This window comes from Kribbella sp. ALI-6-A, from assembly GCF_001984195.1.
Lineage (GTDB): Bacteria > Actinomycetota > Actinomycetes > Propionibacteriales > Kribbellaceae > Kribbella.
This window is the reverse complement of record NZ_MTQN01000012.1, coordinates 1-222,085: the sequence shown is the minus strand read 5'-3', so window position 1 is coordinate 222,085 and position 222,085 is coordinate 1. Positions and strand designations below refer to the sequence as shown.

The 222,085-nt window shown below is 70.1% G+C and carries 225 protein-coding genes; 111 read left to right on the top strand and 114 right to left on the bottom strand.

Annotated elements, in window-relative coordinates:
• Positions 1-34: 34 nt before the first annotated feature.
• A complete protein-coding gene (locus tag BWI15_RS27720; RefSeq protein ID WP_077017501.1) occupies positions 35-976 on the bottom strand; it encodes a hypothetical protein in 942 nt (313 codons plus the stop codon).
• Between the two features lie 115 nt (positions 977-1,091).
• Between BWI15_RS27720 and BWI15_RS27715 the strand changes: the two genes are divergently transcribed.
• Positions 1,092-1,613, top strand: coding sequence for an acyl-CoA thioesterase (locus BWI15_RS27715; protein WP_077017500.1), 522 nt, complete (start codon positions 1,092-1,094; stop codon positions 1,611-1,613).
• A complete protein-coding gene (locus BWI15_RS27710) occupies positions 1,597-2,253 on the top strand; it encodes a potassium channel family protein (RefSeq protein WP_077017499.1) in 657 nt (218 codons plus the stop codon). Before BWI15_RS27715 ends, BWI15_RS27710 begins: the two co-directional genes overlap by 17 nt.
• Here the strand turns inward: BWI15_RS27710 and BWI15_RS27705 are convergent.
• The gene (locus BWI15_RS27705) at positions 2,250-2,882 is read right to left on the bottom strand and encodes a TetR/AcrR family transcriptional regulator (protein ID WP_077017498.1); all 633 of its coding nucleotides are present in this window, start codon (positions 2,880-2,882) and stop codon (positions 2,250-2,252) included. The genes BWI15_RS27710 and BWI15_RS27705 overlap by 4 nt on opposite strands.
• 38 nt (positions 2,883-2,920) lie before the next feature.
• Between BWI15_RS27705 and BWI15_RS27700 the strand changes: the two genes are divergently transcribed.
• The 7 genes from BWI15_RS27700 to BWI15_RS27670 all read left to right on the top strand — a co-directional run bounded on the left by BWI15_RS27700 (position 2,921) and on the right by BWI15_RS27670 (position 8,072).
• Positions 2,921-3,829: a DMT family transporter gene (locus tag BWI15_RS27700; protein ID WP_077017497.1), complete on the top strand. Its 909-nt coding sequence runs from the start codon at positions 2,921-2,923 to the stop codon at positions 3,827-3,829.
• 39 nt (positions 3,830-3,868) lie between these two features.
• On the top strand, positions 3,869-4,354 hold the full coding sequence (locus tag BWI15_RS27695; protein WP_077017496.1) for a MarR family winged helix-turn-helix transcriptional regulator: 486 nt from the start codon (positions 3,869-3,871) through the stop codon (positions 4,352-4,354).
• Between the two features lie 25 nt (positions 4,355-4,379).
• Positions 4,380-5,636, top strand: a complete 1,257-nt coding sequence (locus BWI15_RS27690) for a glycoside hydrolase family 3 N-terminal domain-containing protein (RefSeq protein ID WP_077017495.1) — start codon at positions 4,380-4,382, stop codon at positions 5,634-5,636.
• A complete protein-coding gene (locus tag BWI15_RS27685; RefSeq protein ID WP_083751066.1) occupies positions 5,633-5,995 on the top strand; it encodes a YidH family protein in 363 nt (120 codons plus the stop codon). The genes BWI15_RS27690 and BWI15_RS27685 overlap by 4 nt, the downstream gene beginning before the upstream one ends.
• Complete coding sequence (locus tag BWI15_RS27680; RefSeq protein WP_077019349.1) at positions 5,992-6,300, top strand: DUF202 domain-containing protein; 309 nt, start codon at positions 5,992-5,994, stop codon at positions 6,298-6,300. Before BWI15_RS27685 ends, BWI15_RS27680 begins: the two co-directional genes overlap by 4 nt.
• Positions 6,301-6,438: 138 nt before the next feature.
• Positions 6,439-7,071: a DUF47 domain-containing protein gene (locus BWI15_RS27675; RefSeq protein WP_077017493.1), complete on the top strand. Its 633-nt coding sequence runs from the start codon at positions 6,439-6,441 to the stop codon at positions 7,069-7,071.
• Between the two features lie 2 nt (positions 7,072-7,073).
• Entirely contained in the window at positions 7,074-8,072 is a 999-nt protein-coding gene (locus tag BWI15_RS27670; protein WP_077017492.1) for an inorganic phosphate transporter, read from the top strand.
• A gap of 72 nt (positions 8,073-8,144) precedes the next feature.
• Here BWI15_RS27670 and BWI15_RS27665 read toward each other — a convergent pair whose 3' ends face one another.
• Complete coding sequence (locus BWI15_RS27665) at positions 8,145-8,684, bottom strand: hypothetical protein (RefSeq protein WP_077017491.1); 540 nt, start codon at positions 8,682-8,684, stop codon at positions 8,145-8,147.
• Between the two features lie 156 nt (positions 8,685-8,840).
• Positions 8,841-9,581 (bottom strand): lysophospholipid acyltransferase family protein, encoded by a 741-nt coding sequence (locus BWI15_RS27660; protein WP_077017490.1) that lies wholly within the window; start codon positions 9,579-9,581, stop codon positions 8,841-8,843.
• Between the two features lie 295 nt (positions 9,582-9,876).
• Here BWI15_RS27660 and thiC point away from each other — a divergent pair, with 295 nt between their 5' ends.
• From thiC to BWI15_RS27640, 4 genes are all read left to right on the top strand, one after another.
• Positions 9,877-11,508 (top strand): phosphomethylpyrimidine synthase ThiC, encoded by a 1,632-nt coding sequence (thiC, locus tag BWI15_RS27655; protein ID WP_077017489.1) that lies wholly within the window; start codon positions 9,877-9,879, stop codon positions 11,506-11,508.
• Between the two features lie 208 nt (positions 11,509-11,716).
• Positions 11,717-11,986 carry a hypothetical protein gene (locus BWI15_RS27650; protein ID WP_143465887.1) on the top strand — a complete coding sequence of 90 codons (270 nt, stop codon included), beginning with the start codon at positions 11,717-11,719 and terminating at the stop codon, positions 11,984-11,986.
• Between the two features lie 185 nt (positions 11,987-12,171).
• Complete coding sequence (locus tag BWI15_RS27645) at positions 12,172-12,771, top strand: transposase (RefSeq protein ID WP_077017487.1); 600 nt, start codon at positions 12,172-12,174, stop codon at positions 12,769-12,771.
• Positions 12,768-13,322 carry a hypothetical protein gene (locus BWI15_RS27640; protein ID WP_077017486.1) on the top strand — a complete coding sequence of 185 codons (555 nt, stop codon included), beginning with the start codon at positions 12,768-12,770 and terminating at the stop codon, positions 13,320-13,322. Before BWI15_RS27645 ends, BWI15_RS27640 begins: the two co-directional genes overlap by 4 nt.
• Here the strand turns inward: BWI15_RS27640 and BWI15_RS40240 are convergent, their stop codons facing one another.
• Together BWI15_RS40240 and BWI15_RS27630 are read right to left on the bottom strand one after the other, a co-directional pair.
• Positions 13,323-13,718, bottom strand: coding sequence for an RDD family protein (locus tag BWI15_RS40240; RefSeq protein WP_237771487.1), 396 nt, complete (start codon positions 13,716-13,718; stop codon positions 13,323-13,325).
• Positions 13,719-14,032: 314 nt separating this feature from the next.
• The gene (locus tag BWI15_RS27630; protein WP_077017485.1) at positions 14,033-14,857 is read right to left on the bottom strand and encodes an RDD family protein; all 825 of its coding nucleotides are present in this window, start codon (positions 14,855-14,857) and stop codon (positions 14,033-14,035) included.
• Positions 14,858-14,978: 121 nt separating this feature from the next.
• Between BWI15_RS27630 and BWI15_RS27625 the strand changes: the two genes are divergently transcribed.
• Positions 14,979-15,422, top strand: coding sequence for a DUF2752 domain-containing protein (locus BWI15_RS27625; RefSeq protein WP_077017484.1), 444 nt, complete (start codon positions 14,979-14,981; stop codon positions 15,420-15,422).
• A gap of 67 nt (positions 15,423-15,489) precedes the next feature.
• On the opposite strand, the gene pstB is transcribed toward BWI15_RS27625, so the two are convergent.
• The 8 genes from pstB to BWI15_RS27585 all read right to left on the bottom strand — a co-directional run bounded on the left by pstB (position 15,490) and on the right by BWI15_RS27585 (position 24,720).
• Positions 15,490-16,266 (bottom strand): phosphate ABC transporter ATP-binding protein PstB, encoded by a 777-nt coding sequence (gene pstB, locus BWI15_RS27620; protein WP_077017483.1) that lies wholly within the window; start codon positions 16,264-16,266, stop codon positions 15,490-15,492.
• A gap of 20 nt (positions 16,267-16,286) precedes the next feature.
• On the bottom strand, positions 16,287-17,210 hold the full coding sequence (gene pstA, locus BWI15_RS27615; protein WP_077017482.1) for a phosphate ABC transporter permease PstA: 924 nt from the start codon (positions 17,208-17,210) through the stop codon (positions 16,287-16,289).
• Positions 17,207-18,268 carry a phosphate ABC transporter permease subunit PstC gene (pstC, locus tag BWI15_RS27610; RefSeq protein WP_077017481.1) on the bottom strand — a complete coding sequence of 354 codons (1,062 nt, stop codon included), beginning with the start codon at positions 18,266-18,268 and terminating at the stop codon, positions 17,207-17,209. Before pstC ends, pstA begins: the two co-directional genes overlap by 4 nt.
• Before the next feature lie 116 nt (positions 18,269-18,384).
• On the bottom strand, positions 18,385-19,521 hold the full coding sequence (gene pstS / locus BWI15_RS27605; RefSeq protein WP_077017480.1) for a phosphate ABC transporter substrate-binding protein PstS: 1,137 nt from the start codon (positions 19,519-19,521) through the stop codon (positions 18,385-18,387).
• Between the two features lie 215 nt (positions 19,522-19,736).
• Positions 19,737-20,972, bottom strand: coding sequence for a hypothetical protein (locus BWI15_RS27600; protein ID WP_143465885.1), 1,236 nt, complete (start codon positions 20,970-20,972; stop codon positions 19,737-19,739).
• A 68-nt stretch (positions 20,973-21,040) separates the two neighbouring features.
• Complete coding sequence (locus tag BWI15_RS27595) at positions 21,041-21,514, bottom strand: bifunctional nuclease family protein (RefSeq protein WP_083751065.1); 474 nt, start codon at positions 21,512-21,514, stop codon at positions 21,041-21,043.
• A 154-nt stretch (positions 21,515-21,668) separates the two neighbouring features.
• Entirely contained in the window at positions 21,669-22,547 is an 879-nt protein-coding gene (locus BWI15_RS27590; RefSeq protein ID WP_077017477.1) for an NUDIX hydrolase, read from the bottom strand.
• 16 nt (positions 22,548-22,563) lie between these two features.
• Entirely contained in the window at positions 22,564-24,720 is a 2,157-nt protein-coding gene (locus tag BWI15_RS27585; protein WP_077017476.1) for an RNA degradosome polyphosphate kinase, read from the bottom strand.
• Positions 24,721-24,856: 136 nt separating this feature from the next.
• Here BWI15_RS27585 and BWI15_RS27580 point away from each other — a divergent pair, with 136 nt between their 5' ends.
• On the top strand, positions 24,857-25,930 hold the full coding sequence (locus tag BWI15_RS27580) for an alpha/beta hydrolase (protein WP_083751064.1): 1,074 nt from the start codon (positions 24,857-24,859) through the stop codon (positions 25,928-25,930).
• Here the strand turns inward: BWI15_RS27580 and BWI15_RS38960 are convergent, their stop codons facing one another.
• The 3 genes from BWI15_RS38960 to mshD form a co-directional block, all read right to left on the bottom strand.
• Entirely contained in the window at positions 25,931-26,824 is an 894-nt protein-coding gene (locus BWI15_RS38960; RefSeq protein WP_143465883.1) for a PKD domain-containing protein, read from the bottom strand.
• Positions 26,821-27,426, bottom strand: coding sequence for a DUF6318 family protein (locus tag BWI15_RS27570; protein WP_143465881.1), 606 nt, complete (start codon positions 27,424-27,426; stop codon positions 26,821-26,823). The genes BWI15_RS38960 and BWI15_RS27570 overlap by 4 nt, the downstream gene beginning before the upstream one ends.
• A gap of 211 nt (positions 27,427-27,637) precedes the next feature.
• Positions 27,638-28,552 carry a mycothiol synthase gene (gene mshD / locus BWI15_RS27565; RefSeq protein ID WP_077017473.1) on the bottom strand — a complete coding sequence of 305 codons (915 nt, stop codon included), beginning with the start codon at positions 28,550-28,552 and terminating at the stop codon, positions 27,638-27,640.
• Between the two features lie 116 nt (positions 28,553-28,668).
• On the opposite strand from mshD, the gene BWI15_RS27560 reads away from it, so the two are divergent.
• Positions 28,669-30,441 carry a bifunctional metallophosphatase/5'-nucleotidase gene (locus BWI15_RS27560; protein ID WP_077017472.1) on the top strand — a complete coding sequence of 591 codons (1,773 nt, stop codon included), beginning with the start codon at positions 28,669-28,671 and terminating at the stop codon, positions 30,439-30,441.
• A gap of 78 nt (positions 30,442-30,519) precedes the next feature.
• On the opposite strand, the gene BWI15_RS27555 is transcribed toward BWI15_RS27560, so the two are convergent.
• A complete protein-coding gene (locus BWI15_RS27555) occupies positions 30,520-30,822 on the bottom strand; it encodes a hypothetical protein (protein ID WP_077017471.1) in 303 nt (100 codons plus the stop codon).
• A 156-nt stretch (positions 30,823-30,978) separates the two neighbouring features.
• Positions 30,979-31,692, bottom strand: a complete 714-nt coding sequence (locus BWI15_RS27550) for a winged helix-turn-helix transcriptional regulator (RefSeq protein ID WP_077017470.1) — start codon at positions 31,690-31,692, stop codon at positions 30,979-30,981.
• A gap of 162 nt (positions 31,693-31,854) precedes the next feature.
• On the opposite strand from BWI15_RS27550, the gene BWI15_RS27545 reads away from it, so the two are divergent.
• Positions 31,855-32,094, top strand: coding sequence for a MoaD/ThiS family protein (locus tag BWI15_RS27545; RefSeq protein ID WP_077017469.1), 240 nt, complete (start codon positions 31,855-31,857; stop codon positions 32,092-32,094).
• Positions 32,095-32,118: 24 nt separating this feature from the next.
• On the opposite strand, the gene BWI15_RS27540 is transcribed toward BWI15_RS27545, so the two are convergent.
• Positions 32,119-32,910 carry a class I SAM-dependent methyltransferase gene (locus BWI15_RS27540; protein ID WP_077017468.1) on the bottom strand — a complete coding sequence of 264 codons (792 nt, stop codon included), beginning with the start codon at positions 32,908-32,910 and terminating at the stop codon, positions 32,119-32,121.
• Positions 32,911-32,992: 82 nt separating this feature from the next.
• On the opposite strand from BWI15_RS27540, the gene BWI15_RS27535 reads away from it, so the two are divergent.
• Complete coding sequence (locus tag BWI15_RS27535) at positions 32,993-34,387, top strand: hypothetical protein (protein WP_237771486.1); 1,395 nt, start codon at positions 32,993-32,995, stop codon at positions 34,385-34,387.
• Here the strand turns inward: BWI15_RS27535 and BWI15_RS27530 are convergent.
• Genes BWI15_RS27530 through arfB form a run of 4 tightly spaced genes read right to left on the bottom strand, consistent with a single transcriptional unit; the run spans position 34,341 to position 36,607 of the window.
• Positions 34,341-34,946, bottom strand: coding sequence for a hypothetical protein (locus BWI15_RS27530; RefSeq protein ID WP_077017466.1), 606 nt, complete (start codon positions 34,944-34,946; stop codon positions 34,341-34,343). The genes BWI15_RS27535 and BWI15_RS27530 overlap by 47 nt on opposite strands.
• A complete protein-coding gene (locus tag BWI15_RS27525; protein WP_077017465.1) occupies positions 34,943-35,521 on the bottom strand; it encodes a hypothetical protein in 579 nt (192 codons plus the stop codon). The genes BWI15_RS27530 and BWI15_RS27525 overlap by 4 nt, the downstream gene beginning before the upstream one ends.
• Positions 35,518-36,135: a hypothetical protein gene (locus tag BWI15_RS27520; RefSeq protein ID WP_237771485.1), complete on the bottom strand. Its 618-nt coding sequence runs from the start codon at positions 36,133-36,135 to the stop codon at positions 35,518-35,520. The genes BWI15_RS27525 and BWI15_RS27520 overlap by 4 nt, the downstream gene beginning before the upstream one ends.
• A gap of 37 nt (positions 36,136-36,172) precedes the next feature.
• The gene (gene arfB, locus BWI15_RS27515) at positions 36,173-36,607 is read right to left on the bottom strand and encodes an alternative ribosome rescue aminoacyl-tRNA hydrolase ArfB (protein ID WP_202817753.1); all 435 of its coding nucleotides are present in this window, start codon (positions 36,605-36,607) and stop codon (positions 36,173-36,175) included.
• Between the two features lie 107 nt (positions 36,608-36,714).
• On the opposite strand from arfB, the gene BWI15_RS27510 reads away from it, so the two are divergent.
• From BWI15_RS27510 to BWI15_RS27490, 5 genes are all read left to right on the top strand, one after another.
• Positions 36,715-37,176, top strand: a complete 462-nt coding sequence (locus tag BWI15_RS27510) for a thioredoxin family protein (protein WP_077017463.1) — start codon at positions 36,715-36,717, stop codon at positions 37,174-37,176.
• 350 nt (positions 37,177-37,526) lie between these two features.
• Positions 37,527-37,982, top strand: coding sequence for a DUF4395 domain-containing protein (locus BWI15_RS27505; protein ID WP_077017462.1), 456 nt, complete (start codon positions 37,527-37,529; stop codon positions 37,980-37,982).
• A gap of 11 nt (positions 37,983-37,993) precedes the next feature.
• The gene (locus BWI15_RS27500) at positions 37,994-38,842 is read left to right on the top strand and encodes a sulfurtransferase (RefSeq protein ID WP_077017461.1); all 849 of its coding nucleotides are present in this window, start codon (positions 37,994-37,996) and stop codon (positions 38,840-38,842) included.
• Between the two features lies 1 nt (position 38,843).
• Positions 38,844-39,140 (top strand): DUF1416 domain-containing protein, encoded by a 297-nt coding sequence (locus BWI15_RS27495; RefSeq protein WP_077017460.1) that lies wholly within the window; start codon positions 38,844-38,846, stop codon positions 39,138-39,140.
• Positions 39,141-39,471: 331 nt separating this feature from the next.
• Complete coding sequence (locus tag BWI15_RS27490; protein ID WP_077017459.1) at positions 39,472-40,695, top strand: choice-of-anchor P family protein; 1,224 nt, start codon at positions 39,472-39,474, stop codon at positions 40,693-40,695.
• A gap of 304 nt (positions 40,696-40,999) precedes the next feature.
• Here BWI15_RS27490 and dtd read toward each other — a convergent pair whose 3' ends face one another.
• Positions 41,000-41,425, bottom strand: coding sequence for a D-aminoacyl-tRNA deacylase (gene dtd, locus BWI15_RS27485; protein ID WP_077017458.1), 426 nt, complete (start codon positions 41,423-41,425; stop codon positions 41,000-41,002).
• Positions 41,426-41,532: 107 nt separating this feature from the next.
• Here dtd and BWI15_RS27480 point away from each other — a divergent pair, with 107 nt between their 5' ends.
• Positions 41,533-42,363 (top strand): 3-keto-5-aminohexanoate cleavage protein, encoded by an 831-nt coding sequence (locus BWI15_RS27480; RefSeq protein ID WP_077017457.1) that lies wholly within the window; start codon positions 41,533-41,535, stop codon positions 42,361-42,363.
• Here BWI15_RS27480 and BWI15_RS27475 read toward each other — a convergent pair.
• Positions 42,300-42,758: a hypothetical protein gene (locus BWI15_RS27475; protein ID WP_077017456.1), complete on the bottom strand. Its 459-nt coding sequence runs from the start codon at positions 42,756-42,758 to the stop codon at positions 42,300-42,302. The two genes, BWI15_RS27480 and BWI15_RS27475, sit on opposite strands and share 64 nt — an antisense overlap.
• Positions 42,755-44,002 carry a molybdopterin-dependent oxidoreductase gene (locus tag BWI15_RS27470; RefSeq protein ID WP_077017455.1) on the bottom strand — a complete coding sequence of 416 codons (1,248 nt, stop codon included), beginning with the start codon at positions 44,000-44,002 and terminating at the stop codon, positions 42,755-42,757. Before BWI15_RS27470 ends, BWI15_RS27475 begins: the two co-directional genes overlap by 4 nt.
• 325 nt (positions 44,003-44,327) lie before the next feature.
• On the opposite strand from BWI15_RS27470, the gene BWI15_RS27465 reads away from it, so the two are divergent.
• Positions 44,328-44,891, top strand: coding sequence for a hypothetical protein (locus BWI15_RS27465; RefSeq protein WP_083751063.1), 564 nt, complete (start codon positions 44,328-44,330; stop codon positions 44,889-44,891).
• Positions 44,891-46,753: a hypothetical protein gene (locus tag BWI15_RS38955; protein WP_143465879.1), complete on the top strand. Its 1,863-nt coding sequence runs from the start codon at positions 44,891-44,893 to the stop codon at positions 46,751-46,753. The genes BWI15_RS27465 and BWI15_RS38955 overlap by 1 nt, the downstream gene beginning before the upstream one ends.
• Before the next feature lie 75 nt (positions 46,754-46,828).
• On the opposite strand, the gene BWI15_RS27450 is transcribed toward BWI15_RS38955, so the two are convergent.
• Entirely contained in the window at positions 46,829-47,191 is a 363-nt protein-coding gene (locus BWI15_RS27450) for a DsrE family protein (protein WP_077019345.1), read from the bottom strand.
• Between the two features lie 172 nt (positions 47,192-47,363).
• Between BWI15_RS27450 and BWI15_RS27445 the strand changes: the two genes are divergently transcribed.
• Complete coding sequence (locus tag BWI15_RS27445) at positions 47,364-47,858, top strand: FABP family protein (RefSeq protein ID WP_077017452.1); 495 nt, start codon at positions 47,364-47,366, stop codon at positions 47,856-47,858.
• Positions 47,859-47,882: 24 nt separating this feature from the next.
• On the opposite strand, the gene BWI15_RS27440 is transcribed toward BWI15_RS27445, so the two are convergent.
• Together BWI15_RS27440 and BWI15_RS27435 are read right to left on the bottom strand one after the other, a co-directional pair.
• A complete protein-coding gene (locus BWI15_RS27440) occupies positions 47,883-48,563 on the bottom strand; it encodes a response regulator (RefSeq protein ID WP_077017451.1) in 681 nt (226 codons plus the stop codon).
• Entirely contained in the window at positions 48,556-49,812 is a 1,257-nt protein-coding gene (locus tag BWI15_RS27435; protein WP_077017450.1) for a sensor histidine kinase, read from the bottom strand. The genes BWI15_RS27440 and BWI15_RS27435 overlap by 8 nt, the downstream gene beginning before the upstream one ends.
• Positions 49,813-50,004: 192 nt before the next feature.
• Between BWI15_RS27435 and BWI15_RS27430 the strand changes: the two genes are divergently transcribed.
• The 3 genes from BWI15_RS27430 to BWI15_RS27420 all read left to right on the top strand — a co-directional run bounded on the left by BWI15_RS27430 (position 50,005) and on the right by BWI15_RS27420 (position 53,598).
• Positions 50,005-51,387 carry a cation:dicarboxylate symporter family transporter gene (locus BWI15_RS27430; protein WP_077017449.1) on the top strand — a complete coding sequence of 461 codons (1,383 nt, stop codon included), beginning with the start codon at positions 50,005-50,007 and terminating at the stop codon, positions 51,385-51,387.
• Positions 51,388-51,533: 146 nt separating this feature from the next.
• Entirely contained in the window at positions 51,534-52,538 is a 1,005-nt protein-coding gene (gene ygfZ / locus BWI15_RS27425; RefSeq protein WP_077019344.1) for a CAF17-like 4Fe-4S cluster assembly/insertion protein YgfZ, read from the top strand.
• Between the two features lie 58 nt (positions 52,539-52,596).
• The gene (locus BWI15_RS27420; protein ID WP_077017448.1) at positions 52,597-53,598 is read left to right on the top strand and encodes an asparaginase; all 1,002 of its coding nucleotides are present in this window, start codon (positions 52,597-52,599) and stop codon (positions 53,596-53,598) included.
• Positions 53,599-53,689: 91 nt separating this feature from the next.
• Here the strand turns inward: BWI15_RS27420 and BWI15_RS38475 are convergent, their stop codons facing one another.
• Positions 53,690-54,385: a hypothetical protein gene (locus tag BWI15_RS38475; RefSeq protein WP_083751061.1), complete on the bottom strand. Its 696-nt coding sequence runs from the start codon at positions 54,383-54,385 to the stop codon at positions 53,690-53,692.
• Positions 54,386-54,553: 168 nt separating this feature from the next.
• Here BWI15_RS38475 and BWI15_RS27410 point away from each other — a divergent pair, with 168 nt between their 5' ends.
• The 3 genes from BWI15_RS27410 (at position 54,554) to BWI15_RS27400 (ending at position 56,129) form a co-directional block, all read left to right on the top strand.
• Complete coding sequence (locus BWI15_RS27410) at positions 54,554-55,090, top strand: helix-turn-helix domain-containing protein (protein ID WP_077017447.1); 537 nt, start codon at positions 54,554-54,556, stop codon at positions 55,088-55,090.
• A gap of 25 nt (positions 55,091-55,115) precedes the next feature.
• Complete coding sequence (locus BWI15_RS27405; protein ID WP_077017446.1) at positions 55,116-55,649, top strand: hypothetical protein; 534 nt, start codon at positions 55,116-55,118, stop codon at positions 55,647-55,649.
• 123 nt (positions 55,650-55,772) lie between these two features.
• Entirely contained in the window at positions 55,773-56,129 is a 357-nt protein-coding gene (locus BWI15_RS27400) for a DUF2516 family protein (RefSeq protein WP_077017445.1), read from the top strand.
• A 207-nt stretch (positions 56,130-56,336) separates the two neighbouring features.
• Here the strand turns inward: BWI15_RS27400 and BWI15_RS27395 are convergent, their stop codons facing one another.
• Complete coding sequence (locus tag BWI15_RS27395; RefSeq protein ID WP_077017444.1) at positions 56,337-57,182, bottom strand: L,D-transpeptidase family protein; 846 nt, start codon at positions 57,180-57,182, stop codon at positions 56,337-56,339.
• Between the two features lie 156 nt (positions 57,183-57,338).
• On the opposite strand from BWI15_RS27395, the gene BWI15_RS27390 reads away from it, so the two are divergent.
• Complete coding sequence (locus tag BWI15_RS27390) at positions 57,339-57,842, top strand: macro domain-containing protein (protein ID WP_077017443.1); 504 nt, start codon at positions 57,339-57,341, stop codon at positions 57,840-57,842.
• 34 nt (positions 57,843-57,876) lie between these two features.
• On the opposite strand, the gene BWI15_RS27385 is transcribed toward BWI15_RS27390, so the two are convergent.
• Together BWI15_RS27385 and typA are read right to left on the bottom strand one after the other, a co-directional pair.
• Positions 57,877-58,455 (bottom strand): L,D-transpeptidase, encoded by a 579-nt coding sequence (locus BWI15_RS27385; RefSeq protein ID WP_077017442.1) that lies wholly within the window; start codon positions 58,453-58,455, stop codon positions 57,877-57,879.
• A gap of 120 nt (positions 58,456-58,575) precedes the next feature.
• Positions 58,576-60,438 (bottom strand): translational GTPase TypA, encoded by a 1,863-nt coding sequence (typA, locus tag BWI15_RS27380; RefSeq protein ID WP_077017441.1) that lies wholly within the window; start codon positions 60,436-60,438, stop codon positions 58,576-58,578.
• A 348-nt stretch (positions 60,439-60,786) separates the two neighbouring features.
• Between typA and BWI15_RS27375 the strand changes: the two genes are divergently transcribed.
• On the top strand, positions 60,787-61,425 hold the full coding sequence (locus tag BWI15_RS27375) for a TetR/AcrR family transcriptional regulator (RefSeq protein ID WP_077017440.1): 639 nt from the start codon (positions 60,787-60,789) through the stop codon (positions 61,423-61,425).
• 3 nt (positions 61,426-61,428) lie between these two features.
• On the opposite strand, the gene BWI15_RS27370 is transcribed toward BWI15_RS27375, so the two are convergent.
• Both BWI15_RS27370 and BWI15_RS27365 read right to left on the bottom strand, forming a co-directional pair.
• Positions 61,429-62,172: an SDR family NAD(P)-dependent oxidoreductase gene (locus tag BWI15_RS27370; protein WP_077017439.1), complete on the bottom strand. Its 744-nt coding sequence runs from the start codon at positions 62,170-62,172 to the stop codon at positions 61,429-61,431.
• A gap of 12 nt (positions 62,173-62,184) precedes the next feature.
• Positions 62,185-63,159 carry a hypothetical protein gene (locus BWI15_RS27365; RefSeq protein WP_077017438.1) on the bottom strand — a complete coding sequence of 325 codons (975 nt, stop codon included), beginning with the start codon at positions 63,157-63,159 and terminating at the stop codon, positions 62,185-62,187.
• 169 nt (positions 63,160-63,328) lie between these two features.
• On the opposite strand from BWI15_RS27365, the gene mshA reads away from it, so the two are divergent.
• The 3 genes from mshA to BWI15_RS27350 are packed head-to-tail and all read left to right on the top strand — an operon-like array spanning position 63,329 to position 65,892.
• On the top strand, positions 63,329-64,621 hold the full coding sequence (mshA, locus tag BWI15_RS27360) for a D-inositol-3-phosphate glycosyltransferase (protein ID WP_077017437.1): 1,293 nt from the start codon (positions 63,329-63,331) through the stop codon (positions 64,619-64,621).
• A gap of 25 nt (positions 64,622-64,646) precedes the next feature.
• The gene (locus BWI15_RS27355) at positions 64,647-65,135 is read left to right on the top strand and encodes a YbjN domain-containing protein (RefSeq protein WP_077017436.1); all 489 of its coding nucleotides are present in this window, start codon (positions 64,647-64,649) and stop codon (positions 65,133-65,135) included.
• Positions 65,136-65,145: 10 nt separating this feature from the next.
• Positions 65,146-65,892 (top strand): phosphoglyceromutase, encoded by a 747-nt coding sequence (locus BWI15_RS27350; protein ID WP_083751230.1) that lies wholly within the window; start codon positions 65,146-65,148, stop codon positions 65,890-65,892.
• Positions 65,893-66,445: 553 nt separating this feature from the next.
• Here BWI15_RS27350 and BWI15_RS27345 read toward each other — a convergent pair.
• The 3 genes from BWI15_RS27345 to phoU all read right to left on the bottom strand — a co-directional run bounded on the left by BWI15_RS27345 (position 66,446) and on the right by phoU (position 68,725).
• Entirely contained in the window at positions 66,446-66,988 is a 543-nt protein-coding gene (locus tag BWI15_RS27345; RefSeq protein ID WP_077017434.1) for an AAA family ATPase, read from the bottom strand.
• Between the two features lie 66 nt (positions 66,989-67,054).
• Positions 67,055-67,822 (bottom strand): serine hydrolase domain-containing protein, encoded by a 768-nt coding sequence (locus BWI15_RS27340; protein ID WP_077017433.1) that lies wholly within the window; start codon positions 67,820-67,822, stop codon positions 67,055-67,057.
• Between the two features lie 189 nt (positions 67,823-68,011).
• Positions 68,012-68,725 carry a phosphate signaling complex protein PhoU gene (phoU, locus tag BWI15_RS27335; RefSeq protein WP_077017432.1) on the bottom strand — a complete coding sequence of 238 codons (714 nt, stop codon included), beginning with the start codon at positions 68,723-68,725 and terminating at the stop codon, positions 68,012-68,014.
• Positions 68,726-68,933: 208 nt separating this feature from the next.
• On the opposite strand from phoU, the gene BWI15_RS27330 reads away from it, so the two are divergent.
• From BWI15_RS27330 to BWI15_RS27320, 3 genes are all read left to right on the top strand, one after another.
• Positions 68,934-70,157: a sensor histidine kinase gene (locus BWI15_RS27330; protein ID WP_077017431.1), complete on the top strand. Its 1,224-nt coding sequence runs from the start codon at positions 68,934-68,936 to the stop codon at positions 70,155-70,157.
• On the top strand, positions 70,154-70,831 hold the full coding sequence (locus BWI15_RS27325; RefSeq protein WP_077017430.1) for a response regulator transcription factor: 678 nt from the start codon (positions 70,154-70,156) through the stop codon (positions 70,829-70,831). The genes BWI15_RS27330 and BWI15_RS27325 overlap by 4 nt, the downstream gene beginning before the upstream one ends.
• Positions 70,832-70,913: 82 nt before the next feature.
• Positions 70,914-71,945 (top strand): iron-siderophore ABC transporter substrate-binding protein, encoded by a 1,032-nt coding sequence (locus BWI15_RS27320; RefSeq protein ID WP_077017429.1) that lies wholly within the window; start codon positions 70,914-70,916, stop codon positions 71,943-71,945.
• Positions 71,946-72,632: 687 nt separating this feature from the next.
• Here the strand turns inward: BWI15_RS27320 and BWI15_RS27315 are convergent.
• Positions 72,633-73,190, bottom strand: coding sequence for a hypothetical protein (locus BWI15_RS27315; protein ID WP_077017428.1), 558 nt, complete (start codon positions 73,188-73,190; stop codon positions 72,633-72,635).
• Between the two features lie 251 nt (positions 73,191-73,441).
• Between BWI15_RS27315 and BWI15_RS27310 the strand changes: the two genes are divergently transcribed.
• Genes BWI15_RS27310 through ispF form a run of 3 tightly spaced genes read left to right on the top strand, consistent with a single transcriptional unit; the run spans position 73,442 to position 75,146 of the window.
• Positions 73,442-73,927 (top strand): CarD family transcriptional regulator, encoded by a 486-nt coding sequence (locus BWI15_RS27310; protein WP_077017427.1) that lies wholly within the window; start codon positions 73,442-73,444, stop codon positions 73,925-73,927.
• Between the two features lie 59 nt (positions 73,928-73,986).
• A complete protein-coding gene (gene ispD, locus BWI15_RS27305; RefSeq protein ID WP_077017426.1) occupies positions 73,987-74,682 on the top strand; it encodes a 2-C-methyl-D-erythritol 4-phosphate cytidylyltransferase in 696 nt (231 codons plus the stop codon).
• Complete coding sequence (gene ispF, locus BWI15_RS27300) at positions 74,679-75,146, top strand: 2-C-methyl-D-erythritol 2,4-cyclodiphosphate synthase (RefSeq protein WP_077017425.1); 468 nt, start codon at positions 74,679-74,681, stop codon at positions 75,144-75,146. The genes ispD and ispF overlap by 4 nt, the downstream gene beginning before the upstream one ends.
• On the opposite strand, the gene BWI15_RS27295 is transcribed toward ispF, so the two are convergent.
• Positions 75,143-76,138 (bottom strand): nitrilase family protein, encoded by a 996-nt coding sequence (locus BWI15_RS27295; RefSeq protein ID WP_237771484.1) that lies wholly within the window; start codon positions 76,136-76,138, stop codon positions 75,143-75,145. The two genes, ispF and BWI15_RS27295, sit on opposite strands and share 4 nt — an antisense overlap.
• 67 nt (positions 76,139-76,205) lie before the next feature.
• Between BWI15_RS27295 and BWI15_RS27290 the strand changes: the two genes are divergently transcribed.
• Complete coding sequence (locus BWI15_RS27290; protein WP_077017424.1) at positions 76,206-77,087, top strand: LysR family transcriptional regulator; 882 nt, start codon at positions 76,206-76,208, stop codon at positions 77,085-77,087.
• A gap of 25 nt (positions 77,088-77,112) precedes the next feature.
• On the opposite strand, the gene BWI15_RS27285 is transcribed toward BWI15_RS27290, so the two are convergent.
• Genes BWI15_RS27285 through BWI15_RS27275 form a run of 3 tightly spaced genes read right to left on the bottom strand, consistent with a single transcriptional unit; the run spans position 77,113 to position 83,638 of the window.
• A complete protein-coding gene (locus BWI15_RS27285) occupies positions 77,113-78,474 on the bottom strand; it encodes a M1 family metallopeptidase (RefSeq protein ID WP_077017423.1) in 1,362 nt (453 codons plus the stop codon).
• Entirely contained in the window at positions 78,474-82,400 is a 3,927-nt protein-coding gene (locus BWI15_RS27280) for a Pls/PosA family non-ribosomal peptide synthetase (RefSeq protein ID WP_077017422.1), read from the bottom strand. The genes BWI15_RS27285 and BWI15_RS27280 overlap by 1 nt, the downstream gene beginning before the upstream one ends.
• A gap of 59 nt (positions 82,401-82,459) precedes the next feature.
• Positions 82,460-83,638, bottom strand: a complete 1,179-nt coding sequence (locus tag BWI15_RS27275) for a neutral zinc metallopeptidase (RefSeq protein ID WP_077017421.1) — start codon at positions 83,636-83,638, stop codon at positions 82,460-82,462.
• Between the two features lie 79 nt (positions 83,639-83,717).
• Between BWI15_RS27275 and BWI15_RS27270 the strand changes: the two genes are divergently transcribed.
• Positions 83,718-85,403 carry a DUF2207 domain-containing protein gene (locus tag BWI15_RS27270; RefSeq protein WP_077017420.1) on the top strand — a complete coding sequence of 562 codons (1,686 nt, stop codon included), beginning with the start codon at positions 83,718-83,720 and terminating at the stop codon, positions 85,401-85,403.
• Between the two features lie 63 nt (positions 85,404-85,466).
• On the opposite strand, the gene BWI15_RS40490 is transcribed toward BWI15_RS27270, so the two are convergent.
• The 3 genes from BWI15_RS40490 to BWI15_RS27255 all read right to left on the bottom strand — a co-directional run bounded on the left by BWI15_RS40490 (position 85,467) and on the right by BWI15_RS27255 (position 90,148).
• On the bottom strand, positions 85,467-87,473 hold the full coding sequence (locus BWI15_RS40490) for a neutral zinc metallopeptidase (RefSeq protein ID WP_143465877.1): 2,007 nt from the start codon (positions 87,471-87,473) through the stop codon (positions 85,467-85,469).
• A 9-nt stretch (positions 87,474-87,482) separates the two neighbouring features.
• Positions 87,483-88,607, bottom strand: a complete 1,125-nt coding sequence (locus BWI15_RS27260; protein WP_168197384.1) for a neutral zinc metallopeptidase — start codon at positions 88,605-88,607, stop codon at positions 87,483-87,485.
• 116 nt (positions 88,608-88,723) lie between these two features.
• On the bottom strand, positions 88,724-90,148 hold the full coding sequence (locus tag BWI15_RS27255; protein WP_237771483.1) for a neutral zinc metallopeptidase: 1,425 nt from the start codon (positions 90,146-90,148) through the stop codon (positions 88,724-88,726).
• A 236-nt stretch (positions 90,149-90,384) separates the two neighbouring features.
• Here BWI15_RS27255 and BWI15_RS27250 point away from each other — a divergent pair, with 236 nt between their 5' ends.
• Positions 90,385-92,064: a DUF2207 family protein gene (locus BWI15_RS27250; RefSeq protein WP_077017417.1), complete on the top strand. Its 1,680-nt coding sequence runs from the start codon at positions 90,385-90,387 to the stop codon at positions 92,062-92,064.
• A 75-nt stretch (positions 92,065-92,139) separates the two neighbouring features.
• On the opposite strand, the gene BWI15_RS27245 is transcribed toward BWI15_RS27250, so the two are convergent.
• Both BWI15_RS27245 and BWI15_RS27240 read right to left on the bottom strand, forming a co-directional pair.
• On the bottom strand, positions 92,140-93,432 hold the full coding sequence (locus BWI15_RS27245; RefSeq protein WP_077017416.1) for a peptidase C39 family protein: 1,293 nt from the start codon (positions 93,430-93,432) through the stop codon (positions 92,140-92,142).
• A gap of 57 nt (positions 93,433-93,489) precedes the next feature.
• Positions 93,490-94,047 carry a GNAT family N-acetyltransferase gene (locus BWI15_RS27240; protein ID WP_077017415.1) on the bottom strand — a complete coding sequence of 186 codons (558 nt, stop codon included), beginning with the start codon at positions 94,045-94,047 and terminating at the stop codon, positions 93,490-93,492.
• A 139-nt stretch (positions 94,048-94,186) separates the two neighbouring features.
• Here BWI15_RS27240 and cysS point away from each other — a divergent pair, with 139 nt between their 5' ends.
• The 4 genes from cysS to BWI15_RS27220 all read left to right on the top strand — a co-directional run bounded on the left by cysS (position 94,187) and on the right by BWI15_RS27220 (position 97,380).
• A complete protein-coding gene (gene cysS / locus BWI15_RS27235) occupies positions 94,187-95,620 on the top strand; it encodes a cysteine--tRNA ligase (RefSeq protein WP_077017414.1) in 1,434 nt (477 codons plus the stop codon).
• A gap of 1 nt (position 95,621) precedes the next feature.
• Positions 95,622-96,587 carry a 23S rRNA (guanosine(2251)-2'-O)-methyltransferase RlmB gene (rlmB, locus tag BWI15_RS27230; protein WP_077017413.1) on the top strand — a complete coding sequence of 322 codons (966 nt, stop codon included), beginning with the start codon at positions 95,622-95,624 and terminating at the stop codon, positions 96,585-96,587.
• A gap of 110 nt (positions 96,588-96,697) precedes the next feature.
• The gene (locus tag BWI15_RS27225) at positions 96,698-96,979 is read left to right on the top strand and encodes a type II toxin-antitoxin system Phd/YefM family antitoxin (RefSeq protein WP_077017412.1); all 282 of its coding nucleotides are present in this window, start codon (positions 96,698-96,700) and stop codon (positions 96,977-96,979) included.
• On the top strand, positions 96,976-97,380 hold the full coding sequence (locus BWI15_RS27220; RefSeq protein ID WP_077017411.1) for a type II toxin-antitoxin system VapC family toxin: 405 nt from the start codon (positions 96,976-96,978) through the stop codon (positions 97,378-97,380). Before BWI15_RS27225 ends, BWI15_RS27220 begins: the two co-directional genes overlap by 4 nt.
• Positions 97,381-97,455: 75 nt before the next feature.
• On the opposite strand, the gene BWI15_RS27215 is transcribed toward BWI15_RS27220, so the two are convergent.
• The 3 genes from BWI15_RS27215 to BWI15_RS27205 form a co-directional block, all read right to left on the bottom strand.
• Entirely contained in the window at positions 97,456-98,340 is an 885-nt protein-coding gene (locus tag BWI15_RS27215; RefSeq protein WP_077017410.1) for a S1 family peptidase, read from the bottom strand.
• Positions 98,341-98,475: 135 nt separating this feature from the next.
• On the bottom strand, positions 98,476-100,119 hold the full coding sequence (locus tag BWI15_RS27210) for a DUF7800 domain-containing protein (protein ID WP_077017409.1): 1,644 nt from the start codon (positions 100,117-100,119) through the stop codon (positions 98,476-98,478).
• Between the two features lie 32 nt (positions 100,120-100,151).
• Positions 100,152-100,736, bottom strand: coding sequence for a TetR/AcrR family transcriptional regulator (locus BWI15_RS27205; protein WP_077017408.1), 585 nt, complete (start codon positions 100,734-100,736; stop codon positions 100,152-100,154).
• An 85-nt stretch (positions 100,737-100,821) separates the two neighbouring features.
• On the opposite strand from BWI15_RS27205, the gene BWI15_RS27200 reads away from it, so the two are divergent.
• The 4 genes from BWI15_RS27200 (at position 100,822) to BWI15_RS27185 (ending at position 103,523) form a co-directional block, all read left to right on the top strand.
• A complete protein-coding gene (locus BWI15_RS27200) occupies positions 100,822-101,973 on the top strand; it encodes an acyl-CoA dehydrogenase family protein (RefSeq protein WP_077017407.1) in 1,152 nt (383 codons plus the stop codon).
• Complete coding sequence (locus BWI15_RS27195; RefSeq protein WP_077017406.1) at positions 101,970-102,737, top strand: SDR family NAD(P)-dependent oxidoreductase; 768 nt, start codon at positions 101,970-101,972, stop codon at positions 102,735-102,737. The genes BWI15_RS27200 and BWI15_RS27195 overlap by 4 nt, the downstream gene beginning before the upstream one ends.
• A 112-nt stretch (positions 102,738-102,849) precedes the next feature.
• Positions 102,850-103,122: a type II toxin-antitoxin system Phd/YefM family antitoxin gene (locus BWI15_RS27190; RefSeq protein WP_077019340.1), complete on the top strand. Its 273-nt coding sequence runs from the start codon at positions 102,850-102,852 to the stop codon at positions 103,120-103,122.
• Positions 103,122-103,523, top strand: coding sequence for a PIN domain-containing protein (locus BWI15_RS27185; protein WP_077017405.1), 402 nt, complete (start codon positions 103,122-103,124; stop codon positions 103,521-103,523). Before BWI15_RS27190 ends, BWI15_RS27185 begins: the two co-directional genes overlap by 1 nt.
• A 10-nt stretch (positions 103,524-103,533) precedes the next feature.
• On the opposite strand, the gene BWI15_RS27180 is transcribed toward BWI15_RS27185, so the two are convergent.
• The 9 genes from BWI15_RS27180 to BWI15_RS27140 are packed head-to-tail and all read right to left on the bottom strand — an operon-like array spanning position 103,534 to position 112,041.
• Positions 103,534-104,004: a hypothetical protein gene (locus BWI15_RS27180; protein ID WP_077017404.1), complete on the bottom strand. Its 471-nt coding sequence runs from the start codon at positions 104,002-104,004 to the stop codon at positions 103,534-103,536.
• 7 nt (positions 104,005-104,011) lie between these two features.
• The gene (locus BWI15_RS27175) at positions 104,012-105,064 is read right to left on the bottom strand and encodes a hypothetical protein (RefSeq protein WP_143465875.1); all 1,053 of its coding nucleotides are present in this window, start codon (positions 105,062-105,064) and stop codon (positions 104,012-104,014) included.
• Positions 105,061-106,044: a hypothetical protein gene (locus BWI15_RS27170; protein ID WP_143465873.1), complete on the bottom strand. Its 984-nt coding sequence runs from the start codon at positions 106,042-106,044 to the stop codon at positions 105,061-105,063. Before BWI15_RS27170 ends, BWI15_RS27175 begins: the two co-directional genes overlap by 4 nt.
• A 9-nt stretch (positions 106,045-106,053) precedes the next feature.
• The gene (locus BWI15_RS27165; RefSeq protein ID WP_077017401.1) at positions 106,054-107,052 is read right to left on the bottom strand and encodes a hypothetical protein; all 999 of its coding nucleotides are present in this window, start codon (positions 107,050-107,052) and stop codon (positions 106,054-106,056) included.
• Complete coding sequence (locus BWI15_RS27160) at positions 107,049-108,029, bottom strand: hypothetical protein (protein WP_077017400.1); 981 nt, start codon at positions 108,027-108,029, stop codon at positions 107,049-107,051. The genes BWI15_RS27165 and BWI15_RS27160 overlap by 4 nt, the downstream gene beginning before the upstream one ends.
• Positions 108,026-109,126 carry a hypothetical protein gene (locus BWI15_RS27155; RefSeq protein WP_077017399.1) on the bottom strand — a complete coding sequence of 367 codons (1,101 nt, stop codon included), beginning with the start codon at positions 109,124-109,126 and terminating at the stop codon, positions 108,026-108,028. Before BWI15_RS27155 ends, BWI15_RS27160 begins: the two co-directional genes overlap by 4 nt.
• Entirely contained in the window at positions 109,123-110,259 is a 1,137-nt protein-coding gene (locus tag BWI15_RS27150; protein ID WP_077017398.1) for a hypothetical protein, read from the bottom strand. The genes BWI15_RS27155 and BWI15_RS27150 overlap by 4 nt, the downstream gene beginning before the upstream one ends.
• A complete protein-coding gene (locus tag BWI15_RS27145; RefSeq protein ID WP_077017397.1) occupies positions 110,256-110,762 on the bottom strand; it encodes a SigE family RNA polymerase sigma factor in 507 nt (168 codons plus the stop codon). The genes BWI15_RS27150 and BWI15_RS27145 overlap by 4 nt, the downstream gene beginning before the upstream one ends.
• 58 nt (positions 110,763-110,820) lie before the next feature.
• The gene (locus BWI15_RS27140; protein ID WP_077017396.1) at positions 110,821-112,041 is read right to left on the bottom strand and encodes a DUF4032 domain-containing protein; all 1,221 of its coding nucleotides are present in this window, start codon (positions 112,039-112,041) and stop codon (positions 110,821-110,823) included.
• A gap of 124 nt (positions 112,042-112,165) precedes the next feature.
• Here BWI15_RS27140 and BWI15_RS27135 point away from each other — a divergent pair, with 124 nt between their 5' ends.
• The 6 genes from BWI15_RS27135 (at position 112,166) to BWI15_RS27110 (ending at position 119,230) form a co-directional block, all read left to right on the top strand.
• The gene (locus BWI15_RS27135; protein WP_077017395.1) at positions 112,166-113,173 is read left to right on the top strand and encodes a LacI family DNA-binding transcriptional regulator; all 1,008 of its coding nucleotides are present in this window, start codon (positions 112,166-112,168) and stop codon (positions 113,171-113,173) included.
• Positions 113,174-113,414: 241 nt separating this feature from the next.
• Complete coding sequence (locus BWI15_RS27130) at positions 113,415-114,146, top strand: hypothetical protein (protein WP_077017394.1); 732 nt, start codon at positions 113,415-113,417, stop codon at positions 114,144-114,146.
• A gap of 234 nt (positions 114,147-114,380) precedes the next feature.
• Positions 114,381-115,760 (top strand): ABC transporter substrate-binding protein, encoded by a 1,380-nt coding sequence (locus tag BWI15_RS27125; RefSeq protein ID WP_077017393.1) that lies wholly within the window; start codon positions 114,381-114,383, stop codon positions 115,758-115,760.
• The gene (locus BWI15_RS27120; protein WP_077017392.1) at positions 115,760-116,689 is read left to right on the top strand and encodes a carbohydrate ABC transporter permease; all 930 of its coding nucleotides are present in this window, start codon (positions 115,760-115,762) and stop codon (positions 116,687-116,689) included. The genes BWI15_RS27125 and BWI15_RS27120 overlap by 1 nt, the downstream gene beginning before the upstream one ends.
• Positions 116,686-117,654: a carbohydrate ABC transporter permease gene (locus BWI15_RS27115; RefSeq protein ID WP_077017391.1), complete on the top strand. Its 969-nt coding sequence runs from the start codon at positions 116,686-116,688 to the stop codon at positions 117,652-117,654. The genes BWI15_RS27120 and BWI15_RS27115 overlap by 4 nt, the downstream gene beginning before the upstream one ends.
• Positions 117,655-117,682: 28 nt before the next feature.
• On the top strand, positions 117,683-119,230 hold the full coding sequence (locus tag BWI15_RS27110; RefSeq protein ID WP_077017390.1) for a glycoside hydrolase family 13 protein: 1,548 nt from the start codon (positions 117,683-117,685) through the stop codon (positions 119,228-119,230).
• Positions 119,231-119,303: 73 nt separating this feature from the next.
• Here the strand turns inward: BWI15_RS27110 and BWI15_RS27105 are convergent, their stop codons facing one another.
• Genes BWI15_RS27105 through BWI15_RS27090 form a run of 4 tightly spaced genes read right to left on the bottom strand, consistent with a single transcriptional unit; the run spans position 119,304 to position 123,168 of the window.
• On the bottom strand, positions 119,304-121,553 hold the full coding sequence (locus BWI15_RS27105) for a heavy metal translocating P-type ATPase (protein WP_077017389.1): 2,250 nt from the start codon (positions 121,551-121,553) through the stop codon (positions 119,304-119,306).
• 12 nt (positions 121,554-121,565) lie between these two features.
• Positions 121,566-122,603, bottom strand: a complete 1,038-nt coding sequence (locus BWI15_RS27100; RefSeq protein WP_077017388.1) for a hypothetical protein — start codon at positions 122,601-122,603, stop codon at positions 121,566-121,568.
• Entirely contained in the window at positions 122,600-122,833 is a 234-nt protein-coding gene (locus BWI15_RS27095) for a heavy-metal-associated domain-containing protein (RefSeq protein WP_077017387.1), read from the bottom strand. The genes BWI15_RS27100 and BWI15_RS27095 overlap by 4 nt, the downstream gene beginning before the upstream one ends.
• Before the next feature lie 35 nt (positions 122,834-122,868).
• Positions 122,869-123,168, bottom strand: coding sequence for a metal-sensitive transcriptional regulator (locus BWI15_RS27090; RefSeq protein ID WP_193432199.1), 300 nt, complete (start codon positions 123,166-123,168; stop codon positions 122,869-122,871).
• A gap of 261 nt (positions 123,169-123,429) precedes the next feature.
• Between BWI15_RS27090 and BWI15_RS27085 the strand changes: the two genes are divergently transcribed.
• Together BWI15_RS27085 and BWI15_RS27080 are read left to right on the top strand one after the other, a co-directional pair.
• The gene (locus BWI15_RS27085; protein WP_077017386.1) at positions 123,430-124,383 is read left to right on the top strand and encodes an ABC transporter ATP-binding protein; all 954 of its coding nucleotides are present in this window, start codon (positions 123,430-123,432) and stop codon (positions 124,381-124,383) included.
• Complete coding sequence (locus tag BWI15_RS27080; protein ID WP_077017385.1) at positions 124,380-125,369, top strand: ABC transporter permease subunit; 990 nt, start codon at positions 124,380-124,382, stop codon at positions 125,367-125,369. Before BWI15_RS27085 ends, BWI15_RS27080 begins: the two co-directional genes overlap by 4 nt.
• A gap of 70 nt (positions 125,370-125,439) precedes the next feature.
• Here BWI15_RS27080 and BWI15_RS27075 read toward each other — a convergent pair whose 3' ends face one another.
• Complete coding sequence (locus tag BWI15_RS27075) at positions 125,440-126,519, bottom strand: ABC transporter ATP-binding protein (protein WP_077017384.1); 1,080 nt, start codon at positions 126,517-126,519, stop codon at positions 125,440-125,442.
• 225 nt (positions 126,520-126,744) lie between these two features.
• On the opposite strand from BWI15_RS27075, the gene BWI15_RS27070 reads away from it, so the two are divergent.
• A complete protein-coding gene (locus tag BWI15_RS27070) occupies positions 126,745-127,767 on the top strand; it encodes a LacI family DNA-binding transcriptional regulator (RefSeq protein ID WP_077017383.1) in 1,023 nt (340 codons plus the stop codon).
• 8 nt (positions 127,768-127,775) lie between these two features.
• On the opposite strand, the gene BWI15_RS27065 is transcribed toward BWI15_RS27070, so the two are convergent.
• Positions 127,776-129,002, bottom strand: a complete 1,227-nt coding sequence (locus BWI15_RS27065; RefSeq protein ID WP_077017382.1) for a heavy-metal-associated domain-containing protein — start codon at positions 129,000-129,002, stop codon at positions 127,776-127,778.
• A 182-nt stretch (positions 129,003-129,184) separates the two neighbouring features.
• On the opposite strand from BWI15_RS27065, the gene BWI15_RS27060 reads away from it, so the two are divergent.
• Complete coding sequence (locus BWI15_RS27060) at positions 129,185-129,859, top strand: SCO6745 family protein (RefSeq protein WP_193432198.1); 675 nt, start codon at positions 129,185-129,187, stop codon at positions 129,857-129,859.
• 65 nt (positions 129,860-129,924) lie between these two features.
• Here the strand turns inward: BWI15_RS27060 and soxR (BWI15_RS27055) are convergent, their stop codons facing one another.
• Positions 129,925-130,428 carry a redox-sensitive transcriptional activator SoxR gene (soxR, locus tag BWI15_RS27055; protein ID WP_077017381.1) on the bottom strand — a complete coding sequence of 168 codons (504 nt, stop codon included), beginning with the start codon at positions 130,426-130,428 and terminating at the stop codon, positions 129,925-129,927.
• Positions 130,429-130,910: 482 nt separating this feature from the next.
• Here soxR (BWI15_RS27055) and BWI15_RS27050 point away from each other — a divergent pair, with 482 nt between their 5' ends.
• On the top strand, positions 130,911-133,022 hold the full coding sequence (locus BWI15_RS27050; RefSeq protein ID WP_077017380.1) for a DEAD/DEAH box helicase: 2,112 nt from the start codon (positions 130,911-130,913) through the stop codon (positions 133,020-133,022).
• Positions 133,023-133,074: 52 nt separating this feature from the next.
• Here the strand turns inward: BWI15_RS27050 and BWI15_RS27045 are convergent, their stop codons facing one another.
• The gene (locus BWI15_RS27045) at positions 133,075-134,166 is read right to left on the bottom strand and encodes an aminotransferase class V-fold PLP-dependent enzyme (protein WP_077017379.1); all 1,092 of its coding nucleotides are present in this window, start codon (positions 134,164-134,166) and stop codon (positions 133,075-133,077) included.
• 118 nt (positions 134,167-134,284) lie between these two features.
• A complete protein-coding gene (locus BWI15_RS27040; RefSeq protein WP_077017378.1) occupies positions 134,285-134,875 on the bottom strand; it encodes a TetR/AcrR family transcriptional regulator in 591 nt (196 codons plus the stop codon).
• Positions 134,876-135,042: 167 nt separating this feature from the next.
• On the opposite strand from BWI15_RS27040, the gene BWI15_RS27035 reads away from it, so the two are divergent.
• The 6 genes from BWI15_RS27035 to BWI15_RS27010 all read left to right on the top strand — a co-directional run bounded on the left by BWI15_RS27035 (position 135,043) and on the right by BWI15_RS27010 (position 142,645).
• Positions 135,043-138,240, top strand: a complete 3,198-nt coding sequence (locus BWI15_RS27035; RefSeq protein WP_083751059.1) for a penicillin acylase family protein — start codon at positions 135,043-135,045, stop codon at positions 138,238-138,240.
• A 27-nt stretch (positions 138,241-138,267) separates the two neighbouring features.
• The gene (locus tag BWI15_RS27030) at positions 138,268-138,891 is read left to right on the top strand and encodes a YbjQ family protein (protein WP_077017377.1); all 624 of its coding nucleotides are present in this window, start codon (positions 138,268-138,270) and stop codon (positions 138,889-138,891) included.
• Positions 138,881-140,230: a GH1 family beta-glucosidase gene (locus BWI15_RS27025; protein ID WP_077017376.1), complete on the top strand. Its 1,350-nt coding sequence runs from the start codon at positions 138,881-138,883 to the stop codon at positions 140,228-140,230. Before BWI15_RS27030 ends, BWI15_RS27025 begins: the two co-directional genes overlap by 11 nt.
• A 125-nt stretch (positions 140,231-140,355) precedes the next feature.
• Positions 140,356-141,522, top strand: a complete 1,167-nt coding sequence (locus BWI15_RS27020) for an MFS transporter (RefSeq protein WP_077017375.1) — start codon at positions 140,356-140,358, stop codon at positions 141,520-141,522.
• Between the two features lie 10 nt (positions 141,523-141,532).
• Positions 141,533-142,060: a gamma carbonic anhydrase family protein gene (locus BWI15_RS27015; protein WP_077017374.1), complete on the top strand. Its 528-nt coding sequence runs from the start codon at positions 141,533-141,535 to the stop codon at positions 142,058-142,060.
• 60 nt (positions 142,061-142,120) lie between these two features.
• Positions 142,121-142,645: a type 1 glutamine amidotransferase domain-containing protein gene (locus tag BWI15_RS27010; protein WP_077017373.1), complete on the top strand. Its 525-nt coding sequence runs from the start codon at positions 142,121-142,123 to the stop codon at positions 142,643-142,645.
• On the opposite strand, the gene BWI15_RS27005 is transcribed toward BWI15_RS27010, so the two are convergent.
• Positions 142,646-143,497 (bottom strand): LysR family transcriptional regulator, encoded by an 852-nt coding sequence (locus BWI15_RS27005; RefSeq protein WP_077017372.1) that lies wholly within the window; start codon positions 143,495-143,497, stop codon positions 142,646-142,648. It abuts the gene before it with no gap.
• A 122-nt stretch (positions 143,498-143,619) separates the two neighbouring features.
• Between BWI15_RS27005 and BWI15_RS27000 the strand changes: the two genes are divergently transcribed.
• Positions 143,620-144,471 carry an EamA family transporter gene (locus BWI15_RS27000; protein WP_237771482.1) on the top strand — a complete coding sequence of 284 codons (852 nt, stop codon included), beginning with the start codon at positions 143,620-143,622 and terminating at the stop codon, positions 144,469-144,471.
• Here the strand turns inward: BWI15_RS27000 and BWI15_RS26995 are convergent.
• From BWI15_RS26995 to BWI15_RS26985, 3 genes are all read right to left on the bottom strand, one after another.
• Positions 144,456-145,025 carry a dihydrofolate reductase family protein gene (locus BWI15_RS26995; RefSeq protein WP_077017370.1) on the bottom strand — a complete coding sequence of 190 codons (570 nt, stop codon included), beginning with the start codon at positions 145,023-145,025 and terminating at the stop codon, positions 144,456-144,458. The two genes, BWI15_RS27000 and BWI15_RS26995, sit on opposite strands and share 16 nt — an antisense overlap.
• 71 nt (positions 145,026-145,096) lie before the next feature.
• Complete coding sequence (locus BWI15_RS26990) at positions 145,097-150,583, bottom strand: ATP-binding protein (protein ID WP_077017369.1); 5,487 nt, start codon at positions 150,581-150,583, stop codon at positions 145,097-145,099.
• A gap of 59 nt (positions 150,584-150,642) precedes the next feature.
• Positions 150,643-151,659, bottom strand: coding sequence for a saccharopine dehydrogenase family protein (locus tag BWI15_RS26985; protein ID WP_077017368.1), 1,017 nt, complete (start codon positions 151,657-151,659; stop codon positions 150,643-150,645).
• A 71-nt stretch (positions 151,660-151,730) separates the two neighbouring features.
• Here BWI15_RS26985 and BWI15_RS26980 point away from each other — a divergent pair, with 71 nt between their 5' ends.
• Positions 151,731-152,669, top strand: a complete 939-nt coding sequence (locus BWI15_RS26980) for a helix-turn-helix domain-containing protein (RefSeq protein ID WP_077017367.1) — start codon at positions 151,731-151,733, stop codon at positions 152,667-152,669.
• Positions 152,670-152,706: 37 nt separating this feature from the next.
• Here the strand turns inward: BWI15_RS26980 and BWI15_RS26975 are convergent, their stop codons facing one another.
• The 4 genes from BWI15_RS26975 to BWI15_RS26960 form a co-directional block, all read right to left on the bottom strand.
• Complete coding sequence (locus BWI15_RS26975) at positions 152,707-153,072, bottom strand: hypothetical protein (protein ID WP_083751057.1); 366 nt, start codon at positions 153,070-153,072, stop codon at positions 152,707-152,709.
• Between the two features lies 1 nt (position 153,073).
• Positions 153,074-153,736 carry a DUF6766 family protein gene (locus BWI15_RS26970; RefSeq protein WP_077017365.1) on the bottom strand — a complete coding sequence of 221 codons (663 nt, stop codon included), beginning with the start codon at positions 153,734-153,736 and terminating at the stop codon, positions 153,074-153,076.
• A 21-nt stretch (positions 153,737-153,757) separates the two neighbouring features.
• Positions 153,758-153,862, bottom strand: coding sequence for a VOC family protein (locus BWI15_RS26965; protein ID WP_237771629.1), 105 nt, complete (start codon positions 153,860-153,862; stop codon positions 153,758-153,760).
• A 166-nt stretch (positions 153,863-154,028) separates the two neighbouring features.
• Entirely contained in the window at positions 154,029-154,508 is a 480-nt protein-coding gene (locus tag BWI15_RS26960; RefSeq protein WP_077017364.1) for a CinA family protein, read from the bottom strand.
• Positions 154,509-154,645: 137 nt separating this feature from the next.
• Between BWI15_RS26960 and BWI15_RS26955 the strand changes: the two genes are divergently transcribed.
• Complete coding sequence (locus BWI15_RS26955) at positions 154,646-156,256, top strand: alpha-L-fucosidase (protein ID WP_168197383.1); 1,611 nt, start codon at positions 154,646-154,648, stop codon at positions 156,254-156,256.
• Positions 156,257-156,272: 16 nt separating this feature from the next.
• On the opposite strand, the gene BWI15_RS26950 is transcribed toward BWI15_RS26955, so the two are convergent.
• The gene (locus BWI15_RS26950; RefSeq protein ID WP_077017363.1) at positions 156,273-156,686 is read right to left on the bottom strand and encodes a MarR family winged helix-turn-helix transcriptional regulator; all 414 of its coding nucleotides are present in this window, start codon (positions 156,684-156,686) and stop codon (positions 156,273-156,275) included.
• A 51-nt stretch (positions 156,687-156,737) separates the two neighbouring features.
• Between BWI15_RS26950 and BWI15_RS26945 the strand changes: the two genes are divergently transcribed.
• On the top strand, positions 156,738-157,130 hold the full coding sequence (locus tag BWI15_RS26945) for an SRPBCC family protein (RefSeq protein WP_077017362.1): 393 nt from the start codon (positions 156,738-156,740) through the stop codon (positions 157,128-157,130).
• A 3-nt stretch (positions 157,131-157,133) separates the two neighbouring features.
• Here the strand turns inward: BWI15_RS26945 and BWI15_RS26940 are convergent, their stop codons facing one another.
• From BWI15_RS26940 to BWI15_RS26920, 5 genes are all read right to left on the bottom strand, one after another.
• Positions 157,134-157,901, bottom strand: coding sequence for an alpha/beta fold hydrolase (locus BWI15_RS26940; RefSeq protein ID WP_077017361.1), 768 nt, complete (start codon positions 157,899-157,901; stop codon positions 157,134-157,136).
• Positions 157,898-158,419 carry a PadR family transcriptional regulator gene (locus tag BWI15_RS26935; protein ID WP_077017360.1) on the bottom strand — a complete coding sequence of 174 codons (522 nt, stop codon included), beginning with the start codon at positions 158,417-158,419 and terminating at the stop codon, positions 157,898-157,900. The genes BWI15_RS26940 and BWI15_RS26935 overlap by 4 nt, the downstream gene beginning before the upstream one ends.
• 63 nt (positions 158,420-158,482) lie before the next feature.
• The gene (locus BWI15_RS26930) at positions 158,483-158,884 is read right to left on the bottom strand and encodes a PPOX class F420-dependent oxidoreductase (protein ID WP_168197382.1); all 402 of its coding nucleotides are present in this window, start codon (positions 158,882-158,884) and stop codon (positions 158,483-158,485) included.
• A 10-nt stretch (positions 158,885-158,894) separates the two neighbouring features.
• On the bottom strand, positions 158,895-159,380 hold the full coding sequence (locus BWI15_RS26925; protein ID WP_077017358.1) for an MSMEG_6728 family protein: 486 nt from the start codon (positions 159,378-159,380) through the stop codon (positions 158,895-158,897).
• A 69-nt stretch (positions 159,381-159,449) separates the two neighbouring features.
• Complete coding sequence (locus BWI15_RS26920) at positions 159,450-160,259, bottom strand: NPP1 family protein (RefSeq protein WP_077017357.1); 810 nt, start codon at positions 160,257-160,259, stop codon at positions 159,450-159,452.
• A gap of 225 nt (positions 160,260-160,484) precedes the next feature.
• Here BWI15_RS26920 and BWI15_RS26915 point away from each other — a divergent pair, with 225 nt between their 5' ends.
• From BWI15_RS26915 to BWI15_RS26905, 3 genes are all read left to right on the top strand, one after another.
• Positions 160,485-161,777: a hypothetical protein gene (locus BWI15_RS26915; RefSeq protein WP_077017356.1), complete on the top strand. Its 1,293-nt coding sequence runs from the start codon at positions 160,485-160,487 to the stop codon at positions 161,775-161,777.
• A gap of 93 nt (positions 161,778-161,870) precedes the next feature.
• Complete coding sequence (locus BWI15_RS26910; protein WP_077017355.1) at positions 161,871-162,944, top strand: acyltransferase family protein; 1,074 nt, start codon at positions 161,871-161,873, stop codon at positions 162,942-162,944.
• Positions 162,941-163,981 carry a CapA family protein gene (locus BWI15_RS26905; protein WP_083751055.1) on the top strand — a complete coding sequence of 347 codons (1,041 nt, stop codon included), beginning with the start codon at positions 162,941-162,943 and terminating at the stop codon, positions 163,979-163,981. Before BWI15_RS26910 ends, BWI15_RS26905 begins: the two co-directional genes overlap by 4 nt.
• Here the strand turns inward: BWI15_RS26905 and BWI15_RS26900 are convergent.
• Positions 163,935-164,684: a GAF and ANTAR domain-containing protein gene (locus tag BWI15_RS26900; RefSeq protein ID WP_077017354.1), complete on the bottom strand. Its 750-nt coding sequence runs from the start codon at positions 164,682-164,684 to the stop codon at positions 163,935-163,937. The two genes, BWI15_RS26905 and BWI15_RS26900, sit on opposite strands and share 47 nt — an antisense overlap.
• A gap of 197 nt (positions 164,685-164,881) precedes the next feature.
• Entirely contained in the window at positions 164,882-165,142 is a 261-nt protein-coding gene (locus tag BWI15_RS26895) for a DUF2188 domain-containing protein (protein WP_077017353.1), read from the bottom strand.
• A 163-nt stretch (positions 165,143-165,305) separates the two neighbouring features.
• Between BWI15_RS26895 and BWI15_RS26890 the strand changes: the two genes are divergently transcribed.
• On the top strand, positions 165,306-165,722 hold the full coding sequence (locus BWI15_RS26890; protein WP_077019335.1) for a CBS domain-containing protein: 417 nt from the start codon (positions 165,306-165,308) through the stop codon (positions 165,720-165,722).
• Between the two features lie 161 nt (positions 165,723-165,883).
• Complete coding sequence (locus BWI15_RS26885; protein WP_202817751.1) at positions 165,884-166,864, top strand: DUF1996 domain-containing protein; 981 nt, start codon at positions 165,884-165,886, stop codon at positions 166,862-166,864.
• 7 nt (positions 166,865-166,871) lie between these two features.
• Here the strand turns inward: BWI15_RS26885 and BWI15_RS39860 are convergent, their stop codons facing one another.
• Complete coding sequence (locus tag BWI15_RS39860) at positions 166,872-167,555, bottom strand: hypothetical protein (protein WP_083751054.1); 684 nt, start codon at positions 167,553-167,555, stop codon at positions 166,872-166,874.
• Positions 167,556-167,994: 439 nt separating this feature from the next.
• Between BWI15_RS39860 and BWI15_RS26870 the strand changes: the two genes are divergently transcribed.
• Positions 167,995-168,543: a sigma-70 family RNA polymerase sigma factor gene (locus tag BWI15_RS26870; protein WP_077017350.1), complete on the top strand. Its 549-nt coding sequence runs from the start codon at positions 167,995-167,997 to the stop codon at positions 168,541-168,543.
• Positions 168,543-169,256 (top strand): anti-sigma factor family protein, encoded by a 714-nt coding sequence (locus BWI15_RS26865; RefSeq protein ID WP_077017349.1) that lies wholly within the window; start codon positions 168,543-168,545, stop codon positions 169,254-169,256. Before BWI15_RS26870 ends, BWI15_RS26865 begins: the two co-directional genes overlap by 1 nt.
• A gap of 67 nt (positions 169,257-169,323) precedes the next feature.
• Here the strand turns inward: BWI15_RS26865 and BWI15_RS26860 are convergent, their stop codons facing one another.
• Positions 169,324-170,166 (bottom strand): SAM-dependent methyltransferase, encoded by an 843-nt coding sequence (locus BWI15_RS26860; RefSeq protein ID WP_077017348.1) that lies wholly within the window; start codon positions 170,164-170,166, stop codon positions 169,324-169,326.
• Between the two features lie 129 nt (positions 170,167-170,295).
• On the opposite strand from BWI15_RS26860, the gene BWI15_RS26855 reads away from it, so the two are divergent.
• Positions 170,296-170,718, top strand: coding sequence for a protein-tyrosine phosphatase family protein (locus tag BWI15_RS26855; RefSeq protein WP_077017347.1), 423 nt, complete (start codon positions 170,296-170,298; stop codon positions 170,716-170,718).
• 13 nt (positions 170,719-170,731) lie between these two features.
• Here the strand turns inward: BWI15_RS26855 and BWI15_RS26850 are convergent, their stop codons facing one another.
• On the bottom strand, positions 170,732-171,028 hold the full coding sequence (locus tag BWI15_RS26850; RefSeq protein ID WP_077017346.1) for a metal-sensitive transcriptional regulator: 297 nt from the start codon (positions 171,026-171,028) through the stop codon (positions 170,732-170,734).
• A 173-nt stretch (positions 171,029-171,201) separates the two neighbouring features.
• Here BWI15_RS26850 and BWI15_RS26845 point away from each other — a divergent pair, with 173 nt between their 5' ends.
• Together BWI15_RS26845 and BWI15_RS26840 are read left to right on the top strand one after the other, a co-directional pair.
• The gene (locus tag BWI15_RS26845; protein WP_077017345.1) at positions 171,202-172,632 is read left to right on the top strand and encodes an MFS transporter; all 1,431 of its coding nucleotides are present in this window, start codon (positions 171,202-171,204) and stop codon (positions 172,630-172,632) included.
• Between the two features lie 66 nt (positions 172,633-172,698).
• Positions 172,699-174,813, top strand: coding sequence for a heavy metal translocating P-type ATPase (locus BWI15_RS26840; RefSeq protein ID WP_077017344.1), 2,115 nt, complete (start codon positions 172,699-172,701; stop codon positions 174,811-174,813).
• 9 nt (positions 174,814-174,822) lie between these two features.
• Here the strand turns inward: BWI15_RS26840 and BWI15_RS26835 are convergent, their stop codons facing one another.
• From BWI15_RS26835 to BWI15_RS26795, 9 genes are all read right to left on the bottom strand, one after another.
• Complete coding sequence (locus tag BWI15_RS26835; protein WP_083751053.1) at positions 174,823-175,827, bottom strand: DUF5914 domain-containing protein; 1,005 nt, start codon at positions 175,825-175,827, stop codon at positions 174,823-174,825.
• Positions 175,824-177,404, bottom strand: coding sequence for a hydroxysqualene dehydroxylase (locus BWI15_RS26830; protein WP_077017343.1), 1,581 nt, complete (start codon positions 177,402-177,404; stop codon positions 175,824-175,826). The genes BWI15_RS26835 and BWI15_RS26830 overlap by 4 nt, the downstream gene beginning before the upstream one ends.
• Positions 177,401-178,126, bottom strand: coding sequence for a class I SAM-dependent methyltransferase (locus BWI15_RS26825; RefSeq protein ID WP_077017342.1), 726 nt, complete (start codon positions 178,124-178,126; stop codon positions 177,401-177,403). Before BWI15_RS26825 ends, BWI15_RS26830 begins: the two co-directional genes overlap by 4 nt.
• Positions 178,123-178,443, bottom strand: coding sequence for a lycopene cyclase domain-containing protein (locus BWI15_RS26820; RefSeq protein ID WP_077017341.1), 321 nt, complete (start codon positions 178,441-178,443; stop codon positions 178,123-178,125). Before BWI15_RS26820 ends, BWI15_RS26825 begins: the two co-directional genes overlap by 4 nt.
• Positions 178,440-178,793, bottom strand: a complete 354-nt coding sequence (locus BWI15_RS26815) for a lycopene cyclase domain-containing protein (protein ID WP_077017340.1) — start codon at positions 178,791-178,793, stop codon at positions 178,440-178,442. The genes BWI15_RS26820 and BWI15_RS26815 overlap by 4 nt, the downstream gene beginning before the upstream one ends.
• Entirely contained in the window at positions 178,790-179,767 is a 978-nt protein-coding gene (locus BWI15_RS26810; RefSeq protein ID WP_077017339.1) for a phytoene/squalene synthase family protein, read from the bottom strand. The genes BWI15_RS26815 and BWI15_RS26810 overlap by 4 nt, the downstream gene beginning before the upstream one ends.
• Complete coding sequence (gene crtI, locus BWI15_RS26805) at positions 179,764-181,266, bottom strand: phytoene desaturase family protein (RefSeq protein ID WP_077017338.1); 1,503 nt, start codon at positions 181,264-181,266, stop codon at positions 179,764-179,766. The genes BWI15_RS26810 and crtI overlap by 4 nt, the downstream gene beginning before the upstream one ends.
• Before the next feature lie 5 nt (positions 181,267-181,271).
• A complete protein-coding gene (locus tag BWI15_RS26800; RefSeq protein WP_237771481.1) occupies positions 181,272-182,390 on the bottom strand; it encodes a polyprenyl synthetase family protein in 1,119 nt (372 codons plus the stop codon).
• A gap of 99 nt (positions 182,391-182,489) precedes the next feature.
• Positions 182,490-183,128 carry a LysE family translocator gene (locus BWI15_RS26795; RefSeq protein WP_077017337.1) on the bottom strand — a complete coding sequence of 213 codons (639 nt, stop codon included), beginning with the start codon at positions 183,126-183,128 and terminating at the stop codon, positions 182,490-182,492.
• Positions 183,129-183,221: 93 nt separating this feature from the next.
• On the opposite strand from BWI15_RS26795, the gene BWI15_RS26790 reads away from it, so the two are divergent.
• From BWI15_RS26790 to BWI15_RS26780, 3 genes are all read left to right on the top strand, one after another.
• Entirely contained in the window at positions 183,222-183,752 is a 531-nt protein-coding gene (locus tag BWI15_RS26790; protein ID WP_077017336.1) for a SigE family RNA polymerase sigma factor, read from the top strand.
• Positions 183,749-184,507, top strand: coding sequence for a hypothetical protein (locus tag BWI15_RS26785; RefSeq protein WP_077017335.1), 759 nt, complete (start codon positions 183,749-183,751; stop codon positions 184,505-184,507). Before BWI15_RS26790 ends, BWI15_RS26785 begins: the two co-directional genes overlap by 4 nt.
• 71 nt (positions 184,508-184,578) lie before the next feature.
• Positions 184,579-185,292, top strand: a complete 714-nt coding sequence (locus BWI15_RS26780; RefSeq protein ID WP_077017334.1) for a hypothetical protein — start codon at positions 184,579-184,581, stop codon at positions 185,290-185,292.
• 73 nt (positions 185,293-185,365) lie between these two features.
• Here the strand turns inward: BWI15_RS26780 and BWI15_RS26775 are convergent, their stop codons facing one another.
• The 3 genes from BWI15_RS26775 to BWI15_RS26765 are packed head-to-tail and all read right to left on the bottom strand — an operon-like array spanning position 185,366 to position 186,998.
• Positions 185,366-185,593 (bottom strand): biotin/lipoyl-containing protein, encoded by a 228-nt coding sequence (locus tag BWI15_RS26775; RefSeq protein ID WP_077017333.1) that lies wholly within the window; start codon positions 185,591-185,593, stop codon positions 185,366-185,368.
• A complete protein-coding gene (locus tag BWI15_RS26770; protein ID WP_077017332.1) occupies positions 185,593-186,399 on the bottom strand; it encodes an MOSC domain-containing protein in 807 nt (268 codons plus the stop codon). Before BWI15_RS26770 ends, BWI15_RS26775 begins: the two co-directional genes overlap by 1 nt.
• Positions 186,396-186,998 carry a TetR family transcriptional regulator gene (locus BWI15_RS26765; RefSeq protein WP_168197381.1) on the bottom strand — a complete coding sequence of 201 codons (603 nt, stop codon included), beginning with the start codon at positions 186,996-186,998 and terminating at the stop codon, positions 186,396-186,398. Before BWI15_RS26765 ends, BWI15_RS26770 begins: the two co-directional genes overlap by 4 nt.
• A gap of 84 nt (positions 186,999-187,082) precedes the next feature.
• Between BWI15_RS26765 and BWI15_RS26760 the strand changes: the two genes are divergently transcribed.
• The 5 genes from BWI15_RS26760 to BWI15_RS26740 are packed head-to-tail and all read left to right on the top strand — an operon-like array spanning position 187,083 to position 191,169.
• Positions 187,083-187,682 carry a biotin transporter BioY gene (locus BWI15_RS26760; RefSeq protein ID WP_077017331.1) on the top strand — a complete coding sequence of 200 codons (600 nt, stop codon included), beginning with the start codon at positions 187,083-187,085 and terminating at the stop codon, positions 187,680-187,682.
• Positions 187,679-188,800: a class I adenylate-forming enzyme family protein gene (locus BWI15_RS26755; protein ID WP_077017330.1), complete on the top strand. Its 1,122-nt coding sequence runs from the start codon at positions 187,679-187,681 to the stop codon at positions 188,798-188,800. Before BWI15_RS26760 ends, BWI15_RS26755 begins: the two co-directional genes overlap by 4 nt.
• Positions 188,793-189,899, top strand: a complete 1,107-nt coding sequence (locus tag BWI15_RS26750) for a thiolase family protein (RefSeq protein ID WP_077017329.1) — start codon at positions 188,793-188,795, stop codon at positions 189,897-189,899. The genes BWI15_RS26755 and BWI15_RS26750 overlap by 8 nt, the downstream gene beginning before the upstream one ends.
• Positions 189,896-190,579 (top strand): energy-coupling factor ABC transporter ATP-binding protein, encoded by a 684-nt coding sequence (locus tag BWI15_RS26745; protein ID WP_077017328.1) that lies wholly within the window; start codon positions 189,896-189,898, stop codon positions 190,577-190,579. The genes BWI15_RS26750 and BWI15_RS26745 overlap by 4 nt, the downstream gene beginning before the upstream one ends.
• Positions 190,576-191,169 carry an energy-coupling factor transporter transmembrane component T family protein gene (locus BWI15_RS26740; protein WP_077017327.1) on the top strand — a complete coding sequence of 198 codons (594 nt, stop codon included), beginning with the start codon at positions 190,576-190,578 and terminating at the stop codon, positions 191,167-191,169. Before BWI15_RS26745 ends, BWI15_RS26740 begins: the two co-directional genes overlap by 4 nt.
• Before the next feature lie 247 nt (positions 191,170-191,416).
• On the opposite strand, the gene BWI15_RS26735 is transcribed toward BWI15_RS26740, so the two are convergent.
• The gene (locus tag BWI15_RS26735) at positions 191,417-192,082 is read right to left on the bottom strand and encodes a collagen-like protein (RefSeq protein ID WP_077017326.1); all 666 of its coding nucleotides are present in this window, start codon (positions 192,080-192,082) and stop codon (positions 191,417-191,419) included.
• Between the two features lie 215 nt (positions 192,083-192,297).
• On the opposite strand from BWI15_RS26735, the gene BWI15_RS26730 reads away from it, so the two are divergent.
• A complete protein-coding gene (locus BWI15_RS26730) occupies positions 192,298-193,047 on the top strand; it encodes a hypothetical protein (protein WP_077017325.1) in 750 nt (249 codons plus the stop codon).
• Positions 193,048-193,122: 75 nt separating this feature from the next.
• Here BWI15_RS26730 and BWI15_RS26725 read toward each other — a convergent pair whose 3' ends face one another.
• Positions 193,123-193,905, bottom strand: a complete 783-nt coding sequence (locus BWI15_RS26725; RefSeq protein ID WP_077019330.1) for an SDR family NAD(P)-dependent oxidoreductase — start codon at positions 193,903-193,905, stop codon at positions 193,123-193,125.
• Positions 193,906-193,990: 85 nt separating this feature from the next.
• Between BWI15_RS26725 and BWI15_RS26720 the strand changes: the two genes are divergently transcribed.
• Positions 193,991-194,848: a helix-turn-helix transcriptional regulator gene (locus BWI15_RS26720; RefSeq protein WP_077017324.1), complete on the top strand. Its 858-nt coding sequence runs from the start codon at positions 193,991-193,993 to the stop codon at positions 194,846-194,848.
• 4 nt (positions 194,849-194,852) lie between these two features.
• Here BWI15_RS26720 and BWI15_RS26715 read toward each other — a convergent pair whose 3' ends face one another.
• Together BWI15_RS26715 and BWI15_RS26710 are read right to left on the bottom strand one after the other, a co-directional pair.
• Positions 194,853-196,178: a carboxylesterase/lipase family protein gene (locus tag BWI15_RS26715; protein ID WP_077017323.1), complete on the bottom strand. Its 1,326-nt coding sequence runs from the start codon at positions 196,176-196,178 to the stop codon at positions 194,853-194,855.
• Positions 196,179-196,208: 30 nt separating this feature from the next.
• Entirely contained in the window at positions 196,209-197,114 is a 906-nt protein-coding gene (locus BWI15_RS26710) for an MBL fold metallo-hydrolase (RefSeq protein WP_077017322.1), read from the bottom strand.
• 156 nt (positions 197,115-197,270) lie between these two features.
• Between BWI15_RS26710 and BWI15_RS26705 the strand changes: the two genes are divergently transcribed.
• Positions 197,271-198,164: a helix-turn-helix domain-containing protein gene (locus BWI15_RS26705; RefSeq protein WP_077017321.1), complete on the top strand. Its 894-nt coding sequence runs from the start codon at positions 197,271-197,273 to the stop codon at positions 198,162-198,164.
• Here the strand turns inward: BWI15_RS26705 and soxR (BWI15_RS26700) are convergent.
• Complete coding sequence (gene soxR, locus BWI15_RS26700) at positions 198,144-198,671, bottom strand: redox-sensitive transcriptional activator SoxR (protein WP_083751051.1); 528 nt, start codon at positions 198,669-198,671, stop codon at positions 198,144-198,146. The genes BWI15_RS26705 and soxR (BWI15_RS26700) overlap by 21 nt on opposite strands.
• A 122-nt stretch (positions 198,672-198,793) precedes the next feature.
• On the opposite strand from soxR (BWI15_RS26700), the gene BWI15_RS26695 reads away from it, so the two are divergent.
• On the top strand, positions 198,794-200,275 hold the full coding sequence (locus BWI15_RS26695; RefSeq protein ID WP_077017320.1) for an MFS transporter: 1,482 nt from the start codon (positions 198,794-198,796) through the stop codon (positions 200,273-200,275).
• Between the two features lie 38 nt (positions 200,276-200,313).
• The gene (locus BWI15_RS26690; protein WP_077017319.1) at positions 200,314-201,090 is read left to right on the top strand and encodes a maleylpyruvate isomerase family mycothiol-dependent enzyme; all 777 of its coding nucleotides are present in this window, start codon (positions 200,314-200,316) and stop codon (positions 201,088-201,090) included.
• A gap of 72 nt (positions 201,091-201,162) precedes the next feature.
• Here the strand turns inward: BWI15_RS26690 and BWI15_RS26685 are convergent, their stop codons facing one another.
• From BWI15_RS26685 to BWI15_RS26670, 4 genes are all read right to left on the bottom strand, one after another.
• Positions 201,163-203,535 carry a family 20 glycosylhydrolase gene (locus tag BWI15_RS26685; RefSeq protein ID WP_077017318.1) on the bottom strand — a complete coding sequence of 791 codons (2,373 nt, stop codon included), beginning with the start codon at positions 203,533-203,535 and terminating at the stop codon, positions 201,163-201,165.
• Between the two features lie 52 nt (positions 203,536-203,587).
• A complete protein-coding gene (locus BWI15_RS26680; RefSeq protein ID WP_077017317.1) occupies positions 203,588-204,514 on the bottom strand; it encodes a MurR/RpiR family transcriptional regulator in 927 nt (308 codons plus the stop codon).
• Between the two features lie 118 nt (positions 204,515-204,632).
• Positions 204,633-205,190 (bottom strand): dihydrofolate reductase family protein, encoded by a 558-nt coding sequence (locus BWI15_RS26675; RefSeq protein ID WP_077017316.1) that lies wholly within the window; start codon positions 205,188-205,190, stop codon positions 204,633-204,635.
• A 95-nt stretch (positions 205,191-205,285) separates the two neighbouring features.
• Positions 205,286-206,458, bottom strand: coding sequence for an MFS transporter (locus tag BWI15_RS26670; protein WP_077017315.1), 1,173 nt, complete (start codon positions 206,456-206,458; stop codon positions 205,286-205,288).
• An 88-nt stretch (positions 206,459-206,546) separates the two neighbouring features.
• On the opposite strand from BWI15_RS26670, the gene BWI15_RS26665 reads away from it, so the two are divergent.
• From BWI15_RS26665 to BWI15_RS26655, 3 genes are all read left to right on the top strand, one after another.
• Positions 206,547-207,704 (top strand): NAD(P)-dependent alcohol dehydrogenase, encoded by a 1,158-nt coding sequence (locus BWI15_RS26665; protein ID WP_077017314.1) that lies wholly within the window; start codon positions 206,547-206,549, stop codon positions 207,702-207,704.
• A gap of 33 nt (positions 207,705-207,737) precedes the next feature.
• Positions 207,738-208,235 carry a MarR family winged helix-turn-helix transcriptional regulator gene (locus tag BWI15_RS26660; RefSeq protein WP_077017313.1) on the top strand — a complete coding sequence of 166 codons (498 nt, stop codon included), beginning with the start codon at positions 207,738-207,740 and terminating at the stop codon, positions 208,233-208,235.
• A gap of 133 nt (positions 208,236-208,368) precedes the next feature.
• Positions 208,369-209,007, top strand: coding sequence for an HD domain-containing protein (locus tag BWI15_RS26655; RefSeq protein WP_077017312.1), 639 nt, complete (start codon positions 208,369-208,371; stop codon positions 209,005-209,007).
• Between the two features lie 42 nt (positions 209,008-209,049).
• Here BWI15_RS26655 and BWI15_RS26650 read toward each other — a convergent pair whose 3' ends face one another.
• Entirely contained in the window at positions 209,050-209,871 is an 822-nt protein-coding gene (locus tag BWI15_RS26650) for an SAM-dependent methyltransferase (RefSeq protein WP_077017311.1), read from the bottom strand.
• A gap of 139 nt (positions 209,872-210,010) precedes the next feature.
• Complete coding sequence (locus BWI15_RS26645; RefSeq protein ID WP_077017310.1) at positions 210,011-210,598, bottom strand: nucleotidyltransferase family protein; 588 nt, start codon at positions 210,596-210,598, stop codon at positions 210,011-210,013.
• Between the two features lie 159 nt (positions 210,599-210,757).
• On the opposite strand from BWI15_RS26645, the gene BWI15_RS26640 reads away from it, so the two are divergent.
• The 7 genes from BWI15_RS26640 to BWI15_RS26610 all read left to right on the top strand — a co-directional run bounded on the left by BWI15_RS26640 (position 210,758) and on the right by BWI15_RS26610 (position 218,448).
• Positions 210,758-211,654: a helix-turn-helix domain-containing protein gene (locus tag BWI15_RS26640; RefSeq protein ID WP_077017309.1), complete on the top strand. Its 897-nt coding sequence runs from the start codon at positions 210,758-210,760 to the stop codon at positions 211,652-211,654.
• 89 nt (positions 211,655-211,743) lie between these two features.
• A complete protein-coding gene (locus BWI15_RS26635; protein WP_077017308.1) occupies positions 211,744-212,250 on the top strand; it encodes a (2Fe-2S)-binding protein in 507 nt (168 codons plus the stop codon).
• A 2-nt stretch (positions 212,251-212,252) separates the two neighbouring features.
• Positions 212,253-213,254: an FAD binding domain-containing protein gene (locus tag BWI15_RS26630; RefSeq protein ID WP_077017307.1), complete on the top strand. Its 1,002-nt coding sequence runs from the start codon at positions 212,253-212,255 to the stop codon at positions 213,252-213,254.
• Between the two features lie 29 nt (positions 213,255-213,283).
• Entirely contained in the window at positions 213,284-215,581 is a 2,298-nt protein-coding gene (locus BWI15_RS26625; protein ID WP_083751049.1) for a xanthine dehydrogenase family protein molybdopterin-binding subunit, read from the top strand.
• Between the two features lie 4 nt (positions 215,582-215,585).
• Positions 215,586-216,638 (top strand): XdhC family protein, encoded by a 1,053-nt coding sequence (locus tag BWI15_RS26620; protein ID WP_077017306.1) that lies wholly within the window; start codon positions 215,586-215,588, stop codon positions 216,636-216,638.
• Positions 216,608-217,657, top strand: coding sequence for a Kelch repeat-containing protein (locus BWI15_RS26615; RefSeq protein ID WP_083751048.1), 1,050 nt, complete (start codon positions 216,608-216,610; stop codon positions 217,655-217,657). The genes BWI15_RS26620 and BWI15_RS26615 overlap by 31 nt, the downstream gene beginning before the upstream one ends.
• 140 nt (positions 217,658-217,797) lie before the next feature.
• Positions 217,798-218,448: a LysE family translocator gene (locus BWI15_RS26610; protein ID WP_202817749.1), complete on the top strand. Its 651-nt coding sequence runs from the start codon at positions 217,798-217,800 to the stop codon at positions 218,446-218,448.
• A 28-nt stretch (positions 218,449-218,476) separates the two neighbouring features.
• Here the strand turns inward: BWI15_RS26610 and BWI15_RS26605 are convergent, their stop codons facing one another.
• Entirely contained in the window at positions 218,477-218,998 is a 522-nt protein-coding gene (locus BWI15_RS26605; protein WP_269087204.1) for a CGNR zinc finger domain-containing protein, read from the bottom strand.
• A 181-nt stretch (positions 218,999-219,179) separates the two neighbouring features.
• Here BWI15_RS26605 and BWI15_RS26600 point away from each other — a divergent pair, with 181 nt between their 5' ends.
• Together BWI15_RS26600 and BWI15_RS26595 are read left to right on the top strand one after the other, a co-directional pair.
• The gene (locus tag BWI15_RS26600) at positions 219,180-220,439 is read left to right on the top strand and encodes an ATP-grasp domain-containing protein (protein ID WP_077017303.1); all 1,260 of its coding nucleotides are present in this window, start codon (positions 219,180-219,182) and stop codon (positions 220,437-220,439) included.
• Positions 220,436-221,653 carry an MFS transporter gene (locus BWI15_RS26595; protein WP_077017302.1) on the top strand — a complete coding sequence of 406 codons (1,218 nt, stop codon included), beginning with the start codon at positions 220,436-220,438 and terminating at the stop codon, positions 221,651-221,653. Before BWI15_RS26600 ends, BWI15_RS26595 begins: the two co-directional genes overlap by 4 nt.
• An 81-nt stretch (positions 221,654-221,734) precedes the next feature.
• Here the strand turns inward: BWI15_RS26595 and BWI15_RS26590 are convergent.
• Positions 221,735-222,085: DoxX family protein (locus BWI15_RS26590; RefSeq protein WP_077017301.1), on the bottom strand; the 351-nt coding region annotated here is incomplete at its 5' end.

Genomic DNA, 222,085 nt, shown 5'->3' with positions numbered 1-222,085 from the left:
GGTGCGAGCGTTTGCGTGACGTGCCGATCGAGAGCTAGCTGAGGGAGCGAGTCAGCGCCTGGAAGGCGGGAGCGAGGTGAATGGCGTTGAGGTCTGCGGGTTGGGTCGTGGCGGGAGTCCACGTGCCAGCGGAGACATGGTGGATCCAGGGCGTCAGCGGACCAGGCTGCGTCGCGTAGGTGCGCAGGGAGATCGTGAGCATCACGGCCAGGGCGGGCAGGACCGAGAGGTCCTTGATGACGTGCACCAGCAGGAGATTGCGGGCCGGCAGGGCGACGAGCACGCCGTACGGCGGGTTCTCGACGTGCAGGGTTTCGCGCAGCACGGTGTCGAGGACGAGCGCACGCGAGGCGGCGAACGTCGAGCCGCTGAGCACGGCGACGGTCGCGCCGTCGTGATCGGCGTACTCGAGTTGGTCGGGTCGGCGGCGGAGGTTGGCCAGGGCGGTGTCGATGGCTTCGGCTCGGGTCATGCCGTAGTCGGACGGGTCGAGGTGCAGCGTGACGACGCCGTCGTCCTGCGTTGCCGGCACGGCGAGCAGGCCGGGCAGGAACTCCGGTGTCCCGGCGGTCCAGGCGGGTGGCAATGCGCTGGTCGGGACGAGCCGCGCCAGCAAGTCGCGCGCCGGATCGCTGGGCGGTCTGGGTGGACCCTGGCGGAGATGCCGGCTCAGACAGGCGAAGTGGTCGTTGACCAGGTGAGGCCAGCGGTGGGCATGCTCGGTCGCGACGATCCGGGCGAGGTTGGTCAGGCCGGCGATCAGGTCGGAGTCGAGCCCGGGCAGCGACGGACCAGGTCTCACGATCAGCGAGTCGACGCCGTCGAAGGTTGCTCGCAGCCCGTGCTCGCCCGCCGCCGACACGGCGAGCTGGACGAGATGCGCCGCCTGAGCGGAAGTCAACGGCGCCAGGGCGCACCGATCGGCGGGTTGGTTGCCGGGAGCACGTTCTGGGGGATCCGGATGATGGATGGTCATGAGTACCTCCTCGCCAGAGAAAGTACGAGGAGTTCACCGGTTCCGAGCCGGGGATTCGGCGGCTGTGGACAACCGGGCGGTTATCCTGCCCGCAGTCCATCCGGAGGAGTGAGTCATGGCGGACACACCGGCGTCGCGGCCGTCGTCGGCAGCCCGGCTCTCGTTGTCGCACATCACGGCGCAGAACGAGACCAACCTGCTCGGCACGGTGCACGGCGGCGTGATCATGACGCTGGTCGACTCGGTCGCCGGCGTCGTCGCGGCACGGCACTCCGGTGGCCCGGCGGTCACCGCGTCGATGGACGAGATGGTGTTCCTGGTCCCGGTGCGCGTCGGCGACGTCGTGCACTTCACTGCCCAGGTGAACTGGACCGGGCGCAGCTCGATGGAGATCGGCGTCCGGATCACCGCGGACCGCTGGGACTCGGTCGGTCCGCAGGTGCACGTCGCCACGGCGTACCTGGTGTTCGTCGCCGTGGACGCCGAGGGCAAGCCGCGGCAGGTGCCGCAGGTGGAACCGGAGAACGACGAGGACCGGCGCCGGATGCGCGAGGCCGAGATCCGGCGCAGCCACCGGCTGGCCCGGCGCCAGGCGATCATCGCCTCCCGTGAGGACACCGATGAAGTGGTTGTCTGACCTCAAGTGGCACCCGTCCGCCGTCCTGCTGGTGGTGCAGCTGCTCGGTGTCCTGGTGTATCCGGCGATGGAGGGATCGCGCGGCGGCCGGGTGGCGTTCGAGACGCTGGGCATCGTGGTGCTGGTGCTCGCGGTCTTCTCGGTCCGCTCGACGCCGGGGCTCACCTGGGTCAGCGTCTGCCTGGGCATCCCGGCCGTGGTGCTGTCACTGGTCGACGCGTTCCGCCCGAGCGACGTGATCGTGCCGATCTCCGGCGCCTTCCACGCCGCGTTCTACTTCTACGCGGCCTACAGCCTGTTGCGGTACATGCTGTCCGACCACGACGTCAGCGTCGACGAGCTCTACGCGACCGGCGCGACGTTCACCCTGGTGGCGTGGGGATTCGCCTATGTGTTCGTGGTCGTCCAGGCGCTCGACCCGGGCAGCTTCACCGCCGCGGTCAACCCGGACCACGACCGCTCCTGGATGGAGCTGCTGTTCCTGAGCTTCACGACCCTGTCCAGTACGGGGCTGAGCGACATCGTCCCGATCAAGTCCTGGGCGCGGTCGGTGGTGATGCTCGAGCAGCTGGCCGGCCTCGGGTACGTTGCGATGGTCGTCTCCCGGCTGGTCGGCCTCACGGTCGCGAAGCGCCGCTAGCGACGCGGCCAGGTGGCCAGCAGATCCGCCGCCGCGCGGTGAGCGACCTCCGGCGCGTGCTCCATCGCCGCCACCCGGTAGCTGACCAGAGCTCCCTCGTGCAGCAGCAGCAACCGATCCGCCAGCTCTTCCACCTGGTCGAAGCCGGCCAGTTCTGCCTGCGCCACGAACTCGGCTCGCATCCATTGCTTCTGCCCGACGATCACCGGCATCGCCGGATGGTCCGGCGCCGCCAGCTCGACGCTCGCGTTGATGAAACCGCAGCCACGCCGTGACTGCTCCATCCACTCGCTGAGCGCCGCGAACAGCGTGAGGATTACCTCCTCGGGCCCGGAGGGCTTCCGCCGCGCGAGCTGCTCGTCCAGGAACGCGTGCCAGACCCGGTTCCGCCGCTCCAGGTACGCCGCGATCAGCTGGTCCTTGGACCCGAACCGGTCGTACAGGGTCTTCTTGGTCACCTCGGCCGCGTCCGCGATCGCGTCCACCCCGACCGCCCGCACCCCTTGGGCGTAGAACAGCGCCGACGCCGCCGACAGGATCCGCTCGCCCGCAGGCGTCAGCGGTTTGGCCGGCGTCTCCGTTCCGGTGCGCTCGACGAGCAGGACCGGTCTCAGCTGCTGATCGACCATACTGACAGTATACCGACCGGTATGGTTACTTCGAGGCCATGACCACCACCGAGACCCTCGCCGTACGCCGACAAGCCGGCTCGCGCCTGATCCCACTCCTGGCCGGCGCCGGGTTCGTCGTGTTCTGGAGTTCGGGCTTCATCGGGGCCCGCTGGGGTACGGCGTACAGCTCGGCCGTCGATCTGCTCGCCTGGCGGTTCCTGCTGGCCGGCACCCTGGCGGCCGTCGTACTCGCGATCCGTCGGCCGAGGATCAGCCGTGCCGACCTGGTCACCCACGTCGCGATGGCGTTCCTGACCCAGTTCGTCTATCTCGGCCTGATCTTCACCGGCATCGACCACGGCATCCCCGCCGGCGTGACGGCGCTGATCGGTTCCCTGCAGCCGATCCTGATCGCCACCGTGGCCGGACCGCTGCTCGGCGAACGCGTATCGCCCGTGCAGTGGACCGGTTTGCTGATCGGGCTTGCGGGAGTCGGCTTGGTCGTGGCCGATGACCTCGGTCACAGCTCGCCGTTGCTCTTCCTGCTTCCCTTCGGCGGTCTGCTCGGCCTGGTGGCCGGCACGTGCATCGAGCGCAAGCGCAAACCGCAGGCTCACCTCCTGGACGCGCTCTGCCTGCAGAGCCTGGTCTCCGGTGTGCTGTTCGTCGGCTTCGCCACCGCGACCGCGCAGATGACCGTGCCGCACGAGCTGGGCTTCTACGGGGCGGCCGTCTGGCTGGTCGTCTTCTCCACCACAGGTGGCTGGGGGCTGTACCTGGTGAACCTCCGGTTGTCGGGCGCGACCCGGATCAGCTCGCTGCTCTACCTCGTACCGCCGACCACGATGGTGATGGCCTACCTGATGTTCCACGAGACGATCGGACTGCTCGCCGCGTTCGGCATCGTCGTCTGTGCCGTGGCCGTGCTGCTGATTCGCCGGCCGGATCGACGGACCGGGCGTTGATGACGGGCGTGACGACCCCGGGATGGCTACGCTGCGGTAATGGCGGAACCCCGGTGGCTGGACGACAAAGAGCAGCAGGCCTGGCGTGCGTTCATCGCGGCCCAGCGCGTGGTCAACGGGCGGATCGAACAGCAGCTGCAGCGCGACGCCGGCATGCCGCACACGTACTTCGAGATCCTGGTCCGGCTCTCCGACGCCACCGACGGCCGGCTGCGGATGAGCGAGCTCGCGGTCGCCACGCTCGGATCACGCAGCCGTCTGTCGCACGCGGTGAACCGGCTCGAGCAGGTCGGCTGGGTCCGTCGTGAAGGGATCACGTCGGACCGGCGCGGTCAAGTGGCCATCCTCACCGACGCCGGCCGGGAGAAGCTGAAGGACACCGCGCCCGGTCATGTCGAAACGGTTCGTGCGGCGGTCTTCGACGCGCTGACCGAGGAGCAGGTCCAGCAGCTGCACGACATCTGCGCCGCGCTGGCCCGTCATTCCGGCGGCACGTACGACAGTGCCGCGTGGGAGTCCAGCTGAAGCCAGTCGGTAACAATGGGCGTCGATGAAGACTTTCCAGGGTGTCGCCGTCGTCGCAGCCACAGCACTCATGCTTGCCGGATGCGCCGACTCCAGCCCGCCGACCGCCGGTCCCAGCACCGTACCGTCGTCGTCGGTGCCCATCCCGCCGACGGACACGCCGCCGACGCCCACGGCAACGCCGCCTCAGCCCTCGACGCCCACGCGGTCGCCCAGTACGCCGTCGCCCAGCGCGCCGCAGACGGGCTGCCTCGACCAGAAGCTGGCCGGCCTCACCCTGCGCGAGCGCGCGGCCCAGTTGATCATGACCGGCATCAGCGCGACCGGCATGACGTCGTCCGAGCGGTCCGTCGTACGGGCCAGGAAACCGGGCGGTGTCCTGCTGATGGGCGCCGGCGGCAGCCTCAGTCACACCCGGACGGCGATGGCGGCGGCGACCGCCGCGGCCACGATCGACGGGATCCAGCCGTTCGTCGCCGCCGACCAGGAGGGCGGCAAGATCCAGCGGCTCAAGGGCTCCGGCTTCGACCGAATCCCGGCTGCCACCGTCCAGGCCGGCTGGTCAGCCCAGAAGCTCACCAGCGAAGCGACCCAGTGGGGCGAGCAGCTCCAGCAGGCCGGGGTGAACCTCGATCTGGCGCCGGTCGCGGACGTCGTACCGAAGTCGCTGGGGGACGACAACGCGCCGATCGGCGCGTTGGACCGCGGCTACGGCAGTACGCCGGGCCCGGTGGGCGAGCACGTCACCGCGTTCGTGAAGGGCATGCACGCCGCCGGGGTGATGACGTCGGTCAAGCACTTCCCCGGCCTGGGCCGGGTCCGCGGCAACACCGACTTCTCCTCGGGCGTGGTCGACACCGTCACGGTCCGCGGCGACGCCGACCTCGCGCCGTTCGCGGCCGGGATCAAGGCGGGCAGCGACATGGTGATGGTCTCCACCGTGACCTACACCAAGATCGACAAGACCAACCGGGCGGTGTTCTCGCCGACCATTGTCCAGGGAATGCTGCGCGGCGACCTCCAGTACGACGGGGTGGTGATCACCGACGACGTCGGCGCGGCCGCCGAGGTGGCTTCCGTGCCGGCCGGTGATCGGGCGACGTTGTTCATCGCCGCCGGAGGTGACGTGGTGATCACCGCGGACGCCTCGCTCACCTCGACGATGATCAACGCGGTGGTCCGCAAAGCCGAGCAGGACAAGGCGTTCGCGGCGCAGGTCGACGCCAGCGCGCGCCGCGTCCTCACGCTGAAGCAGAACCGTGGACTGGTGAGCTGCGGGTGACCGCCGTACCGCCTGCGTCGCAAGAACCGAACGGCGAGGAGCCGGACTACCGGTTCACGCTGGCCAACGAGCGCACCTATCTCGCCTACCTGCGGACATCACTCGCCTGTTATGCCGGTGGTCTGTCGGCCGTGCAGTTCCTCGACCTCGGCCGGGACCGCTGGCCGGCCCGGATCCTCGGCATCGTGCTGGTCGGCGTGGGCCTGATCACCACGGCAGGCGCTTTCCGCCGCTGGCAGGCGAACCTGACCGCGATGCGCCGCGGCGACCGCCTCCCGGTCACCCGCCTGCCGTTGATGCTCGGGGCAACGATTGCCGCGGCGGGACTGATCGGCCTGCTGTTCAGCCTGTGGCGATGATTCGCGATCCCGGTCTGCAGCCCGAGCGCACGCTGCTCGCCTGGCGCCGGACCGCGCTCGGCCTGGTCACGAATGGTGTTCTCCTGCTCGCTTCGGGCCACGGTACGTCAGTGGTCCGGACCGGTCTCGGCGTCGTGGTCATCGTGCTGGCTCTCGCCTGCTGGGCCGCTGTGAGCGCTGTCTATCGGCGGGCCGCCCGGTCGGGTCCGCCGGGATTCCTGGGGCATGACAGAGTGCTCCGGGCAGCGGCCGGTCTGGTGCTGCTGGTGGGGCTCTTCGACCTCTACGCGGTGATCACCCGGTGAAGCCGTCTGGTCACGGATTGGTCGCTTTGAGGCAATGTGTTCACAATCTCGCGATACCTTGCCAGCACGGATGCCAACTCAACGGTCCGTTGCCCCTAGCATGTTCACGGTTTGTCCCTCGTTCATCCGGAGCTTGAAGTGCCGTTACGTCTGCGTCCGAACGACCCGACGTTCTACGACCTTTTCACCGAGTCCGCCAATCACCTCGTCGACGGCGCCCGCATCCTCGCCGAACTGCTCGGCAGTACCGCGGGGACCGGGCTGGCCGCCAGCAGCCAGATCGCCGGCCAGATGAAAGACGCCGAGCACGCGGCCGACGAGACCACCCACTCGATCATCCGCCGCGTCAACTCGACGTTCGTCACGCCGTTCGACCGGGAGGACATCTACCGCCTCGCGTCCGACCTGGACGACGTGATGGACTTCATGGAGGAGGCCGTCGACGCGGTCCACCTGTTCGGCCTGGAGTCGCTGCCGACGGAGGTGGCCGAGCAGATCGAGGTTCTGCAGCGGATGGCCACGCTGACCGCCGAGACGATGCCCCGGCTGCGCACGATGAAGGACCTGGCCGAGTACTGGATCGAGATCAACCGGCTGGAGAACACCGGTGACGCGGTGCACCGCCGGATCATCGCCAAGCTGTTCAGCGGCGAGTTCGACGCCCTGACGGTGATGAAGGTGAAGACCGTGATCGACCTGCTGGAGGACGCCGTCGACGCGTTCGAGCACGTCGCCAACACGGTCGAGCAGATCGCCGTCAAGGAGAGCTGAGCGTGGAGCTCGCGCTCGTCGTCGCCGTCATCGCGATCGCGTTGATCTTCGACTACACCAACGGTTTCCACGACGCCGCCAACGCGATCGCCACCTCCGTGTCGACCCGGGCGCTGACGCCCCGGGTCGCGTTGCTGATGGCGGCGGTGATGAACTTCGTCGGCGCCTTCCTCGGCACCGAGGTGGCCGAGACCGTCGGCAAGGGCATCATCAACACCCCGGCGGGCCAGCACGGCCTGGTGATCGTGCTGTCGGCACTGCTCGGTGCCATCACCTGGAACCTGATCACCTGGTACTTCGGCCTGCCCAGCTCGTCGTCGCACGCGCTGATCGGTGGCCTGGTCGGCGCCGGTCTAGCCTCGGCCAGCACGGTGCTGTGGAGCGGCATCCTGGACAAGGTCGTCATCCCGATGATGGTCTCGCCCGCGGTCGGCTTCCTCGGCGCGTTCCTGGTGATGACCGCGATCCTGTGGATCTTCCGGCGCTCCAACCCGGGCAAGACCACCCGCGGCTTCCGGCTGGCGCAGTCGCTGTCGGCGGCCGCGATGGCGCTCGGCCACGGTCTGCAGGACGCCCAGAAGACGATGGGCGTGATCTTCCTCGCGCTGCTCACCACCGGGCACGTCCAGGCCGGCGACGAGATCCCGATCTGGGTCAAGGTGGCCGCCGCGACCGCGATCTCGCTGGGCACCTACTCCGGGGGCTGGCGGATCATGCGGACGCTCGGCCGCCGGATCATCCACCTGGACCCGGCCCGTGGTTTCGCCTCCGAGGCGGTCGCCGCGACCGTGCTGTACGTGATGGCGATCGGTCTGCACGCGCCGGTCTCGACCACCCACACGATCACCTCCGCGGTGATGGGCGCCGGCGCCACCAAGCGGCTGTCCGCCGTTCGCTGGGGCGTCGCGAAGGGCATCGTGATGGCCTGGGTGCTCACCATCCCGGCCGCCGGACTGGTCGCCGCGTGCTGCTACTGGGTGGCTCACCTCATCCTGGAGTAGCGGTTCGGCCGGACTGGCGATTGCCCTCGGCACCTATCGTGGCGGTCGTTCACGGGCCGCACCTGAGTTCCACTAGCGGTTCCAGCGGCGTACGGCCTTGACCATGTCCTTGGGACGCAGCGAGTTCAGGTAGGCGTCCCAGGTCGCGTAGAGCTTGTCGCCGAGCAGGCCGACGTCCAGGTAGGCCTGCGGCCGGACGGCGACCACCCAGGTCGCGGCCGCGGCGTGGCCCTGGGTCAGCAGCAGGTGGTTCGACGTCTCGTCGATGCGGCGCTTCGCCTCGCCGGTCCGGCCGTGGTCGGGGAGCGCCCGGGTGGCCCAGCGGCGCAGGATCTCCGGGTCCTCGGCGGTCATCCGGGCCAGGTAGGTCAGCGGCCCGGGGCGGAACCCGCGGACCGGGACGCTGCTCAGGCTCCCGAGCGGGAACCAGCCGTTCGTGCAGCGCCGGCCGTTCACCGCCGACTCGATCTCCCGGGCCTGGTCCGGGCGCAGCCCCTGGGTCGCCCAGGACAGGAAGAACACCCCGGCGTCCGGGATCTCCTCGGCGATGTGCGGCGCGACCTTCAGCCGCCCCGGCTCGAAGAGATGCAACTCCTCGGAATCGAACACCACGAACTCTCCCCCGAACCACTGAACCGTCGGCCGGCGCCCCCGCGTCTGTCCAGGGGCCGTCGACCGTCGCCGACGGGACCCCCCAGGTCCGGCACGGCAGTCAAAGGCCCTTGGTACCCCTCAGTCCGCCCCGGGTCAAGGCCCCGTCGCGACCGGTCAGCGGTTACGGCGACGGCTCAGCTCCTCCTGGTCGAGCCGCTCGGCCTCCTCCGGGGTCGGCGCGCCCCCGCCGTACGAGGCGGGCAGCCACCAGGCGCCCGGCGGCTGCTCGGGGTAGGCCCGGATCGTCTCGTCGAGCATCCCGGCCATCGTGGTCCGCAGGTGCTCGGTCGCCTCCGTCGCGTCGTCCTGGCGGGTGACGGTGATCGGCGCGCCGACGGTGATCGAGACCGGACGGTGCCGGGTGAAGTCCTTCGGGTGGTCCTTGGTCAGGATCCGCTGGGTGCCCCACAGGATCATCGGGATCACCGGGACGCCGGCCGCCGCGGCCATCCGGATCGTGCCGGACTTGAACTGCTTCAGCTCGAACGACCGCGAGATCGTCGCCTCCGGGAAGACGCCGACGAGCTCGCCGGCCTTCAGATAGCTCAGCGCCTGCCGGTACGACGCGGAGCCGGCGTCGCGGTCGACGGGGATGTGGTGCATGCCGCGCATCAGCGGCCCGGAGACGCGATGGCGGAACAGCACTTCCTTGGCCATGAACCGGACCAGCCGCTTGCTCGGCTGGGCCCCGAAGCCGCCGATCACGAAGTCGACGTAGCTGATGTGGTTGAGCGCGATCACCGCCCCGCCGGTCCGCGGCACGTGCTCGGTGCCGACCATCGTGAACTTCAGGTCCAGCGCCTTGAACGCGGTTTTCGCCAGGGCGATCACCGGCGGGTAGACAATGTCTCGCATCCCCCGACGCTACCGGCTCCGGCGTCGCGGCACACCGTACGGAAACGTGATGCGTACCGCCTCCCGGGCGGCGCCACGAGCCCGGCGACGCGCGGGATCCGGTACTCAGTAGCCCGCCATTGGCTATCGTGAGCGGCGGAAAGTCGAATCGCGGGAGCTCGCGCCGTAGCGGGCTGAGAGGGCGGCTGGACTGCGCACCCCTGGCGGGCCGGGAGACCGGGACGGACAGGCTGGGCGAACCGGCGCCGCCGACCGCCGAACCTGTCCGGGTAATTCCGGCGTAGGGAGCAGCATCGTGACAACCATCGGCAACGACTCCGCCGTCCGTCCGACCGTCACCACCGGCCCGATCTCGGGCTCGGAGAAGATCTATCGGGGCGACCTGCGCGTCCCGGCCCGCCGGGTGAATCTCACCAACGGCAAGCACTTCGACCTGTACGACACCTCCGGGCCGTACACCGACGCGGGCGCCACCGTCGACGTCCAGACCGGTCTGCCGCCGATCCGCAAGGACTGGGTCGGTGGACGCGATCGGCTCACCCAGCTCGCACATGCCCGGGCCGGCACGATCACCGAGGAGATGCGGTACATCGCCGTCCGCGAGGGCGTCGACCCCGAGCTGGTCCGGTCCGAGGTCGCCCGCGGCCGCGCGGTGATCCCGGCCAACCACAACCACCCCGAATCCGAGCCGATGATCATCGGCAAGAAGTTCCTGGTGAAGGTGAACGCGAACATCGGCAACTCCGCGGTCACCAGCTCGATCGAGGAGGAGGTCGAGAAGCTGGTCTGGGCCACCCGCTGGGGCGCGGACACGGTGATGGACCTGTCGACCGGCAAGAACATCCACGAGACCCGCGAGTGGATCCTGCGCAACTCGCCGGTCCCGATCGGCACCGTGCCGCTGTACCAGGCGCTGGAGAAGGTCAAGGGCGACCCGACCGAGCTGTCCTGGGAGGTCTACCGCGACACCGTGATCGAGCAGTGCGAGCAGGGCGTCGACTACATGACCGTGCACGCCGGAGTGCTGCTGCGGTACGTGCCGCTGACCGCGCGCCGGATCACCGGCATCGTGTCCCGCGGCGGCTCGATCATGGCCGCCTGGTGCCTCGCGCACCACCAGGAGTCCTTCCTGTACACGCATTTCGCCGAGCTGTGCGAGATCCTGCGCGCGTACGACGTGACGTTCTCGCTCGGCGACGGGCTGCGGCCGGGATCGATCGCCGACGCCAACGACGCGGCCCAGTTCGCCGAACTGAAGACGCTCGGCGAACTGACCAAGGTCGCCTGGGAGCACGACGTCCAGGTGATGATCGAAGGGCCCGGGCACGTCCCGATGCACAAGATCGCGGAGAACGTACGGCTCGAGGAGGAGCTGTGCGGGGAGGCGCCGTTCTACACGCTCGGACCGCTGGCCACCGACGTCGCCCCGGCGTACGACCACATCACCAGCGCGATCGGCGCGGCGCAGATCGGCTGGCTGGGGACCGCGATGCTCTGCTACGTCACGCCGAAGGAACACCTCGGGCTGCCCGACCGTGACGACGTGAAGACCGGGGTGATCACCTACAAGATCGCGGCGCACGCCGCCGACCTGGCCAAGGGGCATCCGGGCGCGCAGGACTGGGACGACGCGTTGTCGACGGCCCGCTTCGAGTTCCGCTGGGAGGACCAGTTCAACCTCTCGCTGGACCCGGACACCGCGCGGTCGTACCACGACGAGACGCTGCCGGCCGAGCCCGCCAAGACAGCGCACTTCTGCTCGATGTGCGGCCCGAAGTTCTGCTCGATGCGGATCACCGCCGACATCCGCAAGTACGCCGAGGAGAAGGGGCTGGACTCCGCCGAGGCGATCGAGGCCGGCTTCGCGGAGATGTCGGAGAGCTTCAAGTCCCACGACAAGAAGCTGTACCTGCCGCTGGCCGACTGAGCTGGACCGAGCCGAACCGAGGGCCCCGGGCAACCTGTTGCCCGGGGCCCTTCGGCTGCCCTGGTGACCGGGCCGCCGGTGTGCTTCGATGGTGCGCGGTAGGTGATTCTTCGTGCGCTACGTGGCCGCGGGTCTCGTCGGTGTCGCCGTGCTGCTGGTTGGCTGCGGCAACGAGCCGGACCGGCCCGGGGCAGGACAGGAGCCGTCCGTGAGCACAGCACCCAGTGGAGCCGTCGAGCAGGCCAAGGCGGATCTGGCCGGCCGGCTCGGGGTTCCGGTCGAGCAGGTGACCGTGGTCAGCACCGAGGAGGTGACGTGGCCCGACAGCAGCCTGGGCTGCCCACAGCCGGGCATGAACTACGCCCAGGTGCTCACCGAGGGGACGCGGACGATCCTGTCCGCCGACGGCCGGCAGTACAGCTATCACTCCGGTCCGCGCCGTCCGCCGTTCCTCTGCGAGAACCCCCGAACGTCCTGACGCGGAGTGAAGACTGACGGTGAGTCGGCGGGCGCGGACCCTGCTCCGAGCGGAGAATTGGGGGACCGGTGAGTTCGCGAGGCGGTCACTGTCGGTGATCGGGCGAACCGGTTCAGGTTTTTTCCTTCACTCTACGTGAATAAGACTGTAGCCTTAATCTTGCGTCGAGAAGGAGGTGCAGGGCGGTGGTCTTCGTTCTCACGGTAGATCAACGGGGCAGTCGCAGCGCGGGCGATCTCGTACCCGAGCTGCTGAACACGCTGAATCGGCGACCGCGCCGGACCGGCCTGCTGCGCAAGTTCGAGCGCACCGCGGGCGACGAGGTGCAGGGTGTGCTGTCGGAGGCGCGGGCGACGGTCGACGTGATCGTGCAGCTGATCCGGGCCGACCACTGGCACATCGGGCTCGGGATCGGTGCGGTCGAGCAGCCGCTGCCACGCAGTACGCGGGCCGGCAGCGGTTCGGCGTTCTCCAACGCTCGCGAGGCGGTCAACCGGGCCAAGTCGAGCCCGCATCACGTGAACGTGATCGGCGACGACCCGCACGTGGCCGACCAGGTCGAGAGCGTGCTCTGGCTGATGGCCTCGGTGCTGCGCCGCCGGAGCGAGCGGGGCTGGGCAGTCGCCGACCTGCTCGCCGAGGGCCTGACCCGCCGCGAGATCGGCGTGAAGCTCGGCATCAGCCAGTCGGCGGTGACTCAGCGGGCGCAGGCGGCCGGGTACGCCGAGGAGCAGCGCGGTCGGCTGCTGGCCGCCGAGCTGCTCGCGTCGGGTGCCGCTGCATGACCGCTGCGGTCCTGGCACTCGTCGCGGTCGGGTTCGTGCTCGCGGTGGTGGCGTTCATCCTGCGTGCCGGGTCGACCGTGGAGATCGTCGTCACCGGCGTGATGCTGGCCTGTCTCGTCGCCGCCGGCGTCATCCTGCTCTTCGGCGACGGAGTGACCGGCTGGCGCGAAGCCTGGTGGAACGTACTGCTGCTCGTCTCCGGCGGCCTCGCCGTGACCGGCGGCGGTCCGCTGACGACGTCCGTGCTGGCGCTGGTCGACCGGGGCAACACCAGAGCCCAGTCGACCCAGCAGGCCGGTGAGGTGTTGCGCGGTGGCGCGTTGATCGGGGCGCTGGAGCGAGGCGCGGTCTACGGCTCGATGGTGGCCGGTTGGCCTGAGGGAGTGGCGATCGTGCTGGCCATCAAGGGCCTGGCCCGGTATCCCGAGCTACGCAGTCCCGACCAGCCGGCGTCCGTCACCCCTCAGGCGGTGGCCGAGCGGTTCATCATCGGCACGTTCACCAGCGTGCTGTGGTCCGTCACTTGTGCGGGTCTCCTGCTCTCGCACTGATCAGAGCTTGATGACGAGGTCCGAGGCGACCTTGTCGTGCCAGGTCTGGTTCTTGTCGTCCCACAGCGGCCAGAGCACGTTCAGGAAGCAGAACTGGTTGAAGAAGAACGCGCAGACCTCGCGGCCGAGATTGCGGCCCATCCCGATCAGCGCGCCGGTCTCGGCCGAGACCACCTTCAGGCCGACCACCTTCTTGCCCAGCGACTGACCGGTCCGGCCCTGCCGGATCACCCGGTTCCAGATCTGGTAGCCGATCGCGGCGAGGTAGCCGATCACCATCGCGGCGCCGCCGGCGTCGCTCAGCTCCTCGCTGTCGCCGCTGATCGCGAGCGCGGTGATCACCCCGGCCACGATCAGGATGATCGCCGGCAGCGAGTCGACGATCGAGGCGAGCACACGCGATCCCCAGCCGGCCAGCTCACCCGGCGGGGCGTAGTTGAAGCCGTAGCCGCCACCGCCGGAGTACGGGTTGTAGCCCGGCTGAGCGGGGCCGTAGTTGCCCGCTGGTTCGGATACCCGGGCTGGCTCGGATAACCAGGCTGGCTCGGATAACCAGGCTGCTGTCCCGGGACGACGGGGTACTGCGGTGGCTGGTCCTGGGGGCGGTTCGGGTCGAACGGAGGGGTGCTCACGACGGTCCTTTCTGGGACAGCAGAACGCCGTGGCCCGGAATGGGCCACGGCGTCCGGGAACGCAGACGGGGTACGAGGTCAGAGCTTGACGACGTACGTGGTGTTGATCTTGTCCGCGAAGGTCTGCTTCTTGTCGTCCCACAGCGGCCACAGGTAGCCCAGGTAGCACGGCAGGGCGTCCAGGATGTGGGTGATCTCGCGCAGGAAGGCCTTGCCGACGCCGACGGTCTGGCCGTTGTCGGCCCGGACCAGCTTGATGCCCAGCGCCTTCTTGCCCCAGCTCTGGCCGGTCTGGCCCTGCAGGACGAGGCGGTTGTAGATCCACAGGCCCAGCGCGACCAGGCTCAGCAGCAGGCTGATGATCGTTGCCCCGGTGCTGTTGTCGCCGCCGACACCGACGATCAGGTTGCCTATCCAGCTCGGGATCGCGACGATGATGCCGTCGATCAGCGAGGCGCCGACGCGGACCGGCCACGTGGCCAGCTCACCGCCCGGGTTGCCGTAGCCGTAGCCGCCGTAGGGCTGCGAGCCGTACGGCGTGGCGCCGGCCTGCGGGTACGACGGGTAGGACGAACCACCCGGCTGGCCCGGCTGCTGTCCGTACTGACCCGGCTGACCCGGGTAGGCGCCCGGCTGCTGCGGCTGCCCGTACTGGCCGGGCTGCTGACCGTACTCGGGCTGACCGTACTGCCCCGGCTGCTGGCCCGGCTGCTGACCGTACCCGGGCTGCTGGCCGTACTGGCCCGGCTGACCCGGGAAACCGCCGGGCTGGTCCTGGGGCTGCTGGCCGTACTGGCCCGGCTGCTGACCGTACTGGCCCGGCTGGTCCGGAGTGCGATCCCCGGTGCCCGACTGGTTCGGGTCCTGGGGGTCGAAACCCGGTGGTGGCGTCGGAGTGCTCACGACGATCCCTTCTGATCTTCGTTGAGGAGTCAATGCAGGCTAGCGAGTCTGGGGCTCACCGGCCACGTACCGCTCCGGAGAGTCCGGATCGCGGTCGACCGAGACGGTCTACCGTTGATCCATGCATCCGGCACACCTTAGAGGCAGCGAGCCCGGCCACGCCACGCCCGAGCCGCTGGACCGCCGGGTGCGTGGCCTGGCGGCGGTCCTGGCCGGTGGCGGGGTGCTTGCCGTGGTCAACGGACTGTCGGACGGACGGATCGGGCTGCCCTGCCCGTTCCACGCCCTGACCGGGCTGAACTGTCCGTTCTGCGGAACGACCCGGATGGCCGCCGCCCTGCTCGAGGGCGACGTGGCCCGTGCCTGGCCGTACAACCCGCCCATGTTCGTGGTGCTCCCGGTGATCGCGATGCTGGTCGGCTACCTGCTGCTGGCATGGACGTTGGAGCGGCTCGGCTGGTTCCGTCTGCCGCGCCCACGGCCGGGCGAGCGGCTGGTGCGGGTCGTCCCGATGCTGTTCCTGGCCGGGATGGCGCTGTACGGCGTACTGCGCAATCTGGTCTAGAACGCCTTGTGTACAAGGCGAGGCGCCGCAGGCTCGTTGCCTGCGGCGCCTTTGTCGTCCGGGCCGGTCAGCCGAAGCGGCCGGTGATGTAGTCCTCGGTCGCCTTCTCGTTGGGGTTGGAGAAGATCTGCTTGGTCGGGCCCATCTCGATCAGCCGGCCGGGCTTGCCGGTGGCGGCCAGGTTGAAGAAGGCGGTCTGGTCGGAGACCCGGGCCGCCTGCTGCATGTTGTGGGTGACGATGACGACGGTGAACCGGTCCTTGAGCTTCTCGATCAGGTCCTCGATCGCCAGCGTGGAGATCGGGTCCAGCGCCGAGCACGGCTCGTCCATCAGGATCACCTCGGGCTCGACCGCGATCGCCCGGGCGATGCACAGCCGCTGCTGCTGACCACCGGACAGGCCCGCGCCGGGCTTGTCGAGGCGGTCCTTCACCTCGTTCCACAGGTTCGCGCCGTGCAGCGACCGCTCGACCACCTCGGTGAGCTTCTTGCGGTCCTTGACGCCGTTCAGCTTCAGCCCGGACGCGACGTTGTCGAAGATCGACATGGTCGGGAACGGGTTGGGCCGCTGGAAGACCATGCCGACCACCCGGCGGACCGCGACCGGGTCGACCCCGGAGGCGTACAGGTCCTGCTGGTCCAGCATCACCTTGCCCTCGACCCGGGCGCCGGGGATCACCTCGTGCATCCGGTTCAGGGTCCGCAGGTAGGTGGACTTGCCGCAGCCCGACGGGCCGATGAACGCGGTGACCGAGCGGGGCTCGATCGTCATCGACACGTCCTCGACGGCCTTGAAGTCGCCGTAGTAGACGTTGAGGCCGCTGACCTCGATGCGCTTTGCCATATCGGTTCAGTACCTCTCGACTATTTGGAGTTGACCTTGCTGAACCGGGCAACCAGCCGGGCCAGGATGTTGAGCAGCAGGACGAGCAGGATCAGGGTCAGCGCGGCCGCCCAGACCCGGTCCGCGGCCGGCTGCAGCGCCAGCTCGGTCCGGTCCTGGTTGATCATCGTCGGCAGCGCGCCCATGAAGCCCTCGAACGGGTTCAGGTTGATGTTCTTGGAGTAGCCGACCAGGATCAGCAGCGGCGCGGTCTCACCCATCACCCGGGCCAGTCCGAGCATCACGCCGGTGATGATGCCGCCGAACGCGGTCGGTACGACGACCTTGAGAATGGTCTTCCACTTCGGCACCCCGAGCGCGTACGACGCCTCGCGCAGCTCGTCGGGGACCAGCTTGAGCATCTCCTCGGTGGAGCGCAGCACGACCGGAAGCATCAGCAGCACCAGCGACAGCGAGACCGCGAAGCCGACCCGGTTGAAGCCGAACACGGTGATCCAGACGGCGTACACGAACAGGGCCGCGACGATCGACGGGACACCGGTCAGGATGTCGATCATGAAGCTGACCACCCGGGCGGCCTTGGTGCCCCTGCCGTACTCGACCAGGTAGATCGCGCCGAGAATGGCGATCGGGACCGCGATCACCGCGGTGATCAGGGCCATGATCAGCGTGCCCATGATCGCGTGGTACGCGCCGCCGCCTTCGCGCCGGACGGTGACGCCGCGCTGGGACTCGCTCCACCAGCCGCCGTCCAGCAGCAGGCCGTAGCCCTTGCTGATCACCGTCCACAGGATCCAGACCAGCGGGATCAGCGCGATCAGGAAGCACAGGGTGATCAGCACGCTGGCCAGGGTGTTGCGGAAGGCCCGGGCACCGGACTTGCCGGTCAGGTCCAGGGTCTTGCCGTCGTAGGCCGGCCGGTTCGCCGCGAGAGTGGTGGTCACAGCGTCGCTCCTTCGCTCTGCGGCTTGTCGCCGATCCGCTTGATCCGCCGGGGCCGTTTCCCACCCGGGCCGCTGCGGGCCACGATCAGGCGGGCCGCGGAGTTGACCAGGAAGGTCACCACGAACAGCACCAGACCGGCCGCGATGTAGGCGCCGGTCTTGTCCGGCGAGTCGAACTCGGCGGCGTTGTTGGCGATCTTCGAGGCGAACGTCTCGCCACCGGCGAAGATCGAGGAGGTCCACGGGTCGTTGCCGTTGGGCACCGACAAGATGATCAGCACCGCGACCGTCTCACCGAGCGCGCGGCCCAGACCGAGCATCGACGCGCTGACCACGCCGGAGCGGCCGTAGGGCAGCACCGCCATCCGGATCATCTCCCAGCGGGTGGAGCCCAGCGCCAGGGCGCCCTCGCGGTGCGCGACCGGGGTCTGGGCGAAGATCTCCCGGCTGATCGCGGTGACCACCGGCAAGATCATGATCGCCAGCACCACCGAGGCGGTGAAGACCACCCCGACGTTGTCGGTGACCGACTTCTGGAACAGTGGGATCCAGCCCAGCGCCGACCCGAGCCCGTCGATCACCGGGCGCAGGATCGGGGCGAAGAACAAGATGCCCCACAGGCCGTAGATGATCGACGGTACGGCGGCCAGCAGGTCGATCGCGTGCGCGACCGGAGCGGCCAGCCGCTTCGGCGCGTAGTACGTGGTGAACAGGGCGACGCCGACCGCGATCGGGACCGCGATCGCCATCGCGATGATCGAGCTGATCACCGTGGTGTAGAACAGCGCGGCGATGCCGAACTGCGGCGGGTTCGCGCCGGGCTCCCAGATCCGGGAGAAGAGGAAACTGCTCTCGTTGTTGGCCAGGGCCGGGATCGCCAGCGCCAGCAGGAAGATGCCGACGAACGCGACGATCGCGACAACCAGTACGCCGGACCCGCGGGCCATCCCGGCGAACAATCGGTCGCCGAGGTGGCCGACCGGGCCCAGCTCCAGCTTCTCGTCCCGCGGCCCGTCGGGTGGAGCCGTGGGCGGGGCGGTGCCGTCTGTACTGCTCATGGGTGCTGCTCCAAGCGCCAAGGTGGAAGGGGTGCTCGGTCACGAGGCGAGCCCCGGCCGCCCGTGGAGGGGGAAGCCGGGGCTCGCATCACGCCGTACTGCGGTGTCGTCGCAGGTCAGCTGATCGCCTGGATGGCGGCGTCGACCTTGGTGCGGATCTCCTCCGGCAGCGGGGCGTAGTTGAGCTCGGTGAGCGACCCCTGGCCCTCGGTGCTCGCGAAGTAGCTCAGGAAGCTCTTCACCAGCGCGGTCTTCTCGGCCGGCAGGCCCTTGGTGCAGGCGATCTCGTAGGTGACCAGGATGATCGGGTAGGCCCCGGCCGCCTTGGTCGCGTAGTCCAGCTTCAGCGCCAGGTCGCTGCCGGTACCGGCCGGCTTCGCGGCGGCCAGTGCCTTGCCGGCGGACTCGGCGGTCAGCGGGACCGGGCCGGCGCCGGTGTCGATCTGCGCGACGCCCAGCTTGTTGTCCACCGCGTACGACCACTCGACGTAGGTGATCGAGTTCTTGGTGCTCTTCACGCCCTCGGCGACACCCGCGGACTTCTCCTTGCCGGCGCCGGTGCCGCTCCACTTCTTGGCCGGCTCGCCCTTCCAGGCGCCGCCGCCCGCGGCCTCGAGGTACTTGGTGAAGTTCTCGGTGGTGCCGGACTCGTCGGAGCGGAAGAACACCGCGATCGGGGCCGACGGCAGGTTGACGCCGGGGTTCAGCTTGGCGATCTCCGGGGCGTTCCAGGTCTTCACGGTGCCCTGGAAGATCTTCGCGGCGGTCGGGCCGTCGAGGACGAGCTTGTCGACGCCGTCCAGGTTGTAGGCGAGCGCGACCGGGCCGATGACCATCGGCAGGTTCACCGCCGGGTTGTTCTGGCAGCGCTTCGCGGCGGCGGCCGCCTCGGCCTCGCCGCCGTCCTTGGCCTCGGTCTTCAGCGCCGAGTCCGAGCCGGCGAAGTCGACCTGGCTGGCGTTGAACTGCTTGATGCCCGCGCCGGAACCGGTCGGGTTGTAGTTCACCGTGACGTCGGCGCACTTCTCGTTGTACTTGGCGATGACTTCTTCGATGGCGTTCTTCTGTGCCGAGGATCCCTCGGCGTTCAGGGTGCCCTCGGGGCACTCGGCGCCACCGGTCGAGGCGGAGTCGGAGCCCGACGGGCTGGAGGAGCCGGTCGGCTCCGGGTCACTGCCACAGGCGCTGAGAGCGAGGACGCCGAGAGAGGCCACGGCGACGGTGCCGACGCGGAGCAGGCGATTGACGGACACGAGAGTGTTGCCCTTCTGCGGGAATTCAGACTTTGTGAACTGCCACAGACGGTAGGCAGACCAAGTGACCGCATGGCCCGTCGTGGGTGAACGAGCGGTGAACGGTTCCGGTAGCAATCGCGACGACTGGCGTGCCGTCAGGAGGCCATCAGGTGAACTGCGTTAAGGGCCGTGACGCTGAGTGATCTCAAGCGCCTTTTGGTCACGGTCCGGTATCAGCGCACGACCAGCGGAATCGACGCGGATGTCCTCCAGGTGATCGCCCGGCCGCCGTAGGTCGTACTCGGGACGAAGAACCGGTACGCCGTGGTGCCGCGGGCCGTGGTCTTGAAGGTGTAGGCCCCACGGCCCTTGGACAAGACGATGTCCTTCACGCCGACCCACGCCTTGCCGTTCCAGCGCTGGAGCGTGGTGCGGATCCCGGTCTCGGGCGCGATGTAGAGGCCGGCCGTCACGCTCTGACCGAGGGTGACGACGTTCGCGCTGAACTTCGCGTAGCCGATCGAGTGCCGGGTCAGCGAGGTGGTCACGCCGGTGGCATATGCGAGGGCGGCGCTGTCCTGATCCTTGCGGGCCGGGAGGTAGAGCCGGTACTGGCGGGTGCCGGGTGAGGGCGCCTGCAGCCGGAAGGTGCCGGCGCCGGGGTCGCCGTACCTACTGGTGAGCGTGACCCACGGCTTGCTCGCGGAGTCACGGGCCTGCAGCGCGACGAGGTGCTGACCGCCGACCGAACCGCTGACCGTGAGCATGTGCCCGTACGCCGCCGAGGCCGGGATCGCGCCGCCGGTGATCGCCGGCTGCTCGAAGGTGAACAAACGCCGGTTCGACTCGCCCCACACGTTCTCCGCGATGACGGCGACGCTGTACGGCCGAGAGCGGGCCGGCACGACGGCGAACCGCAGGTTGCCGGGCACGGGAATCCTCGTGCCGCCGGTTTCGACCGTGTAGCGCACCGCGCCCGGGCCGTCGAACGGATCAGCAGGGTTGTGGTCGAACCGCGGTACGGCGTCGCGCCAGGCGATCATCAACGAGCCGTCCTGCCGCGGGTCGGCGTACGTGATCGGGACGTCCTCGGTCGGCGAGGTGTCGAACTCGGTGGAGGGCGCCACCGGACCCGTCGTCCCGGCGCTGTCGACCGAGGCGACGGTGAAGACCGCGCGGTTGCCGCCGTACAGGCCGTCGACGGGAACCAGTACCTCGTTCGTCGCGCCGGCCGGGACCGTGGCGGCGTCCTCGGTCCCGAGCGCCCCTTGGAACCGCACTTTGTTCGCCTCGCCGGCGTCGGTCCAGGTGACCCGGATCTGCTGCTGGGTCGCGTCCGCCCAGGCGATCTCCACGCCGGTCGGCGCGGACGGCCCGGCCGCGGTGGCGGCCGCGGTGGCGGAGGTGGTGAAGGCAGCGATGGCAGCAACGGCCAGACCGGCGGCGACGACAGGACGGCGGATACGCATCGAGGATCCCCAGGTGGTCAGCCCGGTGGTCACCCCTGCCGCCGGCGCAGGCAGACCCTAGCGCATGCTCAGCTGGAGAAATCCTCCGGCGCGACCCCGTCGAGGAACTGACGGAAGCGCTCCAGCTCGGCCTGCTCCTCCTCCGGCGTCGCGACGCCGGCCTCGCGCAGGACCTGCTCGGTGCAGCGGATCGGCGTACCGAGCCGGACCGCCAGGGCGACCGAGTCGCTCGGCCGGGCCGACACGCGCGCGCCGTTGGCCAGCACCAGCTCGGCGTAGAACACGGCGTCGCGCAGCTCGACGATCTCGACCGCCTCGATGTGCACGCCGAAGGCCTGGATCAGATCGCGCATCAGGTCGTGGGTGAGTGGCCGGGACGGGCGCAGGCCCTGCTCCTCGTAGGCGATCGCGGTCGCCTCCACCGAACCGATCGAGATCGGCAGGTAGCGGTAGCCCTCGGTCTCGCGCAGCATCATCACGGGCGCCCGGTTGGGCGACTCCATCCGGATCCCGATCAGCGTCAGTTCGCGCATCGTTGTCATGGTGCGGTCCCGACCTTCCCGTGCCGCCGGCTCCCGGTAGGGCGCCGGTGTCCTCGGTAGGAACATACCCGGCCGACCGCGGCCCACTCGACGGCAACCCCGACTGTGACGATCTCTTTGCATTGGCGCGATCGCGGGCTGTCACGGCCCGCAGCTACGGAGCGCCGAACCGTTCGTGCACCACGCAGCCGTCGGCGAGCCGGTGCGCGACCACGAACGCACCGGGCACGAACTTGCCGACCGGAAGACCGAGCTCGCCGGCCAGCGCGGGCAGCACCGGCCGATGCGAGCACACGACCGTCACCCGCCCGGTCTTCCACGCGCTCCGGGCGAAACCCTTCAGCCCGTCCGGATCGGCCTTGAACCCGCGCTCGGAGATCTCCGGGTGCAGGTGGATCCGCCGGTCGATCGCCGCGGCGTACGGCGTGATCGTGGCAGCGCATCGCTCGGCGTCGCTGCTGCGGACCCGGTCCACGCCGAGCGCGGCCAGGACGTCGATCAGCCGCTTCGCGGTCTCCCGGCCCTCGTCGGTCAGCGGACGGTCCGAGTCGTCGCCGTCCCACTCCTTGCGCTTCATCGCCTCGGCGTGCCGGATCAGCACCAGCGACGACACCACCGGTACGGCGCCCGCGAGCGCGTCGAGGATCTCCACGTCGCGCGGGTAGCTCAACCGGCGTGCCGCCTCGCCGACTTCGAGCCAGGCGATCCGGTCGACCTCGTCGTTCGGGCTGAAGTCCCGCTCGCCGACAATCCGGGCCGACCAGTAGTGCACCAGTTTCGGCACGACCCGGTTGTTCTTGTGCACGTCGTAGCGCTGGACGCCGAGCGCCGGGCCGAGCACGACCTGCTGGCCGGTCTCCTCCTCGATCTCGCGCCGGGCCGCGACCAGCGGATGCTCGTCCGCGGTCAGCTTGCCCTTCGGCAGAGACCAGTCGTCGTACCGGGGGCGGTGCACGAGCAGGACCTCGCGCGTGCCGCGCCGGTCCCGCCACACGACACCGCCCGCGGCGAAAACCGTCGCCGGGGTGCTCATCGTCTCCCGTGTGCTCTCAGTTGGTCTCGGACTGCCGGCGTCGGCCGCGGGTCGCGATCAGGCGTTCCTGCAGGTCACGCAGCGGTTCGCCGTCCGGGCCGGTCAGCTTGGCCTGCCAGGTGTCGTCGGACTGCAGCCACCACGACCCGGTCCGCTCGTCGAAGCCGACGTCGAACAGCTCGCCCAGCTCGGTGATGTGGTCCGGCTGCTTGAGCTGGACCAGCACCTCGACCCGGCGGTCCAGGTTGCGGTGCATCAGGTCGGCCGAGCCGATCCACACCTCGGGGTCCTCGCCGTTCTCGAACCAGAAGACCCGGCTGTGCTCCAGGAACCGGCCGAGGATGCTGCGGACCCGGATGTTGTCCGACAGTCCCGGGACACCGGGGCGGATCGTGCAGATGCCGCGGATCCACAGGTCGACCGGAACGCCGGCCTGGGACGCGCGGTACAGGGCGTCGCACAGGGCCTCGTCGACCAGGGAGTTCACCTTGATCCGGACCCGGGCCGGGCGGCCGGCCAGATGGTGCTGGACCTCGCGCTCGATCCGGTCCAGCAGGCCACGGCGTACGGACTGCGGGGCGACCAGCAGGCGGCGCGAGCCCGTACTGCGGGCGAAGCCGGACAGGTGGTTGAACAGGTGCGCGATGTCCTCGGTGACCACCTTGTCGCTGGTCAGCAGGCCGAGGTCCTCGTACAGGCGGGCCGTCTTCGGGTGGTAGTTGCCGGTCCCGATATGGGCGTAGCGGCGCAGGCCGTCCGGCTCGTCGCGGACCACCATCGACAGCTTGCAGTGCGTCTTCAGCCCGATCACGCCGTACACGACGTGGCAGCCGGCGTGCTCGAGCTGACGGGCCCACTTGATGTTGGCCTGCTCGTCGAAGCGGGCCTGGATCTCGACCAGGACCAGCACCTGCTTGCCCGCCTCGGCGGCGTCGATCAGCGCGTCGACGATCGGGGAGTCACCGCTGGTCCGGTACAGGGTCTGCTTGATCGCCAGGACGTGCGGGTCGGCCGCGGCCTGCTCGATGAAGCGCTGCACGCTCGTCGAGAACGAGTCGTACGGGTGGTGCACCAGGACGTCGCGCTGCTTGAGCGCGTGGAACATGTCGGCCGGGTTGGAGGTCTCCACCTCGGCCAGGTGCGGGTGCGTCGAGGGGACGAAGCCCGGGTACTTCAGCTCGGCCCGGTCCAGCGAGGCGATGTCGAACAGGCCGCGCAGGTCCAGCGGACCGGGCAGCTCGAACACCTCGGCTTCGGTGACGCCCAGCTCGGACACCAGCAGCGCCCGGACCTGCGGGTCGATCGACTCCTCCACCTCGAGCCGGACCGGCGGGCCGAACCGGCGCCGCAGCAGCTCCTTCTCGAGCGCCGCGAGCAGGTTCTCCGCGTCGTCCTCCTCGACCTCGAGGTCCTCGTTGCGGGTCACCCGGAAGGTGTGGTGCTGGGTGACCTCCATGCCCGGGAACAGCTGGCCGAGGTGGGTCGCGATGACGTCCTCGAGCGGGACGAACCGGCCCTCGGCGACCCGGACGAACCGGGGCAGCAGCGGCGGCACCTTCACCCGGGCGAAGTGCTCGCCGCCGGTGTCGGGGTTGCGCACCACGACGGCCAGGTTGAGCGACAGGCCGGAGATGTACGGGAACGGGTGCGACGGGTCGACCGCGAGCGGGGTCAGCACCGGGAAGACCCGGTCCTTGAAGAACTGGGTCATCGCCTCGCGCTCGGTGTGCTCCAGCTCGTCCCAGCGGAGGATGTCGATGCCCTCCTTGACCAGCGCCGGCAGCACGACCTTGCGCCAGGTCTCGGCCTGGCGGTCCATCAGCTCGCGGCTGCGGTTCAGGCTGCGGTCGAGCACCTCGCGGGGCATCAGACCACTGGCCGCACGGACGGCGACGCCCGCCGCGATCCGGCGCTTCAGACCGGCGATCCGGACCATGTAGAACTCGTCCAGGTTGCTGGCGAAGATGGCCAGGAACTTGGCCCGTTCCAGCAACGGGACCCGGTCGTTCTCGGCCAGCTCCAGCACGCGCTGGTTGAACGCGAGCCAGCTCAGCTCGCGGTCCGAGAAGCGGTACTCGGGAAGGTCGCCGGCCTCCCTGATGTCGTACGGGGGCTCGACGTCGTACTCCCGGTTGTGCGACGCCAGCAAGTCTCCAGACACGTGAACCAGCATCCCATCCTTTGGTGAACGGCAGGTGGCGGAGCATGTCCGGCGCGCGGCCCGGATCCGCCGGGACGGTGCTCGCGGGCGGCCGCGGACCCGGGTCGTGACTGCGTGGGGTCGCCGATTGTTGCTAGCGTCACTCTTTGTGAACCCACGAGTGGACGGGCTGCTGCGGACCGGACTGACCGCGGTCCAGAAGGTGGTCCAGAGCCATGCTCTGACGCCGGTGACCACGCTGCCCCCGGCGGTCCGGCACCGCCTGGCCGGCGCCCCGATCGAGATCGATGGCAACGTTCTCGACCCCGACCTGCAGTTGCTGCTCCGGCTCGAGGCACTGATGCCCCGCAGCGGTGGCGCTCCGAAGTCGGTCGCCGCGGCCCGGGCGAATTTGCTCAACGGCGCGCGACTCGTCGCCGGCCGCCCGCGCGAGGTCCAGCGCGTGACCGAACTCACCGTCCGCGGCTCGGACGGCCAGCTCGGCGCCCGCCTCTACGTCCCCCGGACGGCGGGCCGCGGCCTGCTCGTCTTCTTCCACGGCGGCGGCTGGGTGGTCGGCGACCTCGACACCCACGACGCGTACTGCCGCGACGTGGCGCTGGAGGCCGGAACCAGGGTCCTGTCGGTCGAGTACCGCCTCGCCCCCGAGGCGCCGGCGCCGGTCGCCGCCGAGGACGCGATCGCCGCCTTCACCTGGGCCGTAGAACACGCTGAGGACTTGGGGGCAGACCCCGAGCTCGTCGCCGTAGGCGGAGACTCAGCCGGCGGCAACCTCGCCGCGGTCGTCGCCCAGCAGTGCGTAGTCCGGGATTTGAGCTCGCCGGCTCTGCAGTTGCTGCTCTATCCCGCCGTAGACCTCATCGGCCGCCGCCCGTCTCGGGACCTCTTCGCCGAGGGCTTCTTCCTCACCGACGAAGAAATCCTCTGGTACCGCGACCACTACGCCCCCGATCCGGCTTTGCGCAGCGACCCCCGCGTCTCACCGATCTTCGGCCCGCTGGAGGGTGTGGCGCCGGCGTACGTGGTCACGGCGGGCTTCGACCCCCTCCGAGACGAGGGCAACGACTACGCCGCGGCTCTCGAGGCCGCTGGTGTGCCGACTGTGCTCCACGAGGAACCCACCCTCATCCACGGCTTCACCGGCATGCTGGCTCTGGGCGGCCAAACGAGGGTCGCGCGGCATCGCATCCACGACCATCTGCGGTCGGTCCTGAACCCCTGATCAATTGGGCGGATCCACCAAGACGGGCACCGCTTCCCGCACCTGCAGAGCTGTCGCGGGCCCTGTGATCGGAACGGTCCCGCTGATGTACTGCCACCCGGTCCCCGCGACGTTGAACCGCGCCGCGTAGTGGGTCGTCAGCGTCACGCCCACCGCGCCACGCTTCAGGTACTTGTGCGTGATCTCTTTCGCCGGGTACGGCTTACCTGGCGATCCGGTGGTCTTCGAGGTGCCGTCACCGAAGTTCCAGGTGTAGCTCATCGGGGTGGCTTCCACCGCCACGGGGAAGCCCAGCAGTTCCACGGTTGTGTCGGAAACTTTGGCCTGATCGGTGTAGACGATCGTGTCGAGATTCACCAAGGTCCGTCCCGCCGGTTGCACGTTCACCCGCAACCCAGGAAAAGCAACGTCCTTGGATTCGTTCAACACCTGCTCCCACGTGACGTCCTGAGGCATCGGCAACCTCCGGCGTACAACCGTGGTGGCAGTCGGCTCGTCAGGCTCCACCAGCTCGGCCTCCTGGCAACGGGCAGGACCTATTCGCCCACTGCCATCCGGAGCCGGCAATCCACAGATTCCGATGTTGAGACGGAACGGACGTCGGCGAGCAGCTGGCTGGAGTGGCTCGATCGCGCGCTTCGGGGCCGCCTTGGGAGCGCGTCGCTCGCCCGTAGGTGGCGGTGATTCTTTCCGCTTGGTCTGTTGCTGACCGCCCTTGATACTGGCGCCCCAGCGCGTCTTCTTGCCTTTGATATCCGGCGGATTCTTTGTTGCCGAGCTCGATGGTCTCGCCGACGCGCCGAGCGACGTGCCTGCCGACAACAGCACGACACAGGCGGCGACCAAACTGGTCAGAAGAACCGTGATGAGACCCGTCCGGGTGGCCGCTTTCATTCGTCGATCTGCATCTCGTACATCACCCAGTTCCCCGCGTTGCTGGACAGAGTGAATTCCATCGTTCCGTCGCTGCTCGTTTGTTGCACTGGCGACGCGGTCGGCGTGAGCCGTTCCTCATAGGTGCCGGACTTGATCGTCGCCGACCCGCCCAACCGGCCAGACTCACCGCGATAGATTTCCTTCACGGCGACCAACTTGTCCTTGTAGTCGCCTTTGACGCCACCGTTCTTGACGTTGACCTTCCGGGTGTACTGCGCGACGCCCTGGCAGCCGAGACATCCTTTGTCGCTTGCGGCAAGAAACGGTGCTGGGTCGCCGGTGGCGTAGGAGTAGTTCAGTAGGTCGACGTAGTACGCGATGAACGCTTCGCCGGCGGCAAGGCTCGAGCCGATGGCTGTCGCCGGCCGAGTGGGCGGCGCGCTCGGTACTGACTGCGAAGGTGACGGGGTGACCACGGGTGTCGTCTCCGATGGCTCAACTGAACTCGGCGGCGCGGTGTCCGGACGGCCCGCCTCGGGGCTGCTGTTGGAGCAGGCGGCGAGCACAGCGGCCAGGACGGCAGCTGCCAAAGGAACGGCCAGCCTGTTGCGGAATGTCACGATTGTCAGCCCTCCGTAGTCGGTCTAGATCGTAACCGGACGTGGCGGAGGCGTGAGGTGGGAAAAGCTGCAAGCTGTGGATAAACCGGGTGGAGAGCCAGGAGCCGCCCGGCTGGGGGGTGAGAGGCTCGGACGGCTCCTGGTGGTGGTGGGACGGAGAGCGGCTGGGTTTATGACGCGGAGTGAGAGGCCGAACTCAGTGTGAGACGGTTCACGTCGTCGTCGGCGCGTACTGGACGTGGAGTGCGGCGGTGGTGAAGCCGAGGGATTCGTAGAGGCGGCGGGCGGGGGTGTTGGTGCCGTCTACGTAGAGGGTGATGGAGTCCAGGGAGCGGGTTTCCTGGAGGTGATGGAGGCCTTGCAGGGTCAGGGCCTTGCCCAGGCCCGAGCCCTGGTGGCTGGGAGAGACGCCTACTACATAGACCTCGCCCTCGTTGTTCTCGATCTTGGTCCAGTGGAACCCGGCCAGTTCCCCCGTACGCCGGTCGACGGCGAGGAAGAAGCCTTCGGGGTCGAACCACTCCTGGTGGAGGCGGTCGGCGAGATCCGCCTGGGTCCAGGCGCCTTGTTCGGGGTGGGTGGCGAAGGCGGCGGCGTTGACCTTCAGCCAGGCGGCGTCGTCCTGGCCGGGGACGAAGGTTCGTACGTCGATGCCGTCGGGCCAGGTGATGCCGGGCAGCGGCGCGCTGGTACGGCGCAGGAAGTACAGCTCCCGCGCGACGGCCAGGTCGAAGCGCGCGGCGAGTTCGTCGGCGCCGGGGAGGCGGCCGTGGGCCCAGAGGCGGAGGTGGCCCTGGCCGTGGTCCAGGAGCATCCGGAGCAGCGCCGTACCGGTGCCTTGGCGGCGGGCGGACGGGGCGACGACCAGTTCGGCGGAGCCGTCGGGGGCCAGGTACGCGTAGCCGATCAGGTCGCCGGTGGTCTGCAGGCCGGAGACGTCGAGGGTTCCGGGCTCACCGGCGTACGCGAGGACGTGGAGGTCGCCGTGGTGCTCGCCGTCCAGGTGGAGCAGGGTCTGCTCCGACAGGGGGTTCACGTCGTCGCTCTGCGCGGCCAGGCGAGCGAGTTCGGTGACGGCGGCCGCGGTGGCCGGGGGCAACGGTGAGGGAACTGCTTCGAGGGTCACCTGGATACCGTAAAAGGTCGCGCCCAGTTCATCGCCGAGGCCTTGGACGGTCCGCGAAGCGTCGGGTAATTTCGCCGCACCGCACACCAGCGGACCGAACCGACGACGGAGTAGAAATGGCCTTCACAGGACGAGACAAGACGTGGCTGAGGGGCCCGCGGGCGATCGCCCTGCTGGCCGCCGGAGCCGCGGTGGCACTCGGCTTGGCCACGGGGGGAACCGTGACCCAGGCAGCGCCGGCCAAACCCAAGCCGACGCACACCCAGATCCAGCTGCTCGCACTGAACGACTTCCACGGCAACCTGATGCCGAACCCGGCCACCAGCTCCAGCGGCAACGTGAACGGCACCCCGGCCGGTGGCGCGGAGTACCTGGCCACGCACCTGGACAACCTGCGGGCCGCGGCGGAGGCGCAGGGCCAGGAGACCGTGACGGTCGCCGCGGGTGACCTGATCGGCGCGTCCCCGCTGCTGTCGGCGGCCTTCCACGACGAGCCGACCATCGAGGCGATGAACGCGATGGGCCTGGAGGCGGCCTCGGTCGGCAACCACGAGTTCGACGAGGGCTGGCACGAGCTGCTCCGGATGCAGACCGGCGGCTGCCTGAACGACGGCGACGGGCAGAACAACCAGAACTCCTGCCCGGACCCGAAGGCGAAGTTCAAGGGCGCCGACTTCGACTACCTGTCGGCCAACGTCTTCTTCGAGAACACCCGGCAGACGCTGCTGGCGCCGTACACGGTGAAGAAGTTCAAGAACGGCCAGAAGGTCGCCTTCATCGGTATGACGCTGGAGGCCACTCCGAACATCGTCACCAAGGCCGGTGTCGAGGGGCTGACGTTCACCGACGAGGTGGAGACCGCGAACGCGCTGGTGCCGAAGCTGCGCAAGCAGGGCATCGAGTCGATCGTGGTGCTGCTGCACGAGGGCGGATTCCCGACCGACCCGCGGGCGTTCAACAGCTGCCCGGGCATCTCCGGCCCGGTCACCGACATCGCCAAGAACCTCGACCCGGCGATCGACGCGGTGATCTCCGGTCACACCCACACCGCCTACAACTGCTCGATCAACGACCCGGCCGGCAAGCCGCGACTGGTCACCAGCGCGTCGTCGTTCGGCAAGGTCGTCACGCAGGTCCGCCTCAGCATCGACAACACGACCAAGGACGTCGACCGGCTGAACACGCTGGCCAACAACCTGATCGTCACCCAGGACGTGCCGAAGGACCGTCAGCTGACCAAGCTGATCACCAAGTACCAGGAGCTGGTCGAGCCGATCGAGTCCAAGGTCATCGGGCACATCACCACCCCGTCGGTGTCGCGGACGCCGGACGCGTCCGGGGAGTCGCCGCTGGGCAACCTGATCGCCGACGCGCAGCTGGCCGACCCGTCGACGGTGACCGGCGGCAAGACCCCGGTGGCCGCGTTCATGAACCCGGGCGGCATCCGGGCCGACCTGGCCTCGACCGGTGGTGCGGTGACGTTCGGGCAGGCGTTCACGGTGCAGCCGTTCAACAACTACCTGGTCTCGATGGACATGACCGGGACGCAGATCAAGGCCCTGCTCGAGCAGCAGTTCTCCGGTGCCAACCAGGCCGCCAACAAGGTGCTGCAGGTCGCCGGGATCACCTACACCTACAACCCGGCGGCCGCGCCGGGCTCGAAGGTGGTGGCGTCGTCGGTGCGGATCGCGGGTCAGCCGATCGTCGACGGTACGACGTACCGGATCGTGACGAACAACTTCCTGTCCGACGGTGGCGACGGCTTCCCGGCCTTCACCACGGCGACGAACAAGTTCTTCGGCGGGCTGGACATCGACGCCTTCGCGGCGTACCTGGCGGCGCACGACCCGTACACCCCGGGCCCGACCGACCGGATCAGCATCCCCTGACCGCACCGGCTCTGAACTGAGTGCCGGAACCGCCGCGCCCGGGTCGCCTTCTGCCGAAGGTGATCCGGGCGTTCGCGCTCAGAGCACGAACTTGAGCACGACCAGCGCGAAGGCGAAGCCGGTGGCGACGGCGGCGCCACCGGAGCCGAGACCCCGGCGGACGCCGGTGGCGAACACGGCGAGGGTCAGCGGAATCAGCATCAGCAGCAAGGTGATGCCGGCCGCGTGCACGCCGACGTGCTCGCGGCTGCTGAGCACCAGGCCGAGCACCAGCGCGAAGGTCAGGCCGAGCCAGGTCGTGGTCTGGATCGGTCCGTCGGACGGATCGCTGCGGTGCGATGCGTGAGCACCACGGCGGTGCGAAGTCGGAGCGTGCGCCATCGGTCACCTTTCGTGAACAGACCGAATACGCAAGGTAGCACCAGGAACACACAGCGGTCCAAGGCCGAACTTGTGCGCGGACTGGACCGGAATCCGTTACAGGCAGGCGCTTTGTGACTGCTGGGACTGATGTGGCGGATGTGACTCGGCCCCGAGTCAGGCCTTGCTGTCGGCGGTCTCGCGCTGGTTCGTGGTCGGCGGGACCACGAAGCGGTAGCCCACGTTGCGCACGGTGCCGATCAGGGACTCGTGCTCCGGGCCCAGCTTGGCGCGCAGGCGGCGGACATGGACGTCGACCGTCCGGGTGCCACCGAAGTAGTCGTAGCCCCAGACCTCCTGCAGCAGTTGCTCGCGGGTGAACACCCGACCGGGGTGCTGGGCGAGGAACTTGAACAGCTCGAACTCCTTGTACGTGAGATCGAGCGCGCGCCCGTTCAGCTTCGCCGTGTACGACGCCTCGTCGATCACGACGTCGCCGCTGCGGATCAGCGTGGTCTCGGGATCCTCGTTGCGCGCGGCGGCCAGGCGGCCGATGACCAGGCGCAGCCGGGCCTCGATCTCGGCGGGGCCGGCGGTGTCGAGCAGTACGTCGTCGGCGCCCCAGTCGGCGTTCACCGCGGTCAGGCCGCCTTCGGTGACGACCAGGAACAGCGGTACGTCGATGCCGGTGGTCCGGATCAGGCGGGCCACGCTGCGGACCGTGACCAGGTCGCGGCGGGCGTCGAGCAGCACCGCGTCGGCGTCCGGGGCGTCGACCAGCGCGGCGACCTCGGACGGCAGGATCCGGATCTGGTGCGGCAGCAGGGCGAGGGAGGGCAGCACCTCGGTGGAGGCCTGCAACGCGTTCGTCAGCAGCAGCAACGTGCTCACGCTGTCTCCTTGTGCGGGTCGGCGGAGCGCGGGTGAGCGATCCGGTCCTGATGCACGTCAGGCCCCAGCGGCGTCATTGCCGGGGGCCCGAGACACACTGGTGTGGAACAGCAAGCTGACATAATACTCCAGGACCCAGTCGATGAGTGAGGCGTCTCCCACATGCCGGAAGTGACGATCAGGTACTTCGCCGCCGCGCGCGCCGCGGCCGGGGAGTCGACGGAAACGGCGCAGGCCTCGTCGGTCAAGGAGCTGGTGGGCGCGGTCTCGGCGGACCGCCCGGAGCTCGCGCGGGTGCTCGGAATCTGCTCGTTCCTGCTCGACGGGGAGCGGGTCGAGCTCACCACCCCGTTGTACGACGGCGCCCAGGTCGACGCGCTGCCGCCCTTCGCCGGTGGCTGACCAGCGACCCAGTGCCGAGCGCGGCTAGGAGCTTCGGCGCGCCAGGTGAAGGGTCAGATCGGCGTTCATCGTCACCTCGAGCGGAAGCACCTGGAGGATCTCGGCGAACACCTGGAGCCGGGTCGGTTCCGGGAGCTGCAGATAAGCCGAGATGGTCGACAGGTGCGCGACGTACTCGTGGCCCGGCATCGTGACCCGGCGTTCGATCGTCGTTTGGCGGACTTCGGTGAACAGCGGGGAGCGAAGCAGCTCGGTTCCCGGCCACTGCATGGGGCTGTCCGAAGGAGTCCCGTCGGGCGACGGGATGTCGTCCCTGTCGAGATAGCGGCGGGTCACTGAGCGGACGGCCTGCTCGATCGCCGGGTCGGCCAGGTGCAGCGGGCCACCGAACGAGGCGAAGGTGCCTCCCGGATTCAGGAGCGCCGAGATCCGCTCCCATTGGCCCGCGGGGTCGGTCCAGTGCAGGGCGGCCGCCGCGAACACCAGGTCGTACGCCGGGCCGACGGGCAGCTCCTCGAAGGTGCTCTGGAAGGACGACGCCGCCGGGACCTGGCGGCGCAACTCGGCGAGCATCGCGGCGTCGGGCTCGGTGGCGGTCACCGCGACGCCCCGGGCGGCGAAAGCGCGGGTCGCCTTGCCGGTTCCCGCGCCGATCTCGAGCGCCGTACGGACCGGCGTACGCCGGGAGTCCGGGCCGGCACCGACCGGCGTCTGTGCGTAGTCCAGCACGGCGTCGACCAGCTCGTCGGGGTAGCCGGGGCGGTACCGCTCATAGGCTGCTGCGACGGATCCGAAGCTGAGGGCGCGTTCGTTCACCGGTCGATGGTGACAACCGCAGCGCCCGGCGGCCACAGGATTTCGGCGGTGGAGGCCTCCTCGGCCGGTAGATTGCCGGGTTGTGGCACAGGAATCGGGGACCTTGCTCACCACAGTGGGCCGTGCGGCGGGACTGTTCGGGCGGGCGTGGCCGCGGTTGCTCGCGGTGTTCGTGGTGGCGGAGCTGGTCCATCGGGGCCTGCTCTGGGTCGCCGTCCAGGCCGGGGCGCAGGTCCAGGCGGCCGGGATCGCCGTGCTCGCGCTGCTCGTGGTGGTCTCGCTGGCGATGTACGTCGCGATGTTCCTCGTGCTGCGGGGCGAACTGCCGTACCACCGTCGCGCGGTGACCGAGGGCGTGCTGGCCCCGGACGGCGTCGAGCCGGGCAAGGAGCTGCGGGCGGTCGACGCGCTCGCGTCGGCGTTGCTGCCGTTCCTGGCCTTCTACGCGGCGTACAAGTTCCTGCAGGCGGAGGCGCTGAACTACGAATACTTGCTCGCCGAGCACAACGTCATGGAAGACCTCGTGACCGGATTCAGCGGAGGCACGATCGAGCAGGCGCCGACCGGGCTGCAGGCGTTGTCGACCTGGTTGTTCATCGCGCTCGGCGTCGCGGCGTACCTGCTGCGGCTGGTGGTCAAGAAGAAGCGCTCGGGCGCCGAAGGCGGCCCGGTGCGCAAGCTGTTCGCCACCTATCTCGAGGCGCTGTGGATCTTCGTCGTCGCGTACCAGGCCTCGGCCTACCTCCCGTCGCCGAAGTCCTGGCTGCAGGAGCGGAAGGTGTGGGCGTGGGTCCAGGACGCCTACGGCTGGGTGCTCGACCACGTGCTCGGCGTCGAGCGGATCCGGGAGATCTGGGACACCGTCACCGGATTCGTTGCCGCGGGCATCGGTGATCTGTGGAGCGCGGCGGTGCTGCCGCTGATGTGGATCACGATGACCGCGGTGATCTACGGCCGGGCGGTGCCGAAGGCCGAGCGGCTGGAGCAGTTGCGCTGGCGGTTCGACCGGATCACCAACCGCTGGCAGCGCACCCCGCGCCTGGTCCAGGTGGCCGGCAACTCGATGGTCTCCGACTGGCGCGACCGCTGGCGGCCTGTCCGGGACGCGTTCCGCCTGGTCGCCCGGTCCGGGATCAGGCCGATGCTCGGCTACTTCCTGGCCTGGGCGATCGTGACCTACCTGGCCGGCGCGGTCTGGATCCTGCTGCGCGACTACGTGATCGGGCCGCAGTCGCTGCAGTTCTGGCGGGTCATCGACGAGCCGGTCGGCCTGGCCGTCGAGGCGCTGAAGATCATGCTGCAGATCGCGCTGCTGGCCGCGGCGTACGACCGGATGATCGGTGGGCTGGCCGGCTACCTGCGGCAGCGCACGCGGCCGGTGCACCCGACGGGCGGCGACGAGGACCAGGGCGTCACCGACCTCAGCGCCGCTACCTCGGGAATGCCAGATACTGCGGAAGCCGGGTCCGCCACGTGATCGTCGGCTGAACCTCGGCGGCCACCTCCGACGGTACGACGAACACCGCGACCGTCTCGAACGGCTTGCCCGCCACCGGTTTCACGAAGTACGGCGCGAGCTTCGGGTCCCGCCAGCTCTGCGGCTTCGGGTCGGAACCGCCGGTGCACCCGGTCGGCCGGTCCTGGAACTCGTCGTCGGCGATCGACTCGTCCCAGGTGCGGCCGTCGTCGGCGCGCAGGTGCGTCAGGCACCCGCCGAGCTTCTCGAGCGTGGCCACGTCGTCGACCTGGAGCCGGAAGTACACCCTGATCCGGGTGGTCCCGTCGGGCAGGGGCGCGGGGTTCCGGCCGGCCCGCGGCTCGGGATCGACCTCGACACTCGCCGCGTACCAGGTCGCGTCCTGGTACGACGTACCGCCGGCCGCGACCTCGACCGCGTCGCGCGGCTCGGCGTCGTACCAGGACTTGTAGTCGCTGTGCACCGACCACCAGCCGAGCAGTGGGACGGTGACGACCAGCGAGGCCAGGGCCACCGTGTTGCGCCGGATCCAGCCTCGGCGGGCGCGCCGGCCGGTCATCGCTCGACCGCCGGAGTGAGGATCGCGACGTCCTCGCGCAGACCGTCCAGCTGGTCCTGCGAGATCTGCAGCGCGATCGTCGCCTGCGGTTCGAGGTCGTTGAAGATCTTCTTCTCCAGCACCAGCAACGTTGCGCCAGGCAACTTGTCGCCCGGCATCTCGACCACCACCGGCCCGCGAACGGCGATGCCGGGCGCGAACTGGAAGTTGGCCAGGTCGACCCGGTTCAGCCCGCTGCGATTCGCGGCCGCGTACGTCGTACCGTCGGCGGCGCGGATGCCGATCTGCTGCAGGTGGATCGGCTCGCGGTTGGCCGTCACCACGGCGTCGATCACGACGAAGTCGGACAGCGTGTCGCGGTCCGGCGTGGTGCGCGGGACCCGCAGCTTCTTGCTGATCCGCACCTTCTCCACCGTGACGTCGAACCGCGGGGTGTGCACGGCCTGGCCGGCGACACCCTTGACCGCGATCGGCTGCTGGAAGTCCTTCTGGGTGGGGGTGATCCGGTAGAGGCCGACGATCGCGACCAGGCCCACCACGACCAGGATCGAGTCGAGCAGCCGGCGCCGGCTCATCGGGTGTTGTCCTTCACCGGCGCGGTCACCTCGGCGGCGATCGTGTCCTTGGTCCACACGTCGTGGTGGTCCAGCACCGACTCGCGGAACGTGTAGTGCTGGACGCTCAGCCGGACCTCGCGCGGGAGGTCGGTTGCTTTGGGCAACTTCCAGACGTACGCGACGTCCTCGGCGTGGTGCGGGGTGAGCACCGGGTTCTGGGTCTGGTCGCGCAGGTTGGTGATGCCGATCGGCGCGTCGGTCGGCTCGACCCCCGCCACGTCGAGCAGCCGGATCAGGTCGGACGGCGGCTGGTCGCCGGTCTTGTCGGTGAGCTCGAGCTTCGTCACCACGGCGATCAGCGCGCCGCCGTCGTCCGGGCTGAACAGTGGCTTCAGGTCCTTGACGACGACCACCCGCTGGACGGTCACGCTGAACCGGCCGGCGTCGACGGCCGTCCCGGCGCCCGCTCGCGGAGTCTCGGCGTCGGCCTTGTCGAGGCCTCCGAAGGCGGCCGACACCGCCAGCAGCACGGCCGCCACACTGATCGCCCAGGTTCTGACCGGCCGCCCCCGGACCTTCAGGTCCTGCAGCTCGGGCAGTTCCTCCTGTTCCCCGTTCCCCGTTTCCCGCACAGGCGGAAGCCTAACGACGCAGGGGGCCGCGCAGGCGTCAGTCGAGCGGCCGGCCGCGCAGCCGTTTGGTCTCGCCGCGCCGCTTCTTCTCGTCCAGACGCCGGCGGACCGCACCCTTGGAAGGGCGGGTCGGACGGCGCTGGCGCGGCGGGGAGGCGATCGCGTCGCGCAGCAGGCTCGCCAGCCGGGCCCGGGCGGCCTCCCGGTTGCGCCACTGCGAGCGGTGCTCGGAGGCCGCGATGGTCAGGACGCCGTCGACCAGGCGCGACGACAGCCGATCCAGCGCCCGGTTCTTCAGCGGCTCGCCCAGTGCGGACGTGGCGGCGAGGTCGAAGATCAGCTCGACCCGGCTGTCCGCGGTGTTCACCGACTGCCCACCCGGTCCGCTGGACCGCGAGAACCGCCAGCCGAGCTCCGCCTCGGGGATCACCACCCCCGCGCGCACCGTCAGCCCTCCGTCCATGGGCTCCATTCAACCCGATCCGATGCCCCGGGCACCCGTGGTTTGCTTCGGCGGTCGCGTCCAAGGAGTGGAACGCGGGGCTGGTCCGCTCGGCGGCCGACGTACTCTCGAATGCTGTGAGTCCAGGAATCGTCGTGCTGGTCGCCGCGGTCGTCGCCGGGGTGCTGCTGAGCGTGCTGAAGACCTGGTACGACGGACGCTTCCGCGCGACGCGGGTGATCGAGGGGCCAGCGGTGAGCAAGCCGGAGACCAGCACCGATCAGCTGACCGCCGAGGACATCGGCGCCGACCTGGGCGAGCGGGCCACGCTGCTCCAGTTCTCCTCGGCCTTCTGCGCGCCGTGCCGCGCCACCCGCCGGGTGCTCGCCGAGGTGGAGACCATGGTCGACGGCGTACGGCACGTCGAGCTCGACGCGGAGTCCAACCTCGAGCTGGTCCGCCGGCTCAACATCCTCCGCACGCCGACCGTCCTGGTGCTCGACGCTGCAGGCGACACCGTGACCCGCGCCAGCGGCGCACCCCGCAAGGCCGACGTGATCGCCGCACTGGGTGTCGCGGTCGACCGCCAGGCCAGTTGAGCCCTCGCGGCTGCCGACAGCGACGGGACGTCGTGGTTCGGCGCGCCGTCCGAGGCCCCGCCACGCCGGTGAACCCATCCATATGGTGATCAGTTGTCTCATTAAGTGGGACTATGACTGGCAGGTCCGGCCGGTTTCCGTACTCTCGACACGTGGCTTACACGACATGGCTGACCAAGCGCAGGGCAGTGGACAACTGCCGCATGCGCTCGTCCCTGTGTCGTTCCCACTGACCAGGCGGCGTCCAGAGCGCTCCGGAACCGGCAGCTGAGCACGGTCCGGCAGTACGCCGCCTCCCGCAAGCACTTCGGGCGGGACGGCTCGATCCAGCTCCTGGTCGAGGAGTTCGTATGTCCCAGCAGTCGGTGACCTCCCCAGTGGCACAGGTCGACCCGCGCGGACTCCGGTTCGCGGCGGCGCTGACCACTGTCGTCCTGGCGCTCACGCTGATCCTGAACAACCCCTGGCCGCTGGCCGTGCAGGCGGTCGTGTTCGCGATCGCCGTCGCGTTCGGCGTCCAGGCGTCGCCGTACGGACAATTGTTCAAGCGGGTGGTCCGGCCCCGGCTGGGCCCGCCCAAGGAGCTGGAAGACGCGGCGCCGCCGCGGTTCGCCCAACTGGTCGGCCTGGTCTTCGCCGGGCTCGGCTTGATCGGTTACTTCGCCGGCGTCGAGCTACTCGGCGTCGTCGCCACCGGATTCGCCCTGGTCGCCGCGTTCGTGAACGCCGCGGTCGGGCTGTGCCTCGGGTGCGAGGCCTATCTGCTGATCCACCGCATTCGTACGCCCCACACCGCTACCAACTGAGAGGCAGCACAATGAGCAGGGAATCCGCTCTCGTCTCGGCCGACTGGGTCGAGGAGCACAAGTCCGACGACAACGTCGTGCTGATCGAGGTCGACGAGGACGTCTCGGCGTACGACGCCGGTCACATCGCCGGTGCGATCAAGCTGGACTGGAAGACCGACCTGCAGGACCAGGTCCGGCGCGACTTCGTCAACCAGCAGCAGTTCCAGGCGCTGCTGTCCGAGCGCGGCGTCAAGAACGACGACACCGTGGTGCTCTACGGCGGCAACAACAACTGGTTCGCCGCGTACGCGTTCTGGTACTTCAAGCTCTACGGGCACGCCGACGTCCGGCTGCTCGACGGCGGCCGTAAGCGCTGGGAGCTGGACAGCCGCGAGCTGACCGACGAGGTGGTCAAGCGCGAGCCGACCCAGTACGTCGCCAAGGAGCCGGACCTGAACATCCGCGCCTTCCGCGACGAGGTGCAGGACGCGATCGGCGTGAAGAACCTGGTCGACGTGCGCAGCCCCGACGAGTACGCCGGCCGGCTGCTCGCCCCGGCCCACCTCCCGCAGGAGCAGGCCCAGCGCGCCGGCCACATCCCGACCGCGGCCAGCATCCCGTGGAGCAAGGCGGCCAACGACGACGGCACGTTCCGCTCCGACGACGAGCTGAAGAAGCTGTACGCCGACGCCGGGGTCGACTTCGGCAAGGACACCATCGCCTACTGCCGGATCGGTGAGCGCTCGGCGCACACCTGGTTCGTGCTGCACGAGCTGCTCGGCCAGGAGAACGTCAAGAACTACGACGGTTCGTGGACCGAGTGGGGCTCGCTGGTCGGCGTACCGGTTGCCCTCGGCGACGAGCCCGGGGAGGCCTGACATGTGCGGTGCGAAGAAGGGCGGCCTCGACCTCAAGGGCGTCGACGTCGACAAGGAAGCCGTGATCCAGGGCCAGGTGCTGCGCGGTGACGAGCCGGTCGGTGGCGCGTACGTGCGGCTGCTGGACTCCTCCGGCGAGTTCACCGCCGAGGTGCCGACGTCGGCGACCGGGCACTTCCGGTTCTTCGCGGCGCCGGGCAGCTGGACGCTGCGCACGCTGGCGCCGAAGGCCGAGCCGGTCGATCGGCAGGTCGTCGCGCAGTACGGCGAGGTGGCCGAGGTCGCCGTCGCGGTCTGACGCTTTGTAGTCTGTTCGAACCCCTTGGGGCCCGGGCCTTGCGCGCCCGGGCCCCTTGGCATGTCGGCGTCGTACTGGTTGCCGGTCGCCGGTACTGATGCACGCGACGGCCCGAAAGCCCAACATCTGCAGGGATTTGGGCGTGTCGGGCGTTTCTCGATTGCACAATCGGTCCCGCCGGCCAAGGGTGCGATTTTCACCGGATCGGCGATCAGGTAACGGTTTGATCACGGACCACCTTTTCCTCGTTACCTACCGCGACCGCCTGAGTTGTGTCTGTGTCCTGGCCCGCAGTTGGGGTCACGTCATCACTCAGGGAGAAGAAGTTTTAATGAGACCCCGCATCAACAAGAAGCTCGCTGCCGTGGGTGTTGCCGCGGTTGTCGGCGTAGCTTCGACGATCGCGCTCACCTCGGGCTCGGCGAACGCCTCGCCGGTCTACGGTTACAACGGTTACTCGATCGGCACCGACGTCCAGGGCGGCATCGTCGCCAGCGGCCCGCAGGTCAAGGCCGAGATCAGCTGCACCACCGACGCGAGCCGTCGTTCGCGCAACGACCTGGCCACCGCGAACATCAACAACCAGACGATCGCTCGCACGGTCACCACGGACACCTTCGCGTTCGCGGAGAAGCGCGGCAACGGCGTGACCTCGACCGCCACCGCGGCCGACATCCGCGTCGGCAGCCTGCTGCACCTGACCGGCGCCAAGACCACGACCACCGCGTGGATCAAGAACGGCGTCACGTACTACACCGGCAGCACCACCTTCGCCGGCGTGAAGATCGGCGCCGTGAACGTTCCGTCGCTGCTCAAGGCCAAGCCGAACACCAAGGTCGCCGTCCCGGGCCTGGGCTACATCGTGCTGAACCGCGTCGGTGGCGTGAAGACCAGCACCGGCATCTACTCGTACGCGCAGGCCGTCGTGCTGCACGCGACCGTGAAGAACCGGTACATCCCCGAGGGTGTCGACGTCGCGGTGCTGAAGACCCGCGCCGAGGTCACCAAGCCGGCCACCGCGCTGGTCATCGGTGACGCCTACGCCACCAAGGCGAACGTCGACAAGCTGGTCAAGTCCGGTCCGACCTCCTACCAGGCCACCTGCCAGGGCACGGAAGGCAAGCTGCACCGGGTCGCCGTCGGCGAGGTCAACATCCCGAAGGTCGCCTACGTCGGCGCCGCGTTCACCACCAAGCGGGGCAACATCGGCGCGGACAAGTCCTACGTCGACTTCAGCTCGCACGTCGCGGGTGTCAAGGTCGGCAAGCTGTCCATCGGCGCGATCGAGTCCTCCGCGTCGGCCTGGAAGACCAAGGACGGCAAGGTCGGCCTGAACTCGAAGTCGACGATCGCCTCGATCAAGGTCGGCAACAAGGTCTACCCGGTCAAGACCGGTGAGAACGCGGAGCTCGAGATCCCGGGCATCGCCAAGCTGACCTTCAACCAGGTCCTGCGTCAGAGCCGCTACATCTCTGTCAACGCCCTGGTGATCGACGTCTACAGCCTGAACACCAAGGTTGTCGTGGGCCACTCGGCCGCCGGTGTGATCGGCTGATCCAGCCACACACCCGACCTGACTGAGTCGAACCTCACCGATCCAGACAGGCACACCGCAACGGCCCCGGCCGGATCTTCGGATCCGCGCCGGGGTCGTTTCTTTTGTCCGGTACGCCGGTACGCCGGTACGCCGGTACGCCGGGAGGTCGGTACTCCGGGACGCGGGGACGCCGGTACGCCGGGACGCGGGGACGCGGGGACGCGGGGACGCGGGAGCGCCGTGCGCCGGTACGTGGGGATGCGGGGATGCGGGGATGCGGGGACGCCGTGCGCCGGTACGCGGGTGCGCTCGTCCGCCACGGTCAGGCGTCGAGGATCAACGTGACCGGGCCGTCGTTGGTCAGCTGCACCTGCATGTCGGCGCCGAAGCGGCCGCGCTCGACCTTCGCCCCCAGCGATTCCAGGGCCGCGCAGAACGCGTCGTACAAGGGCTCGGAAACCGGGCCCGGGGCGGCCGCGCTCCACGACGGGCGCCGGCCCTTGCGGGTGTCGGCGTACAGCGTGAACTGGCTGATCGCCAGGATCGGCGCCTGCTCGTCGGCGGCCGAGCGCTCGTCGCGCAGGATGCGCAGCGTCCAGATCTTCGCCGCGAGTGCCGCGGCGACGGCCTCGGTGTCCTCGTGGGTGACGCCGAGCAGCACCACCAGGCCGGGCCGGTCGATCGCCCCGACCACCTCGCCCGCGACCTCGACCGACGCCTGCGTGACTCGCTGCACCACTGCTCTCATGCCGCACAGTCTGCCGAACGCCGCCGACGGGCAGGAAATCGTCCGGTCTTCAGGCTGATCCACGACTGAATCTCCCGTTCAGAGCTGACATCTGGCACGATTCGTCCATGACCTCGACGTTGATCACCGTTGCCCCGACCGGTGCCGAGACCGCGAAGGCGGACTGCCCGGCGTTGCCCACGACGCTCGACGAGCTGGTCGAGACGGCGAAGCGCTGCGAGGCGGCCGGGGCCGCGATGATCCACATCCACATCCGCGACGCCGAGCACCGCCCGACGCTCGATCTCGGCCGGCTGACCGAGACCGTCACGGCGGTCCGGGAGAACACCGCGCTGATCGTCCAGCTGTCCACCGGCGGTGCGGTCACCGACCCGTTCGAGCACCGGCTCCGGGTCCTGGACGCGGCGCCGGACTCCTGCTCGCTGACGATGGGCACGGTCAACTTCGGCGACGACGTGTTCATGAACCCCTGGCCGTTCGTCACCGAGCTCTACCAGCTCACGCAGCAGCGGCACGTCGTACCGGAGTTCGAGCTGTTCGACCTCGGGCACGTCGCCGCGCTGCATCGGCTGCTGGACAAGTTCGGTCTGCCGTACGGCGGCAAGGTGCACTGCGACCTGGTGATGGGCGTGCCCGGCGGCATGCCCGGTACGCCGGACGCACTGGTTGCCGCGGTCAACGCTCTGCCCTCGGCGGTCACCTCGTGGTCGGCGACCGGCGTCGGCCGGAGCACGCTCCCGGTCGCGCTCGCGGCGCTGTCCAAGGGCGGCCACCTCCGGGTCGGGATGGAGGACACGCTCACGCTCGCGAAGGGGCAGCCGGTCACGCACAACGCGGAGCTGGTCGAGCGGGCCGCCGCCCTGGCGACCCTGGCTCAGCGGCCCCCGATGTCGCCGGATGCGGCCCGGGAGCTGCTGAACGTCGCCCGCCGGGACTGAACCACCGCCACGATCACTCCGGCCGCGATGATGGTGGCCTCGAGCAACAACCAGTCGCGCAGATAGTCGCGCGGCAGCACGGTCGGGTTGACGCCCTTGCCCTGGCGGAGCAGCAGAGGGATGGCGACCAGCGTCGTCACCCCGACGTACAGGGCGGTGGTGCGGACGGCGTCGATGGTGCGGTGACGGCCGGGACCGGTCGACCATCGGGTCAGCAGCCAGCCGGCTCCGATCGTCAGAGGGACGAGGAGAATGTCGTCGGCCAGTACGGCGCCGCCGAGCCAGAGGGGCAGTCGGACCAGCGCTTCCGGGCTGAGGGTTTCGAGCAGCAGGCGCAGGCCCCACAGGCCCAGGCCGACGCCGGTCGCTGCCAGGAGTACGCGGACGGCTTTCATGCCAGGACCTCCAGGCGATGGACCCACTTGGTCTGCAGGACGCCGGGGCGGTTCGGGGCGATGATCCGAGCCGGGTAGCCGTGGTCCAGGTCGAGGTCGGAGCCGTTGAGGCGCAAGGCGAGCAGGGTGAGCGGGTCGGCGGCGTACTGGGGTGGGAGCTCGCTGGTCGCGTAGAAGCCGCCCTGCTCCATCGATACGACGCGGACAGCCGCGCGGTCGGGGACTCCGGCGAGGTGGAGCAGGTCGCGGATCCGGATGCCTTCCCAGTGTGCGCCTTGACTCCAGCCCTCGACGCAGGCGATCGGCAGGTCGGAGCGGCTCTGCGGCAGTGCTCGCAGCTCGGCCAGCGACCAGGAAAGTTGCCGAGGGCCACTGATGGTGAAGCGCCAGCCGTCGCCGATCGCCTGGACGCCGGCGTCGTGGGCGGTGCGGTTGACCGGGAGATCCTGGGGGCCGACGTTCGGTTTCCTGGGGGCGAGCACGGCGATCGGGCCGAGGGCCGGTACGGACTGGCCGATCGAGGCGATGCCGATCACGGCGCCAGCGCCGGCGACCGTGCGGAACAGGCCGCGGCGGCTGAGGCCCGTGATGCCGGCGGGGAGGGAGATGCTTGCCGGCTCCGGCTCCGGCTCCGGCTCCGGCTCCGGCTCCGGCTCCGGCTCCGGCGATGGCGTCTGCTGTTGGTCCTCCTGCAGCGGCGCGTACGGCGTACGGTCTGCTGGGGTTCGGCTCCAGTGGCGGCGGATCAGCGGAAGCTTGACCGCCAGGTGCACCAGCAAGGCGCCGACGATGATCCACGCGAGCGCGTAGTGGGTCTCCTTGAAGGGGAACGGCCAGGGATACCACTGGAGCGTGTTCAGGAAGCCGATGAACAGTTCCAGCGCCATCGCCGAGACGAGCACCAGGATCGAGGCGCGTTCCAGCACGGTGGCCAGCGCCTGGCGGCTCGGCGGCCACGGCAGCTTCGCGAAGAGCTTCGGGTAGACCGTCCAGAGCTTTGCCAGCAGCAACGGAATCGCGACGGTTCCGCTGAGCACGTGCAGTCCCTGGGTGACGCGGTAGAGCGACGCGGGCCGGGACGGAATCACCAGCCAGCCGGGAGTCGCCTGCTGGAGGTGGCTGAACAGGCCGGTCAGGAAGCAGATCACGACGGCGGCCGCCAGCCAGCGGCCGATCACGGTCGCGACCCGGGGATGGTGCAGGGGCGACGCGAACTCCGGTTGCGGAGGACTCGGGAGCTTCATGTCTTTCATCAGAACTCGCCGCGACCCGGTTGTCCGGCCCCTGCACGGTTACCGACCGCGAACGTCGGGCCCTGGACTTACGGCTCCCCGACGGATCGGCTCCGGTGCTGGCGCGCCGCGGCCGGATCGTTGTCGGATTGCAGGTTTTGCCGGGTCGCGAGGTGCGGACCGGCGTGGGAGGGTGGTTGGTCCCGCCGGGCGGGACGCGGGATCCGGTGGGCCTGTGGATACGTCGGAGCACGGTGGCACCGATCCGGCTTAACCTGAGACGGACGTGCCGGTCGTGCCAGTCCGCCCGGGAGTGTGCTCGGAGAGGAGAAGGTCAGTGAGGACGCAGCTGCGGTCGCCGGACGAGGACGCGCGCGCGATGGCCGACCTCGCGGAAGTGGGCGACTGGAGCCGGCTGTGGGGCCCGCAGGAGACCGGTCCGGCCGGGATCCGTGCGCTGGTCGCGCGCGTGGTCGCCGCGACCGGCTGGCAGCCATGGGCGCCGGGCGACATCGACCCGGCCGAGTACGCGTGGGGCCTGGTCACCCCGCGGGAGACCGTCATGCTGGCGCTGCCGGACGCCGTCCTGCCCGAAAGCCCGCGCGGCACCTGGTCGGCGTACAACATCGCTGCGGACGAGGTCGCCGACGCGGAGGACCTGATCGACGACCACTGGCCCGACCAGCTGGCGCTGGCGCGGCAGCACTGGGGCGACCCGGTGTTCGTCGGGCCCGGCGACGACCCGCGGATCCCCGACGAGTGGCGGGAGCGGCGGCGGCACCTCGCGGTGTGGCTGCGGCCCGGCGCGGAGATCCACCTGTACGCCACCCGGCTGCTGCCGGGTGAGGCGAACCCGACCGCCGGTTTCGCGTACTCCGTCTATGCGAGCGAGGTGGCGTGATGGCGCAGGCCCAGTCGATCGAGGAAGAGCTGTTCGAGGACCTGTACCGCGGGCTGAAACGGGCCGCGGGGGTCGTGCGGCAGAGGTTCAAGGGGATGCGTAGGGCGCTGCGGCGCGGCCGGGCGCGACAGCCGGTCGGCGCGCCGGCGCTCGACAGCCCGGACAACATCATCCCGCCGAACAACAACCGCCCGGAGCGGGAAGGGCGCGGCGACCGCGGGCTGGAGCAGCAGGAGCGGCAGCTCGACTACAAGGAACGCCGGGAGATGACCCAGGCGGTCGTGGACTTCATGCGCCACAACCCTGAGGCCAAGGCCCAGCTGCAGAACTTGTCCCAGCACCAGCAGCGGATGCTGATGCTCGGCCTGGTCGAGCGCGCCCTGCGGGACGAGGAACTGGTGCGCGACGACGTCGACGCCCAGCCCGAGCGCGAACAAGGCCGCGACGGCCGCGACCCGCTGGACGTCGACGGCGACCGAATCCCGAACCCCCGCGACCGCGAGCTGGAGCAGGCCGAGGTCGACCGCCTGAGCGACGCCGACGGCGATCGCGTACCCGACAACCTCGAAACCGACCGCGAAGCCGACCAGCGCGAGCAGAACGAGGACCTCGAGCGTGAGACGGACGACCGAGAGCAGGCGCGCAGGGAACAGGACCGTGCGCGGGAGGAGCAGAACGGTCCGGATGGTCCCGACGTACTTCCCGTAGCGGCAGCCGGAGCCGGTGCCGCGGCGCTGGATCGTGCCGACCGCGAGGGGCAGGAGGCGAACCAGGGTGAGCGCGGTGAGGCTGATCCGCAGGTGGAACAAGGCGATGTCGCGCGCGACGACGTCGAGGTAGACCGCGCGCAGCCGCCGGCGGAACAGCTGCAGGAGCAACGCGGCCAGGACCAGCCCGAGCCCGAACGTGCCGAGCAGGACCAGCCGGAGGTCGAGCCGGCTGAGCCGGAGCGGGCCTCGCAGGAGGTCGACCAGAGCGGTCCCGAGCAGGAGTCGCGGGAGGCTGACCAGTCCGGCCCCGAGCAGGACTCGCAGAACCTGGACCAGTCCGGCCCGGAGCGGGACCCGCAGGAGGTGGACCAGGCGGGCCCGGAGCGGGCCTCGCAGGAGGTCGATCAGGCGCAGCCGATGGTTGACGGGCAGGCAGCAGACCGCGATCAGGCTGAGCGGGCCGACGCCGACCCGCAGGTGGAGCAGGGTGACGTCGCGCGGGACGATCCGGAGGTCGACCGCGAGCAGCCAGTGGCGGAGCAGGAGCAGGCCGGCCGGGATCAGGTTGAGCAGGATCAGCCGGGCCGCGATGAGGTCGAGCAGTCGGGCCTGGATCAACCCGGGCAGGACCAGCCTGGGCTGGAACAAGCCGGGCAGGCGGTGAACCAGCAGGTTGAGCGGGAGACCGAGCTCGGGCAGGACGTGTCTGCGGTGGACGGGCAGGAGAACGACCAGCAGCAGCCGGACCGCGACGGGCCTGACGCACAGGCTCAGCAGGCGCAAGCCCAGCAGGAGCCCGTGCAGGTCGAGACGTCAGCCTTGCCGACCGGCGGCGACAAGCGGGCCGAAGCCCAGGCGCGGGAGGCTCAGAACCCCTCAGGCCCGCTGGAGACCCGCCTCGCAGAGGATCGCCGGGCCGCTCAGCAGGACGGCCAGCGCTCCAACGGTCAGCAGTCCACCGCCCCCGCGATGTCCAGCGACGAGATAGCCAAGCTCACCGCGGTCACCCGGGAAGGCGTCGCCGGTCCCGCCGAGGGCGCGTCCCGCTCCGACCGCCAGCTCGAACCGGCAGGCCAAGCCGGCCGGACCCCCGGCGCCCAGCACCAGCGCGACACCGAACGCGGCCGGGACCCCCAAGGCCGAGACCGCTGAGGTCCCGGAGGACTTCACCCGACCGGGTTGCCCAACCGCAGAAAGCGCCTGGGCAACGCGGTCGGTGGTGACAGATCAGTAGACGATGGCCTGCACGTCGTCGGTGAGGATCTCCTCCGTGAACGCCGGCGCCCCCGCGATCCGCGTGCCGGGCAGCAGATCGCCCTCGGTCAGGTCCCGGCGCTTGGCGCACTGGGTGCACACGGTCAGTGTGCCGCCCGCGAGGACGGCCGCCAGCAGATCCCTGAGCGGCGCGGCGTGCGGAAGCGTGAAGCTCTCCGCCCGGCCAGGCACGGCGAACCAAACGGCGTCACCGGTGAGCCACAAAGAGACGGTGGCACCCGACGCGACGGCGGTGGCCGCCACCGTGAAGGCCTGGTTGGCGCGTTCGGGTTCTTCGGCGCCTGCGGTCAGCTTGATCACCAGCGTGCGGGACATCACGCCACCGTAGCTCAGCCTCCGGGCGGTCATCCCCTAGACTGGCGAACGTGCTGCACCTCATCTTCACGACCCTCCTGGTCCTGGTCAGTGTGTTCATGGCCTGGTTCTCGGCGTTCGTCGTCTACCGGCTGTACCGCGGCCGCAGCACGAACTGACGCCGGCGACTCCGATGGCTTTCGAGATCCCGCAGGACCTGCACCCCGACCTGATGCCGCTCGCCTGGCTGCTCGGGCGCTGGGAGGGCCGCGGGCACGGTGACTACCCGACGATCGAGAAGTTCGAGTTCGGGCAGCAGATCGACTTCAGCCACAACGGCAAGCCGTACCTGCACTACGTGAGCCAGACCTACGTGGTCGGCGAGGACGGCACCAAGGAGCGTCCGCTCGCGGTCGAGACCGGGTTCTGGCGGCCCAAGCCGGACAACAAGCTCGAGGTCGTGCTGGCGCACCCGACCGGCTTCGCCGAGATCTGGTACGGCGAGATGGACGGCGCCAAGATCGAGATGCAGACCGACGTGATCGCCCGGACGGCCACCGCCAAGGAGGTCGCGGCCGGTCACCGCCTGTACGGGCTGGTCAAGGGCGAGCTGCTCTGGGCCTACGACATGGCCGCCGAGGGCCAGCCGCTGCAGCCGCACCTCTGGGCCACGCTCGTCCGCGCCTGACGCACCCGGGCAAACCCGCACGAATCAGCTTTCGCTGACCCAGCTGTACTCGACCTTCGGCCGTCCGCTGCGCCCGTCGTAGCGCTGGGTGCGCAGCACCTGCTGCTGATCAGCCAGGTGCTCCAGGTACCGCCGAGCCGTGATCCGCGACGTGCCCAACTCCGTGGCCACCTCCTCGGCGGTCCAGCCCTCACGGTTGCCCAGCAGTTGCACCACCCGATCCAGAACCGACCCGGCAAGCCCTTTGGGAACGGAAGAAACGGTTGCCGGATGCAACAACCGGTCGACCTCGTCCTGGTCCGCGACGACCTGGCCCGCCTCGGCCGCGCGACGCTGCCGGGCGTACGCCGACAGCCGGTCCCGCAACGTTTCGAAGGCGAACGGTTTCAGCACGTACTGCACGACGCCGATCCGCGCCGCGGCCTGCACCGCCGACACCTCCCGGGCCGACGTCACCGCCACCACGTCGGTCTGGTTGCCCGAAGCACGCATCCGGCGGACGACGTCCAGCCCGTGCCCGTCCGGCAGGTTCATGTCCAGCAGCACCAGGTCGACCTGCCCGTGGGTCAGCACCGACAGCGCCCGCGCCGCCGTACCGGCGATGCCGACGCAGGTGAAGCCGGGCAGCCGATCGACGTACGTGCGGTGCGCCTCGGCGGCGACCGGGTCGTCCTCCACCACCAGCACGCGCAGCGGATCAGGCACTCGCGCTCACCGCCCGCGGCAGGCGGACCCGCACGGTCAGTGCGGGGATCTCGTCCAGCTCGGAATCCGGGTCGACCATCAACGTCCCCTGCCAACGCTCGACCGTGCTGCGGACCAGCACCAGTCCGAGTCCGTGTCCTGGCTCGTTCTTCGTCGTCCAGCCGCGCTCGAACATCCGCGCCAGTTCGGCCGCGCCCAGCTCGGCGCCGGTGTTGGTCACGGCCAGGTCGATCGCGTCCGGGGTCGTGCTCGCCTTCAGCTCGACCCGCCGGGGCGCCGGGCCGCTCCGGGCCGCCTCCATCGCGTTGTCGAGCAGATTGCCGACCACGGTGACGACGTCCTGGGCGGGCAGCCGCGTGTTGAGCGCCTCCGAGCCGAGCTCCAGTGTGAGCAGTACGCCGCGCTCCTGCGCCTGCGAGAGCTTCGCCAGCAGCAGCGACGCGAGCACCGGGTCACCAACCGTGCCTACCACCCGGTCTGTCATCGCCTGTGCGAACTGCAACTCCGACACCGCGAACTCCCGGGCCCGCTCCGGCCGGCCGATCTCGATCAGGCTGACCACCGTGTGCAGCCGGTTCGAGGCCTCGTGGTTCTGCGCCTCCAGCGACTCCGCCAGGCTCCGGACCGCGTCGAGCTCGCCGAGCAGCGCCTGCAGTTGGGTGTGGTCCCGCAGCGTCACGATGCGCCCGGAGCGGGCCGGTTGCTGGTTCACCACGACCACGCCGTGCGCCCCGAGGTGCAGTTCGTCGTACGCCGTCCGGCCGGCGCGGAGCAGCTCGGACAGGGCGGTCGGCAGGTGCAGCTCCTCGACCATGACCCCGGGCGGGACCTGTTGGAGGCCGAGCAGCCGCCGGGCCTCGTCGTTGACCAGCTGGATGCGTCCATCGCTGTCGATCAGCAGCAGGCCTTCGCGGGCGGCACGCAGTACGCCCTGGTAGAAGTCGAGCATCCAGGCCAGCGTCTGGGTTCCCATCCCGCGGGTGGCCTGGCGGACCCGCCAGGCGACCAGTGCGTTCCCGGCGACCGCGACCCCGAGCATCAGGCTGGCGATGCCGAGCATGGTCCGGGTCTCGGTCTGCAGGAGCTCCGACCAGCTCGGTGGGGTCAGCCCGGCCGCCGCCGCGTCCCGGTCGGCCCGCGAACGCGTCCGGCTGGCCAGCGTGACCCAGACCATCGCGATCAGCACCGCGACCGTCCCGGTCTGCAACCAGAGCACCTGGCGCCGCAGCTCCCACGGCCGTCGTCCCATGGCGACATTGTCCACACCAGTGCTGCCGGTGGTAGACCGCGGCAGGTGTTCGCCGCCTCGACAGGTGTGCCGCGTGCCGGGCCGGCGGTGGCGGCCGCGAACGATATGAACGAAATGCGCCGTTGTCCTGTGCGTCACGTCACAGTTACCCAGAACCGCCCTGATCGAGCGCTGCCGGCCGAGGAGCCACGTATGTCGACCACCGCACCCCGCCCCACCCCGGTCCGCAACGACCGGACCCATTTCCTGTACATCGCCGTGATCGTCGCCGTCCTGCTGGGAATCGGCGTCGGCTTCCTGTTCTCCGACTTCGCGGTCGAGCTGAAACCGCTCGGCACCGGGTTCGTGAACCTGATCAAGATGATGATCAGCCCGGTCATCTTCTGCACGCTGGTGCTCGGTATCGGTTCGGTCCGCCAGGCCGCCAGCGTCGGCAAGGTCGGTGGCCTCGCGCTGCTGTACTTCGTCGTGATGTCGACCGTCGCGCTGGCGATCGGCCTGGTGGTCGGCAACCTGGTCCAGCCGGGTTCCGGCCTGAACCTGACCGACAAGCTGCGCGAGACCGGCCAGAGCCAGGCCGCCGGCGCGCACGAGAACACCACCGACTTCCTGCTCGGCATCATCCCGAAGACGATCGTCTCGGCGCTGACCGAGGGCCAGGTGCTGCAGACCGTGCTGGTCGCGCTGCTGGTCGGGTTCGCCCTGCAGGGCATGGGGTCGAAGGGGCAGCCGATCCTGGACGGCATCGCGCACCTGCAGCGGCTGGTCTTCAAGGTGCTGGCGATGATCATGTGGGCGGCCCCGATCGGCGCCTTCGGTGCGATCGCCGCGGTCGTCGGCGCCACCGGCTGGGACGCCCTGGTCAGCCTGGGCAAGATCATGCTGGCCTTCTACATCACCTGCCTGCTGTTCGTGATCGTTGTCCTGGGCACCATTCTCAAGGTGGTCACCGGGCTGTCGATCTTCCAGCTGCTGCGCTACCTGGGCCGCGAGTTCCTGCTGATCGTGTCCACCTCGTCGTCGGAGACCGCGCTGCCGCGGCTGATCGGCAAGATGGAACACCTCGGCGTCTCCAAGAGCGTGGTCGGCATCACCGTGCCGACCGGCTACTCGTTCAACCTCGACGGCACCGCGATCTACCTGACGATGGCCTCGCTGTTCATCGCCGAGGCGATGGACCAGCCGTTCTCGATCGGGCAGCAGATCTCCCTGCTGGCGTTCATGATCATCGCCTCGAAGGGCGCCGCCGGGGTCACCGGCGCCGGTCTGGCCACGTTGGCCGGTGGGCTGCAGTCGCACCGGCCGGACCTGGTCGACGGCGTCGGGCTGATCGTCGGCATCGACCGGTTCATGTCCGAGGCCCGCGCGCTGACGAACTTCGCCGGCAATGCGGTCGCCACGGTCCTGGTCGGCCACTGGGTCGGCCAGCTCGACCGCGAGCAGGTCAAGCAGGTCTTCGCCGGCGACGACCCGTTCGACGAGGCCGCGTTCGCCGCCGGTGACACCCATGCGGGCGACGTACCGGCGTCCGTCACGGCCGGCAGCGGTCCGGAGACGCAAGACCGCACCCACTGATCCAACCGTCCCACCCCTCACCAGTGCCCGTCAGCCACGGCTGACGGGCACTGGTCATTTCCCGGAGCAGCTCGACCACCGGGGCGGTGGTCCACATCCCGCGACGGGCGGAGTTCGCCGGACGCCGCGCGACGTACGCTGGTGACATGTCACTGAAGCGCAGCCCCCTGCTCGACCTGCCCGCCGCGGTCGAAGCCGACGGTCCGGACGCCGGAGTCGCGGCGCACTACGGCTCGGACCTGCGCGAGCAACGCGCGCTGGTGCAGGGCCAGGGGTACGTCGACCTGTCGCACCGCGACGTGGTCACGATCAGCGGGCCCGACCGGCTCACCTGGCTGCACGCGCTGACGACGCAGTACTTCGAAGGGCTGGCCGCCGGGACGTCGACGACGGCGCTGCTGCTGTCCCCGACCGGCCACGTCGAGCACGCGATGTACGGCGTGGACGACGGCGAGACGTTCTGGCTGCACACCGAGCCGGGCGCGGCGGCCGCACTGGTCGAGTGGCTGCAGAAGATGGTGTTCATGTCCCGGGTGGAGATCACCGACGTCACCGACGCGTACGCGATCGTCTGGCGTCCCGGCCCGGCGCCGACGGAGGGGCCGTTGACGCGCAGCGGCCGCGACTCGCTGGGTGGGTACGAGGTGTTCCTGCCCCGCGAAGAGCTCTCGGCGTACGCCGAACTCGCGGGACCGCCGGCCGGCGTCTGGGCGTACGAGGCGCTGCGGATCGAGGCGGGGCACCCGCGGTTCGGCCTCGACACCGACGAGCGCGCGATCCCGAACGAGCTGGGCTGGCTCGGCGTCGGCGTTCACCTGGACAAGGGCTGCTACCGCGGCCAGGAGACGGTCGCCCGGGTGCACAACCTGGGCCGCCCGCCGCGCCGGCTGGTCCGCTTGCACCTGGACGGTTCGGTCGACCACCTGCCGCAGCACGGGTACGCCGTGCGGGTGGGGGACAAGCAGGTCGGGTTCGTCGGCTCCGCGGCGCGGCACCACGAGTTCGGGCCGATCGCGCTGGCGCTGGTGAAGCGCTCGGTCGATCCCAGCGCCGAGCTGCAGGTCGTCGCCGAGGACCAGCCGACGGTGACCGCGACCCAGGAGCTGATCGTCGACCCGGAGGTCGGGCTGCACGTGCGCAGCCGGCTGTGAGCCGAATCATCTCCAACCAGGGTTTTTGCCCCTGACGCATCCGCCGTACAGTTCAGCCGTGACCGAACCTGTGATCGTGGCCGACGTCGTCCGCAGCGGCTTCGTCGAAGGGCACCACCGCGGCTCCGTCGTCGTGACCAATCCCGACGGCGGTGTCGAGTGGTCCGTCGGCGTGGCCGACGAGCCGATGTTCCCGCGCTCGTCGAACAAGCCGATGCAGGCCCTCGGCATGCTGCGCCACGGCCTCCAGCTGGACGGCCGGCTGCTCGCGCTGGCCGGGGCGTCGCACTCCGGCGAGCAGATCCACCTGGACGGCGTACGGGAGATCCTGGCGGGGGTCGGGCTGGACGAGACCGCGCTGCGGACGCCGCCGCAGTACCCGGTCGAGGACGAGGCGCGGGACGCGTGGGTGCGCGCCGGTCACGGTCCGGAGCCGATCACGATGAACTGCTCGGGCAAGCACGCGGCGATGATCGCGACCTGCGTGGCGAACGGGTGGTCGATCCACGATGCCGCCCGCGAGCACAGCCCGGACGGCGTCTGGGGCGCCGACGACTACCGCTCCCCGCAGCACCCGCTGCAGCAGGCGATCCGCACCGCCGTCGAGGACTCAGCCGGCGAGAAGGTCTCGTACGTCGCGGTCGACGGCTGCGGCGCGCCGATCCTGGCGATCAGCCTGGCTGGTCTGGCGCGCTCCTTCGGTCTGTTCGCCTCGGCCGCGCCGGACACGCTCGAGGGCCGGGTCGCCGACGCGTTCCGGGCGTTCCCGGAGTACGCCAGCGGCACCCGCCGCGACGAGGCCGCGCTGATCCGCGCGATCCCCGGCCTGTTCTGCAAGGTCGGCGCCGAGAGCGTGTACGCCGTGGGCCTGGCCGACGGCCGGGGCATTGCCGTGAAAATCGAGGACGGCAGCGCCCGCGCCCGAGCCGTGGTGATGGCCGCCACCTTGAAGAAGCTGGGCCTGAACCACGAAGTCCTCGACGCCCAGGAGCACGCCGCCTTGCTCGGCGGCGGCGTCCAGGTCGGCTCGGTCCGGCCGCATTTTCCGGTTTTCAGGTAGTTCCTGCTCAAACCAGGCGGGTAGGGAGTTGCTCGCGCTGACAGCAGCATGCATCCAGTGAAAACGCAGGGTGTCCGTGGCTTCGATCGCGTCAGGATTCGAACTCCACCGGGTCGGTACGACGGCCCGCCCGGAACGCCTCGAGGTGCCGCTCGAACGGGACGCCGGAGTTCGCGAACAGCACCGAGCCGTTCTCCGAGGTGATGAGCGCCCCGCCGCCCCTGGCCGGCTGCCAGACGTAAACGGCCGAGTCCTCCGGCAGCTCGCGCGAATTCTCGAGCACCGCCTCCTGATCCATGCGCAGGAAACGGGCCGCCTGCAGCAACAGAGCGTAGTGCCGCTCGAAGAACGGACCCTCCGGCTCCTGATCGGGCGCCTGCAGCTCCAGCTGAAGATCGACCATCATCCCCATCACCTCGCTGACGTCCTCGAGCAGTTCGTCCAGCTCGGGCGTAGGCGAAGCGACGGTGACGCCGTCGGGCACCTCGGGCGTCTCATCGGCAATCAGGCGGTGCAGCGTCTTCACCGCCGCGGCGTCGGACTCGCCCAGCACCCGATCGAAGACCCGCTCGTAGACCCGCTGCCGCACCCGCTCCGCGTCCCGATCGACATCATCGCCATCGGCGACCTCGGCCAGCACCCGACCCGTCTCCCGGGCGATCTCCCGCCCGATCAGCGTCCACTCAGGATGCTGCGCGAGTTCCTCGAATCCTTCGGGAAACAACTGCTCCGTGGCCACCTGCTCCGCCTCCGGCGCCGTCTCGTACTCCGAAGTCGCATCGCCCATGTACGTCTCCCATCACCACGCCGGTCCACACAGGCCGGCGCACCGCCGCCGCTCATCGAGGTCCTTGGCGGTCATGCTATTTGTTCGGGGGTGCTCACCCGGAGTGAGTGAGCGGGCTCACGGCCGCGCTGCTTGCAATTGCAAGCACTCTGCTAGCACACTGGAGACATGGCCAGGTTGAGTGATCGTGCGGCGGACGCGATGGGTTCGGTGGGGGAGTACCTCGCCGAGCAGCGTCGGCACGCGCAGTTGTCGTTGCGGCAGCTGTCCGACCTGGCCGGTGTCTCCAACCCGTACCTGAGCCAGATCGAGCGTGGCCTGCGCAAGCCGTCGGCCGACGTACTGCAGCAGTTGGCGAAGGCGCTGCGGATCTCCGCGGAGACGCTCTACGTGCGAGCCGGCATTCTCGATCCGGACGACGGCACCGACGGCGCCCGGCGTGCGACCGGTGTGGTCGACGCGATCCTGCTCGACCCGGCGCTGAACGAGCGCCAGAAGCGGGTGCTGCTCGACGTGTACGGATCGTTCGTGCGCGAGAACGCCGACGACGACGAACCGGCCGCGGCGGCGACGAAGCCCCCGGCCCGCAAGACCGCGCAGGCCAAGAAGCCGGTCCCGAAGACGGCCGCGAAGCCGGCCCGCAAGACGGCGCCGAAGAAGCCCGCGGTCCCCACGACCCCTGCATCACCGCGCACCACCCACTGAACAAACTGCTCCGAGGAGAAGCCTGATGGCTACCCGTACCCCCGTCACGCCCCTGTACGTCATCGCCGGTGCCGGCGACCTGGCCGTGGAGAAGTTCCGCGCGGTCAGCGAGGACGTCACCGCCCGGTTCGCCCAGCTGGACCAGCAGAAGCTGCAGGCGACCCTGCAGACCGAGCTGACCAAGCGTCAGGTCGAGCTGTCCAAGCGGCTCGAGGCGCTGGCCGCGGACGCCAAGACCGTGCCGGCCAAGCTGCGTGAGCTGCCGGCCGTCGCGCAGGCCGGGCTGACCACCGTGCTCGGCCAGGCCGAGGAGACCTACGAGGACCTGGCCGCCCGCGGCGAGGAGATCGTCGGCCGGATCCGCAGCCAGAAGGCGTCCGAGGACCTGGCCGCGCAGGCCAAGACCACGGTCAGCAAGGCGAAGGCGACCCGGACCACGGCGCGCAAGACCGCCGACACCGCCGCCCGCAACGTCAAGGCGACCACCACCAGCGCCCGCAAGACCACGAAGACCGCCGCCAAGGCCGCCGGCGACGCCGCCGCGAAGGTTGGCGACTGACCGTAGTCACCGGGTCGCGGGCCGCCGCCGTACGCGGTCCGCGGCCTGCAACACGCCGACGGGTGGCCCCAATCTGCCGCTGAGCAGAGGTGGGCCACCCGTCTGCTTGTTAGGCTCGTACGCATGCTCCCACTCGCCACGTTCCCGAACCTGTTCCCGGGGTTCGGCAATCCGTTCGACGTCATCTGGTGGGTGGTCCTCGGCCTCAAGCTGGTCGCACTGCTCGACGCCGCGTTCCGCCCGCGCGCGGTGTTCGTCGCGGCGGACAAGCTGACCAAGCCCGGCTGGATCCTGATCCTGGCGGCGTTCTCGCTGTCGCAGATCTTCCAGGGCGGCTGGCTCAGCTTCTTCGGCCTGATCGGCATCGTCGCCGCGGGCGTCTACCTGGTCGACGCCCGCCCGGCCCTGCGCGCCGCCGGCGGCCGTGGCCGAGGTGGCGGCTGGGGCATCCGCCGCCGCCGGGGTCCCCGCCCGCTCTGACCCACCCGCCCCGACCCCGCGCCACCTCTTCCTGCGCCCGTGCGCCCCCGTGCATTTGATGGGTCAACCCACCAAATGCCCCGTTGGCGCACGGAATTCCGGTGGGCCCACGGGCCAACTGATGGGTTAACCCACCAAATGGTCCCCGTGGCCCGCGCAACTCCGCTGGGCCAACGGGCCAACTGACGGGTTCACCCACCAAATGGACTACGAGCGGTAGACGATCACCTTGTCGCCGACCTTGACCTGGTCGAACAACCACTTGATCTTGGCCAGGTCGCGCACGTTCACGCAGCCGTGCGAGGCGCCGGCGTAACCGCGGGCGGCGAAGTCCGATGAGTAGTGCACGGCCTGGCCGCCGCTGAAGAACATCGCGTACGGCATCGGGCTGTCGTACAACTTCGAGACGTGGTTGCGGCTCTTCCAGCCGACCGAGAACGCGCCCTCGCGGGTCGCGGTCTTCTTGGCGCCGAACCGGACGTCGAACTGCAGCTTCACCACGCCGTCGATCACGTAGCGCAACTTGCGGGTGGACTTGTCGATGCACAGCGCGACACCGGTCGCGCAGCGCTGGTCGAGCTTCTTGCCGTCCACCACCGGCGCGGGCGGGAACAGCTCCTGCTGGGTCGGCTCCCGGGTCGCGGCCTTCAGCTGGTCCCAGGTGTTCTGGTCGACGTAGCCGAGCTCGGGAATCCCCTTGGACGCCTGGAACTTCTTCACCGCGGAGCGGGTCATCGTGCCGAAGGAGTTGTCCAGCCACTTCTTGTCGAGCAGCTTCAGCTGGATCAGGCGGGCCTCGACCTTGCGTACGTCGGCGCTGCTGGAACCGTTGCTCCACAGGGCCTTCGGGTAGATCGGCAGCTCACCGCTGACCTCGAACGGCACGGTCTTCAGGTCGGTGCTCGCCACCGGAGCAGCCGGAGCCGCGGCAGCCGAGCCTCCGGAACTGTCCAGTCCGTACACGACCAGCCCGGTCGCGGCCGCCGCGACGACCATCCCCGCCAGCAGGTGCCGGACGGCCGACACCTTCCCTACCCAGTTCCGCGCGCGCATCGCGTACCCCTCGTGGTCGAATCCCCTGTACGTACTGGGACGTCCTCACCGACCGGTTGGTTGGCCCCCACACACAATTGCCGAGTCAGCGTAGGTGGTGAATCACACCCGGTACACCCGTCGTGAGCAACTCGTGACCTGTTCCACACTGGTGGCATGGAGATCCTGCTCAGCACCGCGGACATCACCACGGTCCCGGCCGACGCGATCGTGAACGCCGCCCATCACGCCCTGCGCGGCGGCGGAGGCGTGGACGGTGCCATCCACCGGGCCGGTGGGCCGACGCTCCTGGCCGAGTTGATCGAGCGCTATCCACACGGCTTGCCGACGGGCGAGGCCGGCTGGACGACGGCGGGCAACCTGCCGGCGTCGTACGTGATCCATGTCGTCGGGCCGAATCACACCGCCGGGCAGACGGATCCAGCCCTGCTCGAGTCCTGCTACCGCAACGCGCTGCGGATCGCCGACGAGTTCGGCGTACGCCGGTTGTCGCTGCCCGCCGTGTCGGCCGGGATCTACGGCTGGCCCGCGCAATCCGCGGCCGACATCGCCGTCCGGACGTTGCGCCGTACGCCGACATCGGTGGAGACGGCGACGTTCTGCCTGGTCGCGCCGCGGCTGTTCGACGCCTTCAGCACGGCAACGGCGGCCGAGGACTAGTCCTCGGCCGCCGTCGACGGATGGTGCGGGTGGATCAGGCGTTGTAGACCAGGATGCGGTCGCCGACCTTCACCCGGGCGAAGATCCAGGCGATCTTCTTCTTGTCGCGCATGTTGATGCAGCCGTGCGAGGAGCCGTTGTAGCCGCGGGCCTTGAAGTCGGCCGAGTAGTGAATGGCCTGGCCGCCGCTGAAGAACATCGCGTACGGCATCGGCGACTTGTAGATCGACGAGACGTGGTTCTTCGACTTGCGCTGCAGCTTGAAGAAGCCGTTGCGGGTCGGCGTCCGCGGCCCACCGAAGCGAGCGTCGCCGGTGGCGAGCAGCTTGCCGTTGTACAGGAACGCGACCTTGCGGGTCTTCTTGTTGACACAGATGATGCGGCCGGTCATGCAGCGCTTGTCCAGCCGCAGCTTGCCCGGGACGAGCACGTTCTTGGCGGCCGGCTTGACCGCCGTCTTCGCAGCCGGCGCCGAAGCGGCCGTCGGCGCAGTCGCCGCCCCGGCCGGAGCGGCCGACGGCGCGGCCCCCGCCGTACCGGTGGCGGCGAATACGCCGACCCCCAGCATCGCGACCGCCGTCGTGGTGGCGCCGAGCTTACGCAGAATCCCCATGAACCTTTGTCCTTCCCCCAACTGAGTGACTTCCACTGTGTAGACGACGAAGCAGGCACTCCGGTTGGTCACGATCCGGAAAATTCCCCCGCGAATCGTGACCGGCCGGTGAATCGTTGATCAGGCCTTGTTCTTGCGGCCCAGCTTGGCGCGCTCGATCTGGGTCAGCGCGACCTTGCGCATCCGGATCGCGTCCGGGGTGACCTCGACGCACTCGTCCTCGCGGCAGAACTCCAGCGACTGCTCGAGCGACAGCTTGCGGGCCGGCACCAGCTTCTCGAACTCGTCCGCGTTCGAGCGGACGTTGGTCATCTTCTTTTCCTTGGTGATGTTGACGTCCATGTCGTCGGAGCGTGAGTTCTCCCCGATGATCATGCCCTCGTACACCTCGGTGCCCGGCTCGACGAACATCGTGCCGCGCTCCTGCAGGTTGATCATCGCGTACGACGTGGCGACGCCGGTGCGGTCGGAGACCAGCGAGCCGGACGGGCGCGTGCGCAGCTCGCCGAACCACGGCTCGTAACCCTCGAACACGTGGTGCGCGATGCCGGTGCCGCGGGTGTCGGTGAGGAACTCGGTGCGGAAGCCGATCAGGCCGCGGGCCGGGACGAGGAACTCCATCCGGACCCAGCCGGTGCCGTGGTTGGTCATCTGCTCCATCCGGCCCTTGCGGACCGCGAGCAGCTGGGTGACGGTGCCCAGGTACTCCTCCGGGCAGTCGATGGTCAGCCGCTCGACCGGCTCGTGCTTCTTGCCGTCGATCTCCTTGGTGACCACCTGCGGCTTGCCGACGGTGAGCTCGTAGCCCTCGCGACGCATCTGCTCGACCAGGATGGCCAGCGCCAGCTCACCACGGCCCTGCACCTCCCAGGCGTCCGGACGCTCGGTCGGCAGCACCTTGATCGACACGTTGCCGACCAGCTCCTTGTCGAGCCGGTCCTTGACCAGGCGGGCGGTGACCTTGGTGCCCTTGGTCCGGCCGGCCAGCGGCGAGGTGTTGGTGCCGATCGTCATCGAGATGGCCGGCTCGTCCACGGTGATGAACGGCAGCGGCTTGGGGTTTTCCGGGTCGGCCAGGGTGTCGCCGATCATGATCTCCGGGATGCCGGCGATCGCGACGATGTCACCCGGTCCGGCCGAGTCGCCGGGCACCCGCTCGAGTGCTTCGGTGACCAGCAGTTCGGTGATCTTGACCCGCTGGAAGGTTCCGTCGTGCTTGCACCAGGTGACCTGGGCGCCCTTCTTCAGCGTGCCCTCGTGCACCCGGACCAGCGCGAGCCGGCCGAGGAACGGCGAGGCGTCCAGGTTGGTGACGTGCGCCTGCAGCGGCGCGCCCTCGGTGTACTCCGGGGCCGGCACGTTGGCCAGGATCGTCTCGAACAGCGGCTCGAGGTCTTCGGAATCCGGCAGGCCGCCGTCGGCGGGCTGGTTCAGCGAGGCGCGGCCGGCCCGGGCCGAGGCGTAGACGACCGGGAAGTCCAGCGCGCTCTGGTCGGCGTCGTGGTCGAGCAGGTCGAGGAACAGCTCGTAGGTCTCGTCGACGACCTCGGCGATCCGGGCGTCCGGGCGGTCGACCTTGTTGACCACCAGGATCACCGGCATCTGCCGGGCCAGCGCCTTGCGCAGCACGAACCGGGTCTGCGGCAGCGGACCCTCGGAGGCGTCCACCAGCAGCACGATGGCGTCCACCATCGACAGGCCGCGCTCGACCTCGCCACCGAAGTCGGCGTGGCCGGGGGTGTCGATGATGTTGAGCGTCATCTGCTCGCCGTTGGCCATCTTGTGCCGGACGGCGGTGTTCTTGGCGAGGATCGTGATGCCCTTCTCACGCTCCAGGTCGCCGGAGTCCATCGCGCGCTCGTCGACGTGCTGGTGGGCTCCGAACGCGCCGGACTGCCACAGCATCGCGTCGACAAGGGTGGTCTTCCCGTGGTCGACGTGGGCCACGATGGCCACGTTGCGCAGATCATTACGGAGGGGCATGCGGAAGCGCTCCAAGCAGTTGAGACAAGCAGTGGTCACTGAGAGTCAGATGGTGGCTACGGCGGGTGTGATGTCGCTCGGGTGCCACTCGACTTACTGATCGACGCACTGCGCAGCCAGTCCATCCTACCGGTGACTCCGTGTGGCGTCGAAACCGGCCGCCCGGGCCGGTGACGCTGCGTGTCCGGATCGCGGTTGAGCCTTTGACATTCGTTGACTGGACGTCCAGTCTATAGGTGGGCGCCTGGGGAGGGGCCTCGAAGGGGAACAACGGGGGGTCAGCCCGGGAGTGCCGAGCACGAGGTGGGGGATGCTCGGCCTCCGGGGCCCTGACCAGGGAAGAAGAACGTGCCGCGGTCGGTCGCCACGAACCAGCAGATGCGCGAACGCTCGAGAGAGCGGATCCTCAGCGCTGCCCTGGAGGTGTTCGCCGAGAAGGGCTACGAGGCGGCGTCGATCTCGGACGTGACGGCCCGGGCCGGGGTCTCCCGCGGGCTGGTCGGCTACTACTTCGCCTCCAAGCGCGATCTGGCCGCCCAGCTGCTCGACCGCTGGCTGGACGGCATCGCCGGCATCCTGGACATCCCCGGTACGCCGGACGAACGGCTGGCCGGCATGATCGACGGCGCGCTGATGGCCGCAGCGATGACGCTGCCGGTGCAGCGGCTGGCGATCTCGCTGATGATGCAGCCCAGCACACACGGGATCTTCGCCGAGGTCGAGACCGAGAAGTCCGCCCGGATGGCGCTGGTCGAGGACGCCATCCGCAAGGTCTTCGCCGAGCGCGGCGCGGCCGACCCGGCGGTCGAGGAGATGTTGCTCAGGGCAACACTCGAGGGCGTCACGGTCAAGCTCGCGATCTATCCCGAGACGTTCCCGCTCGAACCGATCCGCCGCCGCCTGTACGCCGGCTACGGCCTGCCGGAACCGAAGGAACCGCTGCCGGTCCCGTCCCCGGCGGTGGATCGCCTGCGCGCCAGACCCTGAACGTCAGTTGACCCGGTGCACCTTGTGCTGCGCGGCCTGGGCCCGGGGGCGGACGGTCAGGCGGTCGATGTTGACGTGTGGCGGCCGCGACGCCACCCAGGTGACGATCTCGGCGATGTCGTCCGAGGTCAGCGGCTCGGCGACGCCGGCGTACACGGCCTCGGCCTTGTCCTGGTCGCCGTCGAAGCGGGTCAGGGCGAAGCCCTCGCTCTTCACCATGCCCGGCGCGATCTCGCAGACCCGGACCGGCTGGTCGAACAGCTCCAGCCGCAGGGTGTCGACGACCGCCTTCACCGCGTGCTTGGCGGCGACGTACCCGCCACCGCCCTCGTACGCGACCTGTCCGGCGGTCGAGCCCATCACCACGATCGTGCCACGGCCCGCGATCAGGGCCGGAAGCAACGACTTGGTCACCGCGGCGACGCCGATCACGTTCACCTCGTACATCCGCCGCCAGGCGTCCAGGTCGGCGTCGGCGACCGGCTCGAACCCGAACGCGCCACCGGCGTTGTTCACCAGCAGGCCGACCCGCTCACCGGCCGCCACGGTCAGCGCCGCGACGTCCTCGGCCGAGGTCACGTCGCACTGGACGGCGCGCCCGTCGATCTCCTTGGCCAGCTCCTCGATCCGGTCCAGCCGCCGGGCGGCGCACACCACCTCGAACCCGGCCGCCGCGAGATGCCGCGCGGTGGCAGCCCCGATCCCACTACTGGCTCCGGTCACCACGGCCACAGGACGAGTCGTCATAGCCACAGTCTTTCAAACCCGGTCCGGGACGCGGTACGCCGTCTCACCGCGGGCGGCCGTCACCACGCCGCCGAGTGCGGCCAAACTGATCGCGATGAAGCCCGCCAGCATCCCCAGGGTCTGCCCGTCGGGGTGGATCAACGACTGCCCGCGGAACGCCTGGACCGTCACGGTGATCATCAGGCCGGTGTAGGCGAACGCGGCCACACCCACCAGCCGCGCCCGCACCCGCTCCGGCCGCAGCCACGCCACCCGCGCCGCCAGAACACTCAGCACCAGTACGACGGCCAGCAGCGCGTGAATCGCGTGCAGTCCGACGAAGTGCGGGATCCGCAGGTCGCCGCCGACAGTGCTCCAGTTGGTCAACGGCATCCCGGGCCCGCCGGCCTCGACGCCGATGCCGTGGCTGCCCGCGAGCGTCACCGGCTGCCCGCTGGCGTCCACCACCTGCTGCTCGGCGGAGTTGTTGCCCACCAGGTAGAAGGCGAGGAACATCCCGGCGGTCGCCAGGCCGAGCCCGACCCGGATCGCGCGGTTCAGCGGCGCGTCGCCGACCCGCTGGAACAGCAGCATGACCGCGACCACCAGGCTGGCGCCGAACAGTCCGATCACGCCGGACATGAAGACCTGCCGCCCGACCTGGTTGAAGGTGTCGGAGTTGGCGTTGAAGTGGCTGAACGTGCCGCGCGCGGCCTGGATCGCGATGAAGCCGACGTCCACGATCCCGGTGATCGCGAACACCGTGCCGGTCCACCAGCCGAAGCGCTTGGCCTTGCGCAGTCGTGACAGCAGCCACGCGAGCGTCGCGCCGTACAGGACGAACGAGAGGCCGAACTTGAACGGCTTCAGCCACACGGACTCGTTGAGGACCTCGCGGCTGTCGACCAGCACGCCGACGGCGGCGGTCAGTACCAGGGCGGCCATGGTCAGCACCATCAGCATCAGTGGGCGGTGCCACGACTTCAGTTCGGCCAGGACAGTACGCATCAGGGTTCTCCAGGGCGTTCTCGCGAGCGGTGGGGACGCCTTCCATGCTTCGCGTTCGGGGCCGTCGGCACAGTGGTCCCAATCCGCCGATCGCTGGTGGTGTCAGGCCCACCTCCCGCGGCGCACGGGGGCACGCACCGCCCGCCGGCGCCGGAGTTACGCTGGCCAGGTGACCCAACCCTCCGCTGACCGTCCTCTTCGGCGGGTCGCGATGATCAGCCTGCACACCTCGCCGCTGGATCAGCCGGGCACGGGCGACGCGGGCGGGATGAACGTCTACGTGGTCGAGTTGTCCAAGCGGCTCGCCGGCCTGGGTATCGCGGTTGACATCTTCACGCGCGCGACCTCGTCGGCATTGCCGCCGAAGATCGAGCTGGTGCCCGGCGTCACCGTGCGCAACGTCGCCGCCGGCCCGTACGAGGGACTGGCGAAGAACGAGCTGCCCGCCCAGCTGTGCACGTTCGCCCGCGCGGTCCTGCGCGCCGAGGCGGTCCGCGAGCCGGGCTACTACGACGTGATCCACTCGCACTACTGGCTGTCCGGTCAGGTCGGCCTGCTCGCCCGGGACCGTTGGGCCGTCCCGCTCGTGCACACGATGCACACGATGGCCAAGGTCAAGAACGCCAGCCTCGCCGACGACGACGTACCGGAGCCGCCCGCGCGGCTGCTCGGCGAGGAGCAGGTGGTCGAGGCGGCCGACCGGTTGCTGGCCAACACCGGCGACGAGGCGAACGAACTGATCGACCTGTACGGCGCGCAGCCGGCCAAGGTCGAGGTGGTCAACCCCGGCGTCGACCTGGAGATGTTCAGCCCGGGCGACCAGGCGACGGCCCGGCGTACGGTCGGGGTCCGGGAGGACGCGGTCGTGCTCGCGTTCGTCGGGCGGATCCAGCCGTTGAAGGCGCCTGACCTGCTGATCCGTGCCGCCGCGCGGATGCTCGAGCGCGATCCGGGGCTGCGCGAGCGGCTGGTCGTCGCGATCATCGGCGGCCCGTCGGGCAACGGGATGGAACACCCCGAGGCGCACGCCGACCTGGCTCGCCGGCTCGGGGTCGACGACGTGACCCGGTTCGTGAAGCCGATGCCGCGGCCGGGATTGGCCGACTGGTACCGGGCCGCGTCGGTGGTCTGCGTTCCGTCGTACTCGGAGTCGTTCGGGCTGGTCGCGCTGGAGGCCCAGGCCTGCGGTACGCCGGTGGTCGCGGCCGCTGTCGGTGGGCTGACGACCGCGGTCAGTGACGGCGTGACCGGGCTGCTGGTGCCCGGGCACGGCGTCGACGAGTTCGCCGACGCGCTGGGCCGGATCGCGACGGATCCCGACACCCGCGAGAGCATGAGCAAGGCCGCGGTCGAGCATGCCCAGGCGTTCGGCTGGGAACACACCGCGGAGAAGACGCTGGCCGCGTACCGGACGGCCGCGCGGACGATGGCGGCCGAGCTGGCCGCGGAGGTGGCGGGATGAGCGCACGGCGTACTGGAGTGGCCGGATGAGGGTCTCGGCGGCGGACGTGATCCGCCAGGTGCTGACCGAGAACGACCTCGACTTCACCGAAACCGCGCCGGGGGCGTTCAGCGCGGACCTGCCCGGTGAGCGCAAGCTGAAGACGACCGTGTCGCTGACCGTGGGCGGGCAGTCCCTGCACGTGCACGCGTTCGTCGCCCGGCGTCCGGACGAGAACCACGAGGCCGTCTACCGCTGGCTGCTGGAGCGGAACCTCAAGATGTACGGCGTCGCCTTCGCCGTCGACCACCTCGGCGACATCCACCTGGACGGGCGGGTGCCGCTGCACGCGATCACGCCGGTCGAGGTCGACCGGCTGCTCGGCGCCGTCCTGGAGTACGCCGACTCGTCGTTCAACACGATCCTCGAGCTGGGCTTCGCCGGGTCGATCCGCAAGGAGTACGAGTGGCGGATCTCCCGCGGCGAGTCGACCCGGAACCTGGACGCGTTCAAGGGCTGGCTCGAGCCTCGATAGCATGCGGGGTATGACCTATCGCCTGATCCTGCTCCGCCACGGCCACAGCGACTGGAACGCCAAGAACCTGTTCACCGGGTGGGTGGACGTCGACCTCAACGCCCAGGGTGTCGAGGAGGCGCACCGCGGCGGTGAGCTGCTGCGCGACCGCGGCCTGCTTCCCGACGTCCTGCACACCTCGGTCCTGCGCCGCGCGATCCGTACCGCGAACATCGCGCTGGAGGTGGCCGGCCGGCAGTGGATCGACGTCCGCCGCTCCTGGCGGCTGAACGAGCGCCACTACGGCGCCCTGCAGGGCAAGGACAAGAAGCAGACCCTGGAGGAGCTCGGCGAGGAGCAGTTCATGCTGTTCCGCCGCTCCTACGACACCCCGCCGCCGCCGATCGAGCGCGGCTCCGAGTACGACCAGGCCGGCGATCCCCGCTACGCCGCCCTGCCCAGCGAGTTGCTCCCGGCAACCGAATGCCTGAAGGACGTCGTGGTCCGGATGCTGCCGTACTGGTACGACGCGATCGTGCCCGACCTGCGCGACGGCAAGACGGTCCTCGTCACCGCCCACGGCAACTCCCTGCGCGCCCTGGTCAAGCACCTCGACCAGCTCGACGAGCAGACGGTCGTCGGCCTGAACATCCCGACCGGCGTACCGCTGTACTACGAGCTCGACGAGGACTTCAACCCGGTCACCAAGGGCGGCGAGTACCTGGACCCGGAGGCGGCAGCCGCAGCCATCGAGGCCGTCAAGAACCAGGGCCGCTGACCCGGTAACGGCTCAAAGCAGAACCTGAGACCAGCAAGAACAAAGAAATACAAAGAACAAGAAAAGAACAGAAACTCAATTGGGTGGTCTTCGGTGACCGCGGGCAGGCAGGATCAGGCCGCCTGCGGTCACCGTCGACGGGCGACAGGTCAGTGCGCAGCGCGGCCTACCCACGCGAGGTGACGCCTAGCCGCATAGGTCGCTATGCGTGCTGATGAGAGCTGGTGCGGGCGAGCGGGTGGCAGTACGAGTACTCCACCGGAGACACCGTGGGGCCGCTGCCCGAGGCAGGCAGTGCTTGCCCGTTCTGCCGATGCCGAGGCCCCGAAAATCTGCGCGTCTGGCGGGTCGCCGAGGTGCTGGCCATCTTCCCCTTCGTATGCGGGCGTTGCAGGGCCAGGAGAAGCTGGACGTCTTCTGTGAGTTCCTCAAAGCGCTCGGGCGGCGGCTGCGGAAGCCTGTGCCGATGGACTCGGAGAGCAGCCGTGGGACTTCGGTGCTCGGGTTCGACGCCGAGCCCGACCTCGTCGTCATAGTTGACCGAACAGACGGCTCAAGGCTGGCCGAGGGTCTTGGACAGCAGGTCGTACGTTTCGTGGATCGCGTCCGGTGTGCTGGACACGACCTGAGCGTCGGGAAGCTGGGGCACGAGGTTCACCAGGGCGTCGTACATCCTGACCAGGTCGTCTCGGGTGACGAAGCGCTGGTGGTGCTGGATCCAGGGATCGTCGGTGGTCTGCGCCCGGTGATCGAAGCGGGCGGTGGCCGAGTCGCGGCTGTCGAGGAGTACGACCTCTTGGAAGCTCGCGCCGTGGTGGTGCGCGAGCGTTTCCAGCGTGGTGATCTCGTCCAACCGGGCGTGGTACTGGGGGAGCACGACGTCGTGGCCGGCGCGTAGATGGGTTGAGGCCAGGGAGTGCACGAGGGGCCAGGCGAGGTCCCAGGTGCGGTTGTTCGGATCCCGCCAGCCGCCGATCAGGCGGTGGAGGACGTCCACGTCGAGGTTGAGGGTTCCGGGGTAGTCGTCGGCGTAGAGCGCGGCGAGGGTGGACTTGCCGATGCCTGGCGGGCCGTTGAGGTGAATGAGTCGAGCCACGGACGTCACCGTACGACGGAACGAGGTGACCGCAGGCGGAGATCGGACCGCCTGCGGTCTTGTTCGTCAGGCCTTGAAGATCTCGTTCAGCAGCTCGGCCAGGGCCGCCGGGAAGGTCTGGGCCGGGTCGGCGTCCGAGTCGCCCATGGTGATCGACGCGGTCATGGTGCGGGTGCCGTCGGGGGAGCTGTACATGAGGGCGCCGTAGCCGCCGGGGGCGCTGCCGTTGTGGTGGAGGACGACGCCGCCGTGGTCGGGGCCCAGGTCCTGGACGAAGATGCCGAGGCCGTAGTCGATCGGGCCCGTGGGGGTGCGCATCTCGGCGAGGAGGTCGGCGGGGATGAGCTTGCCGCTGTTCAGGGCGGAAGTGAAGGTGTGCAGGTCCTGGGTGGTGGAGATCAGATCGCCGGCGCCGGCCAGGAGGGAGAGGTTCTGGCGGGTGACGTCCTCGACCTTCCAGTCCTCGCCGTCCTGGTAGCGGTAGTAGCCGTGGGCGTGCGGGCCGGGCAGCTCGGTCAGGTCGCCCGGTACGACGGTGCCGGTGAGGCCGAGGGGTTCGGCGATCTGCCGGCGCAGCGCCTCGGCGTACGACTGGCCGGTGAGCTTCTCGATCAGGAGGACGGCGAGCGTGTAGTTGGTGTTCGAGTAGCTCCAGTCCGCGCCGGGCTCGAAGCGGGACGGCTTGGCGAGGGCCAGGCGGACCAGTTCCTCCGGCTGGTAGCTGAGGAAGCGGTTCTCGACCCAGTCCTTGCCGGTGGCGGGGATGCCGGGGGCAACCGTTCCGTCGGGGTAGTACTCACCCGTGTAGTTGAACAGGCCGCTGGTGTGGTTCACCCATGGTGGCGATCACGCAGCTTCGCTGGTTCAGTATTCGGTTCGGCGTGGACGATCGGACCTCCCACGCCGAACCGGTTCGGGTGACCACAGGCGGCCTGTAGCTGGTCGCCTGCGGTCACCCGAAGAAGGCCTGACTATCTTCTGTTCTTGGTTTCCTTGCTCTTCTACTTCTTCGAGCTCTGTTGCTCAGTTGCCGTTGCCGTTGGGCGACGGCGCCGAAGCGCCGGCGCCCGAGCCGGCGGCAGTGCCGCCGACGGCGACCGGGAGCTCGCCGGTGACCAGGTAGACGACCCGGCGGGCCATCGAGACGGCGTGGTCGGCGATGCGCTCGTAGTACCGGCCGAGCAGCGCGATGTCGACGGCGACCTCGACGCCGTGCGGCCAGGAGTCGTCCATCATCAGGCGGAACTGGTTCGTGCGCAGCTGGTCCATCTCGTCGTCGACGGCTTCCAGCTTGGCGGCGGCGTCGACGTCGTGGGACTTGATCACGTCACCGGCGCCGTCGACCATCCGGCCGGCCACGGTGGCCATCTCCTGGATGACGTCGTGCAGGTCGGCCGGGATCGCGGCCGCGGGGTAGCGCAGCCGGGCGATCTTCGAGACGTGCGCGGCCAGGTCGCCCATCCGCTCCAGGTCGGCGACCATGCGCAGCGCGGCGACCAGCATCCGCAGCTCGTTGGCGACCGGGGCCTGGCGGGCCATCAGCTCGAAGACCTTCTCCTCGACGCCCTCGCCGGCGGCGTCCAGCTGGATGTCGGCGGCGATCACCTCTTCGGCCTGCCGGATGTCGGCGCTCAGCAGCGCGGTCGTCGACCGCCGTACGGCGGTGGACACCGTCCGGGTCATCCGCTCGAGCTCGGCGAGGATGTCGTCGAGCTGCTCGTGGTAGGTGTCGCGCATTGTGCATCCGATCTGTGCTGTCCGGTCCGGGCCCGGAACCGGGAGGTGCCGCGGGCCTGGTCCGGTACCCGCCCACCGTGGACCGTATGCCGTCGAGGTTGCCGGACGGCGACGAGTGGTGAACGGACGATGAACAGTGAGGACGCGTTCCGGTCATCCGGTGCTCATTCGGTCTTTCCCTGTGCTTTCCCCGCGTAGCATCGGTTCCGTGGACCCCACGCTGGCTGCGGTGCTGGGCGGCGTCATCGGCGCGGCCCTGGCCCTGCTTTCGCTCGGTGCGATGGTGTTGAGCGAGCGTTCCCAGACCAAGGTCCCGGTCTCCCCGGACCCGGCGGTCCCCAGTGGCGTGGCCACCGTGCTGTCGGTGCTGCGCTCGTCCGCGGTCGTGATGGGCCCCGAGGACCAGGTGCTGCAGGCAAGCGCTCCCGCGCACGTGCTCGGCATCGTCCGGGGCGAGCGGCTGGTGGTCGACGACCTGCTGACGATGGTCCGGGCGGTACGGCGGGACGGCGAGATCCGCCAGCAGGACCTGGAGATCGTCCGCGGCCGGCTCGGCGCCACGCAGTACGTGAGCGCCCGCGTCGCCCCGCTGGGCAGCCAGCTGGTCCTCGTCCTGGTCGAGGACCGGACCCGTGAGCGCCGGCTGGAGGCGATCCGGCGCGACTTCACCGTCAACGTCAGTCACGAGCTGAAGACCCCGATCGGCGCCCTGATCCTGCTCGCGGACGCCGTCTCGGAGGCCTCCGACGACCCGGAGGCGGTCCAGCGGTTCTCCGGCCGGATGCGGATCGAGGCGTCCCGCCTGAGCCGCCTGGTCAAGGAGATCATCGAGCTGTCCCGGCTGCAGGGCGACGACCCGCTGGAGAATCCCGGCCCGGTCGACATCAACGGCGTGATCGACGCCGCGGTGGACCGCTGCCGGGTCGACGCCGAGGGCCGCGGGATCAGCATCGTGGTGAAGACCGACCCCGATCTCGAGGTGATGGGCAGCGAGGACCAGCTGGCGATCGCGATCGGCAACCTGGTCGAGAACGCGGTCAACTACAGCCCCGACGGGACCCGGGTGGCGGTCGCCGCGCACCCGATCGGGGACCTGGTCGAGGTCACCGTGTCCGACCAGGGCGTGGGCATCCCGAGCAGCGACCTGGAACGCATCTTCGAACGCTTCTACCGGGTCGACCGGGCCCGCAGCCGGGAGACCGGCGGCACCGGGCTGGGCCTGTCGATCGTCAAGCACATCGCCTCGATCCACGGTGGCGACGTACGGGTCTGGAGCGTCGAGGGCCAAGGTTCCACCTTCACCGTCCGGCTCCCGCTGCGGCTCGATCCCGCCACCGGGCAACCGACCGGTTCCCCCACCCAGGAGGAGCCGGCCATCCCCCTGACGCCTACCCCGTCAGGTCTGCAGAGTGCAAAGGAGACAGCTTCGTGACCCGAGTGCTGGTCGTCGAAGACGAGGAGAGCTACAGCGACGCGCTGTCGTACGTACTGCGCAAGGAGGGGTTCGAGGTCGCCGTCGCGGAGACCGGCCCGGACGCGCTGGACGAATACGACCGGGCTGGTGCGGACATCGTCCTGCTCGACCTGATGCTGCCGGGCCTGTCCGGTACCGAGGTCTGCCGCGCGTTGCGGACCCGGGGCAACGTGCCGGTGATCATCGTCAGCGCCAAGGACACCGAGGTGGACAAGGTGGTCGGGCTCGAGCTGGGCGCCGACGACTACGTCACCAAGCCGTACAGCCCGCGTGAGCTGCTGGCCCGGATCAAGGCCGTACTGCGCCGTGGTGCGGACGTCGAGCTGCTGCCGGACACGCTCGAGGCAGGTCCGGTCCGGATGGACGTCGAGCGACACGTGGTGACGGTGTCCGGGACCGAGATCCGGCTGCCGCTGAAGGAGTTCGAGCTGCTCGAGATGCTGCTGCGCAACACCGGTCGGGTGCTCACCCGGGGGCAGCTGATCGACCGGATCTGGGGCGCCGACTATGTCGGGGACACCAAGACCCTGGACGTGCACGTGAAGCGGCTGCGCTCGAAGCTGGAGAAGGACCCGTCCAACCCGGCGCACCTGGTCACCGTGCGGGGGCTGGGTTACAAGTTCGAGGCCTGACAAAGGACCCCCACCGGCCGCCCCACCGGTGGGTTAGCTTAGGCTCGCCTTAGTCGATAATCGTCTGCTGAGGAGATCCGCCATGTCCTGGTCCCGTCGTCCCCGCCTGCGCCGGGCCCGTCCCGCGGTGCTCGCGCTCGCCGCGCTGCTGGTCGCCACCACGCTGGCCGCGTGCGGCAGCGACGCCGACCAGCAGGCCGAGCCGTCCGGCGACGCCGGCGCGGGCTTCCCGGTCACGCTGAAGAACGTCTTCGGCGAGACCACCATCACCAAGAAGCCCGAGCGCATCGTCACGCTCGGCTGGAACGCCCAGGACGTGGTCTACGCGCTGGGCGAGACGCCGGTCGGGATGCCGAAGGTGACCTACGGCCCGACCAAGGACGGCGTCACCGCCTGGGACGCCGACAAGTTCGACCCGGCCAAGACCACGCTGCTCGACGCGACCGACAAGTACCCGTACGAGGCGATCGCGAAGCTCGCCCCGGACGTCATCCTGGCGCCGTACGAGGGGTTCGACGAGACGGTCTACAAGACGCTGTCGGGTATCGCGCCGACCGTCGCCTACCCGGGTGCGCCCTGGCAGACGACCTGGCAGGACCAGACCACGCTGATCGGCAAGGCGCTGGGCAAGTCCGCCGAGGCCGACGCGCTGATCACGGGGATCAAGGACCGGGTCGCGAAGGTCGCGTCCGAGCACCCGGAGTTCAAGGGCAAGACGATCACCGTCGCGTCGTTCGGGACCGAGAACTACGTCTACATGCCGGGTGACCCGCGGGTGCAGATCCTGAACGAGATGGGCTTCGTGAACGCGCCCGGCGTACAGAAGCTGGAGGAGACGAACACGAAGAAGGAGTTCGCGCTCACGATCAGCAAGGAGAAGGTCGCCGAGATCGACGCCGACGTGGTGGTCGCGTACGTCGACGGGCTGACCGCGGCGAAGTTCGCCGCCGATCCGGTATACGCGGCGCTGCCGTCGGTGAAGAAGGGCAGCGCGTACGTACTGGAGGACCAGCAGGTGATCTCCGGGATGAGCGCGGTCAGCGTGCTGTCGGTCCCGTGGGTGCTGGACAAGATCGTGCCGGGCCTGGCGAAGGCCGCCGCGGCCGCGAACTGACACCTGCGGCGGGAGCCGGGGGCTGACATCTGCGGTGCGAGCCGTGAGGTGACTCCTGCGGCGTGAGCCGTGAGCTGGAATCCAGGCGGTGTGCGAGCCGCCTGGTGAAACTCGGGCGGCGCGAGCCGCCCACCCGAGCTCCGTGCGGGCCGGCCGGACCATGGCCCGGCCCGCCGGAACCAGGTCCCGCCCGGCGCCCGGCGACCGATCCGCCGCCCGGGCGGGGCCGTCGTACGGCGTCCTCGGCCACTGGACCGCCGGACCAGGAGCAGGGCCGTCCCGCGCCGGGGCGGCCCTGCTCGTGCCTCCAGGCGGCTCGCGCGCTGCCAGGCGCACGCCCTGGCGGCCGCCCTGGCGGCCGAACTGGCGGCGTACGCGTCGGAGCCTCGCGACCGAGCAGGCCGCCTCCTCGCGCGCCGCCGTCGAGTCGCAGCAGCGCGCACCCGCGGGCGTTTCGTGGGTGGACCCAGCAAATGGCCCCTTGGCCCACCGGAATTCGGTGGGCCAAGGGGCCAACTGGTGGGTTCACCCACCAAATGCGCGGGGCTGGCGAACCGAATGCGTGGTGCTGGGGGGAGCCGGATGGGCGGGGCTGGCGAACCGAGTGCGTGCCGGGGAGCCGGATGCGTGGTGCTGCCGAACCGGATGCGCGGTGCTACCGAGCCGAAGGCGTGCTGCGGGGTGAGGTCAGCCGTGGCTTCCCTCGGGAGCGTCGTCCCGCGGGGTCGGCGAGTAGTGGTCGGTGGTGAGCACCGGGACGTGCGCGGTGACCGGGGCGGCCTTGGCGAACGTGATGGTCAGCGTGATCATCCCGCCAGGCTTGCCGCCGGTGACGGTGAACGGCTTGCCGCTGGCCGGCGGCAGGGTCAGCGACGCGCCGGGGCTCAGCGTCATCGGGCGGACGTTGCCGACCGTGACGGTGGCCGGCGGGGCGGTCGGCTCGGCGCCGTCGCCCCGGGGCGCGGCGGCCGGCTCGGACGTGATGCCGGTCAGGGTGTCGTCGGTGCGGCCCGTGTTGACGATCGCGGCGTGCAGCTCACCGGCCCCGTCCTCGCCGGCCAGCACCAGCAGGTTGCGGACCGCGATCGAGCCCGAGGTCACGTTGGTGCCCTCGGCGGGCTGGTAGGGCTTCGAGGTCTGTGCGTTGAAGTTCGCACCGCAGGCCGCCAGTGCGAGGCTGAGCGTGACGGTGGCGCCGGCCGCGGCGGCGCGGCGCACGGCCGACGGGGGCAACGTGATGGGCACTGGGATCCCTCTCCTACAAGCTGTGGACGCCGTCAGGCTGCGGCCTCCGGCGCAGCAAAGCGTAGCGACCGAGCCGCCGCGACCGGACGGCGGCTCCACCTTCCGGGGGTGTCCGGGGCAACCAAACTCCGCGCGCGAGGCATGCCGGACAGCGTTTGTCAAGGCGGGAATGGGCCTCTGACCAGCGCAAACGCCCCGGCCGCACCAGCGACTGCGTGGTAGTATTGGTCTTGGAAAGGGGCACGTGACATATGACTTTCACAGTCGGCGAGACGGTTGTTTACCCCAATCACGGTGCGGCCGTCATCGAGGACATCGAGACCCGCAAGATCAAAGGTGAGGACAAGGCCTATCTGGTCTTGAGGATCGTCGCTCAGAACGACCTGGTCGTCCGGGTCCCCGCGTGCAACCTCGATCTCGTCGGCGTGCGTGACGTCGTGGATCAGGCCGGTCTGGAGCGCGTCTTCGACGTGTTGCGGGCGCCGCACACGGAGGAGCCGACCAACTGGTCGCGACGTTACAAGGCGAACCTGGAGAAGTTGCACTCCGGTGACGTGATGAAGGTGGCGGAGGTCGTGCGCGACCTGTGGCGCCGTGAGCGTGACCGCGGTCTGTCGGCGGGTGAGAAGCGGATGCTGGCGAAGGCTCGTCAGATCCTCGTCTCCGAGCTGGCCCTGGCCGAGCACACCAACGAGGACAAGGCGGAAGCCATCCTCGACGAGGTCCTCGCTTCCTGACCCCTCCAGGTCAGAACCGATCCGTCACCCGTGACCGAACCGCTCTGCGCGGGCTCACGATGAGCACCGCGGCAATCATCCCGGCGGCCGGTCTCGGGCTACGGCTCGGTGGTGAGGCACCGAAGGCGTTACGAGAGGTCGGTGGCGAATCGCTGCTGGTCCACGCGGTGCGTGGACTGTCCGCAGCGACCGCCGCCGGCCTCTCGTGCTTTGTGATCGCGGTCCCCGCCGGGACCGAGGACGTGGTCGCCAAACAGCTCGACCCGTACGTCGGGGACGCCGAGCTGCGGATCGTCGCCGGCGGTGCCGAGCGCACCGATTCGGTCCGGGCCGCGCTCGACCTGGTCCCGCTCGACGGGATCGACTGCGTGCTGGTGCACGACGCGGCCCGGTCGTTCGTCCCGGTCGCGGTGATCGAGCGGGTTGTCGCCGCGGTGCGGGCCGGCTCGCCGGCGGTGGTGCCGGTGATTCCGGTGACCGACACGATCAAACGGATCGGCCCTGGTGGTGAGGTGCTCGAGACGCCGGACCGGTCGGCGCTGGTCGCCGTCCAGACACCGCAGGGCTTCGATCCGGAACTGTTGCGCAGGGCCCACTCGCTCGACGGTGCCGGGGCGACCGATGACGCGATGCTGTGCGAGCGGCTCGGGGTCACCGTGCAGACCGTCGAAGGGTCCGAGGACGCGTTCAAGGTGACCCGGCCACGGGATCTGTTGCTGGCCGAGTGGATCCTTGCGGAGAGGCGAGGGCAGTGAGACCACGCGTTGGTACGGGCATCGACGTCCACCCGGTCGAGCCGGGGCGCGAGATGTGGCTGGCGGGCCTGTACTGGCCCGAGGAAACCTCCGGGCCGTCCGGGCACTCCGACGGTGACGTGGCCGCGCACGCCGTCTGTGACGCTTTGTTGTCCGCGGCCCGGATCGGCGACCTCGGCTCCAACTTCGGTACGTCGGAGCCCGAGTGGGCCGGGGCGTCCGGCGCCGCGCTGATGGCCGAGGCCGCGCGCAGGGTCCGGGCGGCCGGCTACGAGATCGGCAACGTCGCGGTCCAGGTGATCTGCAACCGGCCGCGCTTCGCCGCCCGCCGGGAAGAGGCCGAGAAGGCGATGAGCGCGGCCTGCGACGCGGAGGTCTCGGTCAGCGCGACCACCACCGACGGCCTCGGCCTGACCGGCCGCGGCGAGGGCATCGCCGCCATCGCCACCGCCATCATCTTCTAGACGTCGCCCGTCCCCTCGGCCGGTCGGACGCCGAAGCGGACCTCGCGGGGATTCAGTTCGTTGCCCTGCCGTTCGGTCAGCAGGCCGTAGAGCTCCGGGCGCCGGCCGCGCAGCCAGCGTCGCCCGGTCGAGCTCGGGACCAGGTCCAGGTCGAGATCGGCGACCACCACCGCCTCGCCTGGCACCGGCGTCTCGGCGACGATGCGCCCGTACGGGTCGATCACCATCGCGTTGCCGGTGCGGACCTCGTCGTCGTCTCGGCCGACGCCGTTGCTGAACAGCACGAACAGACCGTTGTCGTGGGCCCGCGCCGGTAGCCAGCGCATCAGCCAGCCGCGGCCGCTCGGGCCGTCGAACGCCGCCCGGACCGCGTCGGGATCGGTGTCCCGGTTCGCCCAGATTTCGGGCGGGATCGGCTTCATCCCGTACGGGCTGACCGAGTTCGTGCCGCCGGTCTGGTGCGGCGCGACCAGCACCGTTGCTCCGAGCAACGCGGTGGCGCGGACGTTCTCCACCAGGTTGTTGTCCCAGCAGATCAGGATCCCGACCTTCACCTGCCAGGGCGTGTCGAACACGGTGAACGCGTCGCCGCTGGAGATCGCCTCGTGCTCGAAGGCGTGCAGCTTGCGGTGCACGTGCACGGTGCCGTCGGGCAGGCAGACGGCGTACGCGTTGAACAGCCGGTCGCCGTCCACTTCGAGGAAGCCGACCCCGATCCCGGCGCCGAGTTCGCGGGCCAGCGCGCTGACGGCCGTCACGGACGGCCCGCTGCGCGGCTCGGCCAACGCGTGCAGCCGCTCTGGCGTCTGCCGGCGCAGGTGCCAGTAGCCGAGCACGCACATCTCCGGGAAAACGACCAGTTGTGCGCCGTCGCGGACAGCCTGCTCGGCCAGGCGACGGACTGTGGACAAGTTGGCGCCCGGATCGTCCGGAACGGCCTCGAACTGGACTACGGCACAGCGCAGCATCGGCGTCTCCTCAGGGTTGTCCACACCAGGATTCCGCTTCGCCGAGCATGCCGTCCAATGATATCCACAGGGTTGTCCATATCCTGTGGTTATGGAACTGCGGCTGCTCCGGACGTTCGCCACCGTGGCGCGCACCGGCAACGTGAGTGCCGCCGCCCTGGAGCTGTCGACCAGCCAGCCCGCTGTCACCAAGCAGCTGCAGCTGCTCGAACGCCGCGTCGGCGCGACGCTGTTCGTTCGCGGCCGGCAGGGCGCCCGGCTGACGTCCGCGGGGGAGGCGTTGTTGCCCGACGCCCTCGACCTGATCGCCCGGGCGGAGGCCTTCGAACGGCGCGCCGGTTCGGTCGCGGCGGGCGAGGAGGGCACGCTCTCGATCGGCTTCGGGCTGTCCGGCATCGAGCTGGCCCCGCAGGCGGTCGCGTTGTTCCGGAGCCGCTATCCCGGCGTCACGGTGTCACTGGACGACATGTCGTCAGCGGTCCAGTACGAGCGGCTGCTGGCCGGCACGCTGCAGGTCGGCTTCGTCCGGCTGCCCGTCCCGGCCGGGATCACCCATCGCCGCCTGCGGCAGGACCACCTCGCCCTCGCCCTGCCTGCTGGCGTCGATCGGCCGGGCGAGAGGGCGACGTCGGCGCAGGTCGCCAGCTGGCTCGACGGCCGGCCGCTGGTGCGTCTCAGGCCGGAGCGTGGTCCCGGCCTCACCGACCAGATCACCCGCCTGTACGACGAACTCCGGTGCCGCCCGCGAGTGTTGCAGGAGGCCCGCGACCTGCAGACCGTCCTGGCGCTGGTCGCGGCGGGAGTCGGCGCGGCCGTCGTACCGGCGACTGCTGCGGCGATCGCGCCCGGCAGCGTCGAGCTGATGCCGCTGCGGGGCAAGGCGGCGTCGTGGTGGATCGGCGTGGCGTCGGTGGAGCGTTCGGTCTTGCTGGACCGCTTCGTCGCCGCAGCGGTCGCCGCGGCCCGGACCTAGGGCCGCCGCCCTCAGCCGCGCGAGATCACCGTCGGCGCCGCGACGAGCGCGGCAGAGCAGGCAGCTCCGGCGCGTCCAGCCACTCCGCGAAGAGCTGCCGGACCGCGTCGGCATCCGCCGCCACCGAGGTCGCCAGAGCGATGAAGTCCTCGGTGGTCACCGACCCGTGCCGATACGTCCTCGTCCACGTCCGCAGCAGGTCGAAGAAGGTGCCGTCGCCAAGCAGTTGGCGCAACACGTGCAGGGTGATCGCACCCCGCTTGTACAGCCGGTCGTCGAACATCAACTCCGGCCCGGGGTCCGACAGCACCAGGTCCTGCTCGAGTCCCGCCAACCGGCTGTGCGCCTTCGAGACCTGCTGGTTGGCCGACAGCCCGCCGGACTCCTCCGACCACAGCCACTCGGCGTAGCAAGCGAAGCCCTCGTTCAGCCAGATGTGCTGCCAGGTCGCCGGAGTCAGGCTGTTACCGAACCACTGGTGCGCCAGCTCGTGTGCCACCAGCCGCTCCGACCCGCGCCGGCCGTCCAGGTGGTTGCTGCCGAACACCGAGATGCCCTGAGCCTCCAGCGGGATCTCCAGCGCATCGTCGGTCACCACCACCGTGTACGCCGTGAACGGGTACGGCCCGAAGAGTCTGCAGAACGTGTCGACCATGTCCTGCTGCCGGCCGAAGTCCGTCCGGAAGTCCCGAATCAGTGCGTGCGGCAGCACCGCCCGCTGCGGCACGGGCGACGGCGCCAGCTCCAGTACGTCGTACCGGCCGATCTGGATGGTCGCCAGGTACGTCGCCATCGGTGCGGCCTGGTCGTAGACCCAGCTGGTCCGGCTGGCCTTGGTCCGGCGTGACACGAGCCGCCCGTTCGCGACCACGTGGTACGGCGAGTCCGTCGTGACGGTGATCCGGTAGTGCGCCTTGTCGCCGGGGTGGTCGTTGCACGGGAACCAGGTCGCGGCGCCGCTCGGCTGGCTGGCCACGATGACGCCCTCGGTCAGCTCCTCCCAGCCCAGCTCGCCCCACGGGCTGTCGGTGGGCGCGGGATTGCCGGCGTACTGGATGTCGACGACGAACTCGGCGCCGTCCATCAGATCGGCGGCCGGCCAGATGTGCAGCTTGCCGTCGCGGTGCGCGTACCGCGCGGCCCGCCGGCCGTTGACCGACACCTTGGCCACGCGCAGTCCGACCAGGTCCAGGCTGAGCCGGGACAGCGGGTGCGTCGCGACGGCCGTGATGGTCGCCTTGCCGGTCAGCCGGTTGCTGCTGACCCGGTAGTCGAGGTCGAGCTCGTAGGACTCGACGCGGTAGCCGCCGTTGCCGTGCGAGGGCACGTATGGATCGCCCGCGGTGTCAGCGCCCTGCTCTGCCCGGCCCTTGCTGCCGGCAACCATCAACCCTGCCAGGGTGCGATCGGGTTGCCGGCCCAGCGGGTCCCGGCGGGCACGCTCTCACCCCGCATCACCAGCGAGACCGGGCCGACGGTCGCGCCCGCGCCGACCGACGCGGCCGGCAGCACGATGCCGTGCGGCCCCAGCGTCGATCCCGGGCCGAAGGTGACGGTGCTCATGGACATCACCCTGTCATGGAACAAGTGCGTCTGGAGCACGCACCCGCGATTCACCGTGGCGCCGTCGCCGAGCGTGATCAGATCGGCCTCGGGCAGCCAGTACGTCTCGCACCACACGCCCTTGCCGATCTTGGCGCCGAGCGTGCGCAGCCACAGCGCGAGCACCGGCGTACCGGCGGCGGCGTTGGCGAACCACGGCGCGGCGACCAGCTCGACGAAGTTGTCCACGACCTCGTTGCGCCAGACGAACGAGCTCCACAGCGGGTACTCCACCGCGCGGGTCCGGCCGGCGATCACCCATTTGGCCACCGTCGCCATGCCGCCCGCGACCGCGCCCGCGGCCAGGATCACCGCGCCGGACAGCAGCACGGTCAGCCACGGCCCGAGCCACAGGTCGAGCGCCTGCAGGCCGAACAGCACCCCGAGCGCGATCACCACCGTGCACATCATCGGGACGAACCGGCACAGCTCGACCAGCGCCCGCGCCACCTTCAACCGGTACGGCGGGTCGAAGGTCCGGCTCTGGTCGCCCGCGACGGCCTGGCGGCGCAGCTTGACCGGCGGGCTGCCGAGCCACGACGTCCCGGCCTTCGACTTCTTCGGCGCCGCGGACAGCACCGCGACCAGGCCGTTCTTCGGCACCGAGCGGCCCGGCGCGGTCATCCCGGAGTTGCCCAGGAAGGCCCGTTTGCCGACCTTCGCCCCGGCCACGTGCAACCAGCCGCCGCCCAGCTCGTACGACGCGATCATCGTGTCGTCGGCCAGGAACGCGCCGTCCCCGACGGTCGTCATCTTCGGCAGCAGCAGCACGGTCGACGCCTCGACGTCCCGGCCGATCTTCGCGCCGAGCGCCCGCAGCCACCACGGCGTCAGCAGGCTCGCGTAGAGCGGGAACAGCAACGTCCGGGCCGAGTCGAGCAGCCGCTCGGTGGCCCACACCTGCCAGCCGATCCGGCTGCGCACCGGGTAGTGCCCGGGCTTGATGCCGAGCCCGAGCAGCCGGACCCCGATCAGCGTCAGTAAGGCCAGCGTCACGAAGCCGACCAGCGTCATCAACGGAACGGCGGCGAGTGCCTTCAGCGCGGCGTCTCCGAGCGACCCGGTGCCCTGGACGTAGCGGCCCAGTACGGCGATCGCAGCCGCCGCCGCGGCGACCGGGAGCAACGACATCAGCGCCGACGCAGCGCCGTACGCGAGGACCCACCAGGGCGCGCGGGCCGGACGTTCCTCGGGCCACGGGCGACGGGCACGGCCGACCCGGCTGGCGGGGGAGCCGGACCAGCGCTCGTTCGGCGGGACCTTGCCGGACACGGCCGAACCGGCGGCGATCTCGGCGCCGCGGCCGATCTCCGCGCCGGGCAGCAGCATGCTGCGCGATCCGATCACCGCCTCGGCGCCGACGCTGACCGCACCGACGTGCAGCCGGTCGCCGTCGATCCAGTAGCCGGACAGGTCGACCTCGGGCTCGATCGAGGCGCCGCGGCCCATCGTCAGGAAGCCGGTCACCGGCGGCAGCGTGTGCAGGTCGACGCCGCGGCCGACCTTCGCGCCGAGCGCGCGGGCGTAGTACGCGATCCAGGGTGCGCCGGCCAGGTTGGCGGCGCCGGCCGCGTCGGCGAGGTTCTCCGCGGCCCAGAGCCGGACGTGCACGTTGCCGCCGCGTGGGTAGACGCCGGGTTTCAGGCCGCGCAGCAACAGCCGAGCGCCGACCACGGCGATGCCCATCCGGCCGGCCGGGGTGATCAGCAGCAGCCAGCCGACCAGGATCCACCACCAGGACACTGTCCGCATCCAGGGGTGGTCACCGGCCGTCAGGGCGAGCAGGTTGTTCAGCGTGAACAGGTAGACCAGCCAGCGCACGCCGACCACGGTCTGCAGGATCAGCGTCAACGCCGTCTGCAGCAGTTGCGTGCCCGGCGGGGTGGGCCGGATCTCGCGGACCTCCACCGGCTCGGACGTGGTGGTGGACGAGTCGAGCCGGTCGGCGAGCGCGCCGAGGCGCGGATACTCGTAGATGTCCGCGACGGTGATCTCGGGATAGCGCTCCCGCAGGGCCGAGACCAGCTGGGCCGCGGCGAGGCTGCCGCCTCCGTGCAGGAAGAAGTCGTTGTCGGTTCCGGTCACGGTGGCGCCGAGCACGGCCGTCCAGCGCTCCGCCAGCCAGCCCGCCGTACCGTCGAGAACGGCGGCCGGGCCCTCGCTGTCCATACCTGGCAGGGGCCAGGGGAGTGCGTCGCGGTCGACCTTGCCGGACGTCCGGGTGGGCAGAGTGTCGGTCAGTGCGATCAGTGGGACCAGTGCGGCGGGGAGGGCTTCCCGCAGCCGCTCGGTCGCGGCTTTCTGGTCAAAGGCTTCCGGGTCCTCCGGGACGAGGTAGCCGACCAGCAGCTGATTGCCTCCGGCACTGGTCCGTACGGCGGCCGCAGCGCCCGACACTCCGGGCAGGGCCTGCAGTGCGGCGTCCACCTCGCCCAGCTCGATCCGCCGGCCGCCGAGCTTGATCTGCTCGTCGGCGCGGCCCTGGAACAGCAGCCCGGCCTCGTCCCGGCGGACCAGGTCCCCACTGCGGTAGGCGCGCTCCCAGCCCAGCGACGGCATCGGCGCGAACTTCTCCGCGTCCTTGGCCGGATCGAGATAGCGCGCCAGCCCGACGCCGCCGATGATCAGCTCGCCGATCTCTCCCTCGGCGACTTCGTTGCCCTGAGCATCGACCACGGCGAGGTCCCAGCCGTCCAGCGGCAGGCCGATCCGGACCGGGCCGGTGCCGGTCAGCTGCGCCCCGCAGGCGACGACGGTGGCCTCGGTCGGGCCGTAGGTGTTCCACACCTCCCGGCCGTCGATCGCGAGCCGCTCGGCCAGCTCCGGCGGGCACGCCTCGCCACCGAAGATCAGCAGCCGGACGGCGTCCAGCGCGTCGGCCGGCCAGAGCGCGGCGAGTGTCGGCACGGTCGAGACGACCGTGATGCCCTGGGCAACCAGCCACGGGCCGAGGTCCATGCCGCTGCGGACCAGCGACCGCGGCGCGGGCACCAGGCAGGCGCCGTGCCGCCAGGCCAGCCACATCTCCTCGCAGGACGCGTCGAACGCGACCGACAGTCCGGCCAGCACCCGGTCGTCGGGCCCGATCGGCTCCTGCTGCAGGAACATCCGCGCCTCGGCGTCGACGAACGCGGCCGCCGACCGGTGCGTCACCGCGACACCCTTCGGTACGCCGGTCGAGCCGGAGGTGAAGATGATCCACGCGTCGTCGTCCGGCTCCGGTCCGTCAGTTCTCGGCGTACCGGCGGGTGAGCTGTCCTCGACCGGATCCGGTGAGTCCATCCGCGCGGAGTACGGGAAGTCGTAGTAGCCGTCCTCGTCCGGGCCGCCCGGACGCTTGCTGGTGATCTCCAGCCCGTCGGTGACGATCGCGGCGACCGCCGCCTCGCCGAAGACGAGTTCGGCGCGCTCCTGCGGATCGTCCGCGTCGACCGGCACGTACGCCGCTCCGGCCTGCAGGGTGCCGAGGATCGCGACGTACAGGTCGTTGTGGCCGGACGAGATCCGCACGCCGACCCGGTCGCCCGGGCCGATGCCGAGATCGGTCAGCCGCCGCGCGAACCGCCCGACCTGGTCGAGCAGTTCGCGGTAGCTGAGACTGACGTGCGAGTCGTCGAGCGCGGGATCGTCGGGATACTTCGCCGCCGTCTCGTGCAGGATGTCCACCAGCGTGCGCTCGGGTGGCGCACTGTCCCCCCGTCGCAACGTCACGGGCCGGATGATACGCGGAAGGGTTGAACCGCAGGCGAACGCGCCGCGACGTGGACGCCCTACTTCACCAGGTTGGCCGGCGCCGCGAACGTGTTGCAGGCCTTGGTCTCGCCGACGTTGTAGCCGTTCATGATCCAGAAGCCCTGGGTGCTGGCCAGTCCGTGCGTGCGTTCGGTGGCCGGAGTGTCCTCGGACTCGCCGAAGCTGTTACTGGCCTGGTACTCGAACTCCTTCATCCGCTTGCTGAACGGATAGCTCTTCTCCACCGCCCGGCTGAACACCCCACCCAGGCAGGAGGCCTGCACCTCGTTGCGGCGGGAGCTCTCCAGCTTCTGCGACGGGTGGTCCTGCAGGTAGTAGGCCCGGGCGTAGAACAGCTCGGTGACGCCCTGGATGTGGTGGCCGTACTCGTGCGCGATCGTCAGCAGGTAGGCGAGGTCCTCCTTCGGGCCGAACGCCTTGTTCATCTGCAGCACGTCGGTGTACATCACCTGGTTGCCGTAGCAGTAGAAGGCCAGCACCCGGCCGGACAGCGGCTTGAACGAACCGCACGGCGTGTTCACCGGCTTGTCGAACACCACCAGGCCGGGATCGGGCTTGTTCACCCCGATCTTGCTCAGGGCCGGGCGCCAGGCGTCGTTCAGGCACTTGAAGAGCTTCTCGTAGTACACCTTCTGCGCGGTCAGGCTGCCGTCGCCGAGCTTCTCGGCCGGGCAGTCCACGTCGCCGAGGCCGCCGGCCTGGTAGAGCGGGCTGTTGACCAGGTAGTCCTCGGCGGTGCCCTTGTCCGGCTGGGTGGTCGCCGTCGGGACGATCGACGGTCCGCTGATCTCGGGGCCCGTCAGCGGTCCGCTGCGGCCGGTCAGCGCCGCGCCGACGACCGCCAGGGTGATGCCGACGAAGGCCAGTGCGAAAAAGCCGACCAGGATGAACTTGGCCGCGCCGGAGCGGCGCTTCTGGGGCTGGAAGCCGTTGAAGTGGTTCGGGCCGCCGTACGGCGGCGGCCACTGGCCGGGCTGCTGGTACGGCCCCTGCTGAAACTGGCCCTGCTGGAACTGGCCCTGCTGGTACGGACCCGGCTGGGGGTACGGCTGCTGGTACTGCGGCGGGTACTGCTGCGGCGGTCCCGGCTGCCACTGGCCCGGCTGGGGCGGCGGCAGCACGCCAGGCGGCGGCGCCAGCGGGCGATACCCCTGCGGACGGTCCTGGGGGCGGTCGTAGCCGTACGGGTTGCTCACTGGTCGCAGGCCCCTTCTGTGCCGGTGGCAGGTCGTCGCGAGTTCGCTGGGCGAACCGCCCCGAGACTACTCTCACCCCATGTCACTGAAGCGCCGCCTCCTTCCGGCAGCCCTGCTGGCCGCCCTGTCGATCCCCTTCGTTGCTCTGGGCGCCGGACCGGCTCAGGCCGCCGACGACCGGATCACCGGGTACGCCGCCGAGGCGACGCTGACCGGCGACGGAGTGCTCAAGGTCAAGGAGACCGTCGACGTCACGGCCGGTGCCGGTACGTTCAGCCGCACGCTGGCCACCCGGGTCCGGTCCAACGCCGACGACGACCGCGTGTACGACGTCCGCAACGTCTCCGCGACGGTGAACGGCCAGCCGGCGCCCGGCTTCACCGACACCGAGGTCGACAACGGCCGCCAGTTGTCGGTGCAGGTGTCCGGCCAGGCCAAGATCGTCTACAGCTACGACGTGGACAACGTCGTGGCCGACTCCACCGAGGGCCGCGAGGTCAGCTGGCCGGTGCTCCAGGGCTTCGGTACGGCGATCCCGAAGGCGAGCGTCACGGTCAACGTCCCGTTCGCCACCTGGCTGACCTGTTTCGCCGGCCGGCTCGGCTCGAGCATGCCGTGCACGTCGTTCCAGCTGGGTGAGTCGGCCGACATCCAGATCGAGCAGCTGCAGGTGCCGGCCGGTGGCCGGGTGACCTTCCTCACCGGGCTGAGCGGTCAGGCGACGGTCCAGCCGAACGCGGAGTTCAAGACCCGCTGGTCGCTGCACCACGCGTTCACCGCGGACGCTTCCACGATCGGGCTGAGCGCGTTGCTGCTCGGCCTGGGCGTCCTGGGAGCGGCGGCGCTGTGGTTCTTCAAGGGACGCGACGCCGGCCGCACCGGTGAAGGCGCTCCCGAGCGTCCGGTGCTGGACGGCACGGACGGGCCGCAGTTCGCCGCGCCGGACGGGATCCGCCCCGGCCAGGTCGGCACGGTCGTGGACGAGTCGGCCGACGTCGTCGACATCACGGCGACGCTGCTGGACCTTGCCGTTCGCAACTACCTGACGATCGTCGAGCTGCCGCGGGAGTCGCAGTTCGGCCGCCTCGACTGGCAGCTGGTCCGGCTCAACCCGGGCGGACCCGAGCTGCTGCCGTACGAGAAGGCCCTGCTCGACGCGGTCTTCGCCGACGGCGACACCGTACTGGTGTCGGCGCTGGGCCCGGCGCTGCGGCCCCGGCTCAACCTGGTCCGCGAGCAGCTGTACGCCGACGTCGTCACGCAGGGGTGGTTCGCCACCCGGCCGGACGCCGTACGGAACCGGTGGACCACGGCCGGGCTGGTCCTGGTCGGTGCCGGTGCGGTGCTGACGATCGTGCTGGCCGTCGTCACCAAGTTCGGACTGGTCGGGCTGGCCGTCATCCTCGCCGGTGTGGCGCTGGCGCTGGCCGGACAGGTCGCACCGGCCCGGACGGCGCGCGGTGCCGCCGTACTGGGCCGGGTGAGTGGTCTGCAGCGCTACCTGGCCGACGAGACCTCCGCGAGCCTGCCGCAGAGCCACCGGCTGGAGTTCGCCTCGCGGTGCCTGCCGTACGCCGCTGTGCTCGGCCTGACCGAGAAGTGGGCGCTGGAGATCGCCGCGACCGATGACGACGACGACCCGGACGCCGGGATCGGCTGGTACTCCGGGCCGGAGAACTGGCACCTGTCCGACATCGGGGAGTCGCTGACCAACTTCGTCACCACGTTCGGGGGCACGCTGACGGCGGCGCGCCGGCTGTTCTGAGCCACGCGAAAGCCCCGGGATCCCACGCTGTGCGGGGATCCCGGGGCTTCGTCGTACCAGGGGTCAGCTGGTGTACTGCGGGTTGGTGCTGAAGGTGTTGCAGAAGACCGGGTTCTTGTAGTTGAAGCCCCGGATCGACCAGCGGTTGTGGTTCACCTTCGAGCCGTGGTCGCGGACCCTCGGCCGGCTGAACTCGTCACCGGCGTTCGCGACCGCGAACTTCCAGTTGTTCAGCAGCTCGCCGCGCATCGGGATGAAGGGCGCGTTGGTGCCCAGGTAGGCCGAACCGAAGCAGGCCGCCTGCAGCTCGCGCCGGCGCGACTCCAGCAGCCGCAGGTTCGGGTCGGCCATCGTCGCCTGGCGGGCGAAGCTGGCGCGGAAGATGCCGGTCAGCTGCTGGATGTGGTGACCGTACTCGTGCGCGAACGTGTTCAGCATCCAGGCCCGGGTGTAGGTCGGGTTGATCTTGTAGTTGTTGTAGTCGACGTTGAACGGCATGTAGATCGCCTCGTTCGCGCCGCAGTAGAAGCCGCGGGTGCCGCGCTCGGTGCCGCACGGGGTCTTCACCTGGTTGGCGTAGACGATCAGGTTCGGCGCCCGGAACGGCTGGCCGGACTTCTTCAGCGCCAGCCACCAGGTGCGGTTCAGGCACGGCAGCAGCCGCTGGTAGTACGCCTTGGTCGCGGCGAACGTGGTCGGCCGGTACGGCGGCTCGACGCACTTGGTCGGCTGCAGGACCCCGACCGAGTAGATCTTGTTCTTCGCCACCGTCTCGTACGGCGTGGGCTGCCGCGGCTTGGGCTTCGGCTTGGGCGTCGGCTTCGGGGTGGGCGTCGGTGTCGGCGACGGGGTGGCCGAGGGAGTCCCGGACGGCGTCTCCGAAGGAGTCTCGGACGGGGTGTCGACGGCGACCGGCGTGGTCGGGTCGTCACCGTTCATGTTCAGCAGGACCGTCACGCCGGAGCCGACCACGAGCACGGCCAGCGCGACGAGCATGATCAGCAGACCCTTGGACAGCTGCCGCGGCTTGCGGCGGCGTCCCGGGCCCGGCGGCTTCGGGATCGGGATCGGCGGGTACTGCCAGTTCGGCTGGCCGCCCTGCGGGCCGTTCGGTCCACCACCCTGCTGCCAGCCGCCGCCACCGGTCGTTGCCGCCGACCACGGATTCTGCGGCTGCTGCGGGCCGGTCGTCGGACCAGGCCAACCGCCGGTGGGCGGAGGCGGCACCGGGCCGGTCGAGGCGGTGGGCCAGGAGCCGGTGAAGCCGCCCTGCCCTGCGCCGGTCGAGGGTGCGCCGCCGGTAGCAGGTCCATTGGTGTACGGGCCGCCCTGAGCGCCGGACGTCGGGGTGCCGCCTGTTCCGGAGGTCGGGGTGACGCCTGCTCCGGAGGCGGGGATTCCGCCTGGGCCGGACGCAGGCGTGCCGCCCGCAGCGCCTGTGCCCGACATGCCGCCTGCCGCGCCGGACCCGGAAGCAGGCGTGCCGCCTGCCGCGCCTGTGCCCGACATGCCGCCTGCCGCGCCGGACCCGGACGCAGGCGTGCCGCCCGCCGCGCCCGTGCCGGACAGGCCGCCTGCGGCTCCGGTCCCGGGCGTGCCGCCGGCGGGTCCGGACGTGGGGGTACCAGCGGCCTGCGGGCCGCCGGCGGCTCCGGCCGCGGTCGCGCCCATGCCGGTGTGCGAGCGGTAGCCGCTTGTCCCCGTGCCGGGCGTACCGGCGTTACCGGGGCGAGGAGAAGTGGGCGGCGGCGCCGAGTGCTGCCCGCGCGGGGCGGTCGGCTGGCTGGACCCGGGGAGGTTCCACCCGGGGTTGCTCGCCTGCTCACCAGCGGACGGCTGGTCACCCAGCCCAGGCGTGTACCACTGCGGCGCCGCTGGGGGCCGGGCCGGTGGCGGGGCGGGGTGCTGCGGGGAGTCCGGCTTCAGGTACTCCTCCGGCTTGTCGGTGGACTCGGTCCACCAGCGGGGCGACTGGCCATCCCTCGGCGGCGTGCCAGGGTTGCCGGTGGGCTGGTCGCCCTCCGGCTCCGACGGCTCCCGCCCAGGGGGTGGATTCCAGTTGTCCGACATCGATACTCCTCACGAGACCTTGCTGGCCGAAGCCGTGAACGTGTTGCAGCTGGCGCTGTTGACAGTGTTGAAGCCCCGCGCGGCCCAGTACTGGTGACTGCTCCGCGCTCCGTGGTCCCGCGGGCCACCACGGTTGTTCTCATCCCCGGTCTGAGCCTCCACGTAACGCCGGTAGATGGTCAGGTCGAGCCCGGTGATCCCGTACGACGTCTTGTTGGCCCCCATGAAAGCAGCCCCGAGACAGGATGCCTGCAACTCGATCCGCCGGCTCACCTCGAGCCGCGTGGCCCGGTCCGGCGCGTCGTACTCCAGCCGCGTCGCGGCCGGTAGGATCCCGGTCAGCTGCTGGATGTGGTGGCCGAACTCGTGGCCGGCGGTGTAGGTGGCCCACATCCGGGAGAAGGACCGGTTCGGCTCGTCCGAGGCGCGGGTCCACAGTTTGATGTCGTCCTCGAACTTCAGGTAGAGCGTCCGGTTCGCCGAGCAGTAGAACGAAGTCGGCGCCGAGCTCGTGCACGGCGACTGCACGGTTCCGGCCCAGAACAGCACCCGCGGCGCGGCGTACTGGTCCTGGCCGGCGCGGACCAGTGGTGTCCAGGCGCGGTTCAGGCAGCCGATCAGGTTGGTGTAGTAGCTCCGTACGGCTCCGGCCGTGCTGAGCGCGAGCTGCGGCTCCCGGCAGTTCACCGTCTTCTGCACCCCGCTGCGGTAGAACCCGTCGGTCTGCACGATCGCTGCACTGTCCTGCGACGACTGAGGAGCCCTGGGGGTTCCGGCCGAGCCGTCGCCGGTCCCCGGCGCCGCGCTGGTCGCCTCGGCCCCCGGCCGTAACGACGGCGCGACTGTCGGCTCGCTGGTGCCGCGCAGTGCGACAGCAGCGATCACCACAAGCACGCCGACCCCACAGAGCAGCATCAGTCCGGCCAGCAGACCGCTCGGGCGCTTGCGCTGCGGTCCGCCGTGCCGGATGTGGCCGCCGGCCTCGAACTCGGGCCCCCAGCCCACCTGCGGCAACGGCGGCCCGCCGCCCGGCGTACCAGGCAGCGGGTAACTGGCATAGAGCGGTATCGAGCCGTCGGGCGCCGGACCCGGCGGTGGTGCTCCTGGTGGTGCGCTCCAGTCCTGCTTCGACACGTTCCTCATCCCCCCGGGACACACAGGGCGGTGATCCGGACGACCAGGCTATCCACCGGCACCCGTCCACGTCTGCCCACGGCAAGCTGATCATCCGGGACCACGGGCCCGGCCCGCTAGCGTACGCGGGCCGAGGGTGCGGTGAAGGTGTTGCAGGCGGCCGGATTACGGCTGTTGTAGCCGCGCAGGGCCCAGTACGCGTGGTTCGGGGCGTCACCGTGGTCGTTGGCGTGGTCGGTGACGTGGCCGATCAGCCACCGCCACTGGGTCTGCGCCTGGCCGGTGACCGGGTAGGTCCGCCGGTTGGCGCCGATGAACACGTCGCTGAAGCAGGAGGCCTGCAGCTCCAGCCGCCGGGTCATCTCCAGCTCCGCGGCCCGGGTCGGCGCCTCGTAGCGCATGTTGTGGTTGGCGCGCAGGATGCCGGTCAGGCTCTGGACGTGGTGGCCGTACTCGTGCGCGAACTGGTGCAGCATCCACATCCGTGCCCAGACCTTCTGGTACGACTGCGGATACCGGTTGTAGTTGCCGACGTCCTCGCGCAGGTTCATGTAGATGGTCTCGTTGGTGGTGCAGTAGAACGGCGGGCCGGTGTCGCTCATCGAGCCGCACGGCGACTGCACCACCCCGGTGAAGGTGAGCACCGTCGGCGGGCGGAAGGTCGCGCCGGAGCGCTGGATCATCCCCGTCCAGCTGCGGTTCAGGCAGGCCCGCAGCTGCGCGTAGTTGGCCCGGGCGCCGGCCGCACTCGACGGCCGGGCGCTGCTCTCCCGGCAGCCGACCGACGGCATCGTGCCGGACGCGTAGATCCGGTTCCGGCTGACCATCTCGTAGTCGGTCGGGCCACGCCGGACCGGCGGATTGGTGGTCCGCGGCGCGGTCGGCTTGGTCACCGTCGGCTGGGGCGCCGGCGGGCGAGTGGTCGGGGCCGCGGTGGGGGTGTCGGGCGATGCCCCGACGCTCGGCTCGGCGGAGGGGTCGGCGGACGAGCTGGTCGTCGCGGTGGGGACGGACGGGCTGGAGTAGTCGTCCGGTCCGCTGTCGTTGAGCGCGGAGCTGACGACCCGCAGACCGAGCAGGGCGACGCCGACGACGATCAGCGGGGCGACGAACCAGATCGCCTTGCTCTTCTTCTTCCGGGGGCCTTGCGGTCCCTGCGGGTAGTACGGACCGCCTGGTCCGTGCGGCCCGCCGGGTGGCGGAGCGCCCCAGCCGAGCCCGTGGGGGAGCTGCTGCATGGGTGGCTGCGAGCTGTAGCCGGGCTGCCCGGGCTGCGGCTGCCAAGGCTGCGGCGCCAGCGGTCCCGGAGGCGGCACCTGCCCGCCGTAGGGCGGCTGACCTCCGTATGGCGGCTGCCCGGCCGGCGGCTGACCGCCGTACTGGGGCTGACCGCCGGCCGGCGGCTGACCGCCGTACTGGGGCTGTCCGCTCGGCGGTCCGTACGGCGGCTGGCCCGGCTGGTACGGCGTGGGCGGCTGGTACGGGGCTTGCGGTGGCTGCTGCGGGTACTGGCCCGGTGGCCCCCACTGGTTGTCCGACACGCGTTCTCCCACTGCCCCACCGGCGGACACCTGCGCGGCTCGGGGCGCAGCCACGCATCGGCAGACGCTATCCGAGCCCGGGCTCAGCCCGCACGGCCGCCGCCTTCGGGTCCGTCCGGCGGGATCGTTGCGCGCGGCATGAGTCACGGTAAGGTGCCCCCTGCAAGCGGCCGCTGCACGTCGTACCGCAGGGGACCGAACAAATCCTGACCCTCTCGATACGGTGTGATTGGGCGATGCGTCTACGTCTGCTCGGGGTATCCCTGTGCGCTCTCGGAATCCTGGTCGTCACCGGTGCCTCGGCCGGCGCGTCCGGTCTGAGTGGTGCCGCCGACCCGGTGGTGACCAACTACGACAGTGAGATCAGGGTGGACCGCGACGGTGCGCTCAAGGTGTCCGAGACGTGGAAGCTGAGCAACGTGACCGGGACCTTCACCCGGTTCCTGCTCACCCGCGACCACCTGCCCGACGACGTCGACCACGTGCAGAAGATCGAGGACCTGCAGGTCAAGGCCGGCGGCGAGACGAAGAAGGCCGAGCAGAGCACCGAGGGTGACGTCACCTCGATCGCGGTCGAGGACGTCACCGGCGACGCGCAGCTGGACTTCACCTACACCGTGCGCGGCGCGGTCGCGAGCACGCTGAACGGCACCGAGGTGCGGTTCGCCCCGCTGACCGGCCTGTCCTACACCGTGCAGGACGCGAACGTCGTCTTCAGCACCCCCGAGGTCTCGCACGTCTCCTGCGTCGCCGGCGCGGTCGACAGCAACCACCCCTGCACGCTGGCCCAGCTCGGCGAGACCGCCGGACCGACGTTCCGCCAGCAGGGGCTGCCGCCGGGCAACACGGTCCGGATGGCCATCGGCTTCCCCGAGGGCGAGATCGCGGCGAACTCGATCGTCGAGTACCGCAAGACTTTCCAGCGGGCCTTCTCCACCGACACCGCCCAGCTGATCACCGCTCTGCTCGTGCTGCTGCTCGGCGCCGGCGCGCTGATCGCCCTGTACCGGCTGCGCGGCCGCGACCAGGTCGACCCGAGCCGCGTCGTACCGGCGTCGTTGTTCAGCCTCGGGCAGGACACCCGGATCGACTTCACTCCGCCGGCCGACCTGCGTCCCGGCGAGGTCGGCACGCTGATCGACGAGCGGATCGACCCGGTCGACGTGACCGCGACGATCATCGACCTGGCGGTCCGCGGCCACCTGACCATCACCGAGCTGGAGCACAGCTCGGAGTTCGCCCGCCCGGACTGGCAGCTCCAGCGGGTCGCGAACGCGCCGTCCGAGGAACTGCAGCGCTACGAGAACGTGCTCGTCCGCGCGATCTTCGGCGACAACGACACCGTCCTGGTCTCCGAGCTCGGCCCGCAGGTCCGGGCGAACCTCGGCCTGGTCCAGGACGCCCTGTACGACGGGGTGGTGAAGCGCGGCTGGTTCTCCGAGCGCCCGGACCGCACCCGCTCGTTGTGGACCACGATCGGCCTCGGCGTCACCGTGCTCGGCGTGGTGCTGATCGTCCTGCTCGCTCTGTTCACCACCTGGGGCCTGCTCGGCATCGCCGTCACCGCCGTCGGGGTCGGCCTGCTGGTGATCGGCCGGCACATGCCCGCCAAGGCTCCGGCCGCCGGGCGCGTGCTCGGTCAGGTCGCCGCGATCCGCGGCGAGCTGCTGGAGATGGACGTCAGCGAGCTGCCCAGCGACCAGCACGTCGAGCTTTGCTCCCGAGCCCTCCCTTACGCCGTCGTCCTGGGCGGTTCCGAGCGCTGGATCGACGCCCTCGTCGCGACCGACGTCGACGACGCCGAGGACGAGGGCTTCCCCTGGTACCGCGGTCCCCGCGGCTGGCACCTGCAGCACCTGCCGGACTCGCTGCGCAACCTCACCACCAACCTCACCGGCGCCCTGTTCACCCGCTGAGCCGGGCGCGGCACACCGACGACGAGCTGGCCGAATGGCGGCAGCTCGTCGCCGGTCCCGCGACAGCCCCGGCAGTTACCAGTTGCTCTGGGCAACAGCCGGGGGCAGCGGCTGCGAGCTCGGGTGGATCACGTACACCAGTCCGCCCGAGTGCGGGATCCAAGCGTTCTCGAAGGCCTTGCGGTCGTACGTCGTCCGGACCTGGTCGTTGCTGGGGATCAGGTGCGAGGCCGGGTCGTTGACCACCACGTTGCCGTTGGAGTCGAAGCCGACGATCACCATCAGGTGCCCGTTGGTGCCGTAGCCCGCGCCGGGCAGCTCGTTCTTCTTGAACGACAGCGAGGCGACCAGCGGGATGCCCGCCTTGATGAACTGTTCCGCCTCGGTCAGCGAGCGCAACCGGGTTACGAACGCGTCCAGCTGCCGCGTCCCGGCGTACGCGGTGTTGAACGGCCAGTTGCCCGCGCCGTCGTAGGCGTAGTCGAAGACCATCCGGGCGGCGTGATCGACCTGCGGATCAGCGTCGGTCGGATCGACCCAGGAGGTCTCCTCCCGGCTCGGTCCGGCCTGCCAGTAGTCGAGCACCATCGCCGTCGAGGTCGCCGAGCACCAGGCCTCGCCGCCGTTGTCCCACTGCGGGTAATGCCCGATGTGCGTCTCCTGCGAGTACGTCGGTACGTCGAGCACCTGGCCCCACGCGCCGCCGTTCGGGCTGACCGGCACGGTCTTGTCGTCGGGCAGCCGGGAGGCCATCGCCCCGACGGACCGGACCACCGGGATCTGGTCACTGCCCGCCTGGCGGTAGAGCGTCACCTTGAGCTTCCAGCTGTCCAGCGAGCGCCCGTCGTTGGCCACGAAGGTGTCGACCGCGACGTCGCCGACGGTGTCCTCCTGGTTCGGCACGCTGGTCCGGTGGATCGACCCGGCCGTGGTGTCGTCGCTGTCGCTCCACCGGCCGAGCACGTACCACTTCGTGCCGGTGCCCAGGTCGGACCGGCCGGACATCGACACCTCGATCCAGGTCCCGGCCGGAGTGGCGGCGTTCCAGGAGGCGATCAGCTCGGTCAGGGCGAACCCGGGCCGCACCTCCGGCGACTCCCAGGTGGCCTGCTCGTAGGTCTTCGCCGTTCCGTCGCCGAACGGATCGACGTACGACGTGGTGCCGGTGGGGTCGCCGAAGACCAGGGCGCCCTCGTCGACCGCCGTGCCCTCGTTCCGGCCGGCCAGGAAGTCGAGCGACGAGGTCCACTCGTGATAGCCGATGTCGCGCGCGGACGGAGCGTGCGCGGCGTCGGACGGCGTGACTGCGAGGCTGCCGAGCAGGACGGTGACCAGCAGCGTGGCGGTACTGCGGGTGGCGGGTTTCATACCTTCCGACGATAGGGCACCCGCCGTGAATTCGTAACGGCTTACGTGTCGCGCAAGTTAGTTCTTGGCGGCCCACTCGTCGGCGAGCATCGCGTAGACCAGTTCGTCGACCCACTCGCCCTTGAGGAACTCGTTGCGGACGAAGTGCGCCTCGCGCCGCATCCCGAGCCGCTCGAGCAGCTTCACCGAGCCGGTGTTGCGGGCGTCCAGCCGCGCGATCACCCGGTGCATGCCGAAGTGCTCGAAGCCGAGCCGGAGCAGTTCGACCGACGCCTCGGCGGCGTAGCCGTGACCGCCGGACTCGGGGTGGAAGACGTAGCCGATCTCGCCGGTCCGCTGCTCGACGGAGTGCACGAACAGGGTGACCTCGCCGAGGTGCTGCCCGGTCTCGGTCAGCTCGACGGCCAGCGTCAGCGCCTGGCCCTCGGCGTCCATGGTGACGTCGGCCAGCCGCTTGGCCAGCGTCTCCCGGACCTCCTCCGGAGTCTTCGGGTCGTACAGCAGGAAGCGGGTGACGTCGTCGTTGGACTGCAGCTTCAGCAGGTCGTCGAAGTCGGTCTCGCGGTACCGGCGCAGGGTCAGCCGGTCGGTCCGGATCGGCAGGTAGTCAGTCATCGTTTCCACCCTAGAAACGGCCGCAACCGGATTTCACCGGACCTCGCCCGGCGTCGCGCTCCGGCAGTGCCCGGCCGAGCGGGTCCTGCCTGGGGAGAATTTGTCAAGAGTGATGGTCAAAGACCGTTACCCTTGATCGGTGACTCTTCGCTTGTACGACACCGCGACAGCCAAAGTGAGGGATTTCGTACCGGTCCACCCGGGCCAGGTCGGGATCTACCACTGTGGGCTGACGGTGCAGGGTGCCCCGCACGTCGGGCACATCTACAAGGAGGTCGTGTTCGACGTCCTGCGGCGCTGGCTGGAGCGCTCGGGTTACCAGGTCACCGTGATCGCGAACGTGACCGACATCGACGACAAGATCCTGGCCAAGTCGGCCGAGCGTGGCGTCGAGTGGTGGGCACACGCCTACGAGTTCGAGCGTGAGCTGCACTGGGCCTACGACGTGCTCGGCTGCCGCCCGCCGACGTACGAGCCGCGCGCCACCGGGCACGTCCCGGAGATGCTGGAGATGATCCAGCAGCTGATCGACCGCGGCCACGCGTACGTCGCGCCGGACGGCTCGGGTGACGTCTACTTCGACGTGAAGTCCTGGCCGGCCTACGGCGCCCTGTCGCACCAGAAGATCGACGACATGGAGGACGCCGAGGACGCGGACCCGCGCGGCAAGCGCGACCCGCGGGACTTCGCGCTCTGGAAGGGCTACACCGAGGGCACCCCGCGGACGGCGTCCTGGCCGACGCCGTGGGGCCGCGGCCGCCCGGGCTGGCACCTGGAGTGCTCGGCGATGGCCGGCAAGTACCTGGGCGCCGAGTTCGACATCCACGGCGGCGGCCTGGACCTGCGCTTCCCGCACCACGAGAACGAGCTGGCCCAGTCGACCGCGGTCGGGCAGAAGTTCGCCCGGTTCTGGATGCACAGCGCCCTGGTCACCACGGCCGGGGAGAAGATGTCGAAGTCGATGGGCAACGGCGCGATCGTGCGCAACGTGGTCCAGCGGGTCCGGCCGATCGAGCTGCGGTACTACCTGGTCCAGTCGCACTACCGGTCCGTGGTGGAGTACTCGCCCGCGGCGCTGGAGGAGGCCGCGACCGGCTTCCAGCGGCTCGAGGGCTTCGTCACCCGGGCCACCGAGGTGACCGGTGGGGTCGAGCCGGCCACCGAGCTGCCGGCCGACTTCGTCGCCGCGATGGACGACGACCTCGGCACACCGGGGGCGGTCGCCGTCCTGCACACCACGGTCCGCGACGGCAACAAGCTGGTCGCCGACGGTGACTCGCCCGCGCTGCGGGAGGCGCTGGCCGCCGTCCGGGCGATGCTCGGCATCCTCGGGCTCGACCCGCTGGCCGAGCCGTGGGCGTCGCGGTCGGGCTCGAACGACGAGCTCACCGAGGTCGTCGACGGGCTGGTCGGTGCGTTGCTCGACCAGCGCCAGGCGGCCCGCGAGCGCAAGGACTACGCCGCGTCGGACCAGATCCGCGACCGGTTGAAGGACCTCGGCGTCGTCGTCGAGGACACCCCGCAAGGGCCGCGCTGGACGATCGCCCCGCGCCCGACGAGTGAAGGAAACTGACGTGCCAGGCAGTAGTCAGCGCAAGGGAGCCATCCGGAAGAAGCCGCGCGGGAACCCGACGGCCGGATCCGGTGGCCGGGTTCGCCGTGGGCTGGAGGGCAAGGGCCCGACGCCGAAGGCGGTGGACCGGACCAAGCACCCCGCCCACAAGCGGGCCAAGGCCAAGGAGCGCGCCGAGAAGCGCAGCAGCACCGGGCGCCGGTCGTCGCGCAAGGACGAGACCGCGACCGTCGAGTGGGTCTACGGCCGCAACCCGGTCGTCGAGGCGCTCCGGGCCGGCGTACCGGCCAGTGCGGTTTATGTTGCCGAAGGCACCGAACGCGACCCGCGCCTGCGCGAGGCGCTGCTGCTGGCCGTCGAGCGGGGTATCGCGCTGCTCGAGGTGCCGCGGATCGAGCTCGACCGGCACACCGCCAACGGCGCGCACCAGGGCCTGGCGATCCAGATCCCGCCGTACGAGTACGCACATCCCGACGACCTGCTGCGCGCGGCGCACGACGCCGACCAGGCACCACTGATCGTCGCGCTGGACGGCGTCACCGACCCACGCAACCTCGGCGCGATCACCCGCTCGGCGGCGGCTTTCGGCGCCCACGGCGTGCTCGTGCCCGAGCGCCGCGCGGCCTCGATCTCCGCCTCGGCCTGGAAGACCTCGGCCGGCGCCGCGGCCCGCATCCCGGTCGCCCGGGTCACCAACCTCAACCGGGCCCTGAAGTCGTACAAGGACGCCGGCCTGCTGATCGTCGGCCTCGACATGGGCGGCGAGGTCGAGCTGCCGGACCTGCAGTCGGCCACCGACCCGATCGTCCTGGTCGTCGGCTCCGAAGGCAAAGGCCTGGCCCGCCTGGTCCGCGAGAACTGCGACATCATCGTCTCCATCCCGATGACGTCGGCCACCGAGTCCCTCAACGCGGGCATCGCCACCGGCGTCGCTCTCTACGAGATCTCCCGCCGCCGCGCGCAGTAGTTCGCCCGCACCGACGAACCACGGGCCCCGGACCAGCTGGTCCGGGGCCCGTGGTGTTCGAACTGCTTGCCGTCTTGATGTAACTACCTGAGGTAGGTACATTTGGGGTCATGGTGACCATCGGACTGCGTGAGCTGAACCAGAACCCCTCCAAAGCGGTGGCTCGGGTGCGGGCCGGGGAGACGATCGTGGTCACCGACCGCGGGCGCCCGGTGCTGCGGCTGGTGCCCGAGCAGGAGCAGCCGACGACGTTGCGGCACATGATCGACTCCGGCGAGGTGGCAGCGCCGGCTGAGCTGGGGATGCCGGAGCTGGCGCTGGAGCTCGCGCCTGGGGTCGACAGCTTGTCCGACCTGCTGATCGCCGACCGGGACAAGGAACGGCGCCGGTGATCTATCTGGATGCCTGTGCCCTGCTCAAGTTCATCAAGCCGGCGGCCGAGTCGGCAGCTCTGCGCGCGTGGCGGGAGCATCTTCCGCCGGAGACCGAGCTGCTCACCAGTGAGCTCGCCAAGCTGGAGATCACCAGAACTCTGCTCCGCGCCGGAGTCGATCATCAACAGGTCCCGTACTTCACCGGGCAGGCTGTTCGAGGCATCTACGTCGTCGACCTGAGCTCGACCGTGCTCGCACGGGCGATGGCCTACCGGATTCCCCGGTTGGGATCACTCGACGCGATCCATCTGGCCAGTGCTGAACCGTTCCGGGAGGACCTGGAGCAGTTCGTCACGTACGACAAGGAACTGGCCGGCGCGGCGGTCGACCTCGGGTTCCCGGTGCTCGCTCCGGCCTGAAAGCGAACCACGGGCCCCGGACCAGCTGGTCCGGGGCCCGCGGTGTTGGTCAGGTGCGGTGGGTGGAGTCCGGGATCAGTAGACCTGGACGCCGTAGCGGTTCAGGACCTCGACGACCGGCTGGAAGAACGTCGTACCGCCGGTGCGGCAGTTGCCGCTGCCGCCGGAGGTGAGGCCGAGGGCGGTGGAGCCGGAGAACAGGGCGCCGCCGGAGTCGCCGCCTTCGGCGCAGACGTTGGTGCGGATCAGGCCGGAGACGGTGCCTTCGGGGTAGTTGACCGTGGCGTTCAGGCCGGTGACCGAGCCGCTGCGCAGGCCGGTCGTGCTGCCGCTGCGCCGGACCGACTGGCCGACGGTCGGGTTCGCGGCGGAGGTGATGTCCTGGTACGAGCCGTTGTACAGGTTCACGTTGCCGGGGTGGTTCGTGTACGACGTGCTGTACCGGACGATGCCGTAGTCGTTGCCCGGGAAGCTGGTGCCGTACCGGGTGCCGAGCACGGTGGTCTGCGACGAGTTGGCGTACCAGGTGGACCCCAGGTTCGTGCAGTGGCCGGCGGTCAGGAAGTAGTAGGTGGTGCCGCTGCGGACGTTGAAGCCGAGCGAGCAGCGGTAGCCGCCGGTGTAGATCGCGTCGCCTCCGCTGATCCGCTTGCTGAGGACGCCGGGCAGCTTCTCCAGGGTGACCTGGCTGCCGAAGCGCTTGGTGACGTTGGTGAGCGCGGTGAATTTGGCTCCGCTCACGGTGTCGTCGTACGAGACGATGATCCGGCCCGACTTCTCGTCGGTCATCCAGGCGGTGCCGGGGATCGACGCCTCCTTGCTCAAGGTGGCGGTGATGGTGCTCGCCGAGGCGACGGCGGCCTCGGGGCCCGGGGCCGCACTGGCCTGGGCGGAGAGCTGGACGGTGGTGGCGACCAGGCCGGCGGTGGCCAGCAGGGTCACGGTACGGCGAATACGCATGGTTGTGCCTCCTCACGATGAGGACGCCCGGGGCGGGAACGTCCTTGACTCAACCGTGATCTGTTCTACCGGAAACTGTCATAAAGTGCCCGGGCGAACGCGGAGGGTAAGGGTAATCCTCCGTCCGGAAACCGGTCAGTCTCGCCGGCGGGCGGATTCGACCTGGTAATGCAGCGATCTGGTCAGATGCTGGCGCCCGTCGGCCAGCCGGGCGTGGTCCACGTCGACCGCCGCCTGGTCGCCCTCGATCGCGACGCTCATCACCCCGTTGTCGAACCACGGCCCGTACGACGTGCGCCAGGACGCCGCCACGTCGCGCACCCCCGCGGAGCGCGCCAGCTTGTACGTCATCCACCGGCTGTCGAGCAGCTTGTTCGCGAGCCGGATGTGCTTCGGGATCGGGTTGCGGAACGGCGACATCGTCAGCTGCCGGATCGCCGTTCCCGGATGCTCGACCGCGCTCAAGCGCGCCTCGGCCAGATAGCTACAGTGCACGTCGCCGGACAGCATCAGGATCGAGGCCGGCGCATCGTCGGCCTCGACCAGTTCGGTCAGCAGTTCGGTGACGTCGTCGAACGACTTCCGGAACGACGCCCAGTGCTCGAGGTCCATCCCCTGCCGGATCCGCTCGCCGATCGCGGCCCCGCGCGGTCCCCACGCGCCGGACGAGATCGCCTCGTCCCACCCCTCCAGGTGATGCAGCCCCGGCGCGAGCAGGAACGGCAGCGTCGACGCGAGCAGCAGGAGCCTGATCGGCTCCGAAGCCTCGATGGTGTGCCGCCGCACCCACTCCCACTCGTGCGCGTCGACCATCGCCCGTTTGTCCGGCTGCAGGTGCCGCGAGCAGCGCGAGTCCACCGCGACCAGCCGCACACCGCCGCCGAAGTCGCGGTAGAAGCTCCACCGGGTCGAGGCGGGGTCCTCGTCGGCTTCCCACGCGAAGGAGTCCAGGTACGCCGTCCGCTCGGCGTCGTCCGTCAGCGTGCGCATCGCCTGGTAGGTGGCGTCCTCGGCCAGCTGTTCCGGCGACAGGTTGCCCAGGTGCTGGTAGACCCAGTACGACGCGTAGGCGCCGACCACCCGGTCGTGCCACCAGGGCTGCTGGGTCACCCAGCGGCGCCAGGTCAGCGAGGTGTTCCAGTCGTCGCGCAGGTCGTGGTCGTCGAGCAGCATGCACAGCGGCACGGTCGAGAACAGCCAGCGCACCGCCGGCTGGGTCCATGCGTCGTCGTACAGCCAGGTGTACTCCTCGAAGTTGCCGATCTCGTCCTGCACCTCGGAGCCGGGCCGGCCGCCGTGTGCCTCACGCAACTGCTCCAGTACGGCGTCCGACGGGTCGTCGGCGTACACCTGGTCGCCGAGCAGCAGGATCGCGTCCGGCCGCTCGTGGTCCGTGCCGGCCATCCGCTCCGCCAGCGCGACCAGCGCGTCCGGCCCGAACTCCTTGAATCCCTGCTCGTCGAACGGCGCCGACCGCCGGCACGACCCGAACGTCAGCCGGAAGGCGCCGTCGGCCCCCGCCGTCCGGATCACGCTCGGCCCGTACGGCGAATCCGCCGGCGGCCAGACTTGCTGCCCGTCCAGGTGCACCTCGTACGGCGTACTGCTGGCCGGCGCGAGCCCTTCGATCAGGACCAGCGCGTAGTGGTGGCCGTGCACGGACCAGGTGGTCGCCCGGTGGCCGAGGATCTCCACCTCGCCCGGGCCGGTGGTCTCCACCCACACGGTCGCCCGCGTCCGGTCGACGTACCGCAGCAGCGGACCCAACTTCAGTTGCATCCGGAAACGCTAGCCGCCGCACCCAACTCGTGTCAGTCGACGCGGAGCGAGTGCAGCACGAACGAGGCCAGCTCGCGGTAGGCGTCAGCGTCGCTGAGGCCGGTCCGGCGGGCGATGTCGCCACGCTGGATGGCCTGCATGGTGTGCGCGACCATCTCGGCGGCGAAGCCGATGTCGACCTGGCGGAAGGTCTTGCTGGCGATGCCGTCCTCGATCAGCGTGCGGACCCGCTCGGCGGCGATCCGGGTGTTGCGCTCGTAGACCGATCGGGCCGGCGCGAACGTCGACACGTCGTCCAGGAAGGTCCGGCTGGCCGGGCGCAGCGCGTCGGCGACCGCGTTCAGGTACGCGGCGATCCGGCGGTCGTGCCGGGTCTGCCGGGCCACCGTCGCCTCGACCTGGGCGGTGGCGTTCTTGAAGTAGTGCTTGACCACCTCGACGGCCAGCTGCTCCTTGCTCGGCGCGAGCGCGTACAGGGTGGTTTTGCTGCAGCGCAGCTCGGCGGCGAGGTCGTCCAGGGTGAACCGGCTGAAGCCCTGCGTGAGGAACAACGACAGGAGCCGGTCGAGCAGCTCGGACTGCCGGCGCGTGCGGCGTCCCGGAACGACTGTTGTCATATCGATACAGCATAGAACGATACTGAACTTGAGTCTTCAGTATCAATCAGAGTACCGTTTCGGTACCCGCTGAGAGGGGTGCCTGATGGCTGTCGACCGGTTGCTGCCGACCGAGGAGTCCACCGACCTGCTGGACCTGGTCCGGGACCTGTGCGAGCACGAGCTGGCGCCGTACGCGGCCAAGGCCGAGGAGAGCGAGGCCTTCCCGCGCGAGGCGTTCCGCACGCTCGGCAAGGCCGGCCTGCTGGGCCTGCCGTACCCGGAGCAGTACGGCGGCGCCGACCAGCCGTACGAGGTCTACCTGCAGATGCTGGAGGAGATCGCCGCCGCCTGGATGTCGGTCGGCGTCGGGCTCTCGGTGCACACGATGACCAGCTACGCCGTGGCGACCCGCGGCACCGAGGAGCAGCGCGCGCGATTCCTGCCGGACATGATCGGCGGCGAGCTGCTGGGCGCGTACGCGCTGTCCGAGCCGCAGGCCGGGTCCGACATCAGCTCGATGACCACCAAGGCGGTCCGCGACGGCGACGAGTACGTGCTGACCGGGACCAAGTCCTGGATCACGCACGGGTCGCACGCCGACTTCTACACGACCTTCGCGCGCACGTCGGCCGATCCCAAGCACGGGATCTCGGCGTTCCACGTGCCGGCCACGTCCGCCGGGCTCAGCTTCGGGGCGCCCGAGCGGAAGATGGGCCTGACCGGGTCGACCACCACGCTGGTCAACTTCGACCAGGTCCGGGTGCCGGCCGACCACCTGATCGGCGCCGAGGGTGACGGGATGCGCATCGCGCTGTCCGCGCTGGACTCGGGCCGGCTCGGCATCGCCGCGTGCGCGGTCGGGCTGGCGCAGGCGGCGCTGGACTGCGCGGCGTCGTACGCGCTGGAGCGCAAGCAGTTCGGGCATGCGATCGCGGACTTCCAGGGGATGCAGTTCCTGCTCGCGGACATGGCGGCGGCGGTCGAGTCGGCCCGGGCGACGTACCTGCAGGCTGCGCGCCGGCGTGACCTCGGCCGGTCGTTCACCCAGCAGGCGGCGATTGCCAAGCTGGTGTGCACCGACGCCGCGATGAAGGTGACCACCGACGCCGTACAGGTGCTCGGTGGCTACGGTTACACCCGTGACTTCCCGGCCGAGCGCTACATGCGCGAGGCCAAGGTGACGCAGATCTTCGAGGGAACCAACCAGATCCAGCGTCTGGTGATCAGCCGCGACCTGCTCAGGAGTGTTCGATGAAGCTTGGCCCGTCCGACGTAGCTCTGGTCACCGGTGGTGGCTCCGGCCTGGGCGAGGCGACCGTACGCCGCCTGGCCGCGGCCGGCGTCGGCGTGGTGATCTGCGACCTGCCGTCGTCGGCGGGCAAGGCGATCGCCGAGGAGCTGGGGGAGCGGGTGGTCTTCGCCCCGACCGATGTCACCGACGAGGCCGCCGTCGTCGCGGCTCTGGATGCGGCTGCTTCGCTGGGCGATCTGCGCGTCGTCGTCACGTGCGCCGGCATCGCCACCCCCGGCCGCGTCGTCGGCCGCAAGGGTCCGTTGCCGCTGGCAACTTTCCGGCAGGTCGTCGAGGTCAACCTGATCGGCACCTTCAACGTGCTCCGCCTCGCCGCTGAGCGGATGCTCACGCTCGAGCCCACGTCCGACGGTGACCGCGGGGTCTTCGTGATGACCGCCTCCATCGCCGCGTACGACGGCCAGATCGGTCAGGCCGCCTACGCCGCCAGCAAGGGCGGCATCGTCAGCCTCACCCTCACCGCCGCCCGCGACCTCGCCGACAAGGCCATCCGCGTCGTCACCATCGCGCCCGGCACGATGGAAACCCCGATGCTGGCCGGCCTGCCCGAGGAAACTCGCACGGTCCTCGAGCAGCAAGTTCCCCACCCCTCCCGCCTCGGCCGCCCCGACGAGTACGCCGCCCTGGTCACGCACGTCCTCGACAACCAGCTCCTCAACGGCGAAGTCATCCGCCTCGACGGCGCGCTCCGGATGCCGCCGCGCTGATTGGTCTGATTGGCCTGTGGACAACTCCGTCCACCGCGCCGAAACCTCGTACCTTCCCTGGCGACAACAACTGGGCAGGCGGTGTCAGACAAAGATGTACTACGATCAAGCCATGGCTGAGGTGCCGATCAGGGAGCTGAACCAGGAGACGGCCAAGGTGCTGGCTCGGGTGAAACGCGGCGAAGAAGTCGACATCACCGAGCGCGGTGTCGTCGTGGCCCGGCTGGTTCCGGCCGAGCCCTCACCGATCGGCCGTTTGCTGGCCACCGGCAACCTGCGACCACCGCAGGCTTCCGGGCCTTTGCCACGACCCCGAGGCGACGTGCGCACTACGCAGGAGTCCGGTGCGCTGCTCGAGGAGCTGCGTGGCGAGGAACGCCACTGATGATCTATCTCGACACCGCGGCACTGGTGAAGCTTGTTCGCCGCGAGGTCGCCTCGGATGCCCTGGTCGACTGGCTGAACACCCACTCGGACCGCCTGCTCGTGTCGTCGGCGATCGCAGAGGTCGAGCTGCCGCGCGCGCTCCGTCGTACCGAGCCGGAACTGCTCGCCGCCGTACCGGCGCTGCTGGCGCGGATCGCGGTGTACGAGATCGACGACCTGGTCAGGAGGACAGCGGCCGCCTACCCCGACGAGTCGATCGGCTCGCTGGACGCGATCCACCTGGCGACGGCTGACGCTGTACTCGGCGACGACCTGACGGCCTTCGTCACCTACGATCGCCGGCTGCTTGCGGCCGCCGATGCATTGGGCCTGCCAATTGCTGCGCCAGGCGCGCAGTGAGCTTGCGGGGCTACTGACTCGTCGGCTTGGACACGCCGGCGTGGCCGAAGACCAGCTCGTACAAGCCGTTGTTGTAGCTCGTCTGTTGATGGACGCCGGTGAGCAACGGCCGGACGACGGCCGCCGTGAGTCGGCGCTGGGTGGTGCCGTCGTCGGTGCCGTTGAAGCGGCAACCGGCGTACCGGACGAGGACTTCCTGCGTCCGGTCGCCTGCGTGCATTGTGAGGACGATCAGCTCACCGCCGTAGACGATGATGCAGTCGGGGACGTCCGGATCGAGGCCCTCCGGTGCGGCACCGATGGCGGCGACCAGCGCCTTCGCGGCGTCGCCGGTGAGGGTGGAGCTGGCGATGAGTGGCGCGCGGGCAGGGGAGGAGCGGTGGCCGAGGGAGTACCGGCCGACGGCGATCGAGTCGTAGCGCCAGTCGTCGGGGACCTGGACCTCGACGGTTTGGTACGACTCCCAGCGCCAGCCGGTCATCTTCGGATCATCGCACGGGTGGTGGCGTGCCGATCAGGAACTTGTCGATGGCCTGGTACGACGTGGAGAGCTGGTGGACGCCGACGAAGAGTTGGCGTGCGGTGTCGGCGGTGAGCTGCCGCAGCGTCGAGCCGTCGTCGGTGCCGTGGTGGCGACAACCGTCGTAGCGGTAGAGGACGTCCTGGGCGTGATCGGTGCCCTGGACGCGGAGGATCAGGAAGTCGTGCCCGAGGTCGGGGCTGGGCTCGGGCGGGCACCGCCGGGGGTCGGAGAACGTCGGGCCGACGCCGGGCGGAGCAGCGACGAGGTCGCGGACCAGGCGGTCGGCGGCGGTGCCGGTCAGGCGGGAGCTGGCTTGGAGGCGGGCGTAGCGGATGTTCTCGGGGCCGCCGCCGGTCGGAGCGATCGGGAGGCCTCCGATGGAGTACCGGCAGACGCCGACGCCCGTGATCTCGCCGACCGACTTGAGTCCACCTTGCGCCGGCGGACGGGCGGCCCGCCGGTCGGCCAGGGGAGCGCAGCCGTAGCTGTCGACCGTCTCGACGACGTCGGCCGACTCGAAGATCTGCCGACGCAGGATGTCGTCGCCGGCGGTCACGGTCACCAGGTGGTCGCCGAACTTCCGGGTCTCGCGAACCCAACCGCCGGCCAGCTGTACGACGCCCGGTCGCTCACCGTCGAAGACGACGGACGGCGCGACCTGCCGGGCGGGCTTCGGAGTCGCGCAGACCTTCAGCGCCAGTCCCCGCATCCCACCCGGCCGGAAGACCGTTGCCTCAGGCACCCAATCGTCCTCGGTGCAGTCCGGCGGCCCGGCCCACAGCGACTGCGCCCAGCTCTCCGGCACCTGCAACTGCACGTCGGCGTACGTCTCCCACCGCCAGCCAGGCTTGGCCGGAGCCGCCTCGCCATCGGCGGCCACACCCGTCGCAGCATCGGAAGGCGCGACCGCCGCCGTGCCGGCTGGCCCAGCCTCGCTGGTCAACGTGCTCGCTCCCAGGACCACCGCACCGATCGCGACGCCGGTCAGCAGGACCGCACCCACCCGACGGCCGATCATCGTCCGGCCAAATCGCGCAGGATCGGCAGCACCGGGATCTCGGCGTACAGCACCTTGCTCAGCGGCACCAGCGTGTCCGTGGTGAGCCGCCGCAGCGTGGTGCCGTCGTCGGTGCCGTTCGAGCGGCAAGTGGCGTACCGGACGACGACGGCCTGATCGCCGTTCTCGCCGGCCACTGTCAGCAGCAGATCGTCCCGGCTCCGCGGTTGCTCGCAGTTGGAGGAGCTCATGACCGGCCCGACGCCGGCCGGGGCTGCGCGCAACGCGTCACCCAGTTGCCGCGCGGTGTCGCCGGAGATCTGAAGCCCGGCCTGGAACACGCTGGGGTTGCCCGGCAACTGATAGCTGTAGACGCACACCCGGATCGACTTCACCTCGCCGATCGCGGCCAGCCCCGGTCCCGTCGGCCGTTGCCCGTCACCCAGTACGGCGGGACGCGCGACGCTGCAGCCGTTCGGATCCGTTCCATCCATCCGCTTCGCTGAGTCCAGAATCCGCCGCCGCATCGCGGCGTCGTTGCTGAACACGGCCAACGGCACACCAGCGACGACCCGTACCTCCGTCGCCCACCCGTGGTCGAACCGTGTGATCCCGGGCTTGGCGTCGGAGTCGTCGAACCACAGATGCGGTATCCGCTCGGCCAACCTCGGGACCGACAGACAGGCGATCGTCTGCACCGGCCCACGCCAGGGCCGCCCGACCATCGGCGTCCTTGTGGAGCCGTCCGGCCGGAACCGATCCCCGCAGGTCCACAGGCCCGAGTAGACGGAGTCCGCCCAGCTGTCGGGCACCTGCACCTTCACCGTGCCGTACGACTCCCACCGCCATCCCGGCGCCGCCGGATCGGCCACGGGTTCGGCGCTGGGCGGCGCGACATACGCCCCGGCCGAACCCCTCCCGCCGACCGCCTGCACCCCGACGCCGATCACCAGCACAGCGGTTGCGGCCACAGCGGCGGCGACTACTCCGATTCTCTTCATCTCAACGCCTCACAGGACCGGCCCGGGCGGGCCGATCAGCAGTTGGGTCATCACATTGCTGTGTCCGCGAGGCGCGTGCACGCCGACGAAGATCACCTTCGCGGTCGCCATCGTCGCCCGGCGCAGCGTCGTGCCGTCGTCGGTGCCGTTGTGCTTGCAGCCGGCGTAGCGGTAGATGACGTCCTGGTCGTGCTCGCTCCCGTTCACCCGCAGGACGACGACCTCGCGGCCCGGGTCGGCGCCGCAGACGCGCCAGGTGGTCACCGTCGGACCGGTCCCGAGCGGCGCGGCGATCAGGTCACGCACGAAGCGCTCGGCGACAGCGCCGGTGAGCCGCGAACTGGCCTCCATGCCGAGTGCCTTCGGCGGGTACGGCGTACCGTCCTCACGGTAGATCGGCGCGCCACCCGAATAGCGGCACACGCTGACCGATTTCACCTTCCCGACCGAGGTGAGTCCGCCCGAAGCGGCCGGCCGCAGGACCTCGTCCCGCGCCAACGGCGACGCCGGATCGCAGCCGTAGCCGTCGACGGACGTGACGACGCCGGCGGTGCTGAAGATCTTGGCCCGCAAGGCATCGTCGGCGCTCGTCACCGTGACCAGCTGCTCGCCGATCCGCCGGGTCTCCTTGGTCCACCCGTCAGCGAAACGGATCACCTCGGGCCGGTCGCCGGCGAACATCACCGACGGCGCGACGTGCCGCGTCGGCCGTACCTCCGTCGGACACTCGGGTTGCTCGACGGTGATGAAATCTCCTGGCCGCCGGACGACCGCTTTCTGCTCGGTCCAGTCGGCGCCGCAGAACTTCACCCCGGCGTACAGATCCTGCGCCCAGTCGTCCGGAACCTGGAGCTGCACGTTCCGGTACGTCTCCCACCGCCACCCGGCGTGCTCCGCTGCGACCGGCGTTTCGGGGTCACTCCCGGCCCGACTGATCAGTGTGTTCGCCCCGACGACCACGGCAGCGACCGCGACACCGGTCAGTAGGAGCGCACCACGGCGCATCATCGTGCGCCCAAGTCGTCGAGGATCGGCAGCGGTGCCCACTGCGCGTACAGGACCTTGCTCAGCGGTACCAGCGTGTCCGTGGTGAGCTGTCGGAGTGTGGTGCCGTCGTCGGTCCCGTTCGAGCGGCAGGTGGCGTAGCGGACGACGACCGTTTGCTCGCCGTTCTGGCCGCTCACCGTCACCAGCAGATCGTCGCGTTGCGAGGACTGCTGGCAATTGGAGGCACTCATGGCCGGCCCGACGCCTGGCGGCGCTGCTCGCAGCGCGTCACCCAGCCGACGTGCGGCATCGCCGGAGATCACGTGACCGGCTTGGAAGGTGCTCGGTTCGCCGGCCGTGCCGTAGCTGTAGGCGCACACCCGGATCGAACTCACCTCGCCGATCGCGGACAACCCCGGACCTGTTGGCCGCTGCCCGTCGGCCAGTACGGCGGGACGGGCGATGGCGCAGCCGTTCGGGTCCGTCGTACCGCTGATCGGTTCCGCGGAGTCCAGGATCCGACGGCGCAGCGCGGCGTCGTCGCCGAACACGGTCAACGTGACGCCGTCGACGACCCGGACCTCCGACGCCCAGCCGTGGTCGAACGTCGTGATCCCAGGTTGCACGTTCGGCCCGCCGAACCACAGATGCGGAACCCGCTCGGCCAACGGCGAGACCGGACCACAGTCGATCATCATGACCGGACCCCGATAGGGCCGGCCGACCAGCGGCGCCTTGCTGATCCCGTTCGACTGTCCCTTCGGTTCTCCACACGTCCACAGGTGCGAGTACGCCGAGTCCTGCCAGCTGTCCGGCACCTGCACCTTGACGGTCCGGTACGACTCCCACCGCCAGCCGGGCTCCGACGGCGCAGTCGGTGGTGCGACCGCGACCGCGGTTTCGTCCTGGCCGAGCACGGCCTCTCCGCCGGCCGCCAGCGCCGCGACGCTGACGGCGGCGAGCGCTACCACTGCGATTCCGCGCACGACGATCCTCATTTCAGCAGATTGGTCAGAAAGGGCCCGCGGTCCTCGGGCCGACCGACGGCGGTGACCAGCGGTCCGACCGACGACTTGGTGAGACTCCGGAACGTCCGGCCGTCATCGGTGTCGAAGGGCCCACACCCGTTCAGCCGTACGACGACCTCCTGGTCGCCGCGGTCGCCGTGGACGTGCAGGACGAGGATCTCCTCGTCACCTGTTGTGCATTTGCTGGTCGCGGTAGCCACTTTCCCGCTCTTGGTCACCGCAAGGCCATCTGAACCCGGTGCGTTCAGCAGAGCGGCGCCGACCTCGCGGGCTTGCTCGCCGGTCAGCTCGGCGCTGGCGAGCAGTGGTGGTACCTGGGACAGCGTCTCGGTCCGGTAGGCGCAAATCCGGATCGACGCGGCCGTTCCGACCGCGGCAAGGCCTTCGCCGGTCGGTCGGACCGCCGCGTTGGTCGCTGCCGGATGCGTCGGAGCGCAACCACGGCTGTCGACCCCGTCGATCGTCCGGGCCGAGTCGAGTATCCGTGCCCGGACCGCGGCGTCGGTCCCGAACACCTCGAGCCGCAGCGCCCCCACCGACCGGACCTCCTTGGTCCAGCCTGCGTCGTACTGCGTCACGCCCGGCTCGGCGTTCAAGTCGAACAACACGTACGGCACGCGGTCTGCCGGTTCTCCCACGGTGGCAGCGGTCGCCCCGACGGCAGTCGGGCAGCCCATCGCCGGGGCCGGCAGCGTGCTCGGCCGCCCGATCCAGCCGTCCCACCGGGGCTTCTCGGTCGGGCACGTCGCCAGCGGACCCGCACTGATCTCCGCCCACTGGTCGGGCACCTGGACCTCGACGTTCGCATACGACTCCCAATGCCACCCCGGCGGCGGCTGCGCCAGCGACGCGGCCGGTCCGGAATCCTCCGGCCGGGTCAGCGACTGCACCCCAGCAGCCGCCACGATCACCGCCGCACAAGCCAGTACGCCGACGCCGGCCGCGCGCGTACGCCGCCGTCGTCTCAGCCGGCGGTGGACCGTGCCGAGCAGAGTCGTGTCGGACGGCGCCTCGGCGGCGCGCGAGGCGAGGCTTTGGGTGATGAGGGTTTCGGCCGGATCGTTCATCGGGTCAGCCTCTGCAGAATCATCGGGTACAGCTGCGGCGAATAGAGCGTGGTGACCAGCGGAAGCAGAGCCTCTCGGGTCAGTTGCCGGCCAGTGGTGCCGTCGTCGATGCCGTTGTGGTTGCAGGAGTTGTAGCGGACCGACACTTCCTGCTCTCCGGTGCTGCCGCGCACGGTGATCAGCAGGTCGTCGCGCAGACGCGTGGTCTCGCAGTGGTACTCGTGGTTCGGGCCGGATCCGGCCGGCGCTGCTCGGAGCGCGGCGACCACCTCCCGTGCCTTGTCGCCGGCGATCTCACCGCCGGCGAGCAACCTGGCATCCCGCGGCAGACCGTCGATGCCGTACCCGCAGAGCCGGATCGATTCGACCTCGCCGATGCCGCCCAGTCCGGGTCCGGTCGGCCGCCGGCCCTCGCCCACCACGGGCGGCGCCGTTGGCGAGCAGCCGTAGGCGTCCTGGCCGTCGATCGGCTGCGCGGAGTCCAGGATGCGCCTCAGCAGTACAGGATCATTGCCGAAGGCACTCAAATGGATGCCGTCGACAACCCGGACCTCCTCCAGCCAGCCGTGATCGTGGCGGTACACGCCGGGCGATCGGTTCGCCTCGCCGAACCACAGGTGCGGCACCCGCTCGGCCGGTTCCGGGACCTTCGGGCAGCCGATCAGCGGTACGTAACCACGCAGCGGCCGTCCGACCTGCGGTGTCTTCGGCACATCCTCGGACGAGTTCCCGTAGACGAGCGGGCGGCAGCTCCACAGGTGGCTGTAGAAAGTGTCCGTCCAGGTGTCGGGGACCTGCACCTGGACGGTGCCGTACGACTCCCAGTGCCAGCCCTCGTACGTCGTAAACTTGGGCCCGTCGGCATGAGCCGAGGCGGGCTGCGCGGCGGGAACGGATGGTCCAGCAGCCGGAATCGGCCCGTCCCGCAGCACCCCGACGCCGGTGACGCCCGCGGCGACCGCCGTACAGGCGAGGACCCCGGCTCCAACGGCGCGCGCCCGGCGGCGTCGGCGCAGGCGGTGGTGGACGGTGGCGAGCAGGGCGTGGTGGTCGGTCGGCGCCGAGTCGGCGTACGTCGACAGGGCGCGGGTGAGCAGCGCGCCGGTCGCGCGGTCTTCGGTCGGGTCGTTCACAGCTGGTCGACCTCCTTCAGCGTCGCGCGCAGGGAACCTAGGGCGCGGTGGATCTGGGATCGGACCGTGGCCGCCGTACAGCCGAGGATCTCGGCGATGTCGGCGTCCGGAAGGCCTTCGTAGTAACGCAGTACGACGGCGGCGCGCTGCCGGGTGGGCAGTGACGCGCACAGCTGCCAGACCGCGTCGGCGTCGGCGTGCGAGGCGGCGTGGTCGGGCCCGCCGGCAAGTGGGCGGAGCGCGGTCGGGTCGTCGACCGGAGTCTCGCGGCGGAAGAAGCGGCGCCAGCGGGAGATGTCGGCGTTGACGATGCAGCGCCGCACGTAGGCGTCCGGATCGGCGCCGATCCGCGACCAGCGCGGGTACGCCGCGATCAGCGCGTCCTGGACAGCTTCCTCGGCCCGGCCCCGGTCACGGGTGACCAGATAGGCGAAACGCAGCAGACCGGCACCTCGGTGCGACACCCAGGTGTCGAAGTCCGGCGGTCCGTCGTCGGTTGTCATTTGGTCCCTCCCACGTCCTAACCACGCCGCGGAGGGACCAGACGTTGCACCGAACCGGCTAATCTCCCGGGGGAGCCGTCGGCAGCGCCAGCTTCTCGTCGGGCTTGGCGCGCAGGACCTCGTCGACGTACGAGCGGGCGGCCTGCATCGTGTCGACCTCGTGGCCGGCCTGCTCGGACAGGAACCAGCGGTGCTCGAGCACCTCGTGGAAGACCTCGGCGGGCTCCAGCTTGCGGTTCAGGTCGCGGGGAACCGAGCGGACGACCGGCTCGAACACGTCGGTCAGCCACTGGTGCGCGACGATCTCCTCGTCCTCGTTCTGCTGGTCGGTCGCGGCGGCGTACGAGTCGAGGTCGTTGAGCAGCCGGCGGGCCTGGTTCTCCTCGACGTCCAGGCCGGTCAGCCGCAACAACCGGCGGGAGTGGTGACCGGCGTCGACGACCTTCGGCTGGATCCGGACCTGACTGCCGTCCCAGTCGGTGATGATGTCGATCTCGGCGACGTCGAAGCCGAGCTCGTTCAGCCGCCGGATCCGCGAGTCCAGCCGGTGCATCTCGTCGGTGGCGAACTCCTCCGGCGCGGTCAGCTCGGCCCACAGCGCCTCGTACCGGTCGTTGATCGACTTGACGGTCTCCTGCGGGTCGATGTCGGCGTCGAGCAGGCCGCCTTCCTGCAGGTCGAGGAACTCGCCGAACAGGTTGATCTCCGCGGTGTAGAGGTCGTGCGCGCGCTGCCCGTCGGAGATGTCCTGGTGCAGCTCACCGGTCTCCGCGTCCACCAGGTACGCCGCGAAGGCGCCGGCGTCGCGGCGGAACAGCGTGTTCGACAGTGAGCAGTCGCCCCAGAAGAAGCCGAGCAGGTGCAGCCGGACGATCAGCGCGACCAGCGCGTCGATCAGCCGGTTCACGGTGTCCGGCCGGAGCGTGCTGGAGAACAGTGCCCGGTACGGCAGGGAGAACTGCAGGTGACGGGTGACCAGGATCGAGTCGAGCGGTTCGCCGTTCTTGTCCACCCGGTCGGTGATCACGCCGACCGGTTCGACCGAGGGGGAGTCCAGCCGCTCGAGGTCGCGCAGCAGCCGGTACTCGTGCATGGCGAGGTGCTCCATCACCTCCTTGATCGCGTAGACGCTGCCGTTCACCCGGACGAAGCGGACGACGTGCCGGGAGATACCGCGGGGCAGCGCGACCAGCTGGTCCTCGGGCCAGTCCTCCAGCGGGATGTCCCAAGGCAGTGCGAGCAGACCGGTGTCCGGGCGGGTGGCGACAAAACGAGGCACGGCACCAGTGTGTCAGTTCCGCCCGCCGGAAGGTCGAGCCCGCAGCAAGGCGAGACGCAGATCGGCAGCGGTTCGAACGCAAGTGAACGCAAATACTTGCGGAATATGGCGTAGAGTTTGCGTCATGACTCGACGACTTGCTGAGGTGGCGAAGAAGGTCGGCGTCAGTGAGGCGACCGTGAGCCGGGTGCTGAACGGCAAGCCCGGCGTGTCCGAGGCGACCCGGGAAGCGGTGCTCACCGCGCTCGACGTGCTCGGCTACGAGCGGCCGACCCAGCTGCGCGGCGATCGCGCCCGACTTGTCGGCCTGGTGCTGCCCGAGTTGCAGAACCCGATCTTCCCGGCGTTCGCCGAGGTGGTCGGCGGTGCGCTGGCCCAGCAAGGTTTCACCTCGTTGCTGTGCACCCGGACGGTCGGTGGCGTGTCCGAGGCCGACTACGTCGATCTGCTGCTCCAGCAGCAGGTCTCCGGGGTCGTGTTCGCCGGTGGTTTCTACGCACAGGCCGACGCGCCGCACGCGCACTACGAGCTGATCCAGGAACGCCGGCTGCCGACCGTACTGGTCAACGCCGCGGTCGACCATCTGGGCTTCCCGCAGGTCTCGTCCGACGACTTCGTCGCCGCCGAGATGGCGATCGGGCACCTGCGCGCGCTCGGGCACCAGAAGATCGGGCTGGTGCTCGGTCCGCGCGACCACATCCCGTCGCGGCGCAAGCTCGAGGCCTTCATGGGCTCGCCCGAGGCGGATCCGTCGCTGGTCGAGCACACCATGTTCTCGCTGGAGGGCGGTCACGCGGCCGCGACCCGGCTGGTCAAGCACGGCGTCACCGGCATCGTCTGCGCCAGCGACATCCTCGCCCTCGGCGCGATCCGCGCGGTCCGCCGGGCCGGCCTGCAGGTGCCGGACGACGTCTCGGTGATCGGGTACGACGACTCGGCGATGATGAACTGCACCGACCCGCCGCTGACCACGGTCCGCCAGCCGATCGACGCGATGGGCCGGGCCGCGGTCGACATGCTGGTCGCGCTGATCGAGCGCGCCTCGGTCCCCGCCGACGAGCTGCTCTTCGAGCCCGAACTCGTGGTCCGCGCCTCGACCGCCCGCCTGAAGACCGCCGCCGTCCCGGCCTGAAGCGTCCGCCGTCCCCGGCTGAACACCGCCGCCGTCCAGGCCTGAAGACGTCCGCCGTCCTGGCTTGATCCGGGCGAACACCGCCTGATCCGGGCGAGTTCGTCCCAATCCGGCGACCCCGCCTGCCCGGCCGGCGCCTGATCGCTTCGTGCCGTCCGCAGGAATAGATCTCCTTCACCGCACCGTTGTTAAGACGACCGGTCATTTTGACTCCGACGCGAACCGAGTGAAGGAAACTGCGATGAACGAACTGCTGACGAAGGTCCTCGAAGCCCACGGTGGCCTCGACAACTGGTCCACCGTCAAGGGCCTGACCGTCAAGCTCTCCCTGGACGGCCCGTTCTGGGACGGCGTCGGCTGGCCCGAGATCCGCCGGCAGCAGACGTTGTCAGTCGACGCCCGCCACGAGCGCACCCGGCTGACCCCCTTCGTCGGCGACGGTGAGATCGCGACGTACGAAAGCACCCCCGAGCTGATCCGGGTGGTCGCCGCCGACGGCTCCGTCCTCGGCGAGTCGGCCGACCCGCGGCCGACGTACCCGGAGTACACGCCGGAGGCCAAGTGGGACCGCGTGCAGCTGGCCTACTTCACCGCCACGGCCAACTGGAACTACTTCGTCGAGCCGTTCCTGTTCACCTATCCCGGCGTACAGGTCGAGGAGATCGAGCCCTGGCAGGAGGGTGACGAGACCTGGCGCCGCCTGCGAGTCACCTTCCCCGCGAATCTGCCGAACCACAACCCCGAGCAGACCTTCTACTACGACGACCGGTTCCTGCTGCGCCGGATGGACTACGCGCCCGAGGTCACCAGCAACGCACCGATCGCGCACTACGTGCACGACCCGGTGACCGTCGACGGCCTGGTCTTTTACCGCCGCCGCATGGTTCACCTGCGAGCTGAGGACGGCACTGCCGACCGCAGCTGGGCGCCGATCGAGATCGGCACCGACGAGGTCGTCGTCGAGCGCGACTGACAACGACAGACAGCGACACGGCCGGCCACGCAACAGCCGGTGAGCACCTGATCACGAAGGGATGGAGTGGACGCAATCCGCTCCATCCCTTTGCTGTACCTGCCAGTTCCGCAGCAAAGTCTCGTTTTTGCAACTAGTGATCGAAGTATTGCGCTGATCCGGTCGGGTTGCCTACGGTACGGACCACATCAAGGGGCGGGACTCGCCCTCGGCCGTTTCGAGAAGGGCAGATCGATGAGGACAACGAGCCATCGCAGGGCACTCGGCCTGTTGCTCGTGGCGGGACTGGGGCTGACAGCCGCGTCCTGCGGATCGGGGGACGACGAACCGGCCGCGCAGAGTTCCGGCGGCGCTGACCAGAAGGTGACGATCACCGTCGGCTGCCAGCCGCCGAAGAGCAACCCGAAGGAACGGGCCGGCTGGGACGAGGACGTCGCGGAGTTCCAGAAGCTGCACCCGAACATCACGATCGAGAGCAAGGACGCCTTCCCCTGCATCAACCCCGACACCTTCCAGGCGAAGCTGGCCGGCGGCACCCAGGAGGACGTCTTCTACGTCTACTACACCGACGTCCAGAAGATCATCAAGGCCCGCCAGGCCGCCGACATCTCCGAGTACGTCGGCAGCGTGAAGGCGCTCAAGGACGTCCGGGCGGATGTTCAGAGTGTGTTCAAGGACGGCGACAAGACCTACGGCGTCCCGCGCAACAACTACAACATGGGCCTGGTCTACAACCGCAAGCTGTTCACCCAGGCCGGCCTGAACCCCGACGCCCCGCCGAAGACCTGGGCCGAGGTGCACGAGGCCGCGAAGAAGATCGCGGCGCTCGGTGCCGGGTACGTCGGCTTCGGTGAGTACTCGGCCGGCAACACCGGCGGCTGGCACTTCGCCGCGTCGCTGTACGCCCGCGGTGGCTCGATGGTCAGCGAAGACGGCAAGAGCGCGGCGTTCAACAGCGCCGAGGGCAAGGCCGTGCTGGAGAACCTCAAGCAGATGCGCTGGAACGACAACTCCATGGGCAGCAAGCAGCTGCTGCAGTGGGAGGACCTGATGCGCATGATGGGCTCGGGCAAGCTCGGCATGATGATCGGCGCGCCGGACGTCGTGCAGTCGGTGAACAACGACTTCCAGGGCAAATTCGAGGACTACGGTGTGGCCGCGGTCCCGGAGTCCGAAGGCAAGGCGTCGCTGTCCGGTGGTGACGGGTACATGTTCAACCCGAAGGCGTCGCCGGAGAAGATCAAGGCCGGCCTGCTCTGGCTGGAGTTCCACGAGCTGACGCCGGGCGAGGGCCAGTTCAACTACGAGCGCGCCAAGGCCCAGGGCCGCCCGGTCGGCCTGCCGATCCCGGACCTGTACGGCGACAGCGCGCCCGGCAAGCAGATCACCGAGCTGCGGAAGAAGTTCGCCACCGTGCCGGTCGAGCACTTCACGCCGTACGTGACCGCGCAGGCGAGCATCACCAACAAGCTCGAGCCGCCGAAGGCGCAGGAGCTGTACGCCGTGCTCGACGTGGCCATGTCGGCCGTGCTGACCCGCAAGGACGCCGACATCGTCAAGCTGCTGGCCGACGCCGAGAGCAAGGCGAACAAGATCCTCGCCAAGAACACCTGATGGCTTCGACGATCGCCAGACCGCCGGTGCGCCGTTCCCTCGAGCAGGGAGCGGCGCGCCGCGCGGTCGGCCGGAACCTCACGGCGTACGGGTTCCTGTGCGGGGCGCTGATCTGTTTCGCCTTCTTCTCCTGGTACCCGATGATCCGGGAGATCGTGCTGAGTTTTCAGCAGACCAACTTCGTCGACCCGCCGCAGTGGGTCGGGCTGGACAACTTCCGGACCGTGTTCGCCGACCCGGCGTTCCGGTCCGCCTGGCTGAACACCGCGGCGTTCAGCGGGCTGGCCCTGGTGGTCGGCTACGTGATCCCGTTCGTGCTCGCCGTCGTCCTGAACGAGCTGCGGCACGCCAAGGCGTACCTGCGGTTCGTCGTCTACCTGCCGGTGATGCTGCCCCCGGCGGTCGGAGTGCTGCTGTTCAAGTGGTTCTACGATCCGGGTGCGGGTCTGTTCAACCAGATCCTCGATGTCTTCCGCATCCCGCCGCTGGCCTGGCTCGACTCGACCAGTACGGCGCTGATCTCGCTGGTGATCGTCTCGACCTGGATGAACCTCGGCACGGGCACGCTGATCTACCTGGCCGCGCTGCAGTCCATCCCCGGTGACCTCTACGAGTCCGCCGAGCTGGACGGCGCCGGTCTGTTTCGCCGGGTCTGGCATGTCACCGTGCCGCAGACCAAGCTCATCCTGCTGGTGATGCTGCTGCTCCAGATCGTCGCCACCATGCAGGTGTTCATCGAGCCGTACCTGCTGACCGGTGGCGGGCCGGAGAACGCGACCGTCACGGTGGCCTACCTGATGTACCAGTACGCCTTCAACTTCGGTGACTTCGGCGGCGGCGGTGCGCTCGGCCTGATGCTGATGGTCGTGCTGATCGTCTTCTCCGCGTTCTACCTGCGCGTCTCGCGCGACAACGAAGGTGGCCGATGACAACGACACTGCAACCACAACCGGTGCTCCCGGCAACCACTCCGGAGCCGGCCCGGAGCAAGCCGAAGAAGAAGGCCAAGGGCCGCGGCTACGAGACCCGAACCCTGGTCTCGCCGCTGTCGCTGCGGAGCTGGCACGGCAAGCTGATCTACTGGACCGTCCTGGTCGTCGTGGTGATCGGCTTCACGCTGGCCTTCGTCTTCCCGCTGTACTGGATGGTGACCGGCGCGCTGAAGTCGCCGGACGAGCTGGCGCAGATCCCGCCGAGCTTTTTCCCCAAGGAGTACGACTTCGGCGTCTACGCCGAGGCCTGGAACCAGCTGCAGCTCGGCGTCTTCCTGCGCAACACCGCCCTGTACGCCGGCGGCGCGTGGCTGTTCACGCTGGCGATCGACGTGACCGCGGCGTACGCGTTGTCGAAGCTGCGGCCGCTGTTCGGCAAGCTGATCCTCGGCCTGATGCTGGCCACGCTGATGATCCCGCCGATGGTGCTGCTGCTGCCGACGTACCTGGTCGCCAAGGACGTGCCGATCTTCGGGTTCAGCCTGCTCAACACCCCGTGGGCGATCTGGCTGCCGGCCGCCGCGAACGGGTTCTTCATCTTCCTGCTCAAGCGGTTCTTCGACTCGATCCCGCGCGAACTGCTGGAGGCGGCCGAGATCGACGGCGCGTCGCCGGTCCGGATCCTGTGGTCGATCGTGCTGCCGGTGTCCCGGCCGATCCTCGGCGTGGTGTCGATCCTGTCGGTGGTCACGGTCTGGAAGGACTTCGTCTGGCCGCTGCTGGTGCTGCCGGAGACCGACAAGATGTCGATCAGCGTCGGCATCGCGTCGCTGTCGGCGCAGATGCCGCAGAACGTGCTGATCGCGTCGCTGGTGATCGCCAGCCTGCCGACGATCCTGGTCTTTTTCCTGTTCCAGCGCAGCATCATGGCGGGGCTGACCGCCGGCAGCCTCAAGGGCTGATCCCACCCACCCACCCCAAGGAGAAGGCATGTCGGAAACATGGTGGCGCGGAGCCGCGATCTACCAGGTGTACCTGCGGAGCTTTGCCGACGGCAACGGTGACGGGATCGGCGACCTGGCCGGCCTGCGGGCCAAGCTGCCCTACCTGGCCGATCTCGGCGTCGACGCGATCTGGCTGAACCCGTGGTACCCGTCGCCGATGGCCGACGGCGGGTACGACGTGGCCGACTACCGCGCGATCGAGCCGAGCTTCGGCACCCTGGCCGAAGCCGAGGCCTACATCGAGGAAGCCCACGCGCTCGGCATCAGGACGATCATCGACATCGTGCCCAATCACGGCTCGGACCAGCAGGACTGGTTCGTCCAGGCGCTGGCGGCCGGTCCCGGGTCGCCGGAGCGGGAGCGGTTCCTGTTCCGTCCCGGCCGCGACGGCGGGCTGCCGCCGAACGACTGGCAGTCGATCTTCGCCGGCCCGGCCTGGACGCAGGTTCCGGACGGCGAGTGGTACCTGCATCTGTTCGCTCCCGAGCAGCCGGATTTCAACTGGCGCAACCCCGAAGTGGTGGAGGAGTTCCACGCCATCCTGCGGTTCTGGCTGGACCGTGGGGTGGACGGCATCCGGATCGACAGCGCCGCCGTACTGTTCAAGGACCTGGACAGCGTCGAGGAGTCCTACACCGACCACGACGAGGTGCACGAGGTGTACCGCGGCTGGCGCGCGATCACCGACTCCTACCAGGGCCGGTTCCTGGTGGGGGAGATGTGGATGCCGGACCAGGAACGGTTCGCGCTCTACCTGCGCCCGGACGAGATGCAGACCGCGTTCAACTTCGACTTCCTGTCCCGGCCGTGGGACGCCGACGAGCTGCGCGCCTCGATCGACCTGACGCTGACCACGCACGTCCCGATCGGCGCGCCGCCGACCTGGGTGCTGTCCAACCACGACGTCACCCGCCCGGTCACCAAGTACGGCCGCCCGGACACGTCGTTCTCGCACCAGGACCGCAAGCACGGTATGCCGACCGACCTCGTGCTCGGCGAGCGCCGGGCCCGGGCCGCGGCGCTGCTGGCTATGGCCTTGCCGGGCGGGTTGTACGTGTACCAGGGCGAGGAGCTGGGCCTACCCGAAGTCGAGGACCTGCCGGACGAGGTGCTGCAGGACCCGATCTTCGCCCGCTCCGGCGGCACCGACCGCGGCCGTGACGGCTGCCGGGTCCCGATCCCGTGGTCCGGCCAGGAACCGCCGTTCGGCTTCGGGACCGGTACGCCGTGGCTGCCGCAACCCGCCGACTGGAAGAACCTCACCGTCGAGTCCCAGCAGGCCGACCAGAACTCGATGCTCGCCCTCTACCGCGACGGTCTGCGGATCCGCCGTACCGATCTCGGCGACGGCACGCTCACCTGGCTGGACTCCGCCCCCGGTGTGCTCGCCTTCCGTCGCGACTCCGGCCTGACCTGCGTCGTCAACCTCACCGCGGACCCGATCGACCTGCCCGCCCACACCGACCTGCTGCTCACCAGCTCCCCGCTCGACGAGGGCCGCCTCCCCTCGGACACCACCGCCTGGATCCGCTGAAAGGTCCCTGACGTCCGAAGAACCCGAGGCGAATGGCCTCGGGTCCTTCGGACGCTGCGATGGAAGGGCGGTGTCAGCGGGGCTGCTCCGTGAGCGGGGTGAAGCGGCGCAGGCGCAGGCTGTTGGTGACGACGAAGACCGAGCTGAAGGCCATCGCCGCACCGGCGAGCATCGGGTTCAGCAGGCCGGCGGCGGCCAGCGGGAGCGCGGCGACGTTGTAGGCGAAGGCCCAGAACAGGTTGCCCTTGATCGTGCCGAGCGTACGCCGGGCCAGCCGGATCGCGTCCGCCGCCGAGCGCAGATCGCCGCGCACCAGGGTCAGGTCGCTCGCCTCGATCGCCACGTCGGTGCCGGTCCCCATGCTCAGACCGAGATCGGCCTGGGCCAGGGCCGCCGCGTCGTTCACGCCGTCGCCGACCATCGCGACCACCCGGCCCTCGTCCTGCAGCTTCTTCACCGCGTCGACCTTGTCGGCCGGCAGCACCTCGGCGATCACCTCGTCGATCCCGACCTCGGCGGCGACCTTGCGGGCTACCGCTTCGTTGTCGCCGGTCAGCAGCACGGGCTTCAGGCCCAGCGAGCGCAGCTGCCGGATCGCCTCCGCCGAGGTCGGCTTCACGGTGTCGGCGATGACCAGCACGGCCCGTGCCTTCCCGTCCCAGCCGACCGCGACCGCCGTACTGCCTTCGGACTCGGCGTGCCGCTTGGCCTCCGCGAGCTCGTCCGGCAGGTACTGGCTCCAGTCCTCGAGCAACCGCGTCCGGCCGACCAGTACGGCGTGACCATCCACGACGCCCTGCACACCAAGGCCTTCGACGTTGCCGAAGTCCTCGACCGGCGGCAGCGTGCCCACCTCGTCACTGGCGCCGCGGGCCACGGCCTGGGCGATCGGGTGCTCGCTGGAGTGCTCCAACGCTCCCGCCAGCCGCAGGACCTCGGCCCGCTGCTCGCCGTCTGCCAGCAGTACGTCGATCAGTTCCATCCGCCCGGTCGTCACGGTCCCGGTCTTGTCCAGGACGACGGTGTCGATGCGCTGCGTCGACTCCAGCACCTCCGGACCCTTGATCAGGATGCCGAGCTGCGCACCCCGGCCGGTCCCGACCATCAGCGCGGTCGGCGTGGCCAGCCCGAGCGCACACGGGCAGGCGATGATCAGCACCGCGACGGCGGCGGTGAACGCCACCTCGACCGCGGAGCCGTTGCCCAGCCAGAACCCGAGCGTGAGCAGGGCGAGCCCGATCACGATCGGGACGAAGATCGCCGAGATCCGGTCGGCCAGCCGCTGGACGGCGGCCTTGCCGTTCTGTGCGTCCTCGACCAGCCGGGCCATCTGCGCGAGCTGGGTGTCCGCGCCGATCCGGGTGGCCCGGACGAGCAGCCGTCCGCCTGCGTTCACGGTGGCGCCGACGACCGCGTCGCCCTCGCCGACCTCGACCGGCACCGACTCGCCGGTCAGCATCGACGCGTCGACCGCGCTGCTGCCGGTGACGATCACGCCGTCGGTGGCGATCTTCTCGCCCGGCCGGACGACGAACTCGTCGCCGACCACCAGCTGGTCGGCCGGGATCCGCCGTTCGGTGCCGTCGCGCAGGACCGCGACGTCCTTGGCACCCAGCTCCATCAAGGCCCGCAGCGCGGCCCCGGAACGACGCTTGGCGCGCGCTTCGAAGTACCGGCCGGCCAGGATGAACGTCGTCACGCCGGCCGCGACCTCGAGGTAGATCTCCTCGGCGCCGCCGCCGCGGGACGGGATCAGCGTGAACGGCATCTTCATGCCCGGCTCGCCGGCGCCACCGAGGAACAGCGCGTACAGCGACCACAGGAACGAGCTGACCACGCCGAGCGAGATCAGCGTGTCCATCGTCGCGGCGCCGTGCCGCAGGTTCGTCCAGGCGGCCTTGTGGAACGGCCAGGCCGCCCAAGTCACCACCGGAGCGGCCAGGGTCAGCGACGCCCACTGCCAGAAGTCGAACTGCAGCGCCGGAATCATGCCCAGGGCAATCACCGGTACGGCGAGCGCGATGCTGGCGTAGAGCCTTTCCCGCAAGGGCTTCAGCTCGTCGGGCGCGTCCTGCTCGGCGTCGGCAGTGGCCGGCGGGGCGGGCAGAGCGGCGGTGTAGCCGGTGGCCTCGACGGTCGCGACCAGGTCGTTGGTGGTGATGCCGTCGGCGTAGGTGACCTTGGCCTTCTCGGTGGAGTAGTTCACCGTCGCGGTGACGCCGTCCATCCGGTTCAGCTTCTTCTCGACCCGGGCGGCACAGGAGGCGCAGGTCATGCCACCGATGATCAGTTCGACGGACTGCCCGGTTTCTGGCGTAGTCATGAGTGCCTCCTCTCAGTGGCCGTGCGGGGTGGTGGCGTGGCCGGGGGTGGGGCTGGTGCTGGTGCTCGGCAGAGTCTTCGGCGGGACGATCGCCGTGCCGTCGGTGCCGACCTTCACCGTGAACTCGGCGGTGCGCACCTTTCCGGCGTGCTGGAAGTCCAGGAACAGCGAATACGTGCCGGCGGTCGGGAAGGTGGTGCCGAAGGTGATCTGCGGACCGCCCTTCGTCCCGGGCTTGGCCTCTTCGGCCGGGTGGTTGTGCAGGTAGGCCAGGTCGCCGCCGCGCAGCGAGACCAGGTGGCCGAAGGCGCCGAGGTAGGGCTGCAGGTCGGTGACCGGCTTGCCGTTCTTGCTGACGGCGAAGGTCAGCTCGGACTCCTTGCCGGCTTCGGGTTTCCCGGCCAGCGTCACGTCGTACCCGTCGATGCTGAACACGCTCGCCGGCTCGTTCAGCGGGACCGGGATGTAGAGCCCGGACACGTTGACGTCGGTGCCGAGCGTCAGGGTGTCGTCGTAGCCGGCCGGCTGGAAGTCGGCGTACAGGCGCCAGGTGCCGCCCGCGGTGAAGGTGAACGGGATCGACCAGGTGCCGTCGGCGGCCATCGTCGGGTGCACGTGGTGGAAGCCGGACAGGTCCCGCCGGACGACGATCAGGTGCAGGTCCTTCTCGTGCGTCTTGGTGTACTTCGTCACCGGCTTGCCGTCCGGGCCCTGGATCGTGAACCGGAGCTGGGTCTGCTGCGCCGGCTGGAAGAACGTGGTCGCCGGGACGAACGTGTAGCCGGCCTGGGACACGGCGAGGCCGGGCGGCTGAGCGTCCGCCTCGTCGCCGTGTCCCTCGTCGTGACCGGCGGCCGGCTCGGACGGGTCGGCGGCCGGGTCGGTCATGCCGTCCATCCCGCCCATGCCGTCCTTGCCCTGAGCCGGGGCCTGGGCCGGTTCGGCTGCCGCGATCGGGTCGATCGCGGAGCCGATCGCGAAGGCGCCGGCGAAGGCCAGCGCCAGTACGCCGGCGAACGCGCCGAGCCGGAGCGCGACAGCCCGGCTCATGCCGTCGCGCCCGGGGTGCCGGCGAGCTCGTAGCCCGCCTCGTCGACGGCGTCGCGGACGGCGGTCTCGTCGAGCGCCGACTCGCTGGTCACCCGGACGGCGGAGGTGCCACCGGCGTTCAGGTCGATGCTGACGTCCTGGACGCCGGGCAGCTTGCGCAGCTCCTCGGTCACCGCGGCGGTGCAGTGGCCGCAGGTCATCCCGGAGACGGCATAGGTGGTGGTCGTCATCGTTGGTTCTCCTTCAAGGGGTTGCTGGGGGTGGGTCAGCTACGGACCAGACGGGCGATCGCGTCGGAGGCCTCGCGGACCTTCTCCTCGGCCTCCGGACCGCCCCGCTGAGCGGCCTGGACCACGCAGTGCGACAGGTGCTCGTCGAGCAGTTCGAGCGAGAACGACTGCAGCGCCTTCGTGGCCGCCGACACCTGGGTGAGGATGTCGATGCAGTACTTGTCCTCCTCGACCATCCGCTGCAGACCGCGAACCTGTCCCTCGATCCGGCGCAGCCGCTTCAGGTGGCTGGACTTCTCGCTGGTGTACCCGTGCACGGTCGGCTCGTCGCTCATCGTGGTCCCTCTTCCCTCACTGCTACCCCCAGGGGGTATCTCGACTCCCCAGAAGTTACCCCCTTGGGGTATCCCGGCGCAACCCCTGGAGGATACCCAGTGGGGGTAATCACAGCAGCGGTGCCCGGGTGGTCGACGCGGCGCCACGCGGCTGATGGATCGATCCAACGCTCACCCGGCCCAACAAAAGTGGCAGGGTGAGCGTCTCATCGCGGAACGGACGCGGCTCGTTGCGGGCCGTGAGCAATCAGAAGGGGCGGCATGACGGACCTGGCGATCAGTACGCGGGGGTTGCGCAAGACCTACCGCACCCGGCGTGGCAAGCGGGTGGTCGCGGTGCAGGGCCTCGACCTGGACGTGCCGGTGGGTGGGGTGCACGGGTTCCTCGGCCCGAACGGATCGGGCAAAACCACCTCGATCCGGATGCTGCTCGGGCTGATCCGGGCCGACGCCGGTGCGATGGCGCTGTTCGGGCGGCCGGTGCCCGAGCACCTGCCCGAGGTGGTGTCCCGGGTCGGGGCGATCGTCGAGTCGCCGAAGTTCTTCCCGGCCTTCACCGGCCGCAAGAACCTGGAGCTGCTCGCGGACGCGATCGGCGCGCCGCGCCGCCGGGTCGGCGAGGTGCTGGAGGAGACCTCGCTCGGCGAGCGCGGCAAGGACCGGTTCAAGACCTACTCGCTCGGGATGAAGCAGCGGCTGGCGATCGCCGCGACGCTGCTCAAGGAGCCGGACCTGCTCATCTTCGACGAGCCGACCAACGGGCTCGACCCGGCCGGCATCCGGGAGATCCGCGAGACGATGCGGTCGCTCGGCGAGCAGGGCCGCACGGTGCTGGTCAGCAGCCACATCCTGGCCGAGGTCGAGCAGGTCGCCGACACCGTCTCGATCATCGGGCACGGCCGGTTGCTGGCCTCCGGGCCGGTGTCGGAGGTGATCGGTGGCACCGGCAAGACCACGGTCAAGCTGGTCATCGACGACCGGGAGGCCGCGACCTCGGTGCTGACCGCGGCCGGCCTGACAGTACGGGCCGAGGGCAACTACCTGGTCGTGGACGGCGCACCCGACCCGGCCGACATCACCCGGCGGCTGGCCCAGCGCGAGCTGTACGTCGCGGAGCTGGTGCCGGTCCGGGCCGATCTGGAGTCGGTGTTCCTGGAGCTCACGGCCGACGAGGGCCTGGCCGCCGGCGACGGCACGATCGGAGGTCAGCGGTGATCCGGCTGACGGGAGTCGAGCTGCGGCGGCTGGTCGCGCGCCGGCTCGTGATGCTCGGCGTGGCCGCGGTGCTCGGCGTCACGGTGCTGATGCTCGCCGCCGCCTGGTGGAACTCGCGGCCGCTGTCGGCCGAGGACCAGCAGCAGGCCAAGGCCCAGTTCGAGACGGCGCACGCGGACTGGGTGAAGAACCACGAGAAGTACGACAAGGAGTGCCGCGACAGCTACGCGTCCCAGCCCGACCCGAAGCCGCCGGTCGAGGAGATGTGCAACTACACCGAGCCGACGCTGGACCAGTGGGGCAAGCCGCAGACCGTGTTCACCGAGGTGATGCCGGAGCTGCTGCAAGGGTCGTCGTACCTGCTGGCGTTCGCCGCGTTCCTGATCGGAGCCAGCTTCGTCGGCGCCGAGTTCAGCAGCGGCTCGATCGGGAACTGGCTGACCTTCGAACCACGCCGGATGCGGGTCTACGCCAGCAAGCTGGCCGCGGTGGCGATCGGCATGGTGCCGGTCGTGGTGGTGACGCTCGCGATCCTGCTCGCCGGGACGTACCTGATCGTCGCCGAGCTCGGCGTGACGGCCGGAACCACCGGCAAGGTGTGGGGCAACCTGCTGGAGACCTCGGGCCGGGCGATGGTGGTCGTCGCGGTGGCCGGCGCAGTCGGCGGCGTACTGGCGCTGCTGCTGCGGCACACGGCGGCCGCGATCGGCGTGATCATGGGCTACGTGGTGCTCGTCGAGGCGGTCTTCGGCAGCATCCTGGCGCAGGTCCAGCCCTGGTTGGTCCGGCTGAACTTCGACGCCTGGCTCAAGCACGGGACGACGTACTACGTGCAGAACTGCAAATCGACGCCGGAGGGCTACTACAACTGCGAGTCGATCGAGAAGTCGCTCAGCTTCGAGCACGGCGCCTGGTATCTGGGCATCGGGACGGTCCTGCTGCTCGCGCTCGGCGCGTTCGTTTTCCAGCGGCGCGACGTGACCTGACGCCGTACGACGGCAAACGCCGGCCCCGGGTTCGCACCCGGGGCCGGCGTTTCGTCGTACGGCGTGACGGTCAGGCCGTCAGGCGCTCCTCCGTGGAGGTGGAGAACAGGTGCAGCTTGTCCGGCTGCGCCGCCAGGTGGATCAGCGAGCCCTTCTCGACCTGCATCCGGGCGTCGATCCGGGCCACGATCTGCTGGTGGTTGCCGTCGTGCTCGGCGGTCCCGTACAGGAACGCGTCCGCGCCCAGCTCCTCGATCACGGCGACCTTGACCGGCAGGCCCTGGTCGGCGACCTTGAAGGCCTCCGGCCGAACGCCCAGGGTCAGCTTCTTGTCGTTGCCGGCCTTGGCCAGCACGCCGCGCTCGACCGGCACGGTGTAGTCACCGAGCTTGGCGCCGCCCTCGACCAGGTCGGCCTCGAGCAGGTTCATCGCGGGCGAGCCGATGAAGCCGGCGACGAACTTGTTCTTCGGGTTGTCGTACAGGTTCAGCGGGGTGTCGACCTGCTGGAGCAGACCGTCCTTGAGCACCGCGACGCGGTCGCCCATCGTCATGGCCTCGACCTGGTCGTGGGTCACGTAGACGGTGGTGACGCCGAGGCGCTGCTGCAGCTCGGCGATCTGCGTACGGGTCTGCACGCGCAGCTTGGCGTCGAGGTTCGACAGCGGCTCGTCCATCAGGAAGACCTGCGGGTTACGCACGATCGCGCGGCCCATCGCGACGCGCTGACGCTGACCACCGGACAGCGCCTTCGGCTTGCGGTCCAGGTACTCCTCGAGGCCGAGCAGCTTGGCGGCCTCCTGGACACGCTTGGCGCGATCCTCCTTGGAGACACCCTGCATCTTCAGCGCGAAGCCCATGTTGTCGGCGACCGACATGTGCGGGTAGAGCGCGTAGTTCTGGAACACCATCGCGATGTCCCGCTCCTTCGGCGGCCGGTGCGTGACGTCGCGGTCGCCGATGTAGATGGAGCCCTCGTTGACCTCTTCGAGGCCGGCGAGCATCCGCAGCGAGGTGGACTTACCGCAGCCGGACGGGCCGACCAGAACCATGAACTCGCCGTCCTCGATCTCGAGGTTCAGCTTGTCGACGGCGGGCTTCTCCGAGCCGGGGTAGACCCGGGTCGCAGCCTTGAAAGACACAGTGGCCATGACGATTCAATCCCTTCACCGGCAGGAACGTGCCGGACGATCCGTAGTAAAGGCCCCCGGGCGGGGGTGCGCCCATCCTGACCTGCCGAGCAGCTCCTGACAAGGTTTGTGACGGAACAGGTGTGCGCAGTGTTCACCTTCTGGACAGGTCTGCGCAGCCGGAGTCTGCAAGATCTTGCAGGTTCTTGCTGCAAGGTCCCGAGCGGCTGGGTAGGGTGACCCGTCGTGAGCAGCAGAGCGAGGCTGGCGGACATCGCGGTCAAGGCCGGGGTCAGTGAGGCGACGGTGTCCCGGGTACTGAACGGGAAACCCGGAGTGGCCGAGGAGACCCGGCAGTCGGTGCTGACCGCGCTCGACGTGCTCGGCTTCGAGCGGCCGACCCGGCTGGTCCGCCGGTCGGCCGGCCTGATCGGCCTGGTGATGCCGGAACTGATCAACCCGATCTTCCCGGCGTTCGCCCAGGTGATCGAGTCCGCGCTGTCGCAGCGCGGCTTCACGCCGGTGCTGTGCACCCAGTCGCCGTCGGGCGCGACCGAGGAGGAGTACGTCGAGATGCTGCTGGAGCGCGGGGTCTCCGGCATCATCTTCGTCTCCGGGCTGCACGCCGACACCGGCGCCGACCACGCCCGCTACCAGGCCCTGGTCGAGCGCAGCCTCCCGGTCGTGTTCGTCAACGGCTGGCTGCCCGGCGTCAGCGCCCCCTTCATCTCCTCCGACGAGTACGCCGCCACCGAGCTGGCCGTCTCGCACCTGGTTGCCCTCGGCCACCGCCGGATCGGCTTCACCTCCGGCCCGGAACGCTTCATCGTGGTCCAGCGCAAACTCGCCGGCTACCGCACCGCGTTGAAGGCCCAGCTGGGCTTGCCGGACCACGAGATCGACGAGCTGGTGGAGCTCAGCGTCTTCGGTGTCGAAGGCGGCCAGGCAGCAGCCCAACGCCTGCTGGACATCGGCGCCACCGCGGTCGTCTGCGGCTCCGACATGATGGCCCTCGGCGTGATCCGGGCGGCTCGCCAGCGCGGCCTCGCCGTCCCCACCGACCTGTCGGTCGTCGGCTACGACGACGCCCCGATGATGGAGTTCACCGACCCGCCGATGACCACGGTCCGCCAGCCCGTCCAGGCCATGGCGCTGGCCGCGGTCCAGTCCCTGCTGGACGAGGTCACAGGCCACAGCACTCCCCGCACCGAGTTCCTGTTCCGCCCCGAACTGGTGGTCCGCAACAGCACCGGCCCGGTCCGCGGGTAGGACAGGCGTCAGGTGACCGGTACGACGGTGTAGCCGCGTTCGCGGATCGCCTCGAAGCAGCGGTCGCGGACCTCGTCGGAGGGGAAGCTCGCGGTCACCCGTTTGGTGACCAGGTCGAACTCGGGGGGAGCGACGCCGAGCTCGCCGAGGGCGCGGGTGATGGTGCGGGTGCAGTGACTGCACGTCATGTCGGGGACCTCGAACACCTCGCTGGTCGACGCCGGGACCTCCTTCGCCGCGACGGCCGCGGTCGGGACGACCTCGACCAGGTCGGCGAGGTGGACGAAGGTTTCGACGAAGGCCTGAGCGACGAGGGTGAGGACGCTCGCGCGGCGGCCGTCGACCTCGTGCGTCACCTGGGCGGGGCAGCGTGGTCGTTCGCCGGACGCCAGACCGGCGTACTGGGCGGCGCTGGACGGGGTGGTGCCGTGGCCGTCGTCGAGCAAGGTTTCGAGCTCGACGTTCGCGGCGCGAGCGCGTTCGGCGAGGGTGCGGGCCTTCTCGAGCTGGGCGTCCTTCAACGCTCGCAGGGTGACCGTGGTGTCGACGGAGTAGCGCACCTGGCCGGCGTACGTGACGAAGGAGGCGGGGATGATGCCGCGCCGGTAAGTGGTCGCCTGCAGACTCCAGTACCAGGTGCCGGCGACGGTGTTGAAGATGCCGCTGTCCAGCAGCGCCCGGGCGAACTCGGCCGGCGTCGTACAGGTCGTCTGCCCGGCCAGGTACGCGTGCTGGACCAGCGTCTTCGCGGCGGCGTCGACGCCGGTACGGAAGATGTCGAGGGGGACCCGGTCGGTCGTCGTCGCGGCGAGGATCGCCCGCTCGTCACGGGTCAGAGCGGCGGTACGCCGGGCCAGCGCCGCGCTGTCGGCGAGCATCCGCCACAGCGCGAGCGCCGCTTCGCGCGCGAGCACCGGAACAGTCGCGCCGAGCGGTCCGGTGTGAGCCACGTTCACGATGCCGTCGCTGTCGCGCCACGTGATGCGGGCGGAGGCCGAGGTGACCAGGTACGTCGGGCAGGGCTGGAGGTATCGCAGGACGTACGAGAGCTGCCCGGCGGTCAGATGACTGCCACCCGCCGGACGCAGCACCTCTTCGCGGAACTCGATCGAACGACGCTCTCCGACCTCGGGCGCGACCGGCCGCAGCAGATCGTCGCCGGCCAGGTCGAACAGGATCCGCGCCGCCGCGGCCCGGTCGTACGAGGTGTGCGGACGCAGCGGATCAGTCAGCATCGACGCCCTCCCGTCGGCCGGTCCCGTCGCTTCAGAGTCTAGGAACGACACAAGTGGTGACGTCCGGTCACTCGGCGTGTCCAGCGCGCACTCTTGGCGACGGCGTCGGCCCCGGACGATGCTGTTCGTAGCAGTGGTGAGAGACCGGCGACCGGCCGGTCGGTTCGCCGCCGGAGGTCATCGTGTCCGCTGCTCGCACCATCACCCCGAGGGAAACCGTCGCGCGTCGTCTGGGCCAGGAGTTGCTGGAGCCTGTCCACCTGGTGGCGTACATGTCCGACGAGCCGACGAAGGCGCTCCAGGCCCTCGGTTGCGAGGGCTATTGGCCGGGCTACTTCGCCGCGCGGTCCGCGCCGCTGGGGCGAGTCCCGGCGGAGGTGGTCGACGCGCTGTTCTACAACTTCGCCCCGGGTGAGGTCGCGCGCTGCATCCCGAGCGTCTGGGAGATCGCCACGCCGGAGGCCGTCCTGGCTGCTCGTGAGGAAGGCTGCGTCGCGGCCCTGCGGCGGCTCCTGGGCGACCTCGCCGACACGCCCGCGATCGCGCGAGCCGCCGACCTCGCCCTCCGGGCAGCATTCAACGCGCCGATGCCAGGACGGATCCTGTACGCCGCTCTGCGGTCGATCCCCGTGCCGAGCGAGCCGCTCGCCCGGCTCTGGCACGCGGCGACGCTGCTGCGCGAGCACCGCGGCGACGGCCATCTCGCCGCGCTGGTCTCGGCAGGGATCGACGGGCAGGAAGCGCACGTGCCGCACGCGCTCTCGCAGGGCATGACTCCGGCGGAGTACGGGCGGTTGGACCCGCTCACCGCCGAGCTCGAGCCGCTCGCGGCGCGGATCGCCGTCGTCGGCTACTGAACCGACCACGGATCGGGAAGAGGTCGGGGGTCACCCCTCGTTCAGCGGATCCCGTTCAATGACGGTCATAGCCTCGTGCCTACGCCGGGCGCGGTTGACTCGCCCGGGATGCCGACGTTCAGGATGCGGGCGCCGGGTCCGCGCTCGGCCAGGCGGTCGGACTTGTTGTAGAGGTTGCAGCGCTGCAGGCTCAGGCAGCCGCAGCCGATGCAGCCGTCGAGGTCGTCGCGCAGGCGCTCCAGTTCGGCGATCCGCTGGTCGAGCCGGCTGCGCCAGGACTTCGACAGCCGGCTCCAGTCCGCGCGGGTGGGAGTGCGGTCGTCGGGCAGCGAGTCCAGCGCCTGCTTGATCTCCGAGAGGGCCAGGCCGACCCGCTGCGCCGCCTGGACGAACGCGACCCGCCGCAGCGTGCTGCGCTGGTACTGGCGCTGGTTGCCGGAGGTTCGCCGCGAGTGGATCAGACCCTGGTCCTCGTAGAACCGCAGCGCCGACGCGGCGACACCCGAGCGGGCCGCGATCTCTCCGATCGAGAGCCAGTGATCCTTGCTGGGAACGTTCTCCTGGGCCATGTCCTCACCCTAGGAGACCCACGCAAGACCTGAAGTCCCCTTGAACCTTGGTGCCCGGTGGCCGGGTCGACGCCCAGCACCGATCAAGCAGCCCGGGTCAAGGCTGCGGCGTGGCCGCTGAGCGGGGAAGTGGGCCGGTGTGGAGGGTTGATCGGTGGTGGGCGTCGGTGGCAGCAGGAGGGCGGAGGCGCCGGCCGCTGGACGGGGTGGTTGCGGTGGGTGGTCAGGACAGGCGCGGGGACGGGGTATACTTCTGGATGTCGGTGCGCGCGTCGCGTCACCAGAGCATTTCCCAGGCGCTCCGACCCGTCGGTTCAGCAACCCGCTGATGATTCCCCGGCGACATGGGTGCAACGCGATAGCACCCGCAGGTCGATGCCTAATCTCCTGCCAGCACGAAATGATCCGGCCACGGTTCGTGGTCGGCGTTTGCGTGTGGGCCATGATCCGGCATCGGGCCGTGACGTTGAGAGAGAGATTGCGTGTCCCAGCACCACCAGGACCAGTTTGTCCCGAACGACGGCGCCGACGCCGGTGATCGGGTGAAGAAGCCTCGGCACAAGAAGTTCCAGACCCAGTCGTACGGCGAGCGGATGGCCGCGGGCGAGGTCGCCCAGAACACCGCTGCCCGCGAGAACCGGGGCGAGGTCCGTGACGACACCCGGCTCGAGCGCCGGGGCGGACCCAGCCAGTACTCCGACCGTGGTTCGCGCGACGGCGGAAACGACCGCAAGTTCGGCGAGCGCGGCACCCGTGGCGGCGGCAGCAGCAACTACCGCGGGACCGACAACCGGACCAGCGGCAGCACCGGCGGTTTCCGCCGCGACAACGACCGTCGTGACGACCGCCCGGTCACCAAGGGCTACCGCTCGGAGCGTCCGGCGCAGTCCGGCACCGACCGCCCGGAGCGCACCGACCGGCCGCAGTACGACCGTTCGGACCGCCCGCAGTACAACCGATCCGACCGCCCGCAGTACGAGCGGAACGACCGGCCCCAGTTCCAGCGGGGCGACAAGCCTGCCTACGAGCGGTCGGACCGGCCGCAGTACCAGCGCGCCGACCGCCCGCAGAGCGACCGTGGCGACCGGCCGTCGTACCAGCGGACCGAGCGCAGCGACCGCCCGCAGTACGACCGCACCGAGCGTCCGGCGTACCAGCGGACGGAGCGCGTCGAGCGTCCGGAGCGGACCGAGCGCGTCGAGCGCCCGGCCCAGCCGCCGGTCGACCTCGGCACGGTTGCGGAGGGCAATGAGTTCGCCGCCCTCGGCCTCGCGCCGCGGCTGATCCAGCGGATGGCCCGCGACGGCATCACCACGCCGTTCCCGATCCAGGCCGCGACCATCCCGGACGCGCTGGCCGGCAAGGACGTGCTCGGCCGCGGTCAGACCGGTTCCGGCAAGACGCTGGGCTTCGGGCTGCCGACGCTGATGCGGCTGGCCGGTGGCCACACCGAGTCGCGCCGTCCGCGCGGCATGATCCTGGTGCCGACCCGCGAGCTGGCGATGCAGGTGCACGACGCGCTCGAGCCGCTGGCCCACGTGATGGGTGTCTCGGTCAAGCTGATCGCCGGTGGCCTGCCCTACCCGAAGCAGATCGACGCGCTGCGTCGTGGGGTCGACCTGCTGATCGCCACCCCCGGCCGGCTGATCGACCTGTGTGAGCAGGGCGCCGCCGACCTGGGCGCGGTCGAGATCGCGGTGCTCGACGAGGCCGACCACATGTGCGACATGGGCTTCATGCCGGCGGTCACCACGCTGCTCGACATGACCCCGAAGGAAGGTCAGCGGCTGCTGTTCTCGGCGACGCTGGACAACGACGTCGACACGATCGTGAAGACCTACCTGAAGGACCCGGTCACGCACTCGACCGAGTCCGGCCAGGCCAGCGTCACCACGATGGAGCACCACCTGCTGGTGATCGAGCCCGGCCACAAGCAGTCGCTGACGGCCGAGCTGGCCAGCCGCGACGGCCGCACGATCATCTTCGTCCGCACCAAACTGGGCGCCGACCGCGTCGCCACCCAGCTGCGTGACCGGGGCGTGATGGCGGCGGCGCTGCACGGCGGCCTGACCCAGGGCGCCCGCAACCGCACGCTCGACCAGTTCAAGGACGGGTCCGTCCCGGTGCTGGTGGCAACCGACGTCGCGGCCCGCGGTATCCACGTCGACGACGTCGGCCTGGTCGTCCAGGCCGATCCGCCGGCCGAGCACAAGGACTACCTGCACCGCGCGGGCCGTACGGCGCGCGCCGGTGGCAAGGGCGCGGTTGTCACGCTGCTCCTGCCGCACCAGCGGCGGGGCATGATCCGGATGGCCGAGTCGGCCGGTGTCGCGGCCGAGCCGGTCCGCGCGCGTCCGGGTGACGAGCTGGTGACCGAGCTGACCGGCGGCACCAAGCCGTCCGGCCACCCGGTCAAGCTGCCGGAGCCGAAGCCGAAGCGCTTCGGCAACAAGGGCGGCGGCGGCAAGCGGTACGGCAGCAGCCGTCCGGGCGGCCGCAGCTTCGAGGGTCGTGGCGGCGACAGCCGTCGTCGTCCCGAGCGCAGCGGCGGCGCGCCGCGGCGTTCCGAGGGCGGCAAGACCTACCAGCGCTGAGTCTCAGCGATCGGGCCCGGATCTCCTGCACCCGCAGGGGATCCGGGCCCGTTCACTTGTCCAGCAGAATCCGCAACCGATCCAGCACGATCGCGATCTCGGTGTCGTCGAGCGGCACCAGCTCGAGCATCAGCTCGCCGGTGTCGGCCCGCTCGGCCATCACGTAGATCGGCGGCGTGCCCGCTTCCAGTTCGCGCACCAGACCTGGTGCGTCGTCGACCTTGAGCAGCGCCCGCGACAACGGCAGCGACGTCGGGTCGGGCACGACCTCGGCGACCACACCGGGGATCTCGGCCGCCGCGGCGACGAACGCACTGACCTTCGTCGCCTGGTCGGCCGCCCACTTGGCCCGGTCCATCGCCTGCCACTCCTCCAGAGCAGCCAGTACGCCGACCAGGGCTTCCTTCGAAGGCTTCATGCCCCGGCCGATACCGTTGCCCTGGGCCCGTACTGCCTGAACCATCCGGCGCGTTCCGGCCACGAGTCCCGCGGTCGGTGACCCCAGGTACTTCTGGCCGCTGATCAGCACCAGGTCGGCGCCGGTCGCCAGCAGATCCGCCGTTCGCGGGAACTGCCCGGCGCCGTCGATGATCGCCGGTACGCCGCGGCGGTGCGCGGCGCGGACCGCGGCCGTCAGGTCGAGCGGCTCGCCGGAGGTCAGCCGGGAGCAGACCAGCATCAGGCAGGTCACGTCCGGTCCGTCCAGCTGATCGTCCAGATCGTCAAGCCCACAACGGTTTTCGTCGCCGACCAGCGTCACCTGCGCGCCGGCTAGCCGGATCGCCTGCAGGTTGGACTGGCCGTAGTCGACCACGTGCACGGCCGGCAGGACGACGCGGTTGTGCATGTCCCGGGTGTCCGGCAGCGCGGCGATCCGGCGCGGGTCCGTCCCGGCCATCGCGGCCGCTGCGGCGAGCGTGATCGCCGCCGACGTGCAGTGCACCACGGTCCCGGCCTGCGCGCCGGTCGCGTGCGCGATGGCGTCGCTGACCCGGTCGACGAGCTGTTCCATCACGAAGAACTCGGGCAAGGCCTCCGCGACCGCACCGGCCACCGTCGCGGAACTGCGGGAGACCCCCAGCGGCGTGAACGTCCCGCGTGCGTTGACCACCATACTCAGCCGGTGCCGCTCGTGGATGCTCATGATTTGATCACATTAGTGGTCACGCACCGTCAATGGCGAGACCCAATCGACACCTGTCGTTGCCGTCGGCGTGAGCTGCCCGAGACAAAAGTGAAAAGGCCGCGCTTCACTTGAAACGTCAGGAGGTCAACGCCAGCAGCTGATCCGCGAAGGTCCGCAGCGCCACGACAGCGGCGTCGGTGTCGCGGTCCACGAGCCAGCCGAGCGTCACGCCGTCGGTGATCGCCAGCGCCATCCGGGCCAGCTGGCCGGTCGGCACCGACCAGGAGACGTCGCAAGCGGCCGAGATCTCGCCGAGCAGCTGCTCGATGCCGGCCAGCTGGCGCTCGCGCTGTTCGCGGGCCAGCGGTTCGGTGTCGGCGTTGCGCAGCGCCCAGCTGGTCAGCTCGTAGGTCAGCAGCTGGGCCTCCGGCGTTTCCTCGACCAGCTTCCAGAAGCCGACGAAGGCGTTGCGGACACTCGCGGCCAGATCGGCGCCGGGCACGATCGCGGTCCGCGCGGCCTCGACCTGGGCGTCGGCGATCACCCGGATCACCTCGTGCAGCAGCTCCTCCTTGGAGCGGAAGCAGTAGTGCACCACCCCGACCGAGATTCCGAGCTCCTGAGCGATCCGCCGGGTGGTCGTCGCGGCCAGGCCTTCCCGGGTGGCGACCTGGATCGCCGCCTGCACCAGCTCGGTACGGCGGACGTCGGCGGGCACGCGGGGCATCGGACTCCTCTCGACGGAGGGCCGCACTATCACAGGCGGCACTGTCACAGTAAGGGCATCAGGTCAAGCGTCCAAGACTCTTGACCTGATGCTACTGGTGAGTCATCGTCAGTTTTCAGATCTCCCCTGCCGTCATCGCTCGCCCCCGAGTCTTTGAGGGAGGACCCGTGCCGTCCCGCCCAGCACACCGCTTCACCCTGCGCGCCGTCATCGCCGTACTCAGTGTGTCTGCTCTGACCATCGCCGGGCTGCCGGCGCAGGCTCAGGCCGAAGCCGAAGCCGAAGTTCAGGCCACCCCGACCGACTACTGCGTCGGGCAGTGCTCCGACATCGTGCCGCCGGGACAGAACGGCCACGCGACCTTCACCGATCTCCTGCTGTTCAAGGGATTCGGCGTCCGCCCGCCGCACTTCAGCGACACGATCAAGCCGTACGAGAAGCTGGTCTGGAACTCCCAGGGCATCAGCGACGACGGCCTCGCGCCGTACTTCGACGACGCGTCGTTCGGGGTGAAGGCCGGGGACGTCGCGAGCACCGTGAAGCCGCGCGCCGACGTGACGATCGTGCGCGACAAGTCCCGCGGCATCCCGCACATCACCGGCACCACCCGGTCGGGCACGATGTTCGGCGCCGGGTACGCCGGTGCGCAGGACCGGCTGTTCGTGATGGACGTCTTCCGGCACCTCGGCCGTGGTCAGTTGACGCCGTTCGCGGGCGGCGCGGCCGGCAACCGGCAGTTCGAGCAGGAGTTCTGGCGAACCGCGCCGTACACCGAGGCCGAGCTGCAGAAGCAGTTCGACGACGCCGACGAGCGCTACGGCGCCGACGGCGTGAAGATGCAGCAGGACATCCAGTCCTGGGTCGACGGCGTGAACCGCTACATCGACACCGTCGGCATCGCCTACCCCGGCGAGTACGTCGCGCTCGGTCTCGCCTGGCCCACGCCCCGCTGGAAGGTCACCGACGTCGTCGCGACCGCCGCGGTCGTCGCCGGCATCTTCGGCACCGGCGGCGGTGGCGAAATGGCGTCCGCGCTCGCACTGCTCGAGGCCCAGGCCAAGCACGGCGTTGCCGAGGGCACCAAGGTCTGGGAGTCGTTCCGGTCGCAGAACGACCCCGAGGCGAACACCACGGTCCACAACGGCGCCACCTTCCCGTACGGCACGACCGGCCCCGATCCGGCCGGCCGCGCGATGCCCGACCGTGGCTCGGTCACCGAGGAGCCGCTGGTCGTCGACCAAACCGGCTCGGCGACCACCCAGAAGCTCCAGCCCAGAAGCAGCGACGCCGTGAAGCCGCCGAACAAGGTCCAGGGCAAGCAATCGCTGAAGGGCATCTTCGACGGCGGAGTCTTCCCCGAGGGCTTCGGGCCCAAGGGCATGTCCAACGCGCTGCTCGTCTCCGGCGCGCACACCGAGAGCGGCAACCCGATCGCGGTGTACGGTCCGCAGACGTCGTACTTCGCCCCGCAGCTCCTGCTCCGCCAAGAACTCCAGGGCCCGGGCGTCAGCTCGCGCGGCGTCGCCTTCGCGGGACTCAACTTCTACACGCTGATCGGCCGCGGCGCCGACTACTCCTGGAGCGCCACCTCGGCCGGTCAGGACATCACCGACACCTACGCCGTACCGCTGTGCGAGCCCGACGGCAGTACGCCGACCAAGGCCTCGACCCACTACCTGTTCCGCACCACCTGTACGCCGATCGAGAAGCTCGAGCGGCACAACGCGTGGTACTCCAGCCTCGGCTCGTCGGAGCCGGCCGGGTCGTACACGCTGGTCGCGTCGCGGACCAAGTACGGCATCGTCACGCATCGCGGCACGGTCGCGGGCAAGCCGGTGCTGTTCACCAAGAACCGTTCGACGTACGGCAACGAGGCCGGGTCCGCGCTCGGCTTCATGCTGTTCAACGACCCCGACCGGATCCACGACGCGCAGGACTTCCAGAACGCCGCGACGAACATCGGCTACACCTTCAACTGGTTCTACACCGACAAGACCGACATCGCGTACTTCAACTCCGGCGACAACCCGGTCCGCCCGGCCGGCGCCGACCCGAACCTGCCGACCTGGAGCAGCTACGAGTGGCAGGGGTGGAACCCGGACACCAACCGGGCGACGTACACGCCGGCCAGCGAGCATCCGCAGGTGGTCAACCAGGACTACCTGACCAGCTGGAACAACAAGCAGGCGCCCGGCTTCTCGGCGGCCGACGGCAACTTCGGCTACAACTCCGTCTACCGCAGTCAGCCGCTCGACGAACGGATCGAGGCGGTGATCGACGGTGGGCAGAAGTTCACCCGTGGCAAGCTCGTCGAAGCGATGGAGGACGCCGCGACCGTCGACCTGCGCGCCGACCAGGTGCTGCCGTACCTGCTGCGCGTGCTGAAGAGTGCGCCGGTCACCGATCCGGCCGTCGCCGACGCGATCGCGAAGCTGACCGCCTGGCAGGCCGCCGGCGGTCATCGAAGGACGCCGACCGAGGCGTCGAAGACCTACGACCACGCCGACGCGATCCGGATCCTCGACGCGTGGTGGCCGCTGCTCGTGCCGGCGCAGTTCCGGCCCGGCCTCGGTCCCGACCTGTACGACGCGCTGGTACGCACGCAGAAGATCGACGAGCGGCCGAGCGCGCAGGGATCGGCGTTCCAGAACGGCTGGTGGGGATTCGTCCAGCGCGACCTGCGCAAGGTGCTCGGCGACCCGGTGGCGACGCCACAGCCGGTCACGTACTGCGGAGGCGGTTCGCTGAGTGCGTGCCGGACCGTGGTGGCCGACTCGCTGGCGGCGGCGCTTCAGGTGCCCGCGGCAACGACTTATCCGGCGACCGCGGACTGCGCGGCGGGTGACCAGTTCTGTGCCGACCAGATCGTGCACCAGCCGATGGGCGGCATCACGCAGGACCGGATGGCGTGGGTCAACCGGCCGACGTACCAGCAGGTGATCGAGTTCCCGGCCCGGCGTGGGGACGACGTCAGCAACCAGGCGCTCGGCAAGACAACGACGGCGAGCAGCTACGAGACCGGGCTGTTCAGCTCGCCACCGGCCAAGGCCGTGGACGGCGATCCCGGCACGCGTTGGGCGAGCAGGTGGTCGGATCCGCAGTGGCTGAAGATCGACCTCGGCAGCGAGCAACCGGTTCGCCGGGTGGTGCTGCACTGGGAGAAGGCGTACGCGCGGGCGTACCGGGTCGAGGTGTCGCGCGACAACGTGAACTGGACCCAGGTCTTTGCCACCGGCAACGGGGACGGCGGGGTCGACGTGGTTCGGTTCGCGGTGGCCTCGGCGCGGTACGTGCGGGTCACCGGGACGCAGCGGGCGACGTCGTACGGGTACTCGTTGTACGAGGCCCAGGTCTTCCGGCAATGACGCGATGGTGCCTGGGAGGATGAGGGCATGACCCAGAACTTCCCCCCGAACCCGAACCAGCCCCCGTACCCGCCGCAGCAGGGGTACCAGCAGGGACCGCCGCCGGGGTACCAGCCCCCGCCGCCCGGTTACCAGCAGGGGCCGCCTCCCGGGTACCAGCCTGGTCCGCCGCCGCCCGGCTACGGCCAGGCGCCCGGCGGCTACCAGCCCGCCCCGCCGCAGGCGCGGCAGAACGTGCCGCACGTCGCGCCGGCCGGTTCGCCATACCCGGTGCTGGTGTCGACGATGAACGACCTGCCCGGCTACACCGCGGAGAAGGTGTTCGGCGAGGTCTTCGGGCTGACCGTGCGCAGCCGCGACTTCGGCTCGAACTTCACCGCCAGCTTCCGCTCGCTGGGTGGCGGTGAGGTGCCGGAGTACACCCAGATGCTGGCCGAGTCGCGGCACGTCGCGGTGATGCGGATGTGCCAGATGGCCCAGCAGATGGGCGCGAACGCGATCCTCGCGATGCGCTTCGACTGCAACGAGATCGCCCAGACGATGAGCGAGGTGGCCGCGTACGGCACCGCGGTGATCGTGCGCAAGGTCGAGCCGCCGCGGCCGCAGGACACCGCGCAACCCGACGACGAGGACGAAACGAATGACAGCTGACCTGCCGGACTTCGGCCCGGACTTCCGCTGGGGAGTTTCCACCTCGGCGTACCAGATCGAGGGGGCCGCGACCGAGGATGGTCGCGGCCCGTCGGTGTGGGACACGTTCTGCGCGGAGCCGGGCCGGGTGCTGGGCGGCGACACCGGAGCCGTTGCCTGCGACCACTACCACCGGTACGCCGAGGATGTCGCGCTGCTGCGTGGGCTGGGCGTGGACACCTACCGGTTCTCGTTCTCCTGGCCGCGGATCCAGCCGTCCGGGCGTGGGGCGGTGAATGCCGAGGGCATCGGGTTCTACGACCGGCTGGTCGACGAGCTGCTGGCCGCCGGCATCCAACCCGCGCCGACGCTGTTCCACTGGGACACGCCGCAGCCGTTGGAGGATGCCGGTGGCTGGTTGCAGCGTGACATCGCGGATCGCTTCGCCGACTACGCCGCTGTCCTGGCCGAGCGGTTCGCCGACCGGGTGCCGCTCTGGATGACGATCAACGAGCCCGTCGTACTGACGATGATGGGGTACGCCGTGGGCGCGCACGCACCCGGTCGGCAGCTCGGGTTCGAGGCGTTGCCGGTCGCGCATCACCAACTGCTCGCGCACGGTCGCGCCGTCCAGGCGCTGCGCGCAGGCGGCGCGCGATCGATCGGTCTCGCGAGCAATCACGGGCCCGTCTGGCCGGCCAGTGACAGCGTCGACGACCAGGAAGCGGCCGCGCTGTACGACACGTTGGTCAACTGGCTCTTCGCCGACCCCGTCCTGCTCGGCAGCTATCCGGCCGGCTTCGCCGAGACGATGCCCGGCCCGGTCGCCGAGGACCTCGCGATCATCTCGGCGCCGCTCGACTTCTTCGGCATCAACCACTACGCGCCCACGCTGGTCGGCGCTCCGTCGGGCAACGCCGACGTCACCGCCACCGACGGGATCCCGCTGCCACCCGGCCTGCCCTTCGAACCGCGCAAGCTGACCGGCTACCCGGAGACCGACTTCGGCTGGCCGGTGGTCCCTGAAGCCTTCACCGAGATCCTGCAAACCTTCCGGACCCGCTATAGCGACCGTCTCCCGCCGCTCTACATCACCGAGAACGGCTGCTCGGTCGCCGGTGTCGACGACCAGCGCCGCATCGACTATCTCGACGGCTACCTGCGGGCGCTGAAAGCCGCGATCGACGACGGCATCGACGTCCGCGGCTACTTCCAGTGGACCCTGCTCGACAACTTCGAGTGGGCCGCCGGGTATTCGCAACGCTTCGGGCTGGTCGACGTCGACTTCGAGACCCAGCGGCGCACTCCGAAAGCGTCGTTCGCCTGGTACCGCGACGTGATCGCCCAGAGCCGAGGATGACCACCGCAAACCCCGACCCGGCGCAGCCGGGTACGGGGATCGGGGGCGAGCCGGTCTCCGCCCCTCGCCCCGGCCCAGCCCTGGCGGAGCCGGTTGTTCGGGTTCGGGGCGGGTGGACCGCCGCGGTGGTGCTTGCCAACGTCGGCGTCTTCGCGGCGTGGCTCGGGCCGATCCAGGTCCTGCTCGCCCAGCAATCCGAAGCTGTTGCTCCGGGCAACAAGGAGTTCGTGCTCGGACTCGTCACCGGCGTCGGCGCGGCGGTGTCGGTGGTCGCCAACCCGGGCTTCGGGGCGATCTCGGACCGGACCACCTCGCGATTCGGCCGCCGTACGCCGTGGGTGCTGGCCGGCGGCATCGGGGTAGCGGTCGGCTTGCTGGTCCTCAGCGGTTCGGAGGCCGTGCTGTGGATGCTCGTCGGTTGGTGCCTCGTGCAACTGTTCGGCAACGCGCTGCTGGCGGCGATCACGGCCGCCGTACCGGACCTGGTGCCGACCCGGCAGCGCGGCGTGGTCGGCGGCTGGGTCGCGCTCGCGCAGACGCTCGGCGCGCTCGTCGGGGTCGGGCTCGCCACCGTCGTCGGAGGGATCGGCGGTGGTTATCTCGCGTGCGCGGCGTTCCTGCTGATCTCGGTCGTGCCGTACCTGCTGCGCAGCGGTGACCGGCCGATGGTCGAGCGGACGCCGCTGGTGTGGCCCGAGTTCTGGAAGGGCTTCTGGATCAGCCCGCGCCGGCACCCCGACTTCGGCTGGGCCTGGCTGACCCGCTTCCTGCTGAACCTCGGCAACGGGCTCGGCACGCTCTACCTGTTCTTCTACCTGCAGGACGCCGTCGGGTACGCCGATCCGGACGTCGGCGTCCTCGTGCTGACCGCGATCTACAGCCTCTGCGTGATCCTCACCGCCGTGAGCTCCGGCGCGTGGTCGGACCGGGTCGGCCGGCGCAAGGTCTTCGTCACCGGCTCCGGCGTGGTGATGGCCGTCGCCGCGGCGATCCTGGCGCTGTGGCCGACCTGGCCGGGCGCGATCGCCGGCGCGATCGTGCTGGGCACCGGCTTCGGGGTGTACCTGTCGGTCGACTTCGCCCTGCTCACCGAGGTCCTGCCCAGCGCCCGCGACCGGGCCAAGGACCTCGGCGTGATCAACATCGCGAACTCGCTGCCCCAGGTCCTCGCTCCTGCCGTCGCCGCCCCGGTGGTCAAGTTCGCCGGCGGCTATCCGGTGCTGTACGCACTCGCCGCCGCGATCACGCTGCTGGGCGCCATCCTGGTTCGTCAGATCAAATCTGTCGCCTAGTCTGACCGTCATGCCGCTCTTCTCCTTCGAAGGCAAGTCTCCCGAGGTGCACCCCGACGCCTGGATCGCGCCGACCGCGACGCTGGTCGGGGACGTGGTCGTCGAGAAGGACGTGTCGATCTGGTACGGCGTGGTGATCCGCGCCGATCTCGGCCGGATCGTGATCCGCGAGGGCGCCAACATCCAGGACAACTCGGTGCTGCACGTCGGCGGCGGCAACGTCTGCGAGATCGGGCGCAACGTCACCGTCGGCCACCAGTGCCTGGTGCACGACTGCACGATCGGCGAGTCCGCGCTGATCGGCAACGGCGCGATCGTGCTCGACGGCGCGGTCGTCGGCGCGCGCACGCTGGTCGCCGCCGGGGCCACCGTCACGCCGGGCAGCCAGATCCCGGGGGAGTCGGTCGCGCTCGGCAGTCCGGCGAAGAAGATCGTTCCGCTGGAAGGCACGGCGAAGCTCTTCGTCGACCACAACGCGGCCGTCTACCACGACCTCGCCCGCCGGCACGCCGCGTCGGTCGAGCTGGTCGAGGAGTAGTACACGGCGGCTCGTGGGGTACCGGGTGCGCTGAACCGCCGTACCTGAGAGGAGCACACCATGAGCAAGAAGATCGCGTTCCTGGTCGCCGCCGAGGGGATCGAGCGGGTCGAGCTGAGTGAGCCGTGGAAGGCCGTGCAGGAGGCCGGGCATCAGCCGGTCCTGCTCAGTCCGGAAACCGGTGACGTGCAGACCTTCAACCATCTGACCGCGGCCGAGACCCAGCCGGTGGACCAGGCGGTCGGCGACGTCTCGGTGGACGACTTCGACGCGCTGGTGCTGCCAGGCGGTGTCGCGAACCCGGACGCGCTGCGGACCGACGAGACCGCCGTCGCGTTCGTCAAGCAGTTCGTGGGCTCGGGCAAACCGGTGGCGGCGATCTGTCACGCGCCGTGGACGCTGATCGAGGCGGACGTCGTCCGCGGTCGCCGGCTCACCTCCTGGCCGAGCGTGCAGACCGATCTGCGCAACGCGGGCGCCGAGTGGGTCGACGAGGAGGTCGTCACCGACGGCAACCTGATCACCAGCCGCAAGCCCGACGACCTGCCGGCGTTCTGCAAGACCTTGCTCGACGCCCTGAACTAGTCACTTCTGATAAGCCTCGCTGATCAAGGCAACGGCCGCCTGGGTGGACGGGTGCGGGTCCTGCCGCGGCCAGATCACCCGGACGGGAATCGGCGGCGCGTCCTTCAGCGGCAGGAACACCACCCCTGCCCGCGCGTACTGCGTGCCGGTGCTCTCCGGCGTGATGCCGACGTAGTCACCGGCCGCGATCAGCGCGAGCCAGTCGTCGACGTCGGCGGTGTACTCGATGCGCGGCGGCGTACCGGTCGGCCAGAGTTCGACGCTGGTCGTTCCGGTACGCCGGTCGACGAGCACCGTTCGGCTGCGTACCTCGTCGAGCCGCACCGACCGCCGCCGCGCCCACGGGTCATCGGCGGCGAGCACCAGGTGCCGGCGCTCCACCCCGACCACCGTGCTCGCGTACGCCTTCTCGTCCACCGCGGTCCGTACGACGGCGAGATCGCAGGCCCCTTCGGCCAGGCCGCCGGTGGGGGTGTTGGTCCGCACCAGCAGCAGTTCGACGTCCGGGTACAAGGTGGCCCACCGCCGCTGGAACCCGGTCGTGTGCCGCCCCAACGCCGACCAGGGATGCCCGAGCCGCAACCGCGCGTGCCCCGACGTCGCCTCCCGCACGAGGTCGTCCACCTCGTCCAGCAGCTGGCGGGCTCGCGTCACCAGCTGAGCCCCGGTCGCCGTCAACGTGATGCTCCGGCTGGTGCGGTACAACACCCGGACCCCGAGCGCCCGCTCGAGTCCCGCCAGCCCACGAGAAACCGAAGCCTGAGATACGCCCAGCGCGATCGCCGCGTCGGTGAAACTGCCGGCGTCGACGATCGCCACCAGCAACCGAAGATGCCGCAGCTCCAGTTCCATACGTCCAGCGTATAGATCCTCCACAGAATGCATTTTGCGCAATCATCCACCCAGCGCATCCTGCGTCTATGCGCACTTCCTCGGCCACACCGACCTCACCAGAGGCGGCAGGGTCCGGCCGCATGCCCGCCGGCCAGTTCCGCGGCATCCTCCTGATGCTCACCAGCGGTGTCTCCAACCAGGTCGGCGCCGCGACCGCCGCCCTCGGCTTCCCCGCCCTCGGCCCCGCCGGAGTCGTCGCCATCCGCCAAGCCGTCGCCGCCGCCGTCATGCTGGCCGTCGTCCGCCCGCCCCTGCGCAGCTTTACCCGCCGCCAGTGGATCCCCGTGCTCGCCCTCGCCGCGATCTACGCGACGATGAACCTCACCCTCTACACCGCCGTCGACCGCATCGGCCTCGGCCTCGCGGTCACGCTCGAATTCCTCGGCCCGCTGGCCGTCGCCCTCGCCACGTCCCGCCGCCGGGTCGACCTCGCCTGCGCGCTGGTCGCCGGCGCCGCCGTCTTCGTCCTGATGCGCCCGCAACCCAGCACCGACTACCTCGGCATCGGCTTCGGCCTGATCGCCGCCTGCTGCTGGGCGGCGTACATCCTGCTCAACCGCACCCTCGCCGCCCGCCTGCCGTCGGCGCAGGGCGCCGCCGCGGCCGCCGCGGTCTCGGCCGTCGCGTACCTCCCCGTGGCCTGCTGGATCCTCGTCCAGCACACCCCCGCCCCCAAGTACCTCGCGTACGCCGCAGCAGCCGGCCTGCTCGCCTCAGCCGTCCCCTACCTTCTGGACCTGCTGACCCTCCGCCTGGTCCCCACCACGTTCTTCGGCCTCTTCATGAGCGTCAACCCCCTGCTCGCCGCCCTCGCCGGCTGGCTCCTGCTCGACCAACGCCTCGGTCTGCTCGAATGGGCCGCCATCACCGCGGTCATCAGCGCCAACGCCACCAGCGCCCTCACGCCGACGCGACGTCAACCCACCGTGTAGCTGGAGATCGTGACGCCGGACGGCGTACTGCGCGTCGACACGTGCTCGAGCCGGATCGGTTCGGGCAGGTCGCCGAAGAGCTTCTTGCCGGCGCCGAGGACCAGCGGAAACGTCAACAGGTGCATCTCATCGACCAGCCCGTGCGTGAACAGCGTGCGCAGCAGATCCGCGCTGCCGAAGACCACGAGGTCCTCGGAGATCTGGTTGATCGAGGCCACCAGATCGGGGCCCAGGACAACGGTGTTGTTCCAGTCGGCCGTGGTGAGCGAGCGTGAGGCGACGTACTTGGGAATCCGGTTCATCGCCGCGACCGCGGGTTCGCTCTGATCGGCCGGCGCCCAGGTCGCGGCGAAGGTCTGGTAGGTCTTCCGGCCCAGCAGCAGTCCGCCGGCGCCCACCGTCGCGGACTGCATGAACTCGGCGACCACCTCGTCCATCCCCGCCGACACCCAGCCGCCGTACGCGAACCCGCCCTCGGTGTCCTCGTCGGCCGACAGCACCGACTGAATGACCCCGTCCAGCGACTGGAAGTTCACCACGCTGATTCTCGCCATCCCCCATGCTCACACACGCGAACAGCGGACCAGCCGGTACGACGTACCGACCGGCCCGCTGCCCGAACTCCTCAGCCGGCCGGGCGCTCCAGGGCGGCGATCAGTTGCGGGCGAAGCTCCTCCGGGCTGACCACGAGGTCCACCGAGCCGACCTCGACGGCGCGGCGGATGTCGTGGATGCGGTCGAACTCCGCGGCGACCTCGCCGAGCTTCTCGGCGCGTACCGCCGTGCGGACCGCGGACAGCTCGTTGGTGAGCGCGGCCCGTTCGGCGTCGTCGGCCTCGGCCAGCCGGGCCGACAGCGCCTTCACCCGGTCGTCGGCCGACGTCCGGGCGTTCACCTCGCCGGAGAACACCACCGCGGCGGCCGGTGCGCCTCCGAGCACCGACGCGAACGAGCCCTCCACCGCGAGCACCCGCATCGACGGGTTCAGCGCCTTGGAGAACACCACGAACGCGCCGCCGTGGTAGCGCGAGACCACGCAGAACACGATCGGGCCGCGGAAGTTCACGATCGCCCGGCCGATCTCCGCGCCGTACTCCAGCTGCAGGTTGCGCATCGAATCCGGTGAGCCGTCGAAGCCGGACAGGTTCGCCAGCACGACCAGCGGACGGTTGCCGCTGGCCCCGTTGATCGCGCGGGCGACCTTCTTCGACGAGCGCGGGAACAGCGTGCCCGCGGTGTAGGTGTCCGGGCCGTCGGTGGGCGGGAACCCGCGCCGCGGCACCGGCTTGGACTCGATCCCGACCAGGCAGACCGGCAGTCCACCCAGGCGGGTGTCGGCGACCACCGCGGTCTCCGCATCGGCCATCCCGGCCCAGCGCTCGAGCATCGGGTGGTCCTGGTCGGCGATCGCGCGCATCAGCGTGCGGATGTCGAAGGCCTTCTTGCGGTCCGGGTTGGTCTCGGCGGAGAAGATCTCGCCGACCGTGCTGAACCCGCCGTCGGCCGGGTCGTGCGGGTACGACGTGATGTCCCGGTCGTGCGGGTCGCTCGTCGGCGCCCGGCGCGGCCCCGGCTCACCCGGTACGACGTAGGTGTGGTCGTAGTGCGCCATCAGGATGTCGCGCGCCCCGGCCAGGTCCGGCGCCCAGTACTGCGCCTCGCCGTTCGGGCCCATCACCCGGTCGTAGCCGCCGATGCCGAAGTTGTCCTCGGCCGAGACCCCGCCGGCGAAGTCCAGCGTCTGCTTGCCGGTCAGCACCATCGCGCTGTCCGGCGTCATCACCAGGATGCCCTTGGTGTGCATCAGCATCGTCGCCTCGGCGTTCCAGTACGGCTGCGCCCCGACGTTGATGCCCGCGACAACGATGTTGATCTCGCCACCGGCCTGGGTGAACTCGACGATGCGCTTGAGCGCCTTCGCCACCCAGTCCATGTTCTCGGTGCCGGAATCCATCGAGATCCGCGCGCCGGCCGACACCGCGAACCACTCGACCGGCGCCTGCAGCTTCTCGGCCAGGTCGAGCGCGCCGATGATCCGCGCGCACTCGGCCTCCGCGACCGCGCCGAGCGCCATCGTCGGGTCGCCGCTGAGCACGACCCGGGTGATGCCCTCGGGGTGCCGCTTGGTCGGGGTGGTGATCACGCCGGCGATCAGGCCGGCCTTGTTCATCCCGCGCGGCCGGTCGACCGGGACCAGCGTGCCGGTGTCGTCCAGGTCGTGCTCGACATAGGTGCCGCCGGCACCGACCACCATGCCGGCCACCTCGTACGGGTAGACGGTGTTGCGACGCCGGGCCTTGAGCACCTTCTGGGCGTAGTCGTCGAGCGGCTTGAGCCGCTCCGTCGGCGGCCGGACGACCTTGGTGACGACGCCGGAGCCGGGCTGGTAGGAGAACCGGCCGACGACCGGCAGCGGCGTACCGTTCGAGCCGGTCACCCGGCCGCTGACGACGACCTCCTCGATGCCCGCGCCGGCGGTCATCGGCGCGATGTTGCGCTGCAGCGCGGTCAGCTCGGGCACCTGCCCGTCGACGACCGGCCAGATCGTCACCCAGACGTGGTTCATCTCCAGCCGTGCCCCGGCCGCGCCGCGCGCGGTCCGGGCCCGGCGGATGCCCTCCAGGCAGTTCGCGATCGCCCGCTCGACGTGCGGCAGCGAGGTGACCTTGCCGTCCTCGTCGCGCACCACGGCGAACTGGCGAACCTGCGCCAGTGCGACCAGCCGCTCGTCGGCCGGGTTCTCCTTGGCGACGCAGTGGTAGAGCAGCACGTCCTCGGGCGCGTCCAGCCGGGTGATCTTGAAGTCGTGCAGGCGCCACAGGTTGAGCCGGCGCCCGACCATCGGGTGCACGCCGCGCACGTTGTCGTCCTCGACCACACCGTCGGCCGACGGGCGGAACGTGAAGTACCAGACCTCCCGCCCACCACCCGGTACGACGGCCAGCGCGACCCGCCGCACGTCGGAGACGAACGGCAGTGCGGCGATGATGTCGCGCAGCTGGTCCGAGGCGTCCTGCGGCGAGTCCGGCGTACCGGGCCAGGACAGGTAGAGATCCGCGACGGCCTGGTGCCCGTCCGGAGCAGCGGCGACCTCGGCGGCCAGATCGCGGACCAGGTCGCTGCCGGTGTCGGCCAGTTCGTCGACCGTGCCGATCGTGGTGACCAAGTGGGTCGGACGGTTGTCCAGGGTGTAGTCGGCGCTCGCGAACGCGCGCCCGTTGATCGTGGTGTTGCGCAGGTCGTGCAGCTCGTACTCGAGGTAGTGCCGGCGGATCAGCACTTCCAGCATCGGCTCGATCGGGTGGACCCCGGCCTCGATCCGCTCGGCGAGGAAGCCGACGATCTGCTCGGGAATGGCGGCCAGCGCCTTCACCCGCTCGGTGCGGTCCGGCGCGTCCGGGTCACGGGTGAGCGCTTCGAGCTCGGCGCCGACCTCGGTCAGCACCGCGGCGCGCGCGGCGTCGACCTGCGGCTGGTCGAACCAGCGGAACCGCACACTGCGGGCCAGGTCGCCGATCACCGGGAAGCGCAGCTGGGTGGCCAGCACCAGGTGGTCGAGCACGGCGTACGCCTCAGCGTCCAAAGGGGCCTCGGGCATCGGTTCGGCCAGCCATCGCTGCAGCAGCGACGTCATCAGCAGGACGTCGGGCGACGTGCGCTGCTGGGCCAGGAAGATCCGGAACACCGCGTCGGTCAGCTCGTCGCTGCGGTCCAGGTCGGTGACACCGTAGTGGCCGAGTACGCGGGCCAGGCGGTCGCGGAACTGCTCCGGCAGTCCGGCGCGCTCGGCGTCCAGCGTCTGCAGGTAGGTGTGGAAGTGCTCCTTCGGGCTGTGCACCCGCAGCTCGGTGTTGAGGTCCTCACCGGCCGGCCGGTTGCGGCTCAGCTCGGCGAAGTCCGCGAACAGCCGCAGCACGTCGAGCTCGTCGGCAACCGGGGGCTGGTCGAGCTCCGCGCGAGCCGTCAGATACTCCGACAGCGTGCGGCCCTCGTCGCGCGGGTCGATGTCGAAGCCGAGCAGCATGCTGCGCAGGTTGTCGAGACCACGTGCCGCGCGCTCGGCCGCCGTCGGCGGTGTCGCCGGCTGGGGCAGCTCCAGGTCGACGCTGTCGGACAACTCGACCTTCACGTCCGCGTCGCCGACCGGCTCCAGCCGCACCAGCGGCGCACCCGTCTCGACCTGGCTGCCGGTCGACACCGGCAGCTCCCGCACGATCGCCTTGAACGGCGCGTAGAGCACCGTCTCCATCTTCATGCTCTCCAGCACGAGCACCGGAGCGCCCGCCTCGACCTCGGCCCCGGCCGCGACCGGCGTCGCGACCACGAGTGCGGGAGCGGGCGCGCGCATCACGCCGCCCTCGTCGCGGCTGACCCGGTGCGTGACGCCGTCCACCTCGACCAGGTGGACCGGCCCATGGGTCGCGGTGACGAGCCGGTACCGGCGGCCCGCCACGACCAGCCGTGCGTCGTACGTGTCGAGCCGGTCGAGCTCGACATCGAGGTAGCTCAGGTCGTCCCCGGTGCCGACGCCGACCCGGTACCGGTCCGAGCCGATCTTCGCGACCGAGACCTTGTACGCCGCGCCGCGCAGCTTGAGCGCGATCGCCCGGCCGACCTCGTGCTGCACCTGGGGGCGGCCGCCGCGCGCGGAGTCCAGCAGCCGCTGCCGCTCGACCCGCTCGGCTTCCTCGTACGCCTCGATCGCGGCCGCGACCAGCGCGATCCCGGAGTGCCGGTGCAGTACCAGCCGGCCCTCGCCGCGGACCCGGTCGATCCAGCCGGTGTCGGCCGATCCGTCGATCACCTCGGGCTGGTCGAGCAGGTCGAGCACGAAGCTCTTGTTGGTCGTGCCGCCCTCGAGTACGACGGTGGTGTCGGCGACCGCGCGGCGCAGCCGGCCGAGCGCCTCCTCGCGGGTCCGGCCGTAGCCGATGATCTTCGCGATCATCGAGTCGAAGTCCGCCGGGATGGTGTCGCCCTCGCTGACGCCGGTGTCGACCCGGACGCCGGGGCCGGACGGCAGCCGCAGCCGGGCGATCCGGCCGGGCGACGGCGCGAAGTCACGGTCAGGATCTTCGGCGTTGAGCCGGGCCTCGACGGCGTGGCCCTGTTCGACCGGCTGCGGGCCCTCCAGCCGGTGGCCGGCCGCGACGTGCAGCTGGGCCCGGACCAGGTCGAAGTCGGTGGTCAGCTCGGTGATCGGGTGCTCGACCTGGAGGCGGGTGTTCACCTCGAGGAACGCGAACAGCTTGTCGCCCGGGTGGTACAGGAACTCGACGGTGCCGGCGCCGCGGTAGCCGACGGCCAGCGCCAGCCGCTCGGCGGCCGCCTTCAGCTCGGCCACCTGGTCAGGGGCCAGGACCGGCGAGGCCGACTCCTCGATCACCTTCTGGTTGCGCCGCTGCACCGAGCAGTCCCGGACACCGAGCGCCCACGCGGTGCCCTGGCCGTCCGCGATCACCTGGACCTCGACGTGCCGCGCGCCGGTGACGAGTCGCTCCAGGAAGACCACGCCGCTGCCGAACGCGCGCGCCGCCTCCTCACTGGTGCGCTGGTAGGCGTCGCGCAGGTCCTCGTCGTCGCGGACCAGCCGGATCCCGCGGCCACCACCACCGGCCGTTGCCTTGAGCATCACCGGGTAGCCGATCTCGTTGGCCGAGGCAAGCGCTTCGTCCAGCGTCGCGACCGCGCCGCGGCTCCACGGCGCCACCGGCACGCCGACCTGTTCGGCGATCAGCTTCGAGCCGATCTTGTCGCCGAGCTTGCGCATCGCCTCGGCGCTCGGCCCGACGAACGTCACGCCGATCCGCTCGCACAGCTCCGCGAACGCCGGATCCTCGGCGACGAAGCCCCAGCCGACCCACGCCGCGTCGGCGCCGGTCTCGGTCAGGGCCCGTTCGAGCTTGGCGAGGTCCAGGTAGGGGCGGTCGGCGGCCGGACCGAGCGGGTAGGCCAAGTCGGCCTCCCGGACGAAGGTCGCGGTCCGCTCGGCCTCGGTGTACAACGCGACCGTCTCGACCTGGCTCCCCGTTTCGGCGTTGAGCTCACGGACCGCGTTGATCAGCCGCATCGCGGCCTCTCCCCGGTTGACGATGGCGATGCGGTTGAACACCGGGCGGCACTCCTGTCGTCGGCAAAGCTGTCACCGCAAACATTCCCAGGCAGTTGCCCCTACCGTCGAGTCGGGGTCGGCTCCGCACTGGTTGTGACGGTGAGATCGGGCCCGAGCGCCTGGAGGAAGTCCGCCGCGTCGAACAGTGCACCGGCGGTGACCGCGCCTACTGTCCGTGTCCGCCCGGTCAGGATTCGCGCAACCGCCTCCACGGCCAGCGGAGCGGTGATCGCGTAGATGTCCCGGCCGCTCGCCGACACCCGGCGTTCGGCGCCGTTCGCCCGGACGACGACGTCGACGACGAAGGTCTGATCGGAGTCCTCGCCGGGTGCGGGAGTGCCGGGGTCGGCCAGGTCCCGGGCGGCTTCGACGGCCATCGACGTACCGACTTCCGCGATGTCGAGGTGGCTCGGCACGGTGACCACGTCGGCCATCGTGAAACCCTTGATCACCGTACGGCGGCCGAGTGGTTCCGGGAACGTCCACTCCTGTTGCGTGGGCGGATCGTCGTGGTACTGCAGCTCACCCTCCGTGAACCGGACCCGGCGGCCTCCGCGCCGGTCGTGGGAGACCTGACCGGCCGTACGCGTACCGGGCGTGGGGTGCCAACTGCTCAGCCCGTAAGCGATGTGGGCCTCGTCGGCGCTGGTCCAATCGCCCATCGCGGTGGTCACCAGGAGGTCGCCCAGGCCGCCGTAGAAGGCCATCGCGGGCAGGACGATCGCACCGGCTTCGCGGGCGCGGTCGGCGTACTCGGTGAGGGTGGTGACGTTCGCCTCGATCTCGGCGGCGACGTCGATGTACGGGACGCCGGCGCGCAGAGCGGCCTCGACGACCGGGCCCGCGGTGAGGGCGAACGGGCCGGCGCAGTTGATCACCGCGGCGGCGCCTTCGAGGGCACGATCGAGGGCTGCCGGATCGTCGACGCCGGCCGGGCGGATCGGCAGGCCGGCGTACTGCTCGGTCAGTCGGTGGGCGTCGCGGCCCGCGACGACGGGGGTGAAGCCGCGCCGGCGTAACTCGGCGACGACGAACTGTCCGGTGTGCCCGGTTGCTCCGTAAACCACGATCTTCATGGCCCTACTCTCGCGGGCCCGGATCACCGAGCGTGAGAGTCCGGAACGCCATCATGCGTACACTTTCGGACATGCACACCGTCGCGCTGGCGACCGCGGGAAATCTGCTGCACTTCGAGCTGGCCGTGGCGTACGAGATCTTCCGCACGCCACCGCTCGGCACGCCCGAGCACGACTGGTACGACGTACTGCTGTGTGGACCGGGCGCCGTGCGGGTCGGGCCGTTCCAGGTCGAGCCGGACGCCGGGCTGGATCGACTGTCGGACGCCGACACCGTGATCGTGCCCGCCTGCGCGGACGTCGACGAGCCGCCGCCTCCGGAGCTGGTCGACGCCGTCCGGGCCGCTCACGACGCGGGCGCCCGGATCGCCTCGCTCTGCACGGGGGCCTTCGCCCTCGGCGCCGCCGGTCTGCTCGACGGTCGCCTCGCCACCACCCACTGGGCCCACACCGCCGAGCTCGCCGCCCGGCACCCCTTGGCCGTGGTCGACCCGGACGTGCTCTACACCGACAACGGCACCGTGCTCACCGCCGCCGGCAAGGCCGCCGCGGTCGATCTCTGCCTGCACCTGATTCATCTCGACCACGGCGCCACGGTCGCCAACACGGTCGCCCGGCGACTCGTCATGCCACCGCACCGGCCCGGCGGCCAGGCCCAGTTCGTCGCGACACCGCTGCAGCCGGCCGGCGACCACCGCCTGGCCGGACTGCTGGCCTGGGCGCGCGAGCGGCTGGACCAGCCGCTGTCCGTCACCGATCTCGCCCGTCAGGCGAATCTGAGCCCCCGCCATCTCGGTCGCCAGTTTCTCGCCGTCACCGGCCAGACCCCACTCCAGTGGCTGCTTACCCAACGCGTACGCCGCGCTCAGGAGCTGCTCGAGTCCTCCGACGACAGCGTCGACTCGATCGCCACCGCGACCGGCCTCGGTACGCCGACCACGCTGCGCCGCCAGTTCAAGCGCATCACCGGCGTCCCGCCCGACACCTACCGCCGGTCGTTCCGCGCCTAGGGAAGTCCGGCCCGGTCCCGGATTGGGGGATGGGTGCCTAGTCGGTCCAGTCCAGCTGTGGCTCGGGGATCGCGAGGGTTCGGCCGTGAGCCTGCGCCTCGGCCCGGGCGGCCTGGTCGCCGCGCGGGTAGCGGAAGATCCGGCCCGGGAACACCACGACGACCTCGTCCTCGGTGTGCCAGTCGGCGTACCAGCCCGGTTTGTCCAGCGCGTCGCGCAGCGCCTCGGCCAGTGCCTGCTCGTGCTCGTCCTCGACCTGGAACTCCATGATCGTCCAGATCGGCGGTTGCGCCGCGCTCGTGCCGGTCACGCCGATCCGGTTCAGTTTCCGCACCACCAGCGGGATGCCGTCGAGAGTCGTCCCGGTGCGCAGGCTCTCCAGGATCAGCACTCCGTCGTACACGTCACTCTCCAGTCTGTGAGTGGGGTGCATGGACCGGCTTGGACTGCGACGACGAGCGCTGGCGCAGGTAGATCGAACCGCCGACGATCGCGGCGACGGCGAGGAACTCGCTCTGCCAGTTCTGGAACGACTCGTACCAGAACTGCGAGGTGCCGAGGTACTGCCAGGCGCTCACCGCTTCGCTGCCGTGCAGCTGCTGGTCCTCGCTGTAGGCGCCGGCGCCGGTGACCGCGTGCAGCCAGATCGACAGCAGGAAACAGATGCCGAAGGCAATCGCCAGGGAGTTCTCGTAGAGCTTCAGGATCAGCTCCGAGCCGTGCCGGACCGGCCACGGGGCGTCCCGGTCGTTGCGATGCTCGCGCGGGTCCTCGTCCTGCGGCGCCGGTTCGTCGATCGGCCGGGACTCGGCCGAGCCCTTCTGGACCAGGAAGACGGTGAGCAGCACGTACATGCCCATCTGCAGGAACTCCGACTCCCAGTTCTCGAAGACGGTCTCCCCGAACGACGACGAACCGGCGTACTGGATCAGGGTCTGGGTGGGTTGCCCGTGCTCGGTCAGCTCGTCGTTCTCGTGCGCGTGCCCGGTGAGCAGGACACCGATCAGGAACAGCACGAACAGGGCCAGGTTGACCAGCAGCAGGCCGCGGAGTCTCATCCATCGCATACGGCCATCATCACCCCGCTCTCACTCGACATGGATCACGCAGAACTCGTTGCCTTCCGTGTCGCGCAGCACGATGAAGTCGTGGTGGTCGGGATAGTCCCAGTCGTCGACGCGGGTGGCGCCCAGTTTCAGCAGCCGCTCGATGTGCTGATCGCGGTGGCCGCCCGGTCCATGTCCAGCGCGTTCACCACGATCGTCGCCAGTCTCAGGTCGCCGACCGCCGCCGGCCTGTCACCCATCGCCGCCACCTCTCGCCCGTGCACCGTTGATCGCCGGACCGGTGCCCGGGGTGCTAGCGGCCAAACCCCTCGAGCAGCAGGCGGAGTGCGGTCAGCGTCGTGGTCTGTACGACCTCGCCCGGCTCGCCGTCGAAGTGGTGCTCGGTCGCCTGTACGCCGCTCGGCGTCCGGACGGCGATGAACACCGTGCCCGGCGGCTGTCCGTCCTGCGGGTCGGGTCCACCCGCGCCGGTCGTCGCGACCGCCCAGTCCGCGCCGGTCAGCCGGGCGACCCCGTCGGCCATCTCCCGCGCGGCCTTGGCCGTCACGACCGGCCCGGGCTCGACGCCCAGCACGTCGAACTTCACGTGCGACGAGTACGCGACGACGCCACCGGCGAACCACTCGCTCGCGCCCGAGGCGGCGCCGAGGTGCGACGCGATGTTCCCGCTGGTCAAGGACTCCGCGGACGCGACCAGTACGCCGGCCTGTTGGGCCCGCTCGGCAACGGCCTCGGCCACTTCGATCGCGTCCTTGCTCAGCTCACCAGGCATGCGCCCGATTCTGCACGACGGCCGCCGGACGCGACGACACGGCGTGTTGCCCCGCGTGGCCGGGGTCAACCTTTGGTCGCTGAAGTGCGATGCCGGAGGGGGACTCGCCGGACGTCCCCGCCAGGCAGGCTGCTGGTATGACCAGTGCCGCAACGCCGCCCAAGCCCGTGGTCAAACGCCATCGGATCCGCCGGTTCTTCGTCCGGTCGTTGCTGCTGGCACTGGTCCTGGTGCTGGTGTTCGTCAGTGGCTCGATGATCTGGTCGTGGCGGGACAACCGCTTGGCGCAACTGACCACCAACGGGCCCTACACCGCGGACCTCGACTCGCTGCGCAAGCACCCGCTGCCGCAGTGGTTCGCGGACGCGAAGTTCGGCGTGATGATCCACTGGGGGCTGTACTCGGTGCCCGGTTTCGCGCCGAAGGGCACGACGTTCAACCGGCTGCTGCAGACCGACTACGACCGCGCCATGACCCGCAACCCGTACGCCGAGGACTACGCGAACGCCCTGAAGGACCCGGACTCGCCGACCGCGCGGTTCCACCGGGAGCACTACGGCGACGCGCCGTACAGCGACTTCACCCGGCAGTTCGACGCCGGTCTGGCCCGGTGGGACCCGGACCGCTGGGCCGAGCAGTTCCAGGCGGCGGGTGCGTCGTACGTGGTGGTGACGGCGAAGTACGCCGACGGGTACTCGCTGTGGCCGACCGAGGTCCGCAACCCGCACGCGCCCGACTTCCACGCCCGGCGCGACCTGATGGGTGAGTTGGCCGCGGCCGTGCGCAAGCGGGGGCTGAAGTTCGGGGTGTACTACTCCGGCGGCGTCGACTGGACGTTCCAGCCACAGGTGGTGAAGACGCTCGGCGACTACGCCTTCCTGCCGTACGGCGAGGACTACCGCCGGTACGCCGTCGACCAGGTGCGCGAGCTGATCAAGCGGTACAAGCCGGACATCCTGTGGAACGACATCGCCTGGCCGACCGGCTCGAAGCGCCTGTACGCGCTGCTGGCCGACTACTACAACACCGTGCCGGACGGCGTCGTCGACGACCGCTGGAGCACGGCGTCGTTCGGGCGCCAGGTGCTCGGCGTCAAGCCGGTGCGCTGGGGGTTCGACCAGATGATGAAAGTTGCCCTGAGCACCGAAGAGGGCGCCGGCAGCATCAGTACGCCGAAGGACGTGCCGCACAGCGACTTCCGCACGCCGGAGTACACCGGCTTCGACACCGTCCAGCCCAAGTTCTGGCAGCAGGATCGGGGCATCGGCGGCTCGTTCGGCTACAACCGCGAGGAGACCGACGCCGACTACGCCCCGACGTCCGAGCTGATCGCCGAGCTGGCCGGCGCCGCTGCCAACAACGGCGCGTTGATGCTCAACGTCGGCCCGTCCGGGGGCGAAGGCGCGATCGTGCCCGAGCAGGCCGCGCGCCTGGCAGGCATCGGCGCCTGGCTCCGGACGAACCGTGAGGCGATGCACGGGACTCGCCCCTGGACCCGCTCGTCGGCGGTCACCGCCACCGGCGACAAGGTCGTTTTCACCACCAGGGGCAATGACCTGTACGTCGTCGTCCTGGGCAGGCCCAAGGGCGACATCGTCATCAAGGACCTCACCCTGCACGGCCGGGCGACCACCCTCGCCGGCGCCGCGATCCCGGTGACCATCGACAAGGGCGCCACGGTGCTCAAGGCCTCGGCCGACGGCAGCTACGCTCCCGTCTTCAAGTTCTCCGGCGGCGCCGGCCACTAGGTGTGCGGAGACGGGCCTACGGCGTGTCGGCCAGGCGGGGCAGCGCCGCCAGGAACTGGCGCTTCTCGGTCGCGGTGAGAGCGCTGAGCAGCTCGTCCTCCATCGCGCGGATGTCGGCCTTGGCGGCCTTCAGCCGGGCCTGGCCCTCCGGAGTGAGACGGACGTTGTGGGCGCGGCGGTTGGCCGGATCCGGCTCGCGGACCAGCAGACCCTGGTCGGCGAGCTGGTCGAGCAGCGGGATCAGGCGGGACTTGTCGTACCCGATCGCCTGGGCCAGCGCCTGCTGTGTCTCGGTCGGCTGCTTCGCCAGGTGGCTCAGCACGCTGTAACCCCACATCGACAGGCCGTGGGCCTCCAGCAACGGCCGCTCGGCCGCCATCAGCCGACGGACCACCTGAGCGAGCAGGGCTCCGAGGTCTTCGCGCTCCATCCGGTCATCGTAGGCATTGCTCAATCGTAAGCAGCTGCATATGATCAGCATATGCCTACAAACATCACGCTCTCCCGCAGTATCGCGATCGACGCCCCGGCCGACGCGGTGTTCGCGTTCGTCGCCGATCCACGCAATCTCCCGCGCTGGGCGCCCGGTGCCGCCAAGTCGGTCCAGCCCAGCGGGGACGACTGGCTGCTCGACAACGGACAGGCCGAGGTCCGGATCACCGTCCGTACCTCCGAGGAGCACGGCACGGTCGACCTGCTCTCGCCCGACGACCCTCGCTCCGGCGTGTTCACCCGCGTCCTGCCGAACGGCACCGGCAGCGAGTACCAGTTCACGCTCTTCTTCCCCGAAGGCACCCCGCAGGACGCGGTCGACCAGCAGCTCACCGTCATCGAGCAGGAGCTCGCCACCGTCCGCACCCTCTGCGAGGCCTGAGGCCTACTCCCGAAGTCGTGGCTCGACACGACCCTCGAGCCACGCGCGGATCATCGCGTCGAACAGGTCGGGGTCCTCGACGTTCCAGACGTGGTGCATGCCAGGCGCGAAGCGGGTCGTGGCGCGCGGTACGACGGTGGCCGCGGCGGCGAGCGATCGGCGGACGGTGGCCGGCTCGCGGTCGCCGGCGACCAGCAACATCGGTCCGGCGTACGCGCTGAGGCCTTCCGGCACCCGGCCGGTGTGCACGTCGTCGAGCATCCGGCGGGCGGTTTCCTTGCGGACCGACAGGCCGTGCTCGACGTACGGGCCGCGCGAGTCGGCAGGCAGCCGGAAGGCGGCGGCCTGGGCTTTCCAGAACCAGGGTTTGTCCCACAGGCGCAGGTGCAGCCGGACGGCGAGGCGGGGCAGGCCGGTGACCGGAAGCAGGGGAACGCCGGAGACGAGGACCGAGGTCGCGGCGTCGGGGTGGCGTGCGGCGAGGTGCAGGGCGACGACGCCGCCCAGGGAAAGACCGACGACGTGGAAGCGGTCGCGGCCGGTCAGTTCCCGGACGCGGTCGACGATGTCGTCGGCCGCGCCGCCGAGGCCGGGCCAAGGCTCGCTGGTGCGATCGCCGAAGCCCGGCAGGTGAGGCGTGACGACAACGCGGTGGCGCAGCGCGGCAAGCTGGGGTTCCCACATCCAGTTCGCGACGTTGCCGCCGTGCAGGAGAACGACTGGATCGTCGTCGCCGGCGGCTTCCGGGTGGTGGAGCTCGGGGAAGGTCATGCCAGCTCCTTCTCGAGCGCGTCGAGCCACGCCAGCTCAGCCCGCGCGTGACGCAGCCCGTTGTCGAGCGTGGCCAGCCGGAGCCGCTCGGCGCGGTCGGTGGGCTCCGGGGTGCTTTTGCGGACCGCCTTCAAGGTGGCGAGCGTCGTACGGGCGGCTTCGCGCTGGCGCTCCAGCAGGGCGGTCAGCTCCTCGGAGTCGAGCTCGCCTGCGAAGAACACCCTGGCCAGAAAGGCATTGCGCTCGGGTTGCCGGTCGAGGTCGGACACCAGCCAGTCGTGCAGCCTCGCCCGTCCGGCCGCGGTGAGGTGGTGCTCCTGGCGATCGGGCCCGGCGGTGCCCGGAACCTTCCGGACCTCGACGAGCCCTTCGGTCACCAGCGCGGCCAGCGTCCGGTAGACCTGCGCCTTGTCGGCCGACCAGAAGTAGTTGACCGTCGAGTCGAAGTGCCGCTTGAGGTCGTAGCCCGACATCGGCGCGATCGCCAGCATGCCGAGGATGATGCGCTGCAGAACCATGTCACTAGTAGACAATGCATCTAGGTGACTTGTCTACTAGTGGTGCGAGGTGAGGCGGTCCGATCAGCCCGGTGCGCCGCGCTGGCTGGTCGTGCGTTCGACGACGATGCTGGTGGCGTAGCGCGGCGTGCCCGGGGGTTCGACGTCGGTCCACTCGCCGACGTACTTCTCGGCGATCGCACGCTCCAGCGTGCAGTCCGGGTCGGGGACCAGGTCGTCGACGGTGCCGCGCAGCTCCAGGTAGTACGTCGGGCGGGTGGGCTCGACGATCGCCACGGAGATCCGGGGGTTGCGGCGGAGGTTGCGAAGTTTCTGGCGGCCTTCGACGAGGCTGATCCGGACCCGCTCGCCGTCCCACAGGAACCACAACGGGGTGACCTGCGGACCGCCGTTCTTGCCGACGGTCGACACGAACGCGACCGCCCGCGACTCGAGCAACGGGTGGAAATCCTCGGGAATCGTCACCTGGCCGAGGCTACCCGGACGGCGGCCCGCCGCAGGGTTTCCGGTCGGAGGGCGGCCAGACGTACGGCAGGTCGGTGGGCTCGTCGAAGAGCGGGGCGTAGTATGCCGGATCCTTCTGCAGCAGGGCGGAGCGGTGGCTTCGGTGGAAGTCCTCGTCGCCGAGCCACGGGGGGAGGTCGCCGGTGGCGGCGAGGTCCTGCTGGGTGCGGGGGTGGGTGATTCCGCAGCCGGTGTTCAGGTCGGTGACCAGGGTCAGTTCGCAGGTGTCGGCCCGGCCGGTCGCGGTCCACGCCGCGCAGATCTCCAGGCCGTACCGGACGAGGGCTTCCTCGTAGCCGGCCCACATCTTCACCGCTGGGTGGTGGCGCCAGCCGTAGTTCTCCACGGTGAGGCCGCGCAGGATCTGGATGGTCTCCACGCGCTGCTTGCCGAGGCGGCGCGGGTCGAGGACCTGCGCGGTCGCGCGGAAGTCGGCGTACGGGAGAAACGACTGCATGCCGCGGCCGGTACCCAACCGGCACGCCGGGCGTTCCCTGACCGGGGAGCGCCCGGCGGCCGGACGAGGTCAGGCCCAGGGGTTGAAGGGGATCCCGCCGGGCTTGGAGGCGTTGAGCAGGTTGCGGAAGCGGTCGTCCTTGTCGGTGATCTTGATCGTCGCCGCGCCGAAGTCGGCGTTCATCAGGATGTCGCGCAGACCGGTGGTGGGGAAGCCGTCCCAGCCGACCAGCGGCGGGTAGCGCCAGTTGTGGTAGTGGTTCTCCGGCGGCTCGTCGTTGCTGTTGGCAAGCCGGAAGAAGTGCGTGCTGGCGCCGTCCTTGTGGTAGACGACCTTGGGGTGCGTCCCGTCGAAGCGGACCTGGGACCGCGGGTAGGTCACCTGGCTGCTGTGCTGGGTGGTGGTGACGAACTCGACCTGGTTGGTCGCCTGGTTGATCCACGAGATGACGTGCTCGAAGTCGTGCCGGTGCCCGCCGAGGCTGCTGCCGGCGATCGCCTGGTCCTTCTCGAAGTAGCTGGCGTAGACGACCGCGCACCAGCCGTTGTTGCACTTGGTCCGCGCGTAGGTCTGGCTGTTGTCCAGGTCGGACTGGTCGCGACAATTGCCGTTGACCGCGCCGCTGGGATTGAGTCCTGGGTTGAGCGTCCCGTCGGCGCCGATCGCCGGCGTCGCGTAGCAGCCGTCGCCGTCGTAGTCGTACGCCGGGGAGAACGACTGCTCGTACCCGCCGGCGTTCTGCGGCAGCGAGGGAGGCGGAGCCGCGTACGCCGCGGCCGCGGAGGTGACCATCAGCGCGGCGGTGGCCAGCGCGATGCCGAGCACGCGGCGGCGGCGCTTGCGAGGCCGGGCGGATGCAAGGGGCGGAGAAGCGTTCATTCATCACTCTTTTCGAGAGCGGGGGCGGAAGTGAACGCTCCGAGAATGACAGCCCCCGGACAAGTCAGTACATACGTCACGTGACTACTGATTGACGCTGGGTGAACGCCCTCCTTTCGGATGATTCCAGGGGATCGCTGTCAACCAACGGCGCTCCCCACGTCGTCTTACCCGGTGCCTCGGGAGGCGAGGCGACGACGAAGCTGGGGGATCAGCATGAAAAGAATGTCTTTGGCGGCGCTGGCTGTGGTGGGTGGCCTGGCGGCGATGCCGACGGTCGCGCAGGCGGCGCCGGCCGCGGTGTCCGAGGTCAAGCTGGCGTGGGCCGAGCCGGGCAAGGTCCGGATCAGCTGGACCGAGGCGGCCGGGATCGCGAACGACGTCTATCTCGAGGTGAGTGGGCAGCAGGCGCAGCGGATCGGGACCACGACCGCGACCGGCGCCAACGAACTCGTCGTACCGGCCGCGGCGCTGCGGCCGACGCACGACGCGGCCAGTACGGCGCGGATCTTCGTGGCGGACCCGAGTACGGCGGGCGCCCGGTCGGCGAGTTTCGACCGGTACTCCCGCGGTGGGACGGCGGTGGCCTGGGGCATCGTCCGGGGTGCGGCGCAGTGGACGTTCGCGGCCGACACGGCGGCGGACACGACACCGAACGACCCGCTGGACACCGACACCCCCGCACGGATCACGCCGGAGCTGACGCGTCTGAAGGCGGGCACCGCGGCGCAGTGCGAGACGGTGTCGTTGCCGGCCACCACCAACGAGTACGGCCAGGTGCCGGCGCAGGCCGGGGCGTACGCGCTCGACCTGATCCGGACCACCGAGTGGGGGCAGACCAAGCTGTCGAGCGTCCGGACCCGGACGGCGACGGTCGCGTTCAGCACCCCGGCGTCGGGGATCTACGGCGCCAAGGTGACGATGACCGGTTCGGTTGCCCTGCGCAAACTGTCGAACCCGGCGGCGGGTGACTGCGGTTCGGTGGCCGACACCGTGAACCTGGGCGGGCACCAGATGTCGCTGCACGGCCGGAACTCCGCGACCGCCGCGTGGTACGGCATCGGCGTCAGCAAGACCGATGCCCAGGGCAAGTACACGTTCGTGATCAGCAACCCCGGTGCGCGCGAGTACCGGGCGATCCTGAACGAGTCCAACGTCGGCGCCGGCACGCTGAACTACCAATCGATCAGCGCCACCAAGGCGATCCGGGCCACGCCGCAGGTGCTGGCGGCCGGCTTCTCCGACTCCGACATCACGCTCGGCCAGCAGCCGAACGCGACGGTGACGGTGGCGCCGTACGGGTCGCACCAGGTGGCCCTGCAGTTCAAGAACTCCAGCGGGCAATGGCAGGGTCTGATGTACCGCACGCTGGTGAACGGCTCGGCGCAGAGCGGTCCGTTCGCCTTCAACCGGGTCGGCACGCACCAGTTCCGCTGGTGGGTCGCTGCCTCGACCAGCAGCCAGGGCCTGCCGGTCGATGCCGGCTACACCTATCCGTTCAGCCTGACGGTTCGCTGAGTCCACTGGTCTCCCCGTCCGGCCTCGGCGGCGGGGAGACCACCGGTTGTTCTCTCTACGCTCGCGATACGCCGCGGCGGTTTGGATGGTGGCATGCGTTCGGTTGCGGTTCGGGTGGAGCGGCCTGCTCTGGCAGGTGTCCGGTTGCACGAGATCGATCTGCTGCGGATCTTCGCGGCGGTCTCGGTGGTGCTCTACCACTACCTGTTCGCCGGGTACTACAAGGTCGTCTCGCCGCTCGGGTTCGCGGCGCCGGGACTGGTGGCCAGGTACGGGTACCTCGGGGTCGACCTGTTCTTCCTGATCAGCGGGTTCGTCGTCCTGTTGTCCGCCTGGAACCGCACCCCGCGGAGCTTCGTCGTCTCCCGGGTGGTGCGGCTCTACCCGGCGTACTGGGTGGCGGTGACGCTGACCGCGCTGGTGTCCGTGCTCTTCGGCGCCGGACGCTTTCCGATCGGCTTGGTCCAGTACCTCGGCAACCTGACCATGCTGAACTCCTTGGCCGACCTCGAGAACGTCGACGTCGTGTACTGGACGCTCTGGGCCGAGCTGCGCTTCTACGCCATCGTGTTCGCGCTGACCTTCTTCACCATCACGGCGCGCCGGGTGAGCATCCTGCTCTGGTCGTGGCTCGGACTCACCGCCCTCCTCGAGTACGGCGTACTGCCGGCGGGCGCGGACCTCGTGCTGAACACGCAGTACTCGCACTATTTCATCGCGGGCATGGCGCTGTGCCTGATCTACCGCTTCGGCCCGCGCTGGTCCTGGCTGGTGCTGGTCGGGTTGTGTCTGATCAACGCGGTGTATCGCGGCGTGCAGTTCGCCGGTGACGTCGAATCCCGTTTCCACACAGCGATTCAGCGACCGGTGGTCGTCGGGCTGATCGTGCTGATCTTCGCCGTGATGCTCGCGGTCGCGCTGCGACTCACGACTCGGCTGGCGAGACCGTGGTTCGTGGTCCTGGGCGCGCTGACGTACCCGCTCTACCTGATTCACGCGCACATCGGCTTCATCGTCTTCGAGCGGCTGGGCGACCAGGTGAACAAGTACCTGCTGGTCGGTTCCACCACGGCGGCGATGGTCGGTGCGGCGTACCTGATCAACCGGTACGTCGAGAAGCCGCTCGCGCCACGATTGAAGCGGATGCTCGAGGGGCGGCGCGGATGAGGGCGCTGGGCAAGCGGTTCGCCGTACTGGCCGTTGTCCTGGCGTTGGCGGGCTGTACCGGCGGCGAGCTCGAGGCCGATCCGCCGGTCGAGGCCGACGGGCCGTCGTTGACGCTGGCCTTCGGCGGCGACGTCAACTTCGAGGGTCGCACCCAGGAACTGCTGGACAAGGATCCGGCGACGGCCTTCGGTCCGGCCGCGAGCAAGCTGGCGGCCGCCGACCTCGCCGTCGTGAACCTGGAGACCCCGATCACCACCCGCGGAACACCGCAGCCGAAGCGGTACCTGTTCCGCACCGATCCCCGCGCGGTGACGGCACTGACATCGGCCGGCGTGGACGTTGTGAGCCTGGCCAACAACCACACGCTCGACTACGGCCAGGTCGGCCTGGCGGACACCCTCGCCGCGGCGCGCGCGGGGAAACTGCCGACGGTCGGCGCCGGTCGCAACGCTGCCGAAGCCTTCGCACCGTGGCGGACGACGATCCGCGGTATCCGGGTCGCCGTCTTCGCCTTCAGCCAGGTCTCGGATCTGGCCACCGAGTGGACCGCGACGCGCGACCGCCCCGGACTGGCAGTCGCCGTCGAACGCCGTCAGGCCTTGGACGCCGTACGGGCCGCCCGCGCGACCAGCGACGTGATCGTCGTCGTCCCGCACTGGGGCGCGGAGCACGACCGCTGCCCGACCGCCGACCAGAAGTCCTTCGCCGCCGACCTGTCCGCGGCCGGCGCCGACGTGGTCGTCGGCGCCCACGCCCACGTGCTGCAGGGCCAGGGCTACCTCGGCCGCACGTTTGTTGCCTATGGCATGGGAAATCTGCTCTGGGGCTCGGGCCTGCTGGCCCCGGAGGACTGGCGTGGCGGCGTACTGAAGCTGACCCTGCACGGCCGCACGGTGGTCGAACGCGACTTCACTCCCACGACGCTGTCACCCGAGACCCGCCAGCCTCTCGAGTTCACCGCCGCGGAGGCCGACAAAGAACGGGCCCGGATCAACGGCCTGCGGGACTGCGCCTCGCTGGCCCAGGTGCCTGGCTGACTGCCTTGCCATCGGCCCCGGGCAGCTTCCGGGTCTCGATGAAGTTCTGGGCGACCTCGCGCAACTTGGTGTTGGTGTCCTGAGAGTAGCGCTGCAGGACGGCGAACGCCTGGTCGTCGCTGAGGTCGAAGCGTTCCATCAGGATGCCCATCGCGATCCCGACCAGCTTGCGGGCGTCGACCGCCTGGGTCATGGTCTGCGCCTGCCGGGTGGTCGCGACGGCGACCGCCGCGTGCCGGGCCAGGATGTGGGCGACCGCCTGGTCGTCGATGGAGAACGCGTCGGGCCGTCCGCTGTAGAGGCCGAGCACGCCGACCGTGCCGGTGCCGATCGACAACGGTACGTCGAGCACGCTGCGGACGCCGAGCGCTTGCACGGTGCGGGCCCAGTGCGGCCAGCGGCCGTCGGTCGCGACGTCGCGGATCAGCAGCGTGTCCTGCTCGCGCAGGCAAACGGTCAGCGGTCCCTCGCAGCCGGTCATCTGGGCCTGGTAGATGGTGGCCACCACGGGGTCGGTCACCGCGGGAACCTCCGGGCGCCGTCCGCGGACGGCGAGCGCCACGCCGGCGTGCGAACAGCCGAGGGCGTGCAGCGCGAACTGGACCACCGTCTCGACGGTCTCTTCCATCCCGGCCGAGCCGTGCAGTTCGAGCGCCAGTTCGGCGAACAGGCGCGCGTGCGTGTGGTGCAGGTCGAGCTCCATGGGCCGCCTCCGGTCGACGGGAGCGGCGTCGCCCACGCCGCTGGAGTCACTCCCTGTCAGCATGCCCCGTTCCGGTCCGGAAAGCACGCCGCTCAGCCGCGATTTTCACGGTCAATCGTTTACCTTGTCCGGCCACGCTCCGTCACGACCGGTTCGTTGCCTGATCGCGGTACTCCGGCGGCTCGCGACGGCAGCCGTCACGACGGCCGGTCGTCGCCGGGGCGGAGCCGGTGGCTGGGGGACCGCGACGGGTACGGGCCCGGGCTGTAGACGTTGATCTCCTCGACGGTCCCGTCCTTGTTCCGGATGACATGCCGTACGCCGGCCCAGCGCGCCACCTCGGCGCCGATGCAGATCTGCTTCAGCCGCGGACCACCGCGGGAGAACGGTTCCACGCAGCCCACCCGCCGGGTCATCCAGGCGCCGTCCCAGAAGGTCTCGACATCTCGTGCGTCCATCCCGCTGCCCTCCCCTCCGCAGCAGACCAGTACCCCTACAGGTCTGATGCATTCCGGGTGGTGCCGATCGCTGTGGGTCGAGGGTGGCCGGGGCGTTTCCAAGCCGCCTGACGGGGAACCCGGGGGCCGACCAACCGATCGATCCATGGTGGGAGTGGTGACGATGACCAAGGCACGCGACCTGATGACACCCGGCGCGGAGTGCGTCGGCGAGAACGAGACCCTGGTGGACGCGGCCCGCAAGATGCGGGACCTGGACGTCGGCGCCCTGCCGATCTGTGGTGAGGACAACCGGCTCAAGGGCATGGTCACCGACCGCGACATCGTGGTCCGGTGCATCGCCGAGGGTGGCGACCCGGCCACCGCGACGGCCGGCCAGTTCGGTCAGGGCAAGCCGGTGACGATCGGCGCGGACGACAGCATCGAGGAGGCCCTGAAGACGATGACCGAGCACCAGGTCCGCCGGCTGCCGGTGATCGACGGGCACGACCTGGTCGGCATGCTCGCCCAGGCCGACATCGCCCGGTCGATGCCCGAGCATGCCACCGGCGACACGGTGCAGGACATCTCCCAGCCCTAGCCCGGCGGGCCACCCGCGAACGCCAGGCCCGGACCCCTGTCGCGGAGACGGCGGTCCGGGCCTGCGTGCGGTCAGATCGTGGCTTCGATGATCGACATCGTGACTCCTTCTCGATCAGTGGGGCGACGAGGTGGCGTGCTACCTTCGAGCCGCGGTTCTGGGTGAAGATTCAACGATTGGCGGAGGGCATGCGCCGGTTCTCCTGGCTGGGGTTCGTGGCACTCGCGGCGGCGGCCACGGGCTGCGGAGCGTTGACGGGCAGCACCGGTGACGGAGCGATCCGGTACGTCGCGATTGAGGACGCGGGCCTGGTACCGGCGTCGCAGCCGGCCGGCCCGGACGCCTCGACCGGGACCTGGCGGGTCGACTGCGGCCGCAACGAGCGGGGGATCCACAACTCCGACAACCTGGTGGTGAACCCACGAGTGGTCGGCGCCGCGCACCACAACCACGACTACGTCGGCAACGTGTCGACGAACGCGTTCTCGACCGACCGGAGCCTCGCGGCGGCGGCGACCACCTGTCGCGGCGGTGACCGGTCGACGTACTACTGGCCGGTGCTCCGGGTGCCCGACGGCGGTACGGCGCACGGCACGGGCGAACACGATGCCCATGGCAACCAAGGTCGGATCCTGCGACCGGACTCGGTGCTGATCGAGTTCCGCGGCAACCCGGTCAGCGACGTGGTGGCGATGCCTGAATTCCTGCGGACCGCGACCGGCAACGCGCACGGCTACTCCCAGGCCGGCCGGCGTACCGACCGTCTGCAGTGGACCTGCTCCGGCGCCAGGGACCGGGTGGCCAAGGACTACCCGCGCTGTCCCGAGGGGCAGCAGGTGATCCGGGTGTTCGACTTCCCCAGCTGCTGGAACGGCAAGTCGCTCGACAGTCCGGACCACAGCTCCCACCTCGTCTTCCCGGCCGGGTCGGGCGGATGCCCGCCGGCCACGTTCCCGGTGCCGCAGCTGCACGTCGAGGTGGCCTACACCGTCCCGCCGGACGCGGACTTCACCATCGACACCTTTCCCGAGGACGGCGGCAGCGCCCTGGCCGACCACGGTCACTTCATCAACGTGATGCGACCGGCGCTCATGGACCGAGTCGTTGCCTGCATCAACGACGGCCGCAGCTGCACCGCCTGAGTCGCGGTCAGGACCCGGAACCGGTGTTGGCCACCGCGGCCTTGCCGCCCTGGGAGTTCAGCGCGAACCAGGTGTTGCCGACGCCCTGCCCGAGAACATCACCGGGCAACTTGTCTTTGAAGAAGTAGTACGCCGGCCACCCGCCGACCGTGACCTGACAAGTGCCGTCCGGCCGCTCGACGTACCCGACCAGCGAGGGGTCGACGCCGACGGTGTAGATCTTGCCGGGCGACTTCACCAGCAGCGGCGGCCACTTCTCGGCGCACGCGCCGACGCAGGTCGCGGTGGACGGGTTGGCGGTGTCCTCGTCGAACCGGTACAGGGTCATCCCGCGGCTGTCGGTGACCACCGGCGACTGCCCACTGTTGAGCTGCACCGCCGGGCTGCTCTTCGTGACGTCGGCCGGCGGCTCGATCGGCGCCGGGGCCGGACCCTTGAAGATCTGGACGGCGCCCTGGGTGCGCTGCAGCACCGGCGCCTGCTGGATCCCCTGCGGCTGCTGCTGAACCGGTGCCGGGTCGGTCGTCGACGGCTGCCCGGGCTGCGGAGCCGGCACCGTGACGGTTTGGACCACGGTCGTCGGCGCGATCGCCGGCGCCGCGTCCGGCTGAGAATTGTTGCCGCAGGCCACCAATGTGGTGAGACCCGCGGAGGCCAGGGCGATCGTCGCCAGCGTGCTGCGCTTGTTCATGGTTGCTTCCCTCGAGCTTGGGCGGTCCCGTCGTCCGGGTCCGTTCGGCAGCAGACACGCGGCGCACCGCCGACGGGTTCAGATCGTCACTGTGACGAGCGTCTCGCCGAACCGTGAACCAAAACCCGCCGGGCGCCGTGTCTGGGTGGCGAGCTCGCGGACCGGCCGGTGCGCCGGAGCGAGCCAGAACCGGACCGAACCCACCGACAAGGAGTCGACATGGCGACCTACCACCAGCAGACCGGCAGCGAGACCGGCGGCAGCCGCGGCTGAACCAGCACCGGACAACGTGCCGAACAGGGGCCGGCACGTCGTCGCCACGGTGTTCACGAGGGGGCCGCGGCCGACGACCCGCACGCGGCCCCCTCGGCACGACCGGGGTGCTGGTGAGTGAGAAGATCACGTTCCGCGTTGCGGAACCGACGAGAGGTGGAACTGAATGGCCGGGTTCGCGACCCGACGCCGCCGCGAGACAGCGGACGAGGAACTGGTCCGGACGTTGTTCACCGAGCACGGCAAAGCGATGCTCGCCTACGCCACCCGGCTGACCGGTGACCGGGCCGCCGCCGAGGACGTCGTACAGGAAGCACTGGTCCGGGCCTGGCGGCACCTCGACGACCTGGGCAACGGCAAGGGCTCGGTCCGTGGCTGGCTGCTCACCGTCGTCCGCAACATCGTCACCGACCGGGTCCGGGCGCGGAACGCGCGGCCGGCGGAGGTGGCGGAGTCGCCGACCACCGTGCCGGTCGAGCACGACCACGCCGACCACGTCGTCGACACGATGGTGGTGCTGCAAGCGCTGGACCGGCTGTCGCCCGAGCACCGGGTGGTGCTGGAACAGGTCTACCTGCAGGGCCGCAGCGTCGCGGAGGCGGCCGACGTGCTCGGCATCCCGCCCGGAACGGTGAAATCACGGTCCCACTACGCGTTGCGCGCACTGCGCGAGCACTTCCCGGCGCGGCACCTCGGGATGGAAGGAGTCGCCTGATGACGACCGACAACCACGTGGACGTCGACGGCTACGTCGACGGTGAACTGGACACGGAGCAGTCGCGAGAGGTCGAGTCGCACCTGGCCGGCTGCGCGACCTGCCGGGAAGAGGTGAACTCCTTGCGTGAGCTGCAGAGTTACCTGCAGGAGGTTCCCCCCGAGGCGTTGCTCGACGGGCCGCCGGCCGACGCGGACCTGCTGCTGCAGCGGACCCTGCGTCAGGTGCGTCAGGAGTCCGCCCGGACCCGCACCGGCCGGGGAGCTGTCGCGACCACGGTGTCGATCGCGGCGGTTGCCGCGGTGCTGGCCGCGGCGGGCGGCGTACTGATCGGGCGGAACGCCGGGCCGGACCAGCCGCTCGCCGTACCGGAGCCGACGCCGAGCGCGTCGAGTTCCGCCGTACCGGGGACCCGGTTCGCCAGCAGCGTCGATCCCAGCACCGGGGCCCGGCTCACGGTTCGGGTCGAACCGGCGTCCGGCTTCGTGCGGGTCAACGTGGCCGTCACCGGTCTGCCAGCCGGAGAACCGTGCCGCCTGATCGTGGTCGGCAAGGACGGCAGGCGGGAGACGGCCGGCAGCTGGCTGGTGTCGGAGAAGGGAGCCCAGCAGGGCACCACACTTGACGGCACCGCGCTGATCGATCCGGACGACGTCACCGCGGTGATGATCGAGAACACCAGCGGTCAGAAGTTCGTCAGCACTCCGGTCTGATCACGGCGCCGCGGTGCCTGGTGCTGCGGCACCGGGCACCGCGGTCGATCGCCGCTGGAGGCCGCGATCAGGGCTTCTTGGCGACGCCGACCCACAGGCTGCAGCTGACGTCGGTGAAGACCCGGCGCTCGGCCAGCTGCTCGGTCTCCTCGTCGGGGTGCCAGCGGTAGGGCACCTCGACGCCGGGCTCGACCAGCTCGAGACCGGCGAAGAACCGCTCGATCTCCTCACGGCTGCGGACCTGCGCGTCGCCGCCGTCGGCCTTGTAGACCTGGATCGCCTGCTCCCACATCGCGGGCGCGAAGTCCGGCGTGCAGTGGGAGAAGATCAGGTACGAACCCGACGCCAGCGGCTCGAGCAGTTGCTGGACGAGCTCGTACGGCTTCTGGTCGTCGGTGATGTAGTGGAAGACGCCGACCAGGCACAACGCGACCGGCTTGCTCAGGTCGAGCACCTGGCGGACCTCGGTCGAGTCGAGGATCGCCTGCGGGTCGGTGACGTCGGCCTCGAGGTAGGCCGTCTCACCCTGTGGGGAGCTGACCAGCAGGGCGCGGGAGTGGGCCAGCACGATCGGGTCGTTGTCGGCGTACACGACGCGGGCCTGCGGCACGATGGCCTGCACGACCTCGTGCAGGTTCGGGCTGGTCGGGATGCCGGTGCCGACGTCGAGGAACTGGGTGACGCCGCGCTCGGCGACGTACCGGGCGGCGCGGTGCATCCACATCCGGTTCGACTGGGCCGCGGTCCGGAAGCCGGGGAACGCTTCGAGCAGGTGGTCGCCGGCCTCGCGGTCGACCGCGAAGTTCGTCTTGCCGCCCAGGAAGTAGTCGTAGACCCGGGCACTGTGCGGCACACTCAGGTCGAGCCGGTCCACGCTCGACGTGCCGGCCTCGTCCGTCTGATCACTCATCGCAACTCCTCGAACTGTCCCGTGCGTAGACCGCATCGTAGCGGTCGCGCGGCGGTGTGTGACGAGCGCGTCGTGGTCGAATTGAGACAGGCGACACCGAGCCGCGCCGGTCGACCGAACGGAGGAACTGTGGAGCAGTGGGATCCGACCGCCCCGGGGGTACTGCGACTGCCGTCGGGCCGGCTGGTCCGCGGCCGCGGCCTGCGCGACGGGCTGCCGTCCGGACCCGAACCGACCTTCGGCGTCTACCTGCTGGGCAAACCTCCGCCGGCCGTCGCGTGGGACTCCCGCTGGATCCGCTGGCCCGACTTCCGGCTGCCCGCCGACCGTGCCGAGGCGCGGGGAATCCTGACCGAGACGCTCGACCGGCTGGACCGCGACCGCGTCGAGTTCGCCTGCGGAGGCGGCAAGGGCCGGACCGGAACAGCCCTTGCCTGCCTGGCGATCCTGGACGGCGTACCGGCCGGTGAGGCGATCGCGTTCGTCCGCGCGAACTACCACCGGCACGCGGTGGAAACTCCCTGGCAGAAGCGCTACGTGCGCAACTTCTGATCGGCCGGCCGGATCAGGAGCGAACCAGGCGGGCGATCGCCTCGGAGGCTTCCTTGAGTTTCCGGTCGGCCTCCGGACCACCGGCGGCCGCGGCGTCCACGACGCAGTGCGCCAGGTGGTCGTCCAGGAGGCCCAGTGCGACGGACTCCAGTGCCTTCGTCATCGCGGAGATCTGGGTGAGGATGTCGATGCAGTACTTCTCGTTCTCGACCATGCCCTGCAGGCCGCGGGCCTGCCCCTCGATCCGCTTCAGCCGCCGCAGATAGGCCTCTTTGTCGCCGATGTAGCCGTGCTGTGCCTGCTCGGTCACGCCACCACTTCCTTCCCTGACCCTCGACGAGCACCCTACCGGCCCGTCCGCCGGCGGTGAGGTCTTGCCTTTTCATAGGGTACCCCCCTAGGGTATCGAACTGTTCCCGTCGATCAAGCTCCGGAACACCTCGCGGGCTCGATCAATACCCCATACCGGTAAGGAGTAGTCAAATGTCTGCAATGGAAGCACCGGCGCCGGCGCGGCGCTGGTGGGCGCTCGGCCTGATCGCCGCGGCGCAGTTCATGGTCATCATGGACACCTCGATCATCGGCGTCGCGCTGCCGAAGATGCAGGCCGAGCTCGGCTTCGGCCCCGGCGACCTGTCGTGGGTGTTCAACGCCTATGTGGTCGCGTTCGGCGGCTTGCTGCTGCTCGGTGGCCGGCTGTCGGACCTGCTGGGTGCCCGGCGGATCTTCGCGGCCGGCTGGGCCGTGCTGCTGGCCGGGTCGCTGGTGGCGGGCCTCGCCAACGGCGTCGCGACCGAGCTCATCGGACGGGCGGTCCAGGGTGTCGGTGCGGCGCTGATCGCGCCGGCGGCGCTGACCCTGCTGATGATGCTGTTCGGCGGTAATCCCCGGGAGTTGACGAAGGCGATCGCCCTGTACGGCGCGGCCGCTCCGGCCGGCGGTACGGCGGGAGTGTTCCTGGGTGGCGTGATCACCGAGTACCTGTCGTGGCCGTGGGTGTTCTTCCTCAACGTCCCGATCGCGCTGGTCGCGCTGATCGCGACGCCGGCCCTGATGCCCCACTCTCCGGTACGGCGTGGCTCGATCGACTTCGCCGGGGCGTTGACCGTGACGCTAGGGCTGGGCGCCGGGGTGTACGCGATCGTCCGCGCGCCCGAGGTCGGCTGGACCGACGGCTCGACGCTGCTGGTCGGCGCGATCGCGGTCGCGTTGCTGGTCGTTTTCGTCGCCGTCCAGGCGAAGCGGCGGGAGCCGTTGATGCGGCTGGGCATCTTCACCGCGCCGAACCTCGCGGCGGCCAACGTCGCGCAGCTGCTGCTCGGCGCGGCCTGGGTGCCGATGTGGTTCTTCCTGAACCTGTACCTGCAGCAGGTGCTCGGTCTCGGCGCGTTCCCGAGCGGCTCGGCACTGTTGCCAATGACAACGTTCATCATGCTCGGCATGATCGTGGTGGCGCCGCGGGCGATCGCCGCGAGCGGTCCGAAGAAGACCCTGGTCGCCGGCATGACCGTGCTCACCGCCGGCCTGGCCGCGTTGTCGCTGATCCGTTCCGACGGGTCGTTCTGGGCCGACGTCCTGCCCGCGTCGCTGATCGCGGCGGCGGGAATGTCGCTGGCCTTCATCCCCAGCCTCGGCATCGCGCTGTCCTCGGCCCGTCCCGAGGAAGGCGGTCTGGCGTCGGGCATCGTCAACACCAGCTACCAGATCGGCTCCGCGCTCGGCCTGGCCGCGATGACGGCGGTCGCCGCGGCCAACGGCGCCGGCAAGCTCGGTGACCTCGCCGCGCTGACCGGCGGATACTCCGCGGCGTTCATCGGCGCGGCCGTCATCGCGGCCGTCGGCGCCGTACTGGCCGCGGTCTCTGTGCGCAGCGCGGCAGAACAAGTCTCAGAGGAATACCCCCAAGGGGTATAGTGTTCACAGGGTGGTGAGGCGGTGGCGCGATAGCCGCCCCCACTCTGGACGCGGAGAGGACGGATCATGGTGAAGGCCACCACTCACGGCCAGGATCACCAGCACCCTGGCGAGCACCACGACCACGAAAGCCACGCCGGGCACGGGCCGGCGGCAGGCCACGACGCGCACGCCGGTCACGGTGGGCACGACAAGCACGCCGGGCACGACCCGGAGATGTTCCGGCGGAAGTTCTGGCTGAGCCTGTTGCTCACGCTGCCGATCGTTGCCACCAGCCACATGGTGATGGACTGGTTCGGTTACACGCTGGACTTCCCGGGGATCAGCTGGGTCGGTCCGGTGCTCGGCAGCTTCGTGTTCTTCTACGGCGGCTGGCCGTTCCTGGTCGGCGGTGTCCGGGAAGCCCGCGACCGGGCTCCGGGCATGATGCTGCTGATCTCGATGGCGATCACGGTCGCGTACGTCGCCTCGCTCGCCACCAGTCTCGGCGCGTTCGACCTGGACTTCTGGTGGGAGCTCGCGGCGCTGGTCACGATCATGCTGCTGGGTCACTGGCAGGAGATGAAGGCGATCGGCCAGGCCCAGGGCGCACTCGCCGCCCTGGCGGCTCTGCTGCCGGACGACGCCGAGCGCGTCACCGGTGACGGTGTCGAGACCGTCGCGATCGCCGACCTGACCGTCGGCGACGTCGTCCTGGTGAGGTCCGGCGCGCGGGTGCCGGCCGACGGGGAGATCGTGGACGGCGCGGCCGAGCTGGACGAGTCGATGATCACCGGGGAGTCGCGGCCGGTCGCCCGGACCGTCGGCGACCGCGTCGTCGCGGGAACCGTGGCGACCGACTCCGCGATCCGGGTTCGCGTCGACGCGATCGGTGAGGACACCGCGCTGGCCGGCATCCAGCGGCTGGTGAGCGAGGCGCAGCAGTCCAGTGGGCGGGCCCAGGTCCTGGCCGACAGGTTCGCCGCGATGCTGTTCTACATCGCCACCGCCGCCGCGCTGGTCACCTTCCTGGCCTGGTGGGCGTTCGGGACGCTCGACGAGTCCGTCGTGCGCACCGTCACCGTCCTGGTGATCGCCTGCCCGCACGCCCTCGGGCTGGCCATCCCACTGGTGATCGCGCTGTCCACCGCGGTCGCGGCAAAGGCGGGCATCCTGGTCAAGGACCGGCTGGCGCTGGAGCGGATGCGCACCGTGCAGGCCGTGCTGTTCGACAAGACCGGCACGCTGACCAAGGGCGAGCACGTGGTGACCGGCATCGCCGGTGACGGGATCGACGAGCAGGAAGTACTGCGGATCGCCGGAGCCGTCGAGGCCGACAGCGAGCACCCGCTGGCACGGGCGATCGTCACGGCCGCCGATCAGCGCGGAGGACGAGCCAAGGCCGGCGACTTCACGTCACTCACCGGTCGCGGTGTCCAGGCCTCAGTCGACGGTACGACGTACGCGGTGGGCGGGCCGGCCTTGCTGCGGGAGCTGGACGCCACTGTGCCGAGCGTCCTGCGGGACCGGGCCGAGCAGTGGTCCGGGCGGGGAGCCGCCGTGCTCTACCTGCTGCGGGTCGAGGGATCGACGTCGGTCGCGACCGGTGCGATCGCGCTGGAGGACGAGGTCCGGCCCGAGGCGCGCGAGGCCGTCGAGCAGCTCCGGGCGGCGGGCGTCGCCAAGATCGTCATGATCACCGGTGACGCCGAACCGGTCGCCCGCGCGGTGGCCGTCGACCTCGGCTTCCGCGAGGGCGTCGACGAGGTGTTCGCCGAGGTGCTGCCGGCCGACAAGGACAAGGCCGTCAGCGAGCTGCAGTCCCGCGGCCTGACGGTGGCGATGGTCGGCGACGGGGTCAACGACGCACCGGCGCTGGCGCGCGCCGACGTCGGCATCGCGATCGGCGCCGGCACCGACGTCGCCATCGAGTCGGCCGGAGTCGTGCTCGCGTCGTCGGACCCGCGCGGTGTCGCCGGCGTGATCCGGCTGTCCAAGGCGTCGTACCGCAAGATGATCCAGAACCTGGCCTGGGCGGCCGGCTACAACGTCGTCGCGATCCCGCTCGCCGCCGGAGCACTGGCCTGGGCAGGGTTCACGCTCAGCCCGGCGGTCGGCGCCGTGCTGATGTCGGCCTCGACGATCGTCGTTGCCGCCAACGCCCAGCTGCTGCGCCGGGTCCACCTGACCCCGGACCGGTAGCAGGGACGCTCAACGACCTCGGCTGCGCAGGGCGTACCGGCGCTCGGCGTAGGCGAGGTCGTCGCGCCACAGGCGGGCGGCGGTCCAGGTCATGGCCGGCCGCAGCAGGGGAGCGGCGCGACGGGCGAGCTGGAAACCCGGGCGCTCCGAGGTCGCGACGGTCGCCTCGATCACCGCGGTGCGAGGCCGGCCGTCGCGGGCCGGGCCGATCGGCGTGGCGTGGGTTTCCACCACACTCCCGGCACCCTCGCCCTCGAGGATCCGCATCACGACCGTGCGCGGCCCGGGACAGATGAACTCCGCCCGCACCGGTACGCCGAGCGCGCCGCCGAGGCGGAACGTGACGTCGACGAGGAACCGGTCGTCGGTCTCTTGCGGCACCTGCAGCACCCGCAGGTCCGAGAACGAGTACGGGTGGAACCAGGCGCCGTGCCAGGGATCGAGGCGGTTGGCCACCACGTCGACCGGTTCGCAGTACCCGGTCATCGTGGCAACCGCGTCGAGCTGCAGCCCGACCGGCCGCTCCGGCACGGTCGGCAGATCAGTGGGCTCCTCACGCCCGACCTGATCCAGGCGAACCCAGCACAGCACGCCGTCGTCGTGGCTCGGATAGCTGAGCCAGCCGAAGCGGCCCTCGTCGCCGACGGCCAGACCATGCCAGCGGCAGACGACCTGTCCGTCGTCCACCTTGCCCGCGGCCAGCGGCGCGCCGAGGTGCGGGCATGCACCGGGCCCGACGCGCAGCGTGCCGTCCGTACGCCGCCAGGCCACCAGCTCGACACCGCCGACCTCAACGGCGACGGGCTTCGCCGAACCGATCGAGCGGCTGGCGGCGAACACGAACCAGTTGCCCGACGGCTGTGCCTCGGCCCGCTTCACCGCGGCTTCGATCACCGGCGGCGAGGCGTCGCGGTACGTCGGTTGCTGCCGCGCCCAGGGTTCACGCGGCAACCACTGCACCGGCCAGCGCGCGGGCCACTTCGCCGGCACCAGTCGGGTGATCGGGTTCTTCACGAATCCTCCTCGGACTTGAAACGGCTCAGCCCCCGGAGCCGGCCACGGTTGGGCACGGTCATCAGGGTGTGGCCGGTCACGCCGAAGCCGGCCAGCAACAGGTTGGCCGCGTGCAGGCCGGTGGTCGCGGCGCGTTCCATCAGGGCCACCGGTAGATCGATGCGGATCGTGTCGCCGGCCAGGACAACGCCCGGATCGGGCGTCGCCACGGTCGGCCGGTCGGCGAAACTGCCCGGCGCGAACAGCGGGCAGTCGTCGCGCCACAGCGACACCGCGTCGACGACCCCGGCCGCCTTGGTCTCGGGATAGATCACGTGCAGCTGGTCCTCGAGCTCGCGGGCGATCGCCGGAACCTCGGCGCTGCTGCCGGCCGCGGTTCCCGTCGCGGCGGCGTACGCGTGCAGCTCGACGACGGATCCGCCACTGGTCGCAGCCCACTGCCGGGCCTGGTTCTCGTACCGGTTCAGCACCGAGATGTTGTCCAGGCGTCCCCAGCCACCGGTGCCGAGGAACGCCGGCCGCTCGGGCGCGACGGGTTGGTCGAGCCACAACCGGTGCACCAGGAACGGTGGTGCCGTCCGAAGCGCCGCGACCTGGTCCCGCCAGTCCGCGGTGCCGAGCCCTGGTGACGATCGCACGAGCTGCTGCAACCCCTGGACGTCGGCCGCGATCACGACAGCGTCGACGTCCACCGCGTCGCCGTCGAGGTGAACGCGGTACCGCCGGTCGCCACCCGGCTCGACCGCGCTGACCGGCGTACCGGTGCGAACGTCGGCGCCGAGCCGGCTCAGGTAGTGACGCAGCGGCTCCCACAACGCCGCGTCGAACGTGTCGGTCGGTACGTCGAACAGCAGGCCCTCGGACGATCCGAGGAAGTAGAGGTGGAACATCACCGCCAGTTCGGCCGCGGACAGGTCGTCCGGAGCGGCGAAGAAGCTGCGCGAGAACACCTCGAACGCGAGATGCCGGGCGGCGGCCGGGAAGTTGATGGCGTCGAGCAGCTCGGCGGCGGTCGTGGTGTCGAGCCGGTGGTACACGTCCGGCACCCGAACTGTTGCCAACGGCAACGCTGCGCGCGGGTTGAGTCCGACGAAGTCCCGGACCGTGAAGGTCGGGCTGCGGAGCGCGAAGGCGATGGCGTTCCACGGCGGGCGGCGCGGCAACCCGCGGAACGTGTCGGTCCGGTGCGCGGTGTCGATCAGGGGATAGTCGTCGACCGGAGTGAGCCGGTCGAGGGCGGAGTCCGTGCGAGCCAGCAGGCTGCGCAGGTTGTAGTACTGGCGGAAGAACGCGTGGAATCCCCGGCTCATCGTGGCCGGCGTGCCGTCCGGCAGGCGATGCGGCCAGGCGCCGACCCGGCCGCCGAGGTACTGCTCCTTGTCCAGCAGGCAGACCTGGATTCCCCGTTCCGCCAGCGCGGTGGAGGCGGCCAGGCCCGCGATGCCGCCACCGATCACCGCCACCCGCCGGGGCCCGACTCCCGCCGAGCCGGTCAGGTCCGCCGACGTTCCCGGCCGCGCCGGCGCCGGCGGGGCATGCCGTTCCGCACGTGGGTCGGTCGGCCCGGTCCAGGTCATCGTCCCGACTCCGCCCGTACGCCGGTGAAGGTGTGCGCGACCCCGCGCTGCCATCCCGACATCGCCCCGACCTCGACCTGCGCGAAGCCCGCCGCGAGCATCCGCTCCCGGAAAGCCCGTGCCCCGTCGAAGTGCCGCACGCTTTGCCACAAGTGCCGATAGAGCGACGCGTCCCCGGTGGTGATCCGCCCGGCCGGGATGATCACGCTCCAGCACACCGCGTCCCACACCAGCCGCGCGCGGCGCGAGTCGGCCACGGAGTACTCGTGCACGGCCAGCCGGCCGCCCGGCCGCAGCAAGTTGCGCAGGGCAACCAGTCCGTCATCGGGCTCGGCCAGATTGCGGATCAGGTACGCCGCCAGGCAACCGTCGAACGGCCCGTCGATCCCCGCCGACGCGAGCTCCTCCATCGAGCTGTGAACGAACCGCACCGACGGCGGGAAGTCCTTCGCCCGAGCCTGCGCCAGCATCTCGCCTGACGCGTCGAAGGCCACGATCTCCGCCTTCGGAGCCACCGCCAGCAGCGCCGCGGTCGACGCTCCCGTGCCGCACCCTGCGTCCAGGATCCGCAGCCCGGCGCCGTCCCGAGGCAGGCGAAGCCGGGACGCCGACAGCCGCAGCTGCTGGTGATACCCGGGATTGGCGCCGACCAGCCGGTCGTAGGCCCGGGCCCCGACGTCGAACGCCGCCGGCACCTCCGCGCGCGGCAACCCGTTGCTCATGACGTCTCCTTCCGCGCCGCCGCCCCGGCTCGCACCCACAGCAGCAGCGTCGCCGTGACCAGTGCGAAGCCGAACGCGAAGTCCTCGATCGGAATGTCCCACGGGAACCGCACCCCGGTCACGTGGTCCGGGTCGTACAGCACGATCGGCGCGTCCAGCTTGGTCAGCCAGCCGTCCACCGGGATCTGGAACCCGAACACGATCACCATGCTGATCCAGTACGCCGGCCGCCGGAACAGCCCGGTCCGCAGCCAGGCCAGTTCGGCCACGACCACGACGATCACCGCGAGCACGGCCGGCAGGGTGTACCCGATCACGACCGCACCCCTTCGCGCCGGGCGCCGCGGTACCGCTCGATCCGCGCCAGCATCAGCGTCACGGTCTCGTAGGTGAGCAGCCCACAGGTCGGCACCACCACGAAGAACACCAGCTCCTCGACCGGAATCCGGAACGGCAGCGTCAGGCCGGTCAGGTACGCCGGATCGTAGCTCCACACGCCCGCCGCGATCGCGATCGCGTCCCAGACCAGGAAGACGACCAGTACCGGCAGCAGCGCCCGCATCCAGCGCCGCGGCCGCCGATAGACCCGGGCGCCGATCAACTCGAGCGGCAGCGTGATCGCCACGCAGGCCGCCATCACGATCAGGTACTGCCAGTGGTCGCTCACGTGCTGGTCACCTTGCCGTTCGCCAGTGGTCGACGGCCGAGCCCCCGGCGCCGCCGTACCCAGACCGCCTGCGCCAGCGCCGCCGCCCCGACGGTCACCTTGCGGGCGGTCGACACATGGGCGCGGCGGGTGAACACGTCGTGACCGGCCGCTTCGATCCGTCCCAGGATCTCCGAGTACAGCACGTACGCCGTCCGCACGCAGGGCCTGGAGACCTCCGCGAGCTGGTCGATCCCGGGCACCGCCTCGGCGTAGACCGCCCGGGTGGCCGCGATCTGAGCGCGCAGCGCCTGCGTCACGCGCGGCTCGGTCCGCCGGCCCGTCACGCACCACCCGAGCCGGTCCTCGTCCACGCCGTACGCCGCGAGCTCGTCCAGGGGCAGGTAGATCCGGCCGCGTTCGAAGTCCTCCGCGACGTCGCGGAGGAAGTTGGTCAGCTGGAACGCGAGGCCGAGCGCCGCAGCGGCAGGTTCGGCCTCGGCACGCGGTACGGCGGTGCCGAGGACCGGCAGGACCTGCAGACCGATCACCTCGGCCGATCCGCGGGTGTAGCGGTAGAGCTCGGGCCGGGTGGCGTACCGCTCGACCGTGAGGTCCATCCGCATCGAGGTGAGGAAGTCGTCGAACAGCGACTGGTCGATGGCGTAGCGGTGGATGGTGTCGACGACCGCGGCCAGCACCGGGTTGTCGCAGTGCTCACCGGCGAGACCGCGTTGCAGGGTGTCGGCGACCGCGGTCAGCGCGGTCTCGACGTCGTCCGGGGTCGCGCCGGCGGGAGGCAGGTCGACGATGTCGTCGGCGTAGCGGGCGAAACCGTACAGCGCGTGGATCGCCGGGCGCTGCGCCGGGGCGAGCATTCGGGTGGCGAGGAAGTACGTCTTGCCGTGCTCGGCGTTCAGTTCCCGGCAGCGCAGGTAGGCGTGCCGCAGGCGGGGATCGGTGATGCGGGCGGCGTCTAGCTCGGCAGCGCTCATGCGATCTCTCCTCTCGAGCTGAGCGGACCGGTGATGCGATCGGCGGCCAGGCGCCCGGACAGCAGCGCCGTCGGGACGCCGACGCCGGGAACCGTGCTGCCCCCGGCCAGGACGACGTTCTCCGTCCGGCGCGGGAAGTTGCCCGGCCGGAACGGGCCGGTCTGGGCGAACGAGTGCGACCAGGCGAACGGCGTACCGGCGACCATGTCCTGGCGAGCCCAGTCGGCCGGGGTGAGCAGATGCCGGACCGTGATGGCGGAGCCGAGGCCCGGGAGGTGCCGGCGGTCGACCAGGTCGATCAGTTCGTCGGCGTACCGGTCGCCGTCGCGGTCCCAGTCCGGCTGGCCGCGGTGCGCGAGGTTGGGCACGGGCGCCAGGATCGAGATCGTGTCCCGGCCCGGTGGCGCGAGCCGCTGGTCGGTTGCCGTCGGCCGGGTGATCAGCAGCGACGGATCGCGCATCAGCTCGCCGGTCTCGATCAGCTCGCGGAACGTCGAACGCCAGGCCGCCCCGAACGAGATCGTGTGGTGAGCCAGCTCCGGGACGACCCGATCCAGCCCGGCATGCAGTACGACGGCCGACGGCGCCGCCCGCAACGCGACCGGTCGACGCGGGGCACCGCCGAGCAACTGATAGCTGACCGGCAGTTCGGTGGTGAGCACGACCGCGTCCGCCGCGAACCGGCGTCCGTCCTCGGTGTGTACGGCGGTCGCGCGGCGGCCCGAGCCTTCCAGCTGACGCACGCTGGCGCCGTACTCGATCTGGACTCCGGCCTTGGTCGCGGCCGCGGCGAGCGCGTCCGGGACCGCGCTGACGCCGCCGGCCGGAAAGTACACGCCGGCGACGGTGTCCATGTAGGTGATCACGGCGTACAGCGCGAGCGCGGCCTGCGGCGACTGGCCGACGTACAGGGACTGGAAGGTGAAGACCCGGCGCAGGCGTTCGTCCTGGACGAACCGGGCGATCGCCGGGTCGAGCCGGCGGAAGCCGCCCAGGGCGACGACGCGGGCGAGCTGCGGCGACAGCATCGAGAGCGGGGAGTCGAAGTTCGCGCCGACGAAGCGGTCGAACTCGACCCGGTACAGCGTCTGCAGCCAGGCCCGCAGCTGCCGGTAGCCGGTCGCGTCGCGATCACCGGCGAACGCCCGGACCGCCTCCACCATCGCCTCCGGGTCCCGGTGCACCAGCAGGTTGCTGCCGTCGGCGAAGCGGGCGTCGTACGCCGGGTCGAGGTCGGTCAGCCTGAGGTGGTCACGCCGGTCGGCGCCGACCGCGGCGAAGGTGTCGTCGAGCACGTCGAGCATGGTCAGCACGCTCGGGCCGGTGTCGAAGTGGTGCCCGTCGATCTGGTGCCGGCCGGCCCGGCCGCCGGGGAAGCCGGCACGTTCCAGCACGGTGACGGTCCGGCCGCGCCCGGCCAGATGCAGCGCGGCCGCGAGGCCGGAGAACCCGGCGCCCACGACCACGACGCGATCGGTACGACCTTCGACTGTGCGCATCCAAGTCACCGGGTCCGGCTGGTGCAGTGGTCGGCAAGGAACTCCAAGGTCTCACGCGGCAGCTCGGGGATCGAGGGCTCGGCGTCCAGGGCGGCTCGGGCGGTTCGGACCCGGCCGGCGATCGCCTCCTCGGCCCAGCTCGCGGCGCCGCACGCCTGGATCAGGTCCTGCCACTGCTCGACCCAGGCATCCTCCTGCGAGCCCGGCGCCGGGCGGTCGCGCGCGAGCTTCTGGAGCTGCTCGGCCTGGTGGTGGCCGGCGAGATCGCGGGCCGCGACGACAATCGTGGTGGCCTTGTGCTGGCGAAGGTCGTCACCGATCGGTTTGCCGGTGACGGCCGGATCGCCGAAAACGCCGAGCACGTCGTCGCGCAGCTGGAACGCCTCGCCGATCGCGGCGCCGTACTGGCCGAGGGCCGCGGTGACGGCCGGGCCGCAGCCGGCGAGAGCGGCGCCGAGCTCGAGTGGACGGCGTACGGAGTAGTTGCCGGACTTGCGCCGGGCGACGTCGAGTACGTCGTCCAGCTGGGCGGTGTGGAGGTCCTCGTTCAGGAGGTCGCCGTACTGGCCTACGGCCAGTTCGCTCCGCATGAGGTCGAAGACCGGCCAGGCGCGGTCGAGCGAGGCCCGTGGCAGGCCGCACTCGCGCAACATCCGCTCCGACCACACCAGGCACAGGTCAGCCAGCAGGACGGCGGCCGATCGGCCGAAACGGGCGGGATCAACGAGCCGGTCGGCAGCCCAGTCCGCGAGCCGGACGTGCACGGTCGGCGCGCCGCGCCGGGTGGCCGACTCGTCCATCACGTCGTCCTGGATCAGCGCGAAGGCGTGCAGCAGCTCCAGGCCGGCTGCCGCCTTCAGGGCCTGCCGGGACTCGGGCCGGCCGCACAGCCAGCCGAGCGCGGCGAAGGTCGACCGCAGATATTTGCCACTGACAACGAACTCGGCGAGCGTCTCCCGGAGCACGGCGGTGCCGGGCGCCACGAAGTACTCGGTGCTCCGGCGGTGCGTGAAGTCGGCGACGAGTTCGCGGGTGGTGACGAGCTGGGCTTCGAGCCACTCCGGCGCCGCGAGGCTGCCGGTCGTGGGCTGGGGAGCGAGACGACGTCCGATCGTTGGCAGCACCGCAGTGACCTCCACAGTCGTGAAGACCCCTTGGTACCCCACCGGACCACATGCACGCATTTCGCATAAGTTCGAGGTCCGGACGCCGCCGTCCGGGGGCTACTCCTTCGAGCCGCTGACCGCGATGCTCGCGCCGAGCCCGATGATCATCAGCCCGCCGGTGCCGCCCACCAGCTCCAGCCGCCGCGGCGACCGGGCGAACCAGTCACGCGCGGACCCCGCCGCGACGGCCCAGACCGTGTCCGAGACCAGCGCGATCACGATGAAGATCAGCCCGAGCAGCAGGATCTGCACAGCTGCCGCGCCGGCCGCCGGGTCCACGAACTGCGGCAGCACCGCCGCGAAGAACACCGCTGTCTTCGCGTTCGTCACCCCGACCAGGAAGCCCTGCCGCAGCACGCGCCGGGTGTTCGCCGGCCGCACCCCACCGGTCAGCGCCTCTGCCAGCGACTTGCGGGTGCGGAACGCGTGCACCCCGAGATAGATCAGGTACGCCGCTCCGGCCCGCTTCACCGCCGTCAGCGCGACCGTGCTGGCGGCGATCAGCGTGCCCAGGCCGAGCGAGACCGCGACCAGCATCACCGCTGCGCCGAGCGTGTTGCCGAGCATCGTCAGCATCGCCTCCCGGCGGCCGACCGCCAGGGCTCGCCCGACGATGAACAGCACGCTCGGTCCGGGCACGACGATGACGATCAGCGCGGTGACGGCGAAGGCGACGAGATGATGAGCGGACGGCATCCCGTCAGGCTACGCGCCCGGCAGGCCGGCCGCAGAACCTTTTCGGCACCGCGCCCGTCTTCCGGTACAGGGACCACGACGACGGGAGTGTGGATGCGGTCGGCGGAGCGCGACGAGGACTTCACGGCGTTCGTCGTGGCCAGGTCCGGGCGGTTGGTGCACCTGGCCCGGATGCTGTGCGGTGACGCCGCGCTCGCGGAGGACCTGGTCCAGACCGCGCTGGAGAAGGCGTACCTGCGCTGGGACCGGATCGAGATGGGCGACCCGTTCGGATACGTCCGCCAGGCGGTGGTCAACCAGCATCTGTCCTGGCTGCGGCGTCGGCCCTGGCGAGAGCGGCCCAGCGGAGGCGCGACCGAGCTCGAACTGGACTTCGAGCGGTCCGTCGCCGACCCGGCCCACGAGGTGGAACGCCGGCTGGTGCTGTCCGCCGCGCTCGACGCCCTGACCGCACGGGAGCGGGCCGTCGTCGTCCTGCGGTACGCCGAGGACCTCACCGAGGCCCAGACGGCGGCGACTCTCGGAGTCGCGGTCGGCACGATCAAGAGTGCGCACGCGCGGGCCCTGCAGAAGCTGCGGGCGGTCCCGGGACTGAGCGCCTGCTTCACGGGAGGGAACGCATGAACGACAACGAGCTGCGGGATCTGCTCCGGGCCGGTCCGGACAAGCCGAGCCCGCTGGACCCTTCCCGGGTGATCGCCGGCGCACACCGGCGCCGCCGGACCAGGGTCGTGCTCGCGGCCGGATTCACTTCGCTCGCGGTGGGCGCGGTAGTTGCCGGAGGCATCTCGATCTTCTCGGCCGGGGGTGGTGCCGAGCCGTTCGGGCCACCGGTGGCCGGTCAGCCGAGCGTTGCGCCGAGCGCCAACTCGGCCCGGCCGCGGAACGGCTTCGTCTTCCAGAACAGCCGGCCGGCGATCGGGCAACTGCCGGCCGACGCATCGGTGCGGATCGCGCCGCACTACTCGCTCAAGACCCGCGGGACGCAGTGGGCCGTGATCAGCCAGGTCCCGGGTGAAGCGCCGTACGAACCGTTCGGCTGGCGCGCGACGGTGGGCAACACCAACCTCGGCGACGGCACTTCGCCCGGCGTGCAGAGTCTCGGGATCGGCGGGAAGTCGCAGCTGGTCAGCTCGGTCTTCAACTGTCCCGAGGCCGCCACGGTGGTCTACACGAGTGGCACGCGAGCCTGGTACGCGAAGGTCTACCGGCTCGGCGGAATTCAAGGCTGGGTTGCGTCCTCGGCGATCGTCACCGGCTCGGCGACGGGCAGCGTGACGCCCGGACCGAAGGACGAAGCGGTCTCGGTCTTCGCCTACGATGCGCAGGGCGAGCTGCTGACGAGCTTCGGCGGTGGCAAGAATCCGCTGGCGAACTGAAGAACCCTTCCCGGTGCGTCGACGTCCTTCAGTCCGCAAGCTCACGCGAATCCTTGTGGAGGGCAACAAAAATGAAGCAGTCGAGCACATCAGGCCGTACGACGCGCCTGGCGGTCACCGGACTGTCGATCGCCGCGGTCGCCGGCCTCGCGATCACCGGAGCGGCGGTCGCCGGAGCCGGGAAGCCGCAGGTTGCCGAGGCCGCTGAACTCACGGGCGGCGCCGGCGCCGTATCCGCCCAGGCGGCGGCCGCCGTACCGAAGGCCGACGCTCAGAAGAAGGTGGCCCAGGGCAAGTATTCGTGGCAGAACAAGCCGCAGCCCGTGGGCAGGCTGGCGGCGAACGGATCGGTCCAGATCGCCACTGATGTGACGTTCCGGACCGACGGCACCAAGTGGGCCCTGGTCAGTCACGCGCCGGGCGAAGAACCGTACGAGCCGTTCGGCCGGCGGGCGACGGTGGGCAACGACAACATCGGCGACGGCACCTCGCCGGGAATCCAGAGTCTGGGGTCGGGCCAGGACCTCCTGGGCAACTCGGTGTTCAAGAACGCATCGGCGGCGACGGTGGTCTACACCAGCGGCCGGAAGGCCTGGTACGCCAAGGTCTACCGGCTCGGCGGCATTCCCGGTTGGGTCCAGTCGAGCGCGGTCCTGAACGGCGCGCAGACCGCCAAGAGCACCCCTGGCCCGAAGGGTGACCAGGTGGCTGTTTTCGTCTACGACGCCGCCGGCAAGCTGCTCGCGCGGTTCCCGGACAAGGCCGAGAACCCGCTACCGAAGTAACGACCGCGCTGCGTTCGAGGAGCCGACCCCGTCGGATCCTCGAACGCCAGCCGGCGCGGCCCGATGGGGCTCGTCATGACGGCTGAACGACGAGCAGGAGGTCGCCTCCGTCGACGGCGCGAGGTACGGCCGGGACCAGGCGCTCGACGATCCCGCCCACCGGGGTGGTGATCGCGGCTTCCATCTTCATCGCCTCGATGGTCGCCACGGCGTCGCCCGGCGCGACCTCGTCCCCTTCGCGGACCAGCATCGTCACGACGCCGTGGAAGGGTGCCGCGATGTGGCCGGGGCTCGGCGTCATCACCCCTCCTCGAAGGAGATCGTCGGCCCGTGCGAGGGCCCGGCGTCTGCGGGGCCGATCACGTCCGCCGAAACACCGAAGCACGGTTCGCCGGCGGCGTTGGTGGGACGGTACCGGGCGAGCGTCTTCAGTAGTCGCCCGCGGCGGATCCCGTGGGTGGGATCGAAGTCGATGACTGCGCAGCGGGGAATCGGCGCACCCACCCGGAGCAGCACGTCACCGCCGCGCACGACGTGGCCGAGCCAGGCCTCCTCGGCGTACGGCGTGATGGTGTCGATCATCAGCGTCGCGCGGAACCGTGCCGCCTCGGCCGCCAAGTCAGGGTGATCGGCTCGGGCACCGAGGTCACGCAACGACGCGGTGGTGACGATGCTGACCGGGGCGTTGAACACGACGGCACCACGCGGAGCTCTGGCGAGGTGTACGTCCCGGTCCAGCCAGTCGGACAGGAGCGCCGCGTGTGGTCCTCGGGTGAGTTCCAGGTCGACCGTCCGGCCCCAGTAGTTGCTGGCGACAACCTCACCGGTCGGCTCGGGTGGGGCGCAGACCGTCTCGCCGGTGGGAAGGGTGATCTCGAGCCCGGCGTCGGTGAGAGTCGAGACGACGGCGATCAAGGTCGAGTTCTCGACGGTCTTCAGCACGCGACCTGCTGCGAGATCGACGAGACAGTACTGTCGATCGCCCACCGGGCCGGCCCGGTCGAACCGCACCTCCGGGTAGCTCAGATGCCGGGTCCCCTTGACCGGCGCGAAACCGGCGGAGAGCACCGAGGAGCCGAGATCCAGTACCTCGCTGTGGGTCGTCATCGCTGCCTCAGCTTGAGCTCCAGCCCGCCGGTGAAGAGCTCGACACCGAAGAAGAATCGGTCCGAGGGACTCTGGCCGTCGAGCACGGAGCGACCTTCCGGCACGATGCCGAGGCTGTCGTACTGCATCCGTTGCTGCTCGTGCTGGACATGCCCCAGCACGAAGTGCAGCAGCACGGGGGCGGCGGCCTGACTCGTCTCCTCGTCGAACCCGCCGGACGCGATCGCGGCCGCGAGGCGCTCCACCGCCGCGGTGGATCCGATGCCCAGCGCGAGAGTGCTGGCGACCACCTCGGCGGCGTCGCGATAGGCCAGCAACGCGTCGCGCAGCGCGCCGCACTCGTCCGCGACGGTACGACGCCAGTCCGGCTGCGGGCCGACCGGCGCGGCCCGGCCCACGATGCGGTCGGCCAGATCGGCCAGCAACGTCTGCTTGTTCGGGAAGTGCCAGTACAGGGCGCTGGCCTGGACACCGAGTGCTGCGGCGATGCGACGCATGGTGAGGTCGCCCAGACCGTAGTCGTCCAAGATCTGCAGCGCCGCCGTGGCGACGTCGTCACGCGAGTGCCGGCGGATCGTTTCGTTTTCCTCGGTGGCCACGTGATCAGTATAGTGAACGCCGTTCAGGTTAACGTTGTTCAGGTAGCGGCGGCTCGGCTCGGTCGCTCGACACAGGGAGAAACCATGGCCGTGCCCAGGCTGGCAACGAACGACCTCGCGCGGGTCGCCGTTTTCGCCGCACTCATCGCCGTGCTGGGACTGCCGGGCGCCGTGAACCTGTTCGGAGCTGTCCCCGTCACCGCACAGAGCCTGGGCGTGATGCTCGCCGGAGCGCTCCTCGGCCCCTGGCTGGGTGCCCTGTCGATCTCGGTCCTGCTCGTCCTGGTGGCGCTCGGTATGCCGCTGCTGGCCGGCGGGCGGGGTGGCCTGGGCGTCTTCGTCGGACCCAGCGCGGGCTATCTGCTGGGCTGGATTCTCGGCGCCGTCGTCGTCGGGCTGCTGGTGCGCGCGCTGGGCCGGCGTACGTGGGCGAGTGTTCTCGTCGCGATGGTGCTGGGTGGAATCGTCGCGATCTACGCGGTGGGGATTCCGGTGCAGAGCGCGGTGACACGGCTGCCTTTGTCGGCGACGCTGCTGCAGAGCCTGGTCTTCCTTCCCGGGGACCTCCTGAAGGCCGCGTTGGCCACAGCGGTCACGATGCGGCTCGCGCGCGCCTACCCGCGCGCCTTCCGAACGACCGTGCCCGCTGGGGCGGCACGGCAGAGCGGGCATCCGGAGCGATGAGGCCAGGAGAACTCGTTCCCTTGCGTGGTGGCCCGCTCGGGGAACTGGTCAACCGCATCCGCGCCGTGCGCGAGGCCGGTGCCATTCCGCTGGTCGGAGACGACCGCTGGTCGGAGGCGTACTGGCAGCAGTTGGCCGAAGCAGCACGGCGTACGACGCCTCACCCGAAGCTGGCCTGGGCGGCCTCGACCAGCGGAAGCAGCGGAACGCCCCGCATCGTGCTGCGCTCGGAAACGTCGTGGGCCTCGTCTTTCGCCCTGATCGCGGACCTGCTCGAGGTGGACAGCGACGACGCGATCGCGCTGCCCGCGCCTCCGGCCTCTTCGCTGACCTTGTTCTCGCTCGCCCATGCACTCGCCGGCGGTCCGCGACCTGTGATGTCCGAGGCTCACTCGATCGCTGCCGCCGACTACCAGGACGCGACGTGCTTCCACGGCACCCCACAGGCGTTCCGGGCGCTGCTGGACGCCCCGCCGCCGCGATTGAAGTCGGCCCTGATCGGAGGCTCGCGCCTCGATCCGGTGCTGCGAACGCGCGCTGAGGCCCTCGGCATTCGGGTGATCGCGTACTACGGCGCGGCGGAGCTGTCCTTCGTCGCGGCGGACAGCGGCGAAGGGCTGCGATCGCTGCCGGGAGTCGAGCTGCGGGTTGAGCAGAATGAGTTGTGGGTGCGCTCGCCGTTCGTGGCGCACACCTACGCCGACCGGCCGCTGCGCCGAGACGGCGAGTGGGTCACGGCGGGGGACCGCGCGGAGCTCGGGAACGACGGGCTGCGTCTGCTCGGGCGATCCGACGACGCGATCCTGACCGCCTCGGCGACGGTCGTGCCGGAAGAGGTCGAAACGCTGCTGCGAACGCTCCCGGGCGTCAGCGATGCGGCGGTGATCGGCGTTCCGCACCCGACGCTGGGCGCAGTGGTCGTCGCGGTGATCGAGGCGGAGCGCCAGAGCCGGCCGAAGCTGTCGGAGTTGAAGGAAGCCAGTCGCGAGTTGCTCGCTCCCGCCCACCGGCCGCGCCGCTGGTTCGTCGGTGACCTTCCGCGGACCGCCTCGGGCAAGCCGCAGCGGGCGCGGCTGCGCCGGGCGATCGAGACAGGAGAGGTGGCGTCGCTTGACTGACGATCCGATCATCGTCGCGGCCCGCCGTACGCCGATCGCCACGCGCGGGCGAGGGCTCGCCGGGTTCGACGTTGCCCAGCTGGCTGCGGCGACCCTCGATGCTGTCTGGACGGATGCTCAGCAGGCTGTCGGCCCGCTGGACCTTGCTGACGTCGTACTGGGGAACTGCATGGGGCCGGGTGGTAATCCTGCGCGGGTGGCCGCACTTGCGGCAGGGTTCGGCGTCCACGTGCCGGGTGCCACGGTGGATCGGCAGTGCGGCAGCGGCTTGGCTGCCGTGATCGATGCTGCGTACGCCGTCCGCGCCGACAGTGGGACACGGATCGCCGGTGGAGCGGAGAGTGCGTCGACGGCGCCTGTGCGCTCTGTCGACGGTGTGCCTTATGCGCGGGCGCCGTTCGCGCCGCCGGGGTTTGCCGATCCCGACATGCTTCGGGCCGCGGAGGATCTCGCCGAACAGGACGGCATCGGGCGCGCGCGACAGGACGCGCACGCGCTTCGCAGTCACACTCGGGCGCGCGCGGCAGTGGCGGAAAGGCGCTTCGCCGGCGAGCTCGTACCCATCGCGGGTCTCACCGTCGACGACGGGATCCGGGATGTTGAGCGTTTGCTTCCTCGGCTGCGCCCGCTGTTCCCCGGCGGCACGCTGACCGCGGCGACCTCCACTCAGATCAGTGACGGTGCGGCTGCTGTCGTCGTCTCCGCCGCGGGGCCCGGTCTCGCGATCAGGGCCCACGCGATCGTCGGGTGCGATCCCGCGCTGCCAGGGATCGGTGCCGCGCCGGCGGTTCTGGCGGCGCTGGACTCGGCGGGTGTTGCCTTGGGCAACGTTGCGGCGTTCGAGATCGTGGAGGCCTTCGCGGCGCAGAGCTTGGCTGTTCTCGACCGGTTGGGGATCGCGGACGACGATCCGCGCGTGTGCGCCGACGGCGGGGCGCTCGCCTTGGGGCATCCCTGGGGAGCGAGTGGTGCGGTCGCCGTGGTCCGGCTGTTCAGCCGACTGGTCCGTGGGGGTGCACCGGCCGGGACGGTTGGCGTCGCGGCGGCTTCTGTGGGTGGCGGGATGGGCGTAGCTCTTGTGGTGGAGGTGGTCCGGTGAGCGCCTTCGAACTCGACCAGGTCCAGGTGGTGCTCGATGACGTTCGCGTGCTGGACGACGTCAGCTGTGTGCTCGACGCACAGCGGATCGCCGTCGTCGGCGAGAACGGGTCGGGCAAGTCGACCTTCGCGCGGCTGGTCGGCGGTCTGATTCCGCCCTCCGGCGGCCGGATCCGCGTCCTGGGCCTTGATCCGGTGAAGCAGGCCAAGGAGCTGCGGCGCCGGATCGCGTTCGTGTTCAGCAATCCCGACGCGCAGATCATCATGCCGACCGTCGCCGAGGACGTCGCCTTCTCGCTCCGGTCGCAGCGGCTGGGCACGGACGAGTCGACTCGGCGTGTCCGTGAGGCGTTGGAGCACTTCGGCTTGGCCGATCTCGCCGACCGGCCCGCCCACAGCCTTTCCGGCGGCCAGAAGCAGCTCCTCGCCCTCTGCGGAGCTTTCGTACGCCGTCCGGAGCTGGTGATCGCCGACGAGCCGACCGCCTACCTGGACGCGCGTCACAGCCGCCGGGTCGCGGACCACCTGTTCGCCGACCTCGGGCATCGCCTCTTGCTGGTGACCCACGACCTGGAACTGGCCCGGCGCTGCGATGTGGCGCTGCACTTCGCCGACGGCCGCTTGGTCTCGGTCGGGCCGGCCGCCACCGTCGTACCGGAGTACGAAGCGAGCTTGGTGTGACGGCGCTCTACCGTCCGGGCCGCACTCCGCTGCATCGGCTTCCCGCTGGGCCGAAGGCGCTGGGCTTCGCCGTTGTGGTGCTGGCCGTTTCGCTGCTGCCGACCCGTTGGGAAGCGAGCGTGGCCGCGCTCGCGGTGGCGGCGGCAACGTACGTGTTCCTCGGTCCCGGGCTGCGAGAACTCGTCGCGCAGACCTACGGCCTGCGGTGGATTCTGCTCATCGTGTTCGCCGGGCAGCTGATCTTTTCCGGTCTGATGCCGGCGGCAACCAACACCGCGCGCGTCGGCGCCGCGATCCTGCTGGCGACACTGGTCATGCTGACCACCCGCGTCACCGACCTCCTCGCCGCGCTGGAACGAGGACTGCAGCCCCTGCGCCGGCTGGGGGTCGACCCGCAGCGAGCCTCGCTGCTGTTCTGCACGGTGCTGACCACCGTGCCGGTCCTGGGGCGCTTGGCGCTCGAGGTGCGCGAGGCCCAGCGCGCCCGCGGCGGCCGCGGAGTGCGCATCTTCGCGATGACGTTCACCGTGGTGGCGCTGAAACACGCCGATCAACTCGGCGAGGCCCTCGCCGCCCGCGGCGTCGACTGACCCCCGAGGCCATCCGGCGGATCGTGCCGTTGATTCAGCAGTCGTCTCCGCTGGGCAGCGGAGTCGAAGGAGTCACTCCGGCCGTCGTCGCCTCACAGACCGGCTCGCTGCCGGACCCAGAGCAGCCGGTCAGCAGTCCGACGGCCAACACCACTGCCAACAGAGCCGTGGATGCCTTCATCGTCTCCTCGATTCTGTGGCGAAGCTCCCGAACCCCTTGCTGGGGTTCGGGAGCCGCTGCGGTGTGTCAGTTCGTGGTGGCGCAGGTGAGGAAGGGCTGGACGGTGATGTCGTTGGGGGCGTTGTTGGTGATGGCGATCGTCCAGGAGGTCGCGGTGGACACACCCTCGGTGTCGGCGAGGTCGCTGGGGTAGCTGCCGTTGAGTACGACGTGCTTGGCCTCGCTCTTGGCGCCGGAGTCCCACTTGAGTCCGCCGGACAGGGCCTTCTTGCCCTCGGCGCAGTCGAGCTTGATCTCGGAGAAGCCGGTGGGTACGACCTTCGTCGGCGCGGTCACGGCGAGACCGGAGACCCCGTCCGCGCCGGCGTCGCCCTTCGCGCCGGCCGGGCCTTCCGGACCCGCGGGACCGGCCGGGCCGCCGACCGCGTTGAGCTTGGTCTTGACCGCGTCGCTGAAGTCCTTCTCGGTCAGCGCGCCGTCCTTCACGCTGTCGGTGGTGACGGTGTTGTTGTAGGTGCCGGTGAACCACTTGACCACGTTCGGGTCGATGTCGGCGCCGAAGATGGTGCCGTTCTTGATGTTCCAGCCCGACACCGATCCCTCGGTGTTCGGGACCGAGCCGGCCGCCGAGACCGGGTCGGCCGCGCTGGCCGACGACGCCACCGCGATCCCTCCACCGACCGCCGCCATCACGACGACGGCCACGGCGACTGCCTTCTTGCTGATCCGCACGATGTTCCCCTCCGCAAGCCCCCGGCCTCGGTGCCGGGGCAACCGAAGGAGTAAACCACGGTCCCGGCGCCGTAGGTGAGATCGATTTCTGCAGAGCAACGTAAAGTCCGCCGCCGGGGTCCGCCGAGTGAGCAGCAGCGATGTCAAAAGCTGCAAAACCGTTGCGCCGTTCGGTTTTCTCGACGATTATCGCCAGTCTCCGAAAGGCCGACTCCATGACCGACCCACCGCATCCGCCGCCGCTGCACGAGGCGTTGGACCGCCTGACCAGCACCTTCCGCGGCATGACCGCCGGCGCGGACGAGATCCAGTGCGAGTGCCACTGGGGCAGCGCGGAGGAACTGGCCAGCCTGAAGGTTCCCGATGCCGAGCTGAGCCCCGACCTGCTCCGCAGGACGATGAGGGCCCCGGACTGGGACGACCAAGCGTCCGTACTGCGTCGCGTGCTGCCTCAGCTCGGCGCGGTGATGGCTGACGGTGACCTCGTCGGCTACGACCTGCCAGGCCTGGGCTATGCGATCGCCAGGGGCGGCTGGCAGCGCTGGCCCACCGAGCAGGCAGCAGCGGTTCGTACCTTTCTCGAGTCCTGGTGGGTGCACTGCCTCACCTCGGCCGACGCTCCGTCGGCCCATGAAGCGTTCGCCCTCTGCACCGAGGCAGCGGGAACCGCCGAACCCTGGCTGGTGATCTGGGAGAGCCTCGACCAGCCCTCGGCGAACCGGCGTCTTGGAGAGCTCGTCGACGAATGGGGCCTGAATCTCCTGGGCGACGACTTGCCCTGGTCAACCATCGACCGTGAGGAACAGAAGCTCCGCGAGCTGACCACCTGGCTACTCGTCCACGCGTCCAGCCGCTTGGCCGGGCACGAGCGACTGCTGAACATCGTCAGCCGGCTCGCGCTGACCGGCCCTGTGCGCTGGGCCGATCCCGACTGGCCTTACCCTGCCTCCGCTTGGAAGAACTGACCGGCAGGAAGCCCTTCCGTCAGGGTTTGAGGCACCTTGTGATTCCTCGGAGTGAGGCCGTCGGGTGCGTGCGCTTCAGGCGCCCGCGCCGCCGTCGACGGGCACGATGGCGCCGGTCACCATCGACGCGCGGTCGCTGAGGAGCCAGGCGGCGACTTCGGCCACTTCGCGTGGTTCGGCCATCCGGCCGAGGGGGATCGAGGCGTTGATGCGCTCGACGACGCCGGGGGTCGCGGCTTCCCACGTGTCGATCATCTGGGTCGCGGTGCCGCCGGGGGTGATGCCGTTCACGCGGATGCCTTCTGGTGCCCAGGTGACGGCGGCTGTTTCGGTGATGCTGTTGAGCGCGCGCTTCATCGCGCCATAGGCCGGCAGGGCGGGGTTCGCGCGGCGGCTGCCGATGCTCGAGGTGTTGACGATCGCGCCGCCGTCGCCGCGGCGCATCAGGGCGGCCTCGGCGGTCATAGCGGTCCAGTGCCCGCGGAAGTTCACCGCGAACTGCTGGTCGATGTCCTCGTCGCTGGTCGTGTCGAGCGGACCGGGGTGCTGGATCGCCGCGCCGTTGTTGAACGCGCCGTCGAGGCGGCCGTGCAGCTGCTCGACCCGGTCGACGGCCGCGCGGATGCTCGCGGGATCGGCGAGGTCGAGCGGTACCGCGTCCGCCACGCCGCCGTCGGCGCGGATGTCCTTCACGAGCTGCTGGGTGGCATCGGTACTCCGCGCGGCGAGCACGACCGCGGCGCCCTCGGCGGTGAAGAGCCTGGCGGCGGCCGCACCGATTCCGCGGCTGGCACCGGTGATGAGCACGACCTTGCCGGTGAGCAAGCCGATGGGCGTGATGTCCGTTGGTGTTGTCATGCCTTCACTGTTGCTCCGGCGTACGGCCGCAGACAGGCACAGCTTGTACCAGGATGCGTCGCCGCCCGCGAGGAAGACTGGATGCATGGACAAGCAGGAACTTGCAGCGTTCCTCCGCAGCCGCCGCGAGCGGCTCCGCCCGGAGGACGTCGGCCTGCCCTCGGGGTCGCGGCGCCGCACACCAGGTCTTCGCCGCGAAGAGGTGGCGGTGCTCGCGCACATCTCGACGGAGTACTACGTCCGCCTCGAACAGGGCCGAGCACCACGACCGTCGGGGGAGGTCCTCGCCGGAATCGCCGGCGCCTTGCGGCTCACCGACGCCGAGTCCGAACACCTGCACCTGCTCGCGGGGACTGCGCCGATCAGCGGCGGACTGCACCGGCGCGACGTACGCCCGAGCATCCTCGCGCTGATCGAACGGCTGCCGCAGACGGCCGCCTTCGTGACGTCCGCGATCTTCGACGTCCTCGCGTGGAACGACCTCGCGGCCGCGCTGATGGAGGACTTCGCCGAAGTCGCCCCGGAGGACCGCAACCTCGCGCGCCGGGCCTTCCTGGGATCCGCACGCGCCGAGACGCCGCTCTACGGGGTCTCGGACGCCGCCGAGTTCCGGCAGCACGTCGTCATGGAGCTGCGGTCGACCCGCGCCCGCTATCCGGCCGATCCCGCGGTGACCGAGCTCGTCGAGGAACTCCGTGACGGCAGCCCGGAGTTCGCCCGGTTGTGGGAACGCCACGACGTCCAGGTCGCGCCGATGCTCACCAAGACCTTCCGTCACCCGGCCGTCGGGGACATCACCGTCGACTGCGACTCGCTCGCCCTCACCGACCGCGACCAGCATCTCGTGCTCTACAGCGCGCCGCAGGGATCCCGCGACGCCGAAGCCCTGGCGCTGCTGAACGTGCTCGGCGTGGAGGGTGTCAAGGCGAGCAAGTCGCTGTGACCGTTCAAGCGAAGGTTTGCACGACGTCGTTGCCATCGGCGGCCCAGCCGGGGTTTCCGGTGCGTGCGAACCGGACCCACGCGCCGTGCATCCGCGCCGCGAGTCCGGCAGGTGCTTCGTCGGGGCCGAGCAGGCCGGTCGGCCCATGCAGCCAAGCCTCGTCGGCGACGTCGAACACGAACGGCAGCTCGACCGTGTGGGCGGCTCCGAGCTTTCCGTCCAGCGCGGTCGAGCGATAACCGAACCGGTAGACGTGAGTGCGGCCGCCGGAGATCTCGCTGTGCGCCTGGATCATCCGCGTTGTGCCCTTGCCGAACAGCGCTTCACCGAGCACGTCGGCCCTCGACTTGTCGACGTTGCCCTGTGGAACAACGTAGAGGTTGCCTTCTTCGGTGTTGGTGCCGATGAGCAAATCGACATCAGCGGCGGGTCCGTTCGCGAGCGAGTCTGCAGGTTGCGCCGGCAGCACCAGGCTGAAGGGGCTCAGCCCGACCAGCGGATCGTCGGCGGTCTCGGTCCGCAGGTCCAGCCCGGACAGCTTCGGCAGGATCTCGAGGAAACGCTCGTCGCCGATCTCCGCGAACGCATCGACCGTGGGCGCCACACCCAACGCCTCCGCGGCTGCTCTGGTGACCCGCTGCGCTTGCTCGGGCGTGAAGGCCCCCGTTCCGCTGCCGCTCTGCACGATCGCACGGCGGAACAGGCCCTTGGCCTCCGGAGTCGCGAGCAGAGCTCCGACCAGGGTCGCTCCGGCGGACTGGCCGAACACCGTGACGTCGGCCGGATCTCCGCCGAACGCCGCGATGGTGTCGCGGACCCAGGCCAGAGCCGCGAGCACGTCGAGCAGACCGCGGTTGGCCGGCGCGCCGTCGAGATCGAGGAATCCGGGGATGCCGAGGCGGTAGTTCAGCGTCACCAGGACGATCCCGTCGCGGGCGAACGCGCGGCCGTCGTACAGGGGTGCTCGGGTGGAGCCGGTGACGAAACCGCCGCCGTGCACGAAGACCATCACCGGAAGCGCGGGGCCGTTCGACGACGGCGTACGGACGTCGACGGTGAGGTACTCCGGTCCGGGGACCCAACCAGGCCCGAAGTACGGCGTCATGTCGAGACTGCCGAAATCCCTGCGCGGCTGCGGTGCCGTGGGCGAAGGGGCGGTGGCATCGCGTACGCCGCTCCAGCCGGCATGGGCGGTCGGAGGCGCGAAGCGCGCGGCACCGACCGGCGCCGCGGCGTAGGGGATGCCGCGATACAACTCGCCGTACTCGTCGCGGACGCCGCGGACGGCGCCCGAGGGGGTGTCGACGACGGAAGTGACCTGGTGGGACACGAGCACTGTCCTTTCGAAAACGCCGGAAGCTCAGGAGATGCGGGCGAACCCGGCCCAGTTCTTGACCGCGAACTTCGAGCCGTCGCGGACGATCTCGGCCGCGCCGTGGCCGCCGAGATGAGCGGGGAAGACGAGCGCGTTGTCGTCCGCCGCGCGGCCGAGCAGCCGGCGCCGGGTGGCGCGGGACTCGGCGGGGTCCTCGCAGAAGCAGCTGTTCGTGTCGGGCTCGACCAGTTGCAGCGCGGTGTGGACGAGGTCGCCGACGAACAGGGCGCGGTCGGTACCGGACTCCAGCGTCAGAATGGACGAGCCGGGCGTGTGGCCGGGCGCGAGGTCGAGCCGCAGGTTCGCGTCGATCTGGTAGGTGCCGTCCCAGAGCTGCGCGAGCCCGGCCTCGTGGATCGGGGCGACGCTGTCCTCGAACACGTTCTGGTTGCCGCGGCCGAGAACCGGCTTGTGCTCGTTCACAGGGTTCCAGAAGTCGAAGTCCCGCTGCGGCATCAGGTAGGTGGCGTTCGGGAAGGTCGGCACCCAGGTGCGGCCGTCGAGGCGGGTGTTCCAGCCGACGTGGTCGACGTGAAGATGGGTGTTGATCACCAGATCGACGTCTTCGGGCCGTACGCCGGCGGCCGCGAGGTTGTCCAGGAAGTCCGTGTCGAGCCGGCTCCACACGGGTGAGTACGGCCGGTCCTTGTGGTTGCCGACGCCCGTGTCGACCAGGATCGTGCGGCCCTCGCTGCGCAGGAGCCAGGTCTGGATGGCCGAGACGCACTCCTGCGTCTCGGAGTTCAAGAAGTCGGGCGCGAGCCAGTCCTGGTGGTCGTCCCAGGAGCCGGCGGGGCTGTCGGGAAAGAAGGTCGCGGGGCTCAGTTCGACTGAGCCGTAGTACTCCTTGACGCGGGTGACGGTGACGTCGCCCAAACTGATCTGGTCCATCGTCCGTCCTCAGGTCGTTCGCTGGGCACGGTCGTCGACCGTGCGCCGGGGATCTGCCGCCGAGTCTGCTGCGAGGACGGCCGGGCAACCACACCTCCTGCTGGGTACCCCGCGCAGGGTGTGGTTCGGGGTTGGGCGACCACGAATACTGGACCCATGGACTCTGCTGGCCCGCTCGGTGACTTCCTGCGCGCACGGCGGTCGCAACTGCGTCCCGAGGACGTCGGGCTGCGGGATCTCGGACCGCGACGGCGCGTGGAGGGACTGCGGCGCGAGGAACTGGCCCAACTCGCGGGCGTCAGCGTGTCGTACTACGCCCGGCTCGAACAAGGCCAGTCCCGTGGCGCGTCCCAGGAGGTGCTCGAGGCGATCGCCCGCGCGCTCCGGCTCGACGCCGCCGAGCGAGAGCACCTCGAGAGACTGGCGAACGCGTCCCGCCGTACGCCGAAGGCACGCCGCCGGCGGCCCGAGCGGGTGACAGCCGAGACGCTCGACCTGCTGCGGGCGCTGGACGGAATTCCCGCGCTGGTGCTCGGCCGGCGTACGGATGTGCTGGCGTGGAACGAGTTGGGGCACGCGTTGCTTGCCGGACACATCGATCCCGATTCGCCCGACGATCCGGCCCGGCGGCCGAACACGAGCCGGATGATCTTTCTCGACCCGCACTGCCGTGAGCTCTACACGGACTGGAAACGCAAGGCGCGAGCCGTGGTGGGAAACCTGCGGATCGCCGTCGGGCGCCATCCCGACGACCCGGACCTGGCCGCCCTGATCGGGGAACTGTCGATGAAGAGCCCGGAGTTCGTCGCGCTGTGGGCCGACCACCGGGTCGCTCCGTGCGACGCGGCCTCCTACGACTTGCACCATCCCGTGGTCGGCCCTGTCACCGTCACCCAGCAGACGCTCGCGATCCTGCGTTCACCCGAGCAGAGCCTGATCGCGGTGACAACACCCGCCGGCTCCCCGTCGGAGTCGGCGCTCGCGCTTCTCCGGCAAGCCGTGAGCCGCCCCGCTGGAGATCTCACCCGGTCAGAACGACTTTCCCGGTGACCTTTCCGGACTCAGCGAGTCGTACGGCGTCCCGGCGGCCGAGGACCGCCGAGTCGGGTGCTGCAACCGGACCGGACCGGGACCCGCTTCCCCCAGCGTGTCGTCGGGGTTCAGCAGAGCGCACGCCTTCATCGACAAGCAGCCGCAGCCGATACACCCGGTGAGCTCGTGCTCGAGGTCCTCCAGGATCTGCCGCCGGGCCTGGAGCTGACGCTTCCAGGCGCGGGACATGCGTTGCCAGTCCTCGTGGGTGGGGGCGTGGTCCCGCGGGAGGCCGGCGAACACGGCGGCCAGGTCCGAGAGCGGGACGCCGAGCCGCTTGGCGACGATGATCAGCGAGATGCGGCGCAACATGTGGCGGGCGTAGATGCGCTGGTTGCAGCCGTCGCGGGACGAGAAGATCAGCCCCTTGCGCTCGTAGAAGTGCAGCGCCGACGCGGGCACGCCGGTACGCCGGATCACCTCGCCGATCGCGAGCGGGACCGTGGTGTCGACGTGCCTGTCCATCGTGAACAGGACGCTAGGGGTTCAACCGCGGTTGAGGTCAAGCGGTCGAGTTGCGCTCAACCACGGTTGAGGCGCTGAGCTGATTCGGCACATCAGCCCAGAACCGCGAAAGTGAGCCCGCCATGACCTCAGCAAGGACCGACAGCGCGCCGGTGACCGGAGCCGCAGGGCTCACCCTCCCTGTGGTGCTGGCCGGCGTCGTGCTCGTCGCGATGTCGATCTCGGGCACCGCGGTGGCGCTGCCGAGTATCGGCAGCGATCTCGACGCGTCCGGATCGCCGCTGAACTGGGTGGTCGCGGGCTACAACCTGGCCTTCGCCGCGATGACCCTGGTGGCGGGGGCGACCGCCGACCGGATCGGCCGGCGCCGGGTGTTCGTCGGCGCCGCGGGCGTCTTCGCGTTCGGCTTCCTGGCGACCGCGTTGAGCCCCTCGATCGTGGTCGCCGACGTGGCGCGGATCGTCTCGGGCGCCGGGGCCGCGGGGGCCATGGCAGCGGGTGGCGCCCTGCTCGCGTCGGCGTACGACGGTCCCGCGCGCAACCGCGCGTTCGCCCTGATGGGCACGATGGCCGGGGTCGGCATCGCGATCGGGCCGACGTTGTCCGGCCTGCTCATCACGGCGACCGGGTGGCGGGGCGGCTTCGTCGTCTTCGCGATCATCGGCCTGCTCGTCGCTGTCGGCGGGACGCGATTGCAGGAGTCACGCTCGCCCGGTGGCTCAGCCGACTGGCTGGGCAGTGTTCTGTTGGTTGTTGCCCTGTCGCTCCTGATGTACGCCGTACTGGAAGCTCCGGCGTTCGGATGGGCTGATCCGCGCATCGTCGTGGCCTTGGTGATCGGTTTGCTCGCGTTGGTGGTGTTCGCGATCGTGCAGCGCCGTACGGCGGCCCCGGTCCTGGCGCCCGCGCTGGTGGCGAACCGTCAGTTCATGGCCTGGTGTCTGGCCACGGTGACGACGTCGATCGGATTCCTCGGGGTGCTGGTGTTCCTGCCGACGTACCTGCAGGCCGCGGCCGGGTCGAGTCCGGCTGTCGCGGGGCTGACCATGTTGCTGCTGACCGCACCCGTGCTGGTGATGCCGATGATCGCGGTGTCCCTGGTGAACAAGGGCACATCGGCGCGTCTGCTCATCCTGGTCGCGCTGGCATTTGTTGTCGGAGGCAACCTGTCGCTGGTCGCGCTGCGGCCCGGCAGCACCGTGGCGGTGGTCGCCGTACCGCTGCTGCTGATCGGCATCGGCATGGGCGCCTCCTTCGGTCTCACCGACGGTCAGGCGATGAGCCTCGTCCCGCCGGACACCGTCGGCGCGGCCGCGGGATTCCTGAACACCCTCCGCGGCGCCGCCGAGGCGATGGTCATCGCGGGCTTCAGCGCTTCCCTGCTCGGCTTCCTCTCCTCCGAACTCGACGGCGACACCAGCCGGGCCGCGGACGTCAGCTCGGGCCGACTCAGCGACCAGGCAGCGGCCGAGCTGGACGCTTTCACCCGGTCCTGGCAGTTGACGCAGCTCTGCATCACCATCCTCTGTTTGCTCCTGAGCGTTGTCGTCGCGGTCTTGATCGCCCGGCGTCCGACTGATGCGGACGTCGCGGCCGGCCGCTAGCCTCACTGACAGGGAAGGTCGCACTGGGAGGTGCAGTGATGGAAACGTCCGCCTACTTGAATGCCGTCGTCGACCAGACGAACACGTTCGCCGACTGGGTGCACGGCAAGGACGCGGCGACGCCGGTGCCGACCTGTCCGAAGTGGACGCTGGCCGATCTGGTCGACCACGTCGGCGCGACCCAGCGGATGGTGGCGTTGCTCGTGGGCGAGCGGATGACCGAGCCGAGCAACGCGTTCGCCGGCTACGTTCCGGCTCCGGTGGACTCGTCCGAGTGGCGCGACTGGCTGACCGGCACGGCGGCGGAGGCGCAGCAGGCGTTCGACTCGGTCGCCGACGACACACCGGTGTGGGATCCGTCCGGTGACGAGGCGGGCGTGCGGTTCTGGTCACGTCGGTTGCTCGGCGAAGCCTGCGTGCATCGCGCGGACGCGGCCGCGGCGCTCGGTACGCCGTACGAGCTGGCGCCGGAGCCGGCCGTCGCGGCCATCGAGGACTGGCTGGACACGATGACGTCTCGCGGCTACTCGGAGAACCGGCCGGACTTCGCCGACGCGATGCGCGGCAGCGGCCAGACCCTGCACTTCCACGCCACCGACGCGCCCGGAGAGTGGGTGGCACGCCGCGAGTCGGACCAGGTCGTCCTGGAACGCACACACACCAAGGCGGACGTCGCGGTCCGCGGCCCGGCCACCGATCTCCTGCTCGTGCTCAGCAGGCGCCGCCCGCTGGATGCGGCCTCCACGCTCGAGCTGCACGGCGATCGAGCACTGCTCGACCACTGGATCGAACACATGAACTGGGTCACCGACTGACTCACGTCGGGAGCAACCTGCGGAAACCCGATCACCGCCGGCGACAGCTCGCCGGCGGTGATCGGGGTGGGGTCAGCTACCGGCGTTCACCGTGAACGTCGTCGTGAGGTCGACGCCACCCGGTCCGGTGATCTTCACCGTTCCCGTGTACCGCCCGGCGTTCGGGTAGTGGTGGGCGCCGGAGATCGCGAACAGGCTGTTGACCTGTCCGTCCGCCGCCGCTCGTCCGGTGACCGTTCCGGTGCTCGTGGTGCCGTCGCCCCAGTCGATGGTCGCGCTGATCGCGGTCGGCGACGCGCCGGGTACGGCAAGCGTGGCGACCGCGCTGTTGATCGCTCTGCCGGCGTCCGCGGTCAGCGCGGTTCCGACCGCGGCGGACTCCCAGCTGACTTCAGGATCGACGTAGAAGTTGGTGTTGCCGAACATCCAGCGAGCACCCTGGGCCTGCATCCGGGCGATCACCGCGTCGGCGTCGGTGGTGGCGGTGGCCGGGGACCACGCTTTCTCCATGATCGCCGCCAGCCGCGGGAACACCTTGTGCTGTACGTCGGGCAGGCCGCGCAGCATCCGCTCGCCCCAGATCGGCGCCTCGATGCCGAGGATGTCGTCGTTGTTGAGGCCGAAGTCGCGCTGCAGGTTCGTGCCCGTCCAGCCGTCGGTCAGGTTGAAGGGATCCCAGCTGTACGAGCGCCGGGTGTTGTAGCCGGGATACGGGTAGTCGAGGTAGACCTGCTGCGTCGGCGACAGGATCACCGGCCGGCGCGGCTGGAACCACGACGAGTTCATCTGGCGGCTCTGGTCCTGCCAGTAGTGGTGCACCGACGTGGGGTCGAGCCCGACCTCGGGGCTCGGCGACCAGCCGATCATCGTCTTGCCGTGACTGCGCACGATCTGCTCGGCCCGGCGTACGAACGCGACGTACTCGTCGTGCGGCATGTCGGCCTCGTCGGCACCGATGTGCACGTACCGGCTCGGGGAGATCTCGGCGAGCTCGCGGAGTACGTCGTCGATGAAGGTGTAGGTGGTTTCGCGCGTCGAGCACAGGTACCCGCCGCCGCAGCCGAGCTCGGGGTACGCGGCGCGCGCCGCGCTGGAGTGCGCCGGCATCTCGATCTCGGGGATCACCTCGATCTGCCGGGCGCCGGCGTACCGGACGATCTCGGCGAAGTCGTCGCGGGTGTAGAAGCCGGTCCGGCCGCCGGGCATCGACATCGCGCCGCCCACCTCGGCCAGCCGCGGCCAGCTGTCGATCGCGAGTCGCCAGCCCTGGTCGTCGGTCAGGTGGACGTGCAGGACGTTGCCCTTGACGGCGGCCAGGTCGTCGATGATCGCCTTCACCTCGGCGACCTGCAGGAAGTTGCGGGCCGGGTCGATCATCAGTCCGCGGTGCTTGAACCTGGGGTGGTCGGTCACCTTGGTGGCCTCGATCTTCCATGGGCCGGGCCGCACCTGGTCACCGTAGATCCACGGCGGAAGCAGTTGCCGCAAGGTCTGGATGCCGTTGAACAGACCGTGCTCGGTCGCGGCGCCGATGCGGAGGCCATCCGCGCCGGCCGAAAGGTTGTAGCCCTCGGCAACGGCCAGCGTCCCCGTAGCCGGCGCTTCGGAGCCCGCGAGGACCAGCTCGATGTCGCCGGGCCGAGCGTCGGCCGTGACCACCGGCAGCGGGAATCCGGTCGCCGGCCGCAGGTCGTTCCTCAACTGGTTGGCGACTTCCCGCGCCTGCTGTGACGACACGACGATCCGCGAGTGGTGGGTCAGCTCGTACGGCGCGGCGTCCACCTTGGTCTGGGACACCGGCTCGGGCAGGATCCGCCCGCCGGGCAGGCCGGCGCCGGGGCGCGGACCGTTCCAGATCTCGAACGACCAGATCGAGTAGCCCCAGCCGGTCGCGACAGCCTGGCCCTGCATGCGTACGAACCGCACCGGCGTGGTCGATCCGACATTGACCAGCTCTCGTCCGCCGGGCGCGTTCGTGACCTGCGCCGCGGTCTGCCAGTTCTGGCCGTCGTTCGAGACCTGGATCTGGTACTGCGCCGCGTGAGCCGTCTCCCAGAACAGGACGACGTGGTGCACCGGGCTGGGCTCGGCCAGCTCGATCTGCACCCACTCGCGGCTCGGATCCGGGTAGCCGCTCTCGGGCGAGTCCGACGCCCAGCGGGTGCTCAGGTCCCCGTCGTTGACGTGGGCCGCGGCGAAGCGGTCGGGCTGTGGGCTGAACACGGTGGACGCCGTGGCCGTCCCCGTACGGGCGACGTCGCGGACGTCCGGGCCGGTCGGCCAGCTCTCGGCCGCCGAAGCGGAGGCGACCGAGGCGGCTGAGGCGATGCTGGTCCAGGAGACGAGGACGGCCAGCGTGAGGGCGAGCAGCGTCAGGCCGCGACGCCGTGGTGTCTCCCGAGGTCGTGATCTCGGCCGGCTGAGGTCGTGGGCAAGGTGGCGCATCAGGGGCTCCTTCTTCGTTGGCGGTCGTCAGAGGAGTGCGTTGCGGGAGTTGTCAGGCGCGGGGACGACGGCGACGGCGTGGGGTGTGGCCGTCGGCGCGGCGGTGCGGAGCGATTGCCCGGGCGGTGAGTTCGAGCGCGCGGGTGGATTCGCCCTTGCGCCGTTGGGCGACAGCGACGAACAGCAGGTCCAGCACCGTCAGCTGCGCGTGGCGGGCAGCCAGCGCGCGGGGCTGGAACGAGGTTTCGTGAGCGACGGTGGTCATGACGATGTCGGCGGCGGTGGCCAGTGGGGAGTCGCCGGCGTTGGTCAGCGCGACGGTGGTCGCCCCGTGACTCGCCGCCTCCTGCAGCATTTCGAGCGTCTCCCGGGTCTGCCCGGTGTTGGAGATTCCCAGTGCGACGTCGGCCGGACCGAGCAGCGCGGCGCTGGTCAGCCCGTTGTGGACCTCCGACCAGGCCGAGGACATGACGCCGATGCAGCCCAGGCGCAAACGCATCTCCTCAGCGACGATCGCGCTGCCGCCGACGGCGTAGATGTCCACGCGCCGGGCGGAGATGATGGCGTCCACGGCTCGATCGACCGAGTCCAGGTCGAGGTGCGCGGCGGTCAGCTGGATCGCTCGGCGGTTCACCGACTCGATCACCGCCAGGACCCGCTGCAAGCTGTCCTCGCTCGCGATCTCGGTGCCGATGTCGAGTTCACGGGGCGCGGTCTGCCCACCGCCGGTCTCGGCGGCGAGCGCGTACCGAAGGTCGGCGTACTTCGCCAGCCCGACCGCACGGCAGAACCGGGTGACCGTGCCCGGCGAAGTCCCACTGGCGCGCGCGAGTTCCGTGATCGGCGTCTGCGCCACCCCGACCGGGTCGGCCAGGACTCGTTCTCCGACCGCCCGCAGAGCGCCGGTGAGCTCCTCGAGCAGGCCTTCGATCCGTGGCAGCACGGCCGCCGGGTTCGGTTCCGCACCCACAGCAGGCATCGCGACCTCGCGTGAAAAGAATTCTCAGATCCGGCCGCCGGTGCGGTGGATGTGAAAAAGAATTATCTCGCGGTGTCGCGTTGTCAAGGGTTTACCACCCACTGGCCTGCGGTGAAGGTCAGCGGGTCCGGTAGCGCGCGTAGATCAGTCCGCTGTCGAAGGCGCGCTGTTCGACCAGGTCGAGATCGAGGCGTACGCCGTCAGGAAAGAACCGCTTGCCGCCGCCGACCACACTCGTGGTGATGAACAGGTGGTACTCGTCCACCAGGCCGGCCGCGATCGCCTGGGCCGCCAGGGTCGGGCCGTCGACGGTGAGGTCGCGATCCGATGCGGCCTTCAGCTTGCGCACGGCGTCCGGGTCGAAGCTGCGCTCGATCCGCGTCTTCGCGCTGGACACCGACTCCAGCGTCGTGGAGTACACGACCTTCTCCGCGGCCTGCCAGTCCTCGGCGTACTGCAGGATGTGCGGCGGCTGGTCGGGCACGGTGTGCGCGGTCTCCCAGTAGACCATCGTCTCGTACATCCGCCGGCCGTATAGGTACGTGCCGACCGGGCGGAAGACGTCGTTGATGAACGTGTGCACCTCCGGGTCGTCGGCTCCGGTGCCGAGGTCGCCCTCGGCCGCCTCGGCGTAGCCGTCGAGCGAGGTGACCATTGAATAGATGAGCTTCGCCATGCGTCTCCTCCGGCAAGCACGCGTCAGTCCCTGTGGGCGATCCGCCCTCAGTGGATCACGAACCGACGACGCTCCCAAGGGGGCGAGCGGGCGTATCACCCATCTGCTGCACGGCGCCGCGGATCTCCGCGCAAGGCGAGCAACAGGCCCAGTGCGGCCGCGCCGAGCGCTGCTGCCAGCAGCGGGAGCAACTGGATGCTGAGGAGCTGGATCACCACGCCGCCGACGATCGCGGCGACGGCGGTCGCCAGGTAGATCGCCGATCCGTTGAGCGCCAGCAGCAGACCACCGTTGGAACCCGGTGGCAGCAGGAGGTCCTGTGCTGCTGGATTGAAGGCCCAGGTGAAGGTGCTCCACACGAAGAGTGCGAGCGCCGCACCACCCACTGATACCGCGGTGAGCGGCAGAGTGGCGCTCGCCAGCGTGAACCCGGCCAACGCGACGAGAAGGGTCCGCAAACTTCCGAACCGATCGGTGGCGTGTCCGCCGAGCCAGTTGCCGAGCACCGCGCCGGCGCCGTACAGGAGCAGGAGGGCTCCGACGACGGTGCCGGTCAGGTGCGCTGTCCTTTCCAGCAACGGTACGACGTACGTGTAGACGCTCATCGTTGCCAGAACGCTGAGGACGGTCATTGCAAGCACGACCTGCGCTCGCCGGTCGACCACGCTTCCTGCGGATCGCACTCGAGGGTCGGCCGTCGGTGGTGCGTCGAGTCTGGGGAGCACCGCCCGGACGGCGGTTGCCGCCAGCAACGACACGGTGGCGAGCAGCGCGAACACCGGGCGATATCCCACGGCGTCGCTGAGCAAGCTGCCGGCAGGTACGCCGAGCGCCAGCGCGAAGGTGAGACCACCGAAGACCACCGCGAGTGCCCGGCCGCGCAATTGCGGCGGCAGCAGGCCGGTGGCGAACAGCGAGGCCGCCGGCGTGTAGGTGGCCACTCCCAAGGCCGCGACGATCCGGCCGGCCAGCAGGGTCACGTAGTTCGGTGCCGCGGCGGCGATCAGGTCGCCGAGCGCTGCCAGGAGGAGCGCGGCGATCAGCAGGGTGCGGCGCTCCCAGCGGCGCGTCAGTGTCGCCATCAGTGGCGCACCGACGGCGGAGGACAGGGCGAAAGCGGTCGCGAGTTGGCCGGCGGTGGAGAGGGAGACGTCCAGCTCGGCGCTGACGGCCGGCAGGACACCGGAGACGACGAACGCGCTGGTGCCGACCGCGAAACCGCCGGCCGCCAGCACGAAGGGGCGTCCGGCAGCGGGAGGTTTAGTCACCAATATAGACTATCACTAATTATTACTATATGGTCGATCGCATGAGTATCGTCAGCAAGCCCGATCTCGCGTCCGGTGAGGACGCCTGATGCCCACGAAGACGTCCGCGATGACCGTCGCGTCGGCGGGTGCTCCCTTCGCCCGCGCCACCCTGGAGCTCGACGACCCGCATCCGGACGAGGTGCTGGTGCGCATCGAGGCGGTCGGCCTGTGTCACCTCGACCTGGCGGCGCGAGCCGGTGAGTTCCCGTTCCCGCTGCCGGGCGTGGTCGGGCACGAAGGCGTGGGAATCGTCGAAGAGGTCGGGTCCGAGGTGACCACGGTGCAGCCCGGCGATCGGGTGATGCTGACCTTCGACTCCTGTGGACACTGCCGGGCCTGTGCGGCCGGCGTTCCGTCGCAGTGCTCCGAGTTCGTCGCCCGCAACCTCGGCAACGGTGCCCGGCCGGACGGCTGCGCCAGTCTGTACGACGCCGAGGATGTTGTGCACGGCAACTTCTTCGGGCAGTCCTCGTTCGCGACCCACGCGCTCGCGCGCGAACGCAACACCGTCGCCGTACCGGACAGTGCCGCCGGCGTCCCGTCCTTCGTGCTCGCGCCGCTCGGTTGCGGCGTACAGAGCGGCGCCGGCGCGGTGCTGAACGTGTTGCGGCCCGAGCTGTCGTCCTCGGTCGCGGTGTTCGGTGCCGGAGTGGCCGGCCTGTCGGCTGTGATGGCAGCCGGCCTGCTGCCGATCGAGCAGCTGATCGTGGTCGACGTGCTCGGCTCCCGGCTCGAACTGGCCCGCGAACTCGGCGCCTCCAGTGTCATCGATGCGCGAATCACCGATCCGGTGGAAGCGATCAAGGACCTCACCGGAGGGGGCGCCGGCTACGTCGTCGAGAGCAGCGGCGCGGCCTCGGCGTTGGCCCAGGCGATCGCGAGCCTGAGCAGCGGAGGCGCGGCCGCGGTGATTGGTACGCCGCCGTACGGCGTGAGTGCGTCGCTCGACATGGTCGATGTGGTCAACAACAGCAAGCAGGTGTCCGGGGTGGTGCAGGGCCGCGGCAATCCCTCGACCTTCCTGCCCGGCCTCGCCGCGCTCGTCGCCTCGGGGCGGCTGCCGGTCGAGAAGCTCGTCGCCACCTTCGCCCTGGAGCAGGTCGAGGACGCCGCCGAAGCGATGGCGACCGGTGCCGCCCTCAAGCCCGTACTGCTGACCGAGAACACCTCTCGTACACCGTGGCCGCTGAGTTCGATCTTGTAGAGTGCTCCCGATCTGGTGACCCAGGAGGTAGCGGTGGCTGGCAGCGGGAAGCCGAAAGGCGGAGAGCGCCGCAGTGAGTCGACCGACCTCGGCGTACTCGCGGGGCGCTTGCTGTTCTCGGTGCAGAACGAGCTCTATCGCAAGCTCCGGGAGATGGGTTTCGACGACATCGCCCCTCGTCACGGTGCCGTGTTCGCGTATCTGCCCGCGGAGGGGATTCGCGCGACGGAGCTGGCCCGCCTCTCGGGACAGCACAAACAGGTGATCGGCAAGAGCGTCGACGAGCTCGAGACGCTGGGGTACGTCGAACGCCGGCCCGACCCCGACGACCGGCGGGCGAAGCTGGTCGTTCCGACCTCGCGCGGGCTCGCGCAGATGCAGGCCTCGGACGCGATCATGGCCGAGATCGGCGAGCGGCACCGGCGCTCGCTCGGGGCGAAGGCCTACGCCGCGTTCCTCGCGGACTTCAATCAGGTGGTCGATCACCAGCGGGCGTCCACGGCCGGCGATGTGCCGGTCGAGGCACAGTGAGCGCCTGACCCTTTCCGCGCCGCATGTCCGGGCTGCGACCGGCTCTTGATTTGGTCACCCGTGGGTGACTATCATTAATGGTGACTAACTGACCCACGGACGGTGGGTCCCGAGATCCAGCAGTGGAGGACGCATGTCCGAGATCGTCGCGGAGACAGAGATTCCGCACAGCGCTGCCGCCGTGGAAGCCACGGGGCTGGCGCGGGAACTGACCGATCCGCTGCTGTTCCACCACTCGCGGCGCGTGTTCCTGTTCGGCATGCTGTGGGCGCGGGAGCTGAAACTGGACCCCGATCCGGAGCTGCTCTACCTGTCCGCGATGTTCCACGACGCCGGACTGCTGACGCCGTTCTCAGGGGTGGAGCAGCGGTTCGAGCTGGACGGGGCCGACCACGCCCGCAAGTTCCTGCTCGAGCACGGCTTCGCCGTCGAAGCGGCCGACGTGGTGTGGACGGCGATCGCGCTGCACACGACGCCGGGAATCCCGGTCCGGATGGGCCCGGAGATCGCCGCCACCAAGTACGGCGTGGAGACCGACGTCGTCGGCGCCGGCCTCGACCGGCTGGACCCCGATCAGGTCGCCGAGATCGTCGCCGCGCATCCACGCGGCGACTTCAAGGCGGAGTTCCCGCGGACGTACTTCGACGGGAACAAGCACCGCGCCGACACGACCATCGGCACGATCAACGCCGATGTCGTCGCGCACTTCCTGCCCGGCTTCGCGCCGGTGTCCACCGTCGAGATGATCACCGGTTCGCCGTGGGCGTCGTGAACCCGGCGCGCTGACCGACGCCCCGGCGTACCGGACGCGACGTCAGCGCAGGCGGGCGATGCCGCCGAACTCGATCCACTCCGAGGTCAGCTGCTGGGGAGCGGTCGCACCGTCGGGTCGCCAGGTGGACACCTCGACGAGTCCCGGCTCGAGGATGTCCATGCCCTCGAACCACTCGGCGACGTCCTTCTCCTGGCGCACGCGGCCCCAGTGGCCGTGCGTGGCCTGGTCCATGAACTTGGTGACCGATTCACGGATCGCGGGGTCCTCGCTGACCAGCTGGCACATCACCAGGTAGCTGCCCGGGACCAGCCGCTCGGTGACCCGGCGGACCACGGCCATCGGGCCGTCGGTCTCGCTGTCGGGGATGCAGTGGAAGACCGAGTTGAACAGCACGGCGACCGGCTGGGAGAAGTCGATCAGCCGCTCGGTGTCGGGGTGGGTGAAGATGGCCTCGGTGTCGCGCAGGTCCGCCTGGATGACCGTGGTGCGCTCGTCCTCGACCAGCAGGGCGCGGCCGTGTGCGAGCACCACCGGGTCGTTGTCGACGTAGACGACATGGGCGTCCGGGTGAATCCGCTGGGCGACGTGGTGCACGTTCTCCTGCGTGGGCAGGCCGGATCCGTGGTCGAGGAACTGCTTGATGCCGTGGTCCTCGGCCAGCACCCGCACCGCCCGCTGCAGGAAGCGCCGGTTGTTCACGGCGAGAGCGCGGGTGCTGGGTACGACGTTGTCCAGCTCCGCGACCGCCGCCCGGTCCGCGGCGAAGTTGTCCTTGCCGCCGAGGTAGTAGTCGTACATGCGCGCCGCTGTCGGAACGGTCTCGTCGACCGTGATCGAGAGTTGCTGCTTCTCAGGCTGCATAACCTTCCCCAAGTTCCGGGCCGTGCCGAGCCAACCGCCCGGCCGACGACACATTACTAGCTCCTGGTTACTTGGGGTATCGGTCAGGAACCCCGAGGTGATCGCCCCCGATCACGCCGTTGGCCGCGGTCGCCTGCCTTTAGTCGACGCGGGTGACGTGATGGCCCGGCGGCAGTTGATCGGCCCGGTCCACGTCGGTGCCGTCGGCGAGGTCCGAGCATTCGACATCGGTGGGCGGGTGGTCGCGCAGATACGTACGGGCGCCCTGATCGCCGACCGCGCTGTCCCGTACGCCGGACCAGTGGTCGCGCCCGAGCAGGACCGGGTGGCCCGGCGTCCCGGCGTACACGGCGCGAATCAGCGCATCGGGCCCGCCCTTCGCGGCGATCCGGCGAACAGCGCCGGCCGTCAGACCGGGCAGGTCGACAGGAACAACGAGCACCGCGTCGGCCGGATCCAACGCGTCCAGCCCGGCGCGGACGGAAGCACCCATGCCCTGCTCCCAGTCGGGCGCACTCACCACCTTGACCGGTTCTCCACTCAACTCGGCCGTCACCTGCGCCGCGGCGGCGCCGACGACCACGAGCACCGGCGTACAGCCTCCGGCCGCGAGCAGGCGTGAGGTCCGCACCACCCAGGCGGTGCCTTGCTCGTCGCGGACCAGTGCCTTGGGGGCGCCCATCCGGCGGCCGGCCCCTGCGGCCAGCACGACTCCGGCGATTCGCATGCAGGCAGCCTAGAGGCCTGGTCAGCAGGTGGACATCGGCCGGACCGCCTTTGGCCCGATGGTAGTTTCCGCCACGTCAGTACATTCGCCCCGCTGACCGTTCCTGCGGTCGCGCGGACGGCTGTGCCTCTCGAAGACACCCAGTGGTGAGGCGGTGCGATGCAGGGTTACGAAGCACTGGACATGGATGTCAGTCAGTACGCGCGGCGCACGTTCTGCAGTTGGGCCGAGCCGGGCTGGCGCTCGGTGCTTCTGCAGGCCCACGAGGACGCACCGCTCGCCGAGGAGGTCTTCCTGCCGCCGATCGGGGACCAGCACCTGGTGCTGGTCACGGCGGGCGATGTGTTGATGGAATCGCATACCGACGGCGCTTGGCGGTCGGCCCGGTACACGCCCGGTCAGATCGGGTTGACCGCGCCGGGCCGGTCGACGCGGTTGCGCTGGCGGTCCAGGGCCGGCAAGACGACGACTCTGCACCTGTATCTGCCCGGGAGCTTGATGCAGCGGGTCGCGGTGGAGTTGTGGGATCGCGACGGTGTCGAGGCTCGGCAGCCTGACGCGCTGGCGCTGACCGATCCGGTGGTCGAGCAGGTTCTGCTGGGGATGGCCTCGGCGGCGACCGCGCAGTTGGACGACATGTACGCCGAGAGCGCGGCTGAGTTTCTCGCCGTCCATCTGCACACCCGGTACGGCGGGATGCCGCCGGTCGCCGGACCGCGGCACGACGACGCCCGCGTCCGCAAGGCGATCGAGCTGATGCGGGACAACCTGCACCTGCCGTTGACGCTGGCCGACATCGCCGGTGAGGTCTGGCTGAGCGTCTATCACTTCCTGCGGGTGTTCAAGGCGGCGACCGGGCAGACGCCGCGCCGCTACCTCACCTCGCTGCGGATCGAGGCCGCGCGCCGGCATCTCGCCGAAAGCGACGCGTTGATCGGTGAGGTGGCCCGCCTGTGCGGGTTCGGCAGCCCGGCGCACCTGTCGTCGGCGTTCACCCGGGAGACCGGGATGACGCCGTCGCAGTACCGGCAAAGCCATCGTCGCGCCCAGCTGTGATCTGACCGGCCGGCAGCTCAGCAATCCGTGGAGCGCGGGCAGCAATTTCACGCAAACGATCGCCGGTGCGTGATTCCTACAGTGGCAGCATGGACAACGCACTCCCCGCCGCGTCGGCACCCGCAGCCGTCGATCTGGCCTTCACTGTCAACGGAAGTCCCGCCAAGGTCGCCGTGGACCCGCGCGAGTCGTTGCTCGACGTGCTGCGGGAGCGGCTCGATCTGACCGGTACCAAGAAGGGTTGTGACCACGGCCAGTGCGGCGCGTGCACCGTGCACGTCGACGGACGCCGGGTCGTGTCCTGCCTGACTGCCGCGGTGCAGGTCGATGGCCGGGCCGTGACGACCATCGAGGGGGTCGAGGGCCCGGACGGCGAGTTGCATCCGCTGCAGCAGGCCTTCATCGATCACGACGCCTTGCAGTGCGGCTATTGCACGCCGGGGCAGGTGATGTCCGGACTCGCCTGCATGGCTGAAGGACACACGCGCGACGACGCGGAGATCCGCGAGTACATGAGCGGCAACCTGTGCCGCTGCGGCGCGTACGCCGGCATCGTCGCCGCGATTCGCGAGACCGCCCGACGGACAGGACACTGACGATGCGACCTTTCGCTTACACCGCCGCGCGCACCCTCGGCCAAGCCGTCGAGGCCCTGGCCGACGGCGGCCCGGGCACCAAGGTCCTGGCCGGCGGCACCACGCTGTACGACCTGATGAAGCTGCGGATCGAGAATCCGCCCGCGGTGATCGACATCAGCCGCGTTTCCGAGCTGACCCGGATCGACACCTCCGGTGCGGAACTCGTCATCGGCGCCGGCGCCCGGATGGCCGACGTCGCCGAGCATCCCGTCGTACGGCGTGACTATCCGGCGCTGTCCGAATCGCTGTGGCGCGCGGCATCGCAGCAGTTGCGCAACATGGCCACCGTCGGCGGCAACCTGCTGCAACGGACCCGGTGCAGCTACTTCCGCGGCGGCTCGGCCTTCCCGTGCAACAAGCGTGAGCCCGGGAGCGGGTGCTCGGCGATCGACGGGATCGACCGCCACCACGCGCTGTTCGGCGGCAGCCAGAGCTGCATCGCGACCTATCCCGGTGACTGGGCCGTCGCGCTGCTGGCCTTCGACGCCAAGCTCGACGTGGTCGGGCCGAAGACGCGCCGCACCATCGCGCTGGCCGATCTGCACGTCGAGCCGGGCAGCACGCCGCAGCGCGAGCACACGCTCGCGGCCGACGAGATCATCGTGCGGATCCGGGTCCCGAAAACCGCCGCGGGCCGCGGCTCGACGTACCTCAAGATCCGCGACCGCGAGTCCTACGCCTTCGCGCTCACCTCGGCCGCGGTCGGCCTCACGATCGGCCGCCGGGGCGTGATCGAGCAGAGCCGGATCGCGCTCGGCGGCGTCGCCACGCGCCCCTGGCGCGTCCCGGCCGCCGAACAGAGCCTGATCGGCGAACAGTTGACCGAGGCCACCGCCCGCCGGGCCGGCGAGGTCGCCTTCGCCGGTGCCAAGGCCGGGCACCACAACGGGTTCCGGATCGAGCTGGGCATCCGGACCGTCACCGAAGCACTGATGATCGCCAGAACGCGGGCCACTCGATGAACCGCACCACGACAGGAGGCTGTTGAACCATGCCCACACGGCGTAATTTCCTCCGCGGCGCGGGTGCGGCCACGGCCTTGGTGGGCGTGGAAACCGTCGGCTCACCGCTGACCGCCGCGGCCCTGGCCGGCGACGAGACCTTGCGGCAGCCCTACGCCCGCCGGGTCGACGCCCGCGACAAGGTCCGCGGTGCCGTCCAGTACGGCGCCGACCACGTGCCGGCCCGGTTGACCCATGCCGTGCCCGTCGTCGCGACGATCGGCAAGGGCCGGGTGGTGGAGTTCGACACCACGGCCGCCGAGGCCGTCCCCGGGGTACGGCTGGTCCTGACGCGGATTCCCCCTGGCGAGCTGCGTTCGGCACCTTTCATCATGGCGGGTGGCTTCGCCGTGCAGGGCTATCAGCCGATGACTTCCGACCGGGTCGCTTACCGGGGACAGATGATCGCGCTCGTGGTGGCGGACACCCTGGTCGCGGCCACCGAGGCCGCCGCACTGGTCACAGCCCGGTACGAGACCGAGCCCTTCGCGGTGACGTTGGACGCGGACGGCACGGAGACCCTCTTGCAGGCGACGGTCATCCCTCGGTTCCCCGACACGGTCATGGGCGACGCGGACGCCGCCTACGCGACGAGCCCGGTCAAGCTCGACGCCACCTACGACGGTCCGCCTCAGCACGCGATGCCGATCGAACTCCTGGCCAGCACGGTGGAGTGGCAGGGCGAGAACCTGATCGTGCGCGAGAGCACGCAGAACGCGAACGCCGTCCGGCACGGCGTCGCGTACGAGCTCGGCATCTCCGCCGACCGGGTGGAGGTCATCTCCCCGTCGGCCGGTGGCGCGTTCGGGCAGAAGAACTCCTTCCAGATGCACCTCGGGCCGCTCGCCCTCGCCGCCCGCCGGGTGGGCCGGCCGGTCAAGCTGGTCGTTCCCCGGACCCAGACGTTCCACGCCGGCAGCTTCCGCCCGGCCAGCAGGCAGCGCATCCGGCTCGGGGCCGATCGCTCGGGCCGGATGCTCGCGGCGATCCACGAGATCGACGCGCAGACCTCACGGCACGACTTGTTCCCGATGCAGTACACCGAGCTCACCGGCCGGATGTACGACATCCCGGACTTCCGCGGCCGGCACCAGCTGGTCCGGACCGATGCCCAGACGCCGGGCTACATGCGCGCGCCGTTCGAGCACATCGCGGCGTTCGCGCTCGAGTCGAGCGTAGACGAGCTCGCCTACAAGCTCGGCAAAGATCCGGTCGCGCTGCGCCTGGCCAACGACGCGCCCACCACCGACCCGATCAGCGGGCATCCGTTCACCTCGCGCCACCTGGCCGAGTGCCTGCGCCGCGGTGCGGACCGCTTCGGCTGGGTGGATCGCCGGCCGGGGGTCGGCTCCATGCGCGCCAAGGACGGCACGCTGATCGGCTGGGGCGTCGCCGTCGGCGCGTACAAGGCCGCCACCGCACCGGCCACCGCCGTCCTGCGGGCCGAAAGTCTCGGACGCCGACGCTGCCGGGTCACGATCACAGTCGACGGGCACGAGATGGGCCAGGGCATCCGGACCGCGATCACCAACCTGATCACCGGAAATCTCGGCGTCGCGACCGAGGACGTGGTCGTTGTCGTCGGCGACACCCGCGGCGTACCTCCGCAGCACAGCACCGCCGGGTCCTGGGGCACGGCGACCGCGCTGCCCGCGATCGACGCGGCGATGGGCAAGTTGCGTGAACAACTCGGCCTGCGGCCGAGCGGCCCGATAGACCTGCCGGCCGCCATGTCCGGCCGGGCGCCGGTCGAGCTCCAGGCCCGGACGAAGGCTCCCGGCCAGCCCGACGACGTCTGGGACCGCGTCGCCGCCGGAGGCGCGGCCGGGGCCGGGCCGGAGTACCCCGCGTTCACGTCGATGAGCTACATCGCGCACTTCGTCGAGGTGCGGATCGAACCGCGAATCCGGCGCATCCGGGTGCCACGGGTGGTCAGCGTCGCCGACTGCGGCCGGGTCGCCAGCCCGGTGACCGCCGTCAGTCAGGTCCGCGGCGGCGTGATCTGGGGGATCGGCGCCACGCTGCGGGAAGGCGGTGAGGTCGACCCGCGCTTCGGCGGATTCCTGAGCGCCTCCCTGGAGGACTACGCGCTTCCGGTCAACGCCGACATCGGCGACATCGACGTCAGCCTGATCGACAAGCCCGACCCGCTGCTCAACTCCGTCGGAGTGAAGAGCCTCGGCGAGGTCTCCATGGTCGGCGTCGCGCCCGCGATCGCCAACGCGGTCTGGCACGCCACCGGCCGGCGAGTGCGCCGCCTGCCGATCCGCATCGAGGACGTGATCTGAACCGATGAGCGCCACTCCCGCGGAACTGGCCGCCATCACCGCCGCGTGGCGGGACGGCAACCCGCTGGCGCTGGCGACCTTGGTCGAGGTCGAAGGGTCGTCGTACCGGCGGCCCGGCGCACGGCTGCTGATCAACGCCGACAGCAGCACCGTGGGCAACCTCACCGGGGGCTGCCTCGACCAGGAGATCGTCGAGGCAGCCCATGCCGTGCACCGGACCGGGACCGCGCGGGTCGTCGAGTACGACCTGCGCGGCGACGAGGAAGCCGTGCTCGGGTGGGGAATGGGTTGCAACGGGCTGCTGCGCGTCCTCGTCGAACCCGCGACGCCGTCCAGCAGCATGCTTCAGGTGCTCGATCAGTCCGTGCGGCTTCGAAGAGCAATCCGGATCGCCACAGTGGTATCCGGTCCACAGACCGGGCTGCGCTGGTGGCAGGTGGACGGCGAGTACGCCGGCCGCACGCTGCCTGGAGCATTGCCGTCCGGTCTCGACGCCGATGGACACCATGTCTTCGCCGAGACGCTGCTGCCGCGCCCGCGCGTGGTGATCTGCGGCGCCGGGGACGACGTACCGCCGGTGGTCCGAGCGGCGACCGGCCTGGGCTGGGACGTCGTCGTGGTCGACCACCGTCGTCTCCTGCTCGATTCCAAGCGCTTTCCGGCCGGTACGACGCTGCTCCGGACCCTTCCGGACCTCGACGTCCACAGCTACGTCCTGGTCATGACCCACAACTTCCTCCGCGACTGCGAGTACATCGCCGCGGCGCTGGCGACCCCGGCGAGGTACATCGGCGTGCTCGGGCCCAACCGTCGACTGCGACGGATGCAGCAGTACTTGGCCTCCGACGGCCTCACGCCGAGCCAGGTCGAAGCAGGCCGGCTGCGAGGCCCCGCCGGGCTCGACCTGGGTGGCCAGGGTCCCGACGAGATCGCGATCGAGATCGTCGCCGAGATTCTCGCCGCCACTCGGCGTCCCATCCATGAGGGTGTCCACCCGGCCGCCACATCCCCGAAAGAAGAACTGGCATGCGCCGAACTGTGTTCGCTGTCTCCCTAGCCCTGCTGCTGCCCACCGCCGCTCCGGCCTTCGCTCATCCAGGACACGGAGAGCAGCCGGATTCGCCCGTGGTGACGGCTCCGGCCGTGTACGGCAACGGCTGGAAGGCCTTGGCACCGATCGGTAGTGGCCCTCGGCAGGAACACAGCGTCGCAGCGCTGGGCGGCAAGGTGTACGTGATCGGCGGGATCTACCGGGCGGACGGTGTCACCACGACGACGAACCGGGTCGAGGTGTACGACACCCGCCACAACACCTGGGCCGAGGTCGCGCCGCTGCCAGTCGCGATGAACCACCCCAATGTCGCTAGCGTGGGCGGGCGGATCTACGTGCTGGGTGGACTGTCCGGGGGAGCGTCGTGGCAGGCGCTCGGTGACAGTTTTGTCTACGAGCCCCGGAGCGATCGGTGGACTCGGCTGCCCTCGATGCCGAGCGAGCTCCGTCGTGGCAGCGCCGCGATCGGCGTGCGGGGCACCAAGATCTATCTCGCCGGTGGAATGCGCACGCTGACCCCCGGGCCCGGCGGCCTGCACGACACGGTGGCGACCGTGTCCTCGTACGACGTGGTCACGGGTCGCTGGTCGGTGTTGCCCAGCCTGCCGGAGGCTCGCGACCATGTCGGCGGCGCTGTGGTCGGCAGCGTGTTCTACGTGCTCGGCGGCCGTGACAAGGGTCAGGTCAATGTCCGCGACACCGTCTACGCACTCGACCTGCGCAACGGGCGCTGGACCGAACGCGCTCCGATGCCGACAGCGCGTGGGGGCATCGCGACCGCGGTGATCGGGACCAAGATCTACACCTTCGGCGGCGAGGGCAACCCCGCGCCGGACAGCCACAGCATCTTCGACGACACCGAGGCCTACGACGTCGCCCGCAACCGCTGGCAGCGACTGGCCCCGATGGCGGTGCCGCGCCACGGCACGGCGGCCGTTGCGGTCGGCAACAAGATCTACATCCCCGGAGGGGGAACCGCCGCCGGCGCCCAGCCGGTCGACGTCAACGACGCCTTCCGTCCCTGACGGCGATGCTCGCCGGCGGCGCAGGCCACACCATCCGGAACTGACCCAACCGCGCGCCCGGACCTGCTCCGGGCGCGCGGCCACTCGCTGCTCCCTGCGGCTGTTAGCGTCGAGACGGTTTCGACGGAGGGGGACGCTGGATGATCGTCAGTACGGAAGCGCTGATCGGGATCGCGCTGATCGAGCTCGGGCTGGTGGTGATGCCCGGACCGAACATGATCTACCTGGTCTCGCGTTCGGTCGTGCAAGGCCGTCGTGCCGGGCTGATCTCGTTGGCGGGCGTGGGCACCGGCTTCCTGATCTACCTGCTGGCAGCCGCCGCCGGCCTGGCGACGGTGTTCGCGCTGGTGCCGGAGATCTACGTGGTGCTGAAGCTGGCCGGCGCGGCGTACCTGCTCTGGCTGGCGTGGAACGCGCTTCGCCCGGGCGGCAGTTCCGCGTTCACTCCGAACGCGCTGGAGCCCGACCGCCCGCGCAAGCTCTTCGGGATGGGGCTGCTCACCTGTTTGCTGAACCCGAAGATCGCGATCCTCTACATCTCCCTGCTGCCGCAGTTCGTCGATCCGTCCCGCGGTCACGTCGGCGCCCAGAGCCTGATTCTCGGACTCACCCAGCTGGCGGTCGGTGTCCTGGTGAACGCGATCTTCGTCATCACCGCCGGGTCGGTCGCGGTCTTGTTCTCCCGCAAGCCGTTGTGGTCGAGAATCCATCGCTACCTGACCGGCACCGCGCTGGCGGCCTTCGCGGTCAAGCTGGCCGCCGACCGTACGCCGGCCGTCTCCGCGCCTTAGCCGGCTGATCGGGCTCGCGCAGCTCCGGTCAACTGCGGTTGGCGCGTTGGCGGGATCGGTAGGTGCGGGTCTTCTGCCGGTTGCCACAGACGCCCATCGAGCACCAGTGGCGCGAGCGGTTCTTGGACGTGTCGTAGAAGGCCCACTGGCACTCGTCCGCGACGCAGATCTTCAGGCGTCTCCACGCGTCGTCGGACTCCGCCTCGGCCACCGCGACGAGGAGCCGCGCGAGGCCGCCTCTCGCGCCGCCGACCGTCGGGGCGAGGCGCGGACGGGCGCCGTCGAACACGACCCGGAGCGGTAGGCGGCCGGCGGCGTCGTCGAGGTCGGCGACCGTCGAGGTGTGGTCGCCCTCGGTGTGCCGCAGCATGGCGGTCCGCAGCCCGGAGCGGAACGTCCGCGCGATCGCGAGGTCGTCCCCGTCGGCCTGCTCGTCGGGTCCGAGCAGGTTGTGGGCGCGGAGCCAGTCGGTGAGCCCAGCGGGGTCGACGAGCGAGTCCGCGCACAGTGCGTCGACGTCCACGTCGAGGGTATTCGCGTAGTCGCACAGCAGGTCGGCGTACGCCGGCGTCTTGGCGGACGTGTCCGGCCTCGTGTTCCCGATGGCGATCAGCTCCCTTCGTGCTCGACACCACCATAACGCGATAGCCGGTTGACGCTGTCATGCAACCGGCTTTACGGTTTTGCTGGTGTCGCGAACCTGTCCACCGCAAGCCGAGAGGGGAGCTGCGTTGTCTGTCGCATCGGCCGGCCATCGGCCGCGCGTCCTGGTCATCGGCGGTGGCCTCCAGCACGTTCGGAAGGCCCGGGAGCTGGGCCTGAACGTCGTACTCGCCCAGTTCCCGGACGAGTACGACCGCCGCCACTGGCCGTACGTCGATCAGGCGCTGCTGCTCGACTACGGCGACATCGATCGGTTGTTGCCGTTGGTCCGGGCGGTGCACGACGCGGATCCGCTGGACGCGGCCGTGTCGCTGTTCGAGCTCGGACTGTTGCCGGCGGCACATATCAACGAGGCGCTCGGCCTCGGCGGCGAATCCGTGGCGACGGTGGAACTGCTGCTGGACAAGGCGCGGATGCGTCGGCACCTGGCCGACAGGGGTGTCAGTCCGGTGGCCTCGGCGGTCGGTCGTTCCATCCAGGACGTCCGTGAGTTCGCTCGCGTCCACGGGCTCCCGATGATCGTGAAGCCGATCCGTGAGTCGGGCAGTCTCGGGGTGTTCCGCGTCAGCGACCTGGCCGACGTGGACGCGGTCGCCGACCGGTTCCGGTCGCTCGACGACGGCAGGTGGACCAGCAAGGATCTGTCGTCCGCCGACTCGTTCGACGAGTTCCTGATGGAGGAGTTCCTCGACGGCCCCGAGCTCAGCGTGGAGACCCTGTCCTTCGACGGCAGACACGTGGTGGTCGCGGTGACCGACAAGGAGGTGGGCCCCGGCGGGTTCGTCGAGATCGGGCATGCGCAGCCCGGCGGATCTTCGGAAGAGGTGGTGCGCGCGGTCTCCCGGTTGGTGACGGACTTTCTCGACGCGGTGGGCCTGCGTAACGGGCCCGCGCACACCGAGGTGAAGCTGACCGGACGCGGTCCGCGCATCGTCGAGTCGCACAACCGCGTGGGCGGCGACCGGATCAACGAACTGACCGAGCTCGTCTACGGCGTCGACCTGGAGCGCTACGCGTTGGGCGCCGGATCGGGTGTGGTCGAGCCGCTGACCACGCCACCGCAGCCTCGGGGTGGAGCGGCGGTCCGGTTCCTCACGCCGCAGCCTGGACGGGTCGTGGAGGTGACCGGCGTCGACGCCGTCCGTGCGGACCCGGCCTGCGTGGACGTCCAGGTGAAAGTTGTACCGGGCAACGTCGTAGCGCCGTTGACCTGGAACGAGGACAAGGTCGGTCAGGTCGTCGCCCGCGGCGCGACGGCCGCCGAAGCGGTTGCCCATGGCAAGCGGCTGGCGGCGGCCGTCCATGTGCTGACCGAGCCGGTCGCGTGAGCACCGCGCGTCCGGACCCGACCGGCGTCGACGAGCCCGGATTCCGCGACGCACTGCGCACCCTGCCCAGCCGGGTCTGGATCATCAGCCTCGGCGTTCTGGTCAACCGGGCCGGCAACTTCCTGCCGGTGTTCATCGTGCTCTACCTGATCGAGCGCGGCAGTTCGGCTGGTGCCGCCGGCTTAGTGCTGGGCGTCTCCGGGGTGGGCAACGTGCTCGGCAACGCGGCCGGTGGCTACCTGGCCGACCGGATCGGCCGACGCTGGACCATCGTGCTGTCCGCCGTACCGACGGCCGGTCTGACGGCGATCGTGCCGTACGCCGGTCCGTTCGCGCTGGTCGTCGTGGTGGTGGGCCTGATCGGCCTGACGTCGCAGATCTACCGGCCGGCCGCGGCCGCGGTGCTGGTCGACGCCGTGACGACCAACCGGCAACGGCTCGCGGCCTTCGCGGTGTTCCGCGCCGCGATGAACATCGGCGCCGCGCTCGGCGGTGTGATCGGCGGAGTGCTGGCCGGCACCTCGTACACGTGGCTCTTCCTGAGCAACGGTGCCGCGTGCCTGCTGTTCGGCGTGGTCGTGGCGGTGCTGTTGCGCGACGGACCACCGCCGCCGCCCGACCAGCACGCCGAAGACGCGGACCCGCCGCAGGTGGGATATCGCCGGGCGCTCGCCGACCGCGCCCTGGTGCGCTTCCTCCTGATGACCGTGGTCGCCGAGTTCGTCTACGTCCAGTCCACCGTCGGCCTGCCCCTGCACGTCAGTGATGTGGGGCTGACAGCGCGCGACTTCGGCTTCCTGATGGGATTCAACGGCCTGCTGGTCCTGCTGCTGGAGCTGCCGACCACCGGCGCGGTCTCGCGGTACCGGCCGGAGCATGTACTTGCCATTGGCAACCTCCTCGTCGGCATCGGCCTCGCGCTGTCCGGTCTCGGGACCACCCTCGTCCCGTTGGCGGCGACGGTGCTCTTGTGGACCCTCGGCGAGATGATCACCAGCTCCGTCGCCTACGCCTACCTGGGAAGCCTGACCCCACCCGGCATGGTCGGTCGCTACCAGGGCCTGCACGGCGCCGCGTACACGATCGGCACGGGCGCCGGCCCGATCCTCGGCGGCGCGGCGTACACGCTCGGGCCCTGGGCTCTGTGGTCGCTCATCGCCGCGGCAGGGGTGGTCTCCGCGTACCTCGCCCTCCCACGCCGTTGGGGTCGGTGACCTGGAACAGGCGTTCGCCCCAGGGCTCCTCGCGCAGCGGCATGGTGACCCGCGCTGGGAAGCTACGCCGTCGCGTGACGCTCAGCTGAAGGACTCGGGGCCGAAGCGGCCGATCGCGACGAACACCGCGAGGGCGAAGTACGCGAGGTTCAGCACCGCGTGCGCACGTTCGTGCCGGCGAGACGTCACGATCGCGGCGCCCACCATGATCGTCGCCAGGCCGACGGCGGCCAGCGGTACGAGAACCGGCACGATGTCGAGGGCCGCCGGTACGATCAAGCCGATGGCACCCAGGATCTCGACGGTCCCGAGTGCCTTGACAAAGCCCGGGCTGAACTGGTTGACCCAGCCTCCACCGGGAGCTTTGGCCAGTTTTTCGTACGGGATGAACAGCTTGTTCGCGCCCGCGAAGGCGAAGACCGCGGCCAGCAG

Excerpts from the sequence above, each read along its gene's own strand:
- BWI15_RS27410 (WP_077017447.1), top strand. The coding sequence starts at position 54,554 with ATGGCCAGGTTGAGTGATCGTGCGGCGGACGCGATGGGTTCGGTGGGG.
- BWI15_RS27040 (WP_077017378.1), bottom strand. The coding sequence starts at position 134,875 with ATGCCCCGCGTGCCCGCCGACGTCCGCCGTACCGAGCTGGTGCAGGCG.
- BWI15_RS26870 (WP_077017350.1), top strand. The coding sequence starts at position 167,995 with ATGGCCGGGTTCGCGACCCGACGCCGCCGCGAGACAGCGGACGAGGAA.
- BWI15_RS26980 (WP_077017367.1), top strand. The coding sequence starts at position 151,731 with ATGCACACCGTCGCGCTGGCGACCGCGGGAAATCTGCTGCACTTCGAG.
- soxR (WP_083751051.1), bottom strand. The coding sequence starts at position 198,671 with ATGGACAGGCACGTCGACACCACGGTCCCGCTCGCGATCGGCGAGGTG.
- BWI15_RS27290 (WP_077017424.1), top strand. The coding sequence starts at position 76,206 with ATGGAACTGCGGCTGCTCCGGACGTTCGCCACCGTGGCGCGCACCGGC.
- BWI15_RS27130 (WP_077017394.1), top strand. The coding sequence starts at position 113,415 with ATGAACGAACTGCTGACGAAGGTCCTCGAAGCCCACGGTGGCCTCGAC.
- BWI15_RS26650 (WP_077017311.1), bottom strand. The coding sequence starts at position 209,871 with ATGCAGCCTGAGAAGCAGCAACTCTCGATCACGGTCGACGAGACCGTT.
- BWI15_RS27355 (WP_077017436.1), top strand. The coding sequence starts at position 64,647 with ATGAGGGTCTCGGCGGCGGACGTGATCCGCCAGGTGCTGACCGAGAAC.
- BWI15_RS27310 (WP_077017427.1), top strand. The coding sequence starts at position 73,442 with ATGACTTTCACAGTCGGCGAGACGGTTGTTTACCCCAATCACGGTGCG.
- BWI15_RS26830 (WP_077017343.1), bottom strand. The coding sequence starts at position 177,404 with ATGACCTGGACCGGGCCGACCGACCCACGTGCGGAACGGCATGCCCCG.
- BWI15_RS26645 (WP_077017310.1), bottom strand. The coding sequence starts at position 210,598 with ATGCGAATCGCCGGAGTCGTGCTGGCCGCAGGGGCCGGCCGCCGGATG.
- BWI15_RS26640 (WP_077017309.1), top strand. The coding sequence starts at position 210,758 with ATGCAGGGTTACGAAGCACTGGACATGGATGTCAGTCAGTACGCGCGG.
- BWI15_RS27195 (WP_077017406.1), top strand. The coding sequence starts at position 101,970 with ATGAAGCTTGGCCCGTCCGACGTAGCTCTGGTCACCGGTGGTGGCTCC.
- BWI15_RS26865 (WP_077017349.1), top strand. The coding sequence starts at position 168,543 with ATGACGACCGACAACCACGTGGACGTCGACGGCTACGTCGACGGTGAA.
- BWI15_RS27105 (WP_077017389.1), bottom strand. The coding sequence starts at position 121,553 with ATGACTACGCCAGAAACCGGGCAGTCCGTCGAACTGATCATCGGTGGC.
- BWI15_RS27640 (WP_077017486.1), top strand. The coding sequence starts at position 12,768 with ATGACCGCTGCGGTCCTGGCACTCGTCGCGGTCGGGTTCGTGCTCGCG.
- BWI15_RS27395 (WP_077017444.1), bottom strand. The coding sequence starts at position 57,182 with ATGCGCGCGCGGAACTGGGTAGGGAAGGTGTCGGCCGTCCGGCACCTG.
- BWI15_RS27505 (WP_077017462.1), top strand. The coding sequence starts at position 37,527 with ATGTCCCAGCAGTCGGTGACCTCCCCAGTGGCACAGGTCGACCCGCGC.
- BWI15_RS26695 (WP_077017320.1), top strand. The coding sequence starts at position 198,794 with ATGACCTCAGCAAGGACCGACAGCGCGCCGGTGACCGGAGCCGCAGGG.
- BWI15_RS27450 (WP_077019345.1), bottom strand. The coding sequence starts at position 47,191 with ATGTCCCGCACGCTGGTGATCAAGCTGACCGCAGGCGCCGAAGAACCC.
- BWI15_RS27625 (WP_077017484.1), top strand. The coding sequence starts at position 14,979 with ATGCATCCGGCACACCTTAGAGGCAGCGAGCCCGGCCACGCCACGCCC.
- ispD (WP_077017426.1), top strand. The coding sequence starts at position 73,987 with ATGAGCACCGCGGCAATCATCCCGGCGGCCGGTCTCGGGCTACGGCTC.
- BWI15_RS26760 (WP_077017331.1), top strand. The coding sequence starts at position 187,083 with ATGGCCGTGCCCAGGCTGGCAACGAACGACCTCGCGCGGGTCGCCGTT.
- BWI15_RS26920 (WP_077017357.1), bottom strand. The coding sequence starts at position 160,259 with ATGAACGCTTCTCCGCCCCTTGCATCCGCCCGGCCTCGCAAGCGCCGC.
- BWI15_RS27155 (WP_077017399.1), bottom strand. The coding sequence starts at position 109,126 with ATGAACGATCCGGCCGAAACCCTCATCACCCAAAGCCTCGCCTCGCGC.
- BWI15_RS27385 (WP_077017442.1), bottom strand. The coding sequence starts at position 58,455 with ATGGGGATTCTGCGTAAGCTCGGCGCCACCACGACGGCGGTCGCGATG.
- BWI15_RS27585 (WP_077017476.1), bottom strand. The coding sequence starts at position 24,720 with ATGCTGGTTCACGTGTCTGGAGACTTGCTGGCGTCGCACAACCGGGAG.
- BWI15_RS26935 (WP_077017360.1), bottom strand. The coding sequence starts at position 158,419 with ATGGTTCTGCAGCGCATCATCCTCGGCATGCTGGCGATCGCGCCGATG.
- BWI15_RS27100 (WP_077017388.1), bottom strand. The coding sequence starts at position 122,603 with ATGAGCCGGGCTGTCGCGCTCCGGCTCGGCGCGTTCGCCGGCGTACTG.
- BWI15_RS26945 (WP_077017362.1), top strand. The coding sequence starts at position 156,738 with ATGCCTACAAACATCACGCTCTCCCGCAGTATCGCGATCGACGCCCCG.
- BWI15_RS27500 (WP_077017461.1), top strand. The coding sequence starts at position 37,994 with ATGAGCAGGGAATCCGCTCTCGTCTCGGCCGACTGGGTCGAGGAGCAC.
- BWI15_RS26770 (WP_077017332.1), bottom strand. The coding sequence starts at position 186,399 with ATGACGACCCACAGCGAGGTACTGGATCTCGGCTCCTCGGTGCTCTCC.
- BWI15_RS27350 (WP_083751230.1), top strand. The coding sequence starts at position 65,146 with ATGACCTATCGCCTGATCCTGCTCCGCCACGGCCACAGCGACTGGAAC.
- BWI15_RS26860 (WP_077017348.1), bottom strand. The coding sequence starts at position 170,166 with ATGAGTGATCAGACGGACGAGGCCGGCACGTCGAGCGTGGACCGGCTC.
- BWI15_RS26840 (WP_077017344.1), top strand. The coding sequence starts at position 172,699 with ATGGTGAAGGCCACCACTCACGGCCAGGATCACCAGCACCCTGGCGAG.
- BWI15_RS27015 (WP_077017374.1), top strand. The coding sequence starts at position 141,533 with ATGCCGCTCTTCTCCTTCGAAGGCAAGTCTCCCGAGGTGCACCCCGAC.
- ygfZ (WP_077019344.1), top strand. The coding sequence starts at position 51,534 with ATGTCACTGAAGCGCAGCCCCCTGCTCGACCTGCCCGCCGCGGTCGAA.
- BWI15_RS26730 (WP_077017325.1), top strand. The coding sequence starts at position 192,298 with ATGACCGACCCACCGCATCCGCCGCCGCTGCACGAGGCGTTGGACCGC.
- BWI15_RS26950 (WP_077017363.1), bottom strand. The coding sequence starts at position 156,686 with ATGGAGCGCGAAGACCTCGGAGCCCTGCTCGCTCAGGTGGTCCGTCGG.
- BWI15_RS27090 (WP_193432199.1), bottom strand. The coding sequence starts at position 123,168 with ATGAGCGACGAGCCGACCGTGCACGGGTACACCAGCGAGAAGTCCAGC.
- BWI15_RS27010 (WP_077017373.1), top strand. The coding sequence starts at position 142,121 with ATGAGCAAGAAGATCGCGTTCCTGGTCGCCGCCGAGGGGATCGAGCGG.
- BWI15_RS27145 (WP_077017397.1), bottom strand. The coding sequence starts at position 110,762 with ATGACAACCGACGACGGACCGCCGGACTTCGACACCTGGGTGTCGCAC.
- BWI15_RS26895 (WP_077017353.1), bottom strand. The coding sequence starts at position 165,142 with ATGGACGCACGAGATGTCGAGACCTTCTGGGACGGCGCCTGGATGACC.
- pstC (WP_077017481.1), bottom strand. The coding sequence starts at position 18,268 with ATGAGCAGTACAGACGGCACCGCCCCGCCCACGGCTCCACCCGACGGG.
- BWI15_RS26785 (WP_077017335.1), top strand. The coding sequence starts at position 183,749 with ATGAACGACAACGAGCTGCGGGATCTGCTCCGGGCCGGTCCGGACAAG.
- BWI15_RS27680 (WP_077019349.1), top strand. The coding sequence starts at position 5,992 with ATGATTCGCGATCCCGGTCTGCAGCCCGAGCGCACGCTGCTCGCCTGG.
- BWI15_RS26780 (WP_077017334.1), top strand. The coding sequence starts at position 184,579 with ATGAAGCAGTCGAGCACATCAGGCCGTACGACGCGCCTGGCGGTCACC.
- BWI15_RS27005 (WP_077017372.1), bottom strand. The coding sequence starts at position 143,497 with ATGGAACTGGAGCTGCGGCATCTTCGGTTGCTGGTGGCGATCGTCGAC.
- BWI15_RS27120 (WP_077017392.1), top strand. The coding sequence starts at position 115,760 with ATGGCTTCGACGATCGCCAGACCGCCGGTGCGCCGTTCCCTCGAGCAG.
- crtI (WP_077017338.1), bottom strand. The coding sequence starts at position 181,266 with ATGCGCACAGTCGAAGGTCGTACCGATCGCGTCGTGGTCGTGGGCGCC.
- BWI15_RS27110 (WP_077017390.1), top strand. The coding sequence starts at position 117,683 with ATGTCGGAAACATGGTGGCGCGGAGCCGCGATCTACCAGGTGTACCTG.
- BWI15_RS27480 (WP_077017457.1), top strand. The coding sequence starts at position 41,533 with ATGACCTCGACGTTGATCACCGTTGCCCCGACCGGTGCCGAGACCGCG.
- BWI15_RS27045 (WP_077017379.1), bottom strand. The coding sequence starts at position 134,166 with ATGAGCATCCACGAGCGGCACCGGCTGAGTATGGTGGTCAACGCACGC.
- phoU (WP_077017432.1), bottom strand. The coding sequence starts at position 68,725 with ATGCGCGACACCTACCACGAGCAGCTCGACGACATCCTCGCCGAGCTC.
- BWI15_RS26970 (WP_077017365.1), bottom strand. The coding sequence starts at position 153,736 with ATGCGATGGATGAGACTCCGCGGCCTGCTGCTGGTCAACCTGGCCCTG.
- BWI15_RS26915 (WP_077017356.1), top strand. The coding sequence starts at position 160,485 with ATGTCTTTGGCGGCGCTGGCTGTGGTGGGTGGCCTGGCGGCGATGCCG.
- BWI15_RS26795 (WP_077017337.1), bottom strand. The coding sequence starts at position 183,128 with ATGCCGTCCGCTCATCATCTCGTCGCCTTCGCCGTCACCGCGCTGATC.
- BWI15_RS26825 (WP_077017342.1), bottom strand. The coding sequence starts at position 178,126 with ATGAGCAACGGGTTGCCGCGCGCGGAGGTGCCGGCGGCGTTCGACGTC.
- BWI15_RS27215 (WP_077017410.1), bottom strand. The coding sequence starts at position 98,340 with ATGCGTATTCGCCGTACCGTGACCCTGCTGGCCACCGCCGGCCTGGTC.
- BWI15_RS26925 (WP_077017358.1), bottom strand. The coding sequence starts at position 159,380 with ATGCAGTCGTTTCTCCCGTACGCCGACTTCCGCGCGACCGCGCAGGTC.
- BWI15_RS27185 (WP_077017405.1), top strand. The coding sequence starts at position 103,122 with ATGATCTATCTCGACACCGCGGCACTGGTGAAGCTTGTTCGCCGCGAG.
- BWI15_RS27695 (WP_077017496.1), top strand. The coding sequence starts at position 3,869 with ATGGCGGAACCCCGGTGGCTGGACGACAAAGAGCAGCAGGCCTGGCGT.
- arfB (WP_202817753.1), bottom strand. The coding sequence starts at position 36,607 with ATGGAGCCCATGGACGGAGGGCTGACGGTGCGCGCGGGGGTGGTGATC.
- dtd (WP_077017458.1), bottom strand. The coding sequence starts at position 41,425 with ATGAGAGCAGTGGTGCAGCGAGTCACGCAGGCGTCGGTCGAGGTCGCG.
- BWI15_RS26960 (WP_077017364.1), bottom strand. The coding sequence starts at position 154,508 with ATGCCTGGTGAGCTGAGCAAGGACGCGATCGAAGTGGCCGAGGCCGTT.
- BWI15_RS27210 (WP_077017409.1), bottom strand. The coding sequence starts at position 100,119 with ATGCAACTGAAGTTGGGTCCGCTGCTGCGGTACGTCGACCGGACGCGG.
- BWI15_RS27590 (WP_077017477.1), bottom strand. The coding sequence starts at position 22,547 with ATGAGCACCCCGGCGACGGTTTTCGCCGCGGGCGGTGTCGTGTGGCGG.
- BWI15_RS26620 (WP_077017306.1), top strand. The coding sequence starts at position 215,586 with ATGAGCGCCACTCCCGCGGAACTGGCCGCCATCACCGCCGCGTGGCGG.
- BWI15_RS27250 (WP_077017417.1), top strand. The coding sequence starts at position 90,385 with ATGCGTCTACGTCTGCTCGGGGTATCCCTGTGCGCTCTCGGAATCCTG.
- BWI15_RS26905 (WP_083751055.1), top strand. The coding sequence starts at position 162,941 with ATGAGGGCGCTGGGCAAGCGGTTCGCCGTACTGGCCGTTGTCCTGGCG.
- BWI15_RS27470 (WP_077017455.1), bottom strand. The coding sequence starts at position 44,002 with ATGAAGCTCCCGAGTCCTCCGCAACCGGAGTTCGCGTCGCCCCTGCAC.
- BWI15_RS27710 (WP_077017499.1), top strand. The coding sequence starts at position 1,597 with ATGAAGTGGTTGTCTGACCTCAAGTGGCACCCGTCCGCCGTCCTGCTG.
- BWI15_RS27555 (WP_077017471.1), bottom strand. The coding sequence starts at position 30,822 with ATGGCGCACGCTCCGACTTCGCACCGCCGTGGTGCTCACGCATCGCAC.
- BWI15_RS27700 (WP_077017497.1), top strand. The coding sequence starts at position 2,921 with ATGACCACCACCGAGACCCTCGCCGTACGCCGACAAGCCGGCTCGCGC.
- BWI15_RS27370 (WP_077017439.1), bottom strand. The coding sequence starts at position 62,172 with ATGACGACTCGTCCTGTGGCCGTGGTGACCGGAGCCAGTAGTGGGATC.
- BWI15_RS27170 (WP_143465873.1), bottom strand. The coding sequence starts at position 106,044 with ATGAAGAGAATCGGAGTAGTCGCCGCCGCTGTGGCCGCAACCGCTGTG.
- BWI15_RS39860 (WP_083751054.1), bottom strand. The coding sequence starts at position 167,555 with ATGAACAAGCGCAGCACGCTGGCGACGATCGCCCTGGCCTCCGCGGGT.
- BWI15_RS27160 (WP_077017400.1), bottom strand. The coding sequence starts at position 108,029 with ATGAGGATCGTCGTGCGCGGAATCGCAGTGGTAGCGCTCGCCGCCGTC.
- pstB (WP_077017483.1), bottom strand. The coding sequence starts at position 16,266 with ATGGCAAAGCGCATCGAGGTCAGCGGCCTCAACGTCTACTACGGCGAC.
- typA (WP_077017441.1), bottom strand. The coding sequence starts at position 60,438 with ATGCCCCTCCGTAATGATCTGCGCAACGTGGCCATCGTGGCCCACGTC.
- BWI15_RS26720 (WP_077017324.1), top strand. The coding sequence starts at position 193,991 with ATGGACAAGCAGGAACTTGCAGCGTTCCTCCGCAGCCGCCGCGAGCGG.
- BWI15_RS26985 (WP_077017368.1), bottom strand. The coding sequence starts at position 151,659 with ATGAAGATCGTGGTTTACGGAGCAACCGGGCACACCGGACAGTTCGTC.
- BWI15_RS26610 (WP_202817749.1), top strand. The coding sequence starts at position 217,798 with ATGATCGTCAGTACGGAAGCGCTGATCGGGATCGCGCTGATCGAGCTC.
- BWI15_RS26845 (WP_077017345.1), top strand. The coding sequence starts at position 171,202 with ATGTCTGCAATGGAAGCACCGGCGCCGGCGCGGCGCTGGTGGGCGCTC.
- BWI15_RS27530 (WP_077017466.1), bottom strand. The coding sequence starts at position 34,946 with ATGACCGGCCGGCGCGCCCGCCGAGGCTGGATCCGGCGCAACACGGTG.
- BWI15_RS26655 (WP_077017312.1), top strand. The coding sequence starts at position 208,369 with ATGTCCGAGATCGTCGCGGAGACAGAGATTCCGCACAGCGCTGCCGCC.
- BWI15_RS27545 (WP_077017469.1), top strand. The coding sequence starts at position 31,855 with ATGCCGGAAGTGACGATCAGGTACTTCGCCGCCGCGCGCGCCGCGGCC.
- BWI15_RS27095 (WP_077017387.1), bottom strand. The coding sequence starts at position 122,833 with ATGACGACCACCACCTATGCCGTCTCCGGGATGACCTGCGGCCACTGC.
- BWI15_RS26680 (WP_077017317.1), bottom strand. The coding sequence starts at position 204,514 with ATGCCTGCTGTGGGTGCGGAACCGAACCCGGCGGCCGTGCTGCCACGG.
- BWI15_RS27430 (WP_077017449.1), top strand. The coding sequence starts at position 50,005 with ATGTCGACCACCGCACCCCGCCCCACCCCGGTCCGCAACGACCGGACC.
- BWI15_RS27240 (WP_077017415.1), bottom strand. The coding sequence starts at position 94,047 with ATGACTGACTACCTGCCGATCCGGACCGACCGGCTGACCCTGCGCCGG.
- BWI15_RS27405 (WP_077017446.1), top strand. The coding sequence starts at position 55,116 with ATGGCTACCCGTACCCCCGTCACGCCCCTGTACGTCATCGCCGGTGCC.
- BWI15_RS27475 (WP_077017456.1), bottom strand. The coding sequence starts at position 42,758 with ATGAAAGCCGTCCGCGTACTCCTGGCAGCGACCGGCGTCGGCCTGGGC.
- BWI15_RS40490 (WP_143465877.1), bottom strand. The coding sequence starts at position 87,473 with ATGTCGGACAACTGGAATCCACCCCCTGGGCGGGAGCCGTCGGAGCCG.
- BWI15_RS27720 (WP_077017501.1), bottom strand. The coding sequence starts at position 976 with ATGACCATCCATCATCCGGATCCCCCAGAACGTGCTCCCGGCAACCAA.
- BWI15_RS26630 (WP_077017307.1), top strand. The coding sequence starts at position 212,253 with ATGCGACCTTTCGCTTACACCGCCGCGCGCACCCTCGGCCAAGCCGTC.
- BWI15_RS38955 (WP_143465879.1), top strand. The coding sequence starts at position 44,891 with ATGGCGCAGGCCCAGTCGATCGAGGAAGAGCTGTTCGAGGACCTGTAC.
- soxR (WP_077017381.1), bottom strand. The coding sequence starts at position 130,428 with ATGGCCCAGGAGAACGTTCCCAGCAAGGATCACTGGCTCTCGATCGGA.
- BWI15_RS38960 (WP_143465883.1), bottom strand. The coding sequence starts at position 26,824 with ATGAAAGCGGCCACCCGGACGGGTCTCATCACGGTTCTTCTGACCAGT.
- BWI15_RS26755 (WP_077017330.1), top strand. The coding sequence starts at position 187,679 with ATGAGGCCAGGAGAACTCGTTCCCTTGCGTGGTGGCCCGCTCGGGGAA.
- BWI15_RS27270 (WP_077017420.1), top strand. The coding sequence starts at position 83,718 with ATGTCACTGAAGCGCCGCCTCCTTCCGGCAGCCCTGCTGGCCGCCCTG.
- BWI15_RS27445 (WP_077017452.1), top strand. The coding sequence starts at position 47,364 with ATGGCTTTCGAGATCCCGCAGGACCTGCACCCCGACCTGATGCCGCTC.
- BWI15_RS27365 (WP_077017438.1), bottom strand. The coding sequence starts at position 63,159 with ATGCGTACTGTCCTGGCCGAACTGAAGTCGTGGCACCGCCCACTGATG.
- BWI15_RS27715 (WP_077017500.1), top strand. The coding sequence starts at position 1,092 with ATGGCGGACACACCGGCGTCGCGGCCGTCGTCGGCAGCCCGGCTCTCG.
- BWI15_RS26810 (WP_077017339.1), bottom strand. The coding sequence starts at position 179,767 with ATGAGCGCTGCCGAGCTAGACGCCGCCCGCATCACCGATCCCCGCCTG.
- BWI15_RS27245 (WP_077017416.1), bottom strand. The coding sequence starts at position 93,432 with ATGAAACCCGCCACCCGCAGTACCGCCACGCTGCTGGTCACCGTCCTG.
- BWI15_RS27560 (WP_077017472.1), top strand. The coding sequence starts at position 28,669 with ATGGCCTTCACAGGACGAGACAAGACGTGGCTGAGGGGCCCGCGGGCG.
- BWI15_RS26725 (WP_077019330.1), bottom strand. The coding sequence starts at position 193,905 with ATGACAACACCAACGGACATCACGCCCATCGGCTTGCTCACCGGCAAG.
- BWI15_RS27400 (WP_077017445.1), top strand. The coding sequence starts at position 55,773 with ATGCTCCCACTCGCCACGTTCCCGAACCTGTTCCCGGGGTTCGGCAAT.
- BWI15_RS26635 (WP_077017308.1), top strand. The coding sequence starts at position 211,744 with ATGGACAACGCACTCCCCGCCGCGTCGGCACCCGCAGCCGTCGATCTG.
- BWI15_RS27435 (WP_077017450.1), bottom strand. The coding sequence starts at position 49,812 with ATGGGACGACGGCCGTGGGAGCTGCGGCGCCAGGTGCTCTGGTTGCAG.
- BWI15_RS27595 (WP_083751065.1), bottom strand. The coding sequence starts at position 21,514 with ATGACAACGATGCGCGAACTGACGCTGATCGGGATCCGGATGGAGTCG.
- BWI15_RS27000 (WP_237771482.1), top strand. The coding sequence starts at position 143,620 with ATGCCCGCCGGCCAGTTCCGCGGCATCCTCCTGATGCTCACCAGCGGT.
- BWI15_RS26940 (WP_077017361.1), bottom strand. The coding sequence starts at position 157,901 with ATGACCTTCCCCGAGCTCCACCACCCGGAAGCCGCCGGCGACGACGAT.
- BWI15_RS27690 (WP_077017495.1), top strand. The coding sequence starts at position 4,380 with ATGAAGACTTTCCAGGGTGTCGCCGTCGTCGCAGCCACAGCACTCATG.
- BWI15_RS27030 (WP_077017377.1), top strand. The coding sequence starts at position 138,268 with ATGACCCAGAACTTCCCCCCGAACCCGAACCAGCCCCCGTACCCGCCG.
- BWI15_RS27705 (WP_077017498.1), bottom strand. The coding sequence starts at position 2,882 with ATGGTCGATCAGCAGCTGAGACCGGTCCTGCTCGTCGAGCGCACCGGA.
- BWI15_RS26690 (WP_077017319.1), top strand. The coding sequence starts at position 200,314 with ATGGAAACGTCCGCCTACTTGAATGCCGTCGTCGACCAGACGAACACG.
- BWI15_RS26705 (WP_077017321.1), top strand. The coding sequence starts at position 197,271 with ATGGACTCTGCTGGCCCGCTCGGTGACTTCCTGCGCGCACGGCGGTCG.
- BWI15_RS26790 (WP_077017336.1), top strand. The coding sequence starts at position 183,222 with ATGCGGTCGGCGGAGCGCGACGAGGACTTCACGGCGTTCGTCGTGGCC.
- BWI15_RS27600 (WP_143465885.1), bottom strand. The coding sequence starts at position 20,972 with ATGCGTATCCGCCGTCCTGTCGTCGCCGCCGGTCTGGCCGTTGCTGCC.
- BWI15_RS27495 (WP_077017460.1), top strand. The coding sequence starts at position 38,844 with ATGTGCGGTGCGAAGAAGGGCGGCCTCGACCTCAAGGGCGTCGACGTC.
- BWI15_RS26955 (WP_168197383.1), top strand. The coding sequence starts at position 154,646 with ATGACCAGTGCCGCAACGCCGCCCAAGCCCGTGGTCAAACGCCATCGG.
- BWI15_RS26900 (WP_077017354.1), bottom strand. The coding sequence starts at position 164,684 with ATGGAGCTCGACCTGCACCACACGCACGCGCGCCTGTTCGCCGAACTG.
- BWI15_RS27180 (WP_077017404.1), bottom strand. The coding sequence starts at position 104,004 with ATGACCGGCTGGCGCTGGGAGTCGTACCAAACCGTCGAGGTCCAGGTC.
- BWI15_RS27085 (WP_077017386.1), top strand. The coding sequence starts at position 123,430 with ATGACGGACCTGGCGATCAGTACGCGGGGGTTGCGCAAGACCTACCGC.
- BWI15_RS27525 (WP_077017465.1), bottom strand. The coding sequence starts at position 35,521 with ATGAGCCGGCGCCGGCTGCTCGACTCGATCCTGGTCGTGGTGGGCCTG.
- BWI15_RS26775 (WP_077017333.1), bottom strand. The coding sequence starts at position 185,593 with ATGACGCCGAGCCCCGGCCACATCGCGGCACCCTTCCACGGCGTCGTG.
- BWI15_RS27065 (WP_077017382.1), bottom strand. The coding sequence starts at position 129,002 with ATGCTGACTGATCCGCTGCGTCCGCACACCTCGTACGACCGGGCCGCG.
- BWI15_RS26615 (WP_083751048.1), top strand. The coding sequence starts at position 216,608 with ATGCGCCGAACTGTGTTCGCTGTCTCCCTAGCCCTGCTGCTGCCCACC.
- BWI15_RS26675 (WP_077017316.1), bottom strand. The coding sequence starts at position 205,190 with ATGGCGAAGCTCATCTATTCAATGGTCACCTCGCTCGACGGCTACGCC.
- BWI15_RS27165 (WP_077017401.1), bottom strand. The coding sequence starts at position 107,052 with ATGATGCGCCGTGGTGCGCTCCTACTGACCGGTGTCGCGGTCGCTGCC.
- BWI15_RS26995 (WP_077017370.1), bottom strand. The coding sequence starts at position 145,025 with ATGGCGAGAATCAGCGTGGTGAACTTCCAGTCGCTGGACGGGGTCATT.
- BWI15_RS26890 (WP_077019335.1), top strand. The coding sequence starts at position 165,306 with ATGACCAAGGCACGCGACCTGATGACACCCGGCGCGGAGTGCGTCGGC.
- BWI15_RS26685 (WP_077017318.1), bottom strand. The coding sequence starts at position 203,535 with ATGCGCCACCTTGCCCACGACCTCAGCCGGCCGAGATCACGACCTCGG.
- BWI15_RS27320 (WP_077017429.1), top strand. The coding sequence starts at position 70,914 with ATGTCCTGGTCCCGTCGTCCCCGCCTGCGCCGGGCCCGTCCCGCGGTG.
- BWI15_RS27075 (WP_077017384.1), bottom strand. The coding sequence starts at position 126,519 with ATGGCCACTGTGTCTTTCAAGGCTGCGACCCGGGTCTACCCCGGCTCG.
- BWI15_RS27115 (WP_077017391.1), top strand. The coding sequence starts at position 116,686 with ATGACAACGACACTGCAACCACAACCGGTGCTCCCGGCAACCACTCCG.
- BWI15_RS26665 (WP_077017314.1), top strand. The coding sequence starts at position 206,547 with ATGCCCACGAAGACGTCCGCGATGACCGTCGCGTCGGCGGGTGCTCCC.
- BWI15_RS27490 (WP_077017459.1), top strand. The coding sequence starts at position 39,472 with ATGAGACCCCGCATCAACAAGAAGCTCGCTGCCGTGGGTGTTGCCGCG.
- BWI15_RS27285 (WP_077017423.1), bottom strand. The coding sequence starts at position 78,474 with ATGGTTGCCGGCAGCAAGGGCCGGGCAGAGCAGGGCGCTGACACCGCG.
- BWI15_RS26910 (WP_077017355.1), top strand. The coding sequence starts at position 161,871 with ATGCGTTCGGTTGCGGTTCGGGTGGAGCGGCCTGCTCTGGCAGGTGTC.
- BWI15_RS27175 (WP_143465875.1), bottom strand. The coding sequence starts at position 105,064 with ATGATCGGCCGTCGGGTGGGTGCGGTCCTGCTGACCGGCGTCGCGATC.
- BWI15_RS27205 (WP_077017408.1), bottom strand. The coding sequence starts at position 100,736 with ATGACAACAGTCGTTCCGGGACGCCGCACGCGCCGGCAGTCCGAGCTG.
- BWI15_RS27200 (WP_077017407.1), top strand. The coding sequence starts at position 100,822 with ATGGCTGTCGACCGGTTGCTGCCGACCGAGGAGTCCACCGACCTGCTG.
- BWI15_RS26710 (WP_077017322.1), bottom strand. The coding sequence starts at position 197,114 with ATGGACCAGATCAGTTTGGGCGACGTCACCGTCACCCGCGTCAAGGAG.
- BWI15_RS27390 (WP_077017443.1), top strand. The coding sequence starts at position 57,339 with ATGGAGATCCTGCTCAGCACCGCGGACATCACCACGGTCCCGGCCGAC.
- BWI15_RS27025 (WP_077017376.1), top strand. The coding sequence starts at position 138,881 with ATGACAGCTGACCTGCCGGACTTCGGCCCGGACTTCCGCTGGGGAGTT.
- BWI15_RS27660 (WP_077017490.1), bottom strand. The coding sequence starts at position 9,581 with ATGCGAGACATTGTCTACCCGCCGGTGATCGCCCTGGCGAAAACCGCG.
- BWI15_RS26625 (WP_083751049.1), top strand. The coding sequence starts at position 213,284 with ATGCCCACACGGCGTAATTTCCTCCGCGGCGCGGGTGCGGCCACGGCC.
- BWI15_RS27125 (WP_077017393.1), top strand. The coding sequence starts at position 114,381 with ATGAGGACAACGAGCCATCGCAGGGCACTCGGCCTGTTGCTCGTGGCG.
- BWI15_RS38475 (WP_083751061.1), bottom strand. The coding sequence starts at position 54,385 with ATGGGCGATGCGACTTCGGAGTACGAGACGGCGCCGGAGGCGGAGCAG.
- BWI15_RS27135 (WP_077017395.1), top strand. The coding sequence starts at position 112,166 with ATGACTCGACGACTTGCTGAGGTGGCGAAGAAGGTCGGCGTCAGTGAG.
- BWI15_RS27225 (WP_077017412.1), top strand. The coding sequence starts at position 96,698 with ATGGTGACCATCGGACTGCGTGAGCTGAACCAGAACCCCTCCAAAGCG.
- BWI15_RS27190 (WP_077019340.1), top strand. The coding sequence starts at position 102,850 with ATGGCTGAGGTGCCGATCAGGGAGCTGAACCAGGAGACGGCCAAGGTG.